Here is a 221949-nt window from a genome sequence, read left to right as displayed (position 1 = left end):
CCAGAAGAACCGAACCAAAGGTGTGTCACATGTCTCTCGCGACCTTCGAACGTGGCTTCGACCGCATCGCCCCGATCTTCCTGCTGGCCCTGGGCGTCTTTGCCGCCATCTCCACCGCTGGCCTCGGCGCGTAACCCGAGCTGATCCCAACACAGCTTCGGACAAGGGCCCCTCGCGGGCCCTTTTTCGTGGGCGTTACAGGCCTTCGTAGGCCGCCTCGATCAGCCGGCGGGGCCGCGCGTCGCCCATCAGGGCCACGCCCTGCTTGTTCATGACATAGGCCCCGCCCAGCTTCCGTTCGGGATCGGCGAAGGCGCACGAGCCGCCCCAGCCGGAGTGTCCGAACGTCTGCACGCCAGGCCCCCAGGGGAAGTTCGGTTCGTTGCGCATGAAGCCGGCGGCCCAGCTCATAACGAACGGCAGCACCAGGTCCTGTCCGCGGATGCGCTCGCGACTGGCCTCGGCGATCAGCGACGGCGACAGGATCTCGCCACCCTCCAGCCATCCGTCGTTGGCCAGGGCGCCCATCAGCTTCGCCAGGGCCTCGGCCGTCGCATGGCCGTTGGCCGATGGGATCTCCATACGCCGCCAGTCCGCCTGCCCCCGGCCCGAGGCCGAGGACCACGGCGTCAGGAAAGCCGCCTTGGTCGGTTCGTTGATCTCGCCGAAGTCGGGCACGGCGCTGGGCCGCTGCAAGTCGGCGACCCGGGCGTGTTCGGTGTCCGGCAGGCCGATCCACAGGTCCAGTCCGAACGGCCCGGCGACGTCTTCCCGCAGCGCTGTCCCCATGGTGCGGCCGTCCACCCGACGGAAGATCTCGCCGGTAATGTAGCCGATCGTGATGGGGTGGTAGCCGCTGGCGGTCCCCACCGGCCACATGGGCGCCATGGCCGCCAGCTTCTCGCAGATCGCCGCCGGGTCGAACCAGGTCACAGGATCCATGGGGTCGAGAAAGCCCGACAGCCCAGCTTGGTGCGAGATGACCTGCTCGATCGTGACCTCGCCCTTCCCCGCCTGGGCGAACTCGGGCCAGACGCTAGCGACGGTCTGGGCGTAATCCAGTCGGCCGGCATCCACCAGGCGCGCGATCATCAGCGACGCGACCGCCTTGGTGGTGGAGAACACAGGAGCCAGGGTTCGCTCGCCCCAGGCGATCGTCCGCTTGCGGTCGGCGAAACCGCCCCACAGGTCCAGGACGACCTCGCCCGCCTCCACCAGCGTGAACCGCGCGCCAAGCTCCTCGCCGGCCGCGAAACTGGCGGCGAAGGCATCCTTGGCCTGGGCGAACCGCGCGGGGGCGAACCCCGAAACCTCAACGCTCATAGGCGTTCAATACGCACTTCCGCGGTCGGATTCACGATCCGATCGGCCATGGCGACGATCGGCAGTTCCGGAGACTTCCAGGCCTCGGCCATGGCCACGGTCTCGGCCGCCGCCCGCGCGGCGCGTTCGGCCGCATCCCGGGGATCGCGGCCTTCCACGAGCCCGGCGCCAAAGCTGGCGGTCACCAAGTCGCCCGTGCCGTTGGGCGCGGTCGCGTGCCTGGGGTGCGCGAACAGCACGGCCTCTTCCTTGTCCACATAGAGCAGGCCGATCTCGTGTTCGCCGGCGGGCGCGGAGGTGACCAACGCGGGCTTGCCCAGCTTTCGCACGGCGTCGCGCGCCTGCTCGGCGGTGTCGAGCCGCGCGTCGGCCAGGAAGCCCAGTTCCCACAGGTTGGGGGTGATCCAGTCCGCCAGCGGGATCAGGCGGCGTTCCACCACCTCGGCGACATCGTGCTTCACGTAGAGGCCCTTGGGCGCGTCGCCCAGCACCGGATCCACGAGAACGAGCGGGCGGGCGCCCCAGGCGTCGCTGCGTTCGGCGCCGCGCACCCGCTCGATGACCCCGGCCGCGATTTCCACCTGCTCGGGGTCGGAGAAGTGGCCGGTGATGATCAAGTCGACCAGGCCGAACAGGGCGTCGGCTTCGATGTCGCCGAGCATGCGGCGAAACACGTCGGGTTGGGTGACTTCGCCCTGGCCGCCACGGGCCGGCGTGCGGCCGAACATGACCGTGGGCGCGAGCACCGGGTCGATCTTGTGCGCCGCCAGCACATACTGCTGCGCCGCCCCGCCGATCCGCGAGGCCGCGACGAACGATGAGAGGATAAGGGCGAGAGGCACGACAGGCGCCTCTACAGCAAAGTTAGAATGCGAACCAGCGTTCTTTCTACCTGTAATGGTAAACCCTAGGCATAGAGACCACCACAGATAGGTGCGGCGACGCCGGCTCGCGCAGGCGTCGCCTCTGCATTCCTAGTACCGGTAGTGCTCGGGCTTGAACGGGCCTTCAACGGTCACGCCGATGTAGTCGGCCTGGTCCTTCGACAGCTTCGTCAGCTTGGCGCCCAGTTTGTCGAGGTGGAGCATCGCCACCTTCTCATCGAGGTGCTTGGGCAGGGTGTAGACTTTCTTCTCGTACTTGGCGCCGTTCACCCACAGCTCGATCTGGGCGAGCGTCTGGTTGGTGAAGGACGCCGACATCACGAAGGAAGGGTGACCGGTCGCGTTGCCCAGGTTCACCAGGCGGCCTTCCGACAGCACGATGATCTTCTTGCCGTCCGGGAATTCCACGTGGTGGACCTGCGGCTTGATCTCGTCCCACTTGAAGTTGCGCAGGCCGGCGATCTGGATCTCGGAGTCGAAGTGGCCGATGTTGCAGACGATGGCGTTGTTCTTCATCGCCCGCATGTGGTCGACCGTCAGCACGTCCTTGTTGCCCGTGGCCGTGCAGAAGATGTCGCCCTTGTCGGCGGCGTCTTCCATGGTCACGACCTCATAGCCTTCCATCGCCGCCTGCAGGGCGCAGATCGGGTCGACTTCGGTGACCATCACGCGGGCGCCGCCGTTGCGCAGCGAAGCCGCCGAGCCCTTGCCCACGTCGCCGTAGCCCAGGACCACGGCGACCTTGCCGGCCAGCATCACGTCGGTGCCGCGACGGATGGCATCCACCAGGCTCTCGCGGCAGCCGTACAGGTTGTCGAACTTCGACTTGGTGACGCTGTCGTTGACGTTGATGGCCGTGAACGGCAGCTCACCGCGCTCGTGCATCTGGTACAGGCGGTGCACGCCCGTGGTGGTCTCTTCCGACACGCCCTTACAGGCGTCGCGGATCGCGGTGTAGAAGCCCGGCTTCTCCTTCAGGTACCGCTTCATCACGGTGAAGAGGGCTTCCTCTTCCTCGTTGGTCGGGTTGTTGAGGATCGACGGATCCTTCTCGGCCTTGGGGCCAAGCACGCAGAGCAGGGTCGCGTCGCCGCCGTCGTCCAGGATCAGGTTCGGATAGCCGCCGTCGGACCATTCGAAGATCTTGTGCGCGTACTCCCAATACTCGACCAGGGTCTCGCCTTTGATGGCGAACACGGGCGTGCCCTTGGCCGCGATGGCCGCCGCCGCGTGGTCCTGGGTCGAGAAGATGTTGCATGAGGCCCAGCGCACGTCGGCGCCCAGCGCCTGCAGGGTCTCGATCAGCACCGCAGTCTGGATCGTCATGTGCAGCGAGCCGGCGATCCGGGCGCCCTTCAGCGGCTGCGACTTGCCGAACTCGGCGCGCGTGGCCATCAGGCCCGGCATCTCGGTCTCGGCGATTTCGATTTCCTTGCGGCCCCAGTCGGCAAGCGACAGGTCCTTCACGACATAGTCGGTCATCTTCGATCCTGATCGGGAGATTAGGTGTTGGCGCCCCTATAGCCGCGCGGCCTTAATGGATCAACAATCACATAAAGAATTCTTTATGCGACCTGCGTTGCCCGCCGCAGCGTGACGGGGCTATCCGGGCGGCTTCCTCCCCCAAGGTAAAGCCCATGAACGCTCCGATTGGCCGCATCGTCGACCCTGCCCAGCCTCGCCACGACTGGACGCTGGAGGAAGTGGAGGCGCTGTTCGAGCTGCCGTTCACCGAGTTGGTGTTCCGCGCCGCAGAGGTTCACCGGCGTTGGTTCGATCCCACCGAACTCCAGCTCTCCCAGCTACTCTCGGTGAAGACTGGCGGCTGCCCCGAGAACTGCGGCTATTGCAGCCAGTCCCAGCACTTCCAGACCGCGACCACCGCCTCCAAGTTGATGGACGCCGAGACGGTGATCGCCGCCGCCCGCGACGCCAAGGCCGGCGGGGCCCAGCGCTTCTGCATGGGCGCGGCCTGGCGCGACGTGAAGGACCGCGACCTGCCCAAGGTCGCCGCCATGATCTCGGGGGTGAAGGCGCTGGGCCTGGAAACCTGCGCCACCCTGGGCATGCTGACGCCCGACCAGGCCAGGGCGCTCAAGGACGCCGGTCTCGACTACTACAATCACAACCTCGACACCGGCCCGGACTACTACGATCAGGTCGTCACCACGCGGACCTACCAGGATCGCCTCGACACCCTGGCCGCCGTGCGCAACGCGGGGATGTCCACCTGCTGCGGCGGCATCGTCGGCATGGGCGAGGCCCGTTGCGACCGTGCCGGCCTCCTGCATCAGCTCGCCACCCTGCCGAGCCACCCCGAGAGCCTGCCGATCAACGACCTGATGCCGATCGAGGGCACCCCGCTCGGCAAGTCGGATCCGGTGGACGGCCTGGAGTTCGTCCGCATGATCGCGGTCGCCCGGCTGGTCTGTCCGAAGTCGATGGTGCGCATCGCCGCCGGCCGCGAGCACATGAGCCGCGAACTGCAGAGCCTGTGCTTCCTGGCCGGCGCCAACTCGATCTTCGTCGGCGCCCGCCTGCTCACCACCAACAACCCCGGCCGCGACAACGACGATGCCCTGCTGGCCGACCTCAAGATGCGGCCGATGGTGTCGAAGGCGACCGAGACGGCCTGAACACTGCTGACAGGTCCTGACATCGAGACGCGCTAAGTCACCCGTTGTCGGGGCGGCCCTAGCTCAGCCGTGCTCCGGGCCCTATCTGGGAGGCGTCGAGGAGAGCGCGTGCAGCCGATCATATCCATCCAGGGCCTGGCGAAGACCTATGCCGGCGGTTTCCAGGCCCTGAAGGGCGTCGACCTCGAGATCCGCAAAGGCGAGATCTTCGCCCTGCTGGGCCCGAACGGCGCCGGCAAGACCACCCTGATCGGCATCGTCTGTGGGCTGGTCCGGATGACCGGCGGCCAGGTGGTCGCCGACGGTCACGACATCCAGAAGGACTACCGCGCCGCGAGGATGAAGATCGGCCTGGTGCCGCAGGAGATCTCGACCGACGCCTTCGAGAAGGTCTGGGACACGGTCAAGTTCAGCCGCGGCCTGTTCGGCAAGCCCCCCAACGACGCCCACCTGGAGAAGGTTCTGAAGGCCCTCAGCCTTTGGGACAAGCGCAACGAGAAGATCATGGCGCTGTCGGGCGGCATGAAGCGCCGGGTGATGATCGCCAAGGCGCTGAGCCATGAGCCCACGATCCTGTTCCTCGACGAGCCGACCGCCGGCGTCGACGTCGAGCTGCGGCGCGACATGTGGGAGATGGTCCGCGGCCTGCGCGAGCAGGGCGTCACCATCATCCTGACCACCCACTACATCGAGGAAGCCGAGGAGATGGCCGACCGGATCGGTGTGATCTCCAAGGGCGAGCTGATCCTGGTCGAGGACAAGGACGTGCTCATGCGCAAGCTGGGCAAGAAGCAGCTCACCCTGCACCTGCAGGAGCCGCTGACCGAGGTGCCAGCGGGCCTGGAAGGCTACCATCTCGAGCTAGCCAACGGCGGGGCCGACCTCGTCTATTCCTTCGACGCGCAGGCCGAGAGCACCGGCATCGCCGAGCTGATGAAGCGGCTGACCGAGCGCGGCGTCGACTTCAAGGACCTGCGCACCCAGGAGAGCAGCCTGGAAGACATCTTCGTCAGCCTGGTGAGGAGCCGCGCATGAACCTGCACGCCGTCCGCGCCATCTACCTGTTTGAAATGCACAGATGGGTCCGGACCATCGTCCAGAGCGTGGCCGCCCCGGTGATCACCACCTCATTGTACTTCATCGTCTTCGGGGCTGCGATCGGCAGCCGGATGCCCGAGATCAACGGGGTCAGCTACGGCGCCTTCATCGTGCCTGGCCTCCTGATGCTGTCGATCCTCACCGAGAGCATCTCCAACGGCTCGTTCGGCATCTACATGCCCAAGTTCGCGGGCACGATCTACGAGGTGCTCTCGGCGCCCGTCTCGGCCGGCGAGGTGGTGCTGGGTTATGTGGGCGCCGCGGCCAGCAAGTCGTTCGTCCTCGGCCTGGTGATCCTGGCCACGGCGCGGATCTTCGTGCCCTACGAGATTCAGCACCCCGTCGTCATGCTGTCGTTCCTGGTGCTGACCTCGGTGACCTTCAGCCTGTTCGGCTTCCTGACCGGCATCTGGGCCGATGGCTGGGAGAAGCTGTCGATCATCCCAACCCTGGTGGTCACGCCGCTGACGTTCCTCGGCGGCAGCTTCTACTCGATCGACATGCTGCCGGGCGTGTGGAAGACGATCGCCCTCTTCAACCCGGTGGTCTACCTGGTCTCGGGCTTCCGATGGAGTTTCTACGGCGTCTCGGACGTCGGTGTCGGGATCAGCCTGGCGGCGACCCTGGGTTTCCTGGCGGTGTGCCTGGCCGCAGTGACGGTGATCTTCCGAACGGGCTGGCGGCTGAAGACCTAAGGACCGCTGCAGGTGCTCTCCCTGTGGGGGAGCTCGCGCAGCGAGAGGGGGACGCTTGACGCGGAGCCTACTCCTCCTCCTCGAACCGCGCCGCCACCAGCTCGGCCAGCGCAGTAACCGCTTCCTCGGCCTGATCGCCCTCGGCCTCGATGGCGATGCAGCAGCCGGGGGCGGCGGCCAGCATCATCAGGCCCATGATCGAGCGGGCGTCCACGGTCTGGCCGTCCTTCGAGACTTTGACTTCCGCGTCGAATGCGGCGGCGAGCTTCACGAACTTCGCCGAGGCGCGGGCGTGCAGCCCCCGCTTGTTGACGATCTCGACGGTGCGGTTGGCTTCGCTCAGCTACTTCTCTCCAGCCAGGACATAGGACGCCACGGAGATGTACTTTCGCCCGGCTTCCTGCGCCGCTGCAACTGCATCTTCGAGACTGACCCTGTTCCTGAGGCTGGCGAGCTTGATGAGCATGGGCAAGTTGAGGCCGGCGATCACCTCGGCCTTCGTCTGTTCCATCACCGAGATGGCCAGGTTCGAGGGGGTGCCGCCGAACATGTCGGTGAGCAGGATGACGCCGGCGCCGGACTCCACGCGGCCGCAGGCGGCGAGGATATCCTGGCGGCGGCGTTCCATGTCATCCTCGGGACCGATGCAGATGGCCTCGACCGCCGCCTGCGGGCCCACCACATGCTCCATGGCGTAGACGAACTCTTGCGCCAGCCGGCCGTGAGTGACGATCACGAGGCCGATCATGCCCGACAATCCAAGGGTATCCCCACCCGTGACGGCGCCTGAGGGGAGGCGCGAGCCGAGCTAGATACGCCTCTTGTGCGCCGCGTCAAAGGCCTGCATCGCGCGGCTTAGTTTCGCAGGGGCGGAGCTTTCGAAGGGCGCCACCGCCAGGCGTGGAATCGAGATTCCAATGATCGTCTCAGTTGCAGGCTCCGGCATCCGCTCTGGTGTCTCGAGCCGTGCGACAAGACCGATCTCGCAGAACGGTAACGGCTCGACCGCCAGCACATCGACGCCGCGCACCTCGAGCAGGCCTCGCAGCGCGTCGGGCGCGCGGCCGTAGAGCCGGCCGGCCTCGGCCCAGAGCAGCACGCGGTCGTCGGCGACCAACCGGAAGCCCTGGTCGAACGCCCGCAGCGCGAGGTCGCTCTTGCCCGCGCCGGACGGGCCCACGATCAGCACGCCGCGCCAGAGCCCTGCGCATCGCCGGGCGACGAGGCCCGCGTGCAGGATCACGCCGTCTGCTCCGGCAGGATCAGGGTGAATATGGCGCCCAGCACCTTGTTCTCCGCGCCGGTATGGTTCTCGGCGCGCAGGGTTCCGCCGTGCGCCACCGCGATCTGCCGGGCGATGGAGAGGCCCAGGCCGGAATTGCCGCCGAAGGCCGCGCCCTTGGGCCGTGACGTGTAAAAGCGCTCGAACACCGTCTCCAGGTTCTCGGGCGGGATCCCCGGGCCGTTGTCGGCGACGGTGACCATCGCCTGGCCCTTCACCCGCAGAAGGCCCACGCTGACGACGTCTCCCGGCGGGCTGAAGGAACGGGCGTTGTCGATCAGGTTGCGCACGATCTGGCCGAGCGGCCCCTCGCGGCCCATGACGGTGATCGCCTCCATGCCCTGGTGCGGCGTGAAGCGCACCTCCACGTCACCCGGCTTCGCCGTGGCTTGGTAGAGCGCCACGATGTCGCCGATCAGCTTGCCAAGGTCGATCAGGCGCGGCTGGTCGCGCGACAGCTCGGCGTCCAGGCGCGAGGCGTTCGAGATGTCGGTGACCAGCCGGTCCAGGCGCTGCACGTCGTTCTTCAGCACGTTCATCAGCCGGTCGCGCGCGGCCGGGTCGCTGACGATATCCAGCGTCTCCACCGCCGAGCGCAGCGAGGTCAGCGGATTGCGGATCTCGTGCGCCACATCGGCGGCGAAGCTCTCGATGGCGTCCATGCGCTCGCTGAGCGACTGGGTCATGGCCTCCAGGCTGCGCGTCAGGTCCCCCACCTCGTCGTCGCGCCTGGCCAGGTCGGGCAGCGAGATGGCGCGGGCGCGCGCCTGGCGCACCCGGTCGGCGGCCCGGGCCATGCGCAGCACCGGCTGGGCCACCAAGCTGTTCAGCAGCAGCGACGAGGCCACGGTCACCGAGATGGCGATCAGGATGAAGGGGATCAGCGCCCGCCGCTCCTGAGCGATGATGGCGTCGACGTCGCTGGCTTCCAGCGTGACCACCCCCAGCACAGCCCGGACGTGCTGGATCGGGATCGAAACCGACACTACCCGGTGGCCGGTGTCGCTCTGCCGCATGCCCGCCCAGCGGCGGCCTTGCAGCGCGACCCGCACCTCCCGGGCCAGGGTGTCCTCGACCTGTCGGCTATCGGGCCGCTTCGCGCGCGGAAGCAGATGAAATCCCTCGTCCTCACCCTCGCGACCGCGCGCGGGCGGCAGTTCGCGGCGTTCGACGGCGTCGGCCATCCAGTCGCTGTCGGCCACCAAGCGGCCACGGCTGTCGAACAGCCGCGCCCTCTGCGCCCGCGGGTTGGACAGGGTCTGCAGCAGCTCGGTCGCGAGCGCCGCGTCCATGGCGGGCTCGGGCTCTCCCACCGTGGCGGCCTGGTTCAGGATGCTGGCGATGAGCTCGCCCTGGGTCGACAAGCTGTCGATCCGTGCGTTGACCAGCCCCTGGCGCAGCTCGTTCAGCACGAGCGCGCCCACGATCAGCACCGCCAGGCCCAGCAGGTTCAGCGCAAGGATCAGCCGTCCGAGGCGCGATCCCGGCAGCCCGCGCACCTTCGCCCGACGCGGTTGCCGCGCGCCGGCCTTCGGCTCAGGATTCGCGGTATCGGTAGCCGACGCCATAGAGGGTTTCGATCGCGTCGAACTCAGGGTCCACCTCGCGGAATTTCTTCCGCATGCGCTTGATGTGACTGTCGATGGTGCGGTCATCGACATAGACCTGATCGTCGTAGGCCGCGTCCATCAGGTTGTCTCGGCTCTTCACGAAGCCGGGGCGCTGCGCCAGCGATTGCAGGAGCAGGAATTCCGTGACCGTCAGCTTCACCGGCTTACCGTCCCACAGGCTCTCATGACGCGCAGGATCGAGGGTCAGCTTGCCACGCTTCAAGGCCCGCGCCGCGGCCTCGGCGGCCGACGCGGCCGTCGGACCCTGCGCCTCGTCGCCCTCGCCGCGGCCCGAACGGCGCAGCACCGCCTTCACCCGCTCGATCAGCAGACGCTGGCTGAAGGGCTTGTGGATGTAGTCGTCGGCGCCAAGGTTGAAACCGAGGATCTCGTCGATCTCCTCATCCTTCGACGTGAGGATGATCACGGGGATGTCCGAGGTCCGGCGCAGTCGGCGCAGCACCTCCATGCCGTCCATGCGCGGCATCTTCACGTCGAGGATGGCCACGTCCGGCGGATCGTTCTCCAGCGCGGCCAGGCCGGCGGCCCCGTCGTAGTAGGCCTTCACGGTGTGGCCGTGGCTCTCGAGCGCCAGACTGACGGACGTGACGATGTTCTCGTCATCGTCGACCAAGGTGATCTTCGCCATGTGGGGTGGAACTCTCCTTAACCGAAGTGCGGGAAGGTATTGGGGCTTGACCGTGGCCTCAATGGGGCTGTGGGAAAGGTCAACAAAGTCAACACGACCTTAAGCTGTTTCAGAGAACGTGATTCCTCTGCGGGGGGATGCGTAAGAAAATGGGTGGTTCGAGAGTGCACTTCGAGGTCTTCATCCGGAAGACGCCAGGCGCGCCGTGGACGCTCGACCTCGCGACAGAGAACCGCGCCGCGGCGCTGGCCACCGCCAACGAACTGATGGCCGAGGGCCGCGCTGCCGCCGCCAAGGTCACCAAGGAAGTCTTCGACGAGGAAGCGCGCGAGTTTCAATCGGTCGTGATCCAGAAGCTGGGCCAGGCCGAGGTCGTGGCCAAGGCCAAGCCGCAGCAGGACGCCCAGCCGCTCTGCGTGACGCCTCAGGACCTCTACACGGTCCACGCACGCGAACGCATCGGCCGGCTCCTGGAAGGTTGGCTGGAACGCAACAACGCCACGCCCTTCGAACTGTTGCACCGGCCCGACCTTGTCGAAGCGCTCGAAGCGTCGGGCGTCGATCTGCAGCACGCCGTCCAGAAGATCGCCATTCCCGAAGCTCAAGCTCGGTCGATGTCGGTGCACGAGCTGATGCGCGTCTTCCATGCCCTCATCGAACGCGCCGTCGAGCGCCTGATGAAGGACCACCGGAAGGGCAACCTGCCCAACGTGGACAAGGAAGGCTTCGCCGCCGCCGCCCAGCGCCTCGCCCAGGACCCGGAGCGGAGCTATCTGCTGGGGGCCGGCGTCGCCGCCTCGATCGCTCCGGCCAGGGGCTGGTCCGACAAGGTCACGCGGCTCATGGACTTGGCGGACGCCGCGCCCGGCGACGGTCCGGCCCGCGGCCTGGCGCTCAGCACTATCCAGCAGCCTCTGGCCGAGATCCTCGAAGCTAAACCCGGGATCACCGACATCCTCGGCAAGGGCCGGGACCTGGGCGCCAGCCTGGCGGCCCTCACCCGCCTCGCCGCCTACGATTCCGTCGAGGCCCTGCTCAGGGTCGAGAAATCGGTCCAGAAGGTGATGCCCGAGCTATCGCCGCTGGCCACCCGCCTGGCGCAATGGCTGTCGGGCGAGAACTTCCAGAGCACGCGCGCCGCCCTAGGTCGCCGGATCCTGCGCGAGCTGACCGGCCCGCGGCGCCTGTGCCCCGGCGAAGCGGCGCGGGAGATCGACGTGCTGCGCGCCCTCGCCATGTCGCTGACGGCCGCCTCGGGCAAGCTGCTGCCTCTGGAAGAGGTGCAGTCCGCGTTCGTGGTGCGGTCGAAGATGCTGGTCACGGGCGACTTCGTGGAGGCCTACCTCGGTTCGGGCATGACCTCGTACCAGGAAGTCGAGGCGATGATCTGGCTTACCGAGAACGTCATCGGCGCGGCCAACAAGCGCCAGGCCGGCGGCTGGCTGAAGGCCGTGATCTCCTCGCTGCGGTTCGAGAAGGAAATGACCGCTCCCGACGAGAACCCCGGCGTTCGCCTGGGCCAGCTCGCGGCGCTGCATCGCGCTGTCGGCCGCTGCGGCCTGGTGGCGGAGGATTACCAGCCGATCCAGGAGAAGCTGGGCGACGTGGGCGGGCATGTGGAGGCGCACTCGCGCCTGGCGATGACCGTCGCACGCGCCAACGCACCGCTGGTCCACCGACTTACCCTGTTGTTGAAGCTGGCGTCGGGCGAGAACGCGCCCATCGGCCCGGCCGCCAACCGCGCCCGCGCCGAGGCCCTGAAGCTGTTCCGCATGGACGAGACCCGCGCCGCCCTGGCCAATTCCCCGGATCAAATGGCGCAGGTCAGGGACCTGATCACCGCAGCGGGGCTGGCGGCCTAGAGCCCCAGGGCCCGCCTGAGCGCGCCGACCACCTTAGCCACGTCGCCGTCCGCCATGCCCGGGTAGAGTGGCAGCGACAGGCAGCGGGCGTACCACGCCTCGGCGCCCGGAAGCTCCAGTTCGCCGTAGAGCTTGCGATAGTACGGCTGGCGGTGCACCGGAATGTAGTGGACTTGGCTGCCCACGCCCTCGGCCTTAAGCGCTTCGACCACCTCCAGCCGTGAGCGGCCGGCGGCCTCGAAGTCGATCAGCACGGTCATCAGATGCAGGACCGGATCGCTCCACCTGGGTTGCGCGGCCTGCCGAACCAAGGGCGCAAGCGGCGAAAGCGCCTCGCGATAGGCCGCCGCCAGCGCACGGCGCCGCTCGGCGAAGCGCGGCAGCTTCTTGAGCTGCGAGAGGCCCAGGGCGCACAGGATGTCGGGCAGGCGATAGTTGAAGCCCGGCTCGGGCATCTCGTACCACCAAGGCTCGCAGCCCTCGGGCCGCACCATGCCGTGGCTGCGCAACACGCGCAGGCGCTCGGCCAGGGCCGGGTCGTTGGTTGTGACCATGCCGCCCTCGCCCGTGGCGATGGTCTTCACCGGATGGAACGAGAAGGTGGCCATGGCCGAATGGCGCACGTCGCCCACCGTCTCGGCGGTGTTGCCGAAGCGCATGGTCGTCCCGACCGCGTGCGGCGCATCCTCGACCAGCACCGCGCCCGCCGAGGCCGCCAACTCCGCCAGCGCGGGCAGCTCGGCGGCGTCGCCTCGCAAGTGCACCGGCAGCACCGCGCGCAGCCGGCGCTCGCCTACGCGATCCAGAGCGTCCGCCAGCGTCTGCGGCGTCATCAGGCCGGTGTCGGGATCCACGTCGGCGAACACCACGTCGGCGCCGACGTAGCGTGCGCAGTTCGCGGTCGCGAGGAAGGTGATGCTGGGGGCGACGACCACCTCGCCCGGCTTCACGTCCAGGGCCAGCATCGCCAGGTGGAGCGCCGCGGTGCCATTGGCGCAGGCCACCGCGTGGCGCGCGCCAACCGTGTCAGCGAACGCCCGCTCGAAGGCCTCGACCGTGGGGCCGGTGGTGAGGAAATCGCCTCGCAGGGCCTCGGCCACCGCGGCGATATCGTCCTCGTCGATCGTCTGGCGGCCGTAGGGCAACATCTCCTAGTCGTCCGCGCGGCGGCGACGGCGGGGCTTGCCCTCGTCCAGCATCGCCAGCAGGCCCGGGCCGTCCAGCCACTCGCCGTTCGTGTCGCTGGCGTAGCTGAATTCCTCGGCCAGCCGGCCGCCCTTCAGGGGTTCGCGGGTGTATTCCACGAAGGCGGGCTCGATGGCGTAGCGGTCGCCCAGATCCACAGTATTCCGCGCGTCGTCCTGGCTGATCATCATCTCGTGCAGCTTCTCGCCCGGCCGAATGCCGATCACCTTGGTGGTCAGGCTGGGCGCCATCACCGCCGCGATGTCGGTGATCTTCATCGAGGGGATCTTGGGCACGAACACCTCGCCCCCGTGCATGCGGTCCAGCGACGACAGCACGAAATCGACGCCCTCCTCCAGGGTGATCAGGAAGCGGGTCATGCGAGGGTCCGTGATCGGCAGCTCGGTGGCGCCACGCTGGATCAGCCGCTGGAAGAAGGGGATCACCGAGCCGCGCGAGCCCACCACGTTGCCGTAGCGGACCACCGAGAAGCGTGTGCCGATGTCGCCCGAAAGATTGTTGGCCGCCACGAACGTCTTGTCCGACGCCAGCTTAGTCGCGCCGTACAGGTTCACCGGGTTGCAGGCCTTGTCGGTGGAGAGCGCCACCACCTGCTTGACGCCGTTGGCCAGACAGGCCCGGACCACGTTCTCAGCGCCCAACACGTTGGTGTGGATGCACTCGGACGGATTGTACTCGGCCGCCGGCACCTGCTTGAGCGCCGCGGCGTGTATCACCACGTCGACGCCGCGGAACGCCAGCGCCAGCCGCTCGCGGTCGCGTACGTCGCCCAGGAAGAAGCGCATGAGCGCCATTTTCTCGGGCCCGAACCGCTCGGCGAGATCGATCTGCATCTCGCTCTGCTTCAGTTCGTCGCGCGAATAGACGATCAGCTTCCGGGGCTTCGCGCGCTCCAGCACGGTCTCGATGAAGCGGCGGCCGAACGAGCCGGTGCCGCCCGTGACGAGGATGACCTTGCCGTCGAGGTCCAGGGTGGTCGGCGCAAATCGGCCCAAGGGGCGCTCCGCAGTCAGCGAACAGTCTCCCGCGAATCTGCGCAGGCCCGCGTAAAGAGACCGCTAACCATGATCGGCGATATCCGAGATCATGGATCGCCGCCTTCTCCTCAGCCTTCTCGCCATCGCCGCCCTGCCGGCGGCCGCGCAGGCGTCCGGCGGCGGCGGTGAGAAAAAGAAGTCGGGCGGCGGCTCCTACGTCCAGATGGAGACCCTGCTGGGCACAACCCTTCGGTCCACGGGACGGCGCGGGGTGTTGGCCGTGGATTGCGGGCTCGACGTACCGGACGAGGCGCTACGCACCCGCGCCGAGCAGTCGACGCCCAGGCTGCGCGCCGCCTATGTCCAGACGATCCAATCCTACGCCGCGGGCCTCGGCCCGGGCGCCCTGCCCAGCCCCGACTACATCGCCCAGGCGCTGCAGCGGCAGACCGACGTCATCCTCGGCCGGCCCGGCGCCCGTGTCCTGCTGGGCGCCATCGTCGTCAACTGACCCCGATCACATCGCGCTGATGCCGCCGTCGAGGCGGAGTTCGGCGCCGGTCATGAAGCGGCTCTCGTCCGACGCCAGGTAGAGCACCGCATTGGCGATGTCCTCGGGCTGGCCGATCCGGCCCAGCGGGACCTGGCGCGCCAATTTGGCCTCGGCCTCCTCCTTGCCGAACCGCTGCCGCAGCGGGTCCAGGATCGGCGTGTCGATGAAGGTCGGGTGGATCGAGTTGGAGCGGACGTCCAGGCCCTGCTTGGCGCAATGCAGCCCGATGCCCTTGCTCAGCAGCCAGACCGCCGCCTTCGACGCGTTGTAGACGGGCGTGTTGTGGGCCGCGATCACGCCGGCGATCGAGCTGATGTTGACGATCGATCCGGGCTGGTTCTGGCGCAGATACTTGAGCGCATGCTTCGTGCCGAGGAAGACCGAGTCGACATTGACGCTCATGACGAGCTTCCAGTCCTCGTAGCTCAGCTCCTCGATGTTTCCGCCCCGGCTGATGCCGGCGTTGTTCACCAGCACGCTGATCCCGCCCATGGCCTCGTCGGCCTCCTCCAGGGCGAAGATCCATTGTTCCTCGCGCGTCACGTCCAATGGGAAGGCGAAGGCCGTGCCCTCGCCGTACGTCGCGTTGATCTCCGCCGCGACGGCCTTGGCGCCTTCGTGGTTGATGTCGGCCACCGACACCTTGGCGCCTTCCTCGGCCAGCCGGCGCGCGAACGCGGCGCCCAACCCCTGAGCCCCGCCCGTGATGAAGGCCTTCTTGCCCGCGACCCGTCCCGCCATCGTCTCGTTTCCTACTTCGCCACGTCGTCCATGAAACTTGCGAGCGTTACGTCCAGCTCGCTCACGCCGTCCACGTCATGGGTCGCCAGCAGCACCTCGACCCGATTGTAGACATTGGACCACTCGGGATGGTGATCCAGCTGATCTGCCTTGATCGCCACTCGGGTCATGAAGCCGAACGCTTCATCGAAGTCCTTGAACTTATACGTCTTCTGGATCGCGTCGCGCCCACCCTCGACCTTCGACCAGCCGGCGAGCTGGGCCAGCGCGGCGTCGGCGCCGATCTTCTGCGGCCGGCTCACGCCGGTTGCTCTGCGCCGAAGCTCAGGCCCGTGTGGCCCGCCAGCTCCGCAAGGGTCTGGTCCACGTCCACCACCTTGATCGCCTTCATCCCCAATCCGGCCGCCGGCTTGCAGTTGATGCCCAGGTCGTCGAGGTAGATGCAGGCCTCGGGCCTCACCGCCAGCAGCTCGCACATCATCAGGTAGATCTTGGGATCGGGCTTGCGGACGCCGGCCTTCGAGCTTTCGATGATCGCGTCGAAGAGCGGCATCACCTGGGCCATGGCTCCAGCGGCGCGCTGGCTGTCGTCCTGACCGGGGCTGTGCATCGAGACCACGTTGTTGGTGATGCAACCCACCTTGAAGTGTTGCTTGCAGGCCTTCAGCGCCTCGACCATCCGCGGCCGCAGCTCTCCGTTGAGCCTCGGCAACACCTCGGCGCCGCGCAGTGGATGGCCCAGCGCGGTAGATTCCTCGAGGAACAGCGCGTCGAACCGCGCCGCATCGATCTCGTTGCGTTCGAACAGGGCCCAGGCGTTGGTGTCGGGATTGGTGGCGTTCACCCGCCTGATCAGGTCCTTGGGCAGCCCGCGCTCGTCCTCCAGGCGGTTGAACGCCTCGAACGGAGAGGAGGTGAACACCCCGCCGAAATCCCAGATCACCGCCTCGACCGCCACTGCACCGTTCCTCGACCCGTTCTTGAGCGGGCGGACGCTAGAGAGCCACGATCGGACGTGCAAGTAAGGCCCGATGCTTCCCGCCCGCTTTCCCCGACCGCTCCGCCTCGGCCTCTATGCCCTGGCGACGCTCATCCTGCTTGTGCTCTGCATCACGCCGATCGAAGACCTGCCGGACCCAGGCACCGGCGATCGGTTCGAGCATATGGCCGCGTGGTTCGTCCTGACGCTGACGGGCTACATCCTCGCCCCTCGGAGGCGCCTGGCAATCCCCGCCTTCGCCCTGGCTTATGGCGTGCTCATCGAAATCCTCCAGGGCGTCCTGCCGTTCGGCCGCCACAGCGATCCACGGGACTTCCTGGCCGACACCATCGGCGTGGCGGCCGCGTGCCTGGTCTTCTTCGCCCTGCGCCGCCTGTCGCCCCGACTGATCGACGCGCGCTGAGCCGCGCTCTATGACAGGGGCCATGTCCGACGCGCCGAAGCCGTTCATCTTCCTGGCCGTGCCCTGCTACGGCGGCCAGCTCACCCTGCACTTCGTGAGCTCCGTGCTGCGGCTGCAGACGGCGTGCGAGGCCCGGGGCGTCGGCCTGCACATCGAGATGCTCGGCGGCGAAGCCCTGATCACCCGCGGCCGTTCGCGGCTGGCGGCCCAGTTCCTGGCCCATCCCGACGCCACCCACATCCTCTACATCGACGCCGACATCGGCTTCGCGCCCGAGACCGTGTTCCGCCTGCTCGATGCGCAGAAGGACGTCATCGCCGCCGTCTGTCCGCTGAAGCGGATCGACTGGGAGAAGGCGCGGGCCGCGGCCAAGGCGGGGGTCGCCGACTTGCAGGCCGCCTCCATCGGCTACGTGGTCCGCTTCCTGCCGACCGCCAACAATAGCGTGGACGTCAACGAGGGTTTCGCGGAAGTCGCCTATGGCGGCACCGGCTTCCTGATGATCCGTCGCGACGCCATGCAGCGCCTCTTCGACGCCCATCCCGAGCTCCGCGCCGTTCTGGACGACGACGGGACCGAGGCGGTCATGGTGTTCGACACCCTCATCGAGCCCTCGACGGGGCACTACCTGTCCGAGGACTACGCCTTCTGCCGCCGCTGGCGCGACCTGGGGGGGCAGATCTGGGCCGACTTCGAGGCGCGCCTGACGCACGTGGGCCACGCCGCGTACACAGGCAGCCTCATGCAGGCCCTGAAGCCGGCCTGATCATTCCGCCGGCGTGATCGCAGCTCCCGACGGAGCCGCGGCCGCCCGGGGCGGAGCCACAGCGGCCGCGGCCGCCCGCTTCTCGACCAGAGCCGCGCGCGTCGCCTCGTAGCTGGCCTTGGTGATGCGGTAGCGGCCGTAGCAGGCCGCGGCGATCAGGCCCGGGATCGCCGCCATCACCCCGTCCCAGAGCGCCAGGTTGTGCAGCACGCCCGCCGCCACCGCGCCCGGCGCGGCTTTTTCGGGGAAGGCGATCAGCAGCAGCACGAAGCCGGCCAGGGCCGAGCCGATCGCCTGGTCGATTTTCGCCGCCAGCGCGCGGGTGGAATAGAGGATGCCCTCCTGCCGCACGCCGAAGCGCAACTCGTTCTCGTCCGCCACGTCAGCCAGCGCCGACATCGCCCCGATCTGCAACACGCTGAGCGCGCCATAGGCTAGGGCCGCGAAGGCCAGCAAAATGTACAGCAGGTTGGGCGTGTCGTGGTTGAGCACGCCCAGCAGGCCCAGCACCAGCGGGGCGGCGGTGAACGCCGCATAGGCGACGCCGCCCCAGATCAGCGTGGCCTTCTTGTCGAAGCGGCCGTGCATTCGCGCCGCGAATGCGAAGGCGGTGGCGTAGCCGATGAAGCTGCCGATCACGAACCAGCGCAACTGCTCGCTGGTCAGGCCCCAGTAGAAGGTCGCGGTGTAGAGCCTCAGGCCCTCCTTCAGGCCCAGCATCATCGACAGGAAGAAATAGCCGACCAGCAGCCAGACGTAGTTGATGTTGCGCATGGCCCGGCCGATGTCGCCGAAGAACTCGGCCATGCTGAACGGCTTGGTGTCCGCCGCCAGGGGCGGCAGAAGCGGGATGCGGTCGCGGGTGAACCAGGCCGAGGCGAACAACACCACCACGATCGTCAGCGACATGGTGAGGGCGAAATTGGTCCACGGCTCGGGGTTCAGCAGCCCGCGCGGATATTCCGGCGTCGAGGGGAAGAAGTAGCTCAGCGCCACCCAGGTCATCGCCGCGCCGCCGGCCCAGGTGAAGAAGCTGTTGTAGGCCATCACCTTCGAGCGCTCGAGATAGCTCGGGGAAAGCTCTGCTCCCAGCGCCAGGTGCGGCGTGTGGAAGAACGTCATCACCTGGCGCAGCAGCGAGACCGACACTCCGCACCACACCGCGAGATGAATGGGCTCCAGCCCCTCGGGTGTGTTGAAGATGGCGAAGAGCGAGAGCGCGATCGGGATCGGCGCGGCGAACATCCACGGATGGCGGCGGCCCCATTTGCTGCGCGTGCGGTCCGACCAGGATCCCACCAGTGGCTCGGTCAGCCCGTCGAGCACCAGGCTGACCGAAATGGCCAGCCCGACCCAGTGGGCCTGGACGCCCAGGACCTGGTTGTAGAAGAGCAGGGCGAAGCTCGAGACCGAGTAGAGTGCGATGATCTCGGCGGCGCTGCCCACGCCGAACGCGAGCTTGGTCTTGAAGGGCAGGCGGTCGGCCGCGGCCGGGGCGGGCGTCGTCATGCGGATTTTCCTCCGGACGCGCTCTTCGGCGCGTTCCTTTGCGTCAGCGAACCCCATGGATGGGGGGTCGTCAATCGGCGCGTACCGGATTTTCGATTTCCGCCATGCAATGAACGCCCATCCGCGCCACCCTGACGTTCGACCCCGAAGTCTGCTAGAAGCGGCATCGACGCGCCCCGAAATCCGCGCCGGGGCGCCAAAGTCATCCCCTAGACGACGAACGGCCGCGTTTTCCATGCCCCAGACGCAACCCTCAGCCCCCGCCGGTCACAATCGTGGCGCCGAGCGCGACGTGGAGCTGCTGCGGCGCATCGACGAACGCCTGCGGTGGCTGGCCACCTGGACCATCCACAACGCCAACCATCTGCGCGAGAGCCGCGACGGGCTGAAGGTGGGCGGCCACCAGGCGTCCTGCGCGTCGATGACCACCATCCTGACGGCGCTCTATTTCCATGCGCTGCGGCCCGAGGACCGGGTGGCGGTGAAGCCGCACGCCAGTCCTGTGTTCCACGCCGCCCAGTATCTGATGGGCCGCCAGACCCGCGAACAGTTGGAGGCCTTCCGCAGCTTCGGCGGGGCGCAGTCGTATCCCTCGCGCACCAAGGACAAGGACGACGTCGACTTCTCCACCGGCTCGGTGGGCCTGGGCGTGGCCATCACCGCCTTCGCCTCGCTGATGCAGGACTACCTGTCGGGCCACGGCTGGCTGGCGGACGCGCGGCGCGGCCGCTTCGTGGCGACGTTGGGCGACGCAGAGCTGGACGAGGGCAATATCTACGAGTGCCTGATCGAGGCCTACAAGCACGACATCCGGAACTGCTGGTGGATCGTCGACTACAATCGCCAGAGTCTGGACGCCACGACGGCCGACCGGATGTTCGACCGCTTCGACGACATCTTCGAGACCGCCGGCTGGCGGGTGGTGACGCTGAAGTGGGGCAAGGCCCAGATGCGCGCCTTCGCCCGGCCCGGCGGCAAGGCGCTGCAGGCCTGGATCGAGGCCTGTCCCAACGCCGATTTCGCGGCCCTGACCTACCAGGGCGGCGCGGCGTGGCGTGAGCGGCTGATGGCCGACATCGGCCGGCAGGCTGGCGTCCGCGCCCTACTGGAGAGCTTCGCCGACGAAGACCTGCACCAGCTGATGATCGGCCTCGGCGGCCACTGCATCGAGACCCTGACCGAGGCGTTCGACGCCGCCCAGGACGACACGCCGACGCTCTTCATCGCCTACACGGTCAAGGGATTCGGCCTGCCGTTGCAGGGCCACAAGGATAACCACGCCGGCCTCATGACGCCCACGCAGGTCGAGGCGCTCCGCCAATCCATGGGCGTGGCCGAGGGCGAGGAGTGGGGGCCGCTTGCGGGCCTGTCGCCCGACGCCGCTGCGGAGGTGCGCGCCTTCGTGGACGCCGCCCCCTTCGCCCAACCGGCCGAGCGCCGCCATATCGCGCCGGCCATACCCGTCCCAAGCCGGGCGGAGTTCCCGAGCCCCGACGGCGCCGAGCAGTCCACGCAGCAGGCCTTCGGCCGCATCCTGCTGGACCTCGCCAAGGGCGGCCACCCGCTGGCCGACCGGATCGTCACCACCAGCCCCGACGTGACGGTCTCCACCAACCTGGGTGGCTTCGTGAACCAGCGCGGGCTGTTCCGCCGGCGCGAGACCGCCGACGTGTTCCGCGACGCCAAGATCCCTTCGCCGCAGCGTTGGGCCGGCAAGACCGCGGGCCAGCACGTCGAGCTGGGCATTGCCGAGCACAACCTGTTCCTGAACCTGGCCGCCTTCGGCCTGTCGGCGCCCCTGTTCGGCGAGCGCCTGTTGCCGATCGGCACGGTCTACGACCCCTTCATCAGCCGCGGCCTCGATGCCCTCAACTACGCCTGCTATCAGGACGCCCGCTTCATGCTGGTGGCGACGCCGTCGGGCCTGACGCTCGGCCCCGAGGGTGGCGCCCATCAGTCGATCTACACGCCGCTGATCGGCATCGGCCAACCGGGGCTGACCTATTTCGAACCGGCCTTCGTCGACGAGCTGGCCGAGGTCATGCGCTGGTCGTTCGAGCACATGCAGGCCGACGACGGCGGATCGGTCTACCTGCGCCTCACCACGCGGTCGCTGCAACAGGTCGAACGCACCGACGACGGCTGGCGCGAGGACGCGCTGAAGGGCGCGTACTGGCTGAAGGCGCCTGCGCCCGACAGCGACGCCGCCATCGTGTTCTGCGGCGCCGTCGCGCCCGAGGTGCTAGCCGCCGCCGAGCAGCTGGCCCACGACATTCCCGGCCTGGGCGTGCTGAACGTGATCTCGCCGGGCCTGCTGCACCGCGACTGGATGGCCAGCCGCCGCAGCCGCTGGCAAGGCGGCGGCCGTCGCGAAAGTCATGCCCAGGCCCTACTTTCGCGCCTGGCCCCCGGCGCGGGCCTCGTGACCGTCGTCGACGCCTCGCCGGCGACCCTGTCCTGGCTGGGCGGGGTCCTGGGTCAGCGGGTCAGCTCGCTGGGCCTCGACAGCTTCGGCCAGGTCGGCGACCTCCCCGACCTCTATCGCCACTACCGCCTGGACGTGGAGGCCATAGTGGAGGCGTGCGCGGACCTGTTCCTCTAAAATCCATATATGTGGATGATTGACCTATATATGGATCGATTTGATCCACATACGTGGTGAGATGTTGGATTAGCCCAGCGCGCGTTCCAGGTCTGCGATCAGGTCGTCTACGTTCTCCACGCCCACCGACAGGCGAATTAGCCCGTCTGAGATGCCGATCCGCGCCCGGGTCTCCGCTGGGATGGAGGCATGGGTCATGATCGCGGGATGCTCGATCAGGCTCTCCACGCCGCCGAGGCTCTCGGCCAGGGTGAAGAGTTCGGTCCGCTCCAGCATGCGCTTGGTTCCCGCCAGGTCGCGATCCAGCACCGCCGTGATCATCCCGCCGAAGCCCGACATCTGGCGCTTCGCAAGGTCGTGCTGCGGATGGCTCTTCAGGCCGGGATAGATGACCTTGGCCACGTCCTTTCGGGCCTCCAGCCATTCGGCGATCGCCTGGCCATTCTCGCAATGCCGCTGCATGCGCAGCGCCAGGGTCTTCATGCCCCGCAGCGTCAGGAAGCTGTCGAATGGCGAAGCCACCGAGCCGATGGCGTTCTGCAGGAAGGTGATCTTGTCACGTAACTCGGCGTTCTCTCCGACCACCAGCGCCCCGCCCACCACGTCGGAGTGACCGCCGATGTACTTGGTGGTCGAGTGCATGACCGCGTCGAAGCCGAACTCCAGCGGGCGCTGCACATAGGGGCTGGCGAAGGTATTGTCGGCCGCCGCGATCAGGCCGCGCCGCTTGCACAGGGCCGCGATGGCCTCCAGGTCGGCCAGCCGCAGCAGCGGGTTGGTGGGCGTCTCGACCCAGACCATCCGTGTCCGGGGCTCGACGGCCGCTTCGATGGCCTCGACGTTGGCCAGGTCCACATAGCTGACCCGCAGGCCGGCCGAACGGGTCCGCACCTTGTCGAACAGCCGGAACGAGCCGCCGTACAGGTCCTCGCTGGCGATGATGTGGTCGCCGGCGTCGAACGCCTCCAGCAGGGTGGCGATGGCCGCCAGGCCCGAGGCAAAGGCGTAGCCCTTCGTCCCGCTCTCCAGGTCGGCCAGGCCGCGCTCCAGGGCGAAGCGGGTGGGGTTCTGGCTGCGCGAATACTCGAAGCCCGTGTGCACGCCCGGGCTGGACTGCGCATAGGTCGAGGTCGCGTAGATCGGCGGCATGACCGCGCCGGTCGTGGGATCGTGTTCCTGGCCGCCGTGAATGGCGCGGGTGGCGAAGTCCAGCCGGTTCTTGCCGTGTTGATCCGCGCTCAAGCCGCTTTCCTCAGATAGTTGATCAGGTCGATGCGGGTGATGAGGCCCAGGAACTCCCGGCCCTCCATCACGATCGCCACCTCGTCACGCTCGAAGATGGGGAGCAGCGTGTCCAGAGGCGAGCCCGCCTGCAAGGTCGTGAGCTTGGCCGTCATGGCCGTCGAGACCGGCTGGCGGAAGCGGGCGTCCTGGCGGCGATCCTCGACAGCCTCCAGCAGGTCGCTCTCGTCGATCAGGCCGATCAGGCGGCCATCGTCGATCACCGGCCGCTGGCTGACGTCGGCGGCGCGCATGCGGTTGTAGGCGGTGAGCAGGGTGTCTCCCGGCCCCACGGTCACCGCGTCGCCGGGGGTGCGGGCGATCAGGTCGCGCAGGTCGCCGTGCAGCTCTCGGTCGACCAAGCCCTGTTCGGCCACCCAGCTGTCGTTGTACACCTTCGAGAGGTAGCGGCTGCCCGTGTCGCACACGAGGGTGACCACCCGCTTGGGTTCGGTCTGGTCACGGCAGTAGCGGAGGGCGCCGGCCAGCAGCGTGCCCGAGGACGAGCCCCCGAGGATCCCCGCCTTGGTCAGCAGCATCCGCGCCGTCGCGATGCTCTCGGCGTCGGAGATCTCATAGGCCTTGGCGACCAGCTCCAGGTCGCAGTTGTCGGGGATGAAGTCCTCCCCGATGCCCTCGACGACCCACGAGCCAGGCTCGACCGTCTCGCCGCGCTCGACCAGCGGCGCCAAGATCGAGCCCACCGGATCGGCCAGGACCATCTTCGTCTTCGGAGAGGCCTTGGCGAAGAAGCGGCCCAGGCCCGTGAGCGTGCCGCCCGAGCCTACGCCGACCACCACCGCGTCGACGTCGCCCTCCATTTGGTCGAGGATCTCGGGTCCGGTGGTCGTCTCGTGCGCCTTGGGGTTCGCGGGGTTCGAGAACTGGTTGATGTACACGGCGTTGTTCAGCGTCGCCGCGATCGCCTGCGCCATGTCCTGGTAGTACTCGGGGTGACCCTTGCCCACGTCCGAACGGGTGATGCGCACGTCGACGCCCATGGCGCGCAGGTGCTGAATCTTCTCCCGAGCCATCTTGTCGGGCACCACAAGCAGCAGCTTGTAGCCCTTCAGGATGCCCACCTGGGCGAGGCCCAGGCCGGTGTTGCCAGCGGTCGCCTCGACGATCGTGCCGCCGGGCTTCAGCGAGCCGTCCGCCTCGGCCGCCTCGATCATCGAGCGCGCGATGCGGTCCTTGATCGACCCGCCCGGATTGGCGTTCTCCAGCTTCACGAACAGGCGGCAGGGGCCAGTGTCGAAGCCCGTCAGCTCCAGCATCGGCGTGTGGCCGATCAGGTCTAGGGCGCTCGCCGCGGGGGGCGGCAGGGTCTGGTCGGTCAAGGGCGCTTCCTGGTCGAGTCGATCTTGGTGATTGGTCGTATATTGCGCATCTGTCCCCCGAAGGGAAACGCGCAACCCGCAAATCGCTTCCCTGCGGCAAGAACAAGCTAGGCCAGGCTAGGTCCTTCGCTCCGGCCACACCGCCCATGGCGCGTACGGGAGCCAGATTGTAACCGTTCCGTACGGGCCTGCGGTCGAAAGCTGCGGTTAAGGTGGCGGCTGCAAACGTCCGCGCGTCTTAGGAGTCCGGCCCTTGAAACGTTTCCTCGTCCTGGCGGCCAGCGCCGCGCTGCTCACCGCCTGCCAGCCCGCCAAGCCCGACGCGGCCAAGGCCACCGGCGGCGCCAAGTTCAACACCGACCTGCCGATGACGGAGTACATGGGTCACTTCGTCGACCCGGCGGCCTTCATGTACTGGAAGGGCTCGGGCACGGAGATCACCGAGGCCGGCGAGCGCGACCTGTCACCCACCACCGACGAGGGCTGGGACGTGCTGGTCACCGGCGCCACCATGCTGGTCGAGGCCGGCAACACGCTGCAGCTTCCGGGCCGCGTCCGGCAGCCCGAGGCCGACTGGAACAAGTACGCCCAGATGCTGAGCCAGCGGGCCATGATCGCCCGCGCCGCCGCCGAGAAGCACGACAAGCAGGCCGTGTTCGACGAGGGCGGCAAGCTCTATGAGGTCTGCGTCGCCTGCCACGAGCAGTTCGTGATCCAGCCCGACATCAAGGCCAACGGCCCAGCCAAGGGCGACCCGCTGCCGGCGATCCCCGATACGAAGAAGAAGTAGCGCCCGCTACCAGCCGCCGAGCGGCCTCGCGCAACGTCCGCGGACGTCCAGCGGCCGCTCGGGCGTCATGCCCTCGAGGTCGCAGCGCTGGCGGTCGGGCGAGGCCAGGCCCAGCGCGCCGCCGCCGTACGGACCACCGTACCAGCCTCGGCCGTAGCCATAGCCGTTGCGCGTGTCCTCGAAGGCCAGGCTGACCCGACCGTTCTTGCCCACCGGGATGTCGGTGCGGCCATAGACGCTGCGATAGCCGCCCGTGCCGACGCCCACGCTGATCTCGCCGTGCGGCTTGCCGTCGCCATGACCGACCACCCCATCCACCGCATCGTCTTCGGCGCGGCGCGCGTCCTGGGCCGGCGAGCTCCTGATGAAGGCGTCGATCTGCTCGGCCGTGCTCATCGGCGGCTGGGCGCGCGACGCCGTGGCGACGGGCGCGTCAGGCTCGGCGGCAAGCGCCGGCGCGGCGATCAGAGCCGCGAGCAGGGCGAGGCGGATACGCATGCACAAGTCTCCTTCGCGTGCAGTCAGCGCGCCAATTGCGGCGATCGTATTGCAGCGCTAAGGCCGCGCCTGTGCGGCGGGCACATTGGCGACGACGCTGGCCTCATTGCCAGGCTGGCCCGCCGGGATGAGTTCGTAGAAGCCCGCCAGCCGAAGCCGGACCACCACCGGCTTCTCGCTCGAATTGGAGAACTGCCAGCCCTGGATGCCATCGAACGGCGCCGCCAGCGCGCCCTGCTGCCGCAGACCGAACGCCTGGCGATAGGTGCTGACCGTCATCGCCTCGCCGGATTTCGGCGTGGTGTGGCCATGGTGGTCGAAATGGAAGTCGCGCGGGTCGGCGGCGCCGATCACCTCCCAGGCGTAGGCCAGGGTGGCGTCCTTTCGAATCCGCACCTTGTATTCCAGCTCCGAACGGTCGGCCCCGGCGATGAAGTCGCCCAGCGGGATCTCCACCAGGTCCGTGCGGAAGGGGATGTCGTATTCGCGGGCGCGGGCCGGGACGTCGGGCGCGGCGGTCAGGCCGCGCCCGCGCTTCTCACTCAGACTAGAAGGTCTTCCGGACGGTGGCGCCGTAGGTGCGCGGCGCGTTGGTCAGGAAACCGTAGCGGGCGCGCAGGCCGCGCTCACGGTCGATCGAGAGCTTGGCGCGCTCGTCGCCCAGGTTGTTGATGAACGCCGCGGCCTCCCAGCCGTCGCCGCGCACGCCGATCCGCAGGTTGAGGATGTCGTACGACGGCAGCTCCAGCGGGAAGATCAGCGAGTTGGCCGTGCCGCCGCCCACGTTCGGGAAGAGCGCGACCGTCCGCGGGTTCTGCTCCTGGTCCGAGACCTGGGTGTAGCGCTTGCCCACGTGCTGCCAGGTCAGGTTCGAGAACCCTTCCAGGCCCGCGGTCACCTCACGCTCGTAGCCCACGCTGACCGAACCCTGGAACTTCGGCACGGTCGGCAGGCGATTGCCGTCGCGAAGGCCCTGGATCGGGTTGCCCGTGGCGTCGTTCAGGCTCGAGGTGAGCTCTGCGTCGTTGTACGAGGCCGTCGCGGCGATATCGAAGTTGTCGGTCAGCCGATAGGCGAACTCGGCGTCCACACCGACCGACTTGGCGCTTTTCACATTGGCGATGATCCGCGACGAGCACGAACCGGCGTCGATGGTGGCCTGCAGGTTCGAGATGTCGGCGTAGAAGCCGGCCAGGGTCAGCGAGCCGCGGCCCCCGCCCAGGCGCGCCTTCAGGCCGGCTTCGTAGTTCCAGACCGTCTCGTTCTTGAAGCTCGGGCTCGACAACGCGTTGAAGGTCGCGAAGTCGGCGGGCGTGCAAAGGGGGCGGTTCAGCGGGTCGTTGATCCCCCCGAGCCGGAAGCCCTTCGAAACCTGCGCGTTGAGGGTGATGTCGTCCGTGGCCTTGTAGGCGACGATCACGCGCGGCGCCCAGGCGTCGGCGTTGGTCTTGCCCGGCACCGCGATGGTCTTGTCGGCGAAGATGCCGTCGAAGGTCAGGGTGCGGGTTTCCTTGTAGTCCGCCCAGCGCAGGCCGCCGGTGATGTCCAGGCGGTCGGTGACCGAGTAGGTCGCTTCGCCGAACAGGGCGAACTGCTTCTGCTTGTAGGGCACCGTCGAGTAGTAGAGGTGGTCGGTGGGCGCCACGTCGCTGGCGCTGGGGATTCCGCTGATCGCGCTGAAGCCTTGCACGAACAGGTCCTGGGCGTAGTCGCGATCGATGTGCGAGTAGAACGCGCCGGCGACCCACTGCAGAGGACCGTCGCCCGTCGAGGCCACGCGGGCTTCCTGCGTGAAGGTCTTCGAGTCGGTGGTGTCGGCGAGCGGCGAGTTCAGCGTGTAGACAGCCGGCGGCAGGCCGATGGAACCGCCGGTGATCGAGCTGGTCAGGGCGCCCGCGTCACGCAGCACCAGAACGTTGCGGTCGCTGTAGCTGGTGATCGAGGTGAAGCGCAGGTCGCCCATGTCGTACTGGACGGTCAGGTCGCCCAGGGTGAACTCGTCCTTGAACTTCTCCTTGAGCTGGATGAACTGCTTCGTACCGCCCAGCGTCACGCGCTGCCGCGTCGTGGTGAACGGGTTGCCGAGGATGTTGTAGACATCCACCCGGTTGAAGCCGTCGACGTCGATCTTCTGGTAGACGAGGCGCGGGGTGATCGAGAGGTTCTCGCTCGGCTTGAACAGCAGCGCGGCGCGGACGCCATAGCGCGTGCCGTCGTTGACGTCCTTGTCCACGCTGCCGCCCGGCATCACCGCGTCGATGAAGCCCGGGAATTTCTCGGCATAGGCGGTGATCCGCAGGGCCGCCTGCTCGTTCAGCGGCATGTTGACGGCGCCCTTCAAGTTGCCGCCGGTGGAGCCGCCCTGGATGGTCGACGCCGTCGCCTCGATCGTACCGGAGAACGCCTCGGTCGAGGGCTGGTTGGTGATGTAGCGAACGGTGCCCGACAGCGAGCCCGAGCCGAACAGCGTGCCCTGGGGACCCCGCAGCACTTCCACCCGGTTCAGGTCGAACAGGTCGAGGTCGGGGGTGAACAGCGACATCGAGATCACGGATTCATCGAGATAGACGCCGACCTGTTCCTTCACGCCCGGCTGGTCGCGGACGATCTGGCCGGCCGAGATGCCGCGGATGGCGACTTGGCTCTGGCCGGGTCCCAGGTTCTGGACGGTGAAGCTCGCGACCGTGCGCGACAGCTCCTCGACGTTGGTGATGCCGCGTTCGCGCATCACCGATTCGCTCTGGGCGGCGACGGAGAACGGCACGTCGATCAGCTGCTCGTCACGCTTGCGCGCCGTGACGACCAGTTCCTCGACCTCTGCCGTGCCGGCCTCGGCGGCGTAGACGTGGCCGGCCGGCAGGCCGATCAGGAGGGCAAGCGCACTGGCGCGCACGCTCAATGCAAGCTTCCGGTTGTTCATTGTGGGCTCCATCCGCAACTGCAGCTTGTTTCGCTGCCTGTTTGTGCGGCAGGCCTATTCAAAAAAACGTCGTAATGGCAGAGCCTGCGGTGGACTAGCTACGCTTGAGACGCGAATTGTTGCTCGGCCGCAACAGGCGCTACAGGAGGCCGACCTCGCGCAGGAGGTCCAGCGTCGCCGCCGATGAGCGCCGGTCGGCGTCGGCGGAGTAGGCGAAGCCCGGCATTCCCCAGCCATCAGCTTCGGGGTTCGTGAAACTGTGGCCGGTCCGGCCGTAGGTGATCATCCGCCAATCCACGCCCGCCGCGGTCATCTCCCGCTCGAAATCGGCCCGCTGGGCGGCCGGGATCACCGGGTCGTCGGCGCCGATGTGGACCAGGACCTTGCCCTTGATCGCCGCGGCGTCCTGCGGACGCGCCGTCGCGAGGCCCGAGTGATAGCCCACCACCGCCTTCAGGTCAGCGCCGCCGCGCGCCAGCTCCAGCACCGCGGTCCCCCCGTAGCAGTAGCCGACGGCCGCCAGTCGGTCGGCCTCCACCCGCGGTTGGGCTTTGAGGGCCTCCAGCGCAGCGCCCAGGCGCGCACGGATGTGACTGGGGTCCGCCATGAACGCGGCGTAGCGGCGCATCATCTCGTCGCGATCGTTCACCACCAGGCCGCCGCCCTGGTAGTCCGTCGCGAGGGCCACGAAGCCCAGGCCCGCCAGCGTCCTGGCTGCGCCCAGGGTATGCTCGGTGATCCCCGGGCTCTCGTGCGCGACCAACACACCCGGCGCGGGGCCTGACCCGGCGGGCGCGAACAGCGCGCCCACGAACTCGATCCCCTGCGCCGAATAGGCGACCTTCGTTCCGGCCATGGTGCGCGCCTCCCACTCGCCGCCTAGGTGGAGGCCCAAGATCTCATCCGTCAACCGCCGGAACCGCTGCCGTCGCGCCGGGTTGCCCTGCCGCGAACGGGAGACCTCCAATGAAGCGCTATGCCTACGCCTGGCTGACCGCCGGCTTCTTCCTCGTGTCGATCATCCTCCACTGGGTCTTTGGCTGGTACGCCTTTGCCGACGAACAGCAGGCCCACGGCGAGGCGGCGCAGGTCGGGCCCTACCTCATGGAGATGGGCCGCGACACCTTCGAGAACTGGCAGTCCGAGTTCCTGCAGCTGCTGTGGCAGGTCGTCGGGTTGGCCTATTTCCTCTACGTGGGCTCGCCGGCGTCGAAGGAGAACGACGACCGCACCGAGGCCAAGCTCGACGCCCTGCTGCGCCTGGTCGGCAAGGAGAAGGGCGAGCAGCTCATCGCCGAACTGGACGAGCGCTACCTGCGCACCCATGGCCACGCCCAACCTCACGCCCACGAAATCGCCTATCCGAAAGGGAAGGGCGACTAGCGGCGGACAGATGGGAGGAGTGGCGCACCCGACACGATTCGAACGTGTGACCTTTGCCTTCGGAGGGCAACGCTCTATCCAGCTGAGCTACGGGTGCGTCTTCAGCGGAGGGTGTCTCTAGCGGAAAGGGCGCGTCGCCGCAAACCGCCTGCGCCGGATTTCAGCGAGGCAATTCGTCCGAGACCCGCGGCGAGTAGGTTCCGCCCTCAGAATGCGGTCGAATGACCGGTATGTTTCGGGGGCAACGTCATGAGCGGATGGAAGTCTTTCGCGGGGGCCGGTGCGGTCGCCGCCGCCGTGACGCTCGCGGGACTTGGAATGGGCAGCCTCGCGCAAGCCCAGGCGAGCGATGAGGCGCCGCCGCCCGGCAAGGCCGTCTACGACCAGTACTGCGCGGCCTGCCACAACGCGCCGCCGGCCGGAGACCGCGCGCCGCCCGTCGCCTCGCTGCGCAAGATGAGCGCCCAGATGATCACCACGGCGCTGACCACCGGCGTCATGAAGCCGATCGGCGACGGCCTCGACCGCCGCCAGTTGCGCGACGTGGTGAGCTATCTGGCCGCGCCCGAGGGGCCGCAGGGCACGGGCTGGATCGACGACAACCGCTGCGCCGAGGGCAAGCGCGAGGTCGATCTCACCGCCAGACCGGCGCAGATCGGCTTCGGCGTCGACCATGACAATTCCCGCCGCATGACCTCGTCCCAGGCCAAGCTGACCACCAAGGACCTCGCCAACCTGGAGGTCGCCTGGTCGTTCGTGATGCCCAAGACCTCGGGCCTGCGCGGCCAGGGCGTCGTGGTGGGGAGCACCCTGTTCTATCCCGCGGGCCAGGCCGGCTACGTGGTGGCGCTGGACACCCAGACGGGCTGCGTGAAATGGGCGACGCCGGGCGGCGTGCGGGCCAGCCTGGCCTATGGCCAACTGGGCAAGGACGGACCCTGGGCGGTGGTCGGCGGCGACGGCCAGGGCAACCTGATCGCCTTCGAGGCCAAGACCGGCAAGGTCGCCTGGAAGGTCGACCCGCGCCACGACAAGACCGTACCGCTGTCGGGGACGCCGGTGTTCGCGGGCGACCGGATCGTCGTGCCGATCTCGGCCATCGACGTGGCGAATTCGATGCGCGAGACCTTCGCCTGCTGCAAGGCGCACGGAGCGGTGGCGCTGCTGAACGCCGCCGACGGCAAGGTCCTGTGGACCTGGCACACCATGGAGGACGCCAAGCCCCTGGGCCGCAAGAACGCCAAGGGGATCGAGGTCTATGGCCCGTCGGGCGCGCCGATCTGGTCCAGCCCCTCGGTCGATCTGAAGGCCGGCGTCGTCTACACCGCCACCGGCGAGAACACCTCGCCGCCAGCCACCAACACCAGCGACAGCCTGGTCGCGCTGGACCTCGCCACAGGCAAGCAGAAGTGGGTGTTCCAGGCGCTGGCCAACGACGTCTGGAACATGTCCTGCCCGATCGGCTCGCCCACTGGCGGCCGCCCTCCGGGAGCCAACTGCTTCTTCGCGTCCGAGGGCAGCGTGCTGCGCGATCACGACTTCGGCGGCGGCCCCGTGATCTGGCGCGGGAATCGGAGGACGCTGATCCTGGGCGGCCAGAAGTCGGGCGACGTCTGGGCCCTCGACGCGGCCAGCGGCAAGCAGGTCTGGCATCACCAGTTCGGCAAGGGCTCGGCCCTGGGCGGCGTCCACTGGGGCCTCGCGGCCGACGGACGCCACGTCTACGTGCCGATCGCCGACCCGAACGTGCCCGAGAAGGACAACGCGGCGGGCCTCTACGCGATCGACGTGGCTAGCGGCAAGGTCGCCTGGTCGTGGCGCGCCAAGGCCGACTGCGAGAACGGCCGCAAGGCGCGCGTGCCCAGTTGCGACGGCAAGTTCGGCCTGTCGGCGCCGCCGGTGGTCATCGACGGCGCGGTGGTGGCCGGCGGCCTGGATGGGCGCGTCTACGTGTTCGAGGCGGCCAGCGGCAAGCTGCTGAACAGCTTCGACACCGCGGTCCCGTTCACCGGCGTCAACAAGGTCACCGGCGCCGGCGGCTCGATCGACGCGGCGGGTCCGTTCGCCGGCGACGGCCTGCTGTTCATCAGCTCGGGCTACGCCAGCTTCGGCCAGCAGGCCGGCAATGCGCTGGTGGCGTACAGGGCGAAGAAGTAGGGCGCGAGGTTTTCCCTCCCCTTCATGGGGAGGGAAAGACTCAGGCTTGGCCCTTGGCCGCGCCCCAGAACTTCTTAGCCTTGCCCATGAAGCCCGCGGCCTTGGGATGCTGCTGTTCGCTGCACATCTCGGCCAGTTCCCGCATCAGCTCCTTCTGCCGCGCGGTCAGCTTCGTGGGGGTCTCGACGAACAGCTCGACCACTAGGTCGCCGCGGTCGCGCGAGCGCAGGGAAGGCATGCCGCGGCCCTTCACACGCACGGTCTTGCCTGTCTGGGCGCCCTCAGGGACCTTGACGTCGATCTTGCATTCGCCGTCGCAGTTTTCTCCGCCGAGCAGGCAGGGGGCTTCGATCTCGCCGCCCAGGGCCGCGACGCACATCGGCACCGGGACGGTGCAGAGCAGGTCCAGCCCGTCGCGCTCGAACAGTTCGTGCGGGGCCACCGAGACGAAGATGTAGAGATCGCCGCGCGGACCGCCGCGCTGGCCGGCGTCGCCCTCGCCGGCGAGGCGGATGCGCGCGCCGTCGTCGACGCCCGCCGGAACGCGGACGGCCAGGGTCTTCTGCTTGCGCAGGTGGCCGGCGCCCCGGCACTCAGTGCAGGGGTCCATGACCATGCGGCCCGAGCCGCCGCAACGGGGGCAGGCGCGTTCGATCGAGAAGAAGCCCTGGCTGGCGCGGACGCGGCCCGCGCCATGGCAGGTGGTGCAGGTGGTGGGACTGGTGCCCGGCTTGGCGCCCGATCCTTCGCAGGCCTCACAGGCCAGGGTGACCGGGATGGTGATCTCGACCTCGGCGCCCGCGTAGGCCTGCTCGAGGCTGATCTCCAGGTCGTAGCGGAGGTCGGACCCGCGCGCCGGACCGCTGCGCTGGCGCTGGCCGCCGCGCCCGCCGAACATGTCTCCGAAGACGTCGCCGAACACCTCGTTGAAGATGTCGTGCACATCGTGGAACTGACCGTTCCCGCCGCCGAAGCCGCCCTGGCCATTCACCCCGGCATGGCCGAAGCGGTCGTAGGCGGCTCGCTTTTGAGGGTCGCTCAGGACGGAATAGGCCTCGTTGACTTCCTTGAAGCGGCCCGAAGCCTCCTCGCAGCCGCCATTGCGGTCGGGATGGTGTTCCATCGCCTGTTTGCGGAAGGCGGCCTTGAGCGCGCTGTCATCGCAGCCTCGCTCCACGCCCAGGATCTCGTAATAGTCCCGCATGAGACGTCAGAAGCTCTGAAACTGTTGTGTTGTGAGGTGGGTGGCCCCCCGGCCGCCTGCAAGGCTTAACACAGCCGAGTGACCGGGGGGTATCCCTTCAAAGATGCAGCGCTTTTCGGCGCTGGCGTCCCGCGAAGGCGGCGGCGACGTCCCCATGGGCCGGTGATCGCATTTCACGTTCGCCGAAACCATGGGGCGCGTTGTCACGCCGACTTCTTGCCGTCGCCGTCGACTTCCTCGAATTCGGCGTCGACGACGTCGTCCGAGGCGCCCGCATCCGAGGCCGTGGCGCCTTCGCCGCCGCCGGCTTCGCCCTGCTGGGCCTTGTACATGGCCTCGCCCAGCTTCATCGAAGCCTGGATGAGGGTCTGGGTCTTGGCGGAGATCGCTTCCGCGTCACCCGAGTCCAGCGAGCCCTTCAGGTCGTCCAGCGCCGTCTGAATGGCGGTCCGCTCGGCGTCCGAGACCTTGTCGCCGTGTTCGGCGAGGGCTTTTTCCGACGAGTGGATGATGGCGTCGGCCTGGTTCTTGGCGTCGACCGCGGCCTTGCGCTTCTCGTCGTCGGCCTTGTTGGACTCGGCTTCCTTGACCATGGCGTCGATGTCCGCGTCCGAGAGGCCGCCGTTGGCCTGGATGCGGATCGACTGCTCCTTGGACGTCGCCTTGTCGCGCGCCGAGACGTTGACGATGCCGTTGGCGTCGATGTCGAAGGTCACCTCGACCTGCGGCACGCCGCGCGGCGCCGGCGGAATGCCGACCAGGTCGAACTGGCCCAGCATCTTGTTGTCGGCCGCCATCGGGCGTTCACCCTGGAAGACCCGGATCGTCACGGCCGACTGGTTGTCGTCCGCGGTCGAGAAGGTCTGGCTACGCTTGGTCGGGATGGTCGTGTTGCGCTCGATCAGCGGGGTGAACACGCCGCCCAGCGTCTCGATGCCGAGGGTCAGCGGGGTCACGTCCAGCAGCAGGACGTCTTTCACTTCGCCGCCCAGCACGCCGGCCTGCACCGCGGCGCCCAGCGCCACGACTTCGTCCGGGTTCACGCCCTTGTGGGGTTCGCGGCCGAAGAACTCCTTCACCACCTCGACGACCTTGGGCATGCGGGTCATGCCGCCGACCAGGATCACCTCGTCGATGTCGGACTTCTTGAGCCCCGCATCCTTCAGCGCCTGCTCGCAGGGGCCGACCGTCCGCTTGATCAGGTCCTCGACCAGGGCCTCCAGCTTGGCGCGCGACAGCTTCACGTTCAGGTGAAGCGGGCCGGACGCGTTCATGCTGATGAAGGGGAGGTTCACCTCGTACTGGGTGACGCTCGACAGCTCCTTCTTGGCCTTTTCCGCCTCTTCCTTGAGGCGCTGCAGGGCCAGCTTGTCCTTCCGCAGGTCGACGGACTGTTCCTTTTTGAACTCGTCGGCCAGGTAGTCGACGATCCGCAGGTCGAAGTCCTCACCGCCCAGGAAGGTGTCGCCGTTCGTCGACTTCACCTCGAAGACGCCGTCGCCGATCTCAAGGATCGACACGTCGAAGGTGCCGCCGCCCAGGTCATAGACCGCGATCTTCTTGCCGTCGTTCTTCTCAAGGCCGTAGGCCAGCGCGGCGGCGGTCGGCTCGTTGATGATGCGGAGGACTTCGAGGCCGGCGATCTTGCCGGCGTCCTTGGTCGCCTGACGCTGGGCGTCGTTGAAGTAGGCCGGAACGGTGATGACCGCCTTCTCGACCTTCTCGCCCAGGTGCTGCTCGGCTGCTTCTTTCATCTTCTGAAGGGTGAAGGCCGACACCTGCTGCGGGGAATAGTCCTTGCCGTGGGCGCGCACCCAGGCGTCGCCGTTCGGGCCCTTCACGATCTCGTAGGGCACCATGTTCTTGTCCTTCGCGACCACGGGGTCGTCGAAGTTGCGGCCGATCAGGCGCTTGATCGCGAACAGGGTGTTGGTGGGGTTGGTCACGGCCTGGCGCTTCGCGGGCTGGCCGACCAGCTTCTCGCCGTCGTCCAGGAAGGCCACCACCGAGGGGGTGGTCCGCGCGCCTTCGGCGTTCTCGATCACTTTCGGCGTCTTGCCGTCCATGATGGCCACGCACGAGTTGGTCGTGCCGAGGTCGATGCCGATGATCTTGCTCATAGCCTAGGTCTACTCGCTCCTTGCTTGGCGAATGTCGCGGTGGGGCCTTCTAATGAAGCGCCGCCGGGATTGCGACATCCCCGGTTCGATTACGTCTCCCGTCCGGTTGCCGTCTTTCCGTTCGCGGCAACCAGCGTCGAGTGCGGATATGGGGGAAATTGCGGGGGCTGCAAGCCCGAAAGCCCCTAATCGGATCAAGGGCATGAGTCATGTTCGCCGCCAGTGGGCGCTTGCCTCAGCGTAAAGCGGAGCCGGGTGCGGCGTCGCGCCGCCCCTCGCGGCGAGGAAGGCGTGCTCCACCACCATGGCTTGCTGCTCGATGTTCATGGCTGCAAACGATCGTCCATCTTCGAGGTCGTAGGCGTAGGATGCCTCGCTGTCCCCCGCCTTGATCTTTGCCAAGAGCAGCGCCGTTCCGTTCTGGGCCTGCCAGACGTGGGTCAGCTCGTGCACGAACACCGCCTGCACCCCCAGCGGAACATACGCCGCCGAGAAGTCGCGGGGCGCGGTGGCGGCGGGCCAGACGACGAGGCGAGGACCGGCAACAAAGGCGCGGCTCCAGATCGGGAGCGCAAGGATCCGCACGCGGCTGGCGTCCAGCCCGTCGCCGAACATCTCGGCGGCGAAGCCTTGCTCGCCCGGAGTCAGGCGGCGCAGGCTGAGCGGTTTCATGCGACCGGCGGTCATGAGCGGTTGACGCGTCGCTAGCTGTCGGTTCCGTGGCGATCATCTCCCAAGTTCGCTGACGAGGACAGGCCATGGTCACGCTCACCCGCCCGGACGGCACGCGCCCGGAAGACGTCCACCTCTCGCGCCGCGGGCTGACGCTGGCGCTGACGGGCGGCTATGCGCTCGCCGCCTGGTCGGCCCAGGCCGAGCCGATCAAGACCGACGGCACGGGCCTCGTGCAGAGCATGGTCCAGATCAAGGCGCCCGACCGCGAGATCCCGGCGTTCATCGCGCGGCCGACCAAGTCGGGCAAATTCCCCTGCGTGGTGCTGGTGTCGGAGATTTTCGGCCTGCACGAATATGTCCGCGACACGGCGCGCCGGCTGGCCAAGGCCGGTTATGTGGCGATCGCACCCGACTACTTCGTCCGGGCCGGGGACCCCTCCGCCACCGAGGACCGCGCCGCGATCATGAAGATGGTCGCCACCGCGACCGACGCCCAAGTTACGGGCGACACACAGGCGGCGCTCGCCTACCTCAAGGCGCAGCCTTTCGCCGACGCGAAGCGGATGGCCATCACAGGCTTCTGCTGGGGCGGAGCGGTCGTCTGGGAATCCGTGGCGCGCTTCCCTGACTTCAAGTGTGGAGTGGCGTGGTACGGCCGGCTCACAGGCAACATGTCGCCAGCTGACACCAGCAACAAGAACCCCATCGACTTGGTCAGCGAGTTGAAGGCGCCGGTCCTGGGTCTGTACGGCGAGAAGGACCAGGGGATCCCGCTGACCGACGTCGAGAAGATGCGCGAAGCGCTGAGGGCGGCGGGCAAGACCTCGAGCGAGATCGTCGTCTTCCCCGGCGCTCAGCACGGCTTCCACGCCGACTACCGCCCCTCCTACAGCCAGGCGGACGCCGAGGCCGGCTGGGCAAAAATGCTGGCCTTCTTCAAGAAGAACGGCGTGTAGGCGCGCTTGCGCCTTCCCCCGCAAGCCGGGGGAGGACGAACAACACCTAGAATGGCGGCTCTTCCACCTTCGGCGGAGGCGGGGCGGGGGCCGCCTCGGTCTTCTCCGCCGGTGGCGGAGGCGCGATCACCGGGGCCGCCTCCGGGCCGGCGGGCGCACCGTTCTCGGCGGCGGCCTTGGCGGCAGCGGCTGCGGCGGCCTTGGCCTTCTTTTCTTCCTCGAGCTTCGCCTTCTCCTCCGGCGTCAGCTCTTCCTCGTCCTGGGTGCGACCAATGATCCGCTCGTCGGTCAGCGGCTGGGCTTCCTGCGCCTGCAGGACCTCGGCCGACCCGGCGGCGTCCGCCCGCTCGCCCGGCAGGCGACCGCGCGCCGGCGCAGTGATGGCCCCAAGAGCAAAGGCGCCAAGGCACGAGGCCACGAGGCCGGTGGCGACGACCTGCAGCACGGGGCGGGGCATGGACCAGTTCATGCCCGCGAACCTAATGCGCTCGCGGGCCGCAAGGAAGCCGCATCGGCGATCGCGGCAATCACGGTAAACGCACGATTAACGGTCCCTGCCGCAAACAGGACCGAGTCGATTTGCTGGAGGCCTTGGGCGCATGGCGCGGGCGGCGCGGAAAACCGGTGGGGAGCTTGCGCTCCATATCGCCAGGCTGACCTGGAACCACCCGGCCACGGCGCGGCTGCGCGGAGGCTTGACCGCCGCGTTCGGCGCCGCCCTGGCCGTCGCTTTCGCCACCTACAACGCCGCCGATCCCAGCCTGAACGCCGCCGGCCCGGCCGAGCCGGCCAACGCCCTGGGCGGCGGCGGTGCAGTGCTGGCCGATATCGGCGTGCAATCACTGGGCGTGGCCGCAGGCTTCGCGGCGCTGCTGCTCGTCACCTGCGGCTTGGCGCGCGTCACCGACCCGGAGCCCGACCTCAGCCGCGGACGACTGCGCCTGCGCGCCGCGATCGGCACGCTGGGGCTGCTGGCGCTGGCCGGGGCCTTGGCCTGGGCGCCCACACCCGCCGCCTGGCCGCTCGCCAAGGGCCTGGGCGGCTTCTGGGGCGACACCCTGCTGGATGGCTTCGCCGGCCTCATCGAGTACGCCCGCCTGGCCTTCGGGACCGCGATCGCCGGGAGCGTGCTGCTGGTCGCCGGCGTGGTCGCCTACGGCTACGGCCTGGGTCTCTCTCGCCTGGATTTCCGCGGCATCGTCGACAGCCTGACCCACGCGCTGACGCCGAAGCCCAGGCTCACGGCCGCGAAGCCCGAGCCTGTCGGCGCGGCCAAGGTCGCCCGCCGCAAGCGCGACGCGCCGGTCGTCGCCGACGAGGCCATCGACGAGCCTCCGATGGCGCCGCTCGCGCCCGCCGCCGCGTCCGACGGCCCGACCCTGCAGGTCAAGGCGCCCAAGCCGGCGCCGAAAGAGAGCGTGCGCGAGCAGAAGGAGGCGCAGAACACCTTCGCCTTCGCCCAGGAGGGCGGCTTCCAGCTTCCCGAACTCTCCATGCTGACCAAGGCGCCGGCCCGCGCCGCCCAGTACGACGAGGGCTCGCTTCGCCAGAACGCCCAGCTGCTGGAGAGCGTGCTGGCCGAGTTCGGCGTCCGCGGCCAGGTGGACCAGATCCGCCCGGGCCCGGTGGTCACCCTCTATGAACTGGTGCCCGCCGCCGGCGTGAAATCGGCCCGCGTGGTGGCGCTGGCGGACGACATCGCCCGCTCCATGTCGGTGGCTTCGGCCCGAGTCTCCGTCGTGCCCGGCCGCAACGCCATCGGCATCGAGCTGCCGAACCAACGCCGCGAAACCGTCTACTTGCGGGAACTGCTGTCAGCGCCGGAATACGAGCGCGGCGGCCAGGTCGTGCCCGTGGTGCTGGGCGAGACCATCGGCGGCGAGCCCTATGTGGCCGACCTCGCCAAGATGCCCCACCTCCTGATCGCGGGCACCACCGGCTCGGGGAAGTCGGTGGGCGTCAACGCCATGATCCTGTCGATCCTCTACCGCCTGCCGCCCGAGCAGTGCCGCTTGATCATGATCGACCCCAAGATGCTGGAACTCAGCGTCTACGACGGCATCCCGCACCTCCTCGCCCCGGTCGTAACCGACCCCAAGAAGGCCATCGTCGCGCTGAAGTGGACCGTGCGCGAGATGGAGGACCGCTATCGCCGCATGTCGAAGATCGGCGTGCGGAATATCGCCTCGTTCAACGAGCGCGCCCGCGAGGCCCTGGCCAAGGGCGAGCACTTCGAACGCACGGTTCAGACGGGGTTCGACGAGAACGGCCGCGCCACCTACGAGAGCGAGAAGATCCGCCCCGAGCCGATGCCCTACCTGGTCGTGATCATCGACGAGGTGGCCGACCTGATGATGGTGGCCGGCAAGGACATCGAAGGCGCCGTCCAGCGCCTGGCGCAGATGGCGCGTGCCGCCGGCATCCACCTGATCATGGCCACCCAGCGCCCGTCGGTGGACGTCATCACCGGCACCATCAAGGCCAACTTCCCGACCCGGATCAGCTTCCAGGTCACCTCCAAGATCGACAGCCGCACCATCCTGGGCGAGCAGGGGGCCGAGCAGCTGCTGGGCCAAGGCGACATGCTCTACATGGCCGGCGGCGGCCGCATCACCCGCCTGCACGGCCCGTTCGTCTCGGACGGCGAGGTCGAGGCGGTGGCGAAGTTCCTGCGCGACCAGGGCCAGCCCAGCTACCTCGAGGAGGTCACGGCGGGCGGTGATGACGAGGACGGCGAGGGCGGCGGCGACTTCGGCGGCGGGGACGGGGAGGGCAACGACCTCTACGACCGCGCGGTGGCCGTGGTGACCCGCGACGGCAAGGCGTCCACCAGCTACATCCAGCGCCGCCTGCAGATCGGCTACAACCGCGCCGCCTCGCTCATCGAGCGCATGGAGCAGGAGGGCGTCGTCGGCCCCGCCAACCACGCCGGCAAGCGCGAGATCCTGGTCAGCGCGGCGCCCTAGCCCTTCGAACGCCGACCACCCGGCTTGTGGCCGCTGGTCATCGGATCGGGCTTCTTTGGCAAGGGTCGCTTGGGGTCGGGTACGTAGCGTTCCTGGCTCGAGCCCAGGCCCATGCGGCCTGGCTTCTGTTCGCGCAGGTTCGACTCGCCCGAGCGGATCCGCGCGATGGCGTCGCGCAGCAGGGCCGCTGTCTCGAAGTCGCCGGCCTCGGCCGCCTCGGCCATCCGCCGTTCCAGGTCGTCGATCATACCCATGGGAACACCTCCGGAAGGCGAAGCGTTGCCGCTGGCCCCATTGCCGCCGCTCTGGCGCGATAGGCTTTCCGCACGTTACGGAGCAAGCATGACCTTCACCCGACGCAGCCTGACGCTGGCCCTGGCCGCGACCTCCTTCGCCGGCCCCGCCTTGGCGCAGACCGGCCTTTCGGCCGCCGACCTGGCGCTGATCGACCGCGCCGTGGCCTACCTGGAGGGCCTCAACGAGGCCAAGGGCCGCTTCGTGCAGACCGACGCCCGTGGACGGGCCACCACCGGCCAGCTTTTCATGAAGCGCCCGGGCAAGGCGCGCTTCGCCTACGATCCACCCTCTGGCCTGCTGGTCGTCTCGGACGGCGGCGTGGTGTCGGTGCAGGACAAGCGGCTGAAGACCTTCGACCAGTATCCGCTGGGCACCACCCCGCTTTCCCTGTTCCTGGCCAAGACCATACGTCTGGACAAGGGCGTCACCGTCACGCGCGTCACGCGGATGGCTGACGGCTTCTCGATCACCGCCCGCGACGGCAAGAAGGAGACGGCGGGCCAGATCACCCTGACATTCACCGATACGCCACTGGCGCTTGCCGGCTGGACCGTGACCGACGCTCAGCAGCGTCCGACCCAGGTGAAGCTGCTAGACCTCCAGCGGACCAGCGGCCTGGATCGCTCGCTGTTCGTCCTCAAGGACCCGCGCCCCAAGAACCCCGGCCGAGGAAAAGTCTAGGTTGCGAAAAGTGTGCCCCGAGCGACACACGCAAGGAATCTGGCGAAAGCCCTTTGACTTTCTGTCATACTGTGGCGATATTATCACTACGTCGTCGGTGCGCCGGTCGCACTGACGGAGTCCGTGCCGGAACCTATCCCCTCCCGGCGGCGGCATGAGAGACGACTCATACAGCCCGGACGCAAAACCTGCGTCCGGGCTTTCTTTTCGCATATGGAAGCGGAATGCGACTCCGAATCTGCACGTGGAACGTGAATTCTGTCCGCCTTCGCGCGGAACAGGCGGCCCGGTTCGTCCGGGAACAGGCGCCCGACATCCTCTGCATGCAGGAGATCAAGTGCCGCGAGGGCGAGTTCCCGGTGAACGCCTTCAAGGAGATGGGCCTCCCCCACCTGAAGATCGCAGGCCAGAAGGGCTGGCACGGCGTCGCCATCGCCTCGCGCCTGCCCATAGATGACGCCCCGCCGCTGGACGTCTGCCGCGAAAAGCACGCGCGCTGCGTCGGCGGCGTGATCGGCGGCGTCGAGGTGCACAACTTCTATATCCCCGCCGGCGGCGATGTCCCGGACCGGGTCGAGAACCCCAAGTTCGACCACAAGCTGGACTTCTACGAGAAGCTGACCGCCGAGTTGGGCAAGCGCGACCCCAAGGCGCCGCTGGCCATCGTCGGCGACTTGAACGTGGCGCCGGGCGAATTCGACGTCTGGAACCACAGGTACATGTCCAAGATCGTCAGCCACACGCCGGTGGAGATCGAGGCGTTCCGCAGGCTGGAGGCCTCGCTGGGCTTCATCGACCTGATGCGCGAGGCGACGCCCGAGCCGGAGAAGCTGGCGTCCTGGTGGAGCTACCGCGCCGCGGATTTCCGCCAGTCGAACCGCGGCCTGCGCCTCGACCACATTCTCGTCACCCCCGGGCTGCGCGAGGCTGCGTTCAGCCAGGGAGCCCCGGCCACCCGCATCCACGACGACGTCCGCGGCTGGGAACGCCCCAGCGACCACGCGCCCGTCAGCGCGGACCTGCTGCTCTAGGTCAGGGCGCCAGCTTGTAGCCGCCCTGCTCGGTCAGCAGGAGGCGGGCGTTGGCGGGATCGGGCTCGATCTTCTGGCGCAGGCGGTAGACGTGGGTTTCCAGCGTGTGCGTCGTGACGCCCGCGTTGTAGCCCCAGACCTCGGCCAGCAGCTCCTCACGCGAGACCGACTTCTCGCCGGCCCGGTAGAGGTACTTCAGGATGTTGGTCTCCTTTTCCGTCAGCCGGATCTTCTTGCCCTTCTCGTCCACCAGCATCTTGGCGGCGGGGCGGAATTCGTAGGCGCCCAGGCGGAAGACCGCGCCCTCGGAGTGCTCGTAATCGCGAAGCTGGGCGCGGATGCGGGCCAGCAGCACGGCGAACTTGTACGGCTTGGTGACGTAGTCGTTGGCGCCGGAGTCCAGCCCCTTGACCGTATCGTCGTCGGTGTCGGCCGCGGTCAGCATGATCACGGGGGTGGTCACACCGTCCTCCCGCATCCGCTTGCAGGCATCGCGGCCGTCCATGTCGGGCAGGTCGACGTCCAGCAGGATGAGATCTGGTTTGGCGTCCCGCGCCTGGCGAACGCCTTCGCCAGCCGTGGCCGCCTCGACGGTGTCGAAGGCCTCGGCCTGCAGCTGTTCGGCGATCGCCCCGCGAAGGTCCTGGTCGTCGTCGACGATGAGGAGGGTCTTGCGTTGAGCCATGAGCGGCAACAAACACCATCTGGACGGTGCGCCGCAAAGGGATTCGAGGTTCCGGTGATCTTCGTAGCGACGTCGGACGGCTGGCTGGACCTGGGTGAGCGCAAGGTGCGCTGCGCTCTGGGACCCGCCGGCGTGGTCTCCGCGGCAGCCAAGCGCGAGGGCGACGGCGCGTCGCCGGCGGGGGTGTGGCCGATCCGCGAGATCTTCTACAGGCCCGACCGCGGGCCGCCGCCGGCCAGCGAGTTCCGGGTCCACGCCATGACCGAGGACGACGGCTGGTGCGACGACCCGGCCGACCCGAACTACAACCGGCACGTGACCCTGCCGTATCCTGCCAGCGCCGAGCGCATGTGGCGCGAGGACGGGGTCTACGACATCGTCGTCGTGCTGGGCCACAACGACGACCCGCCGCTTCCCGGCCTCGGATCAGCGATCTTCCTGCACATCTGCAAGCCCGGCTATCCGCCGACCGAGGGGTGCGTCGCGATCACGAGAGCGGATCTCGAGGACCTGCTGGATATCGCGGCGCCCGGTGACGCGATCGAGATCCGGAAGGTTCCGTGAGTCATCCTCCCGTCCGCCAGACCGTCGATCCCGGGCCGCTGCCGCGCCATCGCCACACGCTCGGGTACGTCGCCGTGGTGGTCGCCGGCGGCTACGAGGAGGCGGGCGACGCGGGGCGACGCCAGCTCGAACCCGGCGACATCGTGGTCCACCGGCCCTTCGAGGCGCACCTCAACCGCACGCCGCGCGCCGGCGCACAGGTGCTGAATCTTCCCCTTCCGCATGGCGAGCTCGCCGCCTTCGGGCGGATCGACGACCTGGACGGACTGGTCCGCGCAGCCGAACGCGACCCCCACGCGGCGACGGCGCGGCTGAATGACGGCTTCCAGCCGCTGGTGACCACTGCGCGAGATTGGCCCGACCTGCTGGCCGACGCGCTCGCCGGGGGCGACGAGGCCAGCCTAGGCGCCTGGGCCAGCCGCCTGGGCCTCTCGGCCGAGCACCTGTCTCGCGGCTTCGGCAAGGTGTTCGGTGTGGCGCCCCAGCGATTTCGCTGGGAGGCCCGAGCCCGCGCCGCCCTCCGCGACCTCACCCTCACCGCCATGCCGCTGGCGGAGCTGGCCGCCGCGCACGGCTTCGCCGACCAGGCGCACCTCACGCGCAGCCTGAGCGCCTTCTCCGGCCGCACCCCCGGCGCCTGGCGCGCATCAAATCCGTTCAAGACCGCGGCCTGAGCCCGGCCCAGGTTCGGGCCCATGAACCGACGCCAGCTCCTCGCGGCCGCCACGGCCGCCGCCCTGCCCCTTCCCGCCTTCGCCGCGATCCGGACCCAATGGAAAGTGCGCGGGTCCGAGGGCTTCGACGCGCTCTGCTTCCTGGGCCCGCTCAGCGGCAAGCCCCTCTACACCCGCTACTACCAGGCCGAACTGACCGAGTTCCGGCCGAAGTTCGCGCCCGAGGCGCAGGCGGCGCTCGACCGGGTGCAGAAGGCCGCCGACGCCAAGTCCTGGCTGCTGCCGCCTGGCCTCTGCACCATGCTGTCCGCCGCGCCGGACGCGACGCTCGACGACATCATCCTGGCGGTCCGCGAGGCCGAGACCCGCGTGCTGCCGACCTACAAGGTCAGCCAATACTGGGACCAGGAGAATTGGGACCTGCTGCTGGCCGGCCGCGCCGACCTGCTGACGGTGCTGGAAGGCCTGCGCGCCGCGGACTTCCCCGCCTTCCGGCGCAAGTTCATGCAGCCCAAGCTCGGACCCCGGGTCGCCGCGCTGTCGGCCCGCCTCGCCGCCATGGACGTGATCGCCGAACAGGAGCGCCTGATCGGCCGCACACTGCAGCCCGGCATCGAGATCGTCCTGTTGTGGTTCTCCAAGCCGCACGGCACCCGCATCCAGGGCCAGAGGTTCCTTAGCCACGTGGACTATCCGGACGAGCTGACGATCCGCATCGCGGGCCATGAGATCCTGCACCCGCCGTTCGACATGGAGGGGCCGACCGCCAAGGCGGCGATCGCGACGCTGGAGAAGGATCCGCTCATCGTGCGCGTTCTGAAGGAGCACGACCCGGCGTTCGGCTACAACACCATGGAAGGCATCCTCAACGAGGACACGGTCCAGGCGATGGATCAGATCATCGCCGAGCGCCTTGGCGTCTCGGTTCCGCCCGCGAAGCGCTGGGGTGACGCCGACGACGGCATGCACATCGTGGCCGCCGGCCTCTATGGAATGCTCAAGGCGGAGGGCTACGACCGCGAGGGCGGCAAGATCGAGGCCTGGATGGCCGACGCCGTGAAAACCGGCAAGCTGGCCCCTGCCAACCTGCACGCCTCGGCGTCGAAGGTACTGGAGATCCCGGTCGACCAACTCTGGCCACGGAGGAAGCCCGCCGCCTAGTCTAGCTCCGCGCGCCGAACACCGCCGAACCCACCCGCACGCTTGTGGCGCCGAAGCGGATCGCGGTCTCGAAGTCGCCGCTCATGCCCATCGACAGCTTGGCGAGCCCGTTGCGCTCCGCGATCTTCTTCAGGAGCGCGAAGTGCGGGCCAGCCGGCTCGTCGGCGGGCGGGATGCACATGAGACCCTCGGGCGCGAGGCCGTAGGCCGTCCGGCAGGCCGCGATGAAGGCGTCCGCCTCGCCGGGCGCGATCCCGGCCTTCTGCGGCTCCTCGCCCGTGTTGACCTGAACATACAGACGGGGCGATCGGCCCTGTCTCTGGATCTCCTCGGCCAGGACGCGGGCCAGTTTCTCGCGGTCCAGGCTCTCGATCACGTCGAAGAAGGCGACCGCCTCCTTGGCCTTGTTGGTCTGCAGGGGCCCAATGAGGTGCAGCGTCAGGCCGTCGGCCTTGCCGGTCCAGCGCTCCAGCGCCTCCTGCACGCGGTTCTCGCCAAACACCCGCTGGCCGGCGTCCAGCACGGGCTGGATCGCCTCCCAGGGCTGGGTCTTCGAGACGGCGACCAGGGTCACATCCTTGGGATCGCGACCGGCCGCTTGCGCGGCGCGGGCGATCCGGGCCACCACATCGGCATAGCCTTCGGCGTTGGGAGCGGCGCTCATTTCAGACTTCTGGACCCTTCAGCGGACGGCCCGGCTCTTACCGGCGCGGCGGCGACTGCGGAAGGCCTTGCCAGCGCTGCTGTTCTTCACCGACCCGGTCCGCACACCAGATCCCGAGGCGATGGCGGCGGGGCTTCCGAAAGGCAGCGCCATCGTCTACCGCCACTTCGGGGCGCCGGACGCCGTGTCGCGCGCCCTGCGGCTGAAGCAAATCGCCCGATCGCGTGGCCTCAAGCTGCTGATCGGACAGGACATTGCGCTGGCGGCCCGCATCGGCGCCGACGGCGTCCATCTGCCTGAGCGCCTGGCGCATCTCGCGACCCGCTTGAGACAGGCCCATCCCGGCTGGCTGGTCACCTCGGCCGCGCATTCGTTGGCCGCCGCTCGGGCGAGCCGCGCCGACGCGGTGGTGATTTCGGTGGCCTTCCCCTCGAACAGCCCCTCCGCTGTGCGCGCGCTGGGTCCCATCCGGCTGGCCATGTGCGTCCGCGCCGCGGGTCGGGCGGCCTATGCACTGGGTGGCGTGAACAACAAAACGGCCCGCCGTCTGCTGGACGCGGGCCTGATCGGACTGGCGGCCGTGGAAGGCCTTAGAACTTGAAGGTGGACTCCAGCCGCACCTTGGGCTGGTCGGCAGGACGCGCGGCGTTCCGGCGGGGCGTCAAATCCTGCTCGCCGAGGCTGACCGAGCCGCCGACCCGGACCGACGGCGTGATCCGGAAGTAGGCGCCGGCCGAGACGTCGTTCGGCACCGCGGCGCGGCCGTCGGGCTGTTGGATGTCGAGGACGATGCCGAAGCGGCCCTTCGAGGCGTCGAACTTCATGTTGCGCCCGGCGTTGGGCGCCGCCGTGATCGGTTCGGACTTTACCGTGAAGTCCATCGGCTTCGACGCCTTCGTGTCCGCATACGCGTTCCCAGCCGCCGCGCTGATCAGCGCGGTCGCGGCAAGAACGACGCTCATGCGGCGCTTGGACATCACAACCTATATAGCCCCAACGGTCACCATTCGCGACCTGCCCCTAGAGAACATGCTCGCGATTGCCGTCGAATTAAGGCCGACGGCTTTTGTGGGTCAACGGGACTCACCCCTTGCGGGTCCACGGTTAGGCAAGATGCTTGCTGTGTGTGGCGCATGCGCCACGCGATTCCTGTTTGGCGACTTACACCGCATTGTTATAGAGGCAGCCGGCGCGGGGGCGGCGCCGTGGCGCTTGCGCCGCGGAAATCAATGGAGACGGATGCATATGCCGTTTGTGCGCGGTAACCGGATGCGTGGCGTGATGATCGCGGCCGCGGCGCTGAGCGTCGTGGGGCTGAGCGCGTGCGGTAGCGTCCCGAACCCCTTCGGCGGCGGCAAGGGCGCGAACGTCCGCGCTTCCGGCGACAACGCCGCGGCGATCGGCGTGAATGGCTACCTTTGGCGCGCCACGCTGGACACCCTGGCGTTCATGCCGCTGGCCTCGGCCGACCCGTACGGCGGCGTCATCGTCACCGACTGGTACACCAACCCGGAAAAGCCGGACGAGCGCTTCAAGTGCACCGTCTACATCCTGGATTCGCGTCTGCGCGCCGATGGCCTGAACGTGGCCGTCTTCAAGCAACTGCGCGACACCAGCGGCAACTGGGTGGACCAGCCCACGGCCGGCCAGACCGAGACGGACATCGAGAATTCGATTCTGACCCGGGCGCGCCAGCTCCGACTTTCGAACATCAAGGGCTGATCCCAGCCCCCGCCGGCCTCGACCGGCGGCTCCTTCGGGAGACCTGTTCGTCAGTCGACGCGCCTGCGTGACATCCTTGGCCGTTGACCGGAAGTCCAACTCCAGTCCAAAGGCCCGTCATGGCCCGCTACAATCCCAAAGAGACCGAGCCCCGCTGGCGCAAGGCGTGGACCGACGCCGACGCGTTCCGCGCGGTGATCGACCGGTCGAAGCCGAAGTACTACGTGCTGGAGATGTTCCCGTATCCGTCGGGACGCCTGCACATGGGCCACGTGCGCAACTACGCGATGGGCGACGTCATCGCCCGCTTCAAGCGCGCCCGCGGCTTCTCGGTGCTGCACCCCATGGGTTGGGACGCCTTCGGCCTGCCGGCGGAGAACGCCGCCATGGAGCGCGGCGTCGACCCCAAGGGCTGGACCTACGACAACATCGCCCGGATGCGGGCCGAGCTGAAGGAGCTGGGCCTGTCCATCGACTGGTCCCGCGAGTTCGCCACCTGCGACGTGGAGTACTACGGCAAGCAGCAGGCCTGGTTCCTGGACCTGTTCGCCCGCGGCCTGGTCTATCGCAAGGAGAGCCTGGTCAACTGGGATCCCGTCGACCAGACGGTGCTGGCCAACGAGCAGGTGGTCGACGGCCGCGGCTGGCGCTCGGGCGCGTTGGTGGAGAAGCGCAAGCTGAACCAGTGGTCCATGCGGATCACCGATTACGCCGACCAGCTGACCGACGACCTGCAGACGCTGGACCGGTGGCCCGAGAAGGTTCGGGTCATGCAGGAGAACTGGATCGGCCGCTCCAAGGGCCTGAAGTTCCGGTTCCACGCCGCCGGCGACGCGCCGGCGAAGGACCTGGAGGTCTACACCACCCGCCCGGACACGCTGTACGGCGCGAGCTTCGTCGGCATCGCCGCCGACCACCCGCTGGCCGCCGCCGTGGCGGCGAACGACCCCAAGGCCGCCGCCTTCATCGAGGAATGCCGCAAGGGCGCCGCGACCGAGGCCGAGATCGAGACCGCCGAGAAGAAGGGCTACGACACCGGCCTGAAGGTGAAGCATCCGTTCGATCCGGACTGGGAGCTGCCGGTCTGGATCGCGAACTTCATCCTGATGGACTACGGCACGGGCGCGATCTTCGCCTGCCCGGCACACGACCAGCGCGACCTGGATTTCTGCCGCAAGTACGGCCTGCCGGTGAAGCCGGTGGTCCTGCCGCCCGGCGAGGATCCCGCGACCTTCGACGTCGGGGCCGAGGCCTACACGGGGCCGGGGACGATCTACAATTCGCCCGGCCTGGACGGCCTCGACATCGAGACCGCCAAGGGCGAGGCGATCCGTCGGATCGAGGCCCAGGGCGACGGCGACGGCGCGACCGTCTTCCGCCTGCGCGACTGGGGCGTTTCGCGCCAGCGCGCCTGGGGCTGCCCGATCCCGGTGGTCCATTGCCCGACCCATGGCGTGGTTCCGGTGCCGAAGGACCAGCTGCCTGTCGCCCATCCCGTCGACATCGAGTTCGGCAAGTCGGGCAACGCGCTGGAGCGGCACCCGACCTGGAAGCACACCACCTGTCCGAAGTGCGGCGGCCCCGCGACGCGCGAGACCGACACGCTGGACACCTTCGTGGACAGCTCCTGGTACTTCGCCCGCTTCGCCAATCCGCACGCGGCCGAGCCGATCGAGAAGGAGGCGGCCGACTACTGGCTGCCCGTCGACCAGTACATCGGCGGCATCGAGCACGCGGTGCTGCACCTGCTGTACGCGCGCTTCGTCACCAAGGCCCTCGCCGACGACGGCCAGCTGAGCGTGCGCGAGCCGTTCGCCGGCCTGTTCACCCAGGGGATGGTCACCCACGAGACCTACCGCCGGCAGAGCGGCGAATGGGTCGAGCCCAAGGACGTGGAGATCGTCGCCGAGGGAAACACCCGGCGCGCGACCCTGGTGGGCCAGGGCGAACCCTTGGTGATCGGCGACATCGAGAAGATGTCGAAGTCCAAGAAGAACACCGTGGCCCCCGAGGAGATCTTCGAGGTCTACGGCGTCGACGCCGCACGCCTGTTCGTGCTGTCCGACAGCCCCGCCGAACGCGATGTCCAGTGGACCACCGGCGGCGTCCAGGGCTCGTGGCGGTTCGTGAACCGCGTCTGGGACGAATTCGACAGCCAGCCGGAAGGCGCCTCGACCGCCGACCCGGACGCCGAGCTGCGCCGCGCCACCCACAAACTGGTCAAGCAGGTGACCGAGGCCATCGACGGCTTCCGGTTCAACTCGGGCATCGCACGCCTGTACGAGTTCCTGAACCTGCTGAAGGCCAACCCGGCGGCAGGGGCCACCCCCGCCGTGCTGGCGGCGCGCCAGGAGGCCCTGTCGGCATTCGCCCGGCTGATCGCGCCCTTCACGCCCCATTTGGCGGAAGAATGCTGGGCCCGGATCGGCGGCAAGGGGATGGTCGTCGCGGCCGAATGGCCCGCGTTCGACCCGGCCCTGACCGAGGACGCTACCAAGGTCTTGCCCGTGCAGGTCAACGGCAAGCGCCGGGGCGAGATCACTGCCCCCGCCGGCGCCGAGCAAGCCGAGGTGGAGGCGATCCTCAAGGCCGACGCCGACATCGCGGCCAAGCTGGACGGCCTGACCATCCGCAAGATCATTGTGGTCAAGGACCGGATCGTGAATATCGTGGCCGCATGAACAGGCTCCTCGCCCTCGCCCTGGTCTCGGCCCTCGGCCTCAGCGGCTGCGCCGGCTTCCAGCCGCTGTACGGCCAGACCGAGGTCGTGAAGAACCTGGCCTCGATCCAGGTCCAGGCGCCCTCGGGCCGGACCGGCTACCTGATCCGTCAGCATCTCGACGACGCCTTCGCCAAGAACCACGAGGCGCCGGTCGCCTACACCATGGATCTCAGCCTGGGCGAGGCGCGGTATCCACGCGGCGTTCGTATCGACAACGTGGCCACCCGCTACGAGTATGTCCTGACCGCCAGCTACGCCCTGCGGGACGTGAAGTCCCACGCCTTGGCCAAGCAGGGTCAGGTCCGTGTCGAACTCACTTACGACTCGGCCGACCAGCCCTACGCCTCCATCTCGGCGCAGCAGGACGCCCAGGACCGCGCCGCCGAAGAGGCCGCCCGTCGCATCCAGCTCGAACTGGCCGTCTGGCTCGCCAATGGGGCCAAGGTCGCCGCGAAGTAGATGATCCTCTCGAAGCGGCCGGACATCGAGCGCTTCCTCGGGAAACCCGATCCCGCCGTCCGCGCCGCCCTGATCTATGGCCGCGACATGGGCGTGGTGCGCGACCGTGGCCACCAGCTCGCCCGCAAGATCGTCGAAAATCCCGACGATCCGTTCGATGTGGCCATCCTGAGCGACCAGGACCTGTCCGATGATGGCGGGAGATTGGAGGGCGAGCTCGCGTCCCAATCGCTGATGGGCGGCCGTCGTCTCGTGCGCCTGCGCCTCTCGGGGGACAAGCCCTCCGGCGACAAACTGGCGGCCGAAGCGCTGGATCGCCACGCCAAGGGCGAGCTCAATCCTGACGCCTTCTTCCTGATCGAGGCCGGCAACCTGGGTCGCGAGTCCGCGCTGCGCAAGATCGCCGAGAAGGCGAACGCCGCGGCCGCCATACCCTGCTACGAAGACGAGCCCGGCGACGTCGCCCGTCTGGTCCGAGAACTGCTGGCCAGGGACCAGGTCGCCCTGAACGCGGACGCGCTGCAGGTCTTCGTCCAGCGCCTGCCCAAGGAGCGCGGCGTCGCGCGGCAGGAGATCGAACGGCTGGCGCTGTACCTCGGCCCCGGGAGCAACACGACCGCGACGCCGGCCGACCTGGAGCCCTTCCTCGGCGTCGAACCCGAGTCCTCGCTGTTCGACGCGGCGGCCGACGCTTTCGGCGGCAAGCTGGGCGAAGCCCAGGCCGGCTTGCGCCGCGCCGCGCAGGAAGGCGAGAGCGGCCCGGCCGCCGTCCGCGCCCTGGGCATGCATCTGGGAAAGCTGCGCCGCGTGCTCACCCTGGCCAAGAACGGCGCCGGCCTGCAGGAGGCCGCGAAGGCGTCGGGCGTGTTCTGGAAGCAGGAGCGCGAATTCCTCCGCCAGGCGCGCTCCTGGTCGCTGGAGGAGCTCGACCGCATCCAGCCCGAGATTCTCGCCGCGGACCGCGCCTGCAAGACCGCCGGCTCCCCCGATCGCCTCATCGCCGAGCGCCTGGCGCTGACGGTGGCAGGCCGGGCGCGGCGGTTGGGGCTGTAGCCGCACGGGGTGTGCGGCTACGCTTCCAGCGGGAGGCGTCCATGCTCAGAACCATCCTCATCGCAACGGCGCTGCTCGCGGCCACGGCCGCGCGGGCCGCCGAACCGGTCCCGCTCTCGACCTACGCGAAGCCGGCCCAACTGGTGGCGCTGCCAGACGGGCGGAGGATCAATCTTTTCTGCCTCGGCCAGGGGGCGCCTACCGTGGTGCTGGACGCCGGCTGGGGCTCCGGCCTCAGCGCCTGGTCGAAGGTCCAGCCGGCGATAGCCGAGACCACGCGGGTCTGCGCCTTCGACCGACCCGGCATGGGCTTCAGCGACGAGGGCCCCCTGCCCCGCGACGCCCGCGCCGTGATCGCCGACGAGCGGGCGACCCTGAAGGCCGCGAAGATCTCCGGCCCCTACGTCCTGGTGGGCCACTCGATGGCCGGGCTGCACGTGCGCCTCTACGCCTCGCTCTATCCCAAGGAGGTGGCGGGCGCGGTTCTCGTCGACCCCTCCAACCCGCACCAAGCGAAGCGCTTCGCCGAGGTGGCCCCGAAGGGTTCGGCCCTCAACGACAAGATGATGGGGATGATGCGCGGCTGCGCCGACAAGGTGGTCGCCGGGACCCTGAAGTCGGGCGACCCCGGCTTTTCGCTCTGCTTCCCGCCACCGGCCGCGACCCTGCCCGAGGACTACCGCGCGGTGATCCTGGCGCGCCAGGGCGAGGGGTGGCGGTTGAGGAGCCAGGCGTCCGAGGTCGACAGCATGGCCACGACCTCTTCCACCGACATCGATAGGACCAAGCGCCCGCTCGGCGACCTCCCCTGGATCGTGCTCACCGCTGAAGGCACCGGCAAGGGGCCGCCCACTCCGGTGGAGGAGCAGGCCGCCATGAGCCAGGCGTGGAAGGCGATGCACGACGAAGCCGCCGCGCTTTCCACCCGCGGCGAGAACCGTCTGGTCGCCTCCGGCCACAATATCCAGACCGAGATGCCCGAGGCCGTGATCGCCGCCGTGAACGAGGTGGTCGCCGCCGTCCGCGCCAGGAAGCGCTAGCCGTCGGGCTCGAAGATCTTGCGCAGCATTTCGCCAAAGCCGCCCCAGCCGAATGGGTAGTCGCTGATGTCCACCGGTCGGACGAAGCCGTCGTGGACCACGGTCACCCGCGTCTTGCCGCCGAGGTCGTCGAACAGCCAGGTGATCCGCTGGACCGGCACGGATGGGTCGCCGCGCCAGTCCGGCCAGTCGGTCACCAGCCGCCGGTTCTCCTCGTATTCCAGGATTCGCGTCGGTCCGCTGGTCACCTGCCGGCCGTCGACCTCGTAGGTCCAGCCGTACTCGTAGCGCCCGCCCGCCCGCGGCTCGACCACCGGCGCCGGCGCGCCGCTCCATCGCGCCAGCAACTCGGGCTCGACGAAGGCCCGGAAGACCTTCTCCACCGGCGCATCGATCAGCGTCGAGACACGAACCTCGGGAGTCGGGTCTGCGAAGTCCACCCGCGTGAGGCCATGGCCACCGGCGAGATGGGCCGCCAGGTTGCCGTTCGCGATCCGCCACAGGTCGTCGACCATTTCACGGGCCCGGCCGATCGGCGGGCTCTCGGAGAAGGCGTGGCGACCGTTCAGGGTGGAGCCGCCGGCGTTGGCCTCCGGGTCTCCGGGTCCGACTTCCAGCGTTACCTCGCTGGGCTGCCCGTGAAGCTCCCAGGTGAAGGCCAACGCCTGCCCCGGTTCGAAGCGGGTCAGCCGCTGCGACCCGACCGTAGGCGCGCCATAGACGTGGCGGCCCCAGAAGCGGAACGCCCCGCCAGCGCGCGGCTCGACATCGACCTCGTCGGCGAACCAAGCCTTCAGCTGCTCGGGCTCGGTCAGCGCAGCGAACACCGCCTCGGGTGGGGCCGGCAGGGCCCAGCTGAAGGTGTGGACGAGCTCAGCCACGATGATCCTCCTCGACGGTGCGTTTCAGGTCGGAAAGCCGCGCCGCCCAATAGAGGCGGTAGGGCGAAAGCCAGCGGTCGACGCTGGCCAGCGCCGCCGGTTCCAGGCTGTAGAGCCGCGCCTGCGCCTCGCGACGCTCCCTCAACAGCCCAGCGCGTTTCAGCACGCCCACGTGCTTGGCGATGGCGGGCCGGCTCACCGGAAAGTGCGTCGCCAGCTCGCCCGCCCGCAGTTCCTGCCCGCGCAGCAGATCCAGGATGGCGCGTCGCGTCGGATCGGCGATGGCGCCGAAGACGGCGTCGGCCTGTTGCGTAACCATTGGGTTACGCAATCACGAAAGTGCCGTCCTGTCACCCCACGAGTGTTGCGAGGCTAGCGCCGCATCAGCCGGCGGCAGATTTCGTCGAGTTGTTCCAGGGTGGCGTAGCGGATCTTCACCTCACCCGCACCGCCGCGGTCGGTGATGTCGACGCTCATGCCGAGGGCGTCTTCCAGGTCGACCTCCAACGAGGCGGTGTCGGCGTCCTTGGGCGCCTTTCGCGGACCAGAGGTCTTCTTCGGGGTCGCCGCCTTCTCGCGGGCCAGGGCCTCGACGTCGCGGACGGTGAGCCCCTCGGCGACAATCCGATCCGCCAGGGCCTCGGGGTTCTCCGCCGTCAGCAGCGCGCGGGCGTGGCCCGCGGTCAGCCGCCCGGCCACGAGATGGTCCTGCACCGCCTCGGGCAACGCGGCGAGGCGCAGGGTATTGGCCACGTGGCTGCGCGACTTGCCGACCCGGCGCGCCACCTCCTCCTGAGTGACCTGGAGCTGGCCCATCAGCGCCGAATAGGCCCGGCCCTCTTCTATGGGGTTGAGGTCGGCCCGCTGGATGTTCTCGATGATGGCGATCTCGAAAGCCTCAAGGTCGCCCAGCTCGCGCACCAAGGCCGGGATCGCCATCAGGCCGGCCCGCTGCGCCGCGCGCCAGCGGCGTTCGCCGGCGACGATCTCGAACTCGCCCGAACGCGCGCGTGACGGCCGCACGAGGATCGGCTGCAGCACGCCCTTGTCGCGAACCGACGCTTCCAGCTCGGCCAGATCGGCCTCGTCGAACACCTGGCGCGGCTGGCCAGGATTGCGGTGGATCAGCTCGATCGGGATCTCGCGCACGCCGGACGCCGGATCGGCGGCGTGCGCGATCTCCTCGGCCTCGCCCAGCAGGGCCGACAGCCCGCGTCCCAGTCCCCTGCGGTTCTCCGCCATCTCAGCTCAGTTCCATTTGTTGGCCGGCGCGGCGCTTGCGCTCCCGCAGGACCACCTCGCGCGCGAGTTTCAGATACGCCTGGCTGCCCGTGCACTTCAGATCATAGACCAGCACCGGCTTGCCGAAGGACGGCGCCTCCGAGACCCGTACGTTGCGGGGGATCATCGTTTGATAGACCGCCTCGCCGAAGTGGCCCCGGACGTCGCTGGCGACCTGCTCGGAAAGCGAGTTGCGGCGGTCGTACATCGTCAGCACCACGCCCTGCAGCTCCAGCGCCGGGTTCAAGCTTCCGCGCACCAGGTCGATGGTCCGCATCAGTTGGGTGAGGCCCTCCAGCGCGAAGAACTCGCACTGCAGCGGCACCAGCACCGCGTCGGCGGCGGCCATGGCGTTGACGGTCAGCAGGTTCAGCGACGGTGGGCAGTCGATCAAGACATAGGTGTAGGCGCCGGCGGCCCGCGCCGGGGCGATCGCGTCGCGCAGCTTGAACGACCGGCGGGCCTGCTGGCCGAGTTCCAGCTCCACGCCCGACAGATCCGGGTCGGACGGGATCAGGTCGAGCCCGGGGACGGACGTCTTCACCACCGCCTCCAGCAGCGGCTGCTCGCCCATCAGCACATCGTAGAGGGTCTTCTTGCGTTGCGCCCGGCCGACGCCCAGGCCGGTCGAAGCGTTGCCCTGCGGGTCGCTGTCGATCAGCAGCACCTTCTCGCCCACCGCGGCGAGAGCGGTGCCGAGGTTGATGGCGGTCGTGGTCTTGCCGACGCCGCCCTTCTGGTTGGCGACCACAAGCACCCGTAGTCCCCGGTCAGACCTTGCGGGCACGACCCAACCTCCTCACGCGCACGATACGGCCTCTCTCGTCGCTGAGCGACGGTACGACATCCGCTTCGTATTCCCAATATCTTGCGGCCTCGGACATGTCCGCTACCACATCTTGCCCCTTCAGGAACAAGCCTTGCGCTCCTGCCTGGAGGTATGGCCGGGCATACCCGAACAGTCTGTGAAGCGGTGCGCAAGCGCGGGCCGTGACGATGTCCACAGCCAGGGACAGGTTTTCCGCCCTTTCATTGTGGACGGTGGCGGGAAGGTCGAGCTCGGTCACAACCTGGGACAGGAACCGACAGCGCTTGGCCATGCTCTCGACCAGATGGACGTGGAATCCTTCGCGCCCCTTGCCGAGGATCGCGAGCACCAGGCCGGGGAAGCCCGCGCCGGCCCCGAGGTCGGCCCAGGTCAGGGCTTTTGGCGCGAGGCGGAAGAGCTGAGCCGAGTCCCAGGCGTGCCGGTTCCAGAAGTCGGGGATCGTCGCCGGGCCGACGAGGTTCATCACCTCGTTGCCCGCGGCCAGCATGTCGAGGAAGCGCGACAGGTCGGCCATCTGGTCGGGCGTGGCCTTGGTCTTGTTGGCAAAGGCCGCGGCGGACATGGGCGCCGCCGGCGAGGGAGCCTCCGGGAGGGCTGAACCGCTCATCCCTTAGGCCGCGCGGCGGCGGACATGGGCGAGCAGCGCCGTCAACGCGCCCGGCGTCACGCCTTCGATCCGGGCCGCTTGGCCGAGGGTCAGGGGGCGGACCGTGGCCAGCTTTTCGCGCACCTCGTTCGAGAGCCCACCGATGGCGCCGTAGTCCAGTTCGGCCGGCAGACGCAGGTCCTCATCCTTGCGGAACGCCTCGGCGTCCGCAGCTTGGCGGTCGAGGTAGCCGGCATAAGAGGCATCGATCTCGATCTGCTCACGCACCGCCGGAGCCCAGCCGGCGATCTGCGGCCAGATCCGCGCGAGGTCCTCGAAGGCGATGGTCGGATAGGCCAGCAACTCGACGACGTTCCGGCGCTGGCCATCCGCCTTCACGGGCAGACCGGCCTTGGCGGCCGCAGCGGGGGTCAACGTCAGCGCTGCCGCTTCAGCGCGGGCCTGCGCCAGGGCGGCGTGTTTCACGTGAAACGCCTCGGTCCGCCGCGAACCCACGACTCCCAGGTCGATGCCCTTCCCCGTCAGCCGCTGGTCGGCGTTGTCGGCCCTCAGCGTCAAACGAAACTCGGCCCGGCTGGTGAACATGCGATAGGGCTCTGTGACACCCCGGGTTACGAGGTCGTCGATCAGTACGCCGATGTAGGCTTCGTCCCGAGCGAACTGGGCGGGCACCGCGCCTGACGCCGCGCGCGCCGCGTTCAAGCCGGCGACCAGGCCCTGAGCCCCTGCTTCCTCGTAGCCCGTCGTGCCGTTGATCTGGCCGGCCAGATACAGGCCCGGCAGCCGCTTGACCTCCAGAGTGGGGAACAGCTCTCGCGGATCAACGTAGTCGTATTCGATGGCGTAGCCGTGCCGCTTCACTACCACCTGCTCGAGGCCGGGGATGGTGCGCAGGAACAGGTCCTGGGTCTCCGCCGACACCGAGGTGGAGATGCCATTCGGATAGACGGTCGTGTCGTCCAGGCCCTCTGGCTCCAGGAAGATCTGATGGCTGGTCTTGTCCGCGAACCGCACGACCTTGTCCTCGATCGAGGGGCAATAGCGTGGCCCGCGGCCCGAGACGCGGCCACCATACACCGCGCTCTCGGTCAGCCGCTCGGCGATGATCCGGTGGGTCGCTTCAGTCGTGTAGGTGATCCCGCACTGGACCTGCGGGGTCGTGATCCGATCGGTCAGGAACGAGAACGGGATCGGCTCGGCGTCCGCGTCCTGCATCTCCAGGCGGTCCCAGCCGATGGTCGCGCCGTCCAGCCGGGCGGGCGTGCCGGTCTTCAGCCGACCCATCTTCAGGCCGGAGGCATAGAGACGGTCCGACAGGCCAATGGCCGGCGCGTCGCCCACACGGCCAGCGGGGATGCGTTGCTCACCCTGGTGGATCATGCCCTTGAGGAAGGTCCCGGTGGTCAGCACCACCCGCCCCGCACGATACTCCGCCCCGCTTGCGCCCACCGCTCCGGCGACCACGCCGTCGATGACCATCAGGTCCTCAACCGCCTCGGCCCGGATCTCCAGACGTGGCGTCGCGGCGAGCTCGGCCTGCATCGCCTCGCGATAGAGCCGGCGGTCGATCTGGCTACGCGGACCGCGGACCGCGGCGCCCTTGGACCGGTTCAGCATCCGAAACTGGATCCCGGCCATATCGGCCAGCCGCCCCATGATGCCGTCGAGGGCGTCGATCTCGCGGACGAGGTGCCCCTTCCCCAGTCCACCGATGGCCGGGTTGCAGCTCATTTCACCGATGGTCTCTAGCTTGTGCGTCAGCAGCAGCGTGTGCGCGCCGAACCGCGCCGCGGCGGCCGCAGCCTCACAGCCGGCGTGTCCCCCGCCGATGACGATCACATCCCAGGTCATGGTCGCGGGGATATAGGGGAAAGCCGGCCGCGTTTCACGTGAAACAAGCGCGCAGGGATATTGCGATGCTCTGGCTTCGCACTTCCGCTCGGATGATCCGCTTCGAAGTCACTTGCCGATGCAAAAGGTGGAGAAGATGCGACCCAGAACCTGCTCCGGATCGATCCGTCCCGTGATCCGATCCAGCGCCCGGGCTGCGAGCCGCACGTCTTCGGCGGCGAGCTCCAGATGTTCGTCTTGCGCCAGCGCGTGCCGCAACCGATCCGCGGCCTCGCTGAGAAGCTCCTGGTGGCGCAGGCGGGTCGCCGCCGGCGGCTCATCGCTGCCCAGCGCCTCGACGATCCGCTCCTCCAGCACCGACCGGATCCAGGCCTGATCGCTCGGGCCCTTGGCGGTGATTTCCGCCGTCGACAGGCCCAGACGCTTGGCCTGCCCCGCCGCCCATGCCCCCGCCGGCCCGGTCGGCAAGTCGCGCTTGGTGATCAGGCAAAGGTCTCCCGGCCGCAGCTCCATCGGAACGGCTCCCGCTTCCGCGCCCGAACCGTCCACGAGCCACAGGCGGATATCCGCAGCCGCGGCCCAGGCCCGTGCGCGGCGGACGCCCTCGGCCTCGATCACGTCGCCGGTCTCGCGCAGGCCCGCCGTGTCGGCCATCAGCGCCTTATAGCCGGCCAGCACCATCGGGACCTCGATGATGTCGCGGGTCGTCCCCGGCGTGGCCGTGACGATCGCGGCTTCGCGGCCAGCCAGGGCGTTCAGCAATGTGCTCTTGCCGGCGTTGGGCGCGCCGATCAGCGCGATACGATAGCCCTCGCGAACGCGCTCTCCCCGCTCGGCGTCAACCGCAGCCGTCTCCAGTTCGGCCACTAGATGCTGCAGCACCGGCCGGGCGCGGGCCGCCACATCCTGCGGCACCTCCTCGTCCGGGAAATCAACGGCGGCTTCCAGCATGGCCAGCGCCTCGAGCAAGGCCTCCGACCAGCGCGCCTGGACGTCCGACAGCCGGCCGCCCACCTGCTCCAGGGCCTGCCGACGCTGCGCCTCGGTCTCGGCGTCGATGAGGTCGGCCACCCCCTCAGCCTGGGCGAGATCCAACTTGCCGTTCTCGAACGCCCGCCGGGTGAACTCGCCGGGCTCCGCCAGGCGCAAGCCCATACCATGCAATGCGCCGACCAGGGCCGCGACCACCGCTGGGCCCCCGTGCACGTGAAACTCCGCGGCGTCCTCACCGGTGTAGCTCGCCGGGCCCTCGAAGAAGATCACCAGCGCCTGGTCGATATCGGCCCCGTCGCTTCCGCGCAGCGTGCGAAGCGCCGCTTGGCGCACGCGAGGCACTCCGCCCGTCAAGGCGCGCACCGTCGTCCTGGTCTTCGGTCCTGACAGTCGCACCACCGCGACGGCCGAACGGCCCGCGGCCGTCGCCGGCGCATAGATGGTGTCGGTCATTTCCGTGTCGTGGCGGCGTCCATGAATTTGCGGAACTGTTCCTGGGCGCCGGTTCCGAACGTCATCCAGTTCTTCATGAACTCCTCCGGGTTGAGCATGTTGATGTTCGCGTCGATCCGCTTGCTCATCTCGCTGACGAGGTGGTCGTTCAATCCGCTCACATCCGGCAGGCCCATGAACCGGCGCGCCTCCTCCGGGGTGCAGTCCACCTCGATGGTCATCTTCATGACGTCTGGCCCTTCCTATTCTGTAGCCCATATGGCCGTGAGCCGGGGTCGTGCGCTAGTACCTCGGACCAGCGAGTAACGAACGAGGACGGAAGATGGGCGAACGCATCAGCATCAAAACCCCGGACGGCGAGTTTTCGGCCTATGTGGCCCGCCCTCAGGCCCCAAAGGCCCCGGCGATCGTCGTGATCCAGGAGATCTTTGGGGTGAACCAGGTGATGCGCGACATCACCGATGGCCTGGCCGCCCAGGGCTATCTCGCCATCTGCCCGGACCTGTTCTGGCGGATCGAGCCGGGCATCGACATCACCGACAAGTCCGAGGCCGAATGGAAGAAAGCCTTCGAACTGTTCAACGCCTTCGACGTGGACGCGGGGGTCAAGGATATCCAAGCCACCATCAAGACGGTGCGAGCGGACGCCGGCTGCAACGGCAAGGTCGGCTCGGTCGGCTTCTGCCTGGGCGGCCAGCTCGCGTTCCTGACGGCCACACGGACCGATGTCGATGCGTCCGTCTCCTACTACGGGGTCGGGATTGAGAACCGGGTGGCCGAGGCGGAGAAGCTCACGCGGCCGTTGATGCTCCATATCGCCGAGGAGGACCAGTTCGTGCCCAAGGATGCGCAGGCCGTGATCCTCGCCGCCCTCAAGGACCATCCGCAGATCGAGATCCACACCTACGCCGGCCGCGACCACGCCTTCGCGCGGGAGGGCGGTGAGCACTATGACGAGGACGACGCCAAGCTGGCCGGCGGCCGCACGCTGCAGTTCTTCAAGAGGACGATCGGCTGATGCGCGCAATCCGCTTCGAAAAGACCGGTGGCCCAGACGTTCTGGAGTTGGTCACCATCGACACGCCTGAGCCGAAGCCGGGTCAGGCGCTGGTGCGGCACGAGGCTATCGGCATCAACTTCATCGACACCTACCACCGAACCGGCCTCTATCCGGTGAAGCTGCCCTGCACGCCCGGCGGCGAGGCGGCCGGCATCGTGGATGCGGTCGGCGAAGGCGTGACGCGGGTGAAGGTCGGCGATCGGGTCGCCTACTCCGGCGGCTTCGGCGCCTACGCCGAGGCCAATGTCGTGGCGGCCGATCGACTGGTGAAATTGCCCGACGACATCGATAGCCGGACCGCCGCGGCGATCCTATTGAAGGGTATGACCACAGAGGCCTTCATTCGACGCACCTACTCGGTGAAGGCGGGCGAGACCGTGCTGGTCCATGCTGCCGTCGGCGGCGTCGGTCAGATCATGACCCAATGGCTGAAGGCCCTCGGTGCTACCGTGATCGCCACGGTGGGCTCCGAAGCCAAGGCCGCCAAGGCCCGCGAGCTCGGGGCGGACCATGTCATCCTCTACCGCGACCAGGACGTGGCGGCAGAGGTTCGCCGCATCACTGGTGGCAAGGGCGTGCCCGTCGCCTATGACTCCGTGGGCAAGGACACCTTCGAAGGGACCCTGGGTAGCCTGGCGCGCCGAGGCCTCTTCGTCAGCTTCGGCAATGCCTCGGGACCAGTCCCGCCCTTCTCTCCGGCACGGCTGGCTCAGGCCGGATCGCTCTATCTCACGCGGCCGACGCTGTTCGACTACATCGTCACGGCCGACGAGCTGGAGGCCTCTGCCGCGGCGCTGTTCGACGTCGTCCGGTCGGGCCAGGTCAAGATCGAGGTCGGCCAGACCTTTGGGCTGGATCAGGCCCAACAGGCGCATGAAGCGTTGGAAGGTCGCAGTACCGTGGGAGCCAGCCTGCTCATCCCATGATCGATGTTTCACGTGAAACAGTGAAGCTCGTAATACCGGTATGGCCGGCGGTTCTACCAGGGGTCTAACCGTCGGCCACAACAGCCTGAAATCGGCGCCTCTCTCGCGCAGGGAGATGGCCTATGACACGGCCGTCGCGGCCAAATTCGCCACACGGCCAATTTTCTTCCCGCACCATTGATTTTATTGACGTTTTCCGCGCACGAAAAAGGGCTCCGATTGCTCGGAGCCCTCCATCTCTTCGCCAATGGCCGACCCGTCGGTCAGGTGTTCATCGACTGGAAGAAGTCGTCGTTGTTCTTGGACTGCCGCAGCTTGTCGAGCAGGAACTCGATCGCGTCCTGGGCGCCCATCGGGTTGAGGATGCGCCGCAGGATGTAGGTCTTCTGAAGGTTGGTCTTTTCGGTGATCAGTTCTTCCTTCCGGGTGCCCGACTTCAGCACGTCGATGGCCGGATAGATGCGCTTGTCCGCGACCTTTCGGTCCAGGACGATTTCCGAGTTACCGGTTCCCTTGAACTCTTCGAAGATGACTTCGTCCATCCGCGAGCCGGTGTCGATCAGGGCCGTCGCGATGATCGTCAGCGAGCCGCCTTCCTCGATGTTCCGCGCGGCGCCAAAGAAGCGCTTGGGGCGCTGTAGCGCGTTGGCGTCGACGCCGCCGGTCAGCACCTTGCCCGACGACGGGACCACGGTGTTGTAGGCGCGGCCGAGGCGGGTCACCGAGTCCAGCAGGATCACCACGTCGCGCTTGTGCTCGACAAGGCGCTTGGCCTTCTCGATCACCATCTCGGCCACCTGCACGTGACGGGTCGCTGGCTCGTCGAAGGTCGAGGAGATCACCTCGCCCTTCACCGTGCGCTGCATGTCGGTGACTTCTTCCGGGCGCTCGTCGATGAGCAGGACGATCAGGTAGCACTCGGGGTGGTTGGTCTCGATCGACTTGGCGATGTTCTGCAGCATCACCGTCTTGCCGACCCGCGGCGGCGCCGTGATCAGGCAGCGCTGGCCCTTGCCCAGCGGCGCCACGATGTCGATCACCCGGCCCGAGCGGTCCTTCAGTGTCGGATCCTGGATCTCCATCGTCAGGCGCTGATCGGGGTAGAGCGGGGTGAGGTTGTCGAACAGCACCTTGTGCCGGACGTTCTCCGGGCTCTCGAAGTTGGTGAGATCCACCTTCACCAGGGCGAAGTAGCGTTCGCCTTCGCGCGGGGCGCGGACCTCGCCGTCGACGGTGTCGCCGGTGCGCAGACCGAACTTCCGGATCTGCGAAGGGCTCACGTAGATGTCGTCGGGACCCGGCAGGTAGTTGGCCTCGGGCGAGCGCAGGAACCCGAATCCGTCCTGCACCACTTCCAGAGTGCCCGAACCCGAGATGGCGACGCCCTCGTCGGCCAGCACCTTCAGGATCGCGAACATCATGTCCTGCTTGCGCATGGAGTTCGCGGATTCGATCTCCAGCTGCTCGGCGAAGGACAGCAGGTCGGCCGGCGACTTGTCCTTCAGTTCCTGCAGGCTCATGCGGGTGAGGCCCATCGCGGCAATAGCCTTGGACGCCTGGCTGGGCTCGTCGGGTTCGTCCTCGCCGGCGGCGTCATCGGCCGCGGCAGCCTCCTCGGCCTCGGCTTCCGCAACCTGCGGCTCGAGGGTTTCGCCGAGGGTCTCGACTTCGGTTTCCGGGAGGTCGTTAGTTTCGTCTGACATTGATTTCACTTTGGAATTCGCGCGCCGCCGGACGGACTCCGGGTGCGGGCGGGTTAGTCTGTGGACGCCGTGGCGTCGTTGTTCATTTCGTCTGGGAGCCGGTCGTCGGCGCAATCAGCGCGCGGCCGGAGATAAGGCGGGGCGCGCCGAGTTCGACGCGTGGATGAGGGGAACCATACCGTCGGAGACGGGTCAACCCTCTCGGTTCATATGTAGGTCAGCGCGACCAGAACTGAAGGGTCACCGCAAGCACGGCCACCACGGCGGCCAGGAAAGGCAGCTCGTTGGTCGCCCGCCAGAATTTGGCGGTCTTCGGGCGTTCGCCGGCCAGGAACTTTTTGTACGACCCGGCGAGGAAGCCATGCCAGCCGGAGATGAAGAGCACGGCGGCCAGCTTCACCAGCATCCAGGGTTGCAGCAGGAAAGCCCAGCCTTCCTTCGCCCCGTAGACGTGCCAGAGGATCAGGCTGACGCCGAGGATCCAGACCAGCGTCATCGACGGATTGATGATGATCTTCAGCAGCTTGCGTTCCCACACCAGGAAATGCGCGTCAAACTCGCTGCCCGGTGGAGCCGTCTCGGTGTGATAGGCGTAAAGGCGCGGCAGGTACATCATGCCCGCCATCCAGGCGATCACCGCGATGATGTGCAGTCCGCGGAGCAGATCGAACCAGTTCATGCAGCCTTCCCCTCGCGGCACGCGCACTTGGACAGGCCGGCCGGGCAGCGCCACGGACCGTGGGGCGCCACACCCGAACGTGGCAAGGCCTCGGTCACCGCATGGGCAAGCTCCGCGATGAACGGCGTCCCCACCCCAGGCGTCCGGGCGCGCAGATACGGATAGACCTGTAGATGGTGGGCCAGCTCACCATACTCGCTGTCCAGCTCAACAAGCGTCTCCACATGTTCGGAGACGAAGGCGATCGGGCAGACGATCGCGCCTTTCCGATCCTCGGCCACCTGGCGCAGCGCGTCGGTCGTGGACGGTTCGAGCCACTTCAGCCGCCCTACCCGGCTCTGGTAGCAGACCTGCCAGTCGGTGAACTCGGGCAGGAGGGTGGCGATGGCCTTCGCCGTCGCCTCGATCTGGGCCTGGTAAGGGTCGCCCCTATCCACCACCTGCTGCGGCAGGCCGTGCGCCGAGAACAGCAGCCGCACGTCGCCAGGGGTGTGGCCGTCCTCGGGCCGATGCCAAGCGTCCCAGACCTTGCGGATCTCCGCGGCGTGGGCCTCCGCCAAACCTTGAGACGTGGGATAGCAGCAGACGGTCCGCACCCGCCCAGGGCCGTCGTAAGCCCGCGCCCAGTCTTGCAGTGACGAGCCCGAGGTGGTCGTCGAGTACTGCGGGTAGAGCGGCAGCAGGACCACCTCGTCTGGTGAAAACGCAGCCACCTGCTCGGCCGTCTCGTCGGCGAAGGGCTTCCAGTAGCGCATGGCCACGAAGACGCGCGCGTCATGGCCTCGGGCCTTGAGCTCGGTCTCGAGGGCTCCGGCCTGGGCTTCGGTCTCGGGCAGCAGGGGGGAGCGGCCACCCATGAGCGCATAGTTCGCCTGGGCCGGCTTGTTGCGGGTGGTCGAGATGAGGGCGGCCAGAGGATAGCGGGCGATGGCCGGCAGCTGGATGATCGCCGGATCCCTGAACAGATTGAACAAGAATGGCCGCACCGCCTTCAGGCTGTCCGGGCCACCCAGGTTGAAGAGAACGACAGCGAGTTTCGTCACGCTAGGCGGCCGCCATCGCCTTGGCCGGCTTACCCGTGACGCGCTCGACCACCCGGGCGATGTGCTCCACCGGCGTGTCCGGCATCACCCCGTGCCCGAGGTTGAAGATGTACGGCCCCGAGCCCCACTGCTCGAGCAGCTTGTCCACCCGTGCGTCCAGAGCGGGGCCGCCCGTGAGGAGCAGCAGGTTGTCCAACGCCCCCTGGATCGCCTTGCCTTCCCCCTGGATCCTCCGCCCGAGCGCGGTGCTGGCCTGGGTGTCGAGCGCGACGGCCTGGACCGGCACCTCGGCGGCGTAGCGTTCCACCAGGGCGCCGGCGCTCCGGGGGAACCCGATGAACGGCGCATCGACGCCGGCGGCCCGGACCTTTTCGACGATCCGCCGGTGGGGGCCGATCACGATACGCTCGAAGACATCCTCGGCCAGGTTGTCCGCCCAGCTCTCGAACAGTTTCAGCGCCTGGGCGCCCGAGCGCGCCTGCATCACCAGATAGCGGGCCGTCGACTCGACCAGTACGTCCAGAAGGGCGTCGAGCTCATCGGGATGCCGATAGGCGTAGGCTCGCGCCGCCTCGCGCTGGGATCCACGACCTTCCAGCATGTAGGTGGCCACCGTCCAGGGCGCGCCAGCGAAGCCGATCAGCGCCCGTTCGGGCTCCAGTTCGGCGCGGACCCGGCTGAGCGTCTCTCCGATATTCGCGAGCTTCGCCGTCGAACCCTCGATGGCGTCCTGCATCGCCGCGATCGGGGGCAGTTGGCCCAGCCGGGGCCCCTCGCCCGCCTCGAACCAGACGTCCTGGCCGAGCGCCAGCGGGATCAGCAGGATGTCGGCGAAGACGATGGCGGCGTCCATCGGGAAGCGCCGCATCGGCTGCATCGTGGCCTCGGCGGCCATCTCGGGGTCGAAGCAGAAGGCGATGAAGTCCTTCGCCCGCGTCCTGAGCTCCCGGTACTCGGGCAACGAGCGTCCAGCCTGACGCATGAACCATACGGGGGGCCTGTCCAGGGTCTCTCCGGCAAGCACGCGCAGGAGGCGGGGCGTCTCGGTCGTCATGCGCTGACTTAAAGCCTGCCCGACCGCCAGGCTCAAGGGCGAGCCTTGCCGTTCCGCCCAGCTCTTTCTCCCTTCTATCTGGAAGAATCTTGAAAGGGGTTGGAGCAGGGGAAGTTAGGCCTGTCGGTGGCGTGGAAAACCTTGACGATCCATTGACAATCAACCGCTCGCCCACAGCCCGTCCCAAGCCCCGCGTCGTCCTCCCACAGGCCTGTGAGTTCCGGGGAAGGCGGCCAGGCCCCCTGACGTTAATTAAGGATTCAGTAAGATCTGCGGGGAGAAGGCGCGGCGCCGATGCGGAAATCGACCGGTGTCGACAGCGTCGCGCTAAACGGCGCCCCCGCGGATCGGGCTGGGGGTTAAGAGATGGTTAACGGCCGATTTCATCCTCGCGTTCCCCCGAACCTGCCGGCCCACCAGTTTCGGCGCCGGACTATCCCCATCGGCGTCCAGCTTCGCTAAGAGTGAATCCACAGGATCGATCCCCAGGCATTTTTCCGGAGCGCCCTTGCCGAACTCTCCGCCGCCCAGACTCGCGACCTACTTCCATGTCCACCTGGTGTCGGACTCCACCGGCGAGACGCTGAACGCCATGGCGCGCGCAGTGTGCGCCCGGTTCGAGAACGTGCTGCCCATCGAGCACATCTACGCCCTGGTCCGCTCGCAGCGGCAGCTGGACCGGGCGCTGGGCGATATCGAGGAAGCGCCGGGGATCGTCCTGCACACCATCGTCGACGACAAGCTGCGCGAGGCGCTGGAGGAAGGCTGCCGGCGCATGGACATGCCCTGCCTGCCGGCGCTGGACCCCTTGGTCTCGGCGATGCAGCGGTACCTTGGTGCGGCGACGACCAGCCGCGTGGGCGCGCACCTGCGGCTGGACAACGACTACTTCAACCGCATGGACGCCCTGAACTATGCCATCGGCCACGATGATGGCCAGGGAGGCCAGGATCTGGACCAGGCCGACGTGGTCCTCCTGGGCGTGTCGCGGACGTCGAAAACACCGACCTGCATCTACCTCGCCCATCGGGGCGTGCGGGCGGCGAACGTACCCTTGGTGCCGGGCCGGCCGCTGCCCGAGAAGCTGTTTTCGCTACAGAGCGCTCTCATCGTCGGGCTGGTGATCTCGCCCGACCGGCTGATTCAGATCCGCCGCAACCGGCTGCTGAGTCTCAATGAGAATCGAGAGTCGAGCTACATCGACACCGACGCCGTGCGCGAAGAGATCATCGCCGCGCGGCGGCTTTACGAGCGCCATGGCTTCCCCACGATCGACGTCACCCGCCGCTCGGTGGAGGAGACCGCCGCGGCGGTGCTGAACCTGCTCTCGCGCGGGCACGGCCAGGTCGAGGTGCTGGGATGACGGTCGTCCTGGCTTCGAAGAGCACGGCGCGCCGGGCGGTGCTGGATGGCGCGGGCATTGCCTACGAGGCGACGGTCGCCGGCGTGGACGAGGAGGCCGTGAAGGCCTCACTGCTCGCCGAGGGACACGGGCCGCGCGAGATCGCCGACGCGCTCGCCGAACTGAAGGCTTTGCGAGTGTCGAGGGCCCGACCGGGCTTCGTGATCGGCTCGGACCAGACGCTCGACCTGGACGGGACACTCTACGACAAGGCGCCTGACATCGATGCGGCGCGAGAGCGCCTGAAGCTGCTGCGAGGTAAGACGCACCGACTGCATTCCGCAGTGGTGGTCGCCAAGGACGGAGGGCCCATCTGGCGCGAGGTGGTGACCGCCAGCCTGACCATGCGCGATTTCTCGGACGCCTTCCTTGAGGACTATCTGGCGATCGAGGGTGAGCACGCGCTGGGCTCGGTAGGCTGCTATCGTCTGGAGGGTCCGGGCTCGCAATTGTTCTCAAAGATCGAAGGCGACTATTTCGCGATCCTGGGCCTGCCGCTGATGGGCTTGATGGATTTTCTGCGGCGGCACGGGGAACTCAAGGCGTGATCACGGCGAAGACGATTGTCGCCGGCGTCGTGGGTCAGCCGATCCGCCACTCGCTGTCGCCCGTGCTGCACAACGCCTGGCTCGCCGCGTCGGGGATCGATGGCGTGTACATCGCCCTGGCGCCTAGAGCGGAAACCTTCTCGGCATTCGTCGAAGGACAGCGGGGCGGCGAGGCTATCCGCGGCGTGAATGTGACTGTTCCCTTCAAGGAAGCGGCCCTGGCGGCGGCGGATGAGGCGAGTGCGCGGGCGCGGCTGGCCGGCGCCGCGAACCTGCTGGTCTTCGATACCGATGGGAAGATCCGCGCCGACAATACCGATGGCCTGGGGCTGCTGGGCGCCTTCGAGGCGCAGGCGCCGGGGTTCGACCCGTCCGCCGGCCCGGTGGTTGTCCTGGGCGCGGGCGGTGCGGCCAGGGGTGCGGTGGCCGCCCTGCTGCTCGCGGGCGCGCCGGAGGTCCGGGTGCTGAACCGAACCCTGACGAAGGCGCAGAATCTGGCCATCGATCTGGGCGCCAAGGTGACGCCCGGCGCCCTGGCCGACGCCCGGGGTGCGTTCGCGGGCGTGACGGCCGTGATCAACGCGACTGCCGCGGGCATGGCGCCGGGCCAGGGCCTGGACGTGCCGCTGGAGACGACGCCCTCGGGCGCGGTGGTCATGGACATGTTCTACAAGCCGCTGCAGACGCCCTTCCTCAAACAGGCGAAGGACCTGGGTCGCCGAACGGTAGACGGGCTGGAGATGCTGGTTCGCCAGGCGATCCCCTCGTTCGAGGCGCTGTACGGCGCGCCGCCGCCGGTGGACGTGGATGTGCGCGCCCTCGCGCTGAAGGTGATGAACGCGTGAGACTGATCGGCCTCACGGGCTCCATCGGCATGGGCAAGTCGACCACGGCGGCCATGTTCCGCGACGCCGGGATACCGGTCTACGACGCCGACGCGGCGGTGCACGAGCTGTACGACGTGGGTGGCGCGGCCGTTGGGCCCGTGGGCGAGGCCTTCCCCGGCGTGGTGAAGGACGGTCGGGTCGACCGGGAGGAGCTGCGGAAGCGCGTGCTGGGCCAGCCCGAGGAGCTGAAGCGCCTGAACGCCATCGTCCATCCGCTGGTGGGCAAGGACCGCGTCGGCTTCTTCAAGGCCGCCGAAGAGGCGGGGGCCGACATGGTCGTGCTGGATATTCCCCTGCTGTACGAAACGGAGGGCGATGCCAATGTCGAGGCGGTGGTGGTGGTCTCGGCCCCGCCGGAGATGCAGCGCGAGCGGGTTCTAGCCCGACCGGGCATGACCCCTGACCGACTGGACGCCATCCTGGCCCAGCAGATGGCCGACGCCGAGAAGCGGGCTCGGGCGCACTACGTCGTGGACACGGGCCACGGCCTCGAGCCGGCGCGGGCGCGCGTGTCGGAGATCATCGCGGACTTGCGGGCGAAGGGTGAGGCGCCGCGCTGACGCCGCAGGGCTGTCGGAACGGTTGAAATTCCGCCGCGAACCGGGCCAAGGATAGGCCATGGCCCGCGAGATCGTCCTCGACACCGAGACCACCGGATTCGATCCCAACACCGGCGACCGGCTGGTGGAACTGGCCGCGCTCGAGATCGAGAGCTTCGTGCCGACCGGGCGCAGCTTCCACGTCTATATCGACCCCTGCCGCGACATGCCCGCCGAGGCCGAAAGAGTGCACGGACTGTCGGCGGCGTTCCTGCGCGGCAAGCCCCGGTTCGAGCATTCCGAAGTGGTGGACGCGTTCCTGGAGTTCATCGGGGACGCACCGCTGATCGCCCACAACGCCGCCTTCGACCGCGGCTTCATCAACTGGGAGCTCGGCAACTGTCGGCGCGAGCACCTGCCCGAGCATCGCTGGATCGACACCCTGGCGCTGGCGAAGCAGCGCTTCCCGGGCATGCACAACTCGCTGGACGCGCTGTGCAAGCGCTTCAAGGTCTCGCTGAGCGAGCGCGAAAAGCACGGCGCCTTGATCGACGCCAAGCTGCTGGCGGCCGTCTATCTCGAACTCAAGGGCGGGCGCGAACGGCGGCTGGAGCTGTCGAGCGCCGCGATGGTCAACGCCGTGGCCGTGGCGAGCCGCAACGAATACGGCGTGCGCCCGCGCCCGCTGGCGTTCCGCTCCACCGAGGAGGAACGCGCCGCCCACGCCGCCTTCATCCGCGAGAAGGTCAAGGGCGAGGACCTCTGGGGGAAATACGGGCTCTAGCGCTTCCTGGCCCGGCGATAGAACGCGCGCAGATCGTCGGTGGCGGCAGGGCGCGACGCGAGGTCTTCGTAAACGCCGTGGCCGGTCGGATAGAGGTGAGCCTCGAACCGGTCGCCTAACCCCGCCGCCGACAGCGCCTTCACTGGCGTGCGGTAGGGCACGATCAGGTCGTACCAGCCCGCGACCAACAACACCCTCGGCCTCGACGGCAGGGTCCGCAGGATTTCTGGCGTGTAAGCGGGGCCGCTGAGGGTCTGGTCCCACCTCCGGTTCGCCTCGACCGGGTCGCGGGCGTAGGGGCCGGCTGGCGTGTAGCCCAGCTCGTCGGTGAGGAGGCCCACGATAGAGGCGTGCAGGTCGTAGGCGTCGTTGGCCGTGACTACGGTGTCCTGCGCGGGCGGAGGCGGGACCCGATGCTCGCGGCCGTCGCCGCCGTCGAGGCGTTCACCGGGGATCAGGCTCGTGCGGAATTGCTGCAGCGAAGGTGCGAGCTTCGCGTCGAGCACCAGTTGGCGCGGCAGGCCGATGAAGTTGGCCACGAGGTCGGCGTTCGCTTCGGTCACCGCGCCTTCGGCGAGCATCCGGGCGTAGGGACCGTCGGCGAAGGCTTCGGCGTCGCGGACCACTTGCGCCAGCGGCCGGCCGGCATGGGCGCCGCGTTTGTGGTAGTGCGCGACCGCGGCCAGGCTGGGCAGGGCCAGGATCGGCTGTGGCGGGTTCGGCGGGCCGCCGCTCCCCAGCGTCGGTGAGATCAGGGTGACACCGGTCAGGCCCACGGGCTTTGGGCGGGCGGCGAGGAACTTGGCGATCTGGCCAGCCCGCGTGCCGCCGTAGCTCTCGCCGATCAGGAAGACGGGCGACCCCAGGCGACCATGGTCCGCGAGCCAGCCGGCGATGAAGTCGGCGAAGGCGCGGCCGTCCTGCTCGACGCCCCAGTACTCAGGCTTGGCGTCCTCGGCGAAGAAGCGGCTGTAGCCGGTGCCGGGCGCGTCGATGAACACCAGGTCGGTGACGTCGATCGGGCTGTCGGGGTTGGCGACGAACGCGTACTGGCCGCGCGTCTGCGCCGCGACCGTCATCTTGGGCGACAGGTGCTCGCGCAGGTGCCAGCTCGCGCCGCCGGGACCGCCGTTCCAGACGAAGCTGACGGGGCGCGTCTTCGGGTTCGCGCCCTGCGCCAGATAGGCGACCGAGAAGATCGTGGCGCGGGGCTGGCCGCCGGCGTTCCTCATGGCCATCTCGCCGGTCTCGGCGCGATAGGCGATCGTCTTGCCGCGGACGGTGATCCGGCCCTGCCGCACCGCCGTGGGAATCACCTGCTGCGCCGAGGCCGGGAGTGCGCCCGCCGCCCAGGCCGCCGCCGCACCGCCCAGCACGCCGCGCCGATTCCAAGCCATGTGCCGCCCCCAGTCAAAATATGCGCGATTGATGATCTTGCCGAATGAATGATGCCACGGGATGTGTCGCGGAACATAGTTCGAATAAATATTGCGCTGAACCTGCATTAGATTGATGCTCGGGAAGACGTGTCCGGGGTGTTCGCATGCGAGACTGGCCGAAACGCAGTGCTGGGCCTGGACTGCTGGCGGCGTTGCTGGGGGGCGCGATCGTCCTCACCGGGTGCGCCAGCACGGCCGCGCCGAAGGCCGCCGCAAGCGCGCCCCCACCCGCCGCACCCAAGCCGATCCGCGCCGGGCTCGACCCCGCCGCGCGGCCGGACCCGTTCCCTTCGACCTATAAGCCGGTTCCCGCCGGAGCGGTGCTGTTCGAGGGCGCGACGATCTACACCGCCGCCGGCCCGCGCATCGACGGCGGGTCGCTGCTCATCCGCGACGGTAAGGTGGCCGCGGTGGGCAAGGACGTCGCCCGGCCCGCAGACGCCACGGTAATCGACGCCCGGGGCCGCTGGATCACGCCGGGCATCGTGGACCCGCACGCCCACATCGGCGCCGGCTCCAGCCCGGGCGCGGCGAACGGCGACGGCAGCAACGAGAACGGCCCCAATCCGGGCGGCGTCTGGATCGAGCATTCCGTCTGGACCCAGGACCCGATGTTCGAGCGGGCGCGGGAGGCCGGCGTCACGACGATGCAGATCCTCCCCGGGTCCTCGAACCTGTTCAACGGCCGCACGGTGACGCTCAAGAACGTGCCCGCGCTCGCGCCGCAGGGGATGAAGTTCCCCGGCGCGCCCTACGGCCTGAAGATGGCCTGCGGCGAGAACCCCACGGGCGGCGGGGGCGGCAAGCCCGGCACGCGGGCCGGTGGAATGATGGGCTACCGCAACACGTTCATCGCCGCCCAGGCCTACGCCCAGAGTTGGGCCGACTGGCGCAAGCGCGGGACCGGCGACCCGCCGCGCCGCGACCTGATGCTGGAGACGGTGGCTGGCGCCCTGAACGGCGACATCAAGGTCCACATCCACTGCTACCGCGCCGACGAGATGATCCAGATGATCGATCTCAGCCACGAGTTCGGCTTCAAGATCGCCGCGTTCCACCACGCGCTGGAGGCCTTCAAGATCGCCCCCCTGCTGGCGCGCGAGAAGATCGCCGTGGTCACCTGGGCTGGCGACTGGTCGGGCTACAAGATGGAGGCCTACGACTCGATCATGGAGAACGCGGCCTTCGTGGAGAAGGCGGGCGGCGTCGCCACCATGCACTCCGACAACGTGATGCTGATGCAGCACCTGAACCAGGAGGCCGCGCGGGCGATGACGGCGGGCCGCGAGGCGGGGCTGGGAACGACGCCCGAACAGGCCATCGCCTGGGTGACGATCAATCCGGCGAAGGTCATCGGGGTCGCCGATAAGACCGGTTCCCTGGAGGTGGGCAAGGCCGCCGACGTCGTGCTGTGGGACGCCGATCCGCTGAGCGTCTACGCCCTGCCCGATCTCGTCTTCATCGACGGCGCGTTGACCTATGACCGGGCGCATCCAGCCAAGCAGCCGCAATCCGATTTCGAGCTGGGCAATACCAAGCGGCCCGTCTCGCCACCGCGACCGGCGCCGCGCGGCCTGGGGGTCAGCCAATGATCCGCGCCCTCCTCCTCTCCGCCGCCATGCTGGTTGCGACGCCGGCCTTTGCCGAGACCGTGGCCATCGTCAACGCGCGCGTCCTGACCATGGGCGCGGCGGGCGACCTGCCGACCGGGACGGTGGTGGTGCGCGACGGCAAGATCGCCGCGGTCGGCGCGAAGGTCGCCGTGCCGAGCGGCGCGCGGGTCGTCGACGCGAAGGGTCAGATCCTGACGCCGGGGATCACGGCGACCGTGTCGCCCATGGGCCTGAACGACACCATCGGCAGCGGCTACGGTGGCCGGGGTTCGTCCAACGCCCTGCTCAGCGCCGGCTTCGACGTGGACGAGGACGTCAATCCGAACTCCCCGCAGATCCCCGAGGCGCGGATCGAGGGCGTCACGCGCGCGGTGGTGACGCCCAATCCGCAGATGCGCGGACCCAATTCGCCGGCGCGATTCTTCGGCGGCCAGGCGGCGGTGATCCATCTGGCCGACCTGGGGACCGAAGGCGGCGACCTGACCGTGAAACCGCGCGTGGCGCTCTACCTCGACGCGGGCGAGATGGGCTCGTCGGCGGCCGGTGGCTCCCGCGGCGCGCTGATGACCCAGTTGAGGCAAGCCTTCGCGGACGCGCGGGCCTATGCGCGCAATCCCGCCTCGGTCGATCCGGCGCGGCTGGAGGAGCTGTCGCTCTCGCGGGCAGACCTGGCGGCGCTGGTCCCGGTGGTGCAGGGCCGTGAACCCCTACTGATCGAAGCGAACCGCGCCTCCGACATCCGCAACGTGCTGGAGATGGCCAAGGCCGAGAAGGTGCGGGTGATCCTCTCCGGCGGCTCGGAGGCGTGGATGCTGGCTAAGGAGATCGCCGCAGCGAAGGTTCCGGTGGTGATCGACGCCGAGGAGAACCAGGCGTTCCAGTGGGAGAACCTGAACGCCACCTACGAGAACGCCGCGATCCTGCATGACGCCGGCGTGCTGGTGGCCTTCAAGCCCAGTGTCGCGCGGATCGTCTTTCTGATCCGCACGCCGCGGTTCATCGCCGGCAGGACCGCGCGGTTCGGGATCTCGCCGCACGAGGCCTTGGCCGCGATCACCATCAACCCGGCAAGGATCTTCGGCGTCGACGACCGCTTCGGCTCCATTGAGCCCGGCAAGGATGCGGACCTTGTGCTGTGGAGCGGCGATCCCCTGGAAACCACCACGGTGGCTCGGATGGTGATGATACGGGGCGCCGAGCAGCCGTTGACGGCGCGCAACCGCGCGCTGCGGGACCGCTACATCGGGACGGTGCTCACTCCGGCGAACTGACTTCGGCGATGCGCCTTTCCAAAAACCGTCGCTCGGGTTCCTGGCGGGCGAGGCCAAGCGCGCGTTCGTAGGCGTCGTGGGCTTCAGGGCGACGGTTCAGCCTCCGCAGCATGTCGGCGCGGGCGGCGTGGGCGAGGTGGTAGGTCGAGAGGGCCTTATCCTCCAAGGCCGCGTCGATGGCGCAGAGACCGGCTTCCGGCCCGTCGCGCATGCCGATCGCCGCGGCGCGGTTGAGGCCGACCACCGGCGAGGGTTCGGCGCGCACGAGCACGTCGTACAGCGCAACGATCTGGGGCCAGTCGGTCTCGGCGAAGGTGGGCGCCTCAGCATGGACCGCGGCGATGGCGGCCTGCAGGGCGTAGGGGCCAAAGTGGCGCGACTTCAGGGCGCGCTCGACCAGCCCACGGCCCTCGGTGATGGCGTCCCGGTCCCAGAGGCTGCGGTCCTGGTCCTCCATGAGGACGACATCGCCTGCCGCATCGGTGCGGGCATGGCGGCGGGCATGCTGCAGCAGAATGAGGGCCAGCAAGCCCACCGCCTCGGCGTCGTCGACCAGGGCGGTGACCTGTCGGCCCAGCCGAACGGCCTCGGCGGCAAGGTCGGCGCGGACCACGGCGTCGCCGGCGGTGGCGGCGTAGCCCTCGTTGAAGATCAGGTAGATGACCGTCAGCACGCTCTCGGTCCGCGCCGGCAGGTCGGCGGCCTCGGGGACCTCGTAGGGGATCGCGTCGTCGCGGATCTTGGCCTTCGCCCGCACGATCCGCTGGGCGAGCGTGGGGACGGGAGTCAGGAAGGCGCGGGCGATCTCCTCGGTGGTCAGGCCGCAGACCTCGCGCAGGGTGAGCGCGATGCGCGCGTCCGGCGTGAGCGCCGGGTGGCAGCAGGTGAAGATGAGCCGCAGGTCGTCGTCGGCGATCTCGGGATCGTCCTGCGGTTCGGGCGTGGCCTCCAGCAGGGCAAGCTCGGTCAGCGCCGCCTCGCTGCGGGCGCGCTTACGCCAGCGGTCTATGGTCCTGAACCGGCCGGCGGAGACCAGCCAGGCGACGGGGTTTGCCGGCTCGCCGTCGCGCGGCCAGGTCGTGGCGGCGGCGGCGAAGGCGTCGTGGAGTGCTTCCTCGGCCGCATCGAAATCGCCGCCGAGCAGACGGATCAGGGTGGCGCGCACCCTGCCGGCGTGGGCGCGCCAGGCTGCGTCCAGATCGACGCTCATCCGAGCCGCCGGCCGCCCGTGTTCGGGGCGCCCATGGCCGGCCGCACCTCGATGGCGCCGCGCTTCGCGAGCGGGATGCCGGCGGCGAGCTGCACCGCCTCGTTGAGGTCGCGGGCCTCGACGACGATGAGGCCGCCCAGCACTTCCTTCGTCTCGGTGAACGGACCGTCGGTGGTCGACATCTTCCCGTCGCGGACGCGCACGGTCATGGCCTCGCGGGTGTGGGCCAGGGCGTGGGCCAGCACCATGTGGCCGCGCTCGACCAGCTCGGTGTCATAAGCGCCGGACTCGCGGACGCAGTCCTCCAGCTCCTGGCCTTCCAGGCCAAGGACCTCCTCCTGGTCGAAATAGACGAGGCAGACGTAGTGCATGGCCAGGCTCCCTGCGGCTCCGCAGCCTAGTCGCCTCCGCGCCATGCGCATCGACATGCAGCGGAAAATTTCGCGGCAGATGTCGAAGGCCGCTCGCGTCCAGCGACCAGCGTCGAACCTGAAGGAGCTTCGACCATGTCAGACCAGATGTTCATGCAGGGCGGCTGCGCCTGCGGGGCCGTGCGGCTCGGGATCGCGACGGCGCCGATCATCGTCCATGCGTGTCACTGCCACGCCTGCCAGCGGCGCAGCGGGTCGGCGTTCGCGGTGAACGCTATGATCGAGACGGGACGGGTGGCCGTGCTGGCCGGCGAGGTCCGCGACGGCGAGGACGGGATGGTCTGGAGCTGCGCGGCCTGCGGCCAGACGCTATGGGGACATCACCCGGCGTGTGGACCTGGCGTGGCGTTGTTTCCGGTCGGTCTGATGGACGAGGCCGAGCGATTGCCGCCCGACGTCCACTGCTTCACCGAGAGCAAGCACCCGTGGGTGTCGCTGCCGGACGACGTGGCGGCCTACGCCGGGAACTACGACAGCGCGGCCGTGCTGGACGGCGCGCGCCTGTCGAGACTGGAAAGCGCCTTGGACTAGGCGTGGCCGACCGCGGGGTCGGACTGCGCCTTGCGGGCGGCGTAGACGCCGGCGAAATCGATGGGGTCGAGCAGGAAGGGCGGGAAGCCGCCTTCCGAAGTGACCTCGGCGATGATCCGGCGGGCGAACGGGAACAGGTAGCGCGGGCACTCGATGAGCAGGACCGGCTCCATCTCCTCGGCCGGCACGCCGCCGATCTGGAAGACGCCGCCGTACAGCAGCTCGACGTGGAACAGCGGGCCGTCCGGACGCGCCGCGCGGGCCGACAGCTTCAGGTCCACCTCGAACAGGCCGTCTTCGCGGCCGCGGGCGTTCATCTCGACGTTGAGGTCGATCTGCGGCTGGTCCTGGCTGGGACGCAGCGCGTCGGGGGCGCGGGGGTTCTCCATCGACAGGTCGCGGATGAACTGGGCCAGGATGCGGATCCCGGGCTCGCCGCCCTGGGCCTGGGGCGCGCCGGCGCCGAGGTCGATTTCACTCATGTCGGAAGGCGTTTCTCGCAGGTGGAAGACGCGAAAATCGCGTCCAGTCGGGCCGAGCGGCTATCATGGCGCCCAGGGTGATGCAACGCCGCCCCTGACGGCGGCGTTCCTGCGGACTATATTGGGATATTGCGCGTATAAGGTCGCAAACGCCTTCCAGTCCTGAAAGCCCCTCGGTGCAAGTCCTCGAACTGATCATCTTCGCCGGCCTCGCGGTCATCGTGCTTTACCAGCTCTATTCGGTGCTCGGGCGCCGCGTGGGCCGCCAGCCGGAAGACCGGCCGGCCGTGGAGGCCGCCTCCACCGGAACCCGGGTGAGCGAGCGCGCGCCCGATCCCATCGACGACGGCGTGGAGCTGACTGGCCTCGCCGCCGTGAAGGCCAAGGACCCGTCGTTCGACGTGGCCCGCTTCCTGGGTGGGGCGAAGGGCGCCTACGAAATGATCGTCAAGGCCTTCGCGGAGGGCGACAAGGCCACTCTCGGCAATCTGCTGGCTCCCGCGGTGCTTTCGAGCTTCGAAAGCGTCATCGACGAGCGGGCGCGCGAAGGACGCACCGAGACGGTCGAGTTCTTCCACAGCCCACGCGCCGATCTCGAGAAGGCCGAGGTGACCCAGGGCGACCTGGCCCGCCTGACCGTTCGGTTCCTGGCGGAATTCCGCAGTCGCACCAAGGGTCCCGAGGGCGAGGGCGTCGACGACCGGCGCACCGCCGAGCTGTGGACCTTCGAGCGCCGGCTGAAGAGCCGCGATCCCAACTGGACCCTGGTCCACGTCGACGCCGCCGAGGCCTGAGCCACGTGCGTTGGGGGGGAATGGCGGCCGTCTTCGCCGCGCTGAGCGTCGCCGCCTGCGCCACGCCCTACGAGCACGGGCCGATCCCGCCGGGCTATCCGCCGCTGCCGCAGCCTGCGCCCGGGCCCGCGCCCACGCCGGAACGCATCATCGAGGTCTCGCGCCTCCCGGGATGGGCGGCGGAGGATCATGACGCGGCCTTCGCGGCGTGGCGTTCGACCTGCCAAGCCGCCAGGGACGGCGCGCTCGCCGAGCTGTGCCGCCGGGCCAAGGCGGTGCGCGAGGTCGGGCCAGGCGTGGGTCGCGCCTTCTTCGAAGCCTTTTTCCAGGCCGAACGGCTGGGCGGCGCGGAGGGCGTGCTGACCGCCTATTTCGCGCCGGTCTACGAGGCGAGGCGCAACGCCGACGCCGAGTTCAGCATGCCGGTGCGTGCGAAGCCCTCGGACCTGCTCGTGGCGGACGGCGGCGCCGTGGTCCGCGCGTTGCCGGGCGGTGCGACCGAGCCCTACCCGGATCGCGCCGTGATCGAAGCGGCGCCGGTCGAAGCGCCGCTGGCCTGGATGCGCCCCGAGGAGCTGTTCTTCCTGCAGGTCCAGGGTTCGGGCGTGCTGGTGTTCGAGGACGGCCAGCGGGCCAAGGCGCTCTACGCCGCGAACAACGGCCGCCCGTTCATGGGCATCGCCAATCCCATGCGTGATCGTGGGCTGCTCGCGCGGGACAATACCTCGGGCGATGCCATCCGGGGGTGGCTCGCCGCCCACCGAGGCCCGGAGGCCGACGAGGTCATGCGGCTGAACCCGCGCTACGCCTTTTTCCGCCTGGCGCCCGATGACGGCAAGCCGCCGGTGGGCGCCGCCAACATCCCCCTGCCCGCCGGCCGGGCCGTGGCGGTGGACCCGGCCTTCCATGGCATGGGCGATCTGCTTTGGGTCGACGCCGAGGCTCCGCTGCTGACAGGCGCCTTTCCCGCCTATCGCCGGCTGGCGACGGCCCTCGACACGGGTGGCGCGATCAAGGGCGAAGTGCGAGCCGACCTCTATCTCGGAGAGGGCGCCGCGGCCGGCGCCGAGGCCGGGCGAGTCCGCCACACCCTGCGGCTCTATCGCCTGGTCCCCAAGCCATGAAGCGGCCGCTGAAGCCCGAGGAGCAGAGGATCTGGTCGATGGTGGCGGCCACCGTGCACCCCTTGCCCAGCCGCAGTGCGCCGCGCAAGCCGATGGCTCAGACCCTCGACGCCGCCGCTCGCATCGAACCCAAGCGCGCCGAGGAGGCCCGGAACCGCCTGCGCGACGCCCTGGAAGGCATCGAGCCCAACCGCCGACACCGGATCGTGAAGGAGCGCGAGGAGATCGGCGCCCGCATCGACCTCCACGGCATGACCCAGGATCGGGCGAAGGCGGCGCTGGAGGCGTTCCTGTTTCGCGCCTTCGACGACGGCTGGCGCGCGGTCCTCGTGATCACCGGCAAGGGCGTGCAGGGCGACGGCGTGCTGAAGAAGCGCGTCCCCGACTGGCTGGGCGAGGCCCACCTGACCCATGTGGTGGCCGGCATCTCCGAGGCGGCCCGGCATCACGGCGGCGCCGGGGCGCTCTACGTGGCGCTGAAGCGGAAGCCGCGCCCCTAGTCCGGCAGCGCGAAGGCCACGACCTGATCGCCGCGCTTGGTGTCGGCCTTGGCGTGGCCGCCGGCGGCGATGACCACGTACTGGCGACCCTTCCACACATAGGTCATGGGCGTGGCCTGTCCCCCGGCCGGCAGCCGCCCCTTCCAGAGCTCCTTGCCGTTGGCGGCGTCGAAGGCGCGCAGGTAGTTGTCCATGGCCGCGCCGATGAACACTAGGCCGCCGCCAGTGGCGATCGGGCCACCGAAGTTGGGGGTTCCGACGCCCTTGGTGAAGAATTGAGAGCCCGGCGCGAGGTCGCGGGTCGTGCCGAGCGGGGTGCGCCACAGGATCTTGCCGGTGGTCATGTCGACCGCAGACAACAGGCCCCAGGGGGGCGGGTTGCAGGGCAAGCCAAGCGGCGAGCGCAGCAGTTCCCGACGCATGCCGAACGGGGCTCCAGCCTGTGGACTGATCTCGACGTCGGGATTGGCCTTCTTCTGGGCCGCGACCCTGGCCTCAGGGATCAGGGTCAGCTTGTGCAAAGCCGAGGAGGTGTTGACGAAGGCTATGCCGCGTCGCGCGTCGTAGGCGATGCCGCCCCAGTTCGAGCCGCCGCCGGTGAAGGGATAGAGGATCGTCCCCTTGGTCGACGGCGGTGTGTAGATGCCCTCGTTGCGCGCGTCGGCGATCAGCTTCCGGCAGGCGTCGCGATCCCAAGGGGTCAGCCCATAGGCGTCGTCGGGCTTGATGCGGTTGGGCGCCAGGGGCCCGGGCGCGATCGGGAAAGGCTGGGTCGGCGACAGCACCTCGCCCACCTCACCGCCCTGGGGCACGGGGCGCTCCTCCACCGGAATGACCGGCTGGCCGGTGTCTCGGTCGAGAGTGAAGATGAGCCCTTGCTTGGTGGTCTGGATCACCGCCGGGCGGGCCTGGCCGCCATACCCCACGACGCCCAGGGTGGGCTGGGCCGGCACGTCGTAATCCCAGACATCGTGGTGGGTGGTCTGGAAGGCCCAGGCGAGCTGGCCCGTCGCGGCGTGCAGCGCGACGACCGAATTGGCGTGTCCCGCGTCGCCGGGCCGGGCGGCGCCGTAGAAGTCGGGACTCGGGCTTGACGTCGGCAGGAAGACCAGGCCGCGCGCCTCGTCGACGGACATCGGCGCCCAGACGTTGGCGGCGCCGGCCTTCACGTCCGGCTTCGCGCCGGAGAGCGGATCATAGGCCCAGCGCAGGGCGCCGGTGATGGCGTCAAAGGCATGGACGGCGCCCGAGGTCTCGTGGACCCGCTGGTTGTCGTCGATGGACGAGCCGACGACCACCACGCCCGCGACCACCACGGGCGCCGAGGTGATCTGCGCTCCGGCCGGCCGGTCGAGCTGCGCCTCGGGCATGGCGTCCACCGCCCCGCCGCGCCCGAACCCTGGGCAGGCCTTGCCGGTGGCGGCGTCCAGGGCGAACAGGCGTCGGTCATTGGTGGCCATGAAGACACGCTCGGCGCAGGGCGCGTTGGCCGGCGCCGCGGGATCGCGCCAATAGGCAACGCCGCGGCAGTTGAAGCTGTTCGGATAGCGCAGCGTGGCGTCGATCTTGGGATCGAAGCGCCACAGCGGCTTGCCGGTCGCCGGATCGTGGGCGCTGGCCACGTTGAACGGCGTGCAGAGGTAGAGGCGCCCGCCGGCCAGGATCGGCGTGGCCTCGAAGGCGGCGCGCTCCAGGGCGTCGCGGTGGTCGGCGAGGTCGCCCGTGCCGTAGGTCCAGGCGACCTTCAGGCCCCTCACATTGGCCGGGGTGATCTGGGCGGCGCTGGAGTAGCGCTGGCCGCCGGCGTCGCCGCCGTAGTGGGCCCAGCCGACGTCGGGCGCAGGAGCGGGCGTCGTCGGGCGGCTGCACGCCGCGAGGGCCAGGAGGGCGGCTGAGGCGAGGAGGAGGCGCTGGGTCATGGCCCAGCCTTTTCCCGGGCGCCGCGCCGCCGGAAGACGGTTTGGGACGAGCGGCGGAGCCCGCGGGGCGACCGGTCAGGCCTTGCGCGCGGCCTTCTCGGCGAGGCCGGACGTGCCTTCGCGGGCCTCCAGCCGTTCGGCGACCTCCTCGAGGCTGACCCCGGCGGCGGCGATCAACACCAGCCAGTGGTAGATCAGGTCGGCGCTCTCGGAGGTGAGGGCGTCCCGGTCACCCTGGGCGGCGGCGATGACGGTCTCGACCGCCTCCTCGCCCATCTTCTTGGCGGCGCGGTCGAGGTCGCTGAGGAGTTGGGCCGTGTAGGAGGTGGAGGCGTCACCGCCGCGACGGCTCTCGATGGTGGCGGCCAGCCGGTCGACCACCTTGGCGAAACGGGTCATGCGGGGACGGGCTCCGTGAGGCGGACCGGAATGCCGGCGGCGGCCATGGCGGCCTTGGCCTCGCCGATCGAGACCTCGCCGAAGTGGAAGATCGACGCTGCCAGCACGGCATCGGCGCCGGCCTGAACCCCCTCGATCAAATGGCGGGTATTCCCGGCGCCGCCCGAGGCGATCACCGGGACGCTCACAGCGTGGCTGACCGCGCGCACCAACTCCAGGTCGTAGCCGATCTTGGCGCCGTCCCGGTCCATGGATGTCAGCAGGATCTCGCCCGCGCCCTTGGCCACGACCTCGGCGGCGTAATCGACGGCGTCGAGCCCCGTGGGGTTGCGGCCGCCGTGCGTGAAGACCTCCCAGCGCTCGCCGACGCGCTTGGCGTCGACCGACACGACAACGGCCTGGCTGCCGAAGGCGTCGGCGCAGCGGCTGACCACGTCGCGATCGTTCACGGCGGCGGTCATGATCGAGATCTTGTCGGCGCCGGCGAGCAGCAGGCGGCGGCCGTCGTCGACGCCACGCACCCCGCCGCCGACGCTGAGCGGCATGAAGCAGACGTCGGCGGTGCGGCGGACCACGTCCAGGATGGTGCCCCGGTTCTCGTGGCTGGCGGTGATGTCGAGGAACATCAGCTCGTCCGCGCCGGCTGCGTCATAGGCCTGGGCCTGCTCGACGGGATCGCCGGCGTCGACGAGGTTCACGAACTGCACGCCCTTCACCACCCGGCCGTCCTTGACGTCGAGGCAGGGGATCAGGCGCACCTTGAGGCTCATGCCGCGACCCCTAGCGCCTGGGCCGGGTCGATCGCGCCGTTGTAGAGCGCGCGGCCCAGGACGGCGCCGGCCACCGGCACGCCCTTGCGCGCCTTGAGCTTGGCGATGTCGTCGACGCTCGCCAGCCCCCCCGCAGCGATGACCGGGATCGACACCGCATCGGCCATGGCGCCGAAGGCCTCGACGTTGAAGCCCATGACGGTGCCGTCGCGATCGATGTCGGTGACGATCAGGGCGCCGACGCCGGCGTCCTCGAAACGCTTCGCGACGGTGATGGCGTCGAGGTCGCTGTCGGCGGTCCAGCCCTCGACGGCGACCTTGCCCTTGCGCACGTCGACGCTGACGGCGATCTGCTCGGGGTAGGCCATGGCGGCGGCGATGACGATGTCGGGCTGCGTCACCGCCACCGTGCCCAGGATCACGCGGCTGACGCCGGCTTCGATCCAGCGCTCCACATCCTTCAGCGTGCGGATGCCGCCGCCCAGCTGTACAGGCACCGACACGGACGACAGGATGGCTTCGACGCCGGGAGCGTTCACGGCCTGGCCTTCGACCGCGCCGTTGAGGTCGACCACATGGATCCAGTGGAAACCGGCGTCGGCCCACTGCCGGGCCTGGGCTGCGGGATCGCTGTTGAAGACGGTCGCGGTGGAAAGGTCGCCGTGCAGGACCCGGACGCACTGGCCGTCCTTCAGGTCTATGGCGGGATAGAGGATCAAGGGCGCCACTCCAGGAAGCCGGCCAGGATCTTCAGGCCGGCGGCTTGTGATTTTTCGGGGTGGAACTGAACCCCGGCGATGTTGTCCCGCGCTACGGCCGCAGGGAACCGGCCGCCGTGGTCCACATAGGCCGCCACGTCGGCGGAGTCTTGCGGGAACATGGCGAACGAATGGGTGAAATAGACGGGCTCGCCCGCCTTCGGCCCGGCCAGCATCGGCAGGTCTGAGACGTCTTCGAGCGTGTTCCAACCCATGTGCGGCACCTTCAGCGCCGGGTCGGCTGGCGCGATCTTCCGGACGTCCGCCTCGATCCAGCCCAGGCCGGGCGTCTCGCCGAACTCCAGCCCGCGGGTGGCGATGAGCTGCATGCCCACGCAGATGCCGAGAAACGGAACACCCCTGCCCTTCACCGCCTGGTTCATCGCCTCGATCACGCCCGTGCGCTTGGAGAGCGCGGCCATGCAGGCGGCGAAGGCGCCGACGCCCGGTAGGACGATACGGTCGGCCTTGGCCACCAGGTCAGGATCGTTGGTCACGACAATGTCGGCGCGCCCGTCAGCGGCGCGGACGAGGGCCTTTTCGGCCGAGCGAAGGTTGCCCGACCCGTAGTCGATCAGGGCGACGCTCTGCATAGGATGTTCCTAGAGCACGCCCTTGGTGGAGGGGGCGTGGCCGTGGGTCTTGGGGTCCAGTTCCACCGCCTGGCGCACCGCTCGGGCCAGGGCCTTGAACCCGCTCTCGGCGATGTGGTGGCTGTTGGCGCCGTAGAGCGTTTCCAGGTGCACGCACGCGCCGCCGTTCATGGCGAAGGCGTGGTGGAATTCCTTGAACAGCTCGGTGTCCATGTCGCCGACCTTGGGCGTGCGGAAATCGACCTTCCAGATCAGGTAGGGCCGGTTCGAGAAGTCGATGGCACACCGCGACAGGGTCTCATCCATCGGGATGTAGGCGTGGCCGAACCGGCGGATGCCCTTGAAGCCGTCCAGCGCCTCCTTGATGGCCTGGCCCAGCACGATCCCGGTGTCCTCCACCGTGTGGTGCATGTCGATGTGCAGGTCGCCCTTGGTCTCGACCTCGAGGTCGATGCCGCCGTGGCGGGCGAAGCTGTCCAGCATGTGGTCGAAGAAGCCGATCCCCGTCGAGACCTTGGCATTGCCGACACCGTCCAGGTCCACGGCGACGCGGATCTGGGTCTCCTTGGTGTTGCGGACCACTTCGGCCTTGCGGCTCATCGTTCTTACAGCCCCTTGGATGCGGCGAGGTCCCTCAGCGAGACCTGCGGCCGCGGCCCGTAATGCGAGATCACCTCGGCCGCGGCGATGGAGGCCAGCCGGCCGCACTCGGCCAGCGAACGCCCCTGGCTCAGGCCGAAGAGGAACCCGGCCGCGTATTGGTCGCCCGCGCCGGTGGTGTCCACGACTTTCTCGACGGGTTCGGCCGCGATGTGCAGCGTCTCGCCCTTCGAGAGCACGACGGAGCCCTTTTCGCTTCGGGTCACGGCGGCGAGGTCGCAGTGGCGCAGCAGCTGCTCGCAGGCCTCGTCGAAGTCCGTCGTCTCGTAGAGCGCGAGCAGTTCCGCCTCGTTGGCGAACAGGATGTCCACCTGGCTCTCGATGAAGCCCTTCAGGCCCTCGCGGTGACGCTCCACCACGAAGCTGTCCGACAGGGTCAGCGCGATCTTGCGGCCCGATCCGTGCGCGAACGCGGCGGCCTTGGCGAAGGCGCGGCGGGCCGCCTCGGCGTCGAACAGATAGCCCTCAAGGTAGACGATCTTGGAGGCCTCGACGACCTCCTGGTCCACGTCGGTGTCGGTGAACTCCACCGAGGCGCCCAGGAAGGTGCACATGGTGCGCTGGGCGTCGGGCGTCACGTTGATCATCGAGACGGCGGTGGCCGGGCCGCCCACCAGGGGCGCATTCTCGAAGCGGGCGCCGATGCCGCGCATGTCCTTGGCGAACGTGCGGCCCAGCTGGTCGTCGGCCACCTTGCCCATGAAGGCGCCCTTGCCGCCGAAGCTGGCCAGACCCGCGATGGTGTTGGCCGCCGAGCCGCCGGAGGCTTCCACCGCCTGGGCCATCTTCGAATAGAGCGCCGCGCTGGCCGCGGGATCGACCAGCATCATGGCGCCCTTGGTCAGGCCGTTCTCGCCCAGGAAGGCGTCCGTGCAGGGCGCGATCACGTCGACGATGGCGTTGCCGATCGCGGCGACGTCGTAAAGCTCGGGCATTGCTGGCGGTTTTCCCTCGGGCGTAGGGGGCGCGACTTACAGGGAAAGGTGCGCGGAGGCTAGCCTACCCGCCCCAGCTCCGGCCCGAGTAGCTGCGGCTGCTCATGCGGCCGCCGAAGCCGCCGCGGGAAATGACCGACGAGCGGCTCATGACCTTCTCGGGGCCGCGGGCGATATCGGGGGCGTCGAAGCCGCGCTGGCCGATGCGGGTGCGGCCGGTGGAGTAGTCGGTCCAGACGCGCCCGCCGTTGGGGGTGTAGAACCCGCCGTCGCGCCAGTCACGGTAGAGGCCGCGCCCGCCCCAGCCGCCGTCCAGCATGCGGCCGACCACGAAGCCGGCGACCAGGGGCCCCCAGAACGAGCCCGTGCCGCCCACGCTGGAGCGGGGCACGCACTGGCCTGGGCCGTAGACGTCCTCGCAGGTCTTGGAATCGGCGTAGCGGGCCTCGGCGTTCTCGTCGTCCTTGGCGTTCTTCTCGGCGGTCTGGCAGGCGCTGTCGGGCACCTCGTTCTTGTCGAGGCACTCCTGGAGCGACTGGTAGGCGTAGGCGTCCACCGACTTGTCCGCGTGGTCGATCCGCACGTTGTCGGCGGCGTTGTCGCCGCAGGCGGTGAGCGAGACGCCGCCCGCCGCCATCAGGGTGGTGAGGACCAGTTTCCGTGTGCGCTTCATCGAAATTACGCCGTCATGCAGGCGGCGTTCAGGATGCCCACCGCCAGGGAGATCGAGAGCAGATAGAGCGCCGTCGACATCTCGCCGCGCTCGATGCGGGCCGAGACGTCGGGCAGCGCCACGCGGCGCACGATCCAGAAGGTGGCGATCTGGATGACGCCGGCCAGGATCGCCCAAGCCACGAACTCCGGGAGGGTCGCGGTGTGGGCCAGCGCCGAGGCCAGGGGGATGACGTAGCCCAGCAGCGCGCCGCCCAGGGCCACCGCGGCGGCCATGTTGCCCGAGCGGATGAGCGCGCCCTCGTCGTGCGGCGTGATCCAGCGGTAGATCGCCTTGAAGATCAGGGTGAAGCCGCCGGCCGCCAGGAAGGCCAGGCCGAAGCTCAGCGCGCCGGCGCCGAAGGTGGCGGGGTCGAACACGATCATGCTTCGAATTCTCCAACGTTCAGCGGAATGCCGACCATGATCTCATGAGTCAGGTCGCCGCCCTCAGGCTCCATCTCGATCGCCAGCAGCAGTTCGCGTCCCTCGCCCGAAAGCTCGCGCGAGAAGAGCATGCAGGTCTGGAAGATGCGACGCACGTGACGCCCGTCGCGGTCGTCGAAGACCTCTTCCCAGAAAGTGACCGGATCCTGGCGCTCGTCAGCGTCGCCGAACCAGAAGCGGCGGTATTCCGGCAGGTCGTCGTCGGTGAAAGTGCGGGCGCGCAGGCGGTCGCCCCAGACCCGGCGGGCGCGGCCGTCGGGCGGGTAGGCGCTGGACCAGGGCACGAAGACGGTGAAGTCGTCGGCCTCCTTCCCCTCCGGATCGGGACTGACCATCTGCAGCATCAGGTCGTCCTCGGTGTAGAAGCGGTGGACGAACCCGTCGGCGCCGAGGTCTATGAGGCCCTGGGCGACGATGTTCAGTGCGTCGCCCCGAAGCTGCACCCGGGTTTCGGCGCCATAGCGACGCCAGGCCAGAGGATCGAGACGAACGGAACGACCGATGGTGATGTTGCGAACGACTGGCACGGCCGGGGCCCTCGCCTCGTCCTTGCGTCCGCCGAACAGTCCGCGAAAGATCACGCCATCAGCCCTTGTCGAGGGAAGATCATAGACCCATGTTGCTGGTTGTCAAACATACGCGTATACATACCTGGTATGGCTAGAGCCAAGGACAAGGCGGCGGGCCTGAGCCCTGCGGAACGGACCCGCCTGTGGCGCGAGGAGCGCCAGAGGCTCGGGCTCGTGAAGCTCGAGCTCTGGGTTCCGCCCGGCGCCAAGGCCGACATCCAGGCCGCAGCCCGTTCCATTATCACAGCGTCGAGCCGCGGACCGGCGCTGTCGAGAAACCCCGACCCTCCGCAGGGATCTTTCCAGATGGATCATGTCATCGACACCGATTGGTCGGTGAAGAGCCTTGCCCAGGCGCTGAGCGAGACCCGCCTGCTGCGCGACGGCGAGCTGACCGCGCGGGTGCTCGAGGGCTCCGAGCCGGTGCTCCAGATCACCATGCACGAGTTCGGCGACCTGCCGATCTTCCTGTCGGTGGGCGCCGAGCAGATCGTCGTCTCGGCGCTGATGTGGCCGGTCGACGAGCAGAAGGACCAGGCGGCGTTCAACATCTTCCTCCTGAAGGCCCAGAAGCTGGTGCCGCTGTCGAACTTCGGCATCACCACCGTGGCCGGGCGCGACTATTACGAGATTTTCGGCGAGCTGACCTGCAAGACCACGCTCCAGACGGTGATCATCGAGTTGCGCATGCTGGCGGAGAACGCGATCCGTTCGGCGGAAGAACTCCGCGACAACTTCGCGACCGCCGCCTAAGGACACCCGCATGTCGATCTTTTCGAAGCTGATCACCCTGTTCCGCGGCACGGCTCACGAGGCCGGGGCGGCGGTGGTGGACGCCAACGCGCTGCGTATCCTGGACCAGGAGATCCGCGACGCCGACAACGCCCTGGGACGGGCCCGCGACGACCTGGCGACCCTGGTGGCCAAGCGCCGCATGCTCGAGAAGGAGCTGCAGGGCCTGGCGGATCAGGCCGGCCGCTACGAGAGCTCGGCCCGCGCCGCGTTGGACAAGGGCGACGAGGCCCTGGCGCTGGAAGTTGCGCAGCGGATTTCCGAACTCGAGACGGATATCGGCGTGAAGACGCCGCAGCTCGCCGACATGCGCGCCGCCGAGGAGCGCATGCACCAGACCATCGCCACGACCCAGCAGCGGGTGGAGAACCTGCGTCGCGAGATCGACGTGGTGAAGGTCAACGACAGCGTCCAGCGCGCCCAGGCGGCCGTGGCCAGCCAGGGGGCAGGCGCCGCCTCGCGTCTGGGTTCGGCGGCCGACAGCCTGAAGCGCATCAAGGAGCGCCAGGCGATCCAGGACGAGAAGTTCAAGGCGGCCGGCGAGCTCGAGGACCGGCGCACCGGCGCCGACCTCGACGCGAAGCTGAAGGCGGCGGGGATCCTGCCGGGCCATTCGTCGGCGAGCGACGTGCTGGCCCGCCTGAAGGCGCCCAAGGAAGATCCGATGGCCCAGCTGGAGGCTCCTCGCCTGCAGATCGAGGCCCAGCCCGTCCCGGCGAAGCGCGGCGAGGAGAGCTGAGCTTTCAGATCCGCTCATCCCGGCGAGCGCCGGGACCCAGATCCAACGCCGCGGTTTCGCCGGATCGGCGCCGCGCTTCTGGAGCCTGCCTCTGAGTCCTTCCATCTGGGTCCCGGCGCTCGCCGGGATGAGCGGAAGGGCATGGGGCGAGAGGTGAAATGAAACGCATCAAGACCGAAGAGCGCCCCGGCTGGGATGAGAAGGCCGAGGCGCTCGGCTTCACCTGGCGCCATCTCGACGGCGCCCGGTACTGGGACGAGCGGGCCTACTACGAGTTCAGCCTCGCCGAGGTCGAGGACGGGATCGAGGCGCCGGCGCGCGAGCTGCACGCCATGTGCCTCGACCTGGTCGCGGACGTGGTGAAGAGCGAGGAGCTGATGGCGAAGCTCGCCATCCCGGAAGCTTCCCGCGACGACGTGGCCGCGAGTTGGGCCGCCAAGGACCCCTCGCTCTATGGCCGCTTCGATCTCGCCTACGACGGGACGGGGCCGGCGAAGCTGTTCGAGTACAACGCCGACACGCCCACCAGCATCTACGAGACCGGCACATTTCAGTGGGTCTGGCTTGAGGACATGATCGCGGCGGGCCGCTTGCCGGCCAACGCCGACCAGTTCAACAGCCTGCACGAGAAGCTGGAGCAGCGGTTCCGGGCGATCTTCCCCGCGGGCGGCTTCGTCCACTTCGCCAGCGATCCCGACACGGTCGAGGACCGCCAGACGGTGAAGTACCTGGAGGACATCGCGGCCCAGGCGGGGATCGAGCCGAAGTTCGTGCCGATCGAGAGCATCGGCCTGGACGGCGACGGCCGGTTCGTCGACCAGGACAACTACATCGTCCAGGCGCTGTTCAAGCTGTACCCGTGGGAAGAGATGTTCCGCGAGGACTACGCGGCGAACATCAAGAGCTCGAAGACCCTGTTCCTGGAACCGGCCTGGAAGGCCGTGCTGTCCAACAAGGGAATGCTGCCGTTGTTGTGGCAGAGGCACGCCGGCCACCCGAACCTGTTGCCGGCCTTCTTCGAGAGCGACCCGGCCTCAGCGGAGCTGGCCAAGTCGTATGTGCGGAAACCGCTGTTCAGCCGCGAGGGCGCCAACATCGAGCTGGTCGACGACGGGCGGCGCGCGAAGGTGCTGGACCAGGGCTATGGCGAAGAGGGCCACATCCGTCAGGCGCTGCACCCGCTGACGGCGTTCGACGGGAACTACCCCGTCGTGGGCGCGTGGATCGTGGGAGATGAGCCGGCCGGCATCGGCATCCGGGAGGACCGGAGCCGCGTGACCAAGAACCTGAGCCGCTTCACACCGCATGTGATCCTCTGAAAAGGCCGAAGGCGCAGGACGCCCGACGGTCGGCACGCCTGCGCCTTCGCAAGGTCCAGGGTCCCGTGCGTTGCGGTGCGCGGGCCTGGGAAGCGATGCCTAGAGGAGGGTGAACGCCGCGAGGGTCGCCGGGACGATGAAGATCACGGCCACGACCAAGCCGATCACCGCGTCGTGGAGGCGGCGTTCCGTGGCGGCGAACTGGACGGTGTCGATGCAGTCGGTGGTCATGATGATCTCCCGGGGCGAGAGGTTTCGGATGACCTCGTTAAACGCCGATCAGCGTTCGTCGACAAAGGAGAAGTCGGCTGTTCAGGTGACTCCAGATCACTCGAAGCGCTGCAGTCCGTCGGCGTCGGCCTGGGCGATCAGCCAGTTGCGAAACTTCCGAATATCGGGTCGATCCGCCTTCTCGGGCAGGGTGAGGATCCACTGACTGAACGGGCTGACGAGCTCGATGTCGAAGGGTTTCACGAGGCGGCCGGTCGCCAGCTCGTCCAGGACCAGCGCGCGTTCGCCCAGCGCCACGCCGCGCCCCGCGATGGCCGCCTCGATGGCGAGATACACGTTCGAGAACTGTTGGCCACGGCGCCAATCCACTTCGGGGGCGCCGGCTTGGGCCAGCCAGTCGCCCCAGTGCGGCTCGCCCTGGGCCAGGTAGACGTCGGCCAGCAGGTGGACGTTCGCGAGGTCGGCCGGGGTGTCGAGGCGGGCGTGTTCGAGCAGGCGCGGACTGCAGACCGGAAACATGAACAGCGACACCAGCTTGCGCGCGTGGAAGCCGGGGTAGGGGCCCTTTCCGAAGCGGATCGCGACGTCATAGCGCTCACGCACCAGATCCACTGCTTGGTCGGAAGCCGCCACCAGGACCTGGATGTCGGGGTGGCGCTCGTTGAACAGGTGCAGGCGCGGGACCAGCCACCGGGCGGCGAACGAGTGCATGGCGGTGACGGCGAGCACCCCGGGCCGCTCGCTGCGCACCTCCGCCACCGCCTCTTCCATGAGGCTCAGGCCCTGGCGCACGCCGGTGGCCAGCCGCTTGCCGGTCTCGGTCAGGCGCACCGCGCGGTTGAACCGCTCGAAGAGGCGGACCGCCAACTCGGCCTCCAGCGCCTTGATCTGGCGGCTGACCGCCCCCGGCGTGATCGCCAGGTCCTCGGCCGCCTGCAGGAAGCTCTCGTGTCGCGCCGCAGCCTCGAACACGCGCAGGGCGGTGAGAGGGAGGCGGCCCGCGCTCATGCGGCGAGGAACAGGTGCTTGGACGGGCAGAGGTCGGCCACGTGGCATTCGGCGCACTTGGGCCGGCGCGCGACGCAGATGTACCGGCCATGCAGGATCAACCAGTGATGCGCGCGGGTGAGGTAGGGCTCGGGGACCACCGCCATCAGTTCTGCCTCGACTTTGTCGGGGGTCTTGCCCGTAGAGAGGCCCAGGCGGTGCGAGACGCGAAAGACGTGAGTGTCGACGGCGATCGCCGGCGCGATGCGCAGCTCGTTCAGCACCACCGAGGCGGTCTTGCGGCCGACGCCGGGCAGGGCCTGCAGGGCCTCGCGGTCGAGCGGAACCTCGCCGCCGTGCTGCTCGATCAGGATTTCGGCCATCCGGATCACGTTCTTGGCCTTCATGTTGTAGAGGCCGATGGACGAGATGTAGGGCTTCAGGCCCGCCTCGCCGAGCGACAGCATCTTCTGTGGCGTGTCGGCCACCTTGAAGAGCTTGGCGGTGGCCTTGTTGACCGAGACGTCGGTGGCCTGGGCCGAGAGCGCCACGGCGACCACCAGTTGGTAAGGGCTGGCGTAGTCGAGCTCGGTCCGAGGGTCGGACTCCTCGGCCTCGAACCGCGCGAACAGTTCCGCGATCCGCGCTTCCTCGGCGGGCTTCAGCTTCTTCTTGCGGGCGGGGGGCTTGGCCATCGGCCGAGGATGCGATGCGCCGCCTGCCGCTGTCAGCCCCGATCCACCGCGAACGGCCCGAACGCCTGTTGGACCGGCATGATCTCGATGGTGTTGACGTTGATGTGGGCCGGCAGCTTCAGAACGCCCTCGCAGACCAGGGCCACGTCGTCGGCGCTCATTGCGTGGACGCCCTTGTAGACGTTGTCGGCGGCGGCCCGGTCGCCCTTGAAGCGGACGACGGAGAACTCGGTGTCGGCCATGCCGGGCTCGATAGAGGTCACGCGCACCTTCGTCCCCAGGAGGTCGGACCGCAGGTTCAGCGAGAACTGGCGTACGAAGCTCTTGGTGGCGCCGTACACATTGCCGCCAGGGTACGGGTAGCTGGCCGCCACCGACGAAAGGTTCAGCACGTCGCCGCGGTCGCGCGCCACCATGCCGGGCAGGACTGCGCGGGTCATGCGCACCAGGCCGGTGACATTGGTGGCGATCATGGTCTCCCAGTCGGCGAGATTGGCCTCGTGAGCCTTGCCTAGGCCAAGGGCCAGGCCGGCGTTGTTGTAGAGGATGTCGACGGCCTCGAACTCGCCGGGCAGGCTGGGAAGCAGGGCGGCGATGGAGGCCTCGTCGGTGACGTCCAGCTCGCGGGTGAGCAGGCGATCGGTCGCGAGCTCCCTGGCGAGGGCGGCCAGACGGTCCGCACGTCGGCCCGTGGCAATCACCCGCCCCCCGGCTGCGATCAGACGGCGCGCCATCGCCTCGCCGAAGCCCGAAGTGGCGCCCGTCACCAGGGCGATCCGCCCCTCTGCCCACGTCTCGCCCATCATCCCACCTTCGCGACTGAATCCACGATCTGCGCCGCGGCCTCGGGGCCGATGAGGCGATCCACGATCCAGGCGGCCAGGTCCTGGGTGGCCAGGCAGCCGCCGCCGGTGGCGACATTGCCGTGGATGACCAGGGGCCGGCGTTCCGTTCTCACGCCCATCGCCTCGAGCTCGGCGAAGACGCTGGGATAGGTGGTTGCGCTAAGGCCTTCAAGCAGGCCCAGCGCGGCCAGGACCAGAACGCCGGAATCGATCGCGGCCACCAGCTGCCGCGCCGGGTCCAGCTTCAGCTGGGCCAGCCACGCCGGGTCCCTGATCTTAAGCCGGCTGCCGGGACCGCTGACGACGAACACCGCGTCGGCCTGCTCCGCCCAGGCCAGCGGCTCATGCCGATCGATGGCGAGGCCGGAATAGGAGCGGAAGCGCGGCTCGTCGGCGCAGATCCGCACGTCCCACTCCTCCGCATAGGCGGCATAGGTCGGATCCTTCACGCGGTAGAACAGGTCCCAGGGCATGAAGAGGTCCACGTCGGTGAACCCTTCGTACGCGATCATGGCGATCTTCATGGCAGGCCTCCGTCGATGATGGAGGCGAAGTGGGGCGGGGCGCCGTCCGACCGTTAGAGCCAGTTCCGGCGGCGTGGACTTCCCGCTATCGTCCGACGCGATGAGCCCGCAGCTCTACATGGACGCCGAGATCCGGCCGAACCGGTCGCTGTCCGAGCGCGGCTTCGTGATCCTGGTCTCGATCATCACCGTCGCCAACGTCGCCTCCGCGGCGGTCTTCGTGAAGATGGGCGCGCACTACGTGACGCCGTTCCTGGGCCTCGACGTGCTGGCCGTCGTGGTGGCGTTCATGGCCAGCTACAGGTCCGGCCGTATCGTCGAGCGGGTGCAGGTCAGCCCGTCCGAAGTGCGGATCACGCATGAGACTACGAAGCAGATCCGCATCGTCTGGGAGAGCCCCACGGCCTTCACCCGCGTCACCACCGAGCGGGACGAGGAAGACCGAGTGATGGCGCTGCGCCTGGCCCTGTCGGGCCGGGAGACCGCGGTGGCGGCCTCACTTAGCCCCGGCGAGCGCCGCGAGTTCGCCCGCGCCCTGGAAGAGGCCATCTGGAAGGCCAAGCGGCATCGCGATTAGAGGATGAACTTTGACAGGTCCGCGTTGGCGGCCAGTTCGCCGATGCGGCTCTGCACGTAGGCGGCGTCGATGACGATGGTCTCGCCGGTGCGGTCGGCGGCCGTGTAGCTGATCTCCTCCATCACCTTTTCCAGGACTGTCTGGAGCCGGCGGGCGCCGATGTTCTCCACCGAGCCGTTCACCGCCACGGCGGCGTCGGCCAGGGCGTCGAAGGCGTCCTCGGTGAAGGTCAGCGTCACGCCCTCGGTGGCCAGCAAGGCCTGGTGCTGGCGGACCAGGTTGGCCTCGGGCTCGACCAGGATGCGGCGCATGTCCTCGCGGGTCAGGGCCTTCAGCTCCACCCGGATCGGCAGGCGGCCCTGCAGCTCGGGCAGCAGGTCGGACGGCTTGGCCACGTGGAAGGCGCCCGACGCGATGAACAGGATGTGGTCGGTCTTCACCGGCCCATGCTTCGTGGAGACCGTCGTGCCCTCGATCAGCGGCAGCAGGTCGCGCTGCACGCCCTCGCGGCTGACGTCGGCGCCGGCGCGGTCCTGGCGGCTGGCCACCTTGTCGATCTCGTCCAGGAAGACGATGCCCTGGTTCTCGGCCAGCGACAGCGCCTCGGTGGTCAGCGCCTCCTGATCGACCAGCTTGTCGCTCTCCTCGGCGATCAACGGAGCCCAGGCGCCCGAGACGGTGGTCTTGTGGGTCTTGGTGCGGCCCCCGAAGGCCTTCCCGAACATCTCGCCCAGATTGAGCATGCCCAGGTTCGGCTGGCCGGGGATATCCATCGGCATGGCCGGACCGTTGTCGGCGAGCTGCAGCTCGACCTCCTTGTCGTCCAGCTCGCCGGCCCGCAACTTCCTGCGGAAGCTCTCGCGGGCGGCCGTGGAGCCTGGGCCGGTGAGGGCGTCCAGGATCTTCTCCTCGGCGGCGGCCTCGGCGCGGGCGCGCACGCCGGCCCGGCGCTTCTCGCGCACCATGGCGATGGCGCTCTCGACGAGGTCGCGGACGATCTGGTCCACGTCGCGGCCGACGTAGCCCACCTCGGTGAACTTGGTGGCCTCGACCTTGAGGAACGGCGCCTGGGCCAGCTTCGCCAGCCGCCGCGCGATCTCGGTCTTCCCGACGCCGGTCGGGCCGATCATCAGGATGTTCTTCGGCGTGACCTCGTCGCGCAGGTCGTCGGGCACGCGGCGGCGGCGCCAGCGGTTGCGCAGGGCGACGGCGACGGCCTTCTTCGCTTCGTGGTGTCCGACGATGTAGCGGTCGAGCTCGGAGACGATTTCGCGGGGAGAAAATTCGGTCATGTCGGCCGCTAGATAGTGGCTAACCGGGCGGTGCGACAGCCTGCGGCTTGACGGGCGGCGCCTTCAGGGGCGGCGCGGGCAGCAGTTCGTCGAACAGCACACGCCAGCCGGCCGCGTCGTTGCGCCAGATCCGGACGTAGTGGCCGCGCTGCTCGGCCCCGTCCGCCGCCCACTTGGCGACGCCGTAGGTCCAAGCCAGGTCGCCGGCGTTCGAAGCCTGGCCGCCCAGCGGCGCGAAGGCGATCGACCGGGGCCGCGTGGCGAGCTCGGCCTCGATCCCGGCGCGGTCGGTGGGCGGTTTGGTGGCAGAGCCCACGACGCGTCCGTCGTCGGCCACCACCGCCAGCACGGCGGCCCTGGCGTCGGTCCTGGCCGCGGCGTGCAGGACGATCTCGGCCTTCATCACCTGGTCCATGGCCTTGGCGGGTGATCCAGCCTGTTTCGCGGCCAGCTTCGCATAGGCGACGGGGGAGTCCTTGGGCGCGGCCCCGGTCTGGTCGCTGGGCGGGCCGCCGTCGTAGAGCCACTTCCACGACCCGTCCGGCTGCTTGGCCCAGACGGTGAAGTAATACCCGCCGGGCTGGCCGTCGCGGGTGTAGGGTCCGGTGGTGAAGCCGAGGTCGCCCGACCGCGAGATCGCGGCCCAGAGCGGCCACCAGACCAACTCCACGCCTTTGGGTCGCGGCTGGCCGAACGCGGCCTTCGCCAGCACAGGCTCGGGCGCGAAAACGATGCCGTCCGGCGCTGAATGCTTCAGGAAACTGGCCTGGACGCCAAGCGCGAGGCCATCGGCGGCGAAGGCCCGCTCAGCGGCTACGACGGGCGCCGGATCGATGGCCTGCGCCGCCAGGGCAGGGGCGGCGATGAGGCTCGCGAGAAGTGCGAGGCTAAAGTGTTTCAACCGTGAGGCTTCCATTGGTGTAGACGCAGATGTCCGCGGCGATGCCCATCGCTTTGCGCGCGACGGCCTCCGCATCCAATCCGTTTACGTCCAACAGCGCCCTTGCTGCGGCGAGCGCATAGTTTCCGCCCGATCCGATAGCCGCGACCCCGTGCTCGGGCTCCAACACGTCGCCCACGCCGGTGACGGTGAAGATGGCATCCTTGTCGGCCACGATCAGCATGGCTTCCAGCCGGCGCAGATAGCGATCCGTCCGCCAGTCCTTGGCCAGGTCGACGCACGCGCGGGCGAGCTGGTCGGGATACTGCTCCAGCTTCGCCTCCAGCCGCTCGATCAGGGTGAAGGCGTCGGCGGTGGATCCCGCGAACCCGGCGATCACCCGGCCGCCGGCCAGCTTGCGGACCTTCTTGGCGGTGCCCTTGACCACGGTCTGGCCCATGGACACCTGCCCATCGCCGGCCACGACGGTCCGGCCGTCCTTGCGCACCGCCAGGATCGTGGTGCCGTGCCAATCGGGGAATGCTGAGCTATTCGACATGCGGGCGATGTGAGCAGCCGCTCCGTCGAGGTCAAGCCAGTGAGATTCGGGGAATGACGTTCACCGACGAGGAGATCGAGCGCTATGCCCGCCATCTGGTGCTGCGCGAGGTGGGCGGCCCGGGCCAGCAGAAACTCAAGGCCTCGAGCGCGCTGATCGTCGGCGCGGGCGGCCTCGGCGCGCCGGCTTCGCTGTACCTGGCGGCGGCGGGCGTGGGCACGATCATCCTGGCCGATCCGGACGAGGTGGACCGCTCGAACCTGCAGCGTCAGGTGATCTACGCCGACGACGACCTGGGCCGCGCCAAGGTGGACGCCGCCGCCGACCGGCTGGCGGCGCTGAACCCGCATGTCTTCGTGGCCGGCTTCAACGGGGCCTTTGACGCCACGACCGCCGACCAGCTGGTGGAGGGGGTCGACCTGGTGCTGGACGGCACGGACGACTTCGCCACCCGCTTCTGCGTCAATGAGGCCTGCGTGCGCCACGGCAAGCCCTTGATTTCCGGCGCGATCGGCCGCTGGACGGGGCAGGTCGGCGTGTTCGGCCGCCAGCCCTGCTACCGCTGCCTCGTGCCCGAGATCCCGCCCGAGGCCGAGACTTGCGTGGCCGTGGGCGTGGTGGGGGCGCTGGCCGGCGTGATCGGCTCGATGATGGCGCTGGAGGCTGTGAAGATGATCACCGGGGCCGGCGAGGCGCTGACGGGTCGCCTGCTGATCTACGACGCCCTGGCGGCCGAGACGCGGACGGTTCGCGTGGCTGGCGATCCGGAATGTCCGGTGTGCGGCTGATCACACGTATTTCGCAATGAAGTCCGTGCTGGTCGTCAGCACCGTCTTCCACGTCGCGTCCGACCAGTTGCGGTGGCCTTCGCCCTTGAGCTCGACCAGCTCGCACGTCTTGCCGGCCGCCTTCAGCGCACGCGCCATCATCTTGGATTGCCGGGGATCGACGATGGTGTCCTCCAGGCCGTGGATCAGCAGCACGGGCGCCTGGATCTCGCCGGCGCGGCGGGCGGGGGAGGCGCGGGCGAGCAGCGCCTCATCGGCCTTGGGGTCGCCCATGGAGGCGCGCCAGTAGGCGTAGGCGGGCGAGTCGGGCCCATCCTCCTTGCGGGAGAAGGCTAGGCTTTCGATCAGGTCGGCGTCGCCGGCGATGGAGACGACCGCCTTGTAGAGCTCGGGCCTGCGCACCGCGCCCATCAGGGCTGCGTAGCCGCCGTAGCTGGCGCCCATGACCGCCAGGCGCGTCGGATCGGCGCGGCCCAGGGCCACGATCTGGGCGACCGCGTCCTCGACGTCCTCCTGCATGCGGTCGGCCCACTGGCGCTTGCCCTGCTCGGCGAAGGCGCGGCCATAGCCGCCAGAGCCGCGGAAGTTCGGCTGCAGCACCAACCAGCCACGGGCGGCCAGGGCCTGCACCGTGGTGTCGTAGTCCAGGTAGTCGCGCACCTCGGGCCCCCCGTGCGGCATCACCACCATGGGCAGCGGCTTGCCGTCGGCATTGATGGGGATGGTGAGGTAGGCGGTGATCTCGGCGTCGTCGCGGGTCTTTACCTGGATCGCCTCCGTCCGGGCCAGGCGGTTGGGACTCAGCCACGGCTTGCAGTGGCCGACGTATTCCAGGCTGCGCTTGTCGCGGTCGTAGACCTGGAACGAGCCCGGCTCGCGCGGTCCGGTCGCCTTGAACAGCATCCGCTTGTGCGCCACGTCGATGTCGTAGAGCTGGACGTTGCAGGTGTTCTTGAGCGCCGCGTTCACCGCCCGGAAGTGCGGGGCCATCGCCGGGTCGGCGAACTGGTAGTTCAGGCGGTCGTCCCAGTAGGCGCTGCCCACCAGCTTCAGGTTCTCGTCGACGAACGCGGTCTCGAAATCGCGGTCCGGCCGCTCGGCGACGATGTCCCCGAACTCGAGGCTGGCCAGGTCGAAGGTGCGAATCACACTGGTGTCGCGGCCCTCGGCGCGCTGGCAGACCAGGAACACGCCGGCGTCTGGGGTCGGCCCGACCACGTCGAAGTCCGGCAGCTTCTTCATCTCGTTGAAGCGCGACTTCCGGATCAGCTTCCAGTCGCGCTGGCCCGGCGCGCGGCCGTAGACCCAGCCGACGGTGCCGCGCGAGTTGGAATCCATCCGCAGCATCGGCACGCCGCCCTGGGTGAGCCAGAAGTCGGTGGCGGCGACACCCTGCTCCACCAGCTCGGCCTGGCCGGTGTAGACGTCCACCTGATAGAGGCCGTAAGCGCCGCGGCTGTCGTTCCACGCCTGCATCAGCACGCGGCGGGGATCGTCCTTGAGGTAGTCGACGACGCGCGAGGCGTCGAAGCCGCGCCGCAGCACCGAGCGCGAGCCGGCGAACATCACCACCGGGTCCTGGCCCTTGAGGCTCACCGACACCACGCGCTTCACCGGGATGGGTACGAAGGTGTCGTAGAACCAGAGGCCGTAGGGCTGGCCCTTCTCGTCCTTGGAAAAGGTGATCCAGATCAGCAGGCGCTCGTTGTTGGCCCACTCGACATGGCTGACAGACTGTTCGCCGATCACCGCCGCGTCCGGCGTGGCCGATAGGTCCGCCATGCGGGACAGCGTGACGAAGGCGCTCTTGCGGCCGTCTCGCACCTGAGTGCGCAGGATGGCGAGCTGTTCGCCGTCGGGCGAGATGGCTGCATCGTGGACGTCGGGTTCGCGCAGCAGTTCGTCGATGCTCGGGGGAACGGGCGTGGCGGCCTCCCGCGCCAGCGCGGGCGCCGCTAGGGGCCCTAAGACCCCCGCCGCCATCATCGCGCGACGCGTCAGCATGGTACCCACAGCTTCCCTGGGCGCATTCGGTTGGATGGTTGGGCGCGCGGCCCGCCTCCGTCAATGGCGCGGGATCTGGCTTAGTCCGCGCGGCGGCGCAACACTTCGTCACGCCCCGTCACCGCCCGCACACAGGCCGGCGCGGCGCCTGACGCAGGGTCCGGCTCCCTTGAGTGAGGAGCCTTTCCATGTCCCCGTTCCGCCCGTTCCGAAGCCGCCTCCTTTGCGCCGCCGCTGTGCTTGTTATCGCCTCGCCGGCCGCGGCCCAGGAGGCCTCGCCCTTCGGCCGCGTGATCGTCTTCGGCGACAGCATCTCCGATGGCGGCGCCTACGCCGATCGGGCTCCGGCCGGAGCTGGCTCGTTCACCACCAATCCGGACCCCGTCTGGGTGGAGAACATCGCCGCGGGCCTCGGCCTCGGCCTTGCGCCGCGCGCGGCCGGCGGGACCAACTACGCCGAGGGCGGCGCCCGGGTGACCGAGGCCCGGCCGAATGCGCCCGGCGACCTCAGCCGCACGCCGGTGGTCCGGCAGGTGGACGCCTGGCTGGGCGGCGGGGGCGCCTTCGGATCCGGCGACCTGGTGATCATCCAGGGGGGCGGCAACGACGTGTTCGCCACGCAGACCAATGGGCTGGACTTCACGGCCGCCGACCTCGCGGTGCTGGACCGCGCGGCGCGCGACCTCGCGGGCCAGGTCCAGCGGATCGCGGCCGCGGGCGAGGCGACGATCGTCACGGTCAGCGTCCCGCGCTTCGAGCCGTTCAACCAGTACTACCGGCCGGCCCTCGCGGCGGCCGGGACCAACGTGCTGTACGTCGACATCGCCCGACTGATCGGCGAGATCGAGACCAACCCGGGCGAGTTCGGCATCACCAACACCACCGACCGGGCCTGCCGGGGGCGCGGCGTGGAATCGTTCACCTGCCTGCCGGCCGACTATGTGACCCCGGACGCCAATCGCACCTACCTGTTCGCCGACGGCGTGCACTTCACCGGGATCGTCCACGAGATCGAAGGCGACGCCGTGCTTGCCGCGCTGAGGGCTCCGCGCCAGGTGGGTCAGCTTCCCCTTGCGGCGCAGGCCGCGCTGGAGGCCAGCCAGGGCGGGCTCGTCCGCGTCGCCGGATCGGACGGCGGGCGATCCGGCGGCTGGACCGCGTTCGGATGGGTCGAGGGCGTCGGATTCGACCTCGACGCCGCGCCGCGCGCCGCGGGCCTGGACGCCGACCTGGCAGGCGCGACGATGGGCGCGCTTCGTGTGGTGAGACCCGGGCTCAGCGTCGGCGGCGCCCTGGCGTGGAGCGAGACCGATGGCGACTTCGGTGCGGACACCGGAGGCTTCAAGATGCGCGCGGCGACCGTCACCGCCTTCGCGCGGCTGGACGCCGGCCGCTTCGACCTGACCGCGCAGGCCGCCTACGGCGACCTCGCCTTCGACGATGTCGAGCGTCGCGTGGCCCTGGGCCCCGCGGAGCGCATCGAGAGCGGGGACACGCACGGCCGGATGTGGTCGGCGCGCGCAGAGGCCGGGTTCAGCGCCGCGCTCGGCCCGCTCACGGCGCGCCCTCTGGCCGGGCTGCGCTACCAGCGCGTCGACGTGGAGGCCTATGCCGAGGCCGGCGCGCGCTCGACCCAGATCACCTTCGGCGACCAGCAGGTCGAAGCGCTCCTGGCCTCGGCCGGCGTGGAGTTTGGCTGGGCGGGCGCCGGCGTCGCTCGGCCGTTCGTGCGGGTGACCTACGAGGCGGACCTCCTGGACGACGGGCGGACCCTCAGCCTGACGCCGAGCGGCGCGCCGGTGACCTTCACCACCGAGGCCTACCGCCCTGACGACAGCTACGTGGCCTACGCCGCCGGCGTGACGGCCGAGCTGCGGCCGGGCCTGGAGGCGACGGCGCAGGCGTCGGGCGCGGTCGGGCGGGGCGGCATGGACAGCCTGGGCGTCCGCTTCGGGCTCCGTGGCCGGTTCTGAACCTCAGCCCGCTGGGAGCCGGATCGTGGCGCGGAGCCCGCCCTCGGACCGGTTCTCCAGCATGAGGCTCCCGCCCTGGCTTTCGGCCAGCGCCGCGACAATGGCCAAGCCCAGGCCGGCGCCGCCGCCGCCGCGACCCCTGGACGGCTCCAGCCGCTCGAACGGCCGGGTCAGTCGCTCGAGGGCGTCGGCGGGCGCCCCGGGGCCGTTGTCCTCGACCGAGATCGCGATCCCCTGGTCTTCCCGCCGGACGCGCAGCGTGGCCGAGCCGCCATATCGCACCGCGTTGTCGACCAGGTTGTCCAGCATGCGGCGCAGGGCGAGCGGCGAGGCCCGGGCAGCCAGGCGCGCCCCTGGCTCGGTGGCGTCGCGCACGGGCTGGTCCTGCTCGTGACGCCGGGCGGCCAGGGCGGCCAGTTCCTCGCGCACGTCCACCGACCGAGCGTCGCCGGCGGCCTGGGTAGCGTCTCGGGCGAAAAGCATGGCGTCGTCGACCAGCTGGCCCATCTCGTCCAGGTCGGCGATGGCGCGAGCCTGCTGATCCGGGTCCGAGATGAACTCGGCGCGCAGGCGCAGGCGGGTGAGATAGGTGCGCAGGTCGTGGGCGATGGCGGCCAGCATCCGGGTGCGGTCGTCCAGCAAGTCGCGCACCCGAGACCTGAGGTCGTTGAGCGCGGACGCGAGCGCGCGAACCTCGCGCACTCCCTTCTCCGGAAGGTCCGGTGCGCGGACGTCGTCGGCGATGCCGCGGGCGGCGCTCGCCAGCGCGCCCACGGGCCGGATGGTCCGCAGGCTGACGAGGAGCACGCCCAGCATGACCGTCAGCGCCGCGAAGGCGAAGACATAGGCCCGATCGGTGACCCGCTGCACGAGCGTCTGAGACCGCTGCACGATCATCACCTCGCCGGTTCGCAGGCGCACCAAGAGGCGAATCCGGCCGCCCTCCGCCCCTTCCGCCCGGCGCACTTGGACGCGAAACGGCCGCTCTTGCAGAGCGTCGCCATAGCGGTCGAACAGGCGGGCCAGCCGAGGGGCCCGCTGGTTTCCCGCGCCGCGCGGCTCCAGAGGGAAGGCAGGGACCACCTCCACCGACATCGGCCCGCGGTTGAGAGCGTCGACGACCAGTGGGCGCACGTCGGGGGGCGACGCCTCCAGGGCGCGCGCCATGGCGGCGGCGTCACGGGGCGGGGGCAGACGGAAGACCAGCGGCCGTCCGTCCGGCCAGACGACCACGGCCGCCACGGCGATCTGCAGCAGGATCAGTCCGGCCGCCATCACCAGGGCCAGCCGCAGCGCCAGGCTGTCGCGCAGCCTGGGCATCACGCCCGGGTGACGGGCAAGGCGAACAGGTAACCGCCGCCTCGGATCGTGCGCACCATGCTGGGCTGGCGGAAGTCGTCGCCCAGCTTGCGGCGCAGCCGGCTGAGCTGGACGTCGATCGTGCGGTCGAAAGGCATCGCGTCGCGGCCACGCGTCCAGTCCAGCAGCTGCTCGCGGCTCAGCACCCGTTGCGGATGGGTGATGAAGGCCATCAGCAGGTCGAACTCGCCGCCTGTCAGTTCGACGTCCTGGCCCCGCGGATCGATCAGCCGGCGGGCCGGCGCGTCCAGGCTCCAGCCGCCGAAGCGGTAGGTCTCGCGGGGCATCGGGCGGGCGGTGCTGTGCGCATCGCGGGTCCGCCGAAGCACGGCGCGGACCCGGGCGATCAGCTCCCGGGGGTTGAACGGCTTGGCGACATAGTCGTCGGCGCCGAGCTCGAGGCCCAGGATCCGGTCGATGTCGTCGCCCTTGGCGGTGACCATGATCACCGGCGTCGCCACCGGCGCATTGCGCAGGCGCCGGCAGACCGACAGACCGTCCTCGCCTGGCAACATGAGGTCGAGGAGGACCAGGTCGACACGCCGCCGCTCCATGACGCGGTCGAGTTCCTCGGCGCGCGCGCAGCCGGCCACCTCGAACCCCTCGCGGGTCAGCAGACCATCCACCAGCAGGCGGATCTCGGGGTCGTCCTCGACGACGGCGATGAGGGTGCTCTCGGACATGGCGCGCTCGCCGACTAGTTCGCAGACGGGGCGCCGTCGCGGAAGCGGCAATCGGCGGCTGTTACACTTCGTCACGAACGGGCGCCGCCGAGTCATGGGCCGGCCAGACCCCTGGGTGAGAACGGTCGCCGTCAACCACGGAGTTCCTCCCCATGCGCACACCCATCCTTCTCGCCTGCGCGGCGCTGACCCTGGTCGCCTCGACCGCCGAGGCCGCGGGCAGCCGTAGCGGTTCCCGGTCGGTCCAAGGCCGGTTCGGCCACGGCTATGTGGCCAGCGGCTCGGTGAACTGGGGCGACGGCGCCGTCACGCGCCAGGGCCAGCGGACCTTCAACAACGGCAAGAGCCAGTCCGGCTGGCGCACGCTGTACCGCACCGACGACGGCTACGCCCGGTCGTTCGGGGCCTCGGGCTCGGGCGGCCGCTCGGTCACCGGGGGCCGGGATGTTTCGTTCGGCGAGGACAGCATCACCGTCGACCGCTCGCTGACGACGGGCGCAGGCGAGACCTATTCCCGCTCGCGCACCTGGCCGAGGCCCGACTGAGATGCGCATCCCCTATCACCTGGCCGCACTGATCGCCGGCGCGGCCGTCGCGGCGCCCGCGGCGGCGCGGGACCGCCCCGACCCTATGGACATGCTGGCCCAGGCCGACTCCAACCGGGACGGGACGGTCACTCGCGCCGAGTTCATCGACGCCCGCCGGGCGCGATTTGCGAAGATGGACCGTGACGGCGACGGCTATTTCTCCGACGGCGACCTGCCGCGCCTGGTTCGCAAGCGGGCCGGCGAGAAGATCGACCGTGCGACGCAGGGCTTCGACGCCAACCGGGACGGCCGCCTCAGCCGCGACGAGTTCGTGAACGGTCCGGCCCGGTTGTTCGACCTCGGCGACGCGAACCACGACGGCCGGATCGACCGGGGCGAGATGGACCGACTGCGAGCGCTGATCGCGTCGCGGCGGGGCTGAGGCGGCGACGCCGCTAGAGCATCTGCGGCAGGACGCGGTCGGGCGGCCGGTGGCCGTCCATCCAGGTCTTGATGTTGATGATCACCTTCTCGCCCATGTCGACGCGGGCCTCGACGGTGGCCGACGCCATGTGGGGCAGCAGCACAACGTTCGGCATCTTGAGCAGTTTCGGATTGATCCGCGGCTCATGCTCGAAGACGTCGAGGCCCGCGCCGGCGATCTTGCCTTCCGACAGCAGCTCGGTGAGCGCCTGCTCGTCGATGATGCTGCCGCGGGCCGTGTTGATCACGATGGCGTGCGGCTGCAGCAGCTTCAGGCGTCGCGCCGACAGCAGGTGGAAGCTGGCGGGGGTGGCCGGGGTGTGCACCGAGACGATGTCCACCCGCGCCAGCATCTGGTCCAGGCTGTCCCAGTAGGTCGCTTCCAGCTCGTCCGACACCAGGTGACTGACCGGCTTGCGGTTGTGGTAGTGGATCTGCAGGCCAAAGGCCTTGGCGCGTCGGGCGACGGCTGAGCCGATTCGACCCATGCCGATGATCCCCAGCCGCTTGCCGGTGATGCGCCGGCCCAGCATCCAGGTGGGCGCCCAGCCGGTGAATTCGCCGGCCTGCACCGCATTGGCCCCCTCGATCATCCGGCGCAGCGTGGCCATCATCAGGGCCAGGGTCAGGTCGGCCGTGTCCTCGGTCAGCACGCCCGGCGTATTGGTGACGATGATCCCGCGCGCATTGGCCGCGGCTACGTCGATGTGGTCGACGCCCGCGCCGAAGTTGGCGATCAGCTTCAGGCGCTCGCCGGCCTTCTCGATCAGGGCCGCGTCGATCTTGTCGGTGATCGTGCAGGCGAGCACCTCGCAGCGACCGGCCGCCTCGAGGAGCGCCTTGCGCGCCATCGGCTCGTCCGAGACGTTGAGTTCGGTGTCGAACAGCTCGCGCATCCGGGTCTCGACCGAGTCCGGCAGTTTGCGGGTGACGATGACTTTCGGCTTGCGGGCGGCCATGTGCCTACGGGAAAAAGGTGTGTTTCCTGCGCCGGTCGCGGCGCATCGATTTGCGGAACCCTTAGCAAAGGGGCCCCGCACGGCCAAGGCGAGGCCGTCCTTCAAGGGTTGCGGATTGCGGTTCAGGTCCAGGCAGAGGTTGGCGGCGGTCCTCGCGGTCCTGGCGTTGTCGGCGCCCGCAATCGCGTTTGGGGCCGAGCGCCAGACCCCGTCCGGCCTGCCCGTCCCGCGCTATGTGACGCTCAAGTTCGGCAAGGTGAACGCCCGCTCGGGCCCTGGCGACGATCATCGCCTGCTGTGGGTCTACAACACCCGCGGCCTGCCCGTGCAGGTGGTGGCCGAAACGGCCGAGTGGCGCCGCGTGTGCGACCCCGAAGGCGGCATGGCCTGGGTGCACAAGCGGGTGACCGATGGCCGCCGCGCGGTGATCAACACCCTCAACCGTCCGGCGCCGCTGCTGCGCAAGCCCAAAGCCGGCGCGGAACCGGGCGCCTTCCTCAACGTTCGCGCCATGGCCAGCCTGGTGCGCTGCGAGAAGGGTTGGTGCAAGGTGAAGGCCGACGGCGCATCCGGGTGGGTGCGCCAGGGAACGCTCTGGGGCACGTCCGACGCCCTGCAATGTCGTTGAGGCGGTCGGTCGCCCTGTGGTAGGGCCGGCCCCTCCTGAAGAACTAAGGCTCCTCGAATGACCGACGTGGCGACCCGCCCCTCCAGCTATACGCTCGAAGAGCTCCTGGCGTGTGGGCGCGGCGAGATGTTCGGGCCGGGCAACGCCCAGTTGCCGGCGCCGCCGATGCTGATGTTCGACCGGATCACCGAGATCAACGCCACCGGCGGGTCGCACGGCAAGGGCTATGTCGAGGCCGAGCTGGATATCCACGACGACCTCTGGTTCTTCGCCTGCCACTTCATCAACGACCCGGTGATGCCGGGCTGCCTGGGCCTCGACGCCATGTGGCAGCTGGTGGGCTTCTACCTGGGATGGGCCGGCGCGCCGGGCCGCGGCCGCGCGTTGGGCGTCGGCGAAGTGAAGTTCACGGGCCAGGTGACGCCGAAGGTCAAGAAGGTCACCTACAAGATCGACCTGAAGCGCGTGATCATGCGCAAACTCGTGATGGGCGTGGGCGACGGGGTGCTTCTGGCGGACGGAAAGCCCATCTATGAGGCCAGCGACCTTCGGGTGGGCCTCTTCAAGCCTGAAGATTTGGCCTGAAGACCTGGCCTGAGCCAGGCGGCAGTGGAGGAGACAGTCTGATGCGGCGCGTGGCCGTCACCGGGATGGGAATCGTCTCATCCATCGGCAACAACACCAACGAGGTGCTGGCGTCGCTTCGCGAGGCCAAGTCCGGTATTTCGGCGGCGCCCGAATACGCCGAGCTGGGTTTTCGCTGCCAGGTGCATGCGAAGCCCGACATCGACTGGGAGTCCATGGTCGACCGCCGCGCCGCGCGGTTCCTGGCCCAGGGGACGGCCTATGGCCACATCGCCATGGAGCAGGCGATCGCGGACTCGGGCCTCGAGGAGAACGAAGTCTCCCACGAGCGCACCGGCCTGATCGTCGGCGCGGGCGGCCCGTCCACCAAGGTGATCGTCGAAGCGGCCGCCACGGCCCGCGAGCGTGGCCCCAAGCGGGTCGGTCCCTTCGCGGTGCCCAAGGCGATGAGCTCGGGCGCCTCGGCGACCCTGGCCACCTGGTTCAAGATCCGCGGCCTGAACTTCTCGATCAGCTCGGCCTGCGCCACCTCGGCCCACTGCATCGGCGTCGGCTACGAGCAGATCCTGATGGGCAAGCAGGATGTCGTCTTCGCAGGCGGCGTGGAGGAACTGGACTGGACGCTCAGCGTCATGTTCGACGCCATGGGCGCGATGAGTTCGAACTTCAACGACCGGCCGGCCGTCGCCAGCCGCGCCTACGACCGCGATCGCGACGGCTTCGTGATCGCCGGCGGCGCGGGCGTGGTGGTGCTGGAGGAGATGGAGCGGGCCAAGGCGCGCGGGGCGAAGATTTACGGCGAGATCGTCGGCTACGCGGCCAACTCCGACGGCTACGACATGGTCGCCCCCTCGGGCGAAGGCGCCGCGCGTTGCATGAAGCTGGCCATGTCCACCATCGGCGACCGCACCATCGACTACCTGAACCCGCACGGCACCTCGACGCCGGTGGGCGACCAGAAGGAGATGGAGGCGGTGCGCGCCGTGTTCGGCGACAAGGCCCCGCTGATCTCCTCCACCAAGAGCCTGACCGGCCACAGCCTGGGCGCGGCCGGGGCCCAGGAGGCGATCTACAGCCTGCTGATGCTGAACAACGGCTTCGTCGCCGAGAGCGCCCACATCGAGAACCTGGACCCGGCCTTCGCCGACCTGCCCATCGTGCGTAAGCGCGAGGACCGACAGCTCGAGACGGTGATGAGCAACAGCTTCGGGTTCGGCGGCACGAACGGCTGCCTGGTGATGGCGCGGGCCTGAGCGGGTGGCCGATCCGGCCTATCCGCGCCCGCCCGACAAGCCGCAGGACTACGAGTGCTGCCAGCGGGGCTGTTGCCCCTGCATCTTCGACTACTACTACGACGCCCTGGAGCGCTGGGAGACGCGCGTCCGGGCGATGGGCGGCGACCCGGCCGAGGTGATGGCGGGTCAAAAGTCCCTCCCTCAATGAGAAGGGACAGATCGCGAAGCGATCAGGGTGGGAGCCGTTGATCCTCGCCGAGCCCGGCGCGTTGACCCACACTTCGCCACCCTGGCCGCTGGCGCGGCCTGTCCCTCCCCATTAAGGGAGGGAGACAAACGGATGGGAGAACCGCCAAGTGGCCGACGATTATCAGATGCCGACCGGAACCCTGATGAAGGGCAAGCGGGGCGTCATCACCGGGGTCGCCAACCACCAGTCGATCGCCTGGGGCATCGCCAGCCAGCTGGCCGCCCAAGGCGCCGAGCTCGCGTTCCTGCATCTGCCCGGCATGGAGCGGCGGGTGACGCCGCTGGCCGAGAGCGTGGGCGCCACGCTGATCGCCCCGGCGGATGTGACCGACGACGCCTCGATGGACGAAGCCTTCGCCGCGGTGGCCAAGACCTTCGGCCAGATCGACTTCTTCCTCCACGCCATCGCCTTCGCCAACAAGGACGAGCTGAAGGGCAGCTTCGTGGACAACACGACCCGCGAGGGTTTCCTGCGGGCGATGAACATCTCGGCGTTCAGCTTCGTCGACTGCGCCCGCCGCGCGGCGGCCCTGATGCCGGAGACGGGGGGGTCGATCGTCACGCTCACCTACATGGGCTCGGAGCGCGCGATCCCGAACTACAACACCATGGGCGTGGCCAAGGCCGCGCTGGAGGCGGCCACCCGCTACGCGGCGCGCGACCTGGGGCCGAAGGGCATCCGGGTGAACGCCCTGTCGCCCGGCGCCATGAAGACCTTGTCGCTGGCCGGGATCTCGGGCGGACGCGCATTGTTGGGCAAGGGCCGCTCGTTCTCGGCCATGAAGGAAGACACCTCGATGGAAGGTGTGGCCGGCGCGGCCCTGTGGCTGCTGTCCGACCTGGGTAGGTCCACCACCGGCGAGGTCGTCCACGTGGACGCCGGCTTCCACATCATGGGCTTCTCGGACGACGAGGGCGCCGAAGGCTAGCGCGGCTTCGCGGTTCCCAGGGCCTTGAGCTGCTCCTGATAGGCGGCCTGGTCGCGCTGGTACTGTTCCTGGGCGGCCTTCACGCGCGCGGCCTCGGCCTCGTAGGCCGCCTTGTCGCGCTCGAACTTCTCGGCCGCCGCCTTGTAGGCCGCCTCCTTGGCCGCGTAGGCGTCGGCCGCCGCCTTGTTGCGGGCGTCCACCGCCGCGGCGCGGGCGGCCACCTCTTCGTTGAGCTTGCGCGCCTGTTCGGCCTGGGCGGCGTCCGGCTCGGGTTGCGGCGCCGCCGGCGTCGCGGCTGGGGCCGGCTTCGGCGGCGCCGGACTGGTCGCGGGCTTCGCGGGGCCCGCCGGCTTGGCGGCGGGAGTGGGCCTGGCGGGCGCGGGCGAAACCGTGGCGCCGACGCCCTTGGGCGCCTTCAGGGGCGCGCCGGTCGCCGCATCCCAGAGGCGGGCCGTGCCATCCTCGGACCCGGACGCAACCACCCTTCCATCCGGCGAGAAAGCGACCGCCAGGGCCCGCTTCGTATGGCCCGACATCTGGGCGAGCGGTTGCCCGGTGGTGGCGTCCCAGACGGTGACGGACTTGTCCATGGCGCCGCTGACGACCCGGCGACCGTCGGGCGAGAAGGCCACGTCGTCGATTCGGCCGGAGCCGAAGTGGGCGAGCTGGCGGCCGGTCGCCACGTCCCAGACGGCCACGCCGTCGTCTCCCCCCGTCGCCAGGCGAGCACCGTCCGGAGAGAACTCGGCGGCCACGTTGTCGCGCGGCGCATTGATCGTCACGACGGCGCGGCCCGAGGCCAGGTCCCACACCCGGATCTCGAGTCCCGGCTTGTCGCCCAGCGTCACCGCGCGGCGCCCGTCCGGGGAGAAGACGGTATCATCCAGCGCGTGGGTGCGCGGGTCCATCAGGGTGACCTTGCGGACCAGGCTCGCGTCCATCGGATCGAGCTGCCAGACCACCCAGCCGCCGCGTGGATCGTCGTAGAGTTCCTGCGCGCCGTTGGCGAAGAGGCCCGCGGTGGTGAAAGCGAGGTCGCTCAGCAACGCCTTGTGCAGGTTCTCGCCCAGCTTCTGGCCGCTGCGGGCGTCCCACATGATGACCCGCTGACTGTCGCCGCCCGTGATCCGCGTGCCGTCGGGGGACCAGGCGATGCTGTAGGGGGTGGGGGACAGGCCGGTGAGTGTGCGGACGAGCCGGCCGGTGCGCACGTCCCAGACCATGACCGCGCCGTCGCCGTAGCTGAGCGTCGCCACTTGGCGGCTGTCGGGCGAAAAGGCCAGGTCGCTGACATAGCGGTTGTTCTGCAGGACGATCCCGTCGCCGCCGCCTTCGCCAACAGGCTCGTTCTTCAGGATGTTCAGGAGCACGGGCGTGTCGCTGTTGCAGGCCCAGGCGTTGTTCCAGGTGACGCTGCCGTTGCTCCGCTTCGACGCCTCGCGCTGCGCGATGGCGTCGGCCTCGGGGCGCGTCCGCGCGACGCCCCAACCGTAGGCGTCGCCCTCCTTGGCGTCGACCGTGCGATAGGCCCCGCAGCCGGCGCCGGACCATACCAGCACCACCGTGCCGTTCCCGCCCCGCTTACGGGCCTCGTCCAGCGCTCGGCGCTCGGCGTCGGCGCGGCTGGGCTGGTCGAAGCTGAACCCGAAGGCGAACCCCTTGGCCCGGTCGACCGCGAGGGCCCCGAACTTGGGCGTCGTGGTCTGGGCCACGGCCGGGTCTACCAGGACCGCCGCCGCCGCCAACGCGCCCGACACCCAAAGTTTCACGCTCACGAACGCGCCCCCCGACACATGGCCCGCAGCTTAGCATCGGCGGCCAAGCCTGTCTGTCGCCCTGCGGCTAGGGCGCGTAGGCCCGCATGAACCGCGCGGCGGCCTCGCGCGCCACGTTATCGACGTCGTCCTCGGTAAGCTCGATGGGGACGCCCAGCAGCAAGGGAGTCTGGTAGCGGCCGAGCACCATCCCCGCGAAGAACTCCGCCGCCTGCAGCGGGTCGGGCGTGCGCAGGCGCCCCGCGGCGGTTTCCAGGCGCAGGAATTCCGCGAGACGCAGCCGGCTGGCCCTCGGCCCGGCTTCGTAGATCGCCAGGGCGACATCGGGCATGCTGGCCGAGGCCTGCATGGCCATCTTGTAGATCGCCATGCTTCGCGGGTTCAGCACCGCGCGCATGAGCAGGCGCGCATAGCCGGCCAGGGCCTCCGCCGGGTTTTCGATCGCGCCCGGCGCCTGGAGCACGTCGGCGACCTCGTGGGCCCGGCGCTCGGACATCGCCCGCGCCAGCTCCGCCTTTGAGCCGTAGTGGTTGTAGATCGTCTGCTTCGACACGCAGGCGCGCCGGGCGATTTCGGTCAGGGGAGCGCCCAGGCCCCGTTCGCTCATCACCTCGATGGCGGCGTCCAGGATGGCTTCGTTCTTCGAGACGTCGATCTGGCCGGCGATGCGCGGCATGTCAGTGACCCCCGCCTTGCGGCGGACCGCCCATGGCCGGGCCGGGCCGGGCGAAGAAGGCCAGGCCGACGGCGAACCAGCACCCGAGCGCCAGGACCGCGAAGGCGTCGCCGAAGCTCAGCACCGCGGCCTGCCGGTGCATCATCAGGCTCATGGCCTTGCGCGCCGTGCCCTCGGGGTCGGCCAGGCCACCCTCGGTCATCATCGCGGTGAGGCCGTCCATCATCCCGGTGCTGGCGGCATTCGCCGTGCTGGCGGCGCTCGCCAGGTCCATGTAGTGCACCGCGCCCTGGTGGCTGAGGATGGTGGTGAGCACCGCCAAGCCGATCGCGCCGGCGACGTTCCGGATCAGGTTTATCAGTCCCGAGGCGTCCTTCATCATCGTCACCGGCAGCGAGGCGACGCTCATCTGCTGGGCGGCGATCATCGCGATCATGGTGCCTAGGCCGCGCGCCACCTGCAGAAGGAAGAACTCGTTGAAGCCCCATTCGTCGGTGACGCGCACCCCAAGCTGAATGGCCCATGCGGCCATGGCGAAGCCGCCGATCATGGCGATCCGCGCATCCATCATCCGCACGAAACGCCCGGCGATGGGCGCCGACAGGAACATGGTCAGGCCGGACACCAGCATGGTGTTGCCCACCTCGGCCGACGAGAAACCGCGCACCTGTCCGAGGAAGATCGGCATGAGGAACGTGCCGCCGAACAGGCTGACCCCCGTCACGAAGGTCATGACGATGCCCAGGGTGAAGTTCCGGTCGCGGAACGGCGCGAGGGACACGATCGGCTGCCAGTAGGTGAGCTGGCGCCAGATGAAGGCGACACCGGTGAGGAAGGCCGTCACCGCCAGCCACAGGATGGTCGGATCGTCGAACCACCCCTCGCTGTTGCCCTCTTCCAGCACGTACTGCATCGACAGCAGGAAGACCGTCATCAGGCCCAGACCCCACCAGTCGATGCCCTTGGACAGGCTGGGGTCGCCCTTGTCGAAGTTGGCGTAGCGGCCGACGAGGAAGATGACGAGAACCCCCACCGGGATGTTGATGAAGAACAGCCAGCGCCAGCTCAGCAGGTCGGTCAGGTGGCCGCCCAGGGTGGGGCCGATGGTCGACGAGAGCGTGACGATCAGGCCGACGATGACGTTGGCGGTCAGCCGCTTCTCGGGCGGGAACACCGTCATGGCCGTCGCGAACACCGGCGGGATCATGGCGCCGGCGAACAGGCCCTGAAGCGCCCGGAACACGATCATCATCGCCACCGAGGACGAGAGGCCCACCGCGACCGACGTGAAGATGAAGCCGACCACCGCGATCACATAGAACGACCGCGTGCCCCACATCTTCGTCAGGTAGGCCGTGAGGGGCATGATCACGACCTCGGCCAAGAGGTAGATCGTCTGGACCCAGCTGATCTCGTCCGCAGTGGCCCCGATCCCCGACTGGATCTGCACAAGCGAACTGGCGACGATCTGGATATCCAGCATCGCCATGAACTGGCCGATGACCATCCCGCCGAAGCCGAGGAACACCTTGGTCCAGTTCACCTCGGCGCCGTCGGCGCCCAGCATGACCGGGGCGTGAGCCGGGCGCGGCCGGCCGGCTTCGGCGGGGAGGGCGGCGTCGGTCACGGGCTCAGTCCTGCGCGCCTCGCCGGGCGAACTGGGCGGGGGAGCCGCCGCTCTCGGCGAACGACACGCCGGTGTGCTGGGTGACGTCCACCTTCACCTTCAGCGACAGGCCCGGGCGCAGTCCGCCCGCCAACTTCTGGTTCCGATCGATCTTGATCCGCACCGGCAGGCGCTGGGTGATCTTGGTGAAGTTGCCGACCGCGTTCTCGACTGGGATCAGCGCGAACTCCGCGCCGGTCGCCGGGGCGAAGCTGGCGACCGTCCCCTTGATGACCTCCTTGCCGAAGGCGTCGGCATGGATCTCCACGGGCTGGCCGATGCGCAGCCGGGCCACCTGAGTTTCCTTGAAGTTGGCGACCACATAGGCGTCGGCCAGCGGCACGAGGCTCATCAAGGCGCCGCCAGGGCGGACGTACTGGCCCACCCGCACCGCGCGCGCACCCACGACGCCCGCGATGGGCGCGCGGATCTCGGTGCGGGAGAGGTCGATGCGCGTCTGCTCGGCCGCGGCGCGGGCCGCGGCGGCCTGGGCCACGCTCTGGTCCCGGGCCGAACCCAGCGACTGGGCGGCGCGGTGCTCGGCCTCGAGGGCGGCGCGGGCCTGGCCGACGCCGGCCGCAGCCTGCTCCTGAGCCGTGCGCGCGGTTTGCGCGCGCTGGGACGACACCCAGCCCTGCTTGGCCAGCGCGCCATATCGGTTCATCTCGCTGTCCGCCCACTTGGCCTGGGCGTGCGCGCTATCCAGCGCGGCGGCCCTTTGGGCGATCATGGCCTGTTCCAGCCGGGCCTTGTCATCGACGGCGCTCACGGCCGCCTCCAGCGCCTGGGCGTTGGCTTCGGCCTGGGCGAGCCGCGCCCTGATGGTCGCGGGGTCGATCCGCACCAGCACCTGGCCGGGGCGCACCGGCTGGTTGTCGTCGACCAGCACTTCGGCGACGTAGCCGTCCACCAGGGGGGCGATGGTCACCTTGTCAGCGGCCACGAAGGCGTTGTCGGTGGTCTCGTACTTCTGACGGTCGACCCACCAGATCCCGCCGCCGACGGCGACGGCCGCGGCGGCCAGCGCCCCCGCGGCTATGGGTACGACACGACCTTTCGGCATACCGGCCATTCGACGAACGCCCTTCGAATGAAAGATGGACGGCGCCGTCCATCCTAAAGATCGCTGATATGGCCGGCCGAAGTTAGCCGCAAGTGAAGATTGGACGTCCTGGTCCATCTATTGCCGCGACGGCTGGACGCACGCCTGCGTTCGTGGCCTATCGCGGCCATGAGCCAGGACTACGACGTCATCATCGCGGGCGCCGGGATTGCCGGGGCGACGCTGGCCTTGTCGCTGGCGCGGGCGGGCCTGCGGCCGGTGCTGATCGACCCCGTCGCCTTCGATAGTCAGACGGCGCCGACGTTCGATGGCCGCGCCTCTGCCATCGCCTACGCCGCCTTCCGCCAGTGGCGCGCTCTGGGCTTGGCCGAGGGGCTGGAGCCGCACGCCCAACGCATCGAGCAGATCCTGGTGACCGACTCCACCACGCCGGGCGCGGCGGCGGGACGCGCTCTTCCGTTCTTCCTGCGGTTCGATTCCGCCGAGATCGCCGACCGGTCCGACGGGGAGCCATTGGGCTACCTGCTCGAGAACCGTCACATCCGCGCGGCGCTGGCCGCCGCCGTCACCGCGGCGGCGATCGAGGTGCTTGCGCCCGCCCGGGTGGCCAAGGCCACGTTCGGACCGCGCGCCGCCGAAGTCGCCCTGGCCGATGGTCGCGTGCTGGCCGCGCCCCTGGCCGTGGGCGCCGAGGGCCGTGGGTCGGTGATCCGCACCGAGGCCGGGATCGGGGCCATCGGCTGGGACTATCGCCAGACCGGCGTTGTGGCGACCGTGCGCATGGAGCGCCCGCACCAGGGCGTGGCGCACGAGTTCTTCCTGCCGGGCGGACCGTTCGCGATCCTGCCGCTCACGGGCAACCGCGCCAGCCTGGTCTGGACCGAGAGCACGCGGCGCGGCGCGGCGCTGAAGACCGCGCGACCCGAAATCTTCCAGGCGCACCTCGAACGCCGGTTCGGCGATTTCCTCGGAGGCCTGACGGTCGAAGGCCCGGTCTTCACCTACCCGCTCAGCCTGCAACTCGCCGAGCGGTTCGCCGCGCCGCGCGTTGCGCTGCTAGGGGACGCCGCCCACGGCGTGCACCCGATCGCGGGCCAGGGGTTGAACCTTGGCCTCAAAGGCGCCGCGGCCCTGGCGGAGGTCCTGGTGGACGCCTTGCGCGTGGGGGAAGACATCGGCTCGGAGGTGGTGCTCGAACGCTATGCCGCGTGGCGTCGCTTCGACACCGTGACGCTGTCAGCCGGCATGGACGCCTTCGTCCGCCTGTTTTCCAACGACAATCCGCTCCTGCGGCTTGCGCGCGGCGCGGGCATGGCGGCGGTCAATCGCGTCGCGCCGGCAAGGCGGTTCTTCATGCACGAGGCCGGCGGCGCGGTGGGCGACCTGCCCCGCCTGCTGAGGGGCGAGGCGCTCTAGCTATTCGCCCTCGCCCAACTCCCGGGCTTCTTCCGGCAGCATGATCGGCACGCCGTCGCGGATGGGATACGCGAGGCGGGCGCCTTTGCTGACGAGCTCGCCCTTCGTGCGATCGTAGGTCAGCGGGCCGCGGGTCACCGGGCAGACCAGGATCTCGAGCAGGCGCGGATCGACGTCGACGGCGTAGCCGGGTTGGGGATCGCTCATGGCGTCCCTCTACTGCAGCGGATGGGGCTCGTCATCCGACTCCGAGCCGTCGATCTCGAGCAGCGTCGTCAGCACGTCGAAACGGCCGGCCAGGTCCGGGGCCTCGAGCAGCGCCTGCTTCTCGGCGGGCTCGAAGGGCAGGCCCATGCAGAGGCTGTTCACGAGCGCCTCCAGCGGGGCCTCGCGGGCGGTATCCCAATCGATATCCAGCTCGCGGCGGTTCAGGTAGCGCTTGAGCGCGGCGGCGAAGCGGTTGCGGGCGTCGTCGCTCGCCTCGGCCTCCTCGTCGTCCAGATCCTCACGGAACCGTTCGTAGGAGGCGCGCACCTGGCGGTAGGGCAGGCGCAGGTCGAGCTCCTCCCCCGCATCGAAGCGACATACCCCCGTCAGGGTGATCAAATAGCGGCCATCCGAGGTCTCGGCGTAGCTGGTGATCCGGCCCAGGCAACCCACGTCGGACAGGATGGGCCGCGCCCGGCTGCCGCCGCGGGTCTGGATCATGCCGATGACGCGGTCGCCGGCCATCGCGTCGTCCACCATGTTGAGGTAGCGGGGCTCGAAGATCTGCAGCGGTAGCTCGCCGCCCGGCAGCAGCAGCGCGCCGTCCAGCGGGAAGACCGGGATCAGCTGCGGCAAGTCTGAGAGCTGGCGATACGACGCCATGCGGCTCCTTCTCTCAACTGAACAGGATGGACGACAGCTTGCGGCGGCCCTGCTTGGCGACGTCGGACATTGGCCCGGCGGCCTCGAAGATCGTCAGCAACTGCTTGCGCGCCGCCTGGTCGTTCCATTCGCGGTCGCGGCCGATGCTCTCGATAAGCTGGTCGACGGCCTCGTGCATCTGGCCTGCGGCCGCGAGGGCCTTCGCGTATTCCAGCCGGGCTTCGTGGTCGTCGGCGTCGGCCAGGATACGAGCCTCGAACTCGGCGGTCTCGGATGGCGCCTGGTCGGCGAGCGCCAGCGCGGCGCGCACCGCATCGATATCGGGGTCCTTGGCGTCGGGCGGCGCCATCTCCAGAACCTCGCGGGCCTGGTCGAGGTCGCCCGCCTGCTGCAGCACGCGCGCCATGCCGCCGATCGCCTTCACATTAGCCGGGTCCATCTGCAGCGCCTGGGCGTAGGCCTGGGCGGCCCCGCCAGGGTCGCCGAGTTCGAGCGACTCCTTCGCCATCGCCAGCAGTTCGTCCACCGGCGAAACGCCCGCGCCTTGCTTGGCCAGGCGATCGACGAATTGCTTCACCTGGCTTTCGGGCAGTGCGCCCATGAAACCGTCGACGGGTCGGCCGTCCACGAAGGCGAAGACGGCCGGGATCGACTGTACCCGCAGTTGGCCCGCGTAGGCGGGATTCGCGTCGATATCGACCTTGACCAGCTTCACGGCGCCCTTGGCGGCCGTCACGGCCTTCTCCAGCGCCGGGCCCAGCTGGCGGCACGGGCCACACCAGGTGGCCCAGAAATCGACGATCACCGGCTGGATCTTCGAGGCTTCGACGACATCGGCGATGAAGCTCGCGTCGGTGGCGTCCTTGATCAGGTCGCTGGGCGGCGCGCCGGCGGCGCCATGGGTTTCCCCGATGAGGGTCATATCCCGGTGGTCCCTTGTCTCGTTGCGTCTAACGTGTCGCGCTCAAGATGGTCGCAAGTGAGGCCTGCCGCTAGTCGATCACGGTCATCGCGACGAAATCCACGATGAGGGGCCGTACGCCCAGCGCGTCGAGGAACGCTCGAAAGTCCTCGGCGGCGATAGTGGTCGTGGCCGTGTTCGTCAGAGGGTGGAAGTTCACCCGGTCGGCCTCCGCGAGCGTCCGATCCAGGACGAATCGCACGCGGCGGTCGCGATCGTTGACCAGGCCGAAGGCCGTGACGGAGCCCGGCGTGACGCCCAGTGTCTCCTGCATCAGCGCCGGGCTGCCGAACGAAAGCCGCGCCGAGCCGATCACCGGGTGAAGGCGCTTCAGGTCGATCTGGGCATGGCCTTCCGCCGAAACGAGCCAGAGCTGGCCCTTCGCGTCCTTGAGAAACAGGTTCTTGGTGTGGGCGCCCGGGATCCGGGCCTTGATGTCCTCGCCCTCGTCCACGGTGAACACGGCCGGATGCTCGTGCGTCGTGGTCTCCAGGCCCAGGTCCGCGAGGTAGCTCAGAAGCTCGTTGCGCATCATCATTCGGCCCGTCATAACAGGACCGTGAGCCGCGTCGAAGCGCCGCTCCTAAGCTGCGCAGTTGACGTTACAAACCTTTGATTGTGCAGCATTTCTCACACGCATACACCTGTTAGGCGAATCGAGTCGTCGGGCTTGCGGCTTTAATATACTGTTAAGGCTGAAGGTCACCTCCGACAGGTGGAGCGGGGCCAGACGTTGGGGAAGACAAGATGAAACTCCGTACTCTCGCTGCGGCTTCGGCCGCGTTTGGTCTGATGGCGGCTGCTAGCGCCGCCAACGCTGTCACCATCACCACGGTGGCTGGCGACCTGTTCGGCACGACCCTCGCTGCCAACAACCAAGTGATGCTCTACGACTTCGACGCGATCGCGAACCCGGCCGTGGCCTGGGTCGGCAACGAAGTCACCACGACGCCGGATCCGATCACCAACAGCTCGCCGCCGCCGTACACTGGCCCGGGCGCCGTGATCGTGACCAGCAACGGCAACCCGGCCGGCCCCGTCAGCGTCGACGGCACCGACTACGCGTCGGTCCAAGGCGGCGGCACCAGCACCTTCTCGATGGTGGGCGGCAACTACCTGTCGTCGTTCAGCTTCTACATGGGCTCGCCGGACGCCTACAACAAGCTGACCCTGCACTATCGTGGCGGCGGCACTGAAGTGCTGACCGGCAACCAGATCTGGGGTGGCACGCCTTCGAACCCGAACGGCGACCGCGTCCAAGGCTACCGCGTGTACTACAACTTCGGTGGCCAAGAGGTTCAGTCCATCACCTTCCAGTCCTCGCAAGACGCGTTCGAGTTCGACGGCCTCGCCGGTGGCGTGGTTCCGGAACCCGGCACCTGGGCCCTGATGATCATGGGCTTCGGCGGCGCCGGCGCCATGATCCGTCGTCGCAAGGCCGCCCTGGCCTAAGACGGACGATCCTTCGGAGCCTTAGGCTCCAGGGGCAAAGGACCAGCCCCGGTCGCGCAAGCGGCCGGGGCTTTTCCTTGCGTGGAGGTTCGGCGGCTGGACGGAGCGGCCGGGCGGCGCTTATGGGTTGAGCTGTCGTCAGCACGAGTTGAGAACCCGATGGAACTGGAGTGCTTCCCCACGACCGAGCGCCCGCCCGAGATCGTGCCGGGCCGGCCGCAGCGCGCCTGGATGGACGCCTTCACCGCGCGCCACCCCTACCGCTGCCTGCCGCTGAACATGGCCAACTCCTCGGGCTGGGAGATCCTCTGTCCGGTGGCCTTCACCGCCGAATGGAACGGCGGGCTGATGCAGGCCGACCTGACGCTGAAGCCCGACTATCCGAACCCGGACTTCCACCGCCTGGCTACCAGCCATTTCAGCCACGGCGTCCTGACCCTGCACCCAGGCTATCTGTTCCGAACCCCGCCGGGGTGGGTGATGCTGGCCCAGGGCCCACCCAACCACGTCAAGGACGGCATCCAGCCGCTGGCGGGCGTGGTGGAGACCGATTGGCTGCCGTTCCCCTTCACGATGAACTGGATCTTCACCCGGCCGGGCCGCGTGCGGTTCGAAAAGGGCGAGCCGTTCTGCTTCATCACCCTGCTGCAGGACCACACCCTGCACGAGATCCAGCCGGTCATCCGGCGCATGGATTCCGATCCGGAGCTACGCCACCAGTACGACGTCTGGGAGAAGCACCGCAGCGAGTTCAACCAGCGCATCTTCCGAGGCGATCCCGAGGCCACGAAGGAGGCCTGGCAGCGATATTACTTCAAGGGCGAATACCCCGAGGAAGTGAAGGCGGACGCCCCTGAGGGCCACATCAACAAGCGCCGGCTGAAGGCCCCGAAATTCCGCTAGGGCGGGGCTCCGCGAAGGCGTCGAAAAATGCGACGTCGGGCCGCTTGCAAAGGCGGAAGTCGTCTGCCATAAGGCCGCCTCTCGCATTTGGGGCTGACCATCGCCCCTACGGAGCGCGGGCGTAGCTCAGGGGTAGAGCACAACCTTGCCAAGGTTGGGGTCGGGCGTTCGAATCGCCTCGCCCGCTCCAAATTTCTTCAGGATCACGAGATGGCCTTCCGCTTCGGCGGGACGTCGTCGTCGTGGCCGTGAGGCGCCGGGACCGGCGCTCAGTCCTTGTAGGGATGGCGATACCTGGCGGTCATCGAGACCTCGGTCCAGATGGTCCGCCATAGGCCGTGGCGGCGCGTGCGGCTGCTGCTCAGCAGCGCGACCACGCAGGTCGCCGCGCCCGCTACCGCGCCGACCCCCAGTACCGCTAGAGCGTTGTCCATCCCCGATCCCCCGACCTGCGGCGTTAACCATTTCACCATTCCGAGGCGTGGTGGAGTCATCGCAGGTTGAGTGTGGATGTCGGCGCATCTCACGAGGGTCTTGCGTGCAGCTCCATCGGCGAGTCGCGGCGCGGCTTCGGCGAGTTCTCCCGCAGCACGTCGGCCACAAGGCCGGCGTAGGCGTCGTTGGTCAGCGCCAGATCGTAGGCCAGCGCGCGATCTGCGGGGCGAACCGGCGCCGCGATCTGCGTCAGAACGGCATGGGCCAGGGCTTCAGGGTCGTGACCATCGAAGAGCAGGCCGTATCGACCCCCGTCCAGGACCATCGCCGCATCCCCCGCCAGCCGTGACGCCACCGAAGGGGTTCCCGCCGCCAGGGCCTCCAGCAGCGCGAGGGACGACGTCTCCCACCGCGATGGCAGTGCGAACACCGCCGCGCGAGAAAGCCAGGCGAAGACGTTGTCCGTTTCGCCGGCGAGCAGGAAGTCGTCACCGAGGCCGGCGGCCTCGGCCAGGGCGGCGAGTCGCTCGCGCTCTGTCGCCGCACCGCCGCCGATGATCGCCAGGCGCACCCGCCGCGTGGCCCGGGCCCGGCCGGCCGCCTTGATCAGGAGGTCGAAATTCTTCTGTGGCCGCAGCCGGCCGATGCCGAGGACCACGGGAACGGGTTCATCCAGCCACGGATGCGGGGTCGGGACCCGAGCAAGGCGGACGGCCAGGGCATTGTCGACCCCGTTGGGGAGTTCGACGGCCCGACCCGAGGCGATGGCCGTAGCGAACAGCGGCAGCCGCCGCAGCGCCTTGCCAACGACGACGATGCGGGCCGCGTCCAGGGTCAGCAGCTTCATCCACGCGAGGCGCGTGCGGCTCTTCAGGCCGTCGTCGCGGGCGACTTCGTTGCTGATGCAGTAGATGCGGGCGATGTGGGCCAAGCCCTGGCAGGCCAGGAACGGGGTCCAATGGCCCATGTTGCCGACCGACATCAGAGCGCCGGCCGGCTGGCCGGACAGCCAGGCCCGCAGGCGCAGGGCGGCCGCGCCGCGCCCCAGCACGCCTTCTCGTGGCGCGAGGACCTTCAGCGCGAACGGGCCGCGCGCCGCCTCCTCCGCGAAGAAGCCCTTGCCGTAGCCGGCCACCAGGGTGGTCGGATGGTCCTGGGCGAGGCGCTTGGCGAAGTCGATGGCGTTTCGCACCACGCCGCTGGACCGCAGGTCGTGGACGTGCAGATAGACGTGACGCATGGCCGGTTCCCCCGAATGACCAGCGCTACCGTGGGATTGTAACAATCGGATGCTAGGCCCGGGCCATGGGCTACGACCGGCTGTATTTCCTCAAGAAGGCCTATGCGATCTACCCCGGCGTGCTGACCCCGATCAGCGGCGTCTTCCTGGCCGAGCACTATCGGCGCAGGCGCTCGGCGCGCGGGCCGTTGCGGGCGGCGCTGGACGCGCTGGTCGGGGTCGCGTTCCAGGCCTGGATCCCGTGGCGCGCGCGCAAGGTGCAGCGGAAGTTCAGCCTGGACGACGGCTGGCGTGTCCGCGCCGTGCGGATCGCCCGCAGCCGGTTCGCCGACCCGCAGGACCTAGCCCTCTTTCGCATCGACCGCGGCGAGGCGCTGGACGGGTATATCCGGCGCTTCGAGGACGCGGCGCTGAACAAGCGCATCAACCCCCTGGGCTGGACCCCGGCCTGCGCCCTGGCCGACAAGGCGCGCTTCTATGCCCGCTGCCGCGACGCCGGCCTGCCGCATCCCGAGACCGTGGCGACGGTGGCCCGCGGACGCCTGACGGCGGGCGCCGAACCAGCTGGTCGCGAGCTTGTGGCCAAACCGGCCGACGGCGAGGGGGGCGACGGCGTCGTGATGCTGGGCCGCTTCGCCGATGCGGCCGAACTTGCGGCCAGCCTGGCGCCGCACCTGCTGACGGCGCGCGGGGCGACGGTGATCCAGCCGCGGATCGCCACCCATCCGGCGCTGGCCGACCTGGCCCTGGGCGCGCTGCCCACGGTGCGGGTGGTGACGATCCTGGACGAGGCGGGGACACCAGAGGTGGTGAGCGCCACGTTCCGCTTCGCCTCGGACCCGGCGGCGAGGGTCGACAACATGAAGGCCGGCGGGCTGATCGCGGGCGTGGACCTGGAGACTGGGACGCTGGGTCTCGCCTGCAAGGGCTACGGCGGCGGCGACTACGCGCGCCATCCCGTGACGGGCGCGCCGATCGTCGGCCGCGTCCTGCCCGATTGGCCGGCGGTGAAGGCGCTGGCGGTGCGGGCCCATGCCGAGGCGTTCGGCGACTACGCCCTGGTCGGGTGGGACCTCGCCATGACGCCGGAGGGTCCGCTGCTGATCGAAGGGAACGGCAAGCCCGGGGTGCTGATGCCGCAGCGCGCCGCGCGGCGGGGCCTGGGGGAGGGCCGGTATGGCCAGCTGCTGGCTCATCATCTTGCCACCAAAGCGTAGCGGACCCGTCACGGCCGGCCGGTAACTCAGGGCGCGAAGGCCCGCTGCGGCTCGAGTCGGCCATGGGGCGCCGATCCTTCGCCGGGCTTCGGATGGGGAGAGTCCGATGAGCCGTCATCCGGCGCCGCGCAGCATACCCGCGGCCGTCAAGCGCGCCCTGCGCGTGCTGTTCATCGCCAAGCACGCCCGCTGGGAGGGCGGGCCGCATCCCGAGGACGGGACCCACGCCACCTATCACCGCGAAATGCGGCTGGCGCTGGAGGCCATGGGCCTGAACCTGACGCTGGGCGACGACTACCGCGTGCTGTTCGACGAGCCGCCGGCGGACTTCGTCTTCCCGTTGCTGAACCGTGGCGGGTTCCTGAACTCCGAGATGATGCTGCCCCTGCTGTGCGAGCGGCAGGGCGTGCCCTACCTGGGCGCCAGCCCGATCCTGCGCGGCCTGGCCGACGACAAGCACCTCAGTAAGCGCGCGGCGGCCGCGCGCGGCGTGCCGACGGCGCCCTGGACCGTCTATCGCCGGGGGGCGCCGGTGGAGCTCCGCGACTGCCCCGCGGCCGCCCGCTACGTGATCAAGCCGAACGCCAGCTCGGCGAGCTGGGGGGTGAGCGACGCCCATGACTGGGCCGGCGTCCGGGCCGCGGTGCTCAAACTGCACGACGAGGGGCATGACGCCATCGTCGAGCCGTTCCTCCAAGGCCACGACATCGAGGTCTCGGTGATCACCGTGGACGGCGAGCCGGTGATCCTGCCGACCCAGATCGTGGAGCAGGAAGACCCGCGGCTCCTGCGCACCTACGCCGAGAAGCGCGACTTGGTCGACGGCCAGGCCTACGAGATCCGGCCGCTGGTCGACCCCGACATCCTGGGGGTCGTGGAGGCCCGCGCGCGGCGGATAATGCGGGAGTTCACCCCCTTCGACTATGGCCGCTTCGAGTTCCGTCTCGACGTGACCACGGGCTCGGTGCTGTTTCTCGAGGTCAACCTCAACTGCAACCTATGGTCCCGCAAGACCATCGCCCTGGCCGCCGCCCAGATCGGCTGGAGCCACGGCGAGTTGATCGAGACGATCCTGGCCGAGAGCCTGCGCCGCCAGGGTCTGCTGGAACGCCAGTTCGATGTCGCCGCCTGACGCCCAAGCGTCCCATGGGGCGCCCTTCACGGCGGTGGTGCTGGCCGCGCAGCGGGCCGGCCGCGTCGATCCGCTGGCCGCCGAGGCGGGCGTGGCCAACAAGAGCCTCGTCGCCATCCGGGGCGCGCCGCTGATCCGCCACGTCATCGACGCCCTCCTGGCGACGCCCGGCGTGTCGCGGGTGCGGGTGGTCGTGGAGCCGCAGAGCGAGGCGGCGATCGCCGCCATCCTGCCGCGCGGCGCGCCGGTGGACTTTGTGATCGCCGCCGACAACCTCGCCGACAGCGTTTACGCCGCGGCGGTCGGCGTGGGCGAGCCCATGCTGATCACAACCTCGGACAACGTGCTGCTGACGCCCGGCGCCGTGCAGACCGTGCTGGCGCCTCTGTCGCGAGGCGTCGACGTCGCGGTGGCGCTCTGCACCCAGGCCTCGGTGCTGGCAGCCCACCCCGAGGGCCAGCGGCGGTTCTACCGCTTCTCGGATGACGCCTATTCCAACTGCAACCTCTATGCGCTGCGTGGCCCGGAGGCGATGCGCGTGGCCGAGGGCTTCCGCAGCGGCGGTCAGTTCGCCAAGAAGCCGCTGCGGATGATCGTGGCCCTGGGGCCGATCAACCTGGCGCTGCTCCTGACGAGGCGGCTGTCGCTGCGGGGCGCGCTGCGGCGGCTGGGGCGGAGGTTCCGCCTGCGGGTCGAACCGGTGATCCTGCCCGACGGGGCGCATGCGATCGACGTGGACAACGCGCGGACCTACGGCTGCGCGGAATTGCTGCTGGCGAAGCGCCGGCAGGTGTTGGCCGCCTAGGGAGGCCACGGGCGGGGGCTGCGCGGTGCGCGAAGTCGGCAAGCGACGCTTAGCGGACCTCAATTGAGCGCCTCAAATTCCAGGCTGGGGTAGACCAGTTCCTTGATCGTGATGATGGCGCTGATGGCTACATCTATGGCTGCAGGCGTTCGCTCGATCTCGGCGATCCTCGCCTCGTCGACAAGTTCGTCGTGAGACGGCCGGGCCAGGGTGACATGGGTTCGGTCGAAGGTCTGAGGGGGCTGGCCGTCCTCGGCCGCCAAGGCGTTCAGACGCGCTCTGAGCCGGCGGATCGGCGCCGCCTGGTCCGGCGTGAACAAGATCAGCGCGGTCTCGGTAACCGCCAATTCATGCAAACCTATCACCAGGCGGTCAGGCCATTTGGCTGACGCCACTTCCGACAGAACCCGCTCTCCTAACCGTGCCCACAACTCGGACTTGCCCGCTGCCGGCCACCGCACGGGAACAATGGAGAAGAGGGACACGTGCGTCGTCGCCGGTGGCGTCCAGTGCAGCCTCGGCACGTCGGGAATCGCCGCGACACGGCGCTGGACCTCCGCCAGCCGCGCGATGCTCTCTTCATCGAACCGCGCTTGAACGCTGTAGCCCAGGCAGGGCTTGCCCCAGAGCGGATCTGCCCACAGTCGTCTCTGAAGCATGCCGCCATATACCATCGGCTGAAGCGTGCACGCCGTCACCTACCCGCCCACCTCGGACATGGACGCTCCTCTCCCCTTCGCTTCGGGGGAGAGGCGTGGCGCCACGCGCTACCCCAGGCCGAAGTTCGACAGCCAGGCGTAGAAGACGTTCTCGCGGCGTTCGGCCGACTGGATGTCGGTCATCAGGGACGAGAGGCGGCCCTTGCCATTGTCGCGGGCGGCGATGACGGACTGGTTGTAGGCGCGGATGTTGGTGGGGCCGACCGGGGCCGGCGGCGGGGGCGGGGCCTTGGCGGCCGCGCCCTTGCCCTTGCCGCCCTTCGCGGCCTGGACCGGCGCGGCGGGGGCCGAGCCGGGCGGGCCGACTTCCGAGGCGCGCACGTAGCCGCCGTCGACTTCCCACCAGCCGCCTTCCGAGGCGCCGGTTTTGGCCTGGAGCGACGTACCGACCGGAAGGCTCTTCACCGCGGCGGCCGAGGCGGTCGGGGCGGCGCGGACGACCGCGGCCTTGATCGTGACCACGGCGGCGGGCGCCGAGGCCTGGGCCTGGCCGCCCGAGGCGGCGCCGCTGCCCTTGGGCATCGAGGCCTTGGTCACCGAGGCGGCGGTGGCGTAGGCGGGCGCCTGATTGCCCAGCACATCGGCTTCGGACGCGCCGTCGGTCATGGCGCGGCCCTGGGTGAAGGTCTTGGCCATGCCCACGTGCTGGTCGACGACGCCCCCGGTGAGGTCGATGTCTTTCTTGAGCGCACTGGTCAGCTCGGTGCGTTCACGCCGGATCGCCTTGCGGTCCTTGTCGTTGGTGGCGCCGGCCAGGCGGGTGTTGATGTCGGTGAGTTGGGCCGAGCGGCACTCCACCAGGGCGCTGCCGCTGTCGGCGATCGATCGGCTGACGGCGAGCTGGCGGCCGGCGTCCTGGTCGATGTTGAAAGAGGCCTTCTTCAGGTCGCCGCCGGCTTCCTGTTCCTTCAGCTTCGCATAGGCGTCGGCGGTGGCGACGATGGCCACGAGGACCGCCAGGGCGGCGTAGGCCTTGGCGCTGTCGCCGCCGCTCATGCCGTAGCCCGAGACGCCGGGAACGTTCAGGCCCATGGCGCCGCTCAGGAGGTCCTGGCCGAACATCATCGTCGTGGCCGCGGGCGCCGGCGCGCCGCCGCCCTGGGCCGCCTGCTGGGCCGAGCTCTGCATCGCCATCGAGGCGACGCCGCCCATGAGGCTGCTCATGCCGCCGAAGCCGCCGCCGCCGAAGCCGCCGCCGCGGCCCAGCGGGATGCCGCCGCTGGCCACGCCCTTGGCGAGCACCATGGCGCCCGTCTTCAAGCCCTCGCCGATGGCCGCGCTCATCTTCGACTTCTTGAGGTCGGAGTATTCCTTGTCGAGCTTCTGCAGCGGCTCGCGCTGAGCGGCGCAGGCGTTCAGGATCGCGTCCTTGCCGCCCTTGCCCTGGGCCATCACGGGCTGGACCGTCAGGCTAAGCAGCGCCACCGCGCTGACCGCCGCCCTCAGCGTCCGCTTGTTCTGAGCCGTTTCCATCTTCCGTCCCCCCAATTGGCTAGCTCGACACCCCCAGCCGCTCCAGTTCGCCCCGGGCGTCCTGGTCTCCGGCCGCAAGCGCCTTGCGGTAGTAGTCGACTGCCTTCTTCCGGTCGGCGCGGACGCCCTGGCCGGTCTCGTACATGATGCCCAGGTTGCGCATGGCGAGCGCGCTGCCCCGGTCGGCGGCCTGCTGGAACAGGCGCACCGCTTCGGCCGGGTTGGCGCGCATGCCCGCGCCGCGCGCGGTCATGCTGCCTAGGCCGAGGAAGCCGCGGGCGTCACCGGCGTTTGCGGCCAACCGGTAGTATTCTGCGGCGCGCGCGTAGTCTTGCGGTAATCCGTTACCGTTTTCGAACATCACGGCCAGGCTGGACATGCCCTCGCTGTTTCCGGCCTCGGCGGCGCGCTGGTACCAGGTGGCGGCCTGGACCGGGTCCTTGGCCACCGCCTCGCCGTCCTCGTAGGCGTAGCCCAGGTGGACCATGGCGTCGGTGTCGCCGGCCGTGGCGGCGCGCTGATAGAGGTTGAACGACCGGCGCGGGTCGCGGCCCACGCCCTGGCCGCGTTCGTAAAGGTCGGCGAGCTGGGCGATCGACGGGCCGTCGCCGGCGTCCACCGCCTTCTGCAGCCAGCCGGCGGCCTGACGTGGGTCGGCCCCGACACCCTTGCCGCGCAGATAGGCCTCGGCGACCATGCCCATGGCGTTGGCCGAGCCGCGGTCGGCGGCCTTCTGGATCCAGTCGAAGCCGGCCTTCTCGTCCTTGGCGGTCCCGAAGCCGTTCAGGCGGCAGAGGCCCCAGTTGACCATCCCGCCCGAGTGGCCGGTGTCGGCCGAGGCCTTGAACCATTTGGCGGCCGCCTCGGCGTTCTTGGGCATGCCCTTGCCGGTCAGCGACATGACGCCGAGGTTGTACATGGCCGCGCCGTTGCCCTGGGCGGCGGCCGTGTTCCAGTCTCGGGCCGCCGAGGCGAAGTCGCCGCGGGCGAAGGCGTCGCGGGCCTTGACCACCAGATCCTGGCCGGGCGCGGCAGAGCGCGAAGCCACCTGGAACGAGCCGGCGGGCAGCTTCTCGAGCGCGCGGATGCGGTTGGCGGCCAGCTTGCGGAAGGACCCGGCGATCTCGCCGCGATCCTGGGCGTCCATGTAGGCCTTGAAGTCGGCCGGGTCGTCGGAGTCCTTGATCGACGTCCAGAAGACCTGGTCCTTCTCCCACTTGATCTTGGTGAGGTCGGCGCCCGGCGCGGCGGCTGCCACAGTCTTGGGCGGGCCGTTCGGATCGAACGTCCAGTTCACATTGCGCCAGATGCCCTGCAGGTCGGGCGTCTGCTCGCCCTCGGTCATCCGCTCGACCTCGGCCTGCACGTAGCCCGGCAGCTCGCCGACCGTGGCGCCCGGCCGGGTCATGCCCTGGGTCAGGGCGATGGCGAAGGGGCTGTTGGCGGCGCCCGGCACGCCATCCTGCGCCACCTGCCCCGGCGCTGCGGCCATCAGGGTCACCACCGAGACGCTGGTGGGTCCGGTCTCGCGGGCCAGGCCGCGCGTGTTGCCGCCGAGGCTGCGCGTGGCGGTGGGGTTGTTGCGGCAGGCGTCCAGGATGATCAGGCGCACGGCCTTCGCGCCCGAAAGCGCCTGCCCCAGGCTGGCCGACTCCAGCGAGCTGGCGGTCAGGGTGGTCTTGCTGGTGGAGACAGCGTCCTTGGGCAGCAGGTAGTTCACGCCGTCGATCATCGCGCCGTGGCCGGCGTAGTAGATCACCGCGGCGTCGGAATCCTTGGCCGCCTGCTCGAAGGCGCCCAGGCCCTCCAGAAGCTGCATGCGGTTGGGGTCGGTCAGCACGGTGACCTGGAAGCCCAGCTTCTGCAGCGTCGCCTGGACCAGCTTGGCGTCCTTGGCCGGGTTGGTCAGCGCCGGGACCTTTTCGTACTTCGACACGCCGACGATCAGCGCCACGCGCTGGGCGGCCCAGGCGCCGTTGGCCAGGGTCACATTGATCGCGACGGCCGCGAAGACCGCCGTCCAGCGTCCGCCGCCGATCCGGCCGCGGCCGCGATCGCCCCGGGGCGTCGAGCGCGCCCTAACCATTCACCCACCCTCCAGAACAGCCGGAACAGGATAACCCAAAAATCCGAAACGGCAGCGCTTTGCGACGCGCAACCAGCCGGATTCGCAGCGTTTACCTTCTATTCGTTTGGCGAGACCGGTTGGACGCGCGCGAACAGGCGCCCGATACGTCGGCTGGCCGACGGCATCGAGCGTGTTTTGCGCGTTCGGATATCGGATTGACCCCCCGATTGGGGGTGCGGCCGCGGCTGTCGCGAGGACACCCGCGGCCGGGATCAGGTCACTTCCGCGGTTCGGGGTATTGGACGCGCGGCTTCAGGTTCTCGATCACCGCGCGGGCGTCGAAGGCCTTGGGATCGTCCTGGGGCTTGGCGCCCTTCTGCATCAGGATCTCGGCCGAGGCCTCGAAGCGTTCGACGGTGCGCACGTCGACGCGGTCGGCCCAGAAGGGGTCGCCCCAGAAGGGGTCCCAGCCGCGCCAGCCGAAGCCGCGGCCGTAATAGCGCCAGGACGGGCGCCAGAAGCCGTAGGTCCCGTACCACGGACGATAGAACGGGTCGGGCTCGACGTAGGTCTGGGTCTTCTTGTCGGTGTCGCGGTCGACGATGGCGAACCAGTCGTAGCCGCTCTCGACCGTCAGCTCGGCGGCGCGGAACAGCAGGTATCCTTCTACCGTCTCGCGGCCGGTGAGGGAGTTGCCCATGAAGTTGACGCGATACCGGTTCGGCTCGAGCCGGATCTCGGAATATCCGCCGGCCGTGGACTGGCCTTTGACGTTCGGTTGGTAGGGCGTGGGTGTCGCGCAGGCCGCGAGCCCGGCCGCGAGGGCCAGGGAGACTGCGAAGGCGACTGATTTCCTTGACATTGTCGGATCTCGAACTCGGACGTCCCCCATCGGGGAGATGTATGTTCCACAACACTTCGCCGCAATTGTGGTTGCGGTGTTTCGCCTAAGCATTCGGCTAGGCCCCGGTGACGTACAGCACGTACACCAGACGGCCCAGCGATCCGAACAGCAGCACAGCCACCGCCAGAGCCTGGATGAGGAAGCCCGCCTCGCGCTTCTTGGGATCGGCGACATAGCCGAGCTGATAGACGATCCGGCCCACGATCCAGACGAGGCCGATGATCGCCGCCCACAGGTCGCTCCAGTAGATCGCGAACAGCCACAGGGGCGCGAGGAAGAGGGGCAGCCACTCCAGGGTGTTGTAGTGGGCGCGGATCGTGCGCTCGAGGACCGGGTCGCCGGTCATCGCCGGGGCGGCGATGCCGCACTTGGTGCGGGCTCGGCCCACCTGCAGGCCCATCCAGAAGTAGACGAGCAGGGCCAGAAGCGTGACGATGGCGACGTAGGCGTGAGACTGCATGCGTTAAGTCCTCCCGACCGGCGAACAAGCGCCGCCGTTGCGCCGGACAGTGGCGCCTTCCGAGGTTTGGGGGAACCGATACGATCCGCCCGCGCGTTCTAAGCGGCGGCAGACCCGTTGGGAGAACGCCGATGGAAGTCGACTCCGCGGCCATCCAGGCCATCGACTACGACGCAGACCACGAGAAGCTGCTCGTCCGCTTCGTCAGCGGCGAGCGCTACATCTACGTCGGCGTGCCCGGCGAAGTGTGCCGATCATTCCTCGACGCGGACTCCAAGGGCCGCTTCTTCCAGGCCGAGATCCGGGACCAGTACCCGTACAACCGCCTGGAAGGCTGAGCGTCAGCGCTTGTCCCGCTTGGCGGCGACGCGGAGGCGCAGGGCGTTGAGCTTGATGAAGCCCGCCGCGTCGCGATGGTCGTAGGCGACCTTGCCCTCCTCGAAGGTGACCAGCTCCTGGTCGTACAGCGAGTAGGGCGAGGTGCGGCCGATGACGGTGACGTTGCCCTTGTAGAGCTTCACCCGCACCTGGCCCGAGACCTTCTGCTGGCTGTAGTCGATCGCCGCCTGCAGCATCTCGCGTTCGGGAGCGAACCAGAAGCCGTTGTAGATGAGCGATGCGTACTTCGGCATCAGCTCGTCCTTCAGGTGCATGGCGCCGCGGTCCAGCGTGATGCTCTCGATGCCGCGGTGGGCGTGCAGCAGGATCGTGCCGCCGGGGGTCTCGTAGACGCCGCGCGACTTCATGCCAACGTAGCGGTTCTCGACCAGGTCGAGGCGGCCGACGCCGTTGTCGCGGCCCAGCTCGTTCAGCTTGGTCAGCAGGGCGGCGGGCGACAGCTTCTGGCCGTCGATGGCGACCGGGTCGCCTTTCTCGAAGTCGATGGTGATGACCGTCGGCTTGTCCGGGGCGTCCTCAGGGGCGATCGTGCGCATGTGCACGAACTCGGGGGCCTCGACCGCCGGGTCCTCCAGCACCTTACCCTCGGACGAGGAGTGCAGGAGGTTGGCGTCGACGCTGAACGGCGCCTCGCCGCGCTTGTCCTTGGTGATCGGGATCTGGTGCTTCTCGGCGAAATCCAGCAGGGCCTCGCGGCTCTTGAAGTCCCACTCGCGCCAGGGGGCCACCACGCGGATGTCGGGTTCGAGCGCGTAGTAGGCGATCTCGAAGCGGACCTGGTCGTTGCCCTTGCCGGTCGCGCCGTGGGCGACCGCGTCGGCGCCGATCTTCCGGGCAATCTCGATCTGCTTCTTGGCGATCAGCGGGCGCGCGATCGAGGTGCCCAGCAGGTATTGGCCCTCGTAGACCGTGTTGGCGCGGAACATCGGGAAGACGTAGTCGCGCACGAACTCCTCGCGCACGTCCTCGACGAAGGCGTACTCGGGCTTAACGCCCAGGGTGATGGCCTTGGCGCGGGCCGGCTCGATCTCCTCGCCCTGGCCCAAGTCGGCCGTGAACGTCGCCACCTCGGCGCCCAGCTCGGTCTGCAGCCACTTGACGATGGTGGAGGAGTCCAGGCCGCCGGAATAGGCGAGGACGACCTTCTTGGGCTTGTCGGCCATGACGGGGAGAGCCTTCGGGTAGGAGTGAGAGAAGTCGCGCGCCTTAAAGGGCACGGCGGGCGAGGGTTCAAGCCTTAACGGCGCCCTCGTCCTCGAGCTTGCGCAGACTGCCGCGAAGCCATGTCAGTCCGACGACGGCGAAGAGGCCGGCAAGCGTGGCGCGCGCGAGGAACAGGATGACGGCCCCCTGCGGATCGCGGACGGCCGTGGCCGACGCGAACGAGAGCGCCAGGCCCAGCACTAGGGGAACTCCGAACATGGTCCCCAGCGCCAGGTTGCGGGGCAGGCGGACGCCGGCCCACATCGGCATTTTCACGGTGGCGGGCACGCGCTTCAGCGCGCCCCGGCTGGTGGAGGCGATCAGGGCCATGGCGAGGATCCAAAGCCCGTCGCCGAGGTAGTGCAGGACTGCGAGCATCTAGACGGTGACCTGGGTCCCCATCTCGACCACGCGGCCCGGCGGGATCTTGTAGAAGTCGGTGGGATTGGCGGCGTTCTTCATGAGGAAGATGAACAGCTTGTCCTGCCAGAGCGGCATGCCGGACTGGGCCGAGGGGACCACGCTGCGGCGACCCAGGAAGAAGCTGGTCGCCATGATGTCGAACTTCAGGCCCTGCTTGCGGCAGAGACCCAGCGCCTTCGGCACGTTGGGCGTCTCCATGAAGCCGTAGTCGATGATCACCTTCTTGAAGTCGTCGTTCACCGGCTCGATGCGCACGCGGTTCTCGTCGCTGACGCGCGGGGTCTCGGCGGTGTGGACCGACAGGATGATGTTCTTCTCGTGCAGCACCTTGTTGTGCTTGAGGTTGTGCATCAGGGCGACGGGGGCGGTGTCCGGGTCGCTGGTCAGGAAGATGGCCGCGCCGGGCGCGCGATAGGGCGCGCGGGCCTTCAGGATGTCGGCCAGCTCGGCGAGCGAGACGCTGTCGCGCCGCGTCTTGTCGGTGAGGATCTGGGCTCCGCGGGTCCAGGTCCACATGACCACCACCAGGCATCCGCCCAGCACCAGCGGCAGCCAGGCGCCGTGGAAGAACTTCAGCAGGTTGGAGGTGATGAACACCAGGTCCAGGGCGCCGAACGCGCTGGACGCCGCCAGCGCCTGCCAGATCGGCCGCTTCCACAGGTGGCGGACGATGAAGAAGAACAGCAGCGTGTCGACGAACATCGCGCCGGTCACCGCGATGCCGTAGGCCGAGGCCAGGTTCGACGACGAGCGGAAGACGAAGAGCAGGATCAGGACGCCGACCATCAGCATGTTGTTGACCGACGGCACGAAGATCTGGCCGGCCTGGGTCTCGGATGTGCGGCGGATGTCGATGCGCGGGAACAGGCCCAGCGACACGGCCTGCTGGGTCATGGAGAAGGCGCCGGTGATCACGGCCTGGCTGGCGATGACCGTGGCGATGGTCGCCAGCACCAGCACCGGCCAGTAGATCACCTCGGGAATCATCTGGAAGAACGGATTGGCCCGCGCGCTCGGCTCGGAGAGGACCAGCGCGCCCTGCCCGAGATAGTTCAGCAGCAGCGACGGTAGCACCAGGGCCAGCCAGGCGGTCTGGATCGGCTTCTTCCCGAAGTGGCCCATGTCGGCGTAGAGCGCCTCGGCCCCGGTGACCGCCAGGAACACGCTGCCCAGGATCACGAAGCCCAGGAAGCCGTTGTCGATCAGGAAGGCCACGCCGTAGTGCGGCGACAGCGCCCGGAATACCGAGAGGTCGTCGGCGATGTGGTAGAGGCCGAGGCCCGCCAGAGTCAGGAACCAGACCGCGGTGATTGGCCCGAAGAACTTGGCTACCTGGGCCGTGCCCCGGGATTGCACGAGAAACAGGGCGATGAGGATGCCCGCTGAGATGGGCAGGACCACGTCGTCCATCCGATGCCCGATGCCGGGCGCGTCCTTCAGGCCCTCGACCGCGGAGAGCACCGAGACGGCGGGCGTGATGATCCCGTCGCCGTAGAACAGGGCGGCGCCGAACACGGCCATGAAGAAGACCGCCGTTGAGCGCCGGGGCATGACCCGCTGAGCCAGGGCCATGAGCGCGAGCGTGCCGCCCTCGCCCTTGTTGTCGGCGCGCATCAGGAAGACGACGTACTTGATCGTGACGATCAGGATCAGCGCCCAGGTGATGAGCGAGACTACCCCGAGCACGGCCATCTCGCCGCCGCCACCGCCACGCGAATGGCCCAAGGCCTCGCGCATGGCGTAGAGCGGGCTGGTCCCGATGTCGCCGAACACCACGCCGATGGATCCGAGGGCGAGCGCCCAGAATCCTTCCTTGCGAACGTGACCGTTCTGGGAGTGCGACGCGTCTTCGGACGCCTTTTGAGCGTCGACGGCTTGATCAGCCATCCAATATCTCCGGGGAAGCCCCGAAAGGTCCCCATGGCGGCCCGATGCCGTCGCGGCGGGCGCGAATACACCCAATCTGAATGTCGTACAATCGCGCGCCCCCGGTGAGGGATGTCGCAGCCCAGCTTGCGCCTTGAACGGTTCACCTGCCGCCCTAGTTTCGACGTTGTCGAGTCGGGGACGCGCGATGGATCGGAAACTGGCGCTGGTGACCGGCGCTTCGGCAGGGATCGGGGCGGCGTTCGCCCGCATCCTGGCCAGTCACGGCTATGACCTGGCCCTCACCGCGCGCCGCATCGAGCGGCTGGACACGCTGGCCGAGGAGATACGCCTCCGCTACGGCGTCGAGACCCTGACCGTGGCCGCGGACCTCTCCGAGCCCGAGGCGCCGGGCGCGATCCTCGACCACCTGACCGCCCACGGCCGCACGGTGGATTGCCTGATCAACAACGCCGGCTATGGCCTGCCCGGGACCTACGCCGACACGCTGTGGACCGAGCAGGCGGCCTTCATCCAGGTCATGACCACCGCCCCCTGCGAACTGGTCCACCGCGTGCTGGGCGGGATGCGGCAGCGGCGGTTCGGGCGGATCGTGAACGTGGCGTCGCTGGCGGGATTGATCCCCGGCTCGGCGGGGCACACGCTCTACGCGGCCTCCAAGGCCTTCCTGGTGAAGTTCTCCCAGAGCCTGCATCTCGAAGTCGCCGGGGAGGGGGTTCACGTCTCGGCGCTCTGCCCGGGTCTGACCTATTCCGAATTCCACGATGTGAACGGGACGCGCGAGCTGGCCAGTTCCTCGACGCCGCCGTGGCTTTGGATGGGCGCCGACGAGGTGGCGGCCGCGGGCTACGAGGCGATGGAGGCCAACCGGGCGATCTGCATACCCGGCGCGCCCAACAAGGCGATCTCGGCCCTGGCGAAGGCGATCCCGGACGATTGGGCCCTGGCGCTGATGGCGAGCCAGGGGGCGAGGTTCCGGAAGCTCTAGTGTCCGTAGGGCTTGGCGACCCCGGGCAGGATGACGCCCGTGGTGCTCTCGGCGAAACCGGCCAGGATGAACTGGACGGCCAGGGCGCAGAGGATCAGGCCCAGGACGCGGACGACGATGGTCAGGCCGATGCGGCCCAGGATGCGGCTGAGGATCGGGGTGGCCAGGAACGAGAGCAGGGTGGCCAGGGCCACGGCGCCGATCACGCCCACGCCCACCGCGGCGCCCTGCAGCCCGTAGGCGCGGGCCTGGCTGGCGTAGATGACCACGGTGGAGATCGCGCCGGGGCCGATCAGCAGCGGCATGGCGAACGGCACGATCATCCGCTCGAACCGCTTGCGGGCGAAGGCGCGGCCCTCCCCGACCGGCGCGTCGGCGGCCTCGGCGTAGGTGGCGGTGAAGTCGTCGCGGGCCATCTCGAGCCCGAGGAGGAACAGGATGACGCCGCCGGCGATCCGGAACGCCGGGAGCGAGATGCCGAAGAACTCCAGCAGGCTGAGGCCCGAGAAGTAGAAGAACGTCAGGAAACCCAGGACGAACAGCGAGATGTAGAGGGCGATCCAGGCGCGGTCGCGCGACTTCGCGCCGGCCGTCGCCGCCGCGAATAGCGGGACGTTGCCCACCGGATCGATCAGCGCGAACAGCGCCACGAAGAAGTTGACCGCGAACTCGGCCTGGCTCATTCCAGGGTCTTAGCCCAAATCGAACCTCGCGGACCACACCCCGCCTGAACCGGAGCCCCGCCATGGCCGCCGCAACCGTGCTCGCGCAACCCGTGACCAAGGCCGATCCCCGGCTGATCATCCCCCTGGACGTGCCCTCCGTGGACGAGGCGCGGAAGATGGTCGAGGCGTTGGGCGACGCGGTCAATTTCTACAAGGTGGGGCTGGAACTGTTCGCCTGCGGTGAAGGCATGACGCTGGCGCGCGAGCTGAAGGCTGCCGGCAAGCAGGTGTTCATCGACTGGAAGCTGCACGATATTGGCACCACGGTGCAGCGGGCCGCGGCGGTGCTGGCCGGCTCGGGCTGTGACTTCCTCACCGTGCACGGCGAGCCGCAGGTGATGGCCGCGGCGGTGCGCGGAAAAGGCGCCTCCAACCTGAAGATCCTGGCGGTGACGGTGCTGACCAGCCTGACCGACGCGGACCTGATCGAGACCGGCTATCACGAGACGGCGCGGGCGCTGGTGGAGCGGCGCATCCACCAGGCCATCGCCGCGGGCTGCGACGGCGTGATCGCCAGCCCACACGAGGCTGAGCTGGCGCGGAAGCTGGGCGGCAAGGACTTCCTGGTGGTGACGCCCGGCGTGCGTCCCGACTGGTCGGCCAAGAACGACCAGGCCCGAGCGGCGACGCCGTCAGATGCGTTGCGCTCAGGCGCCAGCCACATCGTCTGCGGCCGCCCCATCACCGCGGCGAACGATCCCCAGGCGGCCGCGCGGCGCGTGGCGGCGGAGATGGCGGCGGTCTAGAAATCGACCGCGATGCCCTTGCGCTCCCAGTCGCCGAAGCGGGTGGGCTCGGGGCCCTTGGGGCCACCCTGTTCTTCGGCGCGGGCGGTTGCCTCGGCCTCGGCGGCGTGGCGGGTGGCGGCCTCCTCCAGCGCCCGGCGGGCGGCGGGGGAGAGCTCCTTGTCGGGAGCGGCGTTGGGCGGGAGATCGGCCATGCCCCTGATCTAATCGCTTGCGCCCGCGCGCCCAAGAGGGCACGCCGCGCGGCGTGACATCGACCGACGCCTCAGAAGATATCCGCGGCCTGCCGGCGCGCGCCGCCGCCCTCGACCTCCTGACCACGGCGCTGTCGCGCCGGGCGGGCCTGGACGAGGGCCTGAACCATCCGGCCATGCAGGCGCTGGAGCCCCGCGACCGCGCCTTTGCCCGCGCCCTGGTGATGGCGACCCTGCGCTGGCTGGGCCCCATCGACACCGCCCTGCAAGCCCGGCTGAAGAAGCCGCCGCCCGAGCGGATCGTCAACGTCCTGCGCCTGGGCGCGGCGCAGCTCCTGGTGCTGAAGACGCCGGCCCACGCCGCCGTTGGCGCGACGGTGGACCTCGCGGCGGCCCAGAAGGGCGGCGAGCCGCTGAAGGGCCTGGTCAACGCGGTGCTGCGCGGCCTCACCCGCGAGCCGCCGGAACTGGCCGATCCGGACCTTATGGCGCCCACCTGGCTCGCGGCCCGCTGGCGTTCGGCCTATGGCGCCGAGAACGCCCAGGCCATCGCGGCAATGATCGGCGAGGAGCCTTCCACTGACGTGATCCCGCAGGACCCGGCCGACGCGGCCGAGCTGGTGGGGCCGCTCGACGCGCAGCCGCTGCCGGGCGGCGGGTTGCGCGTGGGGCTGAAGGGGGAGGTCTCGGCCTGGCCCGGTTTCGAAGATGGCCGCTGGTGGGTGCAGGACGCCTCGGCGGCGATCCCCGCGCGGCTTCTGGACGTGAAGGCGGGCGAGACCGCGTTGGACATGTGCGCGGCGCCGGGCGGAAAGACGCTGCAGCTCGCCGCGGCGGGCGCGAAGGTCGTGGCGGTGGACCGTTCGGCCGGGCGTATCAAGCGGGTGTCCGAGAACCTGAAGCGCACCGGCCTGGGCGCCGAGACGGTCGTTGCCGACGCCGGCGAGTGGAAGGACACGCGCACCTTCGACGCCGTGCTGCTGGACGCACCCTGCTCGGCGACGGGCACGTTCCGCCGACACCCCGACGTTCTGTGGGTGGCGAGTCCGGCCGACGTGCCGAAGCTGGCGCAGGTGCAGTCGAAGCTGCTGGATTCCGCCGCGGGCCGGGTGAAGCCGGGCGGCCGGCTGGTCTATTGCGTCTGCTCGCTGGAATGGGAAGAGGGCGAGAACCAGGTCGCCGCCTTCCTCAGCCGCAACAAGGCCTTCGCGCTGGAGCCGATGACGGTCGGGGAGGGCGGCGCGCCCGAGGCCAGCCTGCGCGAGGACGGGACCCTGCGGATCCTGCCGCACCACCTGCCGGGCGGTACGGACGGGTTCTATGTGGCCCGGATGAAGCGCAACTCATAACCCCCCTGTCATCCCGGACGACCCCGGGTCTCCGCTGCGCTTCGCCCGGGATGACGGATTGGGGTGACCGTATCCTGCAGCTCCCGACCCAGACGCGCGATTGGCAGTGGGGGCCGCATCAGGCTAAGCGAGGCCATGGCTGGACGGACTATCATCGCCCCCTCGATCCTCGCGTCGGACTTCGCGCGCCTGGGCGAGGAGGTGGCCGCCATTGAGGCCGCCGGCGCCGACTGGGTGCATGTGGACGTGATGGATGGCCACTTCGTGCCAAACATCACCATCGGGCCGGACGTGGTGAAGGCGCTGCGGCCGCACGCCAAGATCCCGTTCGACGTCCACCTCATGATCTCGCCGGCCGATCCGTACATCGAGGCGTTCGTCAACGCCGGGGCGGACTATGTGAGCGTGCACCCCGAGGCGGGGCCGCACCTGAACCGCACGCTGAAGCACATCCGCAAGCTGGGGGCGAAGGCGGGGGTGGTGTTCAACCCGTCCACCGACCCGTCGGTGATCCAGTGGATGATGGACGAGGTCGACCTGATCCTGGTGATGTCGATCAACCCCGGCTTCGGCGGCCAGACCTTCATGCATTCGCAGCTCCGCAAGATCGAGGCGCTGCGCAAGATGATCGACGCCGAGGGCCGGGACATCCCGCTCGAGGTGGACGGCGGGGTCACGCCCGAGACCGCGCCCTTGTGCATCGCCGCCGGCGCCACCGCGCTCGTGGCCGGAACCGCCGTCTTCCGCGGCGGGGCGGAGCGTTACGCCGCCAACATCGCCGCCCTAAGGGGCTGAGCCGCCCGTGGCGGGGCTTCCACCTCTGCCCGGACGCCATTTGGCGCGAGCCCTGGTCGTGGGCGGGGGGCGGATCGTCGCCGAGGAGTGGCGCAGCGCGCCGGTCTACCGCTGGCTGACCAGCCACCCGCGGCCGACGGGCTTCGGCTGGCAACCCAAGGACTTCCGGCCCGCCGACGCCGAGCTGGGCCGGGCGATCCTGGCCGGCGGCTTCGTGCTGCGCGGCGCCACCTTGGCGACGGGCGTGCGCGGCGACCCGTGGGACCAGCCCAGCCCGATGCGGGCGTTCGCCGAGGCGCTGCACCGGTTCGAGTGGCTGCCCGCCCTGATCGCTGCCGGGCCGGATGGAGCCGCCGAGGCGCTGCGCCTTGTCCTGGAGTGGCGGCGCGTGTTCGGGAAGTGGAACGCCTTCTCCTGGGCGCCCGAGATCATGGCCCGGCGCGTGTTCAACCTGGCCTGCGCCGGGCCGCTGCTCGCGGCGCGGGCGTCTGAGGCCGAGACGGCCAAGATCGCGGGTGACCTGGCGCGGCAGGCGCGCGACCTGCTGGGTCCGGGCAGCATCGCCACGGCCGCCGAGCGGGCCGTCTGCGCGGCGGTGGCGGGCGCGTCGCTGCGCGGAACGCCGGGCCGCAAGCTGCTCGACCGGGCGCTGGGCCGTCTGGTCCGGGCGCTGGACGCCACGGTGGGCGAAGCCGGCGGCCACGCCACGCGCCGGGCCGACCTGGCGCTGGAGCTGCTGTTCGACCTGCAGACCCTGGACGAGGCGATGGTCCAGCGGGGGCTGGCGGCGCCCGACGGCGTGCAGCGCGCCATCGATCGGCTGGCCGAAACCGTCCGCTTCTTCACCTTGGACGACGGCGCGCTGGCGACGTTCCACGGCGGGGCCGCCAGCTCGCCGTCGTACGTGGCGGCGGCCCGCGCGCAGGACGAGGCCGACGGGCGCGCGCCCGCCGTGGACCTGGGCGGCTATCAGCGGATGGATGCGCGCAAGCTTCAGGTGGTCGCCGACGTGGCGCCGCCCGCCGCCGGCGCGTGGAGCGAGCGGGCCGCCGACCAGCCGCTCGCGATCCAGGTGGTGGTGAATGGCCGCCGGCTGATCGATCCGGGCGTGGGCCGCGGCATGGATACGGCGTCGACGGTCGAGATGGGTGAGGCGCCCGCCAAGGTGCTAAGCGGCTTCCCGGCGGCGGTGCTGGGCGCCCGGCTGGCCCGCGCGCCGCTGCAGATCGACGCCCAGCGACACGAGGCGCCGGGGGCGGTCTGGCTCGAGCTGGCGCACCACGGATGGATGCGCGGCCACGGCCTGATGCACCAGCGCCGGCTCTACCTCGACCTGGCGGCGGGCGAACTGCGCGGCGAGGACCGGCTGACGCCCACCGCGCGCGCGCAAGGCCCGGATGGCCGCCACTTCGTGCCCTATGCGCTGAGGTTTCCCCTGCACCATGGGGTCCAGGCGCTGGTCGCGCAGGACAGGCGCAGCGTGCTGCTGCGGCCGCCGGGCGCGCAGGAGGGTTGGATCCTGCGCAACGACGCGCTCGACATCGTGCTGCAGCCGCTGCTGGGCGGCCGGGGGCTGCAGCTCGTCCTGACCGGGCAGCGCCGGGCCGACTCCGGCGCGCGAGTGCGGTGGAAGCTCGCGCCCGCGCGGCAGCCGATTGACGGGCCAAGGGCGCAGGCGTAGTCCGGCGCCGTTCGCGTGACTGGCGCTAATGGTGGGTGACCACCGGGGAGCGCGAACCAAAATCGCCGCGCGCCTGGGCATTCCTTCCTTTGAACCCTGAGGAGAATGCCGTGCCCGCAGCCCCCGACTTCCCCCCCGCTCCCGACAAGGTCGTGGTCCGCCGCGCGCTGATCTCGGTCTCGGACAAGACCGGCCTGATCGAGGCCGCGCAGAAGCTGGCCGCCTTGGGCGTGGAGCTGGTCTCCACCGGCGGCACCCGCAAGGCGATCGCCGACGCCGGCCTTCCCGTGAAGGACATCTCGGACCTCACCGGCTTCCCCGAAATGATGGATGGACGTGTGAAGACCCTGCACCCGGTGGTGCATGGCGGCCTGCTGGGCGTGCGCGACGCGCCGGCCCACAAGGCGGCGATGGACGAGCACGGGATCGGCGCGATCGACCTGGTCTACGTCAACCTCTACCCGTTCGAGCAGACGGTGGCCGCCGGCGGCGACTACGACACCTGTGTCGAGAACATCGACATCGGCGGGCCGGCGATGATCCGCTCGGCGGCCAAGAACCACGGCTATGTCGCCATCTGCACGGGCCCGGCCGACATGGACGAGGTGCTGGCGGAACTGGCGGACGGCGGGGCGACGACGCTCGGCCTGCGCAAGACGCTGGCGGGCCGCGCCTATGCCCGGACCGCGGCCTATGACGCGGCGATCTCGGCCTGGTTCGCGCAGCAGCTGGGTGGGGGCTTTCCCGCCCGCAAGGCGATCGCCGGCGAGCTGGTCCAGACCATGCGCTATGGCGAGAACCCGCACCAGGCGGCGGCCTTCTATCGCTTTCCCAACCCGCGCATCGGCGTGGCGACGGCGCGGCAGCTCCAGGGCAAGGAGCTCAGCTACAACAACATCAACGACACGGACGCGGCCTTCGAACTGATCGCCGAGTTCGACCCCGCCAAAGGCCCGGCCTGCGCGATCATCAAGCATGCTAACCCGTGCGGCGTGGCGACGGGCGGCTCGATGCTGGAGGCCTATGAGCGGGCCCTGGCCTGCGACCCGACCAGCGCGTTCGGCGGTATCGTGGCGCTGAACGGACGGCTGGACGCGGCGACGGCGGCCAAGGTGCTGGAGATCTTCACCGAGGTGGTGATCGCCCCCGAGGCCGACGAGGACGCCGTCGAGCTGTTCCGCAAGAAGAAGAACGTGCGGCTGCTGACCACCGGCGGCCTGCCCGACCCGCACGCGGCGGGCGAGACGTTCAAGTCGGTGAGCGGCGGCTTCCTGGTGCAGGGCCGCGACACGGCGCGCCTGACCCCGGCCGACCTGAAGGTGGTGACGAAGCGCGCGCCGACCGACGCCGAGGTCGCCGACATGCTGTTCGCCTTCACCATCGCCAAGCACGTGAAGTCGAACGCCATCGTCTACGCCCGAGCCGGCCAGACGCTGGGCGTCGGCGCGGGGCAGATGAACCGCAAGGACTCGGCCCGTATCGCGGCCTTGCGCGCGGCCGACTTCGGGCTGGACCTGAAGGGCTCGGCCTGCGCGTCGGAGGCGTTCTTCCCGTTCCCGGACGGCCTGATCCAGGCGGCGGACGCCGGCTGCACGGCGGTGATCCAGCCGGGCGGCTCCATCGGCGACGACAAGGTCATCGCGGCGGCGGACGAGCGCGGCCTGGCGATGGTGTTCACGGGCGTGCGGGTGTTCCGGCACTAAGGAACCGCAGCCTTCTCCCCCTGAGGGAGAAGGTGTCGCCCGAAGGGTGACGGATGAGGGGTCGCGCGGCGCTTGCCGGCGACCCCTTCTTCATTTCGGCAGAGGCCGGTGCGACCCCTCATCCGACCTGCTGCGCAGGCCACCTTCTCCCGCGGGGGGAGAAGGGCGACTTTAGACCGAGCGTCCCAGACGGCGGGCGGCGCCGTCGCTGCGGGGGGCCTGGATCTCGGCGAGGACCTCGTCGACTTGGTTCAGTTCGGCCTGCAGGGCCTCGCGGCGGCGCTCCAGCTTGCGGAGCGCGCAATCACGGCCCTTGCCGTCCTCCTCGGCTCCGAGCACGTCCTCGATGTCGGGCAGCGAGACGCCGGCCTTGCGCAGGCGGGCGATCCACTCCAGGCGGCCGCGGGCCACGGGGTCGTAATAGCGGGCGTTCAGACGGTCGCGGCGGGCCTCGACCAGGCCCTTTTCCTCGTAGAAGCGCAGAGCGCGGGCGGTGAGGCCGAACAGGCGCATGGCGCCCGACATCCCGAGCCGCGGCAGGTGGTGGATATTCTCTCTGGTGACGCCAATGCTGGTCATGTCTTCCATCCCGTTGGAGACCGGGGACCACACAAGCCAGTGAAGTTGCACGGGGCTTGAGGGGTGACGCTCCGGAACACTCGGACGCGAATTGGCGCTATTTTCCCTCGCAGGACAACCGACATCGTGCGAAGAGTTGGCCTTCGCAGGCGCCGCATTTGTGAAATTGTAAAATGCGATACAAGCTCTTCGTAGGCCCAAAGGTCCGCAGCTTGCGGGCTCGGAACGGGTGGCGGCTGGAGGCCTGCGCCCGAAAGCTGGGCATCTCGGTCAGCTATCTTTCGCAGATCGAGGCGAACCAGCGCCCGGTGACCGATCGGGTGCTGATGGGCCTGATCGAGACGTTCGGAGTGCCGGCGGAGACCTTCGAGGCCGACGACGATCAGCGTCTGCTGTTCGACCTGCGCGAAGCGGTGGCCGAGAGCGGCGCGGCCGAGGCGCCGATCCCGCTGAGCGAGCTGCGGCAGGTGGCCCAGCAGTCGCCGGCCCTGGCCCGCCGCTTTCTCGACCTGCACCGCGCCAACCACCGCCTGGCCGAGCGGTTGAAGCTGACGGAAGAGGCGGTGGCGCTGGACGAGGCCATGTCGGCGAGTTCGCTGCTGCCCTACGAAGAGGTTCGCGACTTCTTCCACTTCAAGGACAACTACATCGACGCCCTCGACCGGGCCGCCGAGGACCTGGCGCAGGAGATCGGCCTGGACGCCCCGGCGTCGGCCGACATGCTGCTGGAAATGTACCTGCGCGAGCGGCTGGGCGTGCGGGTGCGCTATGCCCCGCTGGGCGACGTGATGCGGCGCTATGATCCGATCGCGCACGAACTGTGGCTGAACACCGCCCAGCCGGCGGCGACGCGGGCGTTCCAGATGGCCTTCCACGTGGCGGTGGCCAACCTGTCGGACGTGATCGAAGCCGAGCTGGGGGAGGCGCGGTTCAAGAGCACCGAGGCGGTCGATGTGTGCCGGATCGGCCTGGGCAACTATGCGGCGGGCGCGCTGCTGACGCCGTACCGCCGCTTCGCCGCCGCGGCGCGCGAGCACCGGCACGACGTGGAGCAGCTGGCGAGCCACTTCGGCGCCAGCCTGGAGCAGGTGTGCCATCGGCTTTCGACCCTGCAGCGGCCGGGGCACCGGGGCGTGCCCTTCTACTTCGTGCGGCTGGACTACGCGGGCAACATCACCAAGCGGCATAGCGCCACGCGTTTCCGGTTCGCCCGCTTCGGCGGCGCCTGTCCGCTCTGGAACGTGCACGACGCGGTGGCCTCGCCCGACCGCTTCCTGGTGCAGGTCGCGTCCATGCCGGACGGCGACCGCTACCTCTGCGTGGCGCGGGCGGTGGTGAAGCGGTCGGAGAGCTACCTGGCGCCCGACCGGCGCTATGTGCTGGGCTTCGGCTGCGAGATCGCCCACGCGCACGAGCTGGTCTATTCCGAGGGCCTGGACCTGAAGGGGCCGGCGGCGCCGATCGGGGTCAGCTGCCGGATCTGCGAGCGCGACGACTGCGCGCAACGGGCCTTCCCGCCGGTGGACCGGCGGCTCAGCGTGCCGAAGCACGAGCGCCGCACGGTGCCGTTCCGGCTGGGGACCTAGGCCAGCGCCATCCGACGCCGGCGCAGGACGGAGCCCGCCGCGCCGAAGCCCAGGATCATCATCGCCCAAGTGGCCGGCTCGGGCACGGCGGCGCCGGGGGCCAGCTCGCCGTTGACGATGACGTTGTCCATGAGCACGCCCCGGCCGTCGGCGAAGTAGTCGGCCTGGAACTGGAAGCGCAGGTCGACGGTCTGGCCCGCGAACTGGCTGAGGTCGAACACGACCGTACCCTTCTTCGTGCCCGAAAGGCCGGTGTCGCCCAGCTTCGACAGGGGCGTGTAGATTCGGCCGTAGAAGCCGGACGAGATGGGCGTCAGCCGGCCGGCGGGCGGCGCGAACTCGCCGGTGGTGGACGCCAGAACATTGAAGCCGTCGTAGTTCAGCTCCGAGACGATGTCGTAGTCGAACAGCAGCTCGGCGCTGAGCACATTGGTGAGGTCGAGCGAGAGCTCGTAGAACGAGTAGTCGTACTTCTGGTAGCCGTTGACGTGGCCGACCTGGCCGTTCGTCACGCCGAACCGGCCGCCGACCTTCTCGTTGGCGTTCAGGCCATCGGTGAAGGACTGATAGTAGAGGTTGGCGGCGGCATTCGCCGAGGTGGACGCGACGGTCGCGGCGGCGGCCGCGGCAAGCAATAGGCGCAGGTTCACGCTGAACTCCATTTCACGCTGACATTGAGCGGCGCGAACCTCGGGCCGGCTCGACCCGCCGTCATCCGTCCTGCGACGAGCCTGCGCCCAAGCGGCGGAGGGAGCCTGCGCGACGACCGGGCGAGCGGGCCCGTCGACCAACACGGCCACTTCCGCGACGAAGATGGGGGGCGGCGCGCATCCGCTGCGGTATGGTTCGCGTGATGGCTTCCGAACCCCGCCGCGATCCGGATCGTCTCGCCCGCCAGGCCGTGTGGCTGACCTTGGGCGTCTGGACGATGGACATCGTCTTCAACCTGCTGCCGGTGGCGCTGGACGGCCGCGCGAGCTCGAGCGCCTTTGCGAGCGTGTTCCTGATCGCCGCGGTGGGCTGCGCGCTGTCCTGGCCGGTTTTCCATTCCATGTCGGTGATGCGCGGGCGGCCTGCGTGGGCGCGGTACGGCGCCCTTGTGGCCCTGGCCCTCGTGTGCGGCGCGCTGAACTCCCTGGCCGATATCCTGCTGGGCGGCCTGCTGCGGGCGGCCCTCGACCCCGTCGCGGCGGCGGCCATGACGCCGGATCGCATCGCGTTCCGGTTCGTGAGCAACCTCTTCGGCCTGGGTTGGATGTACGCCCTGGTCGGCGCCTTCTACCTGATGCTGATGGCCAACCGGGCGGTCGCGGAGCACGAGCGGCAGCTGGCCGACGCCCGCACCGCCGCCGCCGAGGCGGAGGGCCAGGCCACCGCCGCACGGCTGGCTGCTCTACGCTACCAGCTCAACCCGCACTTCCTCTTCAACACGCTCAACGCCGTGTCCTCGGCCGTGATCACCAAGCGGAACGCCGAGGCGGAATCCATGCTGGAGAAGCTGGCCGAGTTCCTGCGCGTGACCCTGGCCGCGGATCCCGAGGGGATGATCCCGCTGGAGGACGAGCTGGCGACCATCCAGGCCTACCTAGAGATCGAGAGCGTGCGCTTCCGCGATCGGCTGGGCGTGGACTTCTCCTGCCCCGACGACCTCCGCAGCGCCGTCGTACCCAGCTTCATCCTGCAGCCGCTGATCGAGAACGCGATCAAGCACGGGGTCTCGCGCTCCAGCGCCGTGGTCACGGTGCGCCTCGAAGTAGCGCGAGATGGGGATGATCTGGTGGTGCTGGTTGAGGACGACGCCGAGCGGCTGGGCGAGCCGGCCAGGGGCGCGGGCGTCGGCCTGAAGAACATTCGACAGCGACTGGACGTGCTCTATGGCTCGCGCGGGGTGCTGCAGACCACGGCCCGGGAGCGCGGCTTCCTGGCGATGGTGCGACTGCCGCTGATCACCTCGCTGCGGGCGCGAAAGGCGCGGGCGGCCTGACATGCGCGTGCTGCTGGTCGACGACGAGCCCGCCGCGCTCGAGCGGCTGCAGGCGCTGTTCGAGCAGATCCCGGGCGCCGAGGTCGCAGGCCTGGCTCGGAACGGCCGTGAGGCGATCGAGCAGGTGGAGGCGCTTAGGCCCGACCTGGTGATGCTGGACATCCAGATGCCCGAGCGCAGCGGCCTGTCGGTGGCCGGTGCGCTGGATCTGGACGCGCGGCCAGAGATCGTCTTCGTCACCGCCTTCGAGATGTACGCCGCCGACGCCTTCGACGTCGAGGCGGCCGACTACCTCCTGAAGCCCGTCCGCTTCGACCGCCTGCGCCAGGCCGTGGAGCGCGCCCGCCGTCGCCGCGCCTTGCGCGAGTCCGCGGCGCCCGTCGAAGTTGCGCCGGCCACGCCCGAGGCCGTCTCGTTCTGGGTGACGGGACGCAACGGCCATGTGCGCGTCTCGGCCGCCGAGCTGGACTGGATCGAGGCCGCCCGCGACTACGTGCTGCTGCACACCCCGACACGCAGCCACATCCATCGCCTGACGATGACGGCGCTGGAGGAAATGCTCGACCCGCAAATGCTGACGAGGGTGCACCGCTCTGCCTTCGTGAACCTGGGCCGGGTGCAGGAGGTCCAGCGCCTGGGCAAGGGGCTGATCTCCCTCACGCTTCGCGACGGCGTAAGCGTCGCCGTGGGCCCGACCTATGTGAAGGCGGTGCTCGCGCGGCTGGGCCTGAACGCGGGCTGACAGTTGGCGTCCGCCAAGGCGACGCCCCGCGTCGAGCTGCGAGAGTGACGCTGCGTCCACGTCGACGGGGTCGTCCGATGCCGCTAGACGCGGGGCGTCAGCGCGGTCCATCCCAGGGGTTTCCATGCAATTCGATGACGTCATCCTCGGTCGCCGGAGCATCCGCGGCTACAAGCCGGATCCCGTGCCCCGGGCCCTGATCGAAGAAATCATCGCCCTGGCCATGCGGGCGCCTTCGTCCATGAACGTCCAGCCCTGGAACTTTTACGTCATCAGCGGCGAGCCGCTGGACCGGATCCGCAAGGGCAACACCGAACGCAACCTGGCGGGTGTGCCGCATTCGCGCGAGTTCCGGACCGGCACGCGGGGCTTCGAGGGCAAACATCGCGAACGACAGATCGGCGTAGCTAAGCAGCTGTTCGGCGCGATGGGCATCGCGCGAGACGACAAGGAGGCGCGTCAGGACTGGGTGCTACGCGGTTTCCGCCAGTTCGACGCCCCGGTGTGCGTGATCGTCACCTTCGACAAGGAACTGGAGGGCATGGACGACGCGCCCTTCGACTGCGGCGCGGTGGCCACGGCTCTGGTCAACGCCGCGTGGTCGCGGGGCCTCGGCGCGGTGATCAACAGCCAGGGCATCATGCAGTCGCCCGTCGTGCGTGAGCATGCCGGGATCGCCGATGACCAGGTGATCATGAAAAGCATCGCGCTCGGCTGGCCTGACGAAGCGTTCCCCGCCAATGCGGTCGTGTCGGAGCGCAAATCCGTCAAAGAGGCGACCGTCTTCGTCGGCTTTGACGACTAGGCGAGACGGAGGTCATATCAGGCCGACCACCAACTTGCCCGCGGAGCTCCCGTCGACCAGAGCCGCGAAGGCCGCTTCCACATCGGCCAGGCCGAAGGTTCGCGGATCCAGCCGCGGGGTCAGGGCCCCAGCTTCCGCCAGAACAGCCGCCTCCGCGAGGATATCCCCGTGGCGCCGACGGTCCTCCCCGGTGAGGAGTGGATGCAGGGTGAACACGCCGGAATAGGTTCCGCCCTTGAAGGACAGCGGCGCCAGCGCGTGGGTTCCCCAGCCGAGGCTGCTCACCACGTGTCCGAACCGCCGGACCGCCTGAAAGGCCGCGTCCAGGGCAGGACCGCCGACCGTGTCGTACACCAGGTCGAAGCCGCGTCCGGCGGTGTGCTGGCCCACATAGTCAGCCACGGGCGTCTCGCGATCGATGGGGATTGCGCCCAGTCGCCGGAGCAGATCGGCCTTGTCGCCGCGATCCACCGCGAACACCTGCGCGCCGCGCGACCGCGCGATCTGGATGGCCACGTGGCCGACGCCTCCGCCTCCGCCCAGCACCAGGACGGTTTGGCCCGGCGCGATATGGGCGCGGTCGATCAGTCCCTCCCACGCGGTGATGACCACAAGGGGCAGGGCGGCGGCCTGAGCCATCGAAAGGGCGGCCGGCTTCAGGGCAAGCAGCTCGGCGTCGATGGCGGCGTATTCAGCGAGCGACCCCTGTAGACCGCCGACGCCCCCGGTCATGCCGAAAACCGCGTCGCCCGGCTGGAAGCGCGCAACGCCCGGCCCCACGGCCTCGATGACGCCGGCCAGGTCGATGCCAAGGATGGCGGGCAACGGCTGGCGAGCGTGCGCGGCGGCCCCGGCCCGGATCTTGGCGTCGAGCGGATTGAGGCCGCTCGCGTGGATGCGGACCAGCACCTGTCCGGCTTCCGGGACGGGGCGTTGCACCGTGGCGATCTGAAAGGCGGCGTCCTTCGAAGGCAGGACGGCGGCGTGCATGGTGGGGGTGGTCATGGGCATCTCCTGGATGACGCCAATCATTTCGCGCCTTTCGATCTTGCATGAAACTTGCGAAAATCGTCCGACGTCCATGCAATTTTGGCTGAGGTCTCGCGCATGTCCTGGGACGATCTGCAGGTGTTCCTGGCGGTCGCGCGCCACGGAACGCTCGGGGGCGCGGCGCGAGCTCTGCGCCAGACGCAGCCGACCATGGGTCGTCGGCTACGAGCGCTGGAGGCGGCCTTGGGCCACGCCCTGTTTCAGCGCACCGCCGATGGCTTCGTGCTGACGGAGGAGGGCCTGGCCGCCCTGCCCCACGCCGAGCGCATGGCCGAGGAGGCCCAGGGTCTGCGGCGCGCTCTGACGGGGTCTGAAGCCGCGCTTCAAGGCCTGCTTCGTATCTCTTGCTCCGAGTGGTTCGGGGTCACCATCCTGGCTCCGGTTCTGGCGGAGTACGGCGCCCGCCACCCAGGCGTGACGGTCGAGCTGCTGACCGACGCCCGCATGTACAGCCTGGCCCGGAGAGAAGCCGACCTGGCGTTTCGCATCACCCCTTTCGAGGACCCGGACATCGTCTCCAGGCGCCTGATGTCGGTCGCCTATGGGGTCTATGGCCAGGCCGGCAGACCGCACCCCGCGCCAGACGGCGCCGGAAGCGCTTTGGTGCTGATGGACACCGCGTTCAGCGGCATGCCCGACGTCGGCTGGATCACGGCGCGGCTGCCCAAGGCGCGGATCGCCGCGCGAAGCAACAATCGCGAGGTCCAGGCCCGTCTCTGCGCGCTCGGGCTGGGGCTGGCGGTCTTGCCGCGTCCGCTGGGCGACGAGACCCCGGGACTGGAACGCATCGACCTGGCCGCCCCGCCGCCCAGCCGCGACACCTGGCTCGGCTATCACCGCGACCTCCGACGCAACGGACGACTGCGGGCCTTCCTGACGCTGGTGGTCGAGCGCTTGGCGCCGTGAGGCCGTCCCCCGGCTGACGAGAACACGCGGTCGCGCGAGAGTCGCGGGCTTCGTGGGGCGCGAACCGGCCGCTGGCCACCCCTCCATCGACGATTCGGCGGCCTTCGTCGCACCGGCGGAGACGCGACGCGCCGGCGGCGGCAGGTTTGGTGGGCCGTAGCCATTCCCGCCGCGCGTCTCCCACGCGGGTCGGGGACCTGCCTCCGCCGCCGACCGGCCGGACCTTTCCCCAGCCGGCCCCTCTCTCGATCTCTGCGTCCCAAGGCGGAGCGTCGACAGGCGGCGGAGGTGGAAACGGCTAGAGTCTGTTGGGTTCAGACGGACTCGCCCGGGCCCCGATAAACAGGCTCATCTCTTTGATTTCGAGCGCGTGTTGGGGGCGAAACCGGCATCCACTTTCGCCCAACGCCCTCTAGCCTGCCCGCCGCTTCCGCCCGCTCGCCGCCTCGGCCGCCAGCTCGCGCAGCGCCGCGTTGGCGATGGTCAGCTTGGCGAACGTCCAGGCGCCGCCGCCGGCCTCAATTTCCTCGACCGTGCGGGTGGCGGCCCCGGCCTGCTCGGGCCGCAGCGCCGCCCAAGCGGAAACCGCCTGGCGGGCCGAGGTGTCGTCGTCACCCGCCTGGGCGCCGCCCGTGAAGGCCATGATCGCCCGGGTGAGCTGGGTCTGCTCGGCCAGCAGGTCCTCGATCAGGCGCCGTAGGGCGGTCCGCTCGAAGATGTCGCCGGCGCGGAACTCACCCGCCGCCGCCCGCAGGCGGTCGAAGGCGAAGGCGGCGCCGGTGGCGTAGTAGAGCCGCGCCACATTGGGCAGGGGCCAGCTCGACGCCTCGGCCAGGTCGACCAGGTCGGCGGCGTTGGTGAGCGGGCCCAGGACCGCGGCCGCCTCGGCCATCTTCGCCGGCGCGCCCGCGCCGACCAGCTGGTCGATGCGCTGGTCCACGCCCGCCCGCTCGGCCTTCGAGAGGATCTCGGGCAGCAGGGCGTGCAGGCTCTTGAAGCCCGGCGCGTAGCGGGCGGTCAGCTCCGCCACCGACAGCCCCTCGCGACCAGCGCGGCGGGCCAGCCAGAAGGTGGCGCCCCGCAGGCCGGTGACCAAACGGCGGAACAGCGCCATCTGGCCGGCGGCGGGGATCTTGAGGTCCAGCGCCTCGACGTCGGCCCACAGCCTCTCGAAGTCGAGCGCCTGCTTGGCCGCCTCGTAGCCGGCGGTCAGGGCCACCACGTCACAGCCGGCCGACGTCATCGTCCGGGACGGGAAGCTGGGCCCGCAGCGGTTGATCATGTCGTTGGCGATCACCGTGGAGATGATCTCGCGGCGCAGGCGGTGGGCGAGGATGGCGTCCTTGTACTTGCGCAGGCCCTTCGGGAAGTAAGCCTCGAGGCGGGTCTCGAAGAACGGGTCGTCGGGCGCGTGGCTGGCGACGATCTCGCGCTTCAGCTCCAGCTTGCCGTAGGCGAGGAGCACGGCCAGTTCCGGCCGCAACAGTCCGCGCCCAGCTTTCAGCCGCTCGGCGATTTCGACGGCGTCGGGCAGGCCCTCGACCGCGCGGTCGAGCCGGCCGGCGTGCTCGAGCTCGGCCATGAACCGGGCGTGGGGGTCGAGCTCGCCGGGCGAGTCCATCTCGAGCAGCGAGAGCGCCAGCGTCTGGTCGTAGTTGTGCACGAGAACGTGGCGGGCCACGTCGTCGGTCATGGTGGGCAGAAGCTTGTTGCGCTGGGCGCGCGAGAGCTTGCCCTGGCGCTCCAGGATCCCCGTGGTGATCTTGATGTTCACCTCGTGGTCCGAGCTGTCGACGCCGGCCGAGTTGTCGATGGCGTCGGTCTCGACCCGGCCGCCGCGGGCGGCGAACTCGATGCGGCCGGCCTGGGTGAGGCCCAGGTTCGCCCCCTCGCCCACCACCTTGACCCGCAGCTCGGCGCCGTTGACCCGCACGGCGTCGTTGGCCTTGTCGCCGACTTCGAGGTTCGATTCGCCGGTGGCCTTCACATAGGTGCCGATGCCGCCGAGGTAGAGCAGTTCGGCGGGCGTCTTCAGGATGAGGTGGATCACCTCCGCCGGCGACAGGGCTTCGGCGTCGGTTCCGAGAAGCCGGCGGACCTCCGCCGACAGCGGGATCGACTTCAGCGACCGCGAGAAGACGCCGCCGCCCTTGCTGATCTTCTTCTTGTCGTAGTCCTGCCAGGACGAGCGCGGCAGGGCGAATAGGCGCTCGCGCTCGGCATAGCTCTTCGCCGGGTCGGGATCGGGGTCGAGGAAGATGTCGCGGTGGTCGAAGGCGGCCTGCAGGCGGATCTGCCGCGAGAGCAGCATGCCGTTGCCGAACACGTCGCCCGACATGTCGCCGCAGCCGACCACGGTGAAGGGCTCGGACTGGATGTCCTTGCCCATCTCCCGGAAGTGCCGCTTCACGGCCTCCCATGCGCCACGGGCGGTGATGCCCATGACCTTGTGGTCGTAGCCTACCGAGCCGCCCGAGGCGAAGGCGTCGCCCAGCCAGAAGCCGTAGTCCTCGGCCACGCCGTTGGCGATGTCGGAGAAGGTGGCCGTGCCCTTGTCGGCGGCCACGACGAGGTAGGGGTCGTCGCCGTCGTAGGCGATCACGCTGTCCGGACGGATCACTCCCCCGGCGGCGTCGAGGTTATCGGTGATGTCCAACAAACCGGAGAGGAAGGTCTTGTAGGCGGCGATCGCCTCGGCGCGGACGGCGTCGGGCGAGCCCTTGGGGAGTTGCTTCGGGTAGAAGCCGCCCTTGGAGCCGACGGGCACGATCACCGCGTTCTTGACCTGCTGCGCCTTCACCAGGCCCAGCACCTCGGTGCGGAAGTCGTCGCGCCGGTCGGACCAGCGCAGGCCGCCGCGGGCGACCGGGCCGAAGCGCAGGTGCACGCCCTCGACCTGCGTCGACCAGACGAAGATCTCGCGATAGGGCTTCGGGGCCGGCAGGTCGGCCAGCGCGCCGGACGCGACCTTGAACGAGATGTACGGCTTCACCGCACCGTCCGCGCCACGCTGATAGAAGTTGGTGCGCTGGATCGCGCCGACCAGCAGGGCCAGGCGGCGGAGGACACGGTCGTCGTCCAGGCTCTCGACGAGCTGCAGCGCCTCGACGATCTCGTCCATGACCGCGCCGGCCTGCTCCTGGCGCGCGGCGAGGTCCGCGGCGATGGCCGGGTCGAACTTGATGCGGAAGAGGTCGAGGATCAGGCGGGTGACGCCCGGGTGGTTGGACAGCGCCTGTTCCTGCACGCGCTGTGACGGATCGAGGCCCGATTGCTGCCGATAGCGAGCGAGCGTCCGGACCAGGGCCGCGTCGCGCCAGGGGATGGAAAGCTCCATCACGAGGCGGTTGAACCCGTCGTTCTCGGTGCGGCCCGTCCAGACCGCGACCACGGCGTCCTCGAAGACGTCCTGGACCTCGGCGAAGACCAGGTTGCCGCCGCGCGGATCCTCGATCTCGAAATCGTGCACCCAGACGGGCGTCGCGCCGTCTGGGGAAACCTGGAAGCCGGCCTCGGCGAGGGCTTTCAGGCCCATGCTCTCGAGGATGGGCAGGACGTCGGCCAGCGGCGCCGGCTCGCCCTTGCGGTACAGTTTGAACCGGAACGAGAGCGGCCCGTCGGCGGCGGTGCGGTAGGCCCGGGCGCGGATGGTCTGGTCGTCGCCGAACGCCTCGAACTCCGCCACATCGGCGAGGGCCTCGGCGGCGTCGAACCGGTCGCGGTAGCCGGCTGGGAAGGCTTCGCGATACCGCGCGACGGTGGCCGCGACGGCCTCGGGCTCGCGCCCGCTGCCGCGCACGGCGGCGTCGAAGCGGTCTTCCCAGGTGCGGGCGGCCTCGCTGATCTCGGCCTCGACCTTGCGCAGGTCGGGGGAGCGGTGGTGGCCGGGCGTGAAGCCGATGATGAAATGGACGCGCGCCAACGGCGTGTCGTTGAAGCTGGGATAGTAGGCCGACAGGCGGCCGCCATAGGCTTCGGTCAGCAGCTCGCCTGCGCGCTTGCGAAGGTCGCTGTCGTAGCGGTCGCGCGGCACGAACAGCAGGATGGAGGCGAACCGGTCAAACGGGTCTCGCCGCTCGAACAGCTTGACGCGCGGCCGGTCCGACAGGTGGAGGATCCCCACCGCCATGTTCAGCAGCTCGTCCTCGCTGACCTGGAAGAGCTCGTCGCGCGGATGGTTCTCGACGATGTTCTTGAGGCGCTTCTCGTTGTAGCTGCCCGGCGCCGCGCCGGCGCGCTTCATCACGCGGGCGACCTTCTCCCGGACCAGCGGCACGACGCTGGCGGGTTGGTCGTAGGCCTCGGCGGTGAACAGGCCGACGAAGCGGACTTCCCCGCTGGGCCGCCCGTCGTCGCCGTACCGCTTGACGCCTACGTAATCCATGTAGCCGCGACGGTGGACGCGGCTCTTGACGTTGGACTTGGCGATCGTGACCGCGGGATCGCGGACGATCCGATCCTTGACCGCGCTCATCAGCACGGCGGGCTCGTTCGCGCGGCGCAGGACCGTACGCGAAGGATCGCGCAGTACGCCCAGGCCGTCCTTGGCCTGATAGACCGGCTCCTCGGCCGCATAGTCGCCGCTCTTCAGGCGCGGGTATTCGTAGACGCGGGCGCCGAGGAAGACGAAGTGCTCGGCGTGCAGCCAGTTCAGGAAGGCGATCTCATCCGGACGCGCCTTGCCGGAGGCTTCCAGCTCCTCGGCGGTCCGGCTCATCAGCTCGAGCATGGCGGGGAAATCGTCCACCGCCGCGCGCACGTCGGCCAAGGTCGCCTTGACCCCCTCGGTCAGGGCCTGCTCACGGTCACGACCGATGTCTTCGAGGAAGACCTCGATCATGGATTCCCTGCGGGGCGTGCCGCTGCCACCGCGCACGCCGGACCGGTCGCGCTGCACCTCGACGATGGGGTGGAACATGGCGCGCACCGACAGGCCCTGGTCGGCGATCTCGCCCATGACGCTGTCCACCAGGAACGGCGCGTCGTCCTGCACGATTTCGAGGCGGTCCAGCTTGGCGTCGAGGGCCGGTGCGATGCGTATCTGCGGCCCGCGGCCGCGGCGCCGCTCCGCGAAGCGCCAGAAGTCAGCGAGATTCCTGGCGAGACCGGAGGTGGACAGCTCAGGCAGCTCGTCGGGCTGGGCGTCCTCGGCCGCCTGCTTGGCATAGGCCTTCACGCCGTCGGGCGCGGCGTCGTCCTTGAGTTCGGTCTGGAGGGTCTTGGCCAGCCCTGATCCGGCGCGGGGAGAGCGGCTCATCGAACCGCCTCCTCGGCCGGAACGGCCGGCCCCTTCGGGGGGGAGACTGGGCCGGACGCGAGAACGGCGCCGGAGGAGAGAGTCCGGCGCCGTGGGCTTCCGCCGTGGGGGAGCGGCGGAATGCTGGGTGCTCGCTGCGTCCGTGGGGTTGGGGAACGGACACACCCGCCGGACGAATGTGTCGTCCGACCAACATTAGATAGGAAGTGGGAGGTCACAGCGTAAGTCCCGGCTCTCAAGTTCGTGAACGGCGTTTGGCGGCGGATTTCGCAGCGGGCTTTGCGGGGCCGCTGGAGGACGGCGGCTCGACGGTTTCCTGCTTCAGGCCGCCCGGGTCGCCGTTTTCGGAGAGCAGGACGGCGATCCAGCGCGTTCCCGCAAACTGGGCCAGGATCACCATTGTCACCGTGGTCAGCGGCGTCGACAGGAACGCGCCGGTCAGGCCCCAGATCACGCTCCAGAACGCCAGGGCCAGCAGCAGCACGATCGGGTCGATGTTGAGGCTCTGGCCCTGCATGCGCGGCAGGATCACGTTGCCGACGAAGGTGGTGATCGCCTGCAACACGACGAACAGGGCGATGGCCTGCCAGAGGGTGTCGAACTGGACCAGGGCGAAGATCGGCGGCGCGGCCACGGCGACGACCCCGCCCACGACCGGGATATAGGAGGCGAAGAAGATCAGGATCGCCCAGAACAGCGCGTTGTCGAGCCCGACCACGGCCATGGCGATCCACGAGGCGACCGCGATCATCAGGCCGGTGACGGTCTGCACCCACAGGTACTGCTCGACACCGTTTCGGATGCGCAGGAAGCCGGCGGTGGCGTCGTGGCGCTGTTCGCGGCTGGCGAAGAGGTGGATGACCTTGCGCTCCCAGCCGCGCCGGGACGCCAGGATGAAGCCCAGGTAGACGAGCACGAAGGCCGCCGTGGACAGAAAGCTCTGCAGCCCCCGCGCGACCTGGCCAAGGTAGCTGGCCGGGTTCAACTGCTGGAACAGCTGGGTGACCGAGGGCGGGGCCTCGACTCCCACCATGCCGGCCAGGCGGGCGATCAGGCCGTTCAGCTTCGGCGTATAGGCCACCAGCTGGCCTGCGAACGAAGCGGCGTTGTCGGCGATGAAGAACGCCGCCCCCCCGAAGATGGCCACGGACAGCACGATCGCGACGGGCGTCGCGAAGCGCTTGGAGATCACCGGGACGCGGGCCTCCAGCACGCGCGCGAACCCATCGATCATCACCGCCAGGAACAGCGCGAGCGCCAGGGGCGTCAGGATGTCGGCCAGCAGGTAGAGAACGGCGCCGGCCGCGATGGTCGCCAGGATCACCAGGGCATTTCGCGAAACCGGGTCGGCGGCGGAGGGGGGCATGCGCGCTTTCGGGAAGGGTCAGGCGGCAATGTCGGCGGCGTTGGCGGCGCCGTCAAATCGGGTGTGCTCTACCCCGCTTCACCGCTCATGGGGAGTGGATTTGCCCTCCATCTGGCAGTTTTTGGCAAGGATCATCGCAGATCGACCTCGGCGCCGGCGAGAGGCAGGCGGCATGGCCCGCGACTGGCCCGTTGAGCGCGCCGCGCCGGATGCTAGTGATGGCGGACAACTGGAGACGTGGAAGATGGCCGACAACGGCGTGCTGATCGGGTTCTCGGACCATCCGGAACAACTGCTCCTCAACCGGGCCAACCGCCACGGCCTGGTGGCCGGCGCCACCGGTACAGGCAAGACCGTCACGCTGCAGGTGCTGGCCCAGGGACTGTCGGACGCCGGCGTCCCGGTCTTCGCCGCCGACGTGAAGGGCGATCTGTCGGGCATCGCGGCGCCAGGAACCCCGAACGAGAAGATGCAGGCGCGCGCCCAGGTCATGGGCCTGACGCTGAATCCCGCCGCCGCCCCGACCGTGTTCTGGGACCTGTTCGGCGAGTCCGGCCATCCGATCCGCGCCACGGTCTCCGAGATGGGGCCGCTGCTGATCTCGCGGATGCTGGAGCTGAACGACGTGCAGGAGGGCGTCCTGATGGTCGTCTTCAAGGCGGCCGACGAGGAAGGCCTGCTGCTGCTCGACCTGAAGGACCTGCAGGCCGCGCTGAGCTATGCGTCGGACAACGCCAAGGAGCTGTCGGCTAAGTACGGCAACATCTCGCCCACCACCATCGCCACGATCCAGCGCAACCTGCTGGTGCTGGAGACCGAAGGCGGGACCAACCTTTTCGGCGAACCGGCGCTCGGGCTCTCGGACCTGATGCGCACCGACACCACGGGCAAAGGGTATGTGAACATCCTCGCGGCCAACCGGCTGATCGCCAGCCCCCGGCTCTACGCCACCTTCCTGCTGTGGCTGATGAGCGAGCTGTTCGAGGAACTGCCCGAGGTGGGCGATCCCGAGAAGCCGCGCCTGGCCTTCTTCTTCGATGAGGCGCACCTGCTGTTCCGCGACGCGCCCAAGGCGCTGCTGGAGAAGGTCGAGCAGGTGGTGCGCCTGATCCGCTCGAAGGGCGTCGGCGTCTATTTCGTCACCCAGAACCCGGCGGACATCCCGGACACCGTGCTGGGCCAGCTGGGCAACCGCATCCAGCATGCGCTGCGCGCCTATACCCCCGCCGACCAGAAAGGCCTGCGCGCGGCGGCCGAAAGCTTCCGCATCAATCCGGCCTTCGACACGGCCGAGGCGATCCAGGGGCTCGGCGTCGGCGAGGCGCTCGTGTCCGTGCTGGACGAGAAGGGCGCGCCGACGGTGGTCCAGAAGACGCTGATCCGGCCGCCGGTCTCGCGCCTGGGGCCGCTCTCGCCGGCCGAGCGTGGGGCGGTGATGGGATCGAGCCCGGTGCGCGGGATCTACGACCAGGCGGTGGACCGTGAGTCCGCCTACGAGATGCTGCAGCGAAAGGCGGAGCCCGAGCCGGAGGCTCCGCAGCCGAAGGCCCACGGCGGCCCCTGGGCCGGTGACGAGGCCTCGGGCCAGCCGGCCCCGCGGGCCCGGGCTTCGAACCGCCAGAGCATGGGCGAGGCCTTCGCCAAGTCGATGCTGCGCACCATCGGCAGCCAGGTGGGCCGCGAACTGATCCGGGGCGTGCTGGGCGGGTTGGTGGGAAGTAGCCGTTCGACGCGGCGCAGGCGATACTAGCCGGCGGAGAGGCGGGAAGGCGGCGCTTCGGCGCCGTCGCTCACGCGCAGGCGTGGCGTCGGCGACGTCTAATCGACGCGCCGACGAGGCCGAAGCCTAGGATCAGCAATGTCCATACGCCGGGCTCCGGAACCGCCGTCGGCGTCTCCTGTATGGCCCAGTAGAACTCGCCCAGCATCTGGCCCCGATAGTTACTGTCGAAGGTGTAGCCGGCGATGTTCGAATTGTTGACGAGGGAGAAGGTGTAGGTCTCGCCAGCGACCAGCGCGAAGTCCCGGTCGCCCAATCGAGGCCCGGCGCCGCTGGTATCGAAGAGGTCGATGACGGTCACGCCGTTGAGCTGGAGGTTCCAGCCGCTCAGGCCGAAGGTCTGGTTGTTGGGGGCCTCGGGCGACGGGCGGACCTGCCCCTCCCATACCAGCAGGCCATCGTGATCGGCGCGGAAGGTGTATGACCAGTTCGGGTTGAGCCCGCCGAAATCGGCGCCCCGGAGTTCCGTGTCTGGCCCTGAGCCCCCGAGCGTCGGAAAATCCCATCTCCAATCCAACAGGACGCTGCCCGACGCCCCGTCCGCGCTCCAGGTGGCGCGGTCGAGGGCCCTGGCCGCTGCGACGCTTATGCCAAATTCCTGGTAGTCGAAATCCACCTCCGACCGGACGAAGACGCTGCTGTCCTGGGGCGTCCCACTCCAGGAATCCGCCTGCGCATCCGTGTCCGAAAGCGCGCCGCCGCTTGCGAAGGCGTGAGTCTGCGCCTGAAGGAAGCCCGAAAGCGGCGTCACCGCCCACGCGGTGCCGGCCGTAGACATGAGCACGACGAAAGCCGCCGCAAATATTCCCGATCGCATCCCGCTGCCCCCGGCTGCGCACCGCAACCTAAGCGCTAGGATGGGCGGTTCAAGTCGTTTCCCGCCGCAGGCGACCCCCGCTCGCGCGGAGGCCCCCGTTGCTCGGCCGTGAGACTGGGCCTGCCTCTACCGCGGCGCCATGCGGATGGCGCCGTCGAGGCGGACGTCTTCACCGTTGAAGTAGCCGTTGGTGATCATCGTCAGCGCGAGCTGGGCGTATTCCGGCGCCTGGCCCAGGCGCTTGGGGAACGGCACCGAGGCGGCCAGGCCGGCCTTCACCGCTTCGGGCGCACCGGCCATCAGCGGCGTCTCGAAGATCCCCGGCAGGATGCAGTTCACCCGGATGCCGTCGCCGGCCAGGTCGCGGGCGATGGGCAGGGTCATGCCGACCACGCCGCCCTTGGAGGCCGAATAGGCCGCCTGGCCCATCTGGCCGTCCTCGGCCGCGACCGACGCGGTGTTCACGATCGCGCCGCGCTCGCCGTTGATCGGCTCGAGGTCCAGCATGCCCTTCGCCGACTTGGCGATGCAGCGGAACGTGCCGACCAGGTTGATCTGGATGATCCAGTTGAAGGCATCCAGCGGGAAGTGCTTGGTCTCGCCGGTCTGCTTGTCGCGGCTGGCGGTCTTGAAGGCGTTGCCGGTGCCGGCGCAGTTCACCAGGATCCGCTCCTGGCCGTGCGCCGCGCGCGCCTTGGCGAAGGCGGCGTCGACGTCTTCCTCGGACGTGACGTTGCACTTGCAGAAGACGCCGCCGACGTCCTTGGCAACGGCCTCGCCCTTGGCTTCGTTCATGTCGAAGATGGCGACCTTGACGCCCTTTTCGGCCAGGGCCCGCACCGTGGCCTCGCCAAGGCCCGAGGCGCCGCCCGTGACCACCGCCGCGACGGATGAATTGAGTTCCATGGACGCACCGCTCCCATATGATGTGCGAGAAATTTGTGGCGAAGCCTTAGCCCGATGAGCGCGCGCGAAAAAGCGTCACCCGACGTCACCTTCGACCCGGAAGCGGAGATCGCGCCCGGCCGCGCCCTCGTGCCCTCGGTGATGAAGCTCAACGAACAGCGGGTGGACGAGGGTTTCTGGCCCAAGATCCGGCGCGTGGCGGCCAAGGTCCCGTTCGCCAAGCAGGCCCTTTCGGTTTGGTATTGCGCCAAGGACGACGACACGCCGATCGCCGCCAAGGGGATGATGCTGGCGGCGCTGGCCTATTTCGTCCTGCCGGTCGATGCGATCCCGGATTTCATCGCGGGCCTGGGCTACACCGACGACGCGGCGGTGTTCACCGCGCTGATGGCCATCGTCGGCCGCAACCTGAAGCCCAAGCACAAGCTGGCCGCCAAGCGCGACATCGAGCGGCTGCGCGGGGAGTAGTCAGCCCTCGCCATCGCGGAAAGCGCTTAGCTTCGCGGAGCGCGCGATCTGCTGTTCGCGGAGGGTGATGAAGAGGGTGGCTGCGACCACGATCGCCGCGCCGGCGATGGTCCAGACGCCGGGGACCTCGGCGAAGAGGAAGAAGCCGATGGCGGCGGTAAAGACCAGGCGGGTGTAGTCTATGGGGGCCATGGCGCCGGCGTCCCCCAACGACATGCCCTTGATGTAGCAGGCCTGGTTCACCGTCGCGATCACGCCCATGGCCACCAGCAGGGCGAAGTCGCGGGGCTCGGGCACGCGCCAGGTGAGGATCGCGCCGGGGATCGACAGCACGAACCCCAGGACCGCCGACCAGACCAGGATCACGGTGGTGGAATGGTCGCGGGTCAGCACCTTCATGCCGGTGACGGTGAAGGCGAACAGGAAGGCCGAGGCGAGCATGGCCAGGGCCGGCAGACCGACGGCAAACTGGCCGCCCGCCCCCGGCCGGATCATCACCAGCACGCCGATGAAACCGAAGATGGCGGCGGCGATCCTCAGGGGGCCGACCTGTTCCTTCACGATGAAGGCGGCCAGCGGGACGAGCCAGAGGGTGCGGGTGAACGACAGCGCGTTGGCGTCGGCGAGCGGCATCTTCTGGAAGGCGTAGAACGACAGGATCACTCCCACCGTCCCCGCCAGCGAGCGGAAGATCAGGATGCCGGGCCGGTTCGTGGCGAAAGCCGCGCCGCGATGGCGGATCAGGACCGGCAGCAGCACGGCGACCCCGGCCGCCTGGCGATAGAAGGTCTGCAGCGCCGCCGGGTAGTCGTCGCCCAGGAACTTGATGAGCGTGGTCATCACCGAGAAGGTGACGGCCGACAGCAGCATCCAGAGCGCGCCCTGGAGGTTGGCCGAGAGGCCCGGCCCGTCTTTGGAAGGTGGGGCGGGCGCCTCGCTCACGATTGGGCGGGCTGGGGTGCGAACTCCCCGAAGAGCTCGGCGAAGGGCGAGGGGCCAGATTGGTCCCAGGCATGGCGCGAGCCGACGGTAATGCCGCCGTCCACCACCAGGTGCGTGCCGGTGACGAAGGCCGAGGCGTCGGAGGCCAGATAGAGTGCGGCCTGGGCGATGTCTTCCGGCAGGCCGGCCTTCGGCACCGGCTGGACCTTGGCGGCGTTGTCCGCGACGCGGGCGGCCATCTGGTCGGCGACGGCGCGGGGGAGGCCCAGCGAGGCGCCGAAGATCGAGGTGGCGATCAGGCCGGGGCAGATGGCGTTGACGCGGATCTTCTGCGGGCTGAGCTGGGCGGCGGCCACCCGGGTCATGTGGATGACGGCGGCCTTGGCCGAGGAGTAGGCGATGGGGCCCCAGCCCGCCTGCAAGCCCGCGATCGAGGCGGTGTTGACGATCGCGCCTCCGCCGCGCGCGAGCATCAACGGCACGGCGTGCTTCATGCCCAGGGCGGGGCCGCGCACCAGGACGTCGTAGATCCAGCTCCAGGTCTCGGCCTCGATCTGGGGAATCTCCCGCATGGCGTCCGAGATGCCGGCGTTGTTGAAGAGGATGTCCAGCCCGCCGAACTCGGAGGCGGCGAGGTCCATGGCGGCCTTGATCTCGGCCTCCCTGGTGACGTCGCAATGGGCGTAGCGGACGCGGCCGGGGAAGCGCTGCTCCAGCATCTTGCCCTTCTCGTCCTGGATGTCGGCGGCGACGACGTTCGCCCCTTCGGCCACGAACAGTTCCACCGCGCCCAGGCCGATGCCCGAGACCCCGCCGGTGATCACCGCGACCTTGCCTTCGAGCCTGCCCGCCATCGCATTTCCCCTCTGATTGGTTATCGGCGATCAGTAGGAGTGTGCGGCTCGGGCGGCAACCGCGATCAGCGGCCTATCGGCCTCAACGGTCACGGTACGCCCTCCAGGCGTCGCGGCTGGAGCGTTCGACGTCGGACGCGATTCGCCGGAGGCCGTCGTCGGCCCGCTCCTCGGGCGTCTCGGCTCGAAGGGTCGGGGTAATCGTGACCCGGCGGCCATCGGGCAGGTCGACCTCGCGCGTCTCGCCCGAGCGCATCTCGACGGTGACCGACTCGGCCGGATCGAACCGGCTGCCTGGACTGGCGGTCACCCAGAGGCGCTCACCCCTCTGGGTCACGCTGACGAATAGGCGCTCGCGTCCGAAGGACAGGAAGCTGCCGGTCCGGAAGCGGCGCTGCGAGCCATAGGAAGTCAGGTCAACGGTCAGGGGTCGGCCCTCGGCGTCAGTGGTGGCGCCGACCACGCGGACGGCCGAGCCGGGTTCCACGGACGAGCGATTGGCGGCCGTGAAGATGCGGCGCGGGGGCCGCGAGACGGGTTCTGGACGAGCTTCGGAGCCGCGTTCGTCGGCCCATCGCGGCCGGTCCCGTTCGGGAAGCGTCGGCGCGGCCTGGGCGTCGAAGAGGGCCTCGGACCGCGCCGAGCTCGGGTCGGCGGGCGGAGAAGGCGCAACGGGCGGCTCCGGTCGGGCGCGGCGGCTCGACATCGGCGGCAACGGCGCTTGCCCGATCGCCCCGATCCGGCTGAGGACCGGGGCCGGCGCGAAGTCCGCGGCGGCGGGCCGTTCGACCACCTGCACCCGCGTCGGCTTCACCGCCCAGGCCGAGCCCACCACGGCCAACGTCAGGGTGGTCAGCAGCGCGATGCCAAGCGCCTGGGTTCCCGGATGGGGCGCCGCCCGCGATAGGAGCTGGATGCGTTCGGCCAGCGGATGCGCCCGCGCCGGTGGCCAGTAGCAGCCGAGCGGCAGCGGGCGGGCGGCTAGCTGGGTCTTCAGCATCGCCTCGGCGTACGCGCGGCGCACTTTGGGATAGCTGGCGATCACCTGGGCGTCGCAGGCCAGTTCCTGGTCGATCCGCAGGAAGCGGGCCAGCACGTGCAGCATCGGATTGAACCAGTTCACGCAGCGAGCGGCCGCCACCAGGGCGTTGATGCGCGTGTCGTGCCTGGCGATGTGGGTCTCCTCGTGGGCCAGCACCACGAACTGCTCGCGCGGCGAATAGCGGCGGCCGAAGTCCGAGGGCGTGATTACGCGGGGCTGGAGCACGCCAACGGCGGCGGGGCCGGCGAGCCCGGCCTCGGCGTCGCGGCCGAACTGGACCTGCCGCCAGCCGAGCCAGGCCAGGCTGCCGAGGGTCCCGGCGATCCAGAGGCCCACGGCCAGCAGCCAGGGATCGATCGCGCCGGCCACGGGACTTCCGAGCGCCATGGCCGGCGCCGCTGGAGACGCCGCCTCCGCGGCCGGCCTCGAGGCGGCCCGCACGGTCACCGTCACCACGCGGGCGGGCAACAGCATGCCCAGGGCGGCGAGCGGGACCAGCAGCCAGAGGCCGTAGGCGATCCGCGGGCCGAACAGCTTCCGCGCTGGGGCGCGCAGGATCATCACCAGGACGACGGCCGCCGCCGCCGCCAGGTTGGCCCCGGCGAGGACGAGCAGGGCGTCACTCATCCTCGAGGTCCGAGATCAGCTTCTTGAGGTGCTGGATGTCCTTCGGCGTCAGGGCGCGGTGCTCGGCGAAATGGGCGACCAGGGGCGCGACCTCGCCGTCGAACAGGCGGTCGACCAGGTTCTGGCTCTCGGACTGGACGTAGTCGGTCCGGCTGAGCAGCGGCCGGTACAGATAGCCCGCCTCCTCGCGGCGGCCTTCGATGGCCTTCTTGCGCAACAGGCGGGTGATCAGGGTCTTCACGGTGCCGGGCGCCCACCCGTGGGCCTCGCCGACCTCGGCGACGATGCCGTCCGGCGTCAGCGGCCCCTTCCGCCAGAGCGCCTCCATGATCTGGCTCTCGGCGCCCGAGATCTTCACGGCCAAGCCAATTCCTCCTTACCGAAAATACACGTGTATTTTGGACGAAAGTACAGCTGTATCTTCGCCGACCCTGGCCGCGGTGGCCAGTGACTTCGCGTTCATGTTCGGAGGGGTTCGTGCATCACAAGCTGATCTGGCTGGCGGCGGCCGCGTGGATTCCGGTCCCGGCGATGGCCCAGGCTCCGGCCCCAGCTCCAAAGCCGCCCGGCGGGGCGGTCAGCGAGGTGGTGGTCACCGGCCAGGCGCCGGCGGTGCAGGCCTCCATCGACCGCCGCAGCTACAGCGTCACGGGTGACCTGCAGGCGCAGAGCGGCTCGATCGGCGATGCGCTGCGCAACCTGCCCTCGGTGGACGTGGACGTGCAGGGCAACGTCAGCCTGCGCGGCGACCCGAACGTCACCATCCTGATCGACGGCAAGCCGTCGGGCCTGTTCCGCGGCGAGGGCAAGGGCCAGGCGCTGCAGGCGTTGCCGGCCGAGCGCATCGAGCGGGTGGAGGTGATCACCAACCCCTCGGCGGAGTTCAGCGCCGACGGGACCGGCGGGGTCATCAACCTGATCACCAAGAAGGCGAAGGGCGCGGGCCAGACGGCGTCGGTGCGCCTCACCGGGGGCACGAGCGAGCGGCTCTATGCCAACGCCAGCACCGGGTACAACAGCGCAAACCTGAGCGTCTCGGCCGACGCCTTCTTTCGCCATGACCCGCAAAAGCAGGTGGTCGACGAGGACCGCGTCCGGCTCGATCCGACGACCGGCCAGCTGGCCGACACCCGCATCGACAGCGTGAGCCACGGCCGGTTCGACCTGATCGGCGGACGGGCGAGCGCGGACTACGACCTGGACGCCGATACGCGCCTCAGCGGCGAGGTGCGGCTCCAGCGGTTCCGCCTGGACATCGACAGCCTGGGCGCGACCCGGCGCCAGGATGGTCAGGGGGCGCTGGTCCAGGCCTTCGATCGCGAGGTCCATGTGGGCCAGGAGCGGTTCAACCGCGAACTCACCACCACCCTGCGCCGGAAGCTGCCCGGCGAGGAGGGCCACGAGGTGACCCTAAGCCTGAGCTACGAGGCCAGCGACCACGATCGCGACCGGGCCGGGCTGACTGTCAATCGCCTCCCAGCCAGCCCGGACGCCTTCGACCGCCAGCTCACCTTCGCCGACTACCAGCAGGCGGAGGCGAAGGGCGACTATGTGCGACCCTTCCCGGATGGATCGAAGCTGAAGGCCGGGTTCGCGCTGCAGCTCGACGACAACAGCACTGACAACCGCGGCTTCCGCGGCCCCGGCGCGGAGGCGACCATCGTCGATCCGACGCTGACCAACCTGTTCAAGTTCGAGCAGCGGCTGAGCCAGGCCTATCTCACCTATGAGAAGCCGCTCGGCGAGGTGACGGTGCTGGCGGGCCTGCGCCTGGAGGATGCGCGGATCGACCTGACCCAGGCGACGCTGGGCCTGAAGAGCGACAACGACGATTCACGCCTCTATCCGAGCTTGCACCTGTCGTGGAAGGTCTCGGACACCCAGACGTTGACCGCCAGCTACAGCCAGCGGGTCCAGCGCCCGGACCCGGACGCCTACAATGCCTTCCGCTTCCTGATCGACCCTTACACCTACCGGTCAGGCAACCCGGACCTGAAGCCGCAGCAGACGCAGTCGTTCGAGCTGGGCTGGCAGTACCGCAAGGCGCCGATGAACCTGCTGGCCACCCTGTATTATCGCGAGAACGACAAGGTGGTGTCGGACGTCACCCGCGACCTGGGCGGCGGGGTGCTGCTGCTCACGCGGGACAACGTCTCGCAGACCCGGACGGGCGGGCTGGAGCTGGTGGCCAGCGGCCGGCTGGACAAGACGCTGAGCTACAACGTCAGCGGCAACGCCTACTGGAACGAGCTGGACGCCGGGATCTCAGGGCTCGGCACGCGCTCGACCGTGACCGTCTCGGGCCGGGCCAGCGTGAGCTGGCAGGTGACGCCGGACGACCTGTTGCAGGTAAGCGGCTTCGCCAATGCCCGGCGGCTGACGGCCCAGGGCTACATCAAGCCGACGGGCATGCTGAACATCGGCTATCGGCACAAGTTCAACGACCGGCTCTCGGGCCAGGTCACGGTACAGGACGCCCTGAACACCTTCGCCTACGAGCAGGTCGTGGACACGCCGGCCTTGCGGACGCGCCTGCGCCAGGCCGTCGACACGCGCGGGGTGATGGTGGGCTTCGTCTGGACCCTGGGCGGCGGTGGCAAGAGCCGCGACCCAGGGTTCGAGTTCCAGAACGGCGGAGGCGCCGGCCCGACGCCTTAGACCGTGACCACCACCTTGCCCATGGCCTTGCGGCTGGCGAGGTGGGTGATGGCCTTGGCGGCCTCGGCGAGCGGGAAGGTCTCGGAGACGTGCGGCTTGATCTTGCCGTCGGCGTACATCTGCATCAGCTCGGCCACGCTCTCCTGATGCTTCTTGGGGTTGCGGCCCACCCACGAGCCCCAGAAGACGCCGACGATCTCGCAGCCCTTCAGCAGGGCCAGGTTCAGGGGAATCCTGGGAATTTCGCCCGCAGCGAAGCCCACCACCAGGTACTTGCCCTCCCAGGCGATCGACCGCAGGGCGGGCTCGGCGTAGGCGTCGCCGATGGCGTCGTAGATCACGTCGGCGCCGTTCGGGCCCGTGGCGTCCTTGAAGATCTGGCCGAGCGCCTTCTGGCCGTCCTTGTCGAACGGGCCCTTGGGATAGACGACGCCCGAGGTCGCGCCGCGGCTGAGGCAGAGGTCGACCTTTTCCTGGCTCGAGGCGGCGGCGATGACGTTGGCGCCCATGGCCTTGCCCAGTTCGACGGCCGCGAGGCCGACGCCGCCGGCGGCGCCCAGCACCAGCAGCGACTGGCCGGGCTGCAGGTTCGCGCGGTCCTTCAGCGCGTGCCAGCTGGTGCCGTAGGTCATGATGAAGGCGGCGGCGTCCTCGAAGGGCATGGAGTCGGGAATCTTCACGAGCCGGCCCGCCTCCAGCGCCAGCTCCTCGGCCATGCCGCCCCAGCCGGTGTTGCCCAGCACCCGGTCGCCCGGCTTTACGTTGGTCACCCCTTCGCCCACCGACTTCACGACGCCGCTGATCTCGCCGCCGGGCGAGAAGGGACGCTCGGGCTTGAACTGGTACTTGTCCTCGATGATCAGCACGTCGGGGAAGTTGACGCCGATGGCCTTCACCTCGACCACCGCCTGGCCGGGTTTGGCGACGGGAGAGGCGACGTCCTCCAGCACCAAGGTTTCCGGGCCGCCTACGGCCTTGCTCAGCAGCGCTTTCATCGACGTCTCTCCCGATCACTCTGGCGAATTGCCCGCGACCCTAGCCGGTTCGAACAGGCGTTTGAAGCCTGCGTCAACGCAGCGATTTGGTGAGAGATCGCGTGTCACCTATATTCGCGCCTCTCCAGAAGGACCGAATTCCTTGGGCGTGACCCTCGATATCAGCCGCGCGCCGGCGAAACCTGTGGCGGCGACGAACCTCACAGGCCTGAGCCGGGCCGAACTCGCCGCCGCGCTCGTCGACGCGGGCGTCGTGCCGAAGGAAAAGGCCAAGATGCGCGCCAGCCAGCTCTGGCGCTGGATGCACCACTACGGTGTCACCGACTTCGCCCAGATGACCGACGTGGCCAAGGAAACCCGGGCGGCGCTGGCCGGCGCCTTCTCGCTGGCCCGCCCCGAGATCGTCGAGCGCCAGGTCTCCAAGGACGGGACCCGCAAGTACCTGATCCGCATGGGCCCCGGGATCGAGGTCGAGACCGTCTACATCCCCGACGTCGGGCGGGCCGGCGCGCTGTGCGTGAGCTCGCAGGTGGGCTGCACGCTGAACTGCACCTTCTGCCACACCGGCACCCAGGCCCTCGTGCGCAACCTGACCGCCGCCGAGATCGTGGCCCAGGTGCAGGTGGCCCGCGACGACCTGGAGGAGTGGCCCTCGCCGAAGGAGGACCGCAAACTCACCAACATCGTATTCATGGGCATGGGCGAGCCGCTCTACAATCTCGACAACGTGGCCCAGGCCATCGACATCATCTCGGACAACGAGGGCATCGCCATCTCGCGACGCCGGATCACCGTGTCGACCTCGGGCGTCGTGCCACAGCTCCACGCCCTGGGCGAGAAGACCCGCTCGGGCCTCGCGATCTCGCTGCACGCCACCAACGACGAGCTGCGCGAGAAGCTGGTCCCGCTCAACAAGAAGTATCCGCTGGCCGAGCTGATGGCGGGCATCCGGGCCTATCCCGGCCTGTCCAACGCCAATCGCGTCACCTTCGAATATGTGATGCTGAAGGGCGTCAACGACAGCCCGGCAGAGGCGAAGGCGCTGGTGCAGCTGCTGAAGGGAATCCCGGCCAAGATCAATCTGATCCCGTTCAACCCGTGGCCGGGCACGGAGTACGAGTGCTCGTCGTGGTCGACGATCGAGCAGTTCGCGGCGATCCTGAACCGGGGCGGCTACGCCTCGCCGATCCGCACGCCGCGGGGCCGCGACATTCTCGCCGCCTGCGGCCAGCTCAAGAGCGAGAGCGAGAAGCAACGCGCGTCGGCGCGCCGCAGGGCCGAGCAGGCGGCGGAGGCTTCGGAATAGAAGCGCGACCGTGGTAACGGTGCTCCCGCAAGTTCGGGGACGCGTACATGCCGACACCATCGCCTGAGATCCAGGCCTTCGCCGCCGGGTTCCCGGTGTTCCTGATGCACGCCGGCGTGACGGTGATCATCCTGTTCGCGGCGGCGGCGCTCTACGTGCTGCTGACGCCGCACAAGGAGATCACCCTGATCCGCGAGGGCAACACGGCAGCCGCCGTCTCGCTGGGTGGGGTGCTGCTGGGTCTGGCCATCCCGCTGTCGGCCTCGCTCCGCGCTTCGACGAACATCATCGAGATCGGACTCTGGGGCGCGGTGACCGTGGTGGTCCAGCTGTTGATCTTCCGGCTGGTGGACATGCTGCTGCACGGCCTGCCCCGGCGAATCCAGGACGGCGAGATGTCGGCCGCGGCGCTTCTGGTCGGCGCCAAGATCGCGACCGCCCTCATCATCGCGGCGGCCCGCTCCTAGACATGAAGTTCCCCAGGCTGCCGGATTGGGTGGTCTACGCCGCGATCGTGGTGGTGCTGTTGTTCGCCGCCCTGGGCCGCGACGAGCGCACCGATGCGCCGCCGCCGCCACCCAAGGGAGCCGATCCCCTGGGCGAGGCGCTGGGGCCGGCCTCGCCCTTCGACCCATCGGTGGTGGTGGACGTGCCGGACAAGGCGAGCCCGGCGGCGGGGACGGCCTTCTCCATCGCGCGCGCCGGGGTCTGGCTGACCGCGCGCCATGTGGTCGATGGCTGCCAGCGCGTGGCGATCGTGGTGGGGCCTGGATCGGGGGTGGCCGTGAACGTGCGCGTTGACCCCCGTGGCGAGGCGGCGCTGCTGTTCACCGAGGGGGGATCCGCGCCGTTGCCGCTGGGTCTTACGGAGCCTCTGCGGCGGGGGCAGCGGGCGTTCCATCCCGGCTTCCCGCAGGGCGAGCCCGGCGAGGCCAGTTCGCGGCTGCTGGGCCGGGAAAACCTGGTGGTCCGCGGCCACGGCGCGCGTACCGAGCCGGTGCTGGTCTGGGCCGAAACCGGCCGCACCGAGGGGCTTGAGGGCACGCTGGGCGGCCTGTCGGGCGCCCCGGCCCTGGACGCGCGGGGCCGGGTGCTGGGCGTGACCATCGCCGAGAGCCCGCGCCGCGGACGGATCTACACCACGGCCCCCGAGATCGTGCGCGCGACCCTGGCCGCCAACAACCGTCGCGCCGACGCCACGGCGGCGGGCGAGCAGATCACGCCGGACAACTATTTCTACGTCGCCGACGACCTGCGCCGCGAACTGCAGGTGGCCCAGGTGGTCTGCCTGGATCGCTAGCGTCCTCAGGCGAAGCGGGCGCCGGTTCGCCGCCCGGAGGACGCGCAACAGATCGATCAGTCCTCGGCCGGTTCGGGCGACCGGCGCGCCACCATGAAGGCCAGGATCACGGCGGCGACGCCGATCAGCGCCGAATAGAGGAAGAACACCAGGTAGCCCGCGCCGAGCGCAGGCGGCGTGACGTGTGACTTCTCCATGGCGCCGGCATAGGCCTCGGGCGGCAGGCGGACGAACAGGGCCTTGAGCCCGCTCAGCGCCCCGCCGGCGTCGGCCGAGGCCGCCGAGCTCTCGACGATCCGGCCGGACTGCGAGGCGATCAGCTTGCCGGGCAGGGCGTAGAGCGAGGAGAAGAGGGCGTACTGGGTCGCCGTAAAGCCGGCCGAGGTCAGGCTGGACATGTAGGCGATCAGGCAGGTGCCGGCGATGCCGCCGGCGATGTTGTCGATGCCGATGGCCACGAACAGGGCCCAGAGCTGTGGCCCCTGGGTCGCCAGCCAGGCGAAGGCGAGGTTGCTCAGGGGTCCCGCGAACGCGCCGACGACCAGCGCGCGCATCATCCCCAGGCGGGCCACCGAGAAGCCGCCCAGGCCGACGCCGATGACCGTCATCACCACGCCGAACACCTTCCGCGCCTCGGCGATCTCGATCTTGGTGAAGCCGAGGTCGGCGTAAAACGGGTTCATGATGTTCAGCACGAAGTCCGACAGCCGGTAGAGACAGATCAGCGCCAGGATCAGCGCGGCCACGCCGCGATAGCGCCGCAGGAAATCGGCCAGCGGCTCACCCAGGGCCGCGAACAGATAGACTCCGGGCCGGGTCTTCACGCCTGGGACCGGGCAGACAGCAAGGACGATGACGACCAGGCCCGCGACCACGGCGGCGAGCTGGAAATACACCCCCTGTGGCTTCATTTCCCACGCGGAACTTAGGCTCGCGGCGGCGTCGGGAAGGCCCAGGCCTGTGAGACCGGTGGCCATCAGCGAGGCGTCCGCCGCCAGTCCGGTGCCCAACAGCAGTGCGCCAAGTGCGAACACCGCGAGCCGGGCGATCCACTCCGGCAGTTCGAGCAGCGGCCGGCTTGGCACGCCCTCGGCGTGGATCGGGCGGATCTCATGGGCCTTCTCGCGCGGCGCGAAGAGGACGCCGGCCACGCCCAGCAGCATCAGGCCGGCCATCACCGCGTAGGAGGCGCTCCAGCCGTAAGCCTCGGCCAGCAGCAGCGGCGCGGCGCCTGCGGTGATCATCGCCCCGCGATAGCCCCACTGGTAGGCGGCGGCCATGGCCCCCTGCTTCTCGACCTCGGCCGCCTCGATCCGCCAGGCGTCGATGACGATGTCCTGGGTGGCCGAGATGAAGGCGACGAAGGCGGCGAAGGCGGCCATCAACGCGAGGTTCTGCGCGGGGTCTACGCCCGAGATCAGCCAGAGCCCCAGCATCAGCAGGACCTGCAGCACAATCATCCAGCTGCGCCGGTGGCCGAGCAGCTTCGTGAGCCCCGGCACGGTGGTGCGGTCGATCAGCGGCGCCCAGAGGAACTTGAGCGAATAGCTGAGTGTGGCGAGCGCGAAGATCGAGATGACCTTCAGCGACAGCCCGGCCTCGCGCAGCCACAGCGACAGCGTGTCGAAGATCAGCAGGTTGGGGAGGCCGGAAGCGAAGCCCAGCGCCAGCATCACGAGCGCGCGGCGCTCGAAGAAGACCGCGATGGCCGAAAGCGCGCTTCGCTTCGGTTCCGCTTCGGCGCTCATGAAGTCTCCGGGAGATCAGCGCTCCCGGGGAGCGCGCGATCAGCCGACCTTGGCGCGCGCCGCGGGCTTCGTAAAGTTGGGCCGGGCCCAGCGCGTGAGCGCGGCCCGCAGCGCGTCGGGCGACAGCGGCTTGACCAGGAAGTCGTCCATGCCGGCGGCGAGGCAGGCGTGGCGGTCGTCCTCGAAGGCGTTGGCGGTCAGGGCCACGATCGGGGTCTTCACGCCGCTGGTTCGCAGCTGGCGCGCGGTTTCCTCGCCCGACAGGCCCGGCATGCGCATGTCCATCAGGATGAGGTCGAAGACCTCGGCCTGGGTCGCGGTCAGGGCGTCGGCGCCGCTGACGGCATGTTCGACCTCGCAGCCTTCGCGGCCCAGCAGGGCCTTGGCGAGCAGGGCGTTGATGGGGTTGTCCTCGACCAGCAGCACGCGGGCGCCTGGCGCGGCAGCCGTGGCCACGCGCTCGTCGACCTGGGCCGGCTGGCTCGGATCGGCGGCGGCGCCGGCCGCGATCAGCACGCGCTCGGCCAGCGAGGCGCGGCGCAGCGGCTTGATCAGGTAGCCCGCGAAGCCGGCGCGCCGATAGCGGGCGATCCGCTCACGCTCGTCGGGGGCCACCAGCACGATGGCGGGGCGTTGCAGCGGCGGGCGGAGCGCGCCATTCGGGCTGGCCAGGCTGGCGTCGACCAGGATCACGTCGCCGGGCCGGGTCCGGGCGATGGCCTCGGGCAGGGCGGCCGTGGCGACCACCTCGCCGCCGCAGGCCTCGATCTGCAACTGGGCGGCTTCGCGGACCACGGGGTTGGGCGAGGCCACGCCGACGGTGCGGCCCTGCAGCGCCAGGGCGGGGATCGCGGCGGGCAGAACCGGGAAGGCGGCCTCGAACCAGAAGCAGGCGCCGCCGCCGGGGGCGGTGTCGACGCCGACCTCGCCGCCCATGGCGCGCGCCAGCCGCCGCGCGATGGCGAGGCCAAGACCCGCGCCGCCGAGGTCGGCGTGCGCCTGGTCGGCCTGCGCGAAGTCCTCGAAGATGCGTTCACGATCCTGCTGCGACACGCCGGGGCCGGTGTCCTCGACGCGGAAACGCAGCCGGCCTGGCTGCGGCGCGGTCGCAACGATCAGGACGCCGCCCGTTTCGGTGAATTTGACGGCGTTGCCCGCGAAATTGAGCAGGATCTGGCGCAGGCGGCCTTCGTCGGCGCTCACCGTCGCCGGCGTGGCAGGCGCGGCCCAGCTGATCTCGATGTTCTTTTCGCGCGCTCGCGGCGACAGCAGCTCGGCCACACCGCGCAGCAGGTCCTCGACCGACATCGGCGCCGGATGCAGCTCCACGCGGCCTGCCCCCAGCTTGGCGTAGTCGAGCACGTCGTTGACCAGGGCCAGCAGGTGCTGGCCGCTGTCGTGAAGCGCGGTGACATAGGCGCGTTGCTCGGCGGTGAGCTTGGTGCCTTCCAACAGACGCGCCATGCCGAGCACGCCATTCAGCGGCGTGCGGAATTCATGGCTCAGCGACGCGAGCTGTTCCGCGCTGATCTGCGCGCGGTTCGGGCGGCGCTCGGACAGGGGGCGAGACGGTCTGCGCATGGGTGGCGACGCTTACCGGCAACGGCTTAACGGTCAGTCAAGCGCGCCGCCGGACTTGCTACAAAACAACGCGAAACAGCGTTTTCTACGCGGTTAAGTAGACGTAACCCCAAAGCCGTCGTTTACTGTGGCACAAGGTCGTTAGTGCGCTTCGGGGGGGCGTCATGAACCCTGTAGAGCTTTTGACTCAACGCGAGCGCGAGTGCCTGCGACTCGTGGATCAGCATTTGAGTTCGAAGCAGATCGCCCGCGAACTGGGCATGTCCAAGACTTCGGTGGACACCTACTGCGACCGGGCCCGTCGCAAGCTGGGCGTGGACGACCGCTTCCAGGCGGCGAAGCTCCTGCGCGACGTGGAGATCAAGCCTGTCCTGATCGTATCAGGACAAGACGCGATCAGGACAGACAGTGACGCGCCCAACTGGCCCGATGAGCGGGCAACAGATGAGGCGTCCGATGGGCCAGCAACCGAACTTCGAGAACCGAGCCGTGATTGGGAGGGCGATCCGCCTTCGCCGGGAGATCGACGACTTCGAAGCGCGCTGGCCGGCCCTGGCGAAGAGGGAGGAACTCCTTCCCGGCTTCTCCTGGACGCAGCTCGAGCGGCAGCTCGTCGATCTTTCGGCGACGCCGACGCAGGCGGACATGGCGCGGCACTTGGTTTCGGCTACGCGGAAACTGGCGCCCTTCAAGCCGCCCGAGATGGTGCTTCGGGAAATCCTCTGCCTGACCTGGGTTCTCTTGGACGAGAACTTCAAGGGCGAGCCCGAGGCTGGAGCCGCAGAAACGAACTGAGCCCCGCGCTCAGACTCGGCGCGATCGTCGGCATCGCCATCGTCACGGTCCTCGCTTTCGGCGGGATGTTGGCGGGGCTGCATTACCTGAACGATCTGGCGGCAAGTTTACTAAAGGCCTGAACGGCCAAGAAACCCTGTTACGCGAAACTTAACGCGCGGCGAGGTCCCCGCCGCGCATGGAGAGAACTCATGCTCAAAGAACGCCGCATGGCCGCCGAGCAAGTCGCCGGCGCCCTGTTCGAAGCCGAAACCGCGATCGACGCGGCCCTGCAGAAGACTGCCATGCTCGCCGGCGCCATGCCGGCGCTGCGCAAGGCCGCCGGCGCCTCGGCCCTGATCGGCCAGGACGCCGTCGAGCGCGCCAGCCAGGCCATCATGGCCCTGGCCGAGGCCCGCCGCGCGATCGTCGAGACCCACAAGGAGCTCAGCGTCGTGCAAGGCCAGATCGGCCTGGGCGCCGTGAAGATGGCGGGCGAGGGCGGTGAGAAGCCAGCGCCGGAAGGCGTGGAAACTACCCGCGTCCGCATGCGGAACCTGCGCATCGCATCCTAAGCACCGAGGTTCCAACTCTCAGTTGCGTCTGCCAAAGTGCGGCCCTCGGCGATTCCGGGGGCCGTTTCTTTGGCGTCATACCAGCTTCCGCCGTTCGTCTGGCCGACGGCCCTCATGGCCGTCTGCGCCATCGCCGCATGGCGGGGCCGCGACATGGAACGGCTGGCTGCGGGAGCCTACCTCGCCGCCTGGGCGCTCACGCTGGTCGTCTTCCAGGCCAGGAACGCCGAAACCCAGTGGGCGGTGTTCATCATCGACCTTCTCCTTTTCGGGATGTTCGTGCTGATCGCCCTGCGGGCCGACCGGCACTGGCCGCTGTTTTCGGCGGCCTTCCAGTTGCTCGCCGTGGTGACCCACGTGGCGAGGGCGCTCGACGCCGCTGTCACGGGGTGGGCCTATCAGACGGCGGGAATCATCTGGGGGTATCTGGCGATCGCCGCCATCGGCTACGGCGCCTGGACCGCCCCGCGGCGCTACGCCGAAATCGAGGCCGACGAGCCCAACGAGGTCCCGGGCGCCACGCGCCGGTAGATCAGCGCCTCGGCGACATGGACCCGGCGCACGGCGCCTGACCCCTCCAGATCGGCAATGGTGCGGGCCAGCCGCAGGGTGCGCGTCCAGCCGCGGGCAGAGAGGCCACCCTGCTCCGCCGCCCGCGAGAGCAGGGCGCGGGCCGGCGGGTCGAGGTCGGCGATCGCTTCCAGGAAGTCGCCCTCCGCCTGGGCGTTGAGGGGCGCGCCATCTGCCCCCGCCGCGCGCTCGGCCTGCAGCGCGCGGGCGGCCAGGACCCGCGCCGAGGCCTCGGCCGTGCCTTCGGCCGGCGCGGGCAGCGCCATATCGGCGGCAGTGACCGGCGGAACCTCGATCTGCAGGTCGATGCGATCCATCAGTGGGCCTGAGATACGCGCCTGGTAATCGGTCTGGCAGCGCGGGGCCCGGCCGCAGGCGCCGCGACCCGCGCCGCCATGGCCACAGCGGCAGGGGTTCATCGCCGCCACCAGCTGGAAGCGGGCGGGATAGCGGATGTGGGCGTTGGCGCGGGCGACCACGACCTCTCCCGTCTCCAGCGGCTGGCGCAGGCTGTCCAGGGCCTGGGCGCCGAACTCGGGCAGTTCGTCGAGGAAGAGGACGCCGTTGTGCGCCAGGCTGACCTCGCCGGGCTTGGCCTTCAGTCCGCCGCCGGTCAGCGCCGCCATACTGGCGGAGTGGTGGGGGCTGCGGAACGGCCGCGCCCGGCTGAGCTGGCCCTTGGCGATCAGGCCGGCCACCGAGTGCACCATGGACGTCTCAAGCAGCTCGGCCGGCGTCAACGGCGGCAGCAGGCCGGGCAGGCGCGCGGCCATCATCGACTTGCCCGAGCCCGGCGGGCCGACGAAGCACAGGTTGTGGCCGCCGGCCGCCGCGATCTCCAGCGCGCGCTTGGCGTTCTCCTGGCCCTTCACGTCGCGCAGGTCGGGCACGCGCTCGCCGTCCAGCATGTCGCCGGCCTTGGGCTGCGACAGGATCTGCGTGCCGCGGAAAGTGGTTCACCAGCGCGATCAGCGACGGCGCCGCCAGCACGCGGGTGTCGCCGGCCCACGCGGCCTCGGGTCCGCACGCCTCGGGACAGATGAGGCCCAGCCCCAGCCCGCCTGCCGCCACGGCCGCGGGCAGGGCGCCGGCCACCGGCGTGATGCGCCCGTCCAACGCCAGCTCGCCCACCGCCGCCCAGTCTTCCAGCGCGTCGGGCGGAATGATCCCCATGGCGGCCATGATCGCCAGCGCGATGGGCAGGTCGTAGTGGCTGCCCTCCTTCGGGAGGTCGGCGGGCGCTAGGTTGGCGATGATCCGGCGCGCCGGCAGCGCCAGGCCCATGCCCTGGAACGCGGCCCGCACCCGCTCGCGGCTTTCCGAGACCGCCTTGTCGCCCATGCCGACGAGGAAGAACTTCTGCTCGCCGCCGGTGAACTGGACCTGGACGTCGACCCGTACGGCCTCCACCCCCCGGAAGGCCAGGGTCACCACGCGCGCCGACATCCCCGCAACCCCTTGAATCCAGGCGAAAGTTATCCACAACCCAGCATACGGTCGAGCTCAGATCAAGAACAAAAAACGAACCTACGGGGAAAGTAAGACGTTTCCGTAACTTCCGGACGTCTCTTCGACAACAACCTAAGCCGTTGCGCGCAGGGCCTCGATCCGCCCCCACATCACGTCCGTGGCGTCGATTCCGGTGAAGCGCTTCAAGGCCACTGCCCCTGTTGGCGACGTGACGTTGATCTCGGTGAGGTGGTCGCCGATCACGTCGATGCCCACGAAGATCAGGCCGCGGGCCTTCAGCTCGGGGCCGATGGCGGCGCAGATCTCGCGGTCGCGGGCGGTCAGTTCGACGGGCTGCGCCTCGCCGCCGACGGCGAGGTTCGAGCGGATCTGGCCCTTGGCCGGCACGCGGTTGATGGCGCCGACCGGCTCGCCGTCGACCAGCAGGATGCGCTTGTCGCCCTTGGTCACCGACGGCAGGAATTTCTGCACGATCACCGGCTCGCGGCCGAGCTCGGCGTGGATCTCGAGCAACGAGTCAAGGTTGGGGTCGTCCTGAAGGTGGCGGGTCACGCCCGAGCCGCCGCGGCCGTTCAGCGGTTTAAGCACGATGTCCCCGTGCCGCGCGCGGAAGTCGCGGATCGCCTCGCGGTCCCAGGTGATCAGGGTGGGCGGCTGCAGGCCGGGGAACTTGGTGACGAACAGCTTTTCGGGCGCGCTGCGCACCTCGACGGGATGGTTCACCACCAGGGTCTTCGGGTGGATCGCCTCCAGGAAGAAGGTGGCGTCGATGTAGTGCATGTCGAACGGCGGGTCCTGGCGCATCAGGACCGCGTCGAACTCGGTCAGCTCGACGCGCCGAACCGGACCGGCCTTGAAGTGGTCGCCCCTCACTCGCTGGACCTCGACGTCGCGGCCGCGCGCGAACACCCGGCCGTCCTCCATGGCGAGGGAGTCGGTCAGGTAGACGAACAGCGAATGCCCCCTCGCCTGGGCGGATTCCATCATCAGGAAGGTCGTGTCGCCTTCGATGTTGATCCCCTCGATGGGGTCCATCTGGACTGCGACCTTCAGGGACATGCGGCGATCCTTCGTCTTCGGGTCCCGCCGACATAGGGCGTCCGGAGGCCCGGCGCCAGCGAAGCTAGCGGTTGCGAATCCAGCCCGGCGGCAGGTCGGCGGCCTTCACGCCCTTCAGCACCAACTTCGCGCCCTGCATCTCCACGACCGTGTCCGGCCCGTCCTGGTGGACCGTGTAGGCGACGCCCAGGTCGATCTCGACGCGGTCGCCCTCCTGGGCGTTGAAGTCGACGACGGTGTCGGCGCCGGCGTCCGCGAAGCTGTTGAAGATGTCGGCCCCGCCGCCGCCGCGCAGGACGTCGTCGTCGCGGCCGCCCGAGAGCCAGTCGGCGCCGGCCCCGCCGTCCAGCGAGTCGCGGCCGCGCCCGCCGCGCAGCATGTCGTCGCCGCGCAGCCCGCTGAGGGTGTCGTCGCCCATCCGCCCCTGGATGTCGTCGGGCGCGTTCGTGCCCTTCAGGACATCGTCGTCCTCGCCGCCGCCGAACATGTTGCGCTTGCCCTCGTAGCGGGCCGTCTGGCGGACGATGTAGCGGCTGCGTTGCGCCACGGCCTGGGCGATGCGCGCCTGCGCCTCGGGCGGCGCGGGGGGCGCCTCGCCCATGGAGACCAGCAGGCCATTCTCCAGAACCTCCATGGCGACGATGTCAGGCTGGAACCGCTCGACCAGGTCAGGCCGCCAGAAGCCGTCCTGATTGTGGGCGGCGATGATGCGGCTGAAGTGGCCGTACAGGTACGGCATCAGCGCGTTGGAGAACGAGTCCAGGGTAATCAGCAGCACGGGCTTGCCGGTCTGGCCGGTCTCGATGAGGCGCAGGCCCGTCCAGTCGGCCTTGGCGTCGAGGTGGGTGATGCGCACGGACTGCGCCGTCGACGGGTCCTCGATCTGCGGGAAGTCGGGTTTGACGAAGCTGGCCACGCCCAGCATCAGCGCCAGGTCGCGCGGCACGCCCCCGGGACTCACCTCACCGACTTCGGCGAAGCTCTCCAAGGGCCGCGGCCCCTCGGTGAGGCCTTGGGCCTGCAGACTGCGCATGAACGCCGCGTAGCCCTGGTAGGCGCCCAGGCCGGTCCAGTGGCTGTCGTAGCGGTCGTAGACGTGCAGGCCCCACCGCCGCTGCTGCTCGAGCGGCGTATGGGGGTAGACGACCGTCCCCGCGCCCGAGGCGCCGGCCAGGCGCGAGAGCGTCACGGCCGGCCGGTTGACGTCGAGCTTGAACCAGCCCGGCGTGTTGGCCGGATAGACCGTCTCCTTCACCGGCGGGACCAATACGACGTAGGCGCGGCCCTGCGCGCGCATCGCCGCGGTGCGGCCGGCCAGGGCGTCCAGCCAGGCGCGGGCAGCTGGGTCGTCCATCGGCGGGTCGCCACGCGCGGCGCCCAGCTGGTTGCCGGGGTCGCTGAACAGCCAGTTGTCGCGGCCGACCACGACCTTGGGCGAGCCGCTGACGCCGAACGCCATCCGCAGGCGGTTCACGGCGGCGATGAGTTGGGTGCGAGGCGGGAAGTGGTCGGCCACATAGGCGTCGGTGGCCTTGCGGAAGGCGGTGAGGCCGCCCGGACCCGACGGCCATGCCGGCTTTGGCGCGAGGGTGCGGTTCTCCTGCAGATCGGGCTTCGGCACGACGTGGGGCAGCACGAACGCAGCCGCGAGCACCGCGACGGTCGCGGCGATCAGGCGTCCCCAGTGTGCGCGGCGGGCGTCGGCCATTCAGAACCGGAAGTAGAGGAAGGGGTTGAGGGTGGTCCCCGCCAGGATGGCGATGCTGAGCACCAGGCCGGTGATCAGGACGGGGGTCGAAAGGACGTGGACGCCCTGGGTGTCGAGGCGGCGCTCCAGCGTGTGGGCCGGATCGAGCTTCGGCGTGCGCAGGCGGTCGAGCAGCCAGGGCAGGGTGGGGACCGCGAAGACCAGGCCGGCGGCGATGGCGCCCAGCATCTGCGCGTCCAGCAGGACGAAGGTGGCGGCGGGCATGCGCGGGGTCCCGCCGACCCCGGCCATGACGGTCAGGTATTCGATGGCCTTGGGCAGGGTCTCGGCGCGGAACAGCACCCAGCCGATCATCACCGCCAGCAGGGCGTAGGCGTGGCCGACGAACCTCGGCGCCGCGTCCAGCAGGCGGCCCAGGCCGAAGCGTTCGATCAGCAGGAACGCCCCGTGGTAGAGGCCCCACAGGACGAAGGTCCAGGCCGCCCCGTGCCAGATGCCGGTGAGCAGGAAGACCACCAGCAGGTTGCGCACCGTCTTGAGCTGGCCTTCCCGATTGCCGCCCAGCGGGATGTAGACGTAGTCCCGGAACCACGACGACAGCGAGATGTGCCAGCGCCGCCAGAACTCGGTGATCGAGCGGCTGGCATAGGGATGGTCGAAGTTCTTCGGGAACGTGAAGCCCAGCATGAAGGCCAGGCCGATCGCCATGTTCGAATAGCCGCAGAAGTCGAAATAGATCTGCAGCGAATAGGCCAGCGCGCCCAGCCAGGCGCTCGCCGGATCGAGCAGTGCGGGGTTCAGGTTGAAGGCGTGGTCGGCCAGGGGCGCCACGCTGTTGGCCACCAGGACCTTCTGGCAGAGGCCGACGATGAAGTACTGCACGCCCAGGCCGATGCGCCCGGTCTTGCGCCGGTCGGCGTGCAGCTCTTCCGCGATGTTGGCGAAACGCACGATCGGGCCGGCGATCAGGTGCGGGAACATCAGGATATAGGCCGCGAACCGGGTCAGGCTGGGTTCCGACTCCACGCGCCGCCAGTAGACGTCGGCCACGTAGCTGATGAGCTGGAAGGTGAAGAACGAGATCCCCAAGGGCAGCGCCAGATGGATTTCGGGCAGGGGCGCGCCCGGCAGCATGACGTTGAGGTTGTGGGCCAGGAAGGCGGCATACTTGAAGATCGCCAGGACGCTGAGGTCGAGGACGATCAGGCCGGTCAGCCAGGCCCTGCGCCGTCCGATGCTCTCGCTGGCGGCCAGCACGCGCGAGCCCGCGTAGTTCGCGAGGATGAGGGCGGCCAGGAGGAAGATGTAGGGGCCCTCGCCCCAGACGTAGAAGGCTACGCTGCCCGTCAGCAGGGCGGCCGTGCGCCAGCCCGAGAGGTAGTAGCCGAGCAGGAAGACCGGCAGGAAGTAGAAGATGAAGATGATCGAACTGAAGACCATCTTCGTCCGCCGAGAGTCCCGCCTGCCGATTCGCGGAGGGCACTTTGGGCGAGCAGGGGGCTTCGATGCAACCGCCGCTCGTCGACGGATCGGGCTAGTTCAGCCGCAGCCGGACCCGCTCGCGTTGGGCGCGGGCGGCCAGGGCCGCGCCGCCGTCCAGGGCCGTGGCGCGTTGCAGGGCCTCCAGCGCGCCGGCCAGCGCGCCTTGCCCCTCGCGGGCGGCGGCGACGTCGAGCCAGGGGCGATGGTCGGTGGGGTCCAGCAGGGCCCGGCGCAAGGCGGCGCGCTCGGCGCGGGCGAAGTCGCCGTAGGCGCTGGCGTTGGCGTAGACGATGTTCTGCAGCCGCAGCAGGACGGCGCGGTCGCTGACGGGCGCCATCAGGCGGTCCAGCCGGTCGGCGACGTTCGGGGTCAGGCCGGCGTGCAGGGCGCGTCGCGTCAGTTCGGACGGCAGCACCACCCGGCCCTCGGAGAACGGGTCCAGGGCCAGCGGGCCCTCGTCGGTTTCGATGCGCAGCAGGAAATGGCCCGGGAAATCGACCCCCTGCAGCGTGATCCCGCAGCGGCGAGCGGCGTGCAGGTAGAAGAGGCCGAGCGTGACGGCCAAGCCCTTGCGGCGGCCCGCCACCGAGATGACGTCGGCGTTGTCGGGATCCTCGATGGTGAAGAGATCGCCCGACAGGCCCAGGTCGCCGGCCATGGTCTCGGCGATGGCCTCCTCGGGGCTCTCGCGCTTCAGCCGCTCGGACAGGCGCTCCACGGCGATGGCGGCCATCTCGCGCGCCGCACCGGGGTCGCGCGCGGGCTCCTCGTGGATGGCGCAGGCGATGGCAGCCTCCAGCAGCGGGAACTCGCCCTCGGCGGCGCTCCCGGCTCCCGACAGGATGCTTTCAGCCTCGTCCCGGTCCATCCGTCCCTCAACCGCCCTTCCAGGCGTCCGGAATATGCCTAGGAAGCCGCCCCGGCGCGAGAGCCAGCAGGTCCAGGCGCACGGCGCAGGACGACAGTCCCGGCCGGTTGGCTGCAAGCGCCGCGCCAGCCCGGCGCAAACGGTCCCGCTGGTCTAAAGTCACGGTTTCCAGCGCGAGTTCCAGGCTGGTGCGGCTCTTCACCTCCACCACGGCCAGCACTTGCCCGCGTTTGGCCAGGAGGTCGATCTCGGCCTGCGGCGTCTTCAGCCGGAAGCCCAGGATGCGGTAGCCCTTGGCCATCAGCCACGCCGCCGCCCAGGCCTCGGCGCGCCGACCCGACAGCCGCGCCGCCGCGCCACGGGCGACGCGGACGTTCAACGCTTGAGCTCCAGGGCGCGCCGGTAGAGGTCGCGGCGCGGCAGGCCCAGCGCCTTGGCCACCTCGGCTGCGGCGTCGGCGGGCTTCAGCCGGCCCAGGGCGTCCCGCAGCGCGGCGTCGGCGTCCGCGGCGGTGGCCTCCACCTCGCGGCCGGGCGCCACGAGGATGACGATCTCGCCCTTCGGCGCGTCCAGTTTGGGATCGGCGGCCAGGCTGGCCAGCGTCCCGCGGTAGAAGGTCTCGTAGAGCTTGGTGAGCTCGCGGCAGACCACGGCCTCACGGTCCGGGCCCAGCACAGCGGCCATGTCGGCCAGGCTGTCGGCCAGGCGTGAGCCGCCTTCGAAGAGCACCAGAGTGGCGCGCACGCCGGCGAACTCTTCCAGGAAAGTGCGCCGCGCCGCGCTCTTCGCAGGCGGAAAGCCCACGAACAGGAAGCGGTCGGTCGGCAGGCCGGCCGCGGAGAGGCCCGCCAACAGGGCCGACGCGCCGGGGATCGGATAGACACGGTGGCCGGCCTCGGCCGCCTCGCGCACCAGCCGGTAGCCCGGGTCGGAGATCAACGGCGTGCCGGCGTCGGAGACAATGGCCACCCGCTGGCCTGCGGCGAGGGCGGCCATCACCTTGGGCCGCACGCGCTCGGCGGCGTGCTCGTCGTGCCGTTCCATCCTCGCCTTGATGCCGAACGCGCTGAGCAGCTTGCCCGACACCCGCGTGTCCTCGGCCAGCACCAGGTCGGCCTGGTTCAGCACGTCCAGCGCCCGCAGGGTGATGTCGCGCAGGTTCCCGATGGGCGTGGCCACGACATAGAGGCCCGGCGCCAGCGGGGCGTCGTCGAGCGCGGGGGTGGGCAGGGCGCGGGCCATGGGGCGGAGGGTTCGCCGCTCCGGCGCACAAAGGCAAGTTGCAAGCGCAACAGCGATCAAGCGGCTAGGTTGCCCACGGCCCACAACGGCGGCGTGTTTCGTGGGAGCGGTCATGGACTCCGTCCAGAAGGCGATCTGGTTCGTGGAAGGCCATCTCGGCGAGGAGATCACCCTCGACGACGTGGCCGACGTGGCGGGCCTGTCCCGCCACCACATGGTCCGCGCCTTCGGCCAGGTCACCGGCCGCTCGGTCATGCGCTATGTCCGCGCGCGGCGCCTCACCGAGGCGGCGCGTGCGCTGGCGGCCGGGGCGCCCGACATCCTCTCGGTGGCTCTCGAGGCCGGCTACGGCTCTCACGAAGCGTTCACCCGCGCCTTCCGCGACCAGTTCGGCGTCACGCCCGAGCAGGCGCGCGGCCGAGGCTGCGTCTCGAACCTCGAACTCGTGGAGCCGATCACCTTGGACGACACCCAGATCCTCGACATTGGACCGCCGCGCTACCTCGACGCCGGCCCGTTGCTGCTCGCCGGCCTGGTCGAGCACTACAGGGACGGCAACATGGCCGCGATCCCGAACCAGTGGCAGCGCTTCGGCCCCTGGATCGGCCATGTGCCGGCCCAGAAGGGCGGCGTCACCTACGGCGTTGTCTGGAACGGCGACGACGAGCGCACCACCGACTACCTCACGGCGGTCGAGGTGGCGGACTTCGGGGAGCTTCCCGACGAGCTCAATCGCCTGCGCGTGCCGGCCGGGCGCTATGCCGTCTGGCGCCACGCCGGGCACATCACCGAGATCCGCTCCGTGTGGCGGACCGTCTGGGGCGAATGGGCGCCAAAGTCGGGCGTGACCTTGGCCGACGCGCCGTTCTTCGAGCGCTATCCCGACACCTTCGATCCGGTGTCGGGCGAGGGCGGTTTCGAGATCTGGCTGCCGGTCGCAGCCTAGGCGGTGGCCAGCTCGGCGGTGAGGCGGTTGAGCACGAGGCGGCCCGCCGCCGTGGCGAGCAGGCGCAGCGGGTCGTCGGCAATGAGGCCGAGGCCGACGAGCCGACGCACCGTTGGATGGCCGGGCGACAGGTCGAGGGCGGCGAGTTCGGCGAACGGGACGCCGGCTTCGATCCGCATGCCCAGAAGCACGCGTTCCTCGGCGGCTTCGACCGGCGACAGCCTCTCGCGGCTGGCGAAACCGAGCCCGGTGTCGCCGACCCGGCGGATGTAGTCCGCGGGGCGCTCGGCGGCCTGGGTGGCGGTGCGGGCGCCGTCCACCGTCAGGCGGCCGTGCGCGCCCGGACCCGCGCCCACATAGTCCCAGCCCCGCCAGTAGACGAGGTTGTGGCGCGATCGGGCGGCCTCGCCCCGGGCGTGGTTGGAGACCTCGTAGGCATGGAAGCCCTCCGCCTCCAGCACAGCCTGGGTGGTGTCGTAGAGGTCGGCGGCGAGGTCCTCGACGGGGGGCGTGAACACCTTGCGCCGGACCGCGCGGTCGAAGGCGGTGCCTTGCTCGATGGTGAGCTGGTAGGGCGAGACGTGTTCGGCGCCCAAGGCCACGGCGGCGCGCAGCTCGTCGGCCCACGCGTCCGGCGCCTGGCCCGGCAGCGCGTAGATCAGGTCCAGCGACAGGCGCGGGAAGATCCGGGCGGCGGTCTCGGCGGCGCGGCGGCCCTCGTCGGCGCCGTGGTTACGGCCCAGGAACTTCAGCGCCGCATCGTCCAGGGACTGCAGGCCCAGCGACAGGCGCGTGACGCCGGCGGCAGCCAGGGCGGCGAAGCGATCGGCCTCGGCGTCGGTGGGATTGGCCTCCAGGCTGACCTCAAGGTCGCCGGCGGGCGTCCAGAGGCGGCGCGCCGTTGCCACGATCTCGGCCGCCCAGGCCGGATCGATCAGCGAGGGCGTGCCGCCGCCGAAGAAGACCGAGACCAGTTCGCGGGGGCCGGTCAGCGCCCGCTGGGCTTCCAGGTCGGCGACGATGGCGCGGGCCAGGTCCGCGGCCTCGGCCTCGCGCCCCTTGGCCCTGAAGACGTTGAAATCGCAGTACGGGCAGATCTTCGCGCAGTAGGGCCAGTGGACGTAGACCCCGAGAGGGGTGATCAAAGCAGGGCGGCCTTGAGTTTCACGAAGGCGCGGGCGCGGTGGCTCATGCCGTCCTTGGTGACGGGGGCCATCTCGCCGAAGGTGAGGTCGTGGCCTTCAGGCTGGAAGATGGGGTCGTAGCCGAAGCCCTTGTCGCCGCGCGGCGGGAAGGTGAGCACGCCATCCACGCGGCCCTCGACGACCACGGCCGGGCCGTGGGGCCAGGCGACAGCCAGGGCGGAGGTGAACCAGGCCGAGGCGTCGTCGGCGCCGACCTCCTCCAGCCGTTCCTCGACCTTGCGCATGGCCATGGCGAAGTCCTTGTCCGGCCCGGCCCATCGCGCCGAGAAGATGCCGGGCGCGCCGTCCAGCGCCTTCACTGAGAGGCCGGAGTCGTCCGCCAGCGCGATCATCCCCGAGGCGTCGGCGGCCGCCCGGGCCTTCAGCAGCGCGTTGCCGACGAAGGTGGTCTCGGTTTCGTCGGGCTCCGACAGGCCCAGTTCGCCGGCGGCGACCAGCTCGAACCGTCCGTCCAGGATTTCGGCCAACTCGCGCGCCTTGCCGGGGTTGTGGGTCGCGACCACCAGCCGGGCGCCGGGCTCGAGCTTCAGGGCCATCGTTAACTCCGCGGTGATTGCGCCGGGACATTACCCCCGCCGCGCTCTGTTGCATTGCGAAAGTTTAATATCGTTACTCGATATTCACGTGATCGAAAATCGATGTGGGCGTATCGATAATCACATCAGGACATCGGGTCCTGGCACACAAATTGCTGCAGCGCAGCACAAACTAGGAGAACCAAAATGTCCGCCAATGTGATGAACCAACTCGACCGCGCCGCCATGATGTTCGTGGTCGTCCTGGCCGCCATGCCGATCCTCAGCATCGCCGCCCGCGCCGCCTTCCTCTAAGACTCGGAACCGGAGTTTATGAGGTTCGTCCGATCCGCCCCGGGCTTGGCCCACTCGGCCACGCCGCGGCGGATCCAGACGACCACGCGGGGGAGCTAGCAGGCATGCGCGCCTTGGGTCCGGGCTCGGTTTCGAGCTTTCTGAAGATCATCCTGGATGTCGTCTTCGCAGCCCTCTGGATCGGCGTCGTCGCCCTTTCCCTGATCACGCTCGCGGCGCTGCTGCTGAGCTTCAATCCCGACCTCCTCGCCAACCTGACCCAAGCCACCGACCCCGGCGCGATCGCCAGGGACAGCGCGCTGGGCGAACTGGCGTCGAAAGGTCCTTCCATCACCAGCGGCCTTTTGGCCGCCGCGCTCTACCTGGCGGGCGTCCTGGTCATCGTGGGTTCGCTGCGGCGGATCTTCATGACCCTGACCGCCGGCGACCCCTTCCACCCCGACAATGTGGCGCGCCTGCGCCTGATGGGCCTGATGCTCGCTGGCCTGGAGCTGGGCCGCTATGCCTTCTGGGCGCTCAGCGCCTGGCTGCTGCCGGGCGTCAACCGGATCGAGCCCAGCATGAGCCTGACGCCCTGGTTCTCCGTCCTCGTGGTCTTCGTGCTCGCGGAAGTGTTCCGCGAAGGCGCCCGCCTGCGCCGCGAAGCCGAGCTCACCATCTAAGGCCGCCCGATGCCGATCCGTGTAAGCCTCGATCGCGTGCTGCTGGAGCGGCGGATGTCGCTCACCGAGCTGGCCGACCGCGTGGGCGTGACCATCGCCAACCTCTCGATCCTGAAGACCGGCAAGGCGCGCGCCGTGCGGTTCTCGACCCTGGCGGCCCTGTGCCGCGAGCTGGACTGCCAGCCGGGCGACCTGCTTGTCTACGAGGCCGGCCCCGACGATGGCTATATCGACGACGAGGACGAATAGGCTTCAGCTCCGCGGATAGAGGATCACCTGAGTGCAGCGGAAAGCGGCCATCAGCTTGCCCGTGGCCGCATCCTCCATCCGAGCGTCCCACACCTGGGTTGTGCGTCCGCCGTGCAGCAGGGTTGCGGTGCAGACCGCCTCGCCCCCGCGCAGGGTGCCGGTGAAGTTGCACTTCACCTCGGCGGTGGTGAAGCCGCTCGCCCCCTCGGGCCAGGCGGTGGAGACACCATAGGCGCAGAGGATGTCGGCCACAGACAGTACCGCGCCGGCCAGCAGGAACCCCGTGTGGGCGACGAGATCGGTCCGAACGGGGAGCCTGCCGACGACGCGGCCCGGCTCCACCTCGGTGATCGTCAGGCCGAGGTGTCCGGGAAGCTTGCCCACATTGGCGCGGTTCAGATCCTCGACACTGGTGCGGTTGGTAGTGGCCGGCACGCGCATTCTCCCCTGGTTGCAGCGAGCGTCCCCGGTCTGCACGGGCTCTGCAACAGCTCCACCGTGGTTGCACCGCAACGCAGGTCGTGCGGCATTGCAGCGCAATTATATTCACTAACGGGAGAAATACTTGATTTCCCCGAGGAGCGGGGCCATATGCCCAGCTACGCTGCATTGCACAAAAAGGAGTGACGCAGATGGTCGCCCTGTTCGAAAAGTTCCTCGACGCGATGTTCGCCCCGCTGGCGCGCGAACTCGAGCGCCTGCCGGCTTCGGCGATGCGCTTCAACGTGTTCTTCTGATCCACGACGAACGCTCCTTCTCCCCCTGCGGGAGAAGGTGTCGGCGTCAGCCGACGGATGAGGGGTCGCACGGCGTTGTCCGGCGACCCCTTCGTCGTTTCAGGTGGAGAGGTTGGCGCGACCCCTCATCCGTCACCCTGCGGGCGACACCTTCTCCCGCAGGGGGAGAAGGACACTAGGAGCCCGTCGCCGCCCGCTGCAGCTCGCAGAGTTCGCCGATGCCCTTGCGGGCCAGGGAGAACAGGGCCTCGAACTCGGCCTGGCTGAAGCCGCGCTTCTCGCCCGTGGCCTGGATCTCGACGATGTCGCCCGATCCCGTCAGGACGAAATTGGCGTCGGCCTCGGCGTTGGAGTCCTCCTCGTAGTCGAGGTCCAGCACCGGCGTACCCGAGAAGATGCCGCAGCTCACCGCGGCCACCTGGTCGAGGATCGGGTCGGTGGTGATGAGGCCCTCGTCCAGCAGGTACTTGGTGGCCAGCCGCAAGGCGACCCAGGCGCCGGTGATCGATGCAGTGCGGGTGCCGCCGTCGGCCTGAAGCACGTCGCAATCGAGGGTGATCTGGCGCTCGCCCAGGGCCTTCAGGTCGATCACGGCGCGCATGGAGCGGCCGATCAGGCGCTGGATCTCCTGGGTGCGCCCGCTCTGCTTGCCCTGCGCGGCTTCACGGCGGCCCCGCGTGTGGGTGGCCCGCGGCAGCATGCCATACTCGGCGGTGACCCAGCCCTGGCCCTTGCCGCGCAGGAAGCCCGGGACGCCCTCTTCCAGGCTGGCGGTCACCAGAACCTTGGTGTGGCCGGCGGTGATCAGGCAGGAGCCCTCGGCATAGCGGGTGACCCCCGTCTCGAGCGTGATCGGGCGAAGCAGGTCGGGGGTGCGTTCGGAGGGGCGCATCTCGTCTTGGGTTCTTGTGTGCGCAGCTTGCGCCGCTGAGGGCCGCGCTTATCCTAGATAGCGACGGCCGCGTCCATGGCCGCCGGAGAGACCTTGCCGAACCCTGTGACGCCTCCACTGTTCTCCCACGGGCCGACGCTCACCGACATGGATTCCCGGGCGCGGGAAATCTTTCGCCGCATCGTGGAGAGTTATCTGGAAACGGGAGAGCCGGTGGGCTCGCGCACGCTGTCCAAGGCCGGGGTGTCGCTGTCGCCGGCGTCGATCCGCAACACCATGCAGGACCTGACCCAGCTCGGCCTGCTGGGCGCGCCGCACGTCAGTGCGGGCCGGCTCCCGACCCATGCCGGTCTGCGCCTGTTCGTCGACGGGCTGATGGAGGTGGGCGACGTCGGCGACGACGAGCGGCGCAACATCGAGGCCCGCCTGCGCGCCCATGGCGGCAACTACGAGGACGCGCTGAACGAAGCCTCAGCGATCCTTTCGGGGCTGGCCGGGGGCGCGGGGATCGTGGTGACGCCCATGCGCGACGCGGGCGTGACGCACGTGGAGTTCGTGCCGCTGTCCGGCGACCGGACGCTGGCGATCATGGTGTTCGACGATGGATCGGTCGAGAACCGCCTGATCCGCTTGCCGGCCGGCGTGACCCCGTCGGCGCTGCAGGAGGCCTCGAACTTCCTCAACGCGCGCCTGCGGGGCCGCACCCTGGGCGAGGCGAAGGTCGATCTTCGCGCCGAATTGGACCGCGCCCGCCAGGAGCTCGACGCCACCGCGGCGAAGCTGGTGGAAGACGGGCTGGCGGCCTGGGGCGGCGGCGAGGCCGAGGAGCGGGCCCTGATCGTGCGCGGCCGGGCCAACCTGCTCGAGGACCGCGAGGCGCTGGAGGATCTGGAGCGCGTGCGCTCCCTGTTCGAGGACCTGGAGCAGAAGGAGCAGCTGATCCAGCTTCTCGACGGCGTCCGGGACGGCGAGGGGGTGAGAATCTTCATCGGCGCCGAAACGCGACTCTTTTCCCTTTCAGGTTCCGCTGTGATCGCGGCGCCCTATATGACGGGCGCGCAGAAGGTCGTGGGCGCGATCGGCGTCATCGGCCCTGCGCGTCTGAACTATGCCCGGATCATTCCGTTGGTGGACTATACCGCCCGCGTGCTTGGCCAGGTGATGAACGCGTAAGCGAGGCAGGCGGAAGTGGCGCCGTCTGCCAAGCGATAAGACAACCAAGGGTCCGAACCAAGAGATGTCCGAAGAGAACACGCCCGCCGACTTCGAAGCGGATGGCGACGAAGGCAACGCCAACATCGACAAGCTGCTGGCCGAGATCCAGTCGCTGAAGGAGCAGGTGCTCCGCTACGCCGCCGACGCCGAGAACACCAAGCGCCGCGCCGAGCGCGAGATGAACGACGCGCGCGCCTACGCGATCACCAAGTTCGCCCGCGACCTGCTGGGCGCCGCCGACATCTTCGACCGCGCCCTGGCCGCGGCGCCGGCGGACGCCGAGGGTCCGATGAAGAACTTCATCGTCGGCGTCGAGATGACCGCCAAGGAGCTGCAGGGCGCGTTCGAGAAGAACGGCCTGAAGAAGGTCGATCCCGCCAAGGGCGAGAAGTTCGACCCGCACAAGCACCAGGCGATGATGGAACAGCCTGACACCGACGTCGCTCCCGGCGGCGTGGTCCAGGTGATGCAGCCCGGCTACGAGCTGCTGGGCCGGCTGGTCCGCCCGGCCATGGTGGTCGTCGCGGCCAAGGCCGCCGGCGCGCCGAAGCCCGAGGGCGGCGGCGGACCCAATCCCTATGGCGCCGGCGAGGACGCCGACTCCGGCGGCAGTGTCGACACCCGCGCCTGATCGCCCGTTCGATACGCCTTTGAGACGCCCCGCGGCCTTCGCGGGGCGTTTTGCTGTGGGTGAGGCGGTCCCGCTCTTTCCCGCCTGTCGAATTTGGCTAATGTCGCAAGTCCCCTCTTTTCGGGGCGCATGCCGGCACGGGTGATTCGCCGACGGCGTGCGATTGGCGAGCCGGGACCGACATGAAGCTTACGATCGAACGCGCCGCGCTGCTTCGCGCGCTGGGCCACGTGCAGAGCGCCGTCGAGCGCCGCAACACCATTCCGATCCTGTCCAACGTCTTGCTGTCGGCCGAGCGCGACCGGCTGACGTTCTCGGCCACGGACCTGGACCTCGAAATCATCGACGAGGCGATGGCCCAGGTGGACCAGCCCGGGCAGATCACCGCCCCGGCCCACACGCTCTATGAGATCGTCCGAAAGCTGCCCGAAGGCGCCGACGTCTCGCTGAGCTTCACGGGCGACGATCCGCGCCTGACGGTCGCCGCCGGGCGCTCGCGCTTCAACCTGCCGGTGCTGCCGGCCGGCGACTTCCCGGTGATGTCGGCCGAGGGCTTCGCGGGCGCGCTTGAGGTCGATGTGAACGACCTGATCCGGCTGATCGACAAGACCCGCTTCGCCATCTCCGCCGAGGAGACGCGCTACTACCTGAACGGCCTCTACGTGCACACGGTGGTGATCGACGGCAGTCCGCGCCTGCGCGCCGTGGCCACCGACGGTTCGCGCCTGGCGCTGGCGGATATGCCGGCCCCAGAGGGGGCTGCAGGAGCTCCGGGCGTCATCGTGCCCCGCAAGACCATCGGCGAGCTGCGCCGCCTGCTGGAGGACGCGGGCGAGAACGTCAGCCTGCAGATCAGCCCGCAGAAGGTGCGCCTGGAGATGAGCGGCGCCGCCCTGACCTCGAAGGTGATCGACGGCAACTTTCCCGACTACGGGCGGGTCATCCCCAAGGACAACAACCGCACGGTCATGGTCGACGCCAAGCTGTTCGCCCAGGCGGTGGACCGGGTGGCCACCATCTCGGCCGAGAAGAGCCGCTCGGTGCGCATGGCCATCGAGAGCGGGCGCGTGGTGCTCACGGTCCGCAACATGGAAGCCGGCCAGGCCGTCGAAGAGCTGGAGATCGACTACGACGGCGAGCCCTTCGAGCTGTCGTTCAACGCCCGCTACCTGCTGGACATCACCGACCAGATCTCGGGCGGCAGCATGGAGCTCCGCTTCGGCGGTCCGAACGATCCGGCCCTGGTGCTCGATCCGGGCGACGCGGACGTCCAGTACATCCTGATGCCGCTGCGGGTGTAGGGCGCTGAAATCCCTCCCCGTCAGGGGAGGGAAAGGTGAGGTCAGTGCCCGTGGGGCCCCTCGTAGACCCCGGGAGCCAGACGCTCGTCCTCGGGCCCCTCGCTGCCGGCAGCGAGGACGAAGCGGCGGTCGCAATAGGGGCACTCCACGAAGGTGGCCTCCCCCATCTCCAGCCACACGCGCGGATGGCCCAGCGCGCCGCCGACGCCGTCGCAGGCGATCCGGCCGGTGCGCACCACGATCACTTCGGGGGCCGGCAGGTCGGGCGTCAGCGCCGGTTGGGCCGGCATCGGCTCGGGCTGGGTCTGGGCGGAAGCGCCCTTGTTGCGGACGATACGGGCCATAGTCTTCAAAACCTCGATGCCGCCCGGCTTGGCTGAGGGGCGGCGCGCGCCTAGGTATGCGACCGCGGCTTTCGCCGTCAACGACAGGACGACATGGACCTTCCCGATTACGCGATCGAAGCGCGCGGTCTGACCAAGACCTACGCCGCCACCAAGACGACGCCCGAGATGAAAGCGCTGAAGGGCCTGGACCTGGCGATCCCCCGGGGGTCGATCTTCGGCCTGCTGGGGCCAAACGGCGCGGGGAAGTCCACCTTCATCAACATCCTGGCCGGTCTCTGCCAGAAGACGTCGGGCACGGTGACCATCTGGGGCCGCGACATCGACAAGAGCCCGCGCGACGCCCGCGCCGCGATCGGCGTGGTGCCGCAGGAGATCGCCGCCGACCCCTTCTTCACGCCGAAGGAGGCGCTGGAGGTGGCCGCCGGCATGTACGCCGTGCCGAAGTCCGAGCGGCGCAGCGACGAGCTGCTGGCCGCCCTGGGCTTGGCCGACAAGTCGAAGGCCTATGTCCGCCAGCTCTCGGGCGGGATGAAGCGCCGGTTGATGGTCGCCAAGGCCATGGTGCACAACCCGCCCGTCCTGATCCTGGACGAGCCGACCGCGGGCGTGGACGTCGAGCTGCGCAAGCAGCTCTGGAACTACGTCCTGGAGCTGAACCGCAAGGGCGTGACCATCGTGCTCACGACCCACTACCTGGAAGAGGCCCAGGAGCTCTGCGACCAGATCGCCATCGTCAACCGCGGCCAGGTCGTGGCCTGCGAGCCCACCACGACGCTGCTGCGCCGGATGGACACGCGCAAGGTGCTGGTCACGCCTGAGGAGCCGCTGACCGCCGCGCCGACGCTGGCGGGCTTCGAGACTTCGTTGCTGAAGTCGGGCGGCTTCGCGGTCAGCTATCGGACCGGCCAGTCCAGCGTCGAGCAGGTGTTGGCCGCCATCCGCGCCGCCGGCCTGCACATCAAGGACATTTCCACCGAGGACCCGGACCTGGAGGACGTGTTCGTCTCGCTGACCTACGCGGCGGAACAGGCCTGACGTCGCCTCGGGCTCCTCACCGCGAAGGCGTGAGGAGCCCGATGTCGGCCCAGCGGTAGGCGACCTCGTGCAGCATTGCGCCGCCTGGACCGGGCTCGAGCCTCGCCGGTTCCGCCACGCCGCCCAGGTGCTCGTAGAAGCCGCGCGCGGCGAGGTTGTCGCGCAACACCGAGATCAGCAGGGACATCGCTCCGCGCGCGGCCAGGGCGCGGGCGGCCTCGGTCAGCAGCCGCGCGCCGATGCCCCGGCCCTGGGCGGTCTTCAAGACATACAGCGTGGCGATCTCGGCCTCGCCCGCCAGTCTCCGGCGCGATGGCCCCCCTTGCGCGTAGCCGACGATGCCGGCGCGATCGGCGGCGGCCAGGGTCACGTCGTCGAGCCCCGGGCGCAGCAGCGAACGGGCGAACCGCCGCGTGTGGCTTTCCACAGACATGCGCGCGAGGTAGGCGTCGGGCAGCAGGTCCCGGTAGGTCTCGCGCCACGAGGTGACGTGCGTCAGGGCGAGAGCCTCGGCGTCCGCCGGGCCGGCGGGGAAGAGAACGAACCGCGTATCGACGCTGTCATGTGCCATCTATCCACAGCTTGGCGCTCGCATGATGCGGTTCAAGGGGGTGCGGGACTCACCCCCGGCCATTAACGTCAGCCGCTTGATGAACGCCCAGGTTCCTTCCGCCACGCCCGATCCCGCCGCCGGCGCCACGCCGGTGATGGCGCAGTATTTCGAGGCGAAGGCCCGCCAGCCCGACGCGCTGGTGTTCTTCCGCATGGGCGACTTCTACGAGCTGTTCTTCGAGGACGCCCAGAAGGCCGCCTCCATCCTGGGCATCACGCTGACCGCGCGCGGCCAGCACGGCGGCAATCCGATCCCGATGGCCGGCGTCCCGGCGCACGCCATGGAGGCCTACCTCGCCAAGCTGGTGCGCGCCGGCTTCAAGGTGGCGCTGTGCGACCAGCTGGAGGACGCGGCCGAGGCCAAGCGGCGGGGCGGCCACAAGGCCGTGGTGCGCCGCGACGTCACCCGCGTGGTCACGCCCGGCACCCTCACCGAGGACGGGCTGCTCGACGCGCGCGGGGCCAATCGCCTGGCCGCGGTCTCGGTGCGGGCCGGGTCGGCGGCGGTGGCCTGCGTCGAGCTCTCCACCGGCGAGGTCGAATGCCTCTCGATCAGCGTCTCGGGCCTGGCCTCGACGCTGGCTGCCTTGGGACCGTCCGAAGTGCTGGTTCCCGACCGGCTGTTCGCCGACGAGGCGGTGTCGACGGCGCTGAAACAGGCTGGAGGCTTCGTCCAACCGATGCCCAGCGCCCTGGCCGAGCCGGGCGCGTCCGAGACGCGGCTGAAGCGTCTGTACGGCGTCGACACCCTGGACGGCTTTGGCCAGCTCTCGGGCGCCGAGGTTTCGGCCCTGGGCCTGATCGCCGCCCATCTCGAGACCACTCAGGCGGGCCGGATGCCGGCCCTGTCGGCGCCGCGCCGCGCGGGCGAGGCGGACGTCATGGTCATCGACCCGGCGACGCGCGCCAGCCTTGAGATCGAGAAGTCGACATCAGGCGCGCGCGACGGCTCGCTGCTCTCGGCCATCGACCGCACGGTGACAGCGCCCGGCGCGCGGATGCTGGCCTCGCGGCTGGCGCGGCCGCTGCTGGATCCTGTCGCCATCGACGCACGCCTCGACGCCGTGGCCTGGTTCTGCGGCCAGCGGGGCCAGCGGCAGAAGCTGAGAGAGACGTTGAAGGGCCTGCCCGACATGGCGCGCGCGCTGAGCCGCCTGGCGCTGGGGCGCGGCGGCCCGCGCGACCTGGGGTCCTTGCGCGACGGCCTGAACGCCGGAGAGGCGGTCTGCCAGCTCTTCAGCGCGACCAAGGACCCGCTGCTGACCCTGCCGACCGAGACGGCGCAGGCGCTGGGCGCGCTGTACCTGCCGAACGCGCCGGACCTCGCGGTCTTCCGAGACATGCTGGTCGCCGGCCTCGGACCCGACCTGCCGGCGCTGACCCGCGACGGCGGCTTCGTGGCCGACGGCGTGCGGCCCGAGCTGGACCAGGCCCGCGCCCTGCGCGACGACAGCCGTCGGGTGATCGCCGCCCTGGAGGCCCGCCTCGTCGAGGAGAGCGGCGTGTCGCTGAAGGTGCGGCACAACGCGGTGCTGGGCTATTTCGTGGAGACCACGGCCAAGGCGGCCGAGCCGCTGATGCAGGCGCCGCTGAACGCCACCTTCATCCACCGCCAGACTCTCGCGAACCAGGTGCGGTTCACGACGGTCGAGCTGGCCGAACTGGACGCAAAGATCGCCCAGGCGGCCGAGCGTGCGCTGGCCATCGAGCTGGACACCTTCGAAGCCTGGCGCGCCGCCGCGACGGACGTCGCGCAGCAGATCAAGGCGGCGGCCATGGCGGCCTCCACCCTCGATGTCGCCTCGGCGCTGGCGGAATGGGCCGACGACGTGGGCGCGACGCGGCCCGTCGTGGATCGCTCGACCGCCTTCGAGGCGGAGGCCGCCCGCCACCCGGTGGTGGAGAACGCGGTGCGCCGCGCGGGCGAAGCCTTCACGCCCAACGACTGCCGGCTGGACGGATCGGGCGTGAGCGCCGCGCGGCTCAGCCTCGTCACGGGCCCGAACATGGCCGGCAAGTCGACCTTCCTGCGCCAGAACGCGCTTCTCGCCGTGCTGGCGCAGGCGGGCTGCTTCGTTCCGGCGAAGCGCTTGCGGATCGGCGTGGTGGATCGTCTGTTCAGCCGCGTGGGCGCCGGCGACGACCTGGCCCGGGGCCGCTCGACCTTCATGATGGAGATGGTGGAGACCGCCGCCATCCTCAGCCAGGCGACGCCGCGCAGCCTGGTGATCCTGGACGAGATCGGCCGCGGCACCGCCACCTACGACGGCCTCGCCATCGCCTGGGCCTGCGCCGAGGCGCTGCATGAGACCAACCGCTGCCGGGCGCTCTTCGCGACGCATTATCATGAACTCGCGGTGCTCGAGGGGCGTCTGCCCTACGTCTCCAATCTCAGCCTCAAGGCCAAGGAGTGGAACGGCGACCTGATCTTCCTGCACGAGGCGGGCCCTGGCCCAGCCGACCGATCCTACGGCGTGCAGGTAGCGAAGCTGGCCGGCGTGCCCGCGCCGGTGGTTAGCCGCGCCCGCCAGGTTCTGGAACGCCTGGAGCGCGAGGCCGCCGGCCCGGCCAATCTCGACGACCTTCCCCTGTTCGCCGCCGTGGCCGAGCCCGAGGCCAAGTTCGGCCCGAGCAAGGTGGAGGAAGCGCTGTCGGTGCTGGACGTCGACGGCATGAGCCCCCGCGAAGCGATGGACGCGCTCTACCGGCTGAAGGGGCTGATGGGCGGGGCGTGACGCGGCTCAGGGCGCTGATGGTGGATGTCGACGGGGTGGTGATCCGCCCGCGTCCCGGTGGCTGGGCGGCGGAGATGGAGGCCGACCTCGGCCTCTCGACGCGGGCCCTGCAGGAGCATTTCTTCCGGCCACATTGGAACGACGTGGTGCTGGGAAGGGCCGGGCTGCACGAGAGATTGGCGCCCGTCCTGGCCCAGCACGCCCCGCACCTGACGTCCCAGGCCCTCGCCGCCTACTGGTTCGAGAAGGACGCGAGGCTGGACGACATCCTGCTGGCCGACCTCGCGGCGCTGCGGGCGCACGGCGTCGAACTGCACCTGGCCACGATCCAGGAGCACGAGCGGGCGGCCTACATCTGGGATGAGCTGGGCCTGCGGGATCGATTTGACGCCATGCACTACGCAGCGGACCTGGGCTGCAAGAAGACGGACAGGTGCTTCTATAGCCTTGTCGAGGCGCGCACGGGCCTCCGGGGCGCCGAACTCGCCCTGCTCGACGACACGGCGGCCAATGTGGAGGCGGCGCGTGCTGCCGGCTGGGGCGGTGCGCACTGGACTGGCGACGAGCGGTTGGCCGAGGTGCTGGCGGCGAACGCCCTTCGCTGATCGGGCTGCGAGTGGCTAAGCTCGCCACCTCATCGATCAACCCGGAGTCATCTGGTGGTTCTCCCCTTCGTTCTCGCCATGATGGCGACCGGCCCCGCCTACATGGTCGGCGCCATTGACAACTCCGGCGTCGCGCGGCCGCTGAAGGTCATGACCTATGAGGGCAAGCAGGTCTGCACGATCAGGCTGACCGACGCCGGCGACCACGCGGTGCTCGCCGCCGGCGGCTGCACGGCGATGGGCGGTTTCGCCGGTGCGGTTCGCGTCGGGGGCGACTTCAAGGAGCAGCGCTACCTCGACGCCGCGGGCGCCCAGGTGGCGCGCGGCCGGGAGGCCGAGGACGGCTTCTGGATCTATACGCCGGACAACAAGCGCTACTATCTCGCGCGCTAGCGTTTCACCCGCCTCCGCTTCACCACGGTCACCGTGAAGGCCGACCCGGCCTTGGCCTTCAGTCGCTTCCGCGCCGCGTCGGCCAGGGTGGGCTTGCCGGCGCTGACGGTCGAGCACTGAATGGCGGTCTTCGGCTTGGCCGGCGCCAGGCCGTGACGCTTCCGCGCCTGCTCGTCCTGCCCCGCCTGCTCGGCGCGGGTCTGGGCGGTGCGCGCGGTGAGGTCCTTGATCAGCGCCTTTCCCTTGCGGGTCCGGCCGGTAAGCGAAGGCGCCACGTAGCGGTTGGCGTTCCAGCCCACCGGGGTGGACCCGCCGCGATACGACCCCTTGCTCATCTCACTCACTCGAAGCGGAGCGCGGGCATAGCGGGGTGAAAGCGCCGGGAAAAGCGCGAACCTCCTGCGCGCGTTAACGAAGTCGCCTATATGCCTACGCTGCCATGGCCGCCCGTCTCCGCCCCACCCGCCTGGAATATGTCGTCGACGGCGTGCGCCTGCGCGCCCAGCTCTCGGCGGCGGCCCTGGAACACGTCGGCGACGAGCTGGCCCAGCGCAAGGCGGCGCTGGAGATCCTCAAGGCGGCCTTGTTCCGCGGCCGGATGATCGCCAAGGAGCGGCTGGAGAACGGCGCCGGGGGCATCGAGACCGCGCGTCTCCTGTCAGGAGTGACCGACGAGGTGGTCTCGGCGCTTTACGACTTCACCACCGTGCACATGTTCCGCGCCCGCAACCCGACCGAGGGCGAGCGCCTGGCGCTGATGGCGGTGGGCGGTTACGGCCGGGGCACGCTGGCGCCCTATTCCGACATCGATCTGCTGTTCGTGCGCCCCTACAAGCAGACCGCGCACGCCGAAAGCGTGATCGAGTACATGCTCTACGCCCTGTGGGACCTGGGCTTCAAAGTGGGTCACGCCTCGCGGACCGTGGAGGAGTGCATCAAGCTCTCCCGCGAGGACTACACGATCCGCACCTCGATCCTCGAGGCCCGTCGGCTGACCGGCGACGAGAAGCTGGCCGAGGAACTGGTGCGGCGCTTCCAGGCCGATGTGGTCAAGGGCACCGGCGCCGAGTTCGTGGCCGCAAAGCTCAAGGAGCGCGACGAGCGTCACGCCCGCGCCGGGGCCAGCCGCTACATGGTCGAGCCCAACATAAAGGAGGGGAAGGGCGGGCTGCGCGACCTGAACACCCTCTTCTGGATCGCCCAGTATCTGCATCCCGGCCAGTCCATCGAGAAGGTGCTGCAGCTCGAGATGTTCGAGCGCCGCGAGGTGCGCACCTTCATTCAGGCGTTCGACTTCCTCTGGGCGGTGCGCAGCCACCTGCACTTCACCACCGGTCGCCCGGAAGAGCGGCTGACCTTCGACCTGCAGCCCGAGATCGCGCGGAGGATGGGCTACGGCGACCGAGGCGACGCGCCCGCCGTCGAGCGGTTCATGCGCCGCTACTTCCTGATCGCGAAGGATGTGGGCGCCCTGACCCGCGTCTTCGCCGCCAAGCTGGAAGCCGACCAGGTGAAGATGGCGCCCAAGGGCATCAGCCGCTTCCTGCCGGGGCGCTCCGTGAAGCGCAAGCCGCTGGCCGAGCCGGGCTTCCATGAAGTGGGCGGACGACTGGACGTCGATCCCGACATCTTCCAGCACGATCCCACCAACCTGCTGCGCCTATTCAAGATAGCCGACCAGCGGAACCTGGACCTGCATCCCGACGCCTTCACGGCCGCCTCGCGCAGCATCAACCTGATCACCTCGGCGGTGCGGCGCGACCGGCACGCCGCGAAAGTGTTCCTGGACATCCTGGCCCGTGGCCGCGATCCGCGCACCACGCTGACGCTGATGACCGAGGCCGGCGTGCTGGGCCGCTACCTGCCCGAGTACGGGCGCATCGTCGCCCAGATGCAGTTCAACATGTACCACTCGTACACGGTGGATGAGCACACGCTCCGGGCCGTCGGCGTGATCGCCGACATCGCCGCCGGGCGGATGTCGGAAGACCATCCGCTGTCCAGCCAGGTCATGCCGCTGATCGCCGACCGCGAGGCGCTGTTCCTGGCCATGCTGCTGCATGACACCGGCAAGGGCGGGGCGGGCGGCCAGGAGGTGGCCGGCGCCCGCGCCGCGCGGCAAGCCTGCGAGCGGCTGGGGCTGGAACGGTCGAAGATCGAGCTGGTCGCCTGGCTGGTCGAGCACCACCTGGTGATGAGCGACTATGCCCAGAAGCGCGACGTCTCCGACCCGCGCACGGTGGCCGACTTCGCGCGCATCGTGCAGACGCCCGAGCGCCTGCGCCTGCTCCTCGTCCTGACCGTGGCCGACATCCGCGCGGTGGGTCCGGGCGTCTGGAACGGCTGGAAGGGTCAGCTGATGCGCGAGCTCTATTCGGCCACCGAGGCGGTGTTCCGCGGCGGCCGGGGCTCGGACGCCGCGGCGGCCATGCGCCGTTACCAGGAGAACGCCGCCTATGACGCGCGCGTGCGCCTCGCCAAGGCCCAGCCCGGCGCGGAGTCCTGGGGCGACGCGATGGAGGACGCCTACTTCACCGCCTTCACGGACGACGAGGTGGCCACTCACGCCCGCCTCGCCAAGGCGGCCGCGGAGAACGGCGGCGGGGCGGCCGAGTGCCGGATCCGCAACGACCTGAACGCCTCGGAGGTCGCGGTGGCGGCCACCGACCGGCCGCGCCTGTTCGTCGATCTCGCCGAAGCGATCACGGCGGCGGGCGCGAACATCGTCGGCGCGCGGGTGTTCACCTCGCGCGGCGGCCAGGCGCTGGACGTCTTCTATGTGCAGGACGTGACCGGCCAGCCGTTCGGCGCCACGGACGACCGGGTGTTGAAGCGCCTGGCCCAGAGCCTGGCGGGCGCCGCCCGGGGCGAGCCCCACGGCCGCGAGCCGCGTCGCCAGGACCTCGGCCGCGCGGCGGCGTTCGCCATCACCCCGGCGGTCATGCTGGACAACGACGCCTCCGAGACATCGACCGTGGTGGAAGTCTCCGGCCGCGATCGCCCCGGCCTGCTGGCCGCCCTCGCCCGCACCCTTTCGGACGCCGGGCTCGAGATCACGTCGGCGCACATCGACGGCTATGGCGAACGCGCGGTCGACGCCTTCTACGTGGCGGATGAGGCGGGACAGAAGCTGACCGACGCGCGCAAGGGCAACGCGTTGAAGACCGCTCTGCTCGCGGCCCTCAACGCCAGCGAGGCGGAGGCCGGTCAGGCCCGTCGCGCCAACCTGCCCCGAGCGCGCGCCAGCGTCGCGCGCTGAGCCGGGACATGCGTGCGCCAGCGTCGCACGCTGACGATTGCGCTTGCGTTTGCTACAGATGAGGCGTCCAAGGGCCGCCGTTTCGCGCCCGAAGCGCGACTAAGGACTTTCCATGCCATTCCCGACCACCCATCCGGCGCTCGCCCAGGCGCTCGGCGCCCAGGGCTATCGCGAGCCGACGCCCGTGCAGGAGGCCGTTCTTGCCGCCGAAGCCAACCGCGACCTGCTGGTCTCGGCGCAGACCGGATCGGGCAAGACCGTCGCCTTCGGCCTCGCCGCCGCAGCGCCGCTGCTGGGCGACGCCGAACGCTTCGACCGGGCCGGCGCGCCGCTCTGCCTGGCCATCGCGCCCACCCGCGAACTGGCGCTGCAGGTCAGCCGCGAGTTGACCTGGCTCTACGCCGCCGCCGGCGCGCGGGTCGTCACCTGCGTGGGCGGCATGGACGCGCGCCAGGAACAGCGGGCGCTGGGCGTCGGCGCGCATATCGTCGTCGGCACGCCCGGCCGCCTGCGCGACCACATCGAGCGCGGCAACCTGGACCTCACGGCGCTGAAGGTCGTGGTCCTCGACGAGGCCGACGAGATGCTCGACATGGGCTTCCGCGAAGACCTGGAAGAGATCCTCGATTCTACGCCCGCCGATCGCCGCACCTTCCTGTTCTCGGCGACCATCGCCAAGGACATCGCCGCGCTGGCGAAGCGCTACCAGAAGGACGCCGTGCGGATCGACACGATCCGCCGCGACGAGGCCCACGGCGACATCGAGTACCGCGCCGTGCGCGTGGCGCCGAACGAGGTGGAGAACGCGGTGGTCAACCTGCTGCGCTACTTCGAGAGCCCGGGCTCGCTGATCTTCTGCGCCACGCGCGAGCGGGTGCGGCACCTGTACGGCAGCCTGCGCGAGCGCGGCTTCGCGGTGGTCCAACTCTCGGGCGAGCTGTCGCAGAAGGAACGCTCGGACGCCTTGCAGTCGCTGCGCGACGGCCATGCCCGCGCCTGTATCGCCACCGACGTCGCCGCCCGCGGCCTCGACCTGCCGGAACTGGGCCTGGTGATCCACGCCGACCTTCCGACCAATACGGCCGCCCTGCTGCACCGCTCAGGCCGGACCGGTCGCGCCGGGCGCAAGGGCACCTCGGTGCTGATCGTGCCCTACACCAAGCGCCGTCAGGCCGAGCGACTGCTGCAGGTCGCCAACCTGAACGCCGAATGGTCGGGCGCGCCGCTGGCCGAGGAGATCCGCGAGAAGGATCAGGCCCGGCTGCTGGAAGATCCGCTGCTGAACGAGACGCCGTCGCCCGAGGAACTGGAATTGGCCGGCCGCCTGCTGGCCGACCGCAGCCCCGAGGCCGTGGCCGCCGCCCTGATCCGCCTGCACCGCTCGCGGCTGCCGGCTCCGGAGGAAATGTTCGGCGACGTGCCGGATCATCGGGGGCCGGAGCGCGGCGCCGATCGCGGCCCGCGTCCGCCGCGTCAGGAGCGTCCGCGCACGGACGTGGCCCAGATCAGCGACGGCGCGTGGTTCCGCCTGCCGGTGGGCCGCTCGAAGAACGCCGACCCCAAGTGGCTGGTGCCGCTGATCTGCCGTCTGGGCCACGTGACCAAGAAGGACATCGGCGTCATCCGCATCTTCGACCACGAGACGAAGTTCGAGATCAGTCCCGAGGCCGCGGGCCGCTTCGGCGAGGCGATCCGCGCCGCGTCGGAATCCGGCGAAATCCGCATTAACCCGTCCAGCCCACCCGGCGCCGCGCCGCCGTCGCGCGCCGAGCGCGGCCTGGGCCCGCACCCGAGCGGCCCCCGCCGCGACGGTCCCCGGCCAAGCGGTCCGCGCCGCGACGGCCCGCCGCCGCGTGGTCCGCGCCCCGGCCCGCGTGCCGATGGTCCTCGGAAGGGTCCCCCGCCCAAGAAGGGCAAGGGTCGGTCGAACGGCTGAGGGCGAACGCCTACGCCTTCGCCCTGTCCAGCATGGCGCGCATGTCCTCGGGCTTGCGGGCGCCGGACAGGTTGGCCTTGAAGTCGTCGGTTGAGTTCTCGCGCGGGAACGGCGTGTCCGGGACCGGCACGCCGAGGAATTCGCACAGCGGCGCCCAGCCTTGGGAAACCTCAAACACCAGCAGCCGATCCTTCGGCACGCCGGCGACCACGCGTTCGGTATGGCGGCGGAAGAAGTCGGTCATGAAGGCGCGGTCGTGCATGTCGCCGCCGTACCAGGCGTTGAGCTGGTTGAAGAACGGCCGCATCGGCGTACCCTCGGGGGGCGGCGGGCGTTCGGGGTTGAAGATCGTGGCCTGGGTGGAATCGAACCACTTGTCCGGATCGCGGACCGTGTGCAGCACCTTGGCGTCCGGATAGTGCTCCGTCAGCTCGCGCCAGTAGCAGCAACCCGGATGGTCGACCATCGAGCCGTAGCCCTCGAAGATCGCGTCCCACAGCGGGCGGCCGTTGCCCGCTTCGACCCACAGCGGCACCGTCTCGGGGTGCATGAACACTTCGACCATGTGGTGCGTCGGGCCGAAGCCGAGCTGTTCCAGCGCCAGCTTGGTCGACAGCGTGCCGGTCCGTCCAAGGCCGGATCCGATGACCTTCAGTCCCATGGCGTCCTCCCCGGCGCGATTTCTTAGAACCCTAACCGACCACGCCGATCCTGCATCAAGATTCCACACGCGGCGAGGCAAGCGAGCGGCTAGGTTGACGCGCCTTCCGACGCAGCGTTCCTAAGGCCCCGTGACCGAGACCCCCGCCGACGCCCCGCCTCCCGCCAAGAAGGGCGGGCTCCTTCGGTCGTCGGCCATCTTCTCGGGCCTGACGCTGGTCAGCCGGTTCCTAGGCCTGGCGCGCGACCTGGTGATCACCGCGCGCCTGGGCGCCAGCCAGACCATCGCGGCCGACGCCTACTACACGGCGCTGACCTTCCCGAACCTGTTCCGCCGGATGTTCGCCGAGGGCGCCTTCGCCGCGGCCTTCGTCCCCGACTATTCCAAGCGGCTGGTCGCCGAGGGCAAGGAGGCCGCCGACCGCTTCGCCGCCGACGCGCTGGCCACCATGGCCGCGGCCACCATCGCCATCACGGTCGTCTGCCAGCTCGCCATGCCGTGGATCATGACGGTCTACAGCTATGGCTTCCTGGACGATCCCGCGAAGTTCAAGCTGGCGGTGATCCTCACCCAGATCACCATGCCCTACCTGCCCTGCATGGTGATCGCAGCCCTGTTCGCCGGCACCCTGCAGGCGCGGGGGCGGTTCATCATCTACGGCTTCTATCCCACGGTGCTGAACGTGGTGATGCTGGCCATCGTCCTGCCGCAGAAGGACCCGACCACCGCTGCCTACGCCGCCTCGTGGGGCGTCCTGATCGCGGGCGTCAGCCAGGCCGCCCTATGCTGGTGGGGTGCGCGAAGATCCGGCGCGCGGATCACGCCAAAGGCGCTGCGTTTCACGCCCGAGGTGAAGGGCCTGGTGCGCCGGATGGTGCCGGGCGTGATCGCCTCCAGCGCCACCCAGATCAACCTGTTCATCTCGGCCATGCTGGCCAGCCAGGTCGCCGGCATGCGGGTCTGGCTGAACGTGGCCGAGCGGTTCTATCAGCTGCCCCTCAGCCTCGTGGGCGTCGCGATCGGCGTAGCGCTGCTGCCCCGACTCTCGACCGCGCTACAGCAGAAGGACCACGACGACGCCCAGGCCGCCATGGATCAGGCGGTGGTGTTCGGCCTGGCGCTTAGCTTGCCGGCGGCCGCGGCGCTTATGGGCATGCCGTTCTACCTGACCGACGGCTTCTTCGCCCGGGGCGCGTTCACCAGCCAGGACGCGGCCGACTCGGCGAAGCTCCTCTTCCACTACGGCTGGGGCGTGCCGGCCTTCGTGCTGATCAAGATCCTGCAGCCGGCGTTCTTCGCTCGCGGCGACACCCGCACGCCGATGGTCTATTCGCTTGTCTCGGTGGCGGTGAACATCGCGCTGGGTGTGGCGCTGTTCTTCACCCTGGGCTTCCAGGGCATCGCCTTCGCCACCGCGGCGGCCTCGTGGATCACCGTCCTGCAGATGCTGGTCTACCTGCGCCGCAAGGGGCAGTGGACGCCCACGGCGCGGGCGACCGGCAAGGTGATCCGCGTCACGCTGGCCAGCGTGGGCCTGGGCGCCGCAGTCGCCCTGGCTTCGCATTTCCGGGCGGCGATCCAGGCGCCGGTGGCGGCGCTGACCGGCGGCGCGGGCGCCAAGGAGGTGACGGTGATCGTCATCTGCCTCGCCGGCGCGGCGCTGTATCCGGTGCTGCTGTTCGCGTTCGGCGGCGTGACCCCGGCCGAGGCGAAGGCGGCGTTCCGCCGGCGCAAGGGCGACGTCGCCGCCCCGTCCGCCGACTTGCCGTGAGGCCGATCCGGCGGTATCGGCTGGCCCATGGCTTTCGAACGTCTCAGCTGGCGATGGCGCTGACCGCCTTCATCCCGTGAAAAACCGGGCTTGCGCCCGCCTGTCCGTTCCCTAGAGAAGCCACCACCATGACCGACCAAGCTCCGACCCCGTACGCGGGCCCCGAACGCGTGCTCTCCGGCGTCCAGCCGACCGGCGACCTGCACCTGGGCAATTACCTCGGCGCCCTGGTGAAGTTCGCGCGCCTGCAGCACGAGATCGAGACCTTCATCTTCGTCGCCGACATGCACGCCATCACCGAATGGCAGGAGCCGGCGAAGCTGAAGAACCAGGTCCGGGAGATCGCCGCCGCCTACCTGGCCACCGGCCTCGATCCCAAGGTCGCCACCATCTTCGCCCAGTCGGCCGTGCCTGAGCACGCCGAGCTGGCCTGGGTGTTCAACTGCGTCGCCCGCCTCGGCTGGCTCGACCGGATGACCCAGTTCAAGGACAAGGCCGGCAAGCACAAGGAGCGCTCGTCGGTCGGTCTCTACACCTACCCGGTGCTGCAGGCGGCCGACATCCTGGTCTACAAGGCGACCAAGGTGCCGGTGGGCGAGGACCAGCGGCAGCACCTCGAACTGACCCGCGACATCGCCCAGAAGTTCAACCACGACTTCGCTGCGCCAGGCTTCTTCCCGCTGCCCGAGGCCCTGACCCAGGGGCCCGGCGCGCGGATCATGAGCCTGCGGGACGGGTCGTCGAAGATGAGCAAATCCGACCCGTCGGACCAGTCGCGCATCAATCTGACCGACGACGCCGACGCGATCGCCAGCAAGGTCCGCAAGGCCCGCACCGACCCCGAACCCCTGCCGGAAACGGCCGAGGGCCTGGAGGGCCGTGCCGAGGCGCGGAACCTGGTTGGCATCTATGCGGCGCTCTCGGGCCAGACCGAGGCCCAGGTGCTGACCGAGTTCGCCGGCCAGGGCTTCGGGGCGTTCAAGCCGAAGCTCGCGGACCTGGCCGTCTCGGTCATGGGTCCGATCGGCGGCGAAATGCGCCGGCTGCTGGCCGATCCCACCGAGATCGACCGGATTCTGACGGCCGGCGCCGAGCGGGCCCGCGAACTGGCCGCGCCGACGGTGGCCGAGGTCAAGAAGCTCGTAGGCTTCTGGGCAGGCTGACTTGCGGATGATGTTGCGCCGGGCCACGCTCGGATCATGAGCACCCGGCGCAAATTCCTCGTGGTGGCCGACGAGACGCAGGAGTTCCAGGCGGCCCTGCGCTTCGCCTGCCGTCGCGCGCGTTCGACCGGCGGCTACGTGGCCTTGCTCAAGGTGATCGAGCCCGCGGTGTTCGAGCACTGGTCGGGCGTGCGCGAAGAGATCGCCCGACAGCAGCGCCAGGAGGCCGAGGCCTCGCTGCAGCAGAGCGCCGAATACGTCCAGGCCGAGACCGGCCTGCCGCCCGAGTTCCTGATCAAGGAGGCCGACTCCACGCGCGCCGCCCTCAAGCAGGTGCTGTCGGAGGATCCCGACATCAAGATCATGGTGCTGGCCGCCGCGGTCGGCGGGCGAGGTCCCGGCCCGCTGGTCAGCGCTATCGCCAAGGACGGCGTGAAGTTCGGGAGCCGCAAGGTGCCGATCACCATCGTTCCCGGCGACCTCACCGACGACGAGATCATCGACCTGGCCTAATTCGCCGCGCTTGCGCCGGCGGCCTGCCAGCGCCACATCTGGCGCATGTTCATCCAGACCGAAGCCACGCCGAACCCCGAGGTCCTGAAGTTCCTGCCCGGCAAGACCGTGCTGGGCGAGGGGACGCGGGACTTCCGCAGCCCGGAGGAGGCTGCCGCCTCGGCGCTGGCCGCCGAGCTGTTCGAGGTCACCGGCGTCACCCGTGTGTTCTTTGGCCCCGACTTCATCACCGTGGGCAAGCACGAGGCCGTGGACTGGCCGCTGCTGAAGGCGCCCATCCTGGCGGCGATCATGGACCATTTCACCTCGGGCCGGCCGCTGTTCGCCGACGAGGGCGACAGCAACGCGGGGGGCCACGACGACGGCGTCTACGAGGGCGAGACCGCCCAGATCGTCGCCGAGATCAAGGACCTGCTCGACACCCGCATCCGTCCGGCCGTGGCCCAGGACGGCGGCGACATCCTGTTCAACCGCTTCGACGTCGAGACGGGCGTGGTGTGGCTGAACATGCGTGGCGCCTGCTCCGGCTGCCCGTCGTCCTCGGCGACGCTGAAGGCCGGCGTCGAAAACATGCTGAAGCACTACGTCCCGGAAGTGACCGCGGTCGAACAGGCGCTTTGAGCTAGAGCGGGAAACGGCTACCCGAGGGGCGATGATCGTCCTGGGGCTCGACACCTGCCTTAATGCCTGCGCGGTCGCCGTTCTCGACGGCGAGACCGTGCTGGCGCATGCCTCGGAGGTCATGGCGCGCGGCCACCAGGAACGGCTGGCCCCCATGACCCGGGCGGTGATGGACCAGGCCGGCATTCCCTTCGAGCGGCTGCAGCGGGTCGGCGCCACCGTGGGACCGGGCTCGTTCACCGGCCTGCGCGTGGGGGTGGCCTTCGCCAAGGGCCTGGGGTCCGCGCTGGGGATCCCAGCCGTGGGCGTGGGCTCGCTGGAGGCGCTGGCCGCCGAAGCGGGCGGCCTGGTCGCCGCCGTCATCGATGCGCGCCGCGACCAGCTCTACCTGCAGGTCTTCGACGACGGCCACGCCCTGATGGCGCCCGACGTCCTGCCGATCGGGACGGCGGCGGCGCGCCTGGCCGAACTGGCCATGGGCCGGGCGCTGACCTTGGTGGGCTCCGGCGCACCGTTGCTGGCCGACGCCGCGCCGGGGGCGGATATCCTGACGCCGGAGGGCTGCGACGCCCGCGCGGTGGCGCGGTTGGCGGCGGCCAAGGCGACAGCCCCGATCCGGCCGCTCTATCTCCGCGCGCCCGACGCCAAGCTGCCCGGTGGCCGCGATCCATGAAGCTGACGGCCGCGAAGCCGGAGGATGCGCCGGACATGGCCGGGGTCCACGCCCAGGCCTTCGACACGCCCTGGGACGAGAACGATTTCGAGGACCTGCTGGACGGCGACGGCATCTTTGGCCTCGTCGTGCGCGGCGACGATCCGGCCGGCGTCCTGATCTGCCGCGTGGCGGCAGGGGAGGCCGAGGTGTTGACCGTCGGCGTGGCGCCCTGGGCGCGGCGCCGCGGTGTGGGCGAGGCCCTGATGACCGCCGCCATCGGCATGGCGCGCCAGGCGGGCGCCGAGGCGATGTTCCTGGAGGTCGATGTCGACAACGCCGGCGCGGTGGCGCTCTACGAGCGGCTGGGTTTCGTGCGCGCCGGCCTGCGCAAGGCCTACTACGACCGCGGCGTCAACGGCCGAGCCGACGCCCTCGTGATGCGTCTCGACCTTACATCCGGACCTGACTAGACCTATCCTCACGACAACCAGCAAGAGGCCCACGTGTCGGACCGCATCGAGAAACTCTGCCTCGAGAAGAACATGCGCATGACGGAACAGCGCCGCGTGATCGCGCGCGTGCTGTCGCAGGCCTCGGACCACCCCGACGTGGAGGAACTGCACCGCCGCGCCCACGCCGTGGACCCGCACATCTCCATCGCCACGGTCTACCGCACGGTGCGCCTGTTCGAGGAAGCCGGGATCATCGACCGCCTCGACTTCCGCGACGGCCGCTCGCGCTACGAGGAGCACTCGGACGACCACCACGACCACCTGATCGACATGAAGACCGGGCAGGTGGTGGAGTTCGTGGACGAGGAGATCGAGGCCCTGCAGGTCGCGATCGCCAAGAAGCTCGGCTACCGCCTGGTCGATCACCGGCTCGAGCTCTACGGGATGCCGATAGAAGAGTAGCGGGCGAAGCCGCCAGCGATCCCTCTCCCCCGATGCGACGCGTGGTTGGAGAGGAGGTCCAACGCTTGCGCCGCCCCCTTCGCGACCCCATAAACCGCCGCATGTCCGAGCCCGCGCCCACGAAGCGCCTCTACATCAAGACGTACGGCTGTCAGATGAACGTCTACGACAGCGAGCGCATGGCCGATGTCCTTGCGCCGCTGGGGTATGGGATGACGGACGATCCGGCGGGCGCGGACCTGGTGGTGCTGAACACCTGCCACATCCGCGAGAAGGCCACCGAGAAAGTCTATTCCGAGCTGGGCAAGCTGCGCGAGATGCGTGACGACCGCCTGGCCGACGGCGGCTCGCGGATGACCATCGCGGTCGCCGGTTGCGTCGCCCAGGCCGAGGGCGAGGAAATCATGCGGCGGCAGCCGGCGGTCGACCTGGTCGTCGGCCCCCAGGCCTACCACCAACTCCCCGAGCTGATCGCCCGCACGCACCGGGCGCGCGGCGAGCGGCTTTCGGCCGACTTCGCACCCGACGAGAAATTCGACGCCCTGACGGCCGACCGCCGTCCGACCGGCGTCTCGGCGTTCCTGACCGTGCAGGAGGGCTGCGACAAGTTCTGCACCTTCTGCGTGGTGCCCTATACCCGCGGCGGCGAGTGGTCGCGGCCGGCAGCAGACATCGAGGCCGAGGCGCGCAGCCTTACGGCCAAGGGCGTGCGCGAGGTCACGCTGCTGGGGCAGAACGTCAACGCCTACGACGGAGAGGGCGGCCTGGCCGCGCTCGTGAAGCGGTTGGCCAGGATCGAGGGCCTGGACCGCATCCGCTACACCACCAGCCACCCGCGCGACATGGACGACGCCCTGATCGCCGCCCACGGCGAGGTCGAGGCGCTGATGCCCTACCTCCACCTTCCGGTGCAGGCGGGCTCGGACAAGATCCTGAAGGCGATGAACCGCGCCCACACGGCCGAAAGCTATCTACGGGTGATCGAGAAGGTGCGCGCCAGCCGACCCGACATCGCGATAAGCGGCGACTTCATCGTGGGCTTCCCCGGCGAGCGCGACGCCGACTTCGAGGCGACGCTGCAGCTGGTCCGCGAGGTCGATTATGCGAGCTGCTTCTCGTTCAAATATTCCCGCCGCCCGGGTACGCCCGCCGCGGCCCTCCCCGGCCAGGTGGCGGAAGAGGTGAAGGACGAGCGGCTGGCGCGCCTGAACGCCCTGCTGGACGAACAGCGGCTGGCTTTCAACCGCGCCCAGGCTGGCAAGACACTGGGCGTGCTTTTCGAGAAGCGCGGCCGTCATCCGGGCCAGCTCGTGGGCAAGAGCCCCTACCTACAGCCGGTGTTCGTCAGCGCGCCGGATCGGATGCTGGGCCAGATCGTTCCGGTGAAGGTGGAGACGACCGCCCAGAACAGTCTGGGCGGCGTGCTTGAAATGGAAAGCGCTTGAGCCGAGCTCCCGAATTCATCGCCCTGTCCGACGCCGCCGTGCGCGCGGTGGCGGGCGCCAACAGCCGTCACGCCGCCCTGATCGAGGACGCGTTCGGCGTGCTGGTCGAGACGCCCGGCGGCGGCGTGTCGCTCTCGGGCGACACCAAGGCCCGCACCCAGGCCAAAAAGGCCGTGCAGGCGATTGCCGAACGCGCCGACCAGGGGCTGGAGATCGAGGAGGCCGATGTGCGCGTCGCCATCGGCCAGGCGCGATCCGGTCCCGGCGCGCCGGGCGCCGCGAATCTGCCCGTCGGTCGCCGCGGACAGGTGGCGCCCAAGACCGCGACCCAGGCCCGTTACCTCCAGGCGCTGGGCGAGTGCGAGCTGGTGTTCGGCCTGGGCCCCGCCGGCACGGGCAAGACCTTCCTGGCCGTGGCGCACGGGGCGGGCATGCTGCTGCGCGGCGCCGTCGACCGGCTGATCGTCTCGCGACCGGCCGTCGAAGCCGGCGAGCGCCTGGGTTTCCTGCCCGGCGACATGAACGAGAAGGTCGACCCCTACATGGCCCCGGTCTGGGAGGCGCTGACCGACATCCTGGGCGCCGAACAGCTCCGCCGCCGGCGGGAGAAGGGCGAGATCGAGGTCGCGCCCATCGCCTTCCTGCGGGGGCGCACGCTCAGCCACGCCTTCGTCATCGTCGACGAGGCGCAGAACGCCAGCCGGGCGCAGATGAAGATGGTGCTGACCCGTCTCGGCGAGGGCTCGCGCATGGCGGTCACCGGCGACCCGACCCAGATCGACCTGCCGAACCCTCGCGACTCCGGCCTCGCCCACGCGGTGAGCCTGCTGGAGGGCGTGAAGGGCATCGGGATCACTCGCTTCTCGTCGGAGGACGTGGTCCGCCACCCGCTGGTGGAGCGGATCGTGCGCGCCTACGACGCCGACGCGGCCCGGCACGGACGGACGGTTTGATCGACGTCGAGGTCGAGGACGACGCCTGGACGGCCGCGCTGGCGGACGCCGAGGCGGCGACGCGCTTGGCGGCAGAGGCGGCGCTGGCGCACGAGGACGTCGCCGGCGGCGTGACCCTGCTGCTCACCGACGACGAGAGCGTGCGCGAGCTCAACGCCCGGTTCCGGGACAAGGACGCGGCGACCAATGTCCTGTCCTTCCCCGCGCCGCCGAACCCCGAAGACCACCTCGGCGACGTGGCGCTGGCCTACGGCGTGTGCGCCCGCGAGGCCGCCGAACAGGGCAAGCCGCTGCGCCACCATTTGCAGCACCTGACGGTCCACGGCGTGTTGCATCTTCTCGGATACGATCACATCGGCGATGATGAGGCCGAGGCCATGGAAGGCCTCGAGCGTGCGGTGCTGGCCGGTCTGGGCGTCCCAGACCCCTATGCGGCCGGCGAGGGAGAGCATGAACGACCCCGAACCTCCTAGTCGACAGAGCCCGCGCCGGCAGAGGCGCGGGCTCCTCGCCCTGTTCGACTTCTTCCGGCGCACGGCGGAGGCGGCCGCCGACGAAGCGCCCGAGCCTCTCACCGAAACCGGCGGCCAGCTGGTCAGCCAGGCGCGCGCGTTTCAGGACCTGCGCGTCGAGGATGTGATGAAGCCTCGCACCGACATCGTCGGCATCGAGCGCGGCTGCACGTTCGCCGAGCTGACCGCCCGCTTCGTCGAGGCCGAGCACAGCCGCATGCCGGTCTACAAGGAGACTCTCGACGAGCCGGTGGGTGTCGTCCACGTGAAGGACGTCTTCAAGCTGCTCGCCGGCAAGGCCCGCCAGCCCAAGCCGGACGACCACGTGCTGTCGGGCCGCCGCAACCTGCTGCGCGAGGTGCTCTATGTGCCGCCGTCGATGCTGGCCGAGCGGCTGCTGGCCACCATGCGCGCCAAGCGGATCCATATGGCCCTCGTCATCGACGAGTTCGGCGGCGTGGACGGCCTGGTGACGCTGGAGGACCTGCTGGAGAGCCTGGTCGGCGATATCGAGGACGAGCACGACGAGGAGGGCGACCTGGGCTACCTCCCGATCGTGGCCGACGACGACGGCTGGATCGTCGACGGCCGCGCGCCGCTAGAGGAATTGGAGCACGCCATCGGCGCCGGCGCCGACCTCGCGCCCGAGGACCTGGACGAAGAGATCGAAACGGTCGCCGGCCTGGTCAACGCGCTCGCCGGTCGCGTCCCGCAGAAGCGCGAACTGATCGAGCACCCCGATGGGTACCTGCTCGAGGTACTGGCGGCCGATCCCCGGCGCGTGAAGCGCGTGCGGGTGCGCCGCGTCCCCGAAGCCGCGGCCGAGGCCTGAGTGACGCGTCCCCGCTGGTATGCGCCGGTGACCGCGCTGCTGGGTGGGTTGGCGGCGGGCCTGGCCCATCCTCCGTTCGGCCTCGCCTTCGGCCTCCTGGGCTTCAGCGTGATCCTGCTGCGGCTGGAGACGATCCACGGCGAACGGCCGCGGCGCTCGGCCTTCTTCCTCGGCTGGCTGGCGGGGCTGGGCTATTTCGGGATCTCGACCTGGTGGATCGGCGAGCCGTTCCTGGTGGACGCGGCGACCTATGGCTGGATGGCGCCCTTCGCCATCGTGCTCATGGGCGGCGGCCTGGCGCTGTTCTGGGGCGCGGCTGCGCTGACCTATCGGGCGCTTCGGCCGCGCAGCGCCTGGAAACCGCTGGTCTTTGCCGGCGTGTTCGCGGCCGCGGAGTGGCTGCGGGGACATATCCTGACCGGCTTCCCCTGGAACCTCGTCGGCGAGGCCTGGCAGGCCGGTAGCGCGCCCTCGCAGGCCGTTGCTCTGGTCGGCGCCTATGGCCTGACGTGGATTACCCTGGCTCTGGCCGCCGCGCCGGCCGTGCTGATGCTGGAGGTGCGCCGCACGGCCCAGGCGGGGCTGATGGTCGCCGCCGGCGTCGGATTGACCGCGCTCTACGCCGGCGGCGCTGGGCGCCTCGCGGCGGCGCCCGACACCCTCTACGCCGCCAACGCGCCGGTGATCCGCATCGTCCAGGCCAACATCGACCAGAAGGACAAGTGGAAGCCCGAGAATCTCGACCTCGTCTTCTCGGCCTATGAGGGTCTGACGAAGCGGCCGGCCCAGCGGCCGCCGGACGTCGTGATCTGGCCCGAGGGCGCTCTGCCGGCGGTGATCGACGACCTCATCGCTCCGGGCTCGCCCTACGGGCCCCGCCTGCGGGACGCGCTCGCGCCCGGCCAGACGCTCCTGATGGGCGCCAATCGGGCCGAACCCGACGGGCGAGGCGACTATCGCTATTTCAACACCCTTGTCGCCTTCCGGCGGGACGAGAGCGCGCTGCGGGTGGCCGGCTACTACGACAAGTTCCGGCTGGTGCCGTTCGGCGAGTTCATGCCGCTGGGCGATCTGGCCGGACGCCTCGGCATCCGCGCCCTCGTGCACATGCCCGACGACTTCACCGCGGGGCCGCGCCCGCGGCCCCTGGTCCTGCCGAGCGTGCCGGCCGTCCAGCCGCTGATCTGCTACGAAGCGTTGTTCCCCGGCCTCGCCGCCGACGGGGGCGGCCGCCCGGCCTGGATCCTCAACATCTCGAACGACGCCTGGTTCGGCCGCACCAGCGGACCCTGGCAGCACCTGAACATCGCCAGCTACCGCGCCATCGAGCAGGGCCTGCCGATCGTGCGCTCCACGCCCACCGGGGTCTCGGCGGTGATCGACGCCCAGGGCCGACTGATCGAGGACCGCATGCTGGGCCTGGGCGGCTACGGCGTTATCGACGCGCGCCTGCCTTCGCCGGCGCCGCCGACCGTCTACAGCCGGGTGGGCGACTGGCCGTTCGGCGGGCTCCTGGCCCTTTCGGTTGGCGCGTGGCTGCTCGGACGGCGCCGGCGGCGTCCGCGGGCTGCGGCGGAGTAGCCGCCCCGCTTGGCATCACATAAGGATTTCTTTATAGGCTGTCGCCCGACTTACAGGCCGGACCGCAAGCCGAACCACTCGTCCCGGAGCTATCTCTTGAGCCGTTCCAGCTACAACTTCACCAGCGAAAGCGTGTCCGAAGGCCACCCCGACAAGGTCGCCGACCGCATCTCGGACACCGTGGTCGACGCCTTCCTGAGCGTCCAGCCCGAGGCGCGCGTCGCCTGCGAGACCCTGGTGACCACCAACCGGATCGTGCTGGCCGGCGAGGTCCGCGCCGGCAAGCCGGGCGGCTCCAAGGCCGAAAACAAGGCGTTGACCAAGGAGATCGTGCGGTCGCTCGAGCCCAAGGTCCGCGCCGCGATCAAGGACATCGGCTACGAGCAGAAGGGCTTCCACTGGAACAAGGCGAAGTACGCCTGCCACCTGCACGAGCAATCGGCCCACATCGCCCAGGGCGTCGACGCGACGGAGAAGAAGGACGAGGGCGCGGGCGACCAGGGCATCATGTTCGGCTACGCCTGCGACGAGACCGACGCCCTGATGCCGGCGACGCTGCAGTACAGCCACGACATCCTGAAGAAGCTGTCGGAAGTGCGCCACTCGGGCGAATGCCCGGTGCTCGAGCCCGACGCCAAGAGCCAGGTGACGGTGCGCTACGAGGACGGCCGCCCGGTCGAGATCCTGCAGATCGTCGTCTCGACCCAGCACAAGAAGCGCTTAGGCCTGCACATCGCCACGCCGAAGCGCCTGGAAGGCGTCATCAAGCCGTACGTCGAGGGCGTGATCCCGGCCGGCCTGATCACCAAGAAGACCAAGTGGCACATCAACCCGACCGGCCGCTTCGAGATCGGCGGCCCGGACGGCGACGCCGGCGTCACCGGCCGCAAGATCATCGTCGACACCTACGGCGGCGCGGCCCCGCATGGCGGCGGCGCGTTCTCGGGGAAAGACCCGACGAAGGTGGACCGCTCGGCCGCCTACGCCTGCCGCTACCTCGCCAAGAACGTCGTCGCCGCGGGCCTGGCCCGGAAGTGCACGATCCAGATCAGCTACGCCATCGGCGTCGCCCAGCCGCTCAGCTTCTACGTCGACCTGCACGGCACCGGCGAAGTGGATCCGGCCAAGCTGGAAAAGACCCTTCCCGAGATGATCGGCGGCGCGACGCCGCGCGCCATCCGCGAGCACCTGCAGCTGAACCGCCCGATCTATGCCCGCACCTCGGCCTACGGCCACTTCGGCCGCCAGCCGGACAACGAGGGCGGCTTCTCCTGGGAGCGCACCGACCTCGCCGCCGCGCTGAAGTCGATCGCCTAGACTCTCTCACCTCGCGTGACGTGACCACGGCGCCGCGAAAGCGGCGCCGTTTGCGTTTCGGTGTAGGGAACCGCCATGTCCGACCATCATCCGCCGCTCCGGTCCTTCGGCCGCCTGAAGTCCCGTCCGATCAAGCCGCGCCAGGCCGCGCTGATGGAGACGCGGCTGCCTAGCCTGCGCGTGCCGCCCGGGCCGGTGGACCTCACCGCGCTCAAGCCCGACGCGCGCGAAGCGTGGCTGGAGATCGGCTTCGGCGGCGGCGAGCACATGGCCGCCCAGGCTGCCCGCGCCCCGGACGTGCTGATCCTGGGCGCCGAGCCGTTCGTGAACGGGGTCGCCAGCGCCGTGCGCCATATCGACGAACAAGGTCTGGAGAACGTCCGGCTGCACGACGGCGATGTGCGCGAGCTGATCGCCCGCCTGCCCGACGCCGGCCTGGCGCGGGTCTTCATCCTCTTCCCCGATCCTTGGCCCAAGACCCGCCAGCAGAAGCGACGCCTGGTCCAGCCCGAGTTGGTGGCCGAGCTGGCGCGCGTGCTGCGGCCGGGCGGGCGCCTGCGCTTCGCCAGCGATGTGGCGAGCTATGTGGACCAGGCGCTGGAGCGATTCGTCGCCAACCCGGCCTTCGCCTGGACCGCCGGGCGTGCGGACGACTGGCGAGTCCCGCCGGCCGACCACATCACGACCCGCTACGAGGAGAAGCGCCTCGGCGATTGCGCGCCGGTGTTCCTCGATTTCGTCAGGGCCTGACCTGCCCTAGGCGTTGGCGGTCTTGTAGGCCTCGATCGAGCCGCGGATCAGCTCGCCGGCCTCTTCCGGGTCGGCCCAGCGGATGATGTCGACGCTCTTGCCCTTCTCCAGGTCTTTGTAGTGCTTGAAGAAGTGGGCGATCTGCTCGGTCAGGATGGCCGGCAGCGAACGCCAGCTGTCCACGCCCGCGTAAAACGGGTGCAGGGCGTCGACCGGCACGGCCAGGATCTTTTCGTCGCCACCGGCCTCGTCGCGCATGATCAACGCGCCGACCGGACGGGCGCGGATGATCGCGCCTGGGACAACCGGCGTCGGGCCCACCACGATGATGTCCATCGGGTCGCCATCGTCGGCCAGGGTATGCGGGATGAAGCCGTAGTTGCCCGGGTAGAACATCGCGGTGTGCAGGAAGCGGTCGACGAAGATCGCGCCGCTTTCCTTGTCGATCTCGTACTTCACCGGCTCGCCGCCCTGCGGGATCTCGATGAGCGCGTTCACGTCATACGGCGGGTTCTTGCCGACGGGGATCTTGGAGAGGTCCATGGGAGGAGGGTCCTGCGAGAGACACACAAAGGAAGGCGCGCTCTGTGGCCTAGGAAAGAGGACAAGGGAAGCCCTTACACCTTGACGCCGGGCTATTGAGCACGTTCGCATCCCGCCGGGGCGTAGAAGGGCATGTTCGCGGTCGATCACGTCGCTGTCTGGCTGAAGGAACGTGACGCGGCCCTCGCGCGATTGGCCGACGCGACCGGGCGTCCGATTCTGGAAGGCTATGCGCCTGAGGGCCGCCGCGTTGCCCGAGGCCTGAGGTTTTGTAACGGCCCCTTCATCGATCTGCATCGCTCGGAGGTGAACAGAATGGCCCTGTTGGCGCTGCGAGGGTCGGTGGGAGAAGCCGCGGCCTTGGCTCAACGGTGCGGCTGGAGGTCTCGCGTGACGCAGCAAGTGGCGGGCGGAGAGCCTTGGTCGATCCTGTCGTTCGCGCGAGGCCAAGGGGTGCTCAGCCTCCTGTTTGTAATTCAGTACGCAGATGATCCGATGGCGTGGGCCTCTCCGGTCTACAACGGAGGGCTCTATCATCGGCCTCCCGAAGGCGGTCTCGCCTTGGAGGCGGTGCGGATGACGGCGTCCGACCTAGACCGTGCCGACCGCGACCTACGATTGCTCGGTTTCCCGGCCGAGGTCGGTGGGCGATACGTTGGCGGAGGTCCCGATTTGTTGGTCTCCGCGGGTGAGGATGCGGTGGTTGGCCTGGAGATCGAGGGGGCTGATCCTCGGCGTGAGATCTCGATCGGTCCGACACTGACAGCTCGCGTCGGCGCTGGCCTTGCGTATCGACGGGGCTGACAAGCCGCTGATCTGGCGCTATATACCCATCAACATCGTCCGTTAGCGCTGTATGGCGCCTACGAGCGGCGGGCTCCGGCCCGGCCGCTTTTTTCTTTACTAGGGCCCTGGTTTCGTATGCGCGGGAAGACCGCAGAGGACCTGAAACTGCTGGAGCTGCTCGACCCCGTGTCGGAGGCGGCGGGCTACGCCATCGTGCGCCTGCGCCTGATGGGGGGCGACGAGCGCCGCAAGCTGCAGATCATGGCCGAGCGTCCCTCCGACGGCGACATGAACGTCGAGGACTGCGCCCGCCTGAGCCGGGCCATCTCCGAGGTGATGGACGCCGCCGACCCGATCACCGGGGAGTATGTGCTGGAGGTCAGCTCGCCCGGCATCGACCGGCCGCTCACCCGGCTGGAGGACTTCACCGCCTACGAGGGCTATGAGGTCCGGCTGGAGCTCGACCGGCTGGCCGAGGGCCGCAAGCGGTTCCGCGGCATCCTGGTCGGCCTCGAGGGCGACCAGGTGGCCATCGACCTGGAGGGCGAGGCCGAGACCGCGTTAATCCCGTTCGCCTGGATCACCGAGGCCAAGCTGGTGCTGAACGACGATCTCATGAAGCGGGGGGCGGAGAGCCGCGCCGCCCGCCTCGCCACCGAACAACAGACTTCCGAATAGAGGAACGACCCCATGAGCGTGACTGGCATCTCCGCCAACCGGCTCGAACTGCTCCAGATCGCCGAGGCCGTGGCCCGCGAGAAGGCGATCGACAAGGAGATCGTCATCGAGGCGATCGAGGAGGCGATCCAGAAGGGCGCCCGCGCCCGTTACGGCGCCGAGCACGACATCCGCGTGCACATCGATCCGAAGACGGGCGAGACCACGATCAAGCGCGTGATCACCGTTGTGGCCGACGACGCCGTTTTCGGCGGCGGCTTCGACGAGGACGGCAACGAGCTCCCGGTCGAGGAACCGCCGGGCATCCTGCGCCTGGCCGACGCCAAGCGGCGCGACAAGGACGCGGCGGTCGGGAAGACCTACGAGGAGCTGCTGCCGCCGTTCGAGTTCGGCCGGGTGCAGACCCAGATGGCCCGCCAGGTGGTCATGGGCAAGGTCCGCGACGCCGAGCGCGAGCGCCAGTACGAGGAGTACAAGGACCGCGTGGGCGAGATCGTCAACGGCACGGTCAAGCGGGTCGAGTACGGCAACGTCGTCGTCGACCTGGGACGCGGCGAAGGCATCATGCGCCGCGACCAGTCGATCCCGCGCGAGAACTTCAACATCGGCGACCGGATCCGCTGCTACATCTACGACGTCCGCCGCGAGACGAAGGGTCCGCAGATCCTGCTCTCCCGCGCGCACGGCGGCTTCATGGCCAAGCTGTTCGCCCAGGAAGTGCCGGAAGTGTACGACGGGGTCATCGAGATCCGCGCTGTCGCCCGCGACCCGGGCAGCCGCGCCAAGATGGCGGTCATCTCCAACGACAGCTCGATCGACCCGGTGGGCGCCTGCGTCGGCATGCGCGGTTCGCGCGTGCAGGCGGTGGTGGCCGAGCTGCAGGGCGAGAAGATCGACATCATCCAGTGGAGCCCGGACGAGGCGACCTTCATCGTGAACGGTCTGGCCCCCGCCGAAGTCTCCAAGGTGGTGATGGACGAGGAAGACGAGCGCGTCGAAGTGGTCGTGCCGGACGAGCAGCTGTCGCTGGCCATCGGCCGCCGCGGCCAGAACGTCCGCCTCGCCTCGCAGCTGACGGGCTGGCAGATCGACATCATGACCGAGAGCCAGGAGAGCGAGCGTCGCCAGCGCGAGTTCGCCGAGCGCACGGCGCTGTTCCAGGAAGCCCTGGACGTGGACGAGGTGATCGCCCAGCTGCTGGTGACCGAAGGCTTCGCCTCGGTCGAGGACGTGGCCTACGTCGACGTCTCCGAGATCGCCTCGATCGAAGGCTTCGACGAGGAGACCGGCGCCGAGATCCAGGCCCGCGCCCAGGAATACCTCGACAAGGAAGCGGCCGAGTACGACGCGAAGCGTAAGGCGCTGGGCGTCGAGGACGGCTTGCTCGAGATCGAGGGCGTCACCCTGCCGATGGCCGTGGCCCTGGGCGAGGGCGACGTGAAGTCGGTCGAGGATCTGGCCGGCCTGGTGCCCGACGACCTACGCGGCTGGTTCGAGAGCAAGAATGGCGAGCGCGTCCGCGAGCCGGGCATTCTCGAGAGCTTCAGCCTGGAGCCGGCCGACGCCGAGCTGCTGATTATGCGCGCCCGCATCGCCATGGGCTGGGTCGAGGCCCCGCCCGAGGAAGAGGTGGTCGAGGAAGACGGGGGCGAGGAGGTGTTCGCGGACGCCGACGGAGAGCCTTCGGAAGAGCATGTCGCCGAGGCGGAAGCCGCCGGCGAAGCTCAAGACGCCTAAGGCAGGGTGAGGTGACCCGCCATGGAGACATCCGCCGCTAGGCCCCATGCCACTCTCGCCGAGGCGTCGCGGGAACGTCGCGACATCGTTTCGGGCGAGGTCATGGAGGAGGCGCGGCTGATCCGCTTCGTGGCGGGGCCGGACGGGCGCGCCGTGCCCGACCTGGCGCGCAAGCTGCCGGGCCGTGGGATGTGGGTCGCCGCCGACCGCGCTTCGGTGACGCAGGCGGCGAAGAAGGGGCTATTCGCCCGCGCCGCCAAGGCCAAGGTCGTCGCGTCGCCCGAGCTGGCCGACCAGGTCGAAGCCCTTCTGCGCGCGCGGCTTTTGTCGGGCCTGGGCCTTGCGCGGCGCGCCGGCGATCTTACCTCGGGGTTCGAGAAGGTTTCCTCCGCAATCTCGTCAGGCAAGGCCGCCTGGCTGATCGAGGCGTCGGACGGCGCGTCCGACGGACGGCGAAAGATCATGGCCCTGGCCCGAAAGGCGTCTCCGGCTCCCGGAGTGGTCGGTGTCTTCGGCGCCGCCGAATTGGGTTTGGCCTTAGGGCTGGAGAATGTGATACACACCGCCTTCCTTGCGGGGCGAGCCGCCGAGCGTTGGGCCGAAGATGTCCGGCGCCTGGCGGGATTTAGTCCGCTCCTTCCTGAGGATTGGCGCGAGGAGCCTGTCGAGGCCAAGCGGGAGCCATGAGGCTTTCCGCCCTTCGACGTTGATAGATGACCGATGTCCGGGATCCGCCCGGGGCTGAGTAAAGCGAGCGAATGAGCGAAGACAACAACAACGGCCGTAAGCCCCTGACCCTCAAGCCCCGCACCGGCGGGTCGGTCAGCTCGGGCACGGTGAAGCAGAGCTTCAGCCACGGCCGGACGAAGACGGTGGTCGTGGAGACCAAGCGGGCGCGTCCGCACCAGGCGCCCGGCGGCAACCTGGCCGCGCCGTCCAATGCCGAACGCCGCGTCTTCGAGCCCCAGCGTCCCGCTGCGCCGCCGCAAGGCCAGCGTCCCGCCGCCCAGCCGAACGACGGCCTCTCGGCCGAAGAGCGCGCCGCTCGCCAACGCGTGATCGAGGCCGCTCGCGCCCAGCAGGCGCAGCAGGAAGCCGAACGCCGGGCCCGCGAAGACCGCGCCCGCGCCGAAGCCGAGGCCGCCCGCGCCGCCCAGGCCGCGGCTCAGGCCGCCGCCGCGCCACCGCCGCCGGC

Annotated in this window: 222 protein-coding genes, 2 tRNA genes, 2 pseudogenes and 1 riboswitch; of the genes and pseudogenes, 109 read left to right on the top strand and 117 right to left on the bottom strand. The window is 69.4% G+C overall.

Going from position 1 to position 221949, the window contains the following annotated elements:
• Positions 1–195 precede the first annotated feature (195 nt).
• The 3 genes from ACODSY_RS01130 to ahcY form a co-directional block, all read right to left on the bottom strand.
• On the bottom strand, positions 196–1323 hold the full coding sequence (locus ACODSY_RS01130) for a serine hydrolase domain-containing protein (protein ID WP_488949785.1): 1128 nt from the start codon (positions 1321–1323) through the stop codon (positions 196–198).
• Complete coding sequence (locus ACODSY_RS01125; protein ID WP_488949784.1) at positions 1320–2165, bottom strand: PfkB family carbohydrate kinase; 846 nt, start codon at positions 2163–2165, stop codon at positions 1320–1322. The genes ACODSY_RS01130 and ACODSY_RS01125 overlap by 4 nt, the downstream gene beginning before the upstream one ends.
• Positions 2166–2297: 132 nt before the next feature.
• On the bottom strand, positions 2298–3689 hold the full coding sequence (gene ahcY, locus ACODSY_RS01120) for an adenosylhomocysteinase (RefSeq protein WP_488949783.1): 1392 nt from the start codon (positions 3687–3689) through the stop codon (positions 2298–2300).
• A 155-nt stretch (positions 3690–3844) separates the two neighbouring features.
• On the opposite strand from ahcY, the gene bioB reads away from it, so the two are divergent.
• From bioB to ACODSY_RS01105, 3 genes are all read left to right on the top strand, one after another.
• Complete coding sequence (gene bioB, locus ACODSY_RS01115; RefSeq protein WP_488949782.1) at positions 3845–4843, top strand: biotin synthase BioB; 999 nt, start codon at positions 3845–3847, stop codon at positions 4841–4843.
• Positions 4844–4912: 69 nt separating this feature from the next.
• Positions 4913–5878, top strand: a complete 966-nt coding sequence (locus ACODSY_RS01110) for an ABC transporter ATP-binding protein (protein ID WP_488949781.1) — start codon at positions 4913–4915, stop codon at positions 5876–5878.
• Positions 5875–6636 carry an ABC transporter permease gene (locus tag ACODSY_RS01105; protein ID WP_488949780.1) on the top strand — a complete coding sequence of 254 codons (762 nt, stop codon included), beginning with the start codon at positions 5875–5877 and terminating at the stop codon, positions 6634–6636. The genes ACODSY_RS01110 and ACODSY_RS01105 overlap by 4 nt, the downstream gene beginning before the upstream one ends.
• Before the next feature lie 67 nt (positions 6637–6703).
• Here ACODSY_RS01105 and ACODSY_RS01100 read toward each other — a convergent pair whose 3' ends face one another.
• Genes ACODSY_RS01100 through chvI form a run of 5 tightly spaced genes read right to left on the bottom strand, consistent with a single transcriptional unit; the run spans position 6704 to position 10177 of the window.
• Entirely contained in the window at positions 6704–6979 is a 276-nt protein-coding gene (locus tag ACODSY_RS01100) for an HPr family phosphocarrier protein (protein WP_488950148.1), read from the bottom strand.
• The gene (locus ACODSY_RS01095; protein ID WP_068876916.1) at positions 6980–7384 is read right to left on the bottom strand and encodes a PTS sugar transporter subunit IIA; all 405 of its coding nucleotides are present in this window, start codon (positions 7382–7384) and stop codon (positions 6980–6982) included. It lies immediately after the preceding gene.
• Between the two features lie 60 nt (positions 7385–7444).
• Positions 7445–7879 carry an HPr kinase/phosphorylase gene (locus ACODSY_RS01090; RefSeq protein WP_488949779.1) on the bottom strand — a complete coding sequence of 145 codons (435 nt, stop codon included), beginning with the start codon at positions 7877–7879 and terminating at the stop codon, positions 7445–7447.
• Positions 7876–9486, bottom strand: coding sequence for a two-component sensor histidine kinase ChvG (gene chvG / locus ACODSY_RS01085; protein WP_488949778.1), 1611 nt, complete (start codon positions 9484–9486; stop codon positions 7876–7878). Before chvG ends, ACODSY_RS01090 begins: the two co-directional genes overlap by 4 nt.
• Positions 9455–10177 carry a two-component response regulator ChvI gene (gene chvI / locus ACODSY_RS01080; protein ID WP_488949777.1) on the bottom strand — a complete coding sequence of 241 codons (723 nt, stop codon included), beginning with the start codon at positions 10175–10177 and terminating at the stop codon, positions 9455–9457. The genes chvG and chvI overlap by 32 nt, the downstream gene beginning before the upstream one ends.
• A 149-nt stretch (positions 10178–10326) precedes the next feature.
• Between chvI and ACODSY_RS01075 the strand changes: the two genes are divergently transcribed.
• Complete coding sequence (locus tag ACODSY_RS01075) at positions 10327–12039, top strand: hypothetical protein (RefSeq protein ID WP_488949776.1); 1713 nt, start codon at positions 10327–10329, stop codon at positions 12037–12039.
• Here ACODSY_RS01075 and pseC read toward each other — a convergent pair.
• On the bottom strand, positions 12036–13187 hold the full coding sequence (gene pseC, locus ACODSY_RS01070) for a UDP-4-amino-4,6-dideoxy-N-acetyl-beta-L-altrosamine transaminase (RefSeq protein ID WP_488949775.1): 1152 nt from the start codon (positions 13185–13187) through the stop codon (positions 12036–12038). The genes ACODSY_RS01075 and pseC overlap by 4 nt on opposite strands.
• Before the next feature lie 3 nt (positions 13188–13190).
• Positions 13191–14240, bottom strand: a complete 1050-nt coding sequence (gene pseB / locus ACODSY_RS01065) for a UDP-N-acetylglucosamine 4,6-dehydratase (inverting) (RefSeq protein ID WP_488949774.1) — start codon at positions 14238–14240, stop codon at positions 13191–13193.
• A gap of 91 nt (positions 14241–14331) precedes the next feature.
• On the opposite strand from pseB, the gene ACODSY_RS01060 reads away from it, so the two are divergent.
• Entirely contained in the window at positions 14332–14733 is a 402-nt protein-coding gene (locus ACODSY_RS01060; RefSeq protein ID WP_488949773.1) for a Tat pathway signal protein, read from the top strand.
• A gap of 6 nt (positions 14734–14739) precedes the next feature.
• Here ACODSY_RS01060 and ACODSY_RS01055 read toward each other — a convergent pair whose 3' ends face one another.
• Genes ACODSY_RS01055 through ACODSY_RS01045 form a run of 3 tightly spaced genes read right to left on the bottom strand, consistent with a single transcriptional unit; the run spans position 14740 to position 16474 of the window.
• A complete protein-coding gene (locus ACODSY_RS01055; protein ID WP_488949772.1) occupies positions 14740–15516 on the bottom strand; it encodes an SDR family oxidoreductase in 777 nt (258 codons plus the stop codon).
• An 11-nt stretch (positions 15517–15527) separates the two neighbouring features.
• Positions 15528–15818: a 4a-hydroxytetrahydrobiopterin dehydratase gene (locus ACODSY_RS01050; RefSeq protein WP_488949771.1), complete on the bottom strand. Its 291-nt coding sequence runs from the start codon at positions 15816–15818 to the stop codon at positions 15528–15530.
• On the bottom strand, positions 15815–16474 hold the full coding sequence (locus tag ACODSY_RS01045; protein ID WP_488949770.1) for an HAD-IA family hydrolase: 660 nt from the start codon (positions 16472–16474) through the stop codon (positions 15815–15817). Before ACODSY_RS01045 ends, ACODSY_RS01050 begins: the two co-directional genes overlap by 4 nt.
• Positions 16475–16547: 73 nt before the next feature.
• Here ACODSY_RS01045 and ACODSY_RS01040 point away from each other — a divergent pair, with 73 nt between their 5' ends.
• Positions 16548–16919 (top strand): VanZ family protein, encoded by a 372-nt coding sequence (locus tag ACODSY_RS01040; protein WP_488949769.1) that lies wholly within the window; start codon positions 16548–16550, stop codon positions 16917–16919.
• A gap of 22 nt (positions 16920–16941) precedes the next feature.
• A complete protein-coding gene (locus tag ACODSY_RS01035) occupies positions 16942–17685 on the top strand; it encodes a hypothetical protein (RefSeq protein WP_488949768.1) in 744 nt (247 codons plus the stop codon).
• Here the strand turns inward: ACODSY_RS01035 and ACODSY_RS01030 are convergent, their stop codons facing one another.
• Positions 17686–19194: an MFS transporter gene (locus ACODSY_RS01030; protein WP_488949767.1), complete on the bottom strand. Its 1509-nt coding sequence runs from the start codon at positions 19192–19194 to the stop codon at positions 17686–17688.
• A gap of 235 nt (positions 19195–19429) precedes the next feature.
• Here ACODSY_RS01030 and ACODSY_RS01025 point away from each other — a divergent pair, with 235 nt between their 5' ends.
• Positions 19430–21796 carry a transketolase gene (locus tag ACODSY_RS01025; RefSeq protein ID WP_488949766.1) on the top strand — a complete coding sequence of 789 codons (2367 nt, stop codon included), beginning with the start codon at positions 19430–19432 and terminating at the stop codon, positions 21794–21796.
• Positions 21797–21865: 69 nt separating this feature from the next.
• On the opposite strand, the gene ACODSY_RS01020 is transcribed toward ACODSY_RS01025, so the two are convergent.
• Complete coding sequence (locus ACODSY_RS01020) at positions 21866–23038, bottom strand: cystathionine gamma-synthase (protein WP_488949765.1); 1173 nt, start codon at positions 23036–23038, stop codon at positions 21866–21868.
• Positions 23035–24417 carry a pyridoxal-phosphate dependent enzyme gene (locus ACODSY_RS01015; protein ID WP_488949764.1) on the bottom strand — a complete coding sequence of 461 codons (1383 nt, stop codon included), beginning with the start codon at positions 24415–24417 and terminating at the stop codon, positions 23035–23037. Before ACODSY_RS01015 ends, ACODSY_RS01020 begins: the two co-directional genes overlap by 4 nt.
• A gap of 253 nt (positions 24418–24670) precedes the next feature.
• Between ACODSY_RS01015 and ACODSY_RS01010 the strand changes: the two genes are divergently transcribed.
• Positions 24671–25207, top strand: coding sequence for a hypothetical protein (locus ACODSY_RS01010; protein ID WP_488949763.1), 537 nt, complete (start codon positions 24671–24673; stop codon positions 25205–25207).
• Positions 25208–25213: 6 nt separating this feature from the next.
• On the opposite strand, the gene ACODSY_RS01005 is transcribed toward ACODSY_RS01010, so the two are convergent.
• The 4 genes from ACODSY_RS01005 to ACODSY_RS00990 all read right to left on the bottom strand — a co-directional run bounded on the left by ACODSY_RS01005 (position 25214) and on the right by ACODSY_RS00990 (position 29520).
• The gene (locus ACODSY_RS01005) at positions 25214–25705 is read right to left on the bottom strand and encodes a hypothetical protein (protein ID WP_488949762.1); all 492 of its coding nucleotides are present in this window, start codon (positions 25703–25705) and stop codon (positions 25214–25216) included.
• A gap of 57 nt (positions 25706–25762) precedes the next feature.
• Complete coding sequence (locus tag ACODSY_RS01000) at positions 25763–26161, bottom strand: hypothetical protein (protein WP_488949761.1); 399 nt, start codon at positions 26159–26161, stop codon at positions 25763–25765.
• A 91-nt stretch (positions 26162–26252) separates the two neighbouring features.
• Positions 26253–28625 (bottom strand): TonB-dependent receptor, encoded by a 2373-nt coding sequence (locus ACODSY_RS00995; protein ID WP_488949760.1) that lies wholly within the window; start codon positions 28623–28625, stop codon positions 26253–26255.
• A 139-nt stretch (positions 28626–28764) separates the two neighbouring features.
• Positions 28765–29520, bottom strand: coding sequence for a dienelactone hydrolase family protein (locus ACODSY_RS00990; RefSeq protein WP_488949759.1), 756 nt, complete (start codon positions 29518–29520; stop codon positions 28765–28767).
• Between the two features lie 71 nt (positions 29521–29591).
• On the opposite strand from ACODSY_RS00990, the gene ACODSY_RS00985 reads away from it, so the two are divergent.
• Positions 29592–30008, top strand: a complete 417-nt coding sequence (locus ACODSY_RS00985; RefSeq protein ID WP_488949758.1) for a DUF6766 family protein — start codon at positions 29592–29594, stop codon at positions 30006–30008.
• A 20-nt stretch (positions 30009–30028) separates the two neighbouring features.
• Here the strand turns inward: ACODSY_RS00985 and ACODSY_RS00980 are convergent.
• Positions 30029–30105: transfer RNA gene (locus ACODSY_RS00980), tRNA-Arg, on the bottom strand.
• Between the two features lie 152 nt (positions 30106–30257).
• Here ACODSY_RS00980 and ACODSY_RS00975 point away from each other — a divergent pair.
• Positions 30258–32165, top strand: coding sequence for an outer membrane protein assembly factor BamB family protein (locus tag ACODSY_RS00975; protein ID WP_488949757.1), 1908 nt, complete (start codon positions 30258–30260; stop codon positions 32163–32165).
• A gap of 40 nt (positions 32166–32205) precedes the next feature.
• Here ACODSY_RS00975 and dnaJ read toward each other — a convergent pair whose 3' ends face one another.
• The 3 genes from dnaJ to ACODSY_RS00960 form a co-directional block, all read right to left on the bottom strand.
• Positions 32206–33369 (bottom strand): molecular chaperone DnaJ, encoded by a 1164-nt coding sequence (dnaJ, locus tag ACODSY_RS00970; RefSeq protein ID WP_488949756.1) that lies wholly within the window; start codon positions 33367–33369, stop codon positions 32206–32208.
• A gap of 203 nt (positions 33370–33572) precedes the next feature.
• A complete protein-coding gene (dnaK, locus tag ACODSY_RS00965; protein ID WP_488949755.1) occupies positions 33573–35489 on the bottom strand; it encodes a molecular chaperone DnaK in 1917 nt (638 codons plus the stop codon).
• Positions 35490–35696: 207 nt separating this feature from the next.
• Positions 35697–36161, bottom strand: coding sequence for a hypothetical protein (locus ACODSY_RS00960; RefSeq protein WP_488949754.1), 465 nt, complete (start codon positions 36159–36161; stop codon positions 35697–35699).
• Positions 36162–36247: 86 nt separating this feature from the next.
• Between ACODSY_RS00960 and ACODSY_RS00955 the strand changes: the two genes are divergently transcribed.
• Positions 36248–37120, top strand: a complete 873-nt coding sequence (locus ACODSY_RS00955) for a dienelactone hydrolase family protein (RefSeq protein WP_488949753.1) — start codon at positions 36248–36250, stop codon at positions 37118–37120.
• Between the two features lie 46 nt (positions 37121–37166).
• Here ACODSY_RS00955 and ACODSY_RS00950 read toward each other — a convergent pair whose 3' ends face one another.
• Positions 37167–37589, bottom strand: coding sequence for a hypothetical protein (locus tag ACODSY_RS00950; protein ID WP_488949752.1), 423 nt, complete (start codon positions 37587–37589; stop codon positions 37167–37169).
• Between the two features lie 130 nt (positions 37590–37719).
• Between ACODSY_RS00950 and ACODSY_RS00945 the strand changes: the two genes are divergently transcribed.
• Positions 37720–40086: an FtsK/SpoIIIE family DNA translocase gene (locus ACODSY_RS00945; RefSeq protein ID WP_488949751.1), complete on the top strand. Its 2367-nt coding sequence runs from the start codon at positions 37720–37722 to the stop codon at positions 40084–40086.
• Here the strand turns inward: ACODSY_RS00945 and ACODSY_RS00940 are convergent.
• Entirely contained in the window at positions 40083–40340 is a 258-nt protein-coding gene (locus ACODSY_RS00940) for a UvrB/UvrC motif-containing protein (protein WP_488949750.1), read from the bottom strand. The two genes, ACODSY_RS00945 and ACODSY_RS00940, sit on opposite strands and share 4 nt — an antisense overlap.
• 88 nt (positions 40341–40428) lie before the next feature.
• Here ACODSY_RS00940 and ACODSY_RS00935 point away from each other — a divergent pair, with 88 nt between their 5' ends.
• On the top strand, positions 40429–41064 hold the full coding sequence (locus ACODSY_RS00935) for a LolA family protein (RefSeq protein ID WP_488949749.1): 636 nt from the start codon (positions 40429–40431) through the stop codon (positions 41062–41064).
• A gap of 224 nt (positions 41065–41288) precedes the next feature.
• Positions 41289–42095: an exodeoxyribonuclease III gene (gene xth, locus ACODSY_RS00930; RefSeq protein WP_488949748.1), complete on the top strand. Its 807-nt coding sequence runs from the start codon at positions 41289–41291 to the stop codon at positions 42093–42095.
• A gap of 1 nt (position 42096) precedes the next feature.
• Here the strand turns inward: xth and ACODSY_RS00925 are convergent, their stop codons facing one another.
• Positions 42097–42780, bottom strand: a complete 684-nt coding sequence (locus ACODSY_RS00925; RefSeq protein ID WP_488949747.1) for a response regulator transcription factor — start codon at positions 42778–42780, stop codon at positions 42097–42099.
• A 54-nt stretch (positions 42781–42834) separates the two neighbouring features.
• On the opposite strand from ACODSY_RS00925, the gene ACODSY_RS00920 reads away from it, so the two are divergent.
• Genes ACODSY_RS00920 through ACODSY_RS00910 form a run of 3 tightly spaced genes read left to right on the top strand, consistent with a single transcriptional unit; the run spans position 42835 to position 45179 of the window.
• Positions 42835–43344, top strand: coding sequence for a L,D-transpeptidase family protein (locus tag ACODSY_RS00920; protein ID WP_488949746.1), 510 nt, complete (start codon positions 42835–42837; stop codon positions 43342–43344).
• On the top strand, positions 43341–44018 hold the full coding sequence (locus ACODSY_RS00915; RefSeq protein WP_488949745.1) for a helix-turn-helix domain-containing protein: 678 nt from the start codon (positions 43341–43343) through the stop codon (positions 44016–44018). Before ACODSY_RS00920 ends, ACODSY_RS00915 begins: the two co-directional genes overlap by 4 nt.
• 21 nt (positions 44019–44039) lie before the next feature.
• Positions 44040–45179: a hypothetical protein gene (locus tag ACODSY_RS00910; RefSeq protein ID WP_488949744.1), complete on the top strand. Its 1140-nt coding sequence runs from the start codon at positions 44040–44042 to the stop codon at positions 45177–45179.
• Between the two features lies 1 nt (position 45180).
• Here ACODSY_RS00910 and ACODSY_RS00905 read toward each other — a convergent pair whose 3' ends face one another.
• Positions 45181–45843, bottom strand: a complete 663-nt coding sequence (locus tag ACODSY_RS00905) for a YggS family pyridoxal phosphate-dependent enzyme (protein ID WP_488949743.1) — start codon at positions 45841–45843, stop codon at positions 45181–45183.
• A gap of 67 nt (positions 45844–45910) precedes the next feature.
• Between ACODSY_RS00905 and ACODSY_RS00900 the strand changes: the two genes are divergently transcribed.
• The gene (locus ACODSY_RS00900) at positions 45911–46444 is read left to right on the top strand and encodes a thiamine phosphate synthase (RefSeq protein WP_488949742.1); all 534 of its coding nucleotides are present in this window, start codon (positions 45911–45913) and stop codon (positions 46442–46444) included.
• Here the strand turns inward: ACODSY_RS00900 and ACODSY_RS00895 are convergent.
• On the bottom strand, positions 46434–46820 hold the full coding sequence (locus tag ACODSY_RS00895; RefSeq protein WP_488949741.1) for an NtrZ family periplasmic regulatory protein: 387 nt from the start codon (positions 46818–46820) through the stop codon (positions 46434–46436). The genes ACODSY_RS00900 and ACODSY_RS00895 overlap by 11 nt on opposite strands.
• A 268-nt stretch (positions 46821–47088) precedes the next feature.
• Between ACODSY_RS00895 and ACODSY_RS00890 the strand changes: the two genes are divergently transcribed.
• From ACODSY_RS00890 to ACODSY_RS00870, 5 genes are all read left to right on the top strand, one after another.
• Entirely contained in the window at positions 47089–47565 is a 477-nt protein-coding gene (locus tag ACODSY_RS00890) for a DUF3576 domain-containing protein (RefSeq protein WP_488950147.1), read from the top strand.
• Positions 47566–47684: 119 nt separating this feature from the next.
• A complete protein-coding gene (leuS, locus tag ACODSY_RS00885) occupies positions 47685–50246 on the top strand; it encodes a leucine--tRNA ligase (protein WP_488949740.1) in 2562 nt (853 codons plus the stop codon).
• Entirely contained in the window at positions 50243–50746 is a 504-nt protein-coding gene (gene lptE, locus ACODSY_RS00880; protein WP_488949739.1) for an LPS assembly lipoprotein LptE, read from the top strand. The genes leuS and lptE overlap by 4 nt, the downstream gene beginning before the upstream one ends.
• On the top strand, positions 50747–51799 hold the full coding sequence (gene holA, locus ACODSY_RS00875; protein ID WP_488949738.1) for a DNA polymerase III subunit delta: 1053 nt from the start codon (positions 50747–50749) through the stop codon (positions 51797–51799). It begins immediately after the preceding gene.
• Between the two features lie 41 nt (positions 51800–51840).
• Positions 51841–52839: an alpha/beta fold hydrolase gene (locus ACODSY_RS00870; RefSeq protein WP_488949737.1), complete on the top strand. Its 999-nt coding sequence runs from the start codon at positions 51841–51843 to the stop codon at positions 52837–52839.
• On the opposite strand, the gene ACODSY_RS00865 is transcribed toward ACODSY_RS00870, so the two are convergent.
• The 8 genes from ACODSY_RS00865 to ACODSY_RS00830 form a co-directional block, all read right to left on the bottom strand.
• Complete coding sequence (locus tag ACODSY_RS00865; protein WP_488949736.1) at positions 52836–53720, bottom strand: SRPBCC family protein; 885 nt, start codon at positions 53718–53720, stop codon at positions 52836–52838. The two genes, ACODSY_RS00870 and ACODSY_RS00865, sit on opposite strands and share 4 nt — an antisense overlap.
• Positions 53713–54039, bottom strand: a complete 327-nt coding sequence (locus ACODSY_RS00860; RefSeq protein ID WP_488949735.1) for a metalloregulator ArsR/SmtB family transcription factor — start codon at positions 54037–54039, stop codon at positions 53713–53715. Before ACODSY_RS00860 ends, ACODSY_RS00865 begins: the two co-directional genes overlap by 8 nt.
• 53 nt (positions 54040–54092) lie before the next feature.
• Entirely contained in the window at positions 54093–54962 is an 870-nt protein-coding gene (locus ACODSY_RS00855) for a ParB/RepB/Spo0J family partition protein (protein WP_488949734.1), read from the bottom strand.
• Position 54963: 1 nt separating this feature from the next.
• Positions 54964–55788 carry a ParA family protein gene (locus ACODSY_RS00850; protein ID WP_488949733.1) on the bottom strand — a complete coding sequence of 275 codons (825 nt, stop codon included), beginning with the start codon at positions 55786–55788 and terminating at the stop codon, positions 54964–54966.
• Positions 55772–56392 carry a 16S rRNA (guanine(527)-N(7))-methyltransferase RsmG gene (gene rsmG, locus ACODSY_RS00845; protein WP_488949732.1) on the bottom strand — a complete coding sequence of 207 codons (621 nt, stop codon included), beginning with the start codon at positions 56390–56392 and terminating at the stop codon, positions 55772–55774. The genes ACODSY_RS00850 and rsmG overlap by 17 nt, the downstream gene beginning before the upstream one ends.
• Positions 56393–56440: 48 nt before the next feature.
• The gene (mnmG, locus tag ACODSY_RS00840; RefSeq protein WP_488949731.1) at positions 56441–58288 is read right to left on the bottom strand and encodes a tRNA uridine-5-carboxymethylaminomethyl(34) synthesis enzyme MnmG; all 1848 of its coding nucleotides are present in this window, start codon (positions 58286–58288) and stop codon (positions 56441–56443) included.
• A 108-nt stretch (positions 58289–58396) separates the two neighbouring features.
• Positions 58397–59734 carry a tRNA uridine-5-carboxymethylaminomethyl(34) synthesis GTPase MnmE gene (gene mnmE / locus ACODSY_RS00835; protein ID WP_488949730.1) on the bottom strand — a complete coding sequence of 446 codons (1338 nt, stop codon included), beginning with the start codon at positions 59732–59734 and terminating at the stop codon, positions 58397–58399.
• Positions 59731–59961: a DUF6489 family protein gene (locus ACODSY_RS00830; RefSeq protein WP_488949729.1), complete on the bottom strand. Its 231-nt coding sequence runs from the start codon at positions 59959–59961 to the stop codon at positions 59731–59733. The genes mnmE and ACODSY_RS00830 overlap by 4 nt, the downstream gene beginning before the upstream one ends.
• A gap of 95 nt (positions 59962–60056) precedes the next feature.
• Between ACODSY_RS00830 and ACODSY_RS00825 the strand changes: the two genes are divergently transcribed.
• Together ACODSY_RS00825 and ACODSY_RS00820 are read left to right on the top strand one after the other, a co-directional pair.
• Complete coding sequence (locus ACODSY_RS00825) at positions 60057–60752, top strand: dienelactone hydrolase family protein (RefSeq protein ID WP_488949728.1); 696 nt, start codon at positions 60057–60059, stop codon at positions 60750–60752.
• Complete coding sequence (locus ACODSY_RS00820; protein WP_488949727.1) at positions 60752–61720, top strand: quinone oxidoreductase family protein; 969 nt, start codon at positions 60752–60754, stop codon at positions 61718–61720. Before ACODSY_RS00825 ends, ACODSY_RS00820 begins: the two co-directional genes overlap by 1 nt.
• 263 nt (positions 61721–61983) lie before the next feature.
• Here the strand turns inward: ACODSY_RS00820 and rho are convergent, their stop codons facing one another.
• The 4 genes from rho to hemE all read right to left on the bottom strand — a co-directional run bounded on the left by rho (position 61984) and on the right by hemE (position 66199).
• Positions 61984–63423, bottom strand: a complete 1440-nt coding sequence (rho, locus tag ACODSY_RS00815) for a transcription termination factor Rho (RefSeq protein WP_488949726.1) — start codon at positions 63421–63423, stop codon at positions 61984–61986.
• A gap of 217 nt (positions 63424–63640) precedes the next feature.
• Positions 63641–64102 carry a CopD family protein gene (locus tag ACODSY_RS00810; protein WP_488949725.1) on the bottom strand — a complete coding sequence of 154 codons (462 nt, stop codon included), beginning with the start codon at positions 64100–64102 and terminating at the stop codon, positions 63641–63643.
• Complete coding sequence (hemH, locus tag ACODSY_RS00805) at positions 64099–65145, bottom strand: ferrochelatase (RefSeq protein ID WP_488949724.1); 1047 nt, start codon at positions 65143–65145, stop codon at positions 64099–64101. The genes ACODSY_RS00810 and hemH overlap by 4 nt, the downstream gene beginning before the upstream one ends.
• A gap of 1 nt (position 65146) precedes the next feature.
• The gene (hemE, locus tag ACODSY_RS00800; protein WP_488949723.1) at positions 65147–66199 is read right to left on the bottom strand and encodes a uroporphyrinogen decarboxylase; all 1053 of its coding nucleotides are present in this window, start codon (positions 66197–66199) and stop codon (positions 65147–65149) included.
• A 481-nt stretch (positions 66200–66680) separates the two neighbouring features.
• Between hemE and ACODSY_RS00795 the strand changes: the two genes are divergently transcribed.
• Genes ACODSY_RS00795 through dnaQ form a run of 5 tightly spaced genes read left to right on the top strand, consistent with a single transcriptional unit; the run spans position 66681 to position 70359 of the window.
• Entirely contained in the window at positions 66681–67562 is an 882-nt protein-coding gene (locus ACODSY_RS00795) for a pyruvate, water dikinase regulatory protein (RefSeq protein ID WP_488950146.1), read from the top strand.
• Positions 67559–68149, top strand: a complete 591-nt coding sequence (locus ACODSY_RS00790; protein WP_488949722.1) for a Maf family protein — start codon at positions 67559–67561, stop codon at positions 68147–68149. Before ACODSY_RS00795 ends, ACODSY_RS00790 begins: the two co-directional genes overlap by 4 nt.
• The gene (gene aroE, locus ACODSY_RS00785; RefSeq protein WP_488949721.1) at positions 68146–68994 is read left to right on the top strand and encodes a shikimate dehydrogenase; all 849 of its coding nucleotides are present in this window, start codon (positions 68146–68148) and stop codon (positions 68992–68994) included. Before ACODSY_RS00790 ends, aroE begins: the two co-directional genes overlap by 4 nt.
• Positions 68991–69596 carry a dephospho-CoA kinase gene (gene coaE, locus ACODSY_RS00780; RefSeq protein WP_488949720.1) on the top strand — a complete coding sequence of 202 codons (606 nt, stop codon included), beginning with the start codon at positions 68991–68993 and terminating at the stop codon, positions 69594–69596. Before aroE ends, coaE begins: the two co-directional genes overlap by 4 nt.
• 58 nt (positions 69597–69654) lie before the next feature.
• On the top strand, positions 69655–70359 hold the full coding sequence (gene dnaQ / locus ACODSY_RS00775) for a DNA polymerase III subunit epsilon (protein WP_488949719.1): 705 nt from the start codon (positions 69655–69657) through the stop codon (positions 70357–70359).
• Here the strand turns inward: dnaQ and ACODSY_RS00770 are convergent.
• Positions 70356–71756 carry a S10 family serine carboxypeptidase-like protein gene (locus tag ACODSY_RS00770; protein WP_488949718.1) on the bottom strand — a complete coding sequence of 467 codons (1401 nt, stop codon included), beginning with the start codon at positions 71754–71756 and terminating at the stop codon, positions 70356–70358. The two genes, dnaQ and ACODSY_RS00770, sit on opposite strands and share 4 nt — an antisense overlap.
• 146 nt (positions 71757–71902) lie before the next feature.
• On the opposite strand from ACODSY_RS00770, the gene ACODSY_RS00765 reads away from it, so the two are divergent.
• Entirely contained in the window at positions 71903–73390 is a 1488-nt protein-coding gene (locus tag ACODSY_RS00765) for an amidohydrolase family protein (protein WP_488949717.1), read from the top strand.
• Positions 73387–74682, top strand: a complete 1296-nt coding sequence (locus tag ACODSY_RS00760) for an amidohydrolase family protein (RefSeq protein ID WP_488949716.1) — start codon at positions 73387–73389, stop codon at positions 74680–74682. Before ACODSY_RS00765 ends, ACODSY_RS00760 begins: the two co-directional genes overlap by 4 nt.
• Here the strand turns inward: ACODSY_RS00760 and ACODSY_RS00755 are convergent.
• Positions 74666–75892 (bottom strand): RNA polymerase sigma factor, encoded by a 1227-nt coding sequence (locus ACODSY_RS00755; protein ID WP_488949715.1) that lies wholly within the window; start codon positions 75890–75892, stop codon positions 74666–74668. The genes ACODSY_RS00760 and ACODSY_RS00755 overlap by 17 nt on opposite strands.
• On the bottom strand, positions 75889–76263 hold the full coding sequence (locus tag ACODSY_RS00750; protein ID WP_488949714.1) for a YciI family protein: 375 nt from the start codon (positions 76261–76263) through the stop codon (positions 75889–75891). Before ACODSY_RS00750 ends, ACODSY_RS00755 begins: the two co-directional genes overlap by 4 nt.
• 135 nt (positions 76264–76398) lie before the next feature.
• Between ACODSY_RS00750 and ACODSY_RS00745 the strand changes: the two genes are divergently transcribed.
• Entirely contained in the window at positions 76399–76854 is a 456-nt protein-coding gene (locus ACODSY_RS00745; RefSeq protein WP_488949713.1) for a GFA family protein, read from the top strand.
• On the opposite strand, the gene secB is transcribed toward ACODSY_RS00745, so the two are convergent.
• Positions 76851–77336 carry a protein-export chaperone SecB gene (gene secB, locus ACODSY_RS00740; protein ID WP_488949712.1) on the bottom strand — a complete coding sequence of 162 codons (486 nt, stop codon included), beginning with the start codon at positions 77334–77336 and terminating at the stop codon, positions 76851–76853. The two genes, ACODSY_RS00745 and secB, sit on opposite strands and share 4 nt — an antisense overlap.
• Before the next feature lie 176 nt (positions 77337–77512).
• On the opposite strand from secB, the gene timA reads away from it, so the two are divergent.
• From timA to ACODSY_RS00725, 3 genes are read left to right on the top strand one after another with little or no spacing between them, the layout of a single operon-like run.
• A complete protein-coding gene (gene timA, locus ACODSY_RS00735; RefSeq protein ID WP_488949711.1) occupies positions 77513–78130 on the top strand; it encodes a TIM44-related membrane protein TimA in 618 nt (205 codons plus the stop codon).
• A 20-nt stretch (positions 78131–78150) separates the two neighbouring features.
• Positions 78151–79254 carry an MltA domain-containing protein gene (locus tag ACODSY_RS00730; protein ID WP_488949710.1) on the top strand — a complete coding sequence of 368 codons (1104 nt, stop codon included), beginning with the start codon at positions 78151–78153 and terminating at the stop codon, positions 79252–79254.
• Positions 79251–79754 (top strand): Smr/MutS family protein, encoded by a 504-nt coding sequence (locus tag ACODSY_RS00725; protein WP_488949709.1) that lies wholly within the window; start codon positions 79251–79253, stop codon positions 79752–79754. The genes ACODSY_RS00730 and ACODSY_RS00725 overlap by 4 nt, the downstream gene beginning before the upstream one ends.
• On the opposite strand, the gene ACODSY_RS00720 is transcribed toward ACODSY_RS00725, so the two are convergent.
• The 10 genes from ACODSY_RS00720 to ACODSY_RS00675 all read right to left on the bottom strand — a co-directional run bounded on the left by ACODSY_RS00720 (position 79751) and on the right by ACODSY_RS00675 (position 87527).
• On the bottom strand, positions 79751–81673 hold the full coding sequence (locus tag ACODSY_RS00720; protein ID WP_488949708.1) for a pyrroloquinoline quinone-dependent dehydrogenase: 1923 nt from the start codon (positions 81671–81673) through the stop codon (positions 79751–79753). The two genes, ACODSY_RS00725 and ACODSY_RS00720, sit on opposite strands and share 4 nt — an antisense overlap.
• Before the next feature lie 75 nt (positions 81674–81748).
• Positions 81749–82072: a phosphoribosyl-ATP diphosphatase gene (locus ACODSY_RS00715; protein ID WP_488949707.1), complete on the bottom strand. Its 324-nt coding sequence runs from the start codon at positions 82070–82072 to the stop codon at positions 81749–81751.
• Positions 82069–82842, bottom strand: a complete 774-nt coding sequence (gene hisF, locus ACODSY_RS00710; protein ID WP_488949706.1) for an imidazole glycerol phosphate synthase subunit HisF — start codon at positions 82840–82842, stop codon at positions 82069–82071. The genes ACODSY_RS00715 and hisF overlap by 4 nt, the downstream gene beginning before the upstream one ends.
• Positions 82839–83561, bottom strand: a complete 723-nt coding sequence (gene hisA, locus ACODSY_RS00705) for a 1-(5-phosphoribosyl)-5-[(5-phosphoribosylamino)methylideneamino]imidazole-4-carboxamide isomerase (RefSeq protein WP_488949705.1) — start codon at positions 83559–83561, stop codon at positions 82839–82841. Before hisA ends, hisF begins: the two co-directional genes overlap by 4 nt.
• Positions 83558–84193: an imidazole glycerol phosphate synthase subunit HisH gene (gene hisH / locus ACODSY_RS00700; protein WP_488949704.1), complete on the bottom strand. Its 636-nt coding sequence runs from the start codon at positions 84191–84193 to the stop codon at positions 83558–83560. The genes hisA and hisH overlap by 4 nt, the downstream gene beginning before the upstream one ends.
• Before the next feature lie 9 nt (positions 84194–84202).
• Complete coding sequence (hisB, locus tag ACODSY_RS00695; RefSeq protein ID WP_488949703.1) at positions 84203–84793, bottom strand: imidazoleglycerol-phosphate dehydratase HisB; 591 nt, start codon at positions 84791–84793, stop codon at positions 84203–84205.
• Between the two features lie 5 nt (positions 84794–84798).
• The gene (locus ACODSY_RS00690) at positions 84799–85788 is read right to left on the bottom strand and encodes an adenosine kinase (RefSeq protein WP_488949702.1); all 990 of its coding nucleotides are present in this window, start codon (positions 85786–85788) and stop codon (positions 84799–84801) included.
• A gap of 64 nt (positions 85789–85852) precedes the next feature.
• The gene (locus ACODSY_RS00685) at positions 85853–86461 is read right to left on the bottom strand and encodes a DUF1190 domain-containing protein (protein WP_488949701.1); all 609 of its coding nucleotides are present in this window, start codon (positions 86459–86461) and stop codon (positions 85853–85855) included.
• Between the two features lie 5 nt (positions 86462–86466).
• The gene (locus tag ACODSY_RS00680) at positions 86467–86880 is read right to left on the bottom strand and encodes a DUF350 domain-containing protein (protein ID WP_488950145.1); all 414 of its coding nucleotides are present in this window, start codon (positions 86878–86880) and stop codon (positions 86467–86469) included.
• Between the two features lie 2 nt (positions 86881–86882).
• A complete protein-coding gene (locus tag ACODSY_RS00675; protein ID WP_488949700.1) occupies positions 86883–87527 on the bottom strand; it encodes a DUF2491 family protein in 645 nt (214 codons plus the stop codon).
• A gap of 75 nt (positions 87528–87602) precedes the next feature.
• On the opposite strand from ACODSY_RS00675, the gene ACODSY_RS00670 reads away from it, so the two are divergent.
• From ACODSY_RS00670 to ACODSY_RS00660, 3 genes are all read left to right on the top strand, one after another.
• Positions 87603–88268, top strand: coding sequence for a YjfI family protein (locus ACODSY_RS00670; RefSeq protein ID WP_488949699.1), 666 nt, complete (start codon positions 87603–87605; stop codon positions 88266–88268).
• Between the two features lie 10 nt (positions 88269–88278).
• Positions 88279–89046, top strand: a complete 768-nt coding sequence (locus tag ACODSY_RS00665; protein WP_488949698.1) for a PspA/IM30 family protein — start codon at positions 88279–88281, stop codon at positions 89044–89046.
• Positions 89047–89204: 158 nt separating this feature from the next.
• Positions 89205–90365: a glutathionylspermidine synthase family protein gene (locus ACODSY_RS00660; RefSeq protein WP_488949697.1), complete on the top strand. Its 1161-nt coding sequence runs from the start codon at positions 89205–89207 to the stop codon at positions 90363–90365.
• A gap of 99 nt (positions 90366–90464) precedes the next feature.
• Here the strand turns inward: ACODSY_RS00660 and ACODSY_RS00655 are convergent, their stop codons facing one another.
• The 5 genes from ACODSY_RS00655 to ACODSY_RS00635 all read right to left on the bottom strand — a co-directional run bounded on the left by ACODSY_RS00655 (position 90465) and on the right by ACODSY_RS00635 (position 93647).
• Complete coding sequence (locus ACODSY_RS00655) at positions 90465–90596, bottom strand: hypothetical protein (RefSeq protein ID WP_488949696.1); 132 nt, start codon at positions 90594–90596, stop codon at positions 90465–90467.
• A gap of 96 nt (positions 90597–90692) precedes the next feature.
• On the bottom strand, positions 90693–91604 hold the full coding sequence (gene gcvA / locus ACODSY_RS00650) for a transcriptional regulator GcvA (protein WP_488949695.1): 912 nt from the start codon (positions 91602–91604) through the stop codon (positions 90693–90695).
• Positions 91601–92278, bottom strand: a complete 678-nt coding sequence (gene nth, locus ACODSY_RS00645) for an endonuclease III (protein ID WP_488949694.1) — start codon at positions 92276–92278, stop codon at positions 91601–91603. The genes gcvA and nth overlap by 4 nt, the downstream gene beginning before the upstream one ends.
• A 32-nt stretch (positions 92279–92310) precedes the next feature.
• The gene (locus ACODSY_RS00640; protein ID WP_488949693.1) at positions 92311–93081 is read right to left on the bottom strand and encodes an SDR family NAD(P)-dependent oxidoreductase; all 771 of its coding nucleotides are present in this window, start codon (positions 93079–93081) and stop codon (positions 92311–92313) included.
• Positions 93081–93647, bottom strand: coding sequence for a DJ-1/PfpI family protein (locus ACODSY_RS00635; protein ID WP_488949692.1), 567 nt, complete (start codon positions 93645–93647; stop codon positions 93081–93083). Before ACODSY_RS00635 ends, ACODSY_RS00640 begins: the two co-directional genes overlap by 1 nt.
• 73 nt (positions 93648–93720) lie before the next feature.
• On the opposite strand from ACODSY_RS00635, the gene ACODSY_RS00630 reads away from it, so the two are divergent.
• Positions 93721–94224 (top strand): DUF2244 domain-containing protein, encoded by a 504-nt coding sequence (locus tag ACODSY_RS00630; protein WP_488949691.1) that lies wholly within the window; start codon positions 93721–93723, stop codon positions 94222–94224.
• Here the strand turns inward: ACODSY_RS00630 and hslU are convergent.
• Genes hslU through hslV form a run of 3 tightly spaced genes read right to left on the bottom strand, consistent with a single transcriptional unit; the run spans position 94221 to position 96955 of the window.
• A complete protein-coding gene (gene hslU, locus ACODSY_RS00625; RefSeq protein ID WP_488949690.1) occupies positions 94221–95516 on the bottom strand; it encodes an ATP-dependent protease ATPase subunit HslU in 1296 nt (431 codons plus the stop codon). The genes ACODSY_RS00630 and hslU overlap by 4 nt on opposite strands.
• A gap of 19 nt (positions 95517–95535) precedes the next feature.
• On the bottom strand, positions 95536–96417 hold the full coding sequence (locus ACODSY_RS00620; protein WP_488949689.1) for a DUF4440 domain-containing protein: 882 nt from the start codon (positions 96415–96417) through the stop codon (positions 95536–95538).
• Positions 96404–96955 (bottom strand): ATP-dependent protease subunit HslV, encoded by a 552-nt coding sequence (gene hslV, locus ACODSY_RS00615; RefSeq protein ID WP_488949688.1) that lies wholly within the window; start codon positions 96953–96955, stop codon positions 96404–96406. The genes ACODSY_RS00620 and hslV overlap by 14 nt, the downstream gene beginning before the upstream one ends.
• 53 nt (positions 96956–97008) lie before the next feature.
• Between hslV and ACODSY_RS00610 the strand changes: the two genes are divergently transcribed.
• Complete coding sequence (locus ACODSY_RS00610; RefSeq protein WP_488949687.1) at positions 97009–97743, top strand: HesA/MoeB/ThiF family protein; 735 nt, start codon at positions 97009–97011, stop codon at positions 97741–97743.
• On the opposite strand, the gene ACODSY_RS00605 is transcribed toward ACODSY_RS00610, so the two are convergent.
• Positions 97744–99747 carry an alpha/beta hydrolase family protein gene (locus tag ACODSY_RS00605; RefSeq protein WP_488949686.1) on the bottom strand — a complete coding sequence of 668 codons (2004 nt, stop codon included), beginning with the start codon at positions 99745–99747 and terminating at the stop codon, positions 97744–97746.
• Positions 99748–99935: 188 nt separating this feature from the next.
• Here ACODSY_RS00605 and ACODSY_RS00600 point away from each other — a divergent pair, with 188 nt between their 5' ends.
• A complete protein-coding gene (locus tag ACODSY_RS00600; RefSeq protein ID WP_488949685.1) occupies positions 99936–101720 on the top strand; it encodes an autotransporter domain-containing protein in 1785 nt (594 codons plus the stop codon).
• Positions 101721–101723: 3 nt separating this feature from the next.
• On the opposite strand, the gene ACODSY_RS00595 is transcribed toward ACODSY_RS00600, so the two are convergent.
• Together ACODSY_RS00595 and ACODSY_RS00590 are read right to left on the bottom strand one after the other, a co-directional pair.
• On the bottom strand, positions 101724–103040 hold the full coding sequence (locus ACODSY_RS00595) for an ATP-binding protein (protein WP_488949684.1): 1317 nt from the start codon (positions 103038–103040) through the stop codon (positions 101724–101726).
• Positions 103040–103762, bottom strand: a complete 723-nt coding sequence (locus ACODSY_RS00590; RefSeq protein WP_488949683.1) for a response regulator — start codon at positions 103760–103762, stop codon at positions 103040–103042. Before ACODSY_RS00590 ends, ACODSY_RS00595 begins: the two co-directional genes overlap by 1 nt.
• A 152-nt stretch (positions 103763–103914) precedes the next feature.
• Here ACODSY_RS00590 and ACODSY_RS00585 point away from each other — a divergent pair, with 152 nt between their 5' ends.
• Both ACODSY_RS00585 and ACODSY_RS00580 read left to right on the top strand, forming a co-directional pair.
• Positions 103915–104307: a hypothetical protein gene (locus ACODSY_RS00585; protein WP_488949681.1), complete on the top strand. Its 393-nt coding sequence runs from the start codon at positions 103915–103917 to the stop codon at positions 104305–104307.
• A 1-nt stretch (position 104308) separates the two neighbouring features.
• Positions 104309–104731, top strand: coding sequence for an EF-hand domain-containing protein (locus ACODSY_RS00580; protein WP_488949680.1), 423 nt, complete (start codon positions 104309–104311; stop codon positions 104729–104731).
• Between the two features lie 13 nt (positions 104732–104744).
• On the opposite strand, the gene ACODSY_RS00575 is transcribed toward ACODSY_RS00580, so the two are convergent.
• Positions 104745–105731, bottom strand: a complete 987-nt coding sequence (locus ACODSY_RS00575; RefSeq protein ID WP_488949679.1) for a 2-hydroxyacid dehydrogenase — start codon at positions 105729–105731, stop codon at positions 104745–104747.
• Between the two features lie 139 nt (positions 105732–105870).
• Here ACODSY_RS00575 and ACODSY_RS00570 point away from each other — a divergent pair, with 139 nt between their 5' ends.
• From ACODSY_RS00570 to ACODSY_RS00550, 5 genes are all read left to right on the top strand, one after another.
• Positions 105871–106359, top strand: coding sequence for an SH3 domain-containing protein (locus tag ACODSY_RS00570; RefSeq protein ID WP_488949678.1), 489 nt, complete (start codon positions 105871–105873; stop codon positions 106357–106359).
• A gap of 57 nt (positions 106360–106416) precedes the next feature.
• Positions 106417–106944: a 3-hydroxyacyl-[acyl-carrier-protein] dehydratase FabA gene (fabA, locus tag ACODSY_RS00565; protein ID WP_488949677.1), complete on the top strand. Its 528-nt coding sequence runs from the start codon at positions 106417–106419 to the stop codon at positions 106942–106944.
• A gap of 41 nt (positions 106945–106985) precedes the next feature.
• A complete protein-coding gene (gene fabB / locus ACODSY_RS00560; protein WP_488949676.1) occupies positions 106986–108197 on the top strand; it encodes a beta-ketoacyl-ACP synthase I in 1212 nt (403 codons plus the stop codon).
• A 4-nt stretch (positions 108198–108201) separates the two neighbouring features.
• Positions 108202–108387 (top strand): oxidoreductase-like domain-containing protein, encoded by a 186-nt coding sequence (locus ACODSY_RS00555; protein WP_488949675.1) that lies wholly within the window; start codon positions 108202–108204, stop codon positions 108385–108387.
• A gap of 148 nt (positions 108388–108535) precedes the next feature.
• A complete protein-coding gene (locus ACODSY_RS00550) occupies positions 108536–109357 on the top strand; it encodes an enoyl-ACP reductase FabI (RefSeq protein ID WP_488949674.1) in 822 nt (273 codons plus the stop codon).
• On the opposite strand, the gene ACODSY_RS00545 is transcribed toward ACODSY_RS00550, so the two are convergent.
• From ACODSY_RS00545 to ACODSY_RS00530, 4 genes are all read right to left on the bottom strand, one after another.
• Entirely contained in the window at positions 109354–111132 is a 1779-nt protein-coding gene (locus ACODSY_RS00545) for a WD40 repeat domain-containing protein (protein WP_488949673.1), read from the bottom strand. The two genes, ACODSY_RS00550 and ACODSY_RS00545, sit on opposite strands and share 4 nt — an antisense overlap.
• Positions 111133–111199: 67 nt before the next feature.
• Positions 111200–111808, bottom strand: a complete 609-nt coding sequence (locus tag ACODSY_RS00540; protein ID WP_488949672.1) for a TetR/AcrR family transcriptional regulator — start codon at positions 111806–111808, stop codon at positions 111200–111202.
• A gap of 1 nt (position 111809) precedes the next feature.
• Positions 111810–113435: a DHA2 family efflux MFS transporter permease subunit gene (locus tag ACODSY_RS00535; RefSeq protein WP_488949671.1), complete on the bottom strand. Its 1626-nt coding sequence runs from the start codon at positions 113433–113435 to the stop codon at positions 111810–111812.
• Between the two features lie 4 nt (positions 113436–113439).
• Positions 113440–114546 (bottom strand): HlyD family secretion protein, encoded by a 1107-nt coding sequence (locus ACODSY_RS00530; RefSeq protein ID WP_488949669.1) that lies wholly within the window; start codon positions 114544–114546, stop codon positions 113440–113442.
• Positions 114547–114705: 159 nt separating this feature from the next.
• Between ACODSY_RS00530 and ACODSY_RS00525 the strand changes: the two genes are divergently transcribed.
• Positions 114706–115953 carry a UbiH/UbiF/VisC/COQ6 family ubiquinone biosynthesis hydroxylase gene (locus ACODSY_RS00525; protein WP_488949668.1) on the top strand — a complete coding sequence of 416 codons (1248 nt, stop codon included), beginning with the start codon at positions 114706–114708 and terminating at the stop codon, positions 115951–115953.
• On the opposite strand, the gene ACODSY_RS00520 is transcribed toward ACODSY_RS00525, so the two are convergent.
• The 4 genes from ACODSY_RS00520 to ACODSY_RS00505 all read right to left on the bottom strand — a co-directional run bounded on the left by ACODSY_RS00520 (position 115954) and on the right by ACODSY_RS00505 (position 118322).
• Positions 115954–116160, bottom strand: coding sequence for a Trm112 family protein (locus tag ACODSY_RS00520; protein ID WP_488949667.1), 207 nt, complete (start codon positions 116158–116160; stop codon positions 115954–115956).
• A gap of 9 nt (positions 116161–116169) precedes the next feature.
• Positions 116170–116823 (bottom strand): LON peptidase substrate-binding domain-containing protein, encoded by a 654-nt coding sequence (locus ACODSY_RS00515; protein WP_488949666.1) that lies wholly within the window; start codon positions 116821–116823, stop codon positions 116170–116172.
• Between the two features lie 13 nt (positions 116824–116836).
• Positions 116837–117745: a tetratricopeptide repeat protein gene (locus tag ACODSY_RS00510; RefSeq protein WP_488949664.1), complete on the bottom strand. Its 909-nt coding sequence runs from the start codon at positions 117743–117745 to the stop codon at positions 116837–116839.
• A gap of 70 nt (positions 117746–117815) precedes the next feature.
• Positions 117816–118322 carry a prolyl-tRNA synthetase associated domain-containing protein gene (locus tag ACODSY_RS00505; RefSeq protein ID WP_488949662.1) on the bottom strand — a complete coding sequence of 169 codons (507 nt, stop codon included), beginning with the start codon at positions 118320–118322 and terminating at the stop codon, positions 117816–117818.
• 209 nt (positions 118323–118531) lie between these two features.
• On the opposite strand from ACODSY_RS00505, the gene ACODSY_RS00500 reads away from it, so the two are divergent.
• The 3 genes from ACODSY_RS00500 (at position 118532) to ACODSY_RS00490 (ending at position 120329) form a co-directional block, all read left to right on the top strand.
• On the top strand, positions 118532–119236 hold the full coding sequence (locus tag ACODSY_RS00500) for an Npun_F0296 family exosortase-dependent surface protein (protein ID WP_488949660.1): 705 nt from the start codon (positions 118532–118534) through the stop codon (positions 119234–119236).
• Positions 119237–119395: 159 nt separating this feature from the next.
• Positions 119396–120139 carry a DUF6065 family protein gene (locus tag ACODSY_RS00495; RefSeq protein WP_488949659.1) on the top strand — a complete coding sequence of 248 codons (744 nt, stop codon included), beginning with the start codon at positions 119396–119398 and terminating at the stop codon, positions 120137–120139.
• A gap of 115 nt (positions 120140–120254) precedes the next feature.
• Positions 120255–120329 (top strand) — tRNA-Gly (locus ACODSY_RS00490).
• A gap of 79 nt (positions 120330–120408) precedes the next feature.
• On the opposite strand, the gene ACODSY_RS00485 is transcribed toward ACODSY_RS00490, so the two are convergent.
• Positions 120409–120573: a hypothetical protein gene (locus ACODSY_RS00485; RefSeq protein WP_488949658.1), complete on the bottom strand. Its 165-nt coding sequence runs from the start codon at positions 120571–120573 to the stop codon at positions 120409–120411.
• 89 nt (positions 120574–120662) lie between these two features.
• Complete coding sequence (locus ACODSY_RS00480; RefSeq protein WP_488949657.1) at positions 120663–121814, bottom strand: glycosyltransferase; 1152 nt, start codon at positions 121812–121814, stop codon at positions 120663–120665.
• 65 nt (positions 121815–121879) lie between these two features.
• On the opposite strand from ACODSY_RS00480, the gene ACODSY_RS00475 reads away from it, so the two are divergent.
• The 3 genes from ACODSY_RS00475 (at position 121880) to ACODSY_RS00465 (ending at position 124968) form a co-directional block, all read left to right on the top strand.
• Positions 121880–123031, top strand: coding sequence for a sugar-transfer associated ATP-grasp domain-containing protein (locus tag ACODSY_RS00475; RefSeq protein WP_488949656.1), 1152 nt, complete (start codon positions 121880–121882; stop codon positions 123029–123031).
• Between the two features lie 106 nt (positions 123032–123137).
• A complete protein-coding gene (locus tag ACODSY_RS00470; protein ID WP_488949655.1) occupies positions 123138–124163 on the top strand; it encodes a D-alanine--D-alanine ligase family protein in 1026 nt (341 codons plus the stop codon).
• On the top strand, positions 124150–124968 hold the full coding sequence (locus ACODSY_RS00465) for an NTP transferase domain-containing protein (protein WP_488949654.1): 819 nt from the start codon (positions 124150–124152) through the stop codon (positions 124966–124968). The genes ACODSY_RS00470 and ACODSY_RS00465 overlap by 14 nt, the downstream gene beginning before the upstream one ends.
• A gap of 59 nt (positions 124969–125027) precedes the next feature.
• On the opposite strand, the gene ACODSY_RS00460 is transcribed toward ACODSY_RS00465, so the two are convergent.
• From ACODSY_RS00460 to ACODSY_RS00440, 5 genes are all read right to left on the bottom strand, one after another.
• Positions 125028–125627, bottom strand: coding sequence for a hypothetical protein (locus tag ACODSY_RS00460; protein ID WP_488949653.1), 600 nt, complete (start codon positions 125625–125627; stop codon positions 125028–125030).
• A gap of 108 nt (positions 125628–125735) precedes the next feature.
• Entirely contained in the window at positions 125736–127160 is a 1425-nt protein-coding gene (locus ACODSY_RS00455) for a hypothetical protein (protein WP_488949652.1), read from the bottom strand.
• Positions 127161–127179: 19 nt separating this feature from the next.
• Complete coding sequence (locus tag ACODSY_RS00450; protein WP_488949651.1) at positions 127180–129246, bottom strand: caspase family protein; 2067 nt, start codon at positions 129244–129246, stop codon at positions 127180–127182.
• Positions 129247–129505: 259 nt separating this feature from the next.
• On the bottom strand, positions 129506–130090 hold the full coding sequence (locus ACODSY_RS00445; RefSeq protein WP_488949650.1) for a CC0125/CC1285 family lipoprotein: 585 nt from the start codon (positions 130088–130090) through the stop codon (positions 129506–129508).
• A 97-nt stretch (positions 130091–130187) separates the two neighbouring features.
• A complete protein-coding gene (locus ACODSY_RS00440) occupies positions 130188–130592 on the bottom strand; it encodes an MAPEG family protein (protein WP_488949649.1) in 405 nt (134 codons plus the stop codon).
• Positions 130593–130723: 131 nt separating this feature from the next.
• Here ACODSY_RS00440 and ACODSY_RS00435 point away from each other — a divergent pair, with 131 nt between their 5' ends.
• Complete coding sequence (locus ACODSY_RS00435) at positions 130724–130930, top strand: KTSC domain-containing protein (protein WP_488949648.1); 207 nt, start codon at positions 130724–130726, stop codon at positions 130928–130930.
• 3 nt (positions 130931–130933) lie between these two features.
• Here the strand turns inward: ACODSY_RS00435 and ACODSY_RS00430 are convergent, their stop codons facing one another.
• The 3 genes from ACODSY_RS00430 to ACODSY_RS00420 all read right to left on the bottom strand — a co-directional run bounded on the left by ACODSY_RS00430 (position 130934) and on the right by ACODSY_RS00420 (position 134504).
• Complete coding sequence (locus ACODSY_RS00430; RefSeq protein ID WP_488949647.1) at positions 130934–132154, bottom strand: argininosuccinate synthase; 1221 nt, start codon at positions 132152–132154, stop codon at positions 130934–130936.
• A gap of 67 nt (positions 132155–132221) precedes the next feature.
• The gene (locus ACODSY_RS00425; protein ID WP_488949646.1) at positions 132222–132572 is read right to left on the bottom strand and encodes a hypothetical protein; all 351 of its coding nucleotides are present in this window, start codon (positions 132570–132572) and stop codon (positions 132222–132224) included.
• Positions 132573–134504: a potassium transporter Kup gene (locus ACODSY_RS00420; RefSeq protein WP_488949645.1), complete on the bottom strand. Its 1932-nt coding sequence runs from the start codon at positions 134502–134504 to the stop codon at positions 132573–132575.
• 187 nt (positions 134505–134691) lie between these two features.
• On the opposite strand from ACODSY_RS00420, the gene ACODSY_RS00415 reads away from it, so the two are divergent.
• Entirely contained in the window at positions 134692–135492 is an 801-nt protein-coding gene (locus ACODSY_RS00415; protein WP_488949644.1) for an SDR family NAD(P)-dependent oxidoreductase, read from the top strand.
• Here ACODSY_RS00415 and ACODSY_RS00410 read toward each other — a convergent pair.
• On the bottom strand, positions 135489–136175 hold the full coding sequence (locus ACODSY_RS00410; RefSeq protein ID WP_488949643.1) for a MarC family protein: 687 nt from the start codon (positions 136173–136175) through the stop codon (positions 135489–135491). The genes ACODSY_RS00415 and ACODSY_RS00410 overlap by 4 nt on opposite strands.
• A 62-nt stretch (positions 136176–136237) precedes the next feature.
• Between ACODSY_RS00410 and pyrF the strand changes: the two genes are divergently transcribed.
• Entirely contained in the window at positions 136238–136963 is a 726-nt protein-coding gene (gene pyrF, locus ACODSY_RS00405; RefSeq protein WP_488949642.1) for an orotidine-5'-phosphate decarboxylase, read from the top strand.
• On the opposite strand, the gene ACODSY_RS00400 is transcribed toward pyrF, so the two are convergent.
• Positions 136960–137157, bottom strand: a complete 198-nt coding sequence (locus tag ACODSY_RS00400) for a DUF1674 domain-containing protein (protein ID WP_488949641.1) — start codon at positions 137155–137157, stop codon at positions 136960–136962. The genes pyrF and ACODSY_RS00400 overlap by 4 nt on opposite strands.
• A gap of 53 nt (positions 137158–137210) precedes the next feature.
• Here ACODSY_RS00400 and ACODSY_RS00395 point away from each other — a divergent pair, with 53 nt between their 5' ends.
• The 4 genes from ACODSY_RS00395 to purH all read left to right on the top strand — a co-directional run bounded on the left by ACODSY_RS00395 (position 137211) and on the right by purH (position 142685).
• Complete coding sequence (locus ACODSY_RS00395) at positions 137211–138506, top strand: RsmB/NOP family class I SAM-dependent RNA methyltransferase (protein ID WP_488949640.1); 1296 nt, start codon at positions 137211–137213, stop codon at positions 138504–138506.
• A 135-nt stretch (positions 138507–138641) separates the two neighbouring features.
• Entirely contained in the window at positions 138642–139301 is a 660-nt protein-coding gene (gene rpe / locus ACODSY_RS00390; RefSeq protein WP_488949639.1) for a ribulose-phosphate 3-epimerase, read from the top strand.
• 40 nt (positions 139302–139341) lie between these two features.
• On the top strand, positions 139342–140982 hold the full coding sequence (locus ACODSY_RS00385) for a heparinase II/III family protein (RefSeq protein WP_488949638.1): 1641 nt from the start codon (positions 139342–139344) through the stop codon (positions 140980–140982).
• A 5-nt stretch (positions 140983–140987) separates the two neighbouring features.
• A riboswitch (ZMP/ZTP riboswitch) is annotated at positions 140988–141068 on the top strand.
• Positions 141069–141092: 24 nt separating this feature from the next.
• Complete coding sequence (gene purH, locus ACODSY_RS00380; RefSeq protein WP_488949637.1) at positions 141093–142685, top strand: bifunctional phosphoribosylaminoimidazolecarboxamide formyltransferase/IMP cyclohydrolase; 1593 nt, start codon at positions 141093–141095, stop codon at positions 142683–142685.
• Positions 142686–142856: 171 nt separating this feature from the next.
• Here the strand turns inward: purH and ACODSY_RS00375 are convergent, their stop codons facing one another.
• The gene (locus tag ACODSY_RS00375; protein WP_488949636.1) at positions 142857–143264 is read right to left on the bottom strand and encodes a MerR family transcriptional regulator; all 408 of its coding nucleotides are present in this window, start codon (positions 143262–143264) and stop codon (positions 142857–142859) included.
• A 173-nt stretch (positions 143265–143437) separates the two neighbouring features.
• Between ACODSY_RS00375 and ACODSY_RS00370 the strand changes: the two genes are divergently transcribed.
• On the top strand, positions 143438–144850 hold the full coding sequence (locus ACODSY_RS00370; protein ID WP_488949635.1) for a helix-turn-helix domain-containing protein: 1413 nt from the start codon (positions 143438–143440) through the stop codon (positions 144848–144850).
• Here ACODSY_RS00370 and ACODSY_RS00365 read toward each other — a convergent pair.
• Positions 144847–144990: pseudogene (locus ACODSY_RS00365) on the bottom strand (PEPxxWA-CTERM sorting domain-containing protein); the annotation flags it as partial. The gene ACODSY_RS00370 and the pseudogene ACODSY_RS00365 sit on opposite strands and share 4 nt — an antisense overlap.
• Positions 144991–145703: 713 nt before the next feature.
• Between ACODSY_RS00365 and ACODSY_RS00360 the strand changes: the two are divergent.
• From ACODSY_RS00360 to ACODSY_RS00350, 3 genes are all read left to right on the top strand, one after another.
• Positions 145704–146834: a sensor histidine kinase gene (locus tag ACODSY_RS00360; RefSeq protein WP_488949634.1), complete on the top strand. Its 1131-nt coding sequence runs from the start codon at positions 145704–145706 to the stop codon at positions 146832–146834.
• A 1-nt stretch (position 146835) separates the two neighbouring features.
• Entirely contained in the window at positions 146836–147576 is a 741-nt protein-coding gene (locus ACODSY_RS00355; protein ID WP_488949633.1) for a LytR/AlgR family response regulator transcription factor, read from the top strand.
• A 124-nt stretch (positions 147577–147700) separates the two neighbouring features.
• The gene (locus tag ACODSY_RS00350; protein WP_488949632.1) at positions 147701–148381 is read left to right on the top strand and encodes a nitroreductase; all 681 of its coding nucleotides are present in this window, start codon (positions 147701–147703) and stop codon (positions 148379–148381) included.
• Between the two features lie 12 nt (positions 148382–148393).
• Here the strand turns inward: ACODSY_RS00350 and ACODSY_RS00345 are convergent, their stop codons facing one another.
• Complete coding sequence (locus tag ACODSY_RS00345; protein ID WP_488949631.1) at positions 148394–149386, bottom strand: zinc-dependent alcohol dehydrogenase family protein; 993 nt, start codon at positions 149384–149386, stop codon at positions 148394–148396.
• Positions 149387–149488: 102 nt separating this feature from the next.
• Between ACODSY_RS00345 and ACODSY_RS00340 the strand changes: the two genes are divergently transcribed.
• A complete protein-coding gene (locus ACODSY_RS00340) occupies positions 149489–150337 on the top strand; it encodes a LysR family transcriptional regulator (protein ID WP_488949630.1) in 849 nt (282 codons plus the stop codon).
• Positions 150338–150749: 412 nt separating this feature from the next.
• On the opposite strand, the gene ACODSY_RS00335 is transcribed toward ACODSY_RS00340, so the two are convergent.
• Together ACODSY_RS00335 and ACODSY_RS00330 are read right to left on the bottom strand one after the other, a co-directional pair.
• Positions 150750–155594 carry an NAD-glutamate dehydrogenase gene (locus ACODSY_RS00335; RefSeq protein ID WP_488949629.1) on the bottom strand — a complete coding sequence of 1615 codons (4845 nt, stop codon included), beginning with the start codon at positions 155592–155594 and terminating at the stop codon, positions 150750–150752.
• Between the two features lie 235 nt (positions 155595–155829).
• Complete coding sequence (locus tag ACODSY_RS00330) at positions 155830–156960, bottom strand: AI-2E family transporter (protein WP_488949628.1); 1131 nt, start codon at positions 156958–156960, stop codon at positions 155830–155832.
• Positions 156961–157204: 244 nt separating this feature from the next.
• Between ACODSY_RS00330 and ACODSY_RS00325 the strand changes: the two genes are divergently transcribed.
• The gene (locus ACODSY_RS00325; RefSeq protein WP_488949627.1) at positions 157205–158710 is read left to right on the top strand and encodes a helicase HerA-like domain-containing protein; all 1506 of its coding nucleotides are present in this window, start codon (positions 157205–157207) and stop codon (positions 158708–158710) included.
• Positions 158711–158750: 40 nt separating this feature from the next.
• Here ACODSY_RS00325 and ACODSY_RS00320 read toward each other — a convergent pair whose 3' ends face one another.
• Together ACODSY_RS00320 and ACODSY_RS00315 are read right to left on the bottom strand one after the other, a co-directional pair.
• Entirely contained in the window at positions 158751–159518 is a 768-nt protein-coding gene (locus tag ACODSY_RS00320) for a PEPxxWA-CTERM sorting domain-containing protein (protein WP_488949626.1), read from the bottom strand.
• A 165-nt stretch (positions 159519–159683) separates the two neighbouring features.
• The gene (locus tag ACODSY_RS00315) at positions 159684–160463 is read right to left on the bottom strand and encodes an SDR family NAD(P)-dependent oxidoreductase (RefSeq protein ID WP_488949625.1); all 780 of its coding nucleotides are present in this window, start codon (positions 160461–160463) and stop codon (positions 159684–159686) included.
• 54 nt (positions 160464–160517) lie between these two features.
• Between ACODSY_RS00315 and ACODSY_RS00310 the strand changes: the two genes are divergently transcribed.
• Positions 160518–160931: a YkvA family protein gene (locus tag ACODSY_RS00310; protein WP_488949624.1), complete on the top strand. Its 414-nt coding sequence runs from the start codon at positions 160518–160520 to the stop codon at positions 160929–160931.
• Here ACODSY_RS00310 and ACODSY_RS00305 read toward each other — a convergent pair whose 3' ends face one another.
• The 4 genes from ACODSY_RS00305 to ACODSY_RS00290 all read right to left on the bottom strand — a co-directional run bounded on the left by ACODSY_RS00305 (position 160932) and on the right by ACODSY_RS00290 (position 164754).
• Positions 160932–161801: a DMT family transporter gene (locus ACODSY_RS00305; RefSeq protein ID WP_488950144.1), complete on the bottom strand. Its 870-nt coding sequence runs from the start codon at positions 161799–161801 to the stop codon at positions 160932–160934.
• 68 nt (positions 161802–161869) lie between these two features.
• Positions 161870–162727: an SDR family NAD(P)-dependent oxidoreductase gene (locus ACODSY_RS00300; protein ID WP_488949623.1), complete on the bottom strand. Its 858-nt coding sequence runs from the start codon at positions 162725–162727 to the stop codon at positions 161870–161872.
• Positions 162728–162809: 82 nt separating this feature from the next.
• Positions 162810–164396: a M56 family metallopeptidase gene (locus ACODSY_RS00295; RefSeq protein ID WP_488949622.1), complete on the bottom strand. Its 1587-nt coding sequence runs from the start codon at positions 164394–164396 to the stop codon at positions 162810–162812.
• Entirely contained in the window at positions 164389–164754 is a 366-nt protein-coding gene (locus tag ACODSY_RS00290; protein ID WP_488950143.1) for a BlaI/MecI/CopY family transcriptional regulator, read from the bottom strand. Before ACODSY_RS00290 ends, ACODSY_RS00295 begins: the two co-directional genes overlap by 8 nt.
• Before the next feature lie 119 nt (positions 164755–164873).
• Here ACODSY_RS00290 and ACODSY_RS00285 point away from each other — a divergent pair, with 119 nt between their 5' ends.
• A complete protein-coding gene (locus ACODSY_RS00285) occupies positions 164874–167054 on the top strand; it encodes a TonB-dependent receptor domain-containing protein (RefSeq protein ID WP_488949621.1) in 2181 nt (726 codons plus the stop codon).
• On the opposite strand, the gene ACODSY_RS00280 is transcribed toward ACODSY_RS00285, so the two are convergent.
• Complete coding sequence (locus tag ACODSY_RS00280; protein WP_488949620.1) at positions 167051–168049, bottom strand: NADPH:quinone oxidoreductase family protein; 999 nt, start codon at positions 168047–168049, stop codon at positions 167051–167053. The two genes, ACODSY_RS00285 and ACODSY_RS00280, sit on opposite strands and share 4 nt — an antisense overlap.
• A gap of 142 nt (positions 168050–168191) precedes the next feature.
• Between ACODSY_RS00280 and rlmN the strand changes: the two genes are divergently transcribed.
• Genes rlmN through ACODSY_RS00265 form a run of 3 tightly spaced genes read left to right on the top strand, consistent with a single transcriptional unit; the run spans position 168192 to position 170655 of the window.
• The gene (gene rlmN / locus ACODSY_RS00275) at positions 168192–169355 is read left to right on the top strand and encodes a dual-specificity RNA methyltransferase RlmN (protein WP_488949619.1); all 1164 of its coding nucleotides are present in this window, start codon (positions 168192–168194) and stop codon (positions 169353–169355) included.
• Positions 169356–169402: 47 nt separating this feature from the next.
• Positions 169403–169822 (top strand): DUF350 domain-containing protein, encoded by a 420-nt coding sequence (locus ACODSY_RS00270; RefSeq protein ID WP_488949618.1) that lies wholly within the window; start codon positions 169403–169405, stop codon positions 169820–169822.
• A gap of 2 nt (positions 169823–169824) precedes the next feature.
• Complete coding sequence (locus ACODSY_RS00265; RefSeq protein WP_488949617.1) at positions 169825–170655, top strand: S1 family peptidase; 831 nt, start codon at positions 169825–169827, stop codon at positions 170653–170655.
• Between the two features lie 56 nt (positions 170656–170711).
• Here the strand turns inward: ACODSY_RS00265 and ACODSY_RS00260 are convergent, their stop codons facing one another.
• Positions 170712–172403 (bottom strand): AmpG family muropeptide MFS transporter, encoded by a 1692-nt coding sequence (locus ACODSY_RS00260; protein WP_488949616.1) that lies wholly within the window; start codon positions 172401–172403, stop codon positions 170712–170714.
• A 39-nt stretch (positions 172404–172442) separates the two neighbouring features.
• Positions 172443–173984, bottom strand: a complete 1542-nt coding sequence (locus ACODSY_RS00255; protein WP_488949615.1) for a response regulator — start codon at positions 173982–173984, stop codon at positions 172443–172445.
• 164 nt (positions 173985–174148) lie between these two features.
• On the opposite strand from ACODSY_RS00255, the gene ACODSY_RS00250 reads away from it, so the two are divergent.
• The 3 genes from ACODSY_RS00250 to ACODSY_RS00240 all read left to right on the top strand — a co-directional run bounded on the left by ACODSY_RS00250 (position 174149) and on the right by ACODSY_RS00240 (position 175864).
• Positions 174149–174901 (top strand): response regulator transcription factor, encoded by a 753-nt coding sequence (locus ACODSY_RS00250; RefSeq protein WP_488949614.1) that lies wholly within the window; start codon positions 174149–174151, stop codon positions 174899–174901.
• 69 nt (positions 174902–174970) lie between these two features.
• Complete coding sequence (locus ACODSY_RS00245; protein WP_488949613.1) at positions 174971–175333, top strand: hypothetical protein; 363 nt, start codon at positions 174971–174973, stop codon at positions 175331–175333.
• 69 nt (positions 175334–175402) lie between these two features.
• Positions 175403–175864: a hypothetical protein gene (locus tag ACODSY_RS00240; RefSeq protein WP_488949612.1), complete on the top strand. Its 462-nt coding sequence runs from the start codon at positions 175403–175405 to the stop codon at positions 175862–175864.
• On the opposite strand, the pseudogene ACODSY_RS00235 reads toward ACODSY_RS00240, so the two are convergent.
• From ACODSY_RS00235 to rsmI, 7 genes and pseudogenes are all read right to left on the bottom strand, one after another.
• Positions 175807–177349: pseudogene (locus tag ACODSY_RS00235) on the bottom strand (YifB family Mg chelatase-like AAA ATPase). The gene ACODSY_RS00240 and the pseudogene ACODSY_RS00235 sit on opposite strands and share 58 nt — an antisense overlap.
• 135 nt (positions 177350–177484) lie before the next feature.
• Positions 177485–178432 carry a glutathione synthase gene (gshB, locus tag ACODSY_RS00230; RefSeq protein WP_488949611.1) on the bottom strand — a complete coding sequence of 316 codons (948 nt, stop codon included), beginning with the start codon at positions 178430–178432 and terminating at the stop codon, positions 177485–177487.
• Between the two features lie 64 nt (positions 178433–178496).
• A complete protein-coding gene (locus ACODSY_RS00225; RefSeq protein ID WP_488949610.1) occupies positions 178497–180140 on the bottom strand; it encodes an alginate O-acetyltransferase AlgX-related protein in 1644 nt (547 codons plus the stop codon).
• Positions 180141–181580, bottom strand: coding sequence for an MBOAT family O-acyltransferase (locus ACODSY_RS00220; RefSeq protein ID WP_488949609.1), 1440 nt, complete (start codon positions 181578–181580; stop codon positions 180141–180143). It lies immediately after the preceding gene.
• 94 nt (positions 181581–181674) lie between these two features.
• Entirely contained in the window at positions 181675–182490 is an 816-nt protein-coding gene (locus tag ACODSY_RS00215) for a transglutaminase family protein (RefSeq protein WP_488949608.1), read from the bottom strand.
• A gap of 7 nt (positions 182491–182497) precedes the next feature.
• Positions 182498–182869 carry a YraN family protein gene (locus tag ACODSY_RS00210; protein ID WP_488949607.1) on the bottom strand — a complete coding sequence of 124 codons (372 nt, stop codon included), beginning with the start codon at positions 182867–182869 and terminating at the stop codon, positions 182498–182500.
• Positions 182866–183732: a 16S rRNA (cytidine(1402)-2'-O)-methyltransferase gene (gene rsmI, locus ACODSY_RS00205; protein ID WP_488949606.1), complete on the bottom strand. Its 867-nt coding sequence runs from the start codon at positions 183730–183732 to the stop codon at positions 182866–182868. Before rsmI ends, ACODSY_RS00210 begins: the two co-directional genes overlap by 4 nt.
• Before the next feature lie 112 nt (positions 183733–183844).
• Between rsmI and ACODSY_RS00200 the strand changes: the two genes are divergently transcribed.
• On the top strand, positions 183845–184678 hold the full coding sequence (locus ACODSY_RS00200) for an AraC family transcriptional regulator (protein WP_488949605.1): 834 nt from the start codon (positions 183845–183847) through the stop codon (positions 184676–184678).
• On the opposite strand, the gene hemW is transcribed toward ACODSY_RS00200, so the two are convergent.
• Both hemW and rdgB read right to left on the bottom strand, forming a co-directional pair.
• On the bottom strand, positions 184675–185823 hold the full coding sequence (gene hemW / locus ACODSY_RS00195; RefSeq protein WP_488949604.1) for a radical SAM family heme chaperone HemW: 1149 nt from the start codon (positions 185821–185823) through the stop codon (positions 184675–184677). The two genes, ACODSY_RS00200 and hemW, sit on opposite strands and share 4 nt — an antisense overlap.
• A complete protein-coding gene (gene rdgB, locus ACODSY_RS00190; RefSeq protein WP_488949603.1) occupies positions 185820–186419 on the bottom strand; it encodes an RdgB/HAM1 family non-canonical purine NTP pyrophosphatase in 600 nt (199 codons plus the stop codon). Before rdgB ends, hemW begins: the two co-directional genes overlap by 4 nt.
• Positions 186420–186817: 398 nt before the next feature.
• On the opposite strand from rdgB, the gene ACODSY_RS00185 reads away from it, so the two are divergent.
• The gene (locus ACODSY_RS00185; protein WP_488949602.1) at positions 186818–187375 is read left to right on the top strand and encodes a DUF2975 domain-containing protein; all 558 of its coding nucleotides are present in this window, start codon (positions 186818–186820) and stop codon (positions 187373–187375) included.
• A 9-nt stretch (positions 187376–187384) separates the two neighbouring features.
• A complete protein-coding gene (locus ACODSY_RS00180; RefSeq protein WP_488949601.1) occupies positions 187385–187624 on the top strand; it encodes a helix-turn-helix domain-containing protein in 240 nt (79 codons plus the stop codon).
• Positions 187625–187627: 3 nt separating this feature from the next.
• On the opposite strand, the gene ACODSY_RS00175 is transcribed toward ACODSY_RS00180, so the two are convergent.
• Together ACODSY_RS00175 and rph are read right to left on the bottom strand one after the other, a co-directional pair.
• On the bottom strand, positions 187628–188059 hold the full coding sequence (locus tag ACODSY_RS00175; protein ID WP_488949600.1) for a PaaI family thioesterase: 432 nt from the start codon (positions 188057–188059) through the stop codon (positions 187628–187630).
• A 477-nt stretch (positions 188060–188536) separates the two neighbouring features.
• Positions 188537–189253, bottom strand: coding sequence for a ribonuclease PH (gene rph, locus ACODSY_RS00170; RefSeq protein WP_488949599.1), 717 nt, complete (start codon positions 189251–189253; stop codon positions 188537–188539).
• Positions 189254–189400: 147 nt separating this feature from the next.
• Here rph and hrcA point away from each other — a divergent pair, with 147 nt between their 5' ends.
• From hrcA to dnaN, 3 genes are all read left to right on the top strand, one after another.
• Positions 189401–190426: a heat-inducible transcriptional repressor HrcA gene (hrcA, locus tag ACODSY_RS00165; RefSeq protein ID WP_488950142.1), complete on the top strand. Its 1026-nt coding sequence runs from the start codon at positions 189401–189403 to the stop codon at positions 190424–190426.
• A gap of 25 nt (positions 190427–190451) precedes the next feature.
• Complete coding sequence (grpE, locus tag ACODSY_RS00160; RefSeq protein ID WP_488950141.1) at positions 190452–191099, top strand: nucleotide exchange factor GrpE; 648 nt, start codon at positions 190452–190454, stop codon at positions 191097–191099.
• A gap of 182 nt (positions 191100–191281) precedes the next feature.
• Complete coding sequence (gene dnaN / locus ACODSY_RS00155; RefSeq protein ID WP_488949598.1) at positions 191282–192400, top strand: DNA polymerase III subunit beta; 1119 nt, start codon at positions 191282–191284, stop codon at positions 192398–192400.
• Between the two features lie 41 nt (positions 192401–192441).
• On the opposite strand, the gene ACODSY_RS00150 is transcribed toward dnaN, so the two are convergent.
• Complete coding sequence (locus tag ACODSY_RS00150) at positions 192442–192690, bottom strand: zinc-finger domain-containing protein (RefSeq protein ID WP_488950140.1); 249 nt, start codon at positions 192688–192690, stop codon at positions 192442–192444.
• Positions 192691–192837: 147 nt separating this feature from the next.
• Between ACODSY_RS00150 and ACODSY_RS00145 the strand changes: the two genes are divergently transcribed.
• Positions 192838–193782: an ABC transporter ATP-binding protein gene (locus ACODSY_RS00145; protein ID WP_488949597.1), complete on the top strand. Its 945-nt coding sequence runs from the start codon at positions 192838–192840 to the stop codon at positions 193780–193782.
• A 16-nt stretch (positions 193783–193798) separates the two neighbouring features.
• On the opposite strand, the gene ACODSY_RS00140 is transcribed toward ACODSY_RS00145, so the two are convergent.
• On the bottom strand, positions 193799–194353 hold the full coding sequence (locus ACODSY_RS00140) for a GNAT family N-acetyltransferase (protein ID WP_488949596.1): 555 nt from the start codon (positions 194351–194353) through the stop codon (positions 193799–193801).
• 79 nt (positions 194354–194432) lie between these two features.
• On the opposite strand from ACODSY_RS00140, the gene mutS reads away from it, so the two are divergent.
• Genes mutS through ACODSY_RS00125 form a run of 3 tightly spaced genes read left to right on the top strand, consistent with a single transcriptional unit; the run spans position 194433 to position 198127 of the window.
• Positions 194433–197129, top strand: a complete 2697-nt coding sequence (gene mutS / locus ACODSY_RS00135; RefSeq protein WP_488949595.1) for a DNA mismatch repair protein MutS — start codon at positions 194433–194435, stop codon at positions 197127–197129.
• The gene (locus ACODSY_RS00130) at positions 197126–197734 is read left to right on the top strand and encodes an HAD-IA family hydrolase (protein ID WP_488949594.1); all 609 of its coding nucleotides are present in this window, start codon (positions 197126–197128) and stop codon (positions 197732–197734) included. Before mutS ends, ACODSY_RS00130 begins: the two co-directional genes overlap by 4 nt.
• Positions 197735–197788: 54 nt before the next feature.
• On the top strand, positions 197789–198127 hold the full coding sequence (locus ACODSY_RS00125) for a hypothetical protein (protein ID WP_488949593.1): 339 nt from the start codon (positions 197789–197791) through the stop codon (positions 198125–198127).
• On the opposite strand, the gene ACODSY_RS00120 is transcribed toward ACODSY_RS00125, so the two are convergent.
• Positions 198124–198462: a hypothetical protein gene (locus ACODSY_RS00120; RefSeq protein ID WP_488949592.1), complete on the bottom strand. Its 339-nt coding sequence runs from the start codon at positions 198460–198462 to the stop codon at positions 198124–198126. The two genes, ACODSY_RS00125 and ACODSY_RS00120, sit on opposite strands and share 4 nt — an antisense overlap.
• A gap of 104 nt (positions 198463–198566) precedes the next feature.
• Between ACODSY_RS00120 and ACODSY_RS00115 the strand changes: the two genes are divergently transcribed.
• Complete coding sequence (locus ACODSY_RS00115; protein ID WP_488949591.1) at positions 198567–201386, top strand: [protein-PII] uridylyltransferase; 2820 nt, start codon at positions 198567–198569, stop codon at positions 201384–201386.
• A gap of 112 nt (positions 201387–201498) precedes the next feature.
• Entirely contained in the window at positions 201499–203322 is a 1824-nt protein-coding gene (locus tag ACODSY_RS00110) for a DEAD/DEAH box helicase (RefSeq protein WP_488949590.1), read from the top strand.
• A 10-nt stretch (positions 203323–203332) separates the two neighbouring features.
• On the opposite strand, the gene ACODSY_RS00105 is transcribed toward ACODSY_RS00110, so the two are convergent.
• Positions 203333–203983, bottom strand: coding sequence for a sulfotransferase family protein (locus ACODSY_RS00105; protein ID WP_488949589.1), 651 nt, complete (start codon positions 203981–203983; stop codon positions 203333–203335).
• 130 nt (positions 203984–204113) lie between these two features.
• Here ACODSY_RS00105 and murJ point away from each other — a divergent pair, with 130 nt between their 5' ends.
• The 14 genes from murJ to trmB all read left to right on the top strand — a co-directional run bounded on the left by murJ (position 204114) and on the right by trmB (position 217010).
• On the top strand, positions 204114–205754 hold the full coding sequence (murJ, locus tag ACODSY_RS00100; protein WP_488949588.1) for a murein biosynthesis integral membrane protein MurJ: 1641 nt from the start codon (positions 204114–204116) through the stop codon (positions 205752–205754).
• A 128-nt stretch (positions 205755–205882) separates the two neighbouring features.
• Complete coding sequence (gene trpS, locus ACODSY_RS00095; protein ID WP_488949587.1) at positions 205883–206917, top strand: tryptophan--tRNA ligase; 1035 nt, start codon at positions 205883–205885, stop codon at positions 206915–206917.
• Between the two features lie 36 nt (positions 206918–206953).
• Positions 206954–207430 (top strand): universal stress protein, encoded by a 477-nt coding sequence (locus ACODSY_RS00090; protein WP_488949586.1) that lies wholly within the window; start codon positions 206954–206956, stop codon positions 207428–207430.
• Positions 207431–207475: 45 nt separating this feature from the next.
• Positions 207476–208051, top strand: coding sequence for a NifU family protein (locus ACODSY_RS00085; protein WP_488949585.1), 576 nt, complete (start codon positions 207476–207478; stop codon positions 208049–208051).
• 34 nt (positions 208052–208085) lie between these two features.
• Positions 208086–208724 (top strand): tRNA (adenosine(37)-N6)-threonylcarbamoyltransferase complex dimerization subunit type 1 TsaB, encoded by a 639-nt coding sequence (gene tsaB / locus ACODSY_RS00080; RefSeq protein ID WP_488950139.1) that lies wholly within the window; start codon positions 208086–208088, stop codon positions 208722–208724.
• Positions 208721–209176 carry a ribosomal protein S18-alanine N-acetyltransferase gene (rimI, locus tag ACODSY_RS00075; RefSeq protein ID WP_488949584.1) on the top strand — a complete coding sequence of 152 codons (456 nt, stop codon included), beginning with the start codon at positions 208721–208723 and terminating at the stop codon, positions 209174–209176. The genes tsaB and rimI overlap by 4 nt, the downstream gene beginning before the upstream one ends.
• Positions 209177–209248: 72 nt before the next feature.
• Positions 209249–209620: a Fur family transcriptional regulator gene (locus tag ACODSY_RS00070; protein ID WP_488950138.1), complete on the top strand. Its 372-nt coding sequence runs from the start codon at positions 209249–209251 to the stop codon at positions 209618–209620.
• Positions 209621–209721: 101 nt separating this feature from the next.
• On the top strand, positions 209722–211065 hold the full coding sequence (miaB, locus tag ACODSY_RS00065; protein ID WP_488949583.1) for a tRNA (N6-isopentenyl adenosine(37)-C2)-methylthiotransferase MiaB: 1344 nt from the start codon (positions 209722–209724) through the stop codon (positions 211063–211065).
• Complete coding sequence (locus tag ACODSY_RS00060; protein ID WP_488949582.1) at positions 211062–212018, top strand: PhoH family protein; 957 nt, start codon at positions 211062–211064, stop codon at positions 212016–212018. Before miaB ends, ACODSY_RS00060 begins: the two co-directional genes overlap by 4 nt.
• Positions 212015–212491: an rRNA maturation RNase YbeY gene (gene ybeY, locus ACODSY_RS00055; protein ID WP_488949581.1), complete on the top strand. Its 477-nt coding sequence runs from the start codon at positions 212015–212017 to the stop codon at positions 212489–212491. Before ACODSY_RS00060 ends, ybeY begins: the two co-directional genes overlap by 4 nt.
• Complete coding sequence (locus ACODSY_RS00050) at positions 212469–213362, top strand: transporter associated domain-containing protein (protein ID WP_488949580.1); 894 nt, start codon at positions 212469–212471, stop codon at positions 213360–213362. Before ybeY ends, ACODSY_RS00050 begins: the two co-directional genes overlap by 23 nt.
• Positions 213363–214943, top strand: coding sequence for an apolipoprotein N-acyltransferase (lnt, locus tag ACODSY_RS00045; RefSeq protein ID WP_488949579.1), 1581 nt, complete (start codon positions 213363–213365; stop codon positions 214941–214943).
• A 96-nt stretch (positions 214944–215039) separates the two neighbouring features.
• Positions 215040–216260, top strand: a complete 1221-nt coding sequence (metK, locus tag ACODSY_RS00040) for a methionine adenosyltransferase (RefSeq protein ID WP_488949578.1) — start codon at positions 215040–215042, stop codon at positions 216258–216260.
• Positions 216261–216335: 75 nt separating this feature from the next.
• Positions 216336–217010, top strand: a complete 675-nt coding sequence (trmB, locus tag ACODSY_RS00035; RefSeq protein WP_488949577.1) for a tRNA (guanosine(46)-N7)-methyltransferase TrmB — start codon at positions 216336–216338, stop codon at positions 217008–217010.
• 6 nt (positions 217011–217016) lie between these two features.
• Here trmB and ppa read toward each other — a convergent pair whose 3' ends face one another.
• Positions 217017–217553, bottom strand: coding sequence for an inorganic diphosphatase (gene ppa, locus ACODSY_RS00030; protein WP_488949576.1), 537 nt, complete (start codon positions 217551–217553; stop codon positions 217017–217019).
• Positions 217554–217685: 132 nt separating this feature from the next.
• Here ppa and ACODSY_RS00025 point away from each other — a divergent pair, with 132 nt between their 5' ends.
• The 5 genes from ACODSY_RS00025 to ACODSY_RS00005 all read left to right on the top strand — a co-directional run.
• The gene (locus tag ACODSY_RS00025; RefSeq protein WP_488949575.1) at positions 217686–218357 is read left to right on the top strand and encodes a hypothetical protein; all 672 of its coding nucleotides are present in this window, start codon (positions 217686–217688) and stop codon (positions 218355–218357) included.
• A 117-nt stretch (positions 218358–218474) separates the two neighbouring features.
• Positions 218475–219017 carry a ribosome maturation factor RimP gene (gene rimP, locus ACODSY_RS00020; protein ID WP_488949574.1) on the top strand — a complete coding sequence of 181 codons (543 nt, stop codon included), beginning with the start codon at positions 218475–218477 and terminating at the stop codon, positions 219015–219017.
• Between the two features lie 12 nt (positions 219018–219029).
• Entirely contained in the window at positions 219030–220754 is a 1725-nt protein-coding gene (nusA, locus tag ACODSY_RS00015) for a transcription termination factor NusA (protein ID WP_488949573.1), read from the top strand.
• Positions 220755–220775: 21 nt separating this feature from the next.
• On the top strand, positions 220776–221441 hold the full coding sequence (locus ACODSY_RS00010; protein ID WP_488949572.1) for an RNA-binding protein: 666 nt from the start codon (positions 220776–220778) through the stop codon (positions 221439–221441).
• A 71-nt stretch (positions 221442–221512) separates the two neighbouring features.
• On the top strand, positions 221513–221949 hold a 437-nt coding region (locus ACODSY_RS00005; RefSeq protein ID WP_488949571.1), incomplete at its 3' end, for an IF-2-associated domain-containing protein.

The organism is Phenylobacterium sp. FG114 (assembly GCF_057809855.1).
Note: the sequence above shows the minus strand (reverse complement) of the source record. Positions and strands in the feature narration are given on the sequence as shown.

Bases quoted from the DNA above. Each gene is read 5' to 3' on its own strand.
- ACODSY_RS01130 (WP_488949785.1), bottom strand. From the start codon at position 1,323: ATGAGCGTTGAGGTTTCGGGGTTCGCCCCCGCGCGGTTCGCCCAGGCC.
- ahcY (WP_488949783.1), bottom strand. From the start codon at position 3,689: ATGACCGACTATGTCGTGAAGGACCTGTCGCTTGCCGACTGGGGCCGC.
- bioB (WP_488949782.1), top strand. From the start codon at position 3,845: ATGAACGCTCCGATTGGCCGCATCGTCGACCCTGCCCAGCCTCGCCAC.
- ACODSY_RS01105 (WP_488949780.1), top strand. From the start codon at position 5,875: ATGAACCTGCACGCCGTCCGCGCCATCTACCTGTTTGAAATGCACAGA.
- ACODSY_RS01095 (WP_068876916.1), bottom strand. From the start codon at position 7,384: ATGATCGGCCTCGTGATCGTCACTCACGGCCGGCTGGCGCAAGAGTTC.
- chvG (WP_488949778.1), bottom strand. From the start codon at position 9,486: ATGGCGTCGGCTACCGATACCGCGAATCCTGAGCCGAAGGCCGGCGCG.
- chvI (WP_488949777.1), bottom strand. From the start codon at position 10,177: ATGGCGAAGATCACCTTGGTCGACGATGACGAGAACATCGTCACGTCC.
- ACODSY_RS01075 (WP_488949776.1), top strand. From the start codon at position 10,327: ATGGGTGGTTCGAGAGTGCACTTCGAGGTCTTCATCCGGAAGACGCCA.
- pseC (WP_488949775.1), bottom strand. From the start codon at position 13,187: ATGTTGCCCTACGGCCGCCAGACGATCGACGAGGACGATATCGCCGCG.
- ACODSY_RS01060 (WP_488949773.1), top strand. From the start codon at position 14,332: ATGGATCGCCGCCTTCTCCTCAGCCTTCTCGCCATCGCCGCCCTGCCG.
- ACODSY_RS01055 (WP_488949772.1), bottom strand. From the start codon at position 15,516: ATGGCGGGACGGGTCGCGGGCAAGAAGGCCTTCATCACGGGCGGGGCT.
- ACODSY_RS01040 (WP_488949769.1), top strand. From the start codon at position 16,548: ATGCTTCCCGCCCGCTTTCCCCGACCGCTCCGCCTCGGCCTCTATGCC.
- ACODSY_RS01035 (WP_488949768.1), top strand. From the start codon at position 16,942: ATGTCCGACGCGCCGAAGCCGTTCATCTTCCTGGCCGTGCCCTGCTAC.
- ACODSY_RS01030 (WP_488949767.1), bottom strand. From the start codon at position 19,194: ATGACGACGCCCGCCCCGGCCGCGGCCGACCGCCTGCCCTTCAAGACC.
- ACODSY_RS01025 (WP_488949766.1), top strand. From the start codon at position 19,430: ATGCCCCAGACGCAACCCTCAGCCCCCGCCGGTCACAATCGTGGCGCC.
- ACODSY_RS01005 (WP_488949762.1), bottom strand. From the start codon at position 25,705: ATGCGTATCCGCCTCGCCCTGCTCGCGGCTCTGATCGCCGCGCCGGCG.
- ACODSY_RS00995 (WP_488949760.1), bottom strand. From the start codon at position 28,625: ATGAACAACCGGAAGCTTGCATTGAGCGTGCGCGCCAGTGCGCTTGCC.
- ACODSY_RS00985 (WP_488949758.1), top strand. From the start codon at position 29,592: ATGAAGCGCTATGCCTACGCCTGGCTGACCGCCGGCTTCTTCCTCGTG.
- ACODSY_RS00975 (WP_488949757.1), top strand. From the start codon at position 30,258: ATGAGCGGATGGAAGTCTTTCGCGGGGGCCGGTGCGGTCGCCGCCGCC.
- dnaJ (WP_488949756.1), bottom strand. From the start codon at position 33,369: ATGCGGGACTATTACGAGATCCTGGGCGTGGAGCGAGGCTGCGATGAC.
- dnaK (WP_488949755.1), bottom strand. From the start codon at position 35,489: ATGAGCAAGATCATCGGCATCGACCTCGGCACGACCAACTCGTGCGTG.
- ACODSY_RS00960 (WP_488949754.1), bottom strand. From the start codon at position 36,161: ATGAAACCGCTCAGCCTGCGCCGCCTGACTCCGGGCGAGCAAGGCTTC.
- ACODSY_RS00955 (WP_488949753.1), top strand. From the start codon at position 36,248: ATGGTCACGCTCACCCGCCCGGACGGCACGCGCCCGGAAGACGTCCAC.
- ACODSY_RS00950 (WP_488949752.1), bottom strand. From the start codon at position 37,589: ATGAACTGGTCCATGCCCCGCCCCGTGCTGCAGGTCGTCGCCACCGGC.
- ACODSY_RS00945 (WP_488949751.1), top strand. From the start codon at position 37,720: ATGGCGCGGGCGGCGCGGAAAACCGGTGGGGAGCTTGCGCTCCATATC.
- ACODSY_RS00940 (WP_488949750.1), bottom strand. From the start codon at position 40,340: ATGGGTATGATCGACGACCTGGAACGGCGGATGGCCGAGGCGGCCGAG.
- ACODSY_RS00935 (WP_488949749.1), top strand. From the start codon at position 40,429: ATGACCTTCACCCGACGCAGCCTGACGCTGGCCCTGGCCGCGACCTCC.
- xth (WP_488949748.1), top strand. From the start codon at position 41,289: ATGCGACTCCGAATCTGCACGTGGAACGTGAATTCTGTCCGCCTTCGC.
- ACODSY_RS00925 (WP_488949747.1), bottom strand. From the start codon at position 42,780: ATGGCTCAACGCAAGACCCTCCTCATCGTCGACGACGACCAGGACCTT.
- ACODSY_RS00910 (WP_488949744.1), top strand. From the start codon at position 44,040: ATGAACCGACGCCAGCTCCTCGCGGCCGCCACGGCCGCCGCCCTGCCC.
- ACODSY_RS00905 (WP_488949743.1), bottom strand. From the start codon at position 45,843: ATGAGCGCCGCTCCCAACGCCGAAGGCTATGCCGATGTGGTGGCCCGG.
- ACODSY_RS00895 (WP_488949741.1), bottom strand. From the start codon at position 46,820: ATGTCCAAGCGCCGCATGAGCGTCGTTCTTGCCGCGACCGCGCTGATC.
- ACODSY_RS00890 (WP_488950147.1), top strand. From the start codon at position 47,089: ATGCCGTTTGTGCGCGGTAACCGGATGCGTGGCGTGATGATCGCGGCC.
- leuS (WP_488949740.1), top strand. From the start codon at position 47,685: ATGGCCCGCTACAATCCCAAAGAGACCGAGCCCCGCTGGCGCAAGGCG.
- lptE (WP_488949739.1), top strand. From the start codon at position 50,243: ATGAACAGGCTCCTCGCCCTCGCCCTGGTCTCGGCCCTCGGCCTCAGC.
- holA (WP_488949738.1), top strand. From the start codon at position 50,747: ATGATCCTCTCGAAGCGGCCGGACATCGAGCGCTTCCTCGGGAAACCC.
- ACODSY_RS00870 (WP_488949737.1), top strand. From the start codon at position 51,841: ATGCTCAGAACCATCCTCATCGCAACGGCGCTGCTCGCGGCCACGGCC.
- ACODSY_RS00860 (WP_488949735.1), bottom strand. From the start codon at position 54,039: ATGGTTACGCAACAGGCCGACGCCGTCTTCGGCGCCATCGCCGATCCG.
- ACODSY_RS00855 (WP_488949734.1), bottom strand. From the start codon at position 54,962: ATGGCGGAGAACCGCAGGGGACTGGGACGCGGGCTGTCGGCCCTGCTG.
- rsmG (WP_488949732.1), bottom strand. From the start codon at position 56,392: ATGTCCGCCGCGGCCTTTGCCAACAAGACCAAGGCCACGCCCGACCAG.
- mnmG (WP_488949731.1), bottom strand. From the start codon at position 58,288: ATGACCTGGGATGTGATCGTCATCGGCGGGGGACACGCCGGCTGTGAG.
- mnmE (WP_488949730.1), bottom strand. From the start codon at position 59,734: ATGACCGACACCATCTATGCGCCGGCGACGGCCGCGGGCCGTTCGGCC.
- ACODSY_RS00830 (WP_488949729.1), bottom strand. From the start codon at position 59,961: ATGAAGATGACCATCGAGGTGGACTGCACCCCGGAGGAGGCGCGCCGG.
- ACODSY_RS00825 (WP_488949728.1), top strand. From the start codon at position 60,057: ATGGGCGAACGCATCAGCATCAAAACCCCGGACGGCGAGTTTTCGGCC.
- ACODSY_RS00820 (WP_488949727.1), top strand. From the start codon at position 60,752: ATGCGCGCAATCCGCTTCGAAAAGACCGGTGGCCCAGACGTTCTGGAG.
- rho (WP_488949726.1), bottom strand. From the start codon at position 63,423: ATGTCAGACGAAACTAACGACCTCCCGGAAACCGAAGTCGAGACCCTC.
- ACODSY_RS00810 (WP_488949725.1), bottom strand. From the start codon at position 64,102: ATGAACTGGTTCGATCTGCTCCGCGGACTGCACATCATCGCGGTGATC.
- hemE (WP_488949723.1), bottom strand. From the start codon at position 66,199: ATGACGACCGAGACGCCCCGCCTCCTGCGCGTGCTTGCCGGAGAGACC.
- ACODSY_RS00790 (WP_488949722.1), top strand. From the start codon at position 67,559: ATGACGGTCGTCCTGGCTTCGAAGAGCACGGCGCGCCGGGCGGTGCTG.
- dnaQ (WP_488949719.1), top strand. From the start codon at position 69,655: ATGGCCCGCGAGATCGTCCTCGACACCGAGACCACCGGATTCGATCCC.
- ACODSY_RS00770 (WP_488949718.1), bottom strand. From the start codon at position 71,756: ATGGCTTGGAATCGGCGCGGCGTGCTGGGCGGTGCGGCGGCGGCCTGG.
- ACODSY_RS00765 (WP_488949717.1), top strand. From the start codon at position 71,903: ATGCGAGACTGGCCGAAACGCAGTGCTGGGCCTGGACTGCTGGCGGCG.
- ACODSY_RS00760 (WP_488949716.1), top strand. From the start codon at position 73,387: ATGATCCGCGCCCTCCTCCTCTCCGCCGCCATGCTGGTTGCGACGCCG.
- ACODSY_RS00755 (WP_488949715.1), bottom strand. From the start codon at position 75,892: ATGAGCGTCGATCTGGACGCAGCCTGGCGCGCCCACGCCGGCAGGGTG.
- ACODSY_RS00750 (WP_488949714.1), bottom strand. From the start codon at position 76,263: ATGCACTACGTCTGCCTCGTCTATTTCGACCAGGAGGAGGTCCTTGGC.
- ACODSY_RS00745 (WP_488949713.1), top strand. From the start codon at position 76,399: ATGTCAGACCAGATGTTCATGCAGGGCGGCTGCGCCTGCGGGGCCGTG.
- secB (WP_488949712.1), bottom strand. From the start codon at position 77,336: ATGAGTGAAATCGACCTCGGCGCCGGCGCGCCCCAGGCCCAGGGCGGC.
- ACODSY_RS00730 (WP_488949710.1), top strand. From the start codon at position 78,151: ATGGCGGCCGTCTTCGCCGCGCTGAGCGTCGCCGCCTGCGCCACGCCC.
- ACODSY_RS00725 (WP_488949709.1), top strand. From the start codon at position 79,251: ATGAAGCGGCCGCTGAAGCCCGAGGAGCAGAGGATCTGGTCGATGGTG.
- ACODSY_RS00720 (WP_488949708.1), bottom strand. From the start codon at position 81,673: ATGACCCAGCGCCTCCTCCTCGCCTCAGCCGCCCTCCTGGCCCTCGCG.
- ACODSY_RS00715 (WP_488949707.1), bottom strand. From the start codon at position 82,072: ATGACCCGTTTCGCCAAGGTGGTCGACCGGCTGGCCGCCACCATCGAG.
- hisF (WP_488949706.1), bottom strand. From the start codon at position 82,842: ATGAGCCTCAAGGTGCGCCTGATCCCCTGCCTCGACGTCAAGGACGGC.
- hisH (WP_488949704.1), bottom strand. From the start codon at position 84,193: ATGCAGAGCGTCGCCCTGATCGACTACGGGTCGGGCAACCTTCGCTCG.
- hisB (WP_488949703.1), bottom strand. From the start codon at position 84,793: ATGAGCCGCAAGGCCGAAGTGGTCCGCAACACCAAGGAGACCCAGATC.
- ACODSY_RS00690 (WP_488949702.1), bottom strand. From the start codon at position 85,788: ATGCCCGAGCTTTACGACGTCGCCGCGATCGGCAACGCCATCGTCGAC.
- ACODSY_RS00685 (WP_488949701.1), bottom strand. From the start codon at position 86,461: ATGAAGCGCACACGGAAACTGGTCCTCACCACCCTGATGGCGGCGGGC.
- ACODSY_RS00670 (WP_488949699.1), top strand. From the start codon at position 87,603: ATGGCTAGAGCCAAGGACAAGGCGGCGGGCCTGAGCCCTGCGGAACGG.
- ACODSY_RS00665 (WP_488949698.1), top strand. From the start codon at position 88,279: ATGTCGATCTTTTCGAAGCTGATCACCCTGTTCCGCGGCACGGCTCAC.
- ACODSY_RS00660 (WP_488949697.1), top strand. From the start codon at position 89,205: ATGAAACGCATCAAGACCGAAGAGCGCCCCGGCTGGGATGAGAAGGCC.
- ACODSY_RS00655 (WP_488949696.1), bottom strand. From the start codon at position 90,596: ATGACCACCGACTGCATCGACACCGTCCAGTTCGCCGCCACGGAACGC.
- gcvA (WP_488949695.1), bottom strand. From the start codon at position 91,604: ATGAGCGCGGGCCGCCTCCCTCTCACCGCCCTGCGCGTGTTCGAGGCT.
- nth (WP_488949694.1), bottom strand. From the start codon at position 92,278: ATGGCCAAGCCCCCCGCCCGCAAGAAGAAGCTGAAGCCCGCCGAGGAA.
- ACODSY_RS00640 (WP_488949693.1), bottom strand. From the start codon at position 93,081: ATGGGCGAGACGTGGGCAGAGGGGCGGATCGCCCTGGTGACGGGCGCC.
- ACODSY_RS00635 (WP_488949692.1), bottom strand. From the start codon at position 93,647: ATGAAGATCGCCATGATCGCGTACGAAGGGTTCACCGACGTGGACCTC.
- hslU (WP_488949690.1), bottom strand. From the start codon at position 95,516: ATGACCGAATTTTCTCCCCGCGAAATCGTCTCCGAGCTCGACCGCTAC.
- hslV (WP_488949688.1), bottom strand. From the start codon at position 96,955: ATGTCGAATAGCTCAGCATTCCCCGATTGGCACGGCACCACGATCCTG.
- ACODSY_RS00610 (WP_488949687.1), top strand. From the start codon at position 97,009: ATGACGTTCACCGACGAGGAGATCGAGCGCTATGCCCGCCATCTGGTG.
- ACODSY_RS00605 (WP_488949686.1), bottom strand. From the start codon at position 99,747: ATGCTGACGCGTCGCGCGATGATGGCGGCGGGGGTCTTAGGGCCCCTA.
- ACODSY_RS00600 (WP_488949685.1), top strand. From the start codon at position 99,936: ATGTCCCCGTTCCGCCCGTTCCGAAGCCGCCTCCTTTGCGCCGCCGCT.
- ACODSY_RS00595 (WP_488949684.1), bottom strand. From the start codon at position 103,040: ATGCCCAGGCTGCGCGACAGCCTGGCGCTGCGGCTGGCCCTGGTGATG.
- ACODSY_RS00590 (WP_488949683.1), bottom strand. From the start codon at position 103,762: ATGTCCGAGAGCACCCTCATCGCCGTCGTCGAGGACGACCCCGAGATC.
- ACODSY_RS00585 (WP_488949681.1), top strand. From the start codon at position 103,915: ATGCGCACACCCATCCTTCTCGCCTGCGCGGCGCTGACCCTGGTCGCC.
- ACODSY_RS00580 (WP_488949680.1), top strand. From the start codon at position 104,309: ATGCGCATCCCCTATCACCTGGCCGCACTGATCGCCGGCGCGGCCGTC.
- ACODSY_RS00575 (WP_488949679.1), bottom strand. From the start codon at position 105,731: ATGGCCGCCCGCAAGCCGAAAGTCATCGTCACCCGCAAACTGCCGGAC.
- fabA (WP_488949677.1), top strand. From the start codon at position 106,417: ATGACCGACGTGGCGACCCGCCCCTCCAGCTATACGCTCGAAGAGCTC.
- fabB (WP_488949676.1), top strand. From the start codon at position 106,986: ATGCGGCGCGTGGCCGTCACCGGGATGGGAATCGTCTCATCCATCGGC.
- ACODSY_RS00540 (WP_488949672.1), bottom strand. From the start codon at position 111,808: ATGCCGCGCATCGCCGGCCAGATCGACGTCTCGAAGAACGAAGCCATC.
- ACODSY_RS00530 (WP_488949669.1), bottom strand. From the start codon at position 114,546: ATGGCCGGTATGCCGAAAGGTCGTGTCGTACCCATAGCCGCGGGGGCG.
- ACODSY_RS00525 (WP_488949668.1), top strand. From the start codon at position 114,706: ATGAGCCAGGACTACGACGTCATCATCGCGGGCGCCGGGATTGCCGGG.
- ACODSY_RS00520 (WP_488949667.1), bottom strand. From the start codon at position 116,160: ATGAGCGATCCCCAACCCGGCTACGCCGTCGACGTCGATCCGCGCCTG.
- ACODSY_RS00515 (WP_488949666.1), bottom strand. From the start codon at position 116,823: ATGGCGTCGTATCGCCAGCTCTCAGACTTGCCGCAGCTGATCCCGGTC.
- ACODSY_RS00510 (WP_488949664.1), bottom strand. From the start codon at position 117,745: ATGACCCTCATCGGGGAAACCCATGGCGCCGCCGGCGCGCCGCCCAGC.
- ACODSY_RS00505 (WP_488949662.1), bottom strand. From the start codon at position 118,322: ATGATGATGCGCAACGAGCTTCTGAGCTACCTCGCGGACCTGGGCCTG.
- ACODSY_RS00500 (WP_488949660.1), top strand. From the start codon at position 118,532: ATGAAACTCCGTACTCTCGCTGCGGCTTCGGCCGCGTTTGGTCTGATG.
- ACODSY_RS00495 (WP_488949659.1), top strand. From the start codon at position 119,396: ATGGAACTGGAGTGCTTCCCCACGACCGAGCGCCCGCCCGAGATCGTG.
- ACODSY_RS00485 (WP_488949658.1), bottom strand. From the start codon at position 120,573: ATGGACAACGCTCTAGCGGTACTGGGGGTCGGCGCGGTAGCGGGCGCG.
- ACODSY_RS00480 (WP_488949657.1), bottom strand. From the start codon at position 121,814: ATGCGTCACGTCTATCTGCACGTCCACGACCTGCGGTCCAGCGGCGTG.
- ACODSY_RS00475 (WP_488949656.1), top strand. From the start codon at position 121,880: ATGGGCTACGACCGGCTGTATTTCCTCAAGAAGGCCTATGCGATCTAC.
- ACODSY_RS00470 (WP_488949655.1), top strand. From the start codon at position 123,138: ATGAGCCGTCATCCGGCGCCGCGCAGCATACCCGCGGCCGTCAAGCGC.
- ACODSY_RS00465 (WP_488949654.1), top strand. From the start codon at position 124,150: ATGTCGCCGCCTGACGCCCAAGCGTCCCATGGGGCGCCCTTCACGGCG.
- ACODSY_RS00460 (WP_488949653.1), bottom strand. From the start codon at position 125,627: ATGCTTCAGAGACGACTGTGGGCAGATCCGCTCTGGGGCAAGCCCTGC.
- ACODSY_RS00455 (WP_488949652.1), bottom strand. From the start codon at position 127,160: ATGGAAACGGCTCAGAACAAGCGGACGCTGAGGGCGGCGGTCAGCGCG.
- ACODSY_RS00450 (WP_488949651.1), bottom strand. From the start codon at position 129,246: ATGGTTAGGGCGCGCTCGACGCCCCGGGGCGATCGCGGCCGCGGCCGG.
- ACODSY_RS00445 (WP_488949650.1), bottom strand. From the start codon at position 130,090: ATGTCAAGGAAATCAGTCGCCTTCGCAGTCTCCCTGGCCCTCGCGGCC.
- ACODSY_RS00440 (WP_488949649.1), bottom strand. From the start codon at position 130,592: ATGCAGTCTCACGCCTACGTCGCCATCGTCACGCTTCTGGCCCTGCTC.
- ACODSY_RS00435 (WP_488949648.1), top strand. From the start codon at position 130,724: ATGGAAGTCGACTCCGCGGCCATCCAGGCCATCGACTACGACGCAGAC.
- ACODSY_RS00430 (WP_488949647.1), bottom strand. From the start codon at position 132,154: ATGGCCGACAAGCCCAAGAAGGTCGTCCTCGCCTATTCCGGCGGCCTG.
- ACODSY_RS00425 (WP_488949646.1), bottom strand. From the start codon at position 132,572: ATGCTCGCAGTCCTGCACTACCTCGGCGACGGGCTTTGGATCCTCGCC.
- ACODSY_RS00420 (WP_488949645.1), bottom strand. From the start codon at position 134,504: ATGGCTGATCAAGCCGTCGACGCTCAAAAGGCGTCCGAAGACGCGTCG.
- ACODSY_RS00415 (WP_488949644.1), top strand. From the start codon at position 134,692: ATGGATCGGAAACTGGCGCTGGTGACCGGCGCTTCGGCAGGGATCGGG.
- ACODSY_RS00410 (WP_488949643.1), bottom strand. From the start codon at position 136,175: ATGAGCCAGGCCGAGTTCGCGGTCAACTTCTTCGTGGCGCTGTTCGCG.
- pyrF (WP_488949642.1), top strand. From the start codon at position 136,238: ATGGCCGCCGCAACCGTGCTCGCGCAACCCGTGACCAAGGCCGATCCC.
- ACODSY_RS00400 (WP_488949641.1), bottom strand. From the start codon at position 137,157: ATGGCCGATCTCCCGCCCAACGCCGCTCCCGACAAGGAGCTCTCCCCC.
- rpe (WP_488949639.1), top strand. From the start codon at position 138,642: ATGGCTGGACGGACTATCATCGCCCCCTCGATCCTCGCGTCGGACTTC.
- ACODSY_RS00375 (WP_488949636.1), bottom strand. From the start codon at position 143,264: ATGACCAGCATTGGCGTCACCAGAGAGAATATCCACCACCTGCCGCGG.
- ACODSY_RS00370 (WP_488949635.1), top strand. From the start codon at position 143,438: ATGCGATACAAGCTCTTCGTAGGCCCAAAGGTCCGCAGCTTGCGGGCT.
- ACODSY_RS00360 (WP_488949634.1), top strand. From the start codon at position 145,704: ATGGCTTCCGAACCCCGCCGCGATCCGGATCGTCTCGCCCGCCAGGCC.
- ACODSY_RS00355 (WP_488949633.1), top strand. From the start codon at position 146,836: ATGCGCGTGCTGCTGGTCGACGACGAGCCCGCCGCGCTCGAGCGGCTG.
- ACODSY_RS00350 (WP_488949632.1), top strand. From the start codon at position 147,701: ATGCAATTCGATGACGTCATCCTCGGTCGCCGGAGCATCCGCGGCTAC.
- ACODSY_RS00345 (WP_488949631.1), bottom strand. From the start codon at position 149,386: ATGACCACCCCCACCATGCACGCCGCCGTCCTGCCTTCGAAGGACGCC.
- ACODSY_RS00340 (WP_488949630.1), top strand. From the start codon at position 149,489: ATGTCCTGGGACGATCTGCAGGTGTTCCTGGCGGTCGCGCGCCACGGA.
- ACODSY_RS00335 (WP_488949629.1), bottom strand. From the start codon at position 155,594: ATGAGCCGCTCTCCCCGCGCCGGATCAGGGCTGGCCAAGACCCTCCAG.
- ACODSY_RS00330 (WP_488949628.1), bottom strand. From the start codon at position 156,960: ATGCCCCCCTCCGCCGCCGACCCGGTTTCGCGAAATGCCCTGGTGATC.
- ACODSY_RS00325 (WP_488949627.1), top strand. From the start codon at position 157,205: ATGGCCGACAACGGCGTGCTGATCGGGTTCTCGGACCATCCGGAACAA.
- ACODSY_RS00320 (WP_488949626.1), bottom strand. From the start codon at position 159,518: ATGTCTACGGCCGGCACCGCGTGGGCGGTGACGCCGCTTTCGGGCTTC.
- ACODSY_RS00315 (WP_488949625.1), bottom strand. From the start codon at position 160,463: ATGGAACTCAATTCATCCGTCGCGGCGGTGGTCACGGGCGGCGCCTCG.
- ACODSY_RS00310 (WP_488949624.1), top strand. From the start codon at position 160,518: ATGAGCGCGCGCGAAAAAGCGTCACCCGACGTCACCTTCGACCCGGAA.
- ACODSY_RS00305 (WP_488950144.1), bottom strand. From the start codon at position 161,801: ATGCTGCTGTCGGCCGTCACCTTCTCGGTGATGACCACGCTCATCAAG.
- ACODSY_RS00300 (WP_488949623.1), bottom strand. From the start codon at position 162,727: ATGGCGGGCAGGCTCGAAGGCAAGGTCGCGGTGATCACCGGCGGGGTC.
- ACODSY_RS00295 (WP_488949622.1), bottom strand. From the start codon at position 164,396: ATGAGTGACGCCCTGCTCGTCCTCGCCGGGGCCAACCTGGCGGCGGCG.
- ACODSY_RS00280 (WP_488949620.1), bottom strand. From the start codon at position 168,049: ATGAAAGCGCTGCTGAGCAAGGCCGTAGGCGGCCCGGAAACCTTGGTG.
- ACODSY_RS00270 (WP_488949618.1), top strand. From the start codon at position 169,403: ATGCCGACACCATCGCCTGAGATCCAGGCCTTCGCCGCCGGGTTCCCG.
- ACODSY_RS00265 (WP_488949617.1), top strand. From the start codon at position 169,825: ATGAAGTTCCCCAGGCTGCCGGATTGGGTGGTCTACGCCGCGATCGTG.
- ACODSY_RS00260 (WP_488949616.1), bottom strand. From the start codon at position 172,403: ATGAGCGCCGAAGCGGAACCGAAGCGAAGCGCGCTTTCGGCCATCGCG.
- ACODSY_RS00255 (WP_488949615.1), bottom strand. From the start codon at position 173,984: ATGCGCAGACCGTCTCGCCCCCTGTCCGAGCGCCGCCCGAACCGCGCG.
- ACODSY_RS00250 (WP_488949614.1), top strand. From the start codon at position 174,149: ATGAACCCTGTAGAGCTTTTGACTCAACGCGAGCGCGAGTGCCTGCGA.
- ACODSY_RS00245 (WP_488949613.1), top strand. From the start codon at position 174,971: ATGCTCAAAGAACGCCGCATGGCCGCCGAGCAAGTCGCCGGCGCCCTG.
- gshB (WP_488949611.1), bottom strand. From the start codon at position 178,432: ATGTCCCTGAAGGTCGCAGTCCAGATGGACCCCATCGAGGGGATCAAC.
- ACODSY_RS00225 (WP_488949610.1), bottom strand. From the start codon at position 180,140: ATGGCCGACGCCCGCCGCGCACACTGGGGACGCCTGATCGCCGCGACC.
- ACODSY_RS00220 (WP_488949609.1), bottom strand. From the start codon at position 181,580: ATGGTCTTCAGTTCGATCATCTTCATCTTCTACTTCCTGCCGGTCTTC.
- ACODSY_RS00215 (WP_488949608.1), bottom strand. From the start codon at position 182,490: ATGGACCGGGACGAGGCTGAAAGCATCCTGTCGGGAGCCGGGAGCGCC.
- rsmI (WP_488949606.1), bottom strand. From the start codon at position 183,732: ATGGCCCGCGCCCTGCCCACCCCCGCGCTCGACGACGCCCCGCTGGCG.
- ACODSY_RS00200 (WP_488949605.1), top strand. From the start codon at position 183,845: ATGGACTCCGTCCAGAAGGCGATCTGGTTCGTGGAAGGCCATCTCGGC.
- rdgB (WP_488949603.1), bottom strand. From the start codon at position 186,419: ATGGCCCTGAAGCTCGAGCCCGGCGCCCGGCTGGTGGTCGCGACCCAC.
- ACODSY_RS00185 (WP_488949602.1), top strand. From the start codon at position 186,818: ATGCGCGCCTTGGGTCCGGGCTCGGTTTCGAGCTTTCTGAAGATCATC.
- ACODSY_RS00180 (WP_488949601.1), top strand. From the start codon at position 187,385: ATGCCGATCCGTGTAAGCCTCGATCGCGTGCTGCTGGAGCGGCGGATG.
- rph (WP_488949599.1), bottom strand. From the start codon at position 189,253: ATGCGCCCCTCCGAACGCACCCCCGACCTGCTTCGCCCGATCACGCTC.
- hrcA (WP_488950142.1), top strand. From the start codon at position 189,401: ATGGATTCCCGGGCGCGGGAAATCTTTCGCCGCATCGTGGAGAGTTAT.
- dnaN (WP_488949598.1), top strand. From the start codon at position 191,282: ATGAAGCTTACGATCGAACGCGCCGCGCTGCTTCGCGCGCTGGGCCAC.
- ACODSY_RS00150 (WP_488950140.1), bottom strand. From the start codon at position 192,690: ATGCCGGCCCAACCGGCGCTGACGCCCGACCTGCCGGCCCCCGAAGTG.
- ACODSY_RS00145 (WP_488949597.1), top strand. From the start codon at position 192,838: ATGGACCTTCCCGATTACGCGATCGAAGCGCGCGGTCTGACCAAGACC.
- ACODSY_RS00140 (WP_488949596.1), bottom strand. From the start codon at position 194,353: ATGGCACATGACAGCGTCGATACGCGGTTCGTTCTCTTCCCCGCCGGC.
- mutS (WP_488949595.1), top strand. From the start codon at position 194,433: ATGAACGCCCAGGTTCCTTCCGCCACGCCCGATCCCGCCGCCGGCGCC.
- ACODSY_RS00120 (WP_488949592.1), bottom strand. From the start codon at position 198,462: ATGAGCAAGGGGTCGTATCGCGGCGGGTCCACCCCGGTGGGCTGGAAC.
- ACODSY_RS00115 (WP_488949591.1), top strand. From the start codon at position 198,567: ATGGCCGCCCGTCTCCGCCCCACCCGCCTGGAATATGTCGTCGACGGC.
- ACODSY_RS00110 (WP_488949590.1), top strand. From the start codon at position 201,499: ATGCCATTCCCGACCACCCATCCGGCGCTCGCCCAGGCGCTCGGCGCC.
- ACODSY_RS00105 (WP_488949589.1), bottom strand. From the start codon at position 203,983: ATGGGACTGAAGGTCATCGGATCCGGCCTTGGACGGACCGGCACGCTG.
- trpS (WP_488949587.1), top strand. From the start codon at position 205,883: ATGACCGACCAAGCTCCGACCCCGTACGCGGGCCCCGAACGCGTGCTC.
- ACODSY_RS00090 (WP_488949586.1), top strand. From the start codon at position 206,954: ATGAGCACCCGGCGCAAATTCCTCGTGGTGGCCGACGAGACGCAGGAG.
- ACODSY_RS00085 (WP_488949585.1), top strand. From the start codon at position 207,476: ATGTTCATCCAGACCGAAGCCACGCCGAACCCCGAGGTCCTGAAGTTC.
- rimI (WP_488949584.1), top strand. From the start codon at position 208,721: ATGAAGCTGACGGCCGCGAAGCCGGAGGATGCGCCGGACATGGCCGGG.
- ACODSY_RS00070 (WP_488950138.1), top strand. From the start codon at position 209,249: ATGCGCATGACGGAACAGCGCCGCGTGATCGCGCGCGTGCTGTCGCAG.
- miaB (WP_488949583.1), top strand. From the start codon at position 209,722: ATGTCCGAGCCCGCGCCCACGAAGCGCCTCTACATCAAGACGTACGGC.
- ACODSY_RS00050 (WP_488949580.1), top strand. From the start codon at position 212,469: ATGAACGACCCCGAACCTCCTAGTCGACAGAGCCCGCGCCGGCAGAGG.
- trmB (WP_488949577.1), top strand. From the start codon at position 216,336: ATGTCCGACCATCATCCGCCGCTCCGGTCCTTCGGCCGCCTGAAGTCC.
- ppa (WP_488949576.1), bottom strand. From the start codon at position 217,553: ATGGACCTCTCCAAGATCCCCGTCGGCAAGAACCCGCCGTATGACGTG.
- ACODSY_RS00025 (WP_488949575.1), top strand. From the start codon at position 217,686: ATGTTCGCGGTCGATCACGTCGCTGTCTGGCTGAAGGAACGTGACGCG.
- rimP (WP_488949574.1), top strand. From the start codon at position 218,475: ATGCGCGGGAAGACCGCAGAGGACCTGAAACTGCTGGAGCTGCTCGAC.
- nusA (WP_488949573.1), top strand. From the start codon at position 219,030: ATGAGCGTGACTGGCATCTCCGCCAACCGGCTCGAACTGCTCCAGATC.
- ACODSY_RS00010 (WP_488949572.1), top strand. From the start codon at position 220,776: ATGGAGACATCCGCCGCTAGGCCCCATGCCACTCTCGCCGAGGCGTCG.